Here is a 230686-nt window from a genome sequence, read left to right as displayed (position 1 = left end):
AGTGCTTTTTTACAAACTGCTAAATGAGCACTTGGCGGAAATGCTTCCGATTGTCTACACGCCGACTGTAGGAACGGCTATTCAGCGTTATAGCCATGAATATCGAAAGCCAAGAGGGCTGTATTTATCGATTGATGATCTGGAAGGCATGGAAGAGATTTTTGCCTCTTATGGTGTCGATGAATCAATCGACTTAATCGTTGCAACGGATGCAGAAGGCATTTTAGGCATTGGAGACTGGGGCGTTGGCGGGATTGCCATTTCAGTTGGAAAACTTGCTGTTTATACAGCTGCAGCAGGCATTGATCCCAGCCGCGTGCTGGCAGTAGTGCTTGATGCCGGAACGAACCAAGAAAGTCTCTTGAATGATCCGCTTTATGTTGGAAACCAGCACTCCCGCGTTCGAGGAGAGCGCTATGATCAGTTCATTGATCAATATGTCGAGCTTGCCCGCGCTACTTTCCCAAATGCACTCCTTCACTGGGAAGACTTTGGGACAAAGAATGCCCGTGCGATATTGGAAAAATATAAGGACCGTATTTGTACATTTAACGATGACATTCAAGGGACTGGCGCCGTTTCACTTGCTGCAGTTCTGGCATGTGCAAAAGCTTCGAAGGTTCCGCTGAAAGATCACCGTATTGTCATTTTTGGAGCGGGTACGGCAGGTATTGGCATAGCCGAGCAAATCCGTGATGCCATTGTCAGAGATGGAGTCAAAGAAGAGGAGTCCTATGATCATTTCTGGTGTATTGATAAAACGGGGCTGCTCACAGATGATTCACCTGACATTCAGCCATTTCAAAAGCCGTATGCAAGGCGCTCTGACGAAGTAAAGGATTATGCCCGTAATGGTCCAAAGCATTCGATTGATCTATTAGAGGTCGTCAAGCAGGCGAAACCAACAATCTTAATTGGCACTTCGACGGTCGGAGGAGCATTTACAGAGGAAATTGTAAAAGAAATGGCGTCACACGTGGAGCGTCCTGCGATTTTACCGATGTCGAATCCGACACCTCTTTCAGAAGCAAAGCCGCAAGATCTGATCGAGTGGACTGAAGGACGTGCCCTTGTGACAACGGGAAGTCCATTTGATCCTGTCGAATATGGCGGTGTCACATATGAAATTGGACAAGCGAATAATGCCCTTGTCTTCCCAGGCCTTGGTCTAGGCACAATTGTGTCAAAAGCACGCCTCATGACAGATAGTATGTTTGTTGCGAGTGCTGAAGCCATTGCAAGCATGGTCAATGTTGGGAAGCCGGGTGCAGCGATGCTGCCAAGTGTCGATCAGCTTCGAACCGTTTCAGCGACAGTAGCCGTCCGTGTGGCGCAGGCAGCAATTGATGAAGGAATTGCAGAAGAAACGCCTGATGATCTCATTCAGGCTGTGCAGGACGCTATGTGGCATCCTGTCTACAAAAAAATCAAAGCCATATAAAAAAAGCTTCGCAAGGACATGTCTTTGCGAAGCTTTCTTGATCAAGCAACAGAATCAATTACATCCACGATCATGCCAGTTTTGGCATCAATCATCACTTCATACTGTTCAAGCTCACCAAAGGCAGAGCGGGTAATGCCAGATTTGTATACATCAATCGTTTCGCCATTTACGGTATACGGCTCTGGTACAGTATAAATCCAAGAGCCATCAATCGGGCCGCGCTGTTTAAAAGCAGATTTCACAATTTTTAATGCTTTTTCAGATGAGATATACGTAGGGAAAAATACTTTCTTTGCAACAATTGCAGCGGCTACGCCAATACTCGCACCAATCAGAACATGTTTTAACTTCAACGTGCTGCACCTCCGTATTGCTGTTTTTTCCATTATACAAAACTTGTCCAACGATGTTAAGGAATCCGAATACTTGAAAGCATATTCAAAATTTCTGGAGAGATACTTGGAAAACCGAAAGAATTCTTATAGTATAAAGTGAGTGTTATTTTTATAGGAATATATATGGTCATTACATAGAAACGAGGTAAACTGTAGAATGAACGAAGAAACATTGTCGCTTTTCCGAAATTTAACAGAATTACAGGGAACTCCAGGAAATGAGCACCATGTGCGTGCTTTTATGAAAAAGGAACTTGAAAAATATTCTGATGAACTCATTCAAGACCGTCTTGGCGGAGTGTTTGGCGTACGCAAGGGACCGGAAAACGCACCTAAAATTATGGTAGCGGGTCATATGGATGAAGTCGGATTCATGGTCTCATCGATTACGAAAAACGGGATGATTCGTTTTCAAACACTTGGCGGCTGGTGGAGTCAAGTCATGCTGGCGCAGCGTGTGGACGTCCATACCGATCACGGGCCAATTCCTGGTGTCGTCTCTAGTACACCTCCTCACCTTCTCACGCCAGAACAAAAAAGCAAACCTGTGAAGCCGTCAGATATGCTTATTGATATTGGTGCAGACAGTGAAGAAGAGGCAAAAGAGCTTGGCGTTCGTCCAGGACAGCAAATTGTTCCTGCAACGGTTTTTACCCCAATGGCGAATCCAAAAAAGATTTTAGCGAAGGCTTGGGATAACCGCTATGGCTGCGGCCTTGCAATTGAATTATTAAAAGAATTAAAAGACGAATCACTTTCATGTCAGCTGTACTCAGGAGCAACTGTTCAAGAGGAAGTAGGGCTTAGAGGAGCTGAGGTAGCTGCGAATATGATTCAGCCAGATCTTTTCTTCGCTTTAGATGCGAGTCCTGCAAACGATGTGACAGGTGACAAAACACAGTTCGGCCAGCTTGGAAAAGGTGCACTTCTGCGTATTTTTGATCGGACAATGATTACGCACCGCGGAATGAGAGACTTTGTGCTTGATACTGCTGAGACAAACAACATTCCATATCAATATTTCGTATCACCGGGTGGTACGGACGCTGGACGTGTTCATATTTCAAACCAAGGTGTGCCTTCTGCTGTGATTGGAGTTTGTGCACGCTACATTCATACAAGTCATTCTGTTTTGCATGTGGATGATTACGCAGCGGCAAAAGAGTTAATTGTCCGCCTTGTCAAAAATTGTAATCAAAGCACAGTGGATTCTATTTATCAACAGGTATAAATGTGATAGAAAAAGGCTGCCTCTTCAATGAGAGCAGCCTTCTTTATTATTGCTGTTCAAATACATAAGATAACGCCTTGATCGCTTGGTTTACGGTTTCCACAGTGATATTTGCTTTGTTTGAGAGTTCCTTTAACGGATGGTGCAGCTCTTTTGGACGGATTAAAATAAGAGGTTTACCTTTTGCAATCGCAGCAGATGCATCCATGGCTGTGTTCCACTGCTTATATTTCTCACCAAAGCGCGCAATGACGACATCTGCTTTGTTTAATAAAATTTCAGTGCGGAAATTGTTCAAATCAGAAGCTGCATCATCTTTGAAAATGGCATCCGGCTGCTCACCTAAAATATCCTCACCGATGTTATCTGAGCGGTCATGATTTTCCATTGGACCGACAAATGTCACCGGCAGCTTCAAAGATTGGCTTTTCTCCTTGATTTCATCACGCCACTGACTATGAATTTCTCCAGCTAAATAGACAGTTAATTGCATAACGATCTCCTCCTTTTGTACAAACTTAGTAAAGGTTTGTCCTGTTTCACTTCATGTTACACAAGAAGTGCTTGATAAAGCAAAAAAAATATGATTATGATATTCATGGTAGAGACTATTTTTCATCGCAAGAATACTACATATAATGGGAAGGACAGGCCTCTTCGTCTTTCCTATGAGAAAGCAGGAAGACGACGTTGATGACTTATTTAAAAAGAAAGGGGATCTCCCTTTCGCCAAAGGTGTATTTCATTGATGCACTTTCTTATATGGCTTTAGGTCTATTTGCTACATTAGTGGTAGGTCTGATTTTAAAAACAGCAGGCGGTCTGTTATCACTTCCACTCATCATTAAAATGGGAACCCTTGCCATGGGGCTCATGGGACCGGCGATCGGCGTAGCGGTTGCGTACCGTTTACATGCATCTCCTTTGATCATTTTTGCAAGTGTTGTCTCAGGCGCTGCAGGAGCAGAGCTTGGGGGGCCTGCTGGAAGCTTTGCCGCAGCATTAATTGGTGTGGAACTAGGCAAGCTGGTCAGTGGTGAGACAAAAATTGATATTATTTTAACGCCGCTTGTCACCATTATCACTGGCTTTTTCACCGCTGCCCTAATCGGACCTGGAATTGAAGCCATGATGACAGGGCTCGGCAGGCTCATCATGTGGGGGACAGATCAAAGCCCGATGATCATGGGCATGCTGGTAGCGACCATTGTTGGACTTGCTCTCAGTTCTCCGATCTCAAGTGCTGCACTTGCGCTCATGCTTGACTTAAGCGGGTCAGCTGCTGGTGCTGCAACGATTGGCTGCTGTGCTCAAATGGTCGGCTTTGCCGCTGCAGGCTTTAGAGAAAATCGCTTTGGCGGTCTTGCGGCTGTCGGCATTGGAACGTCAAAGTTGCAGCTTTCGAACATTGTGAAAAACCCCCTCATCCTGATTCCGCCGACAATTGCTGGTCTGATTCTCGCGCCAATTGGTATTATTGGCTTTGGGATGGTCAATAATGCGGCAGGAGCGGGAATGGGAACGAGCGGGCTTGTTGGACAACTCATGACGCTGACCGTCATGGGGTTTCATCCATCTGTATTTCTGGCGATCGCTCTCTTGCATATCGTTGGCCCGGCAGTGATTAGTTTGGTAGTATCAGAATGGATGAGAAAGAAAGGCTATATACAATTCGGAGATTTAACCATACAAACTGGAGGAATGAAACATGAAAAAAATTGAATCAAACGAAGAATTACAAAAAGTGATTCAAGAAGACTTAACCGTATTGCTATTTTCGGCTGACTGGTGCCCGGACTGCACATTTATTGAGCCATTCTTGCCAGAGCTTGAAGCAAACTACCCAGAATTTGAGTACTTCTATGTCGATAGAGACAAGTTCATTGACACTTGTGCAGAGTGGGAAATTTACGGTATTCCAAGCTTTTTAGTCTTTAAAAACGGACAAGAGATTAACCGCTTTGTCAGCAAAGATCGTAAGACAAAGGAAGAGATTGAAGCATTTTTAACAGATTCTCTTTCTAAATAACGAAAGGAGAGTCTAAAACGATGGCAAAAATGACATCAAGACAGCTTGCGAATGAACTCAAAAGCCGTCTGACGAACGACAGCTGGTCACACGAGTTTGACCGGGAAAAAGATACGCTTCGTATTGAAGATAAACAAACAGGCAAAGGCATCACACTAGAGCTCCCGCCAATTGTTGCAAAGTGGGAAGTAAAGCCTGATGAAACCATCGATGAGATCGTCTATTATGTGAAAGAAGCGCTGAGTGCCATGAAAGGCGAAGCGCAGCACATCTCAGGAAAAGAAAAGCAGATCTATCCGGTCATTCGTTCCACTTCCTTTCCTGAGGCATCAAGTGATGGGATTCCGCTTGTGTTTGATGAGCATACAGCAGAAACGAGAATCTACTATGCGCTTGACCTTGGAAGCACCTACCGATTAATTGATGAAAAGATGCTTCAAAAGGAAAACTGGACAAAAGAGCGAATCAGAGAAACTGCAAGCTTCAACGTCCGTTCGCTAGAAACAGTAGTGAAAATGGATGAAGTGGCAGGCAACCGGTTTTATTTCTTCCGTGCAAATGACGGGTATGACGCCAGCAGACTTTTAAATGAATCGTTATTACAAGAATACGCGCAAAAAATAGAAGGGCAGATGGCAATTTCTGTTCCCCATCAAGATGTATTCATCATTGCAGATGTTCGCAATGATTCAGGCTATGATATTTTAGGACAGATGTCGATGAGCTTCTTCGCCAGCGGCACGGTTCCGATTACCGCATTGTCATTTTTATATGACGAGGGTAAGCTTGAACCGATCTTTATACTTGCAAAAAGCAGACCAAAACAGCAGTAGAAGGGAATTTTGAAGAATGAACGTTTTTTATAATGCAGAAGGTGTAGGCGACACACTCCTTATTTCATTGAAAGATGTGACGAGAGAAGAAGTAGGTCATGAGACGTTTGGAGATGTTGTACGAATCTTCAATCAAGAAACAAAAGAAACAACAGGCTTTAATATCTTCAATGCGTCCACTTACATGAAAATTGAAGAAAACGGATCTGTTCCGCTTTCTGAAACCATTGTTCAAGATATCAATGAAATTTTAAACCGTAACGGTGTCAGTGAAACGTTGACTGTGGATCTATCACCGAAATTTGTTGTCGGCTATGTAAAGGAAAAAGAAAAGCATCCGAATGCAGATAAATTAAACATTTGCCAAGTTGATGTGGGCGATGAAACCTTACAAATCGTGTGCGGTGCACCAAACGTTGACCAAGGCCAATATGTTGTGGTGGCGAAGGTCGGTGCAGTGATGCCAAGCGGTATGGTCATCAAAGATGCTGAGCTAAGAGGCGTTCCATCAAGCGGTATGATTTGTTCTGCAAAAGAGTTAGATCTTCCAGACGCACCTGCTGAAAAAGGGATTCTTGTTTTAGATGGAAGCCATCAAGCTGGCGAACCCTTTAAAGCGTAACCTCCCATAAACGGGCACATAGGAGCGAAGAATGTGTTATACCAAAAGTCACTAAGTACGTACTTAGTGACTTTTTTTCATCTACAACAGCATGAACAGCATAAAGCGGCACTTTTCTCGCTTTTCTGCATGAAAAAGCAATGGTATACTAAAAATCGCCCAAGAAAACGTAAGGGGAGTTAAAGTGAGTGATAAATGATGAGTTGGTTAGATAAATTTTTCAGTGTATTTTTAGGAGAAGAAAAGAAAGAAGAAAAAGCTGCAAGACCTGAAGAAGATCTAGCTGCACCAAAGCAGACAGCTTTTGAACCGCATAAAGAATATAAAAAAATCGAAGATACGAAAGTGTATTATGAATATCCAAAAGGGAACTTTCGCTTTCCGCTCGTTCCAGATGAACCCCAGCGTGATGGAGTGAAGCAGGAGAGAAGACGCGTGAAACCAAGCCAGCCAAAGGCAAAGCAGAAAACCTATCAGCCTAAACAAACGCTTCAGCCTGATATAAATAAAAAGCCATTCAAGCCAGAGCAAATTCCATCACCGATCTATGGCTATCATCAGGATATGCGTCCAAAACGGGCAGATGCAAAAGAAGAAACAGCTTCAGTTCAAAGGAAAGTAGCAGAAGAAACGGCGCAGCGTGTCACACTGTTATCAGAAGAGGCAGAGCGTGAACGGAATGTCAGACAGCAAATGAACATCCCGTCTATACAGAAAGAAAAACGTATCGAGGAAATGGCTTCAGTGTCAGCAGAAGAGAGAACGGACAAAGAGCCAGCAGTAACCCCGCATACATTGCAAGAAGAACTCGCTTATCAAGATCATGTTCAAACGACGATGGAACGTTTAACTGACGAGCCGTTCGTCCAGCAAGAAGAAAACGAGCCAGAAGATCATCATGAAGCTGATGTACATAAGCAGCAAGCAGAAGTCTATCAGAAGCAGCCTGTTGAGTCTGAGCCGGAACAGACTGTCTCCGGTGATGAAGAAGAAATTAAGGACGAGCTTGTCCATCAGTTTGAAGATCATACTGAGGAAATAGACATGTTGACCTTCGAAACACCGGAACCTTCGCAGCCAGCGATTGAAATGGAAGTAGACATGCCATCAGAAGAAGCGGCGTTAACAGAAAACATTTCAGCAGAACCGGTGGAAGAACTAGCGGCTGATCCAATAGAAGACAAACAAGAAGAAGCGCCTGCGGCAGCATTTGAAGAAGCTGAGCCAGTCAAACATGACCTGCAGGAAGATCAGCTGGTCCAAGAAGCTGAAATTGAAGAAGATCAAGTGCTGCCAGTAGAACAAGTAACAGAGGAACAAACATCTGAAGCGGCAGAAACGGTTATAGAGCAGACAGAGCAGCAAGAACAAACGCATGAAGTCATGAAAGAAGAACCAAAACAGACATCTCCGCAGCCACAACGCACAAGCGGGCAAACCTCTACGGTTCCGTTTAATGTCATGATGTTAAAAAGCGATCAGCGCGTGCAAGGACAAAAGAAAGCAGCCGATACACAAGGGTATGTTTTTCCAAGCCTTGCCCTTTTAGACGTACCGCCAGCTCAAAAAGAAGAGGACGGCACATGGGTGAAAGAGCGGGCTGAGCTGCTCAATGCGACACTTAAAAATTTCAACGTAAGAGCAAGTGTTGTTCACGTCACACAGGGACCTTCTGTGACAAGGTTTGAAGTACATCCAGAACCAGGTGTCAAAGTGAACAAAATCACGAACCTGTCAGATGATATTAAACTTAGTTTGTCCGCAAAGGATATTCGAATTGAAGCCCCGATTCCAGGGAAAAACACGATCGGGATCGAAGTGCCAAATCTGCACAGTAAAATGGTGTTCTTAAGAGAAATGATCAGAAGCAGTGCGTTTAGAGACAATCCATCTCCTTTAACAGCGGCACTCGGATTAGATATTTCAGGCCAGCCTGTCGTGGTTGATCTGCAAAAAATGCCGCATGGATTAATTGCCGGAGCCACTGGTTCAGGAAAAAGCGTCTGCATTAATACGATTTTAGTGAGCCTAATGTTTAAAGCATCACCAGATGAAGTGAAAATGCTCTTAATTGACCCTAAAATGGTTGAATTAGCGCCGTATAATCACATTCCGCATCTTGTGAGTCCCGTCATCACTGATGCCAAGACAGCAACTGCTGCTCTGAAATGGGTAGTGGATGAAATGGAAAGACGCTATGAACTATTTGCACACTCTGGCGTGAGAGAAATTAAACGATTCAATGAGCTTGTGAAAGAAAAACAAATGGGAGAAAAACTGCCTTATCTCGTCGTGGTGATCGATGAGCTGGCTGATTTAATGATGGTCGCACCAAATGAAGTCGAAGAAAGCATCTGCCGAATTGCACAAAAAGCAAGAGCATGCGGCATTCACTTATTGATTGCGACACAAAGACCTTCTGTTGATGTCATTACAGGTCTCATTAAAGCTAATATTCCAACAAGAATTGCGTTTTCTGTTTCAAGTCAGGTGGATTCAAGAACGATCATTGACATGGCAGGTGCAGAAAAGCTTCTCGGAAAAGGAGACATGCTCTTCTTAGAAAATGGCTCCGGCAAACCGACAAGGCTGCAAGGGAACTTTGTATCAGACCGTGAGATTGATCAAGTGGTGGCACATGTGAGAAAGCAGCGCAAGCCAGTGTTCCTTTTTGAACAGGAGGAACTCATGCTGCAGGGCTCTGCGATTACAGACGAAGATGAATTGTTTATGGATGCCTGCCGTTTTGCCATCGAGCAGAATAGCGCTAGTACATCAAGTTTGCAGCGAAGATTTAGAATTGGCTACAACCGTGCAGCCAGGTTGATTGACATGATGGAGCGCGAGGGGATGATCTCTGGTGCGAAAGGCAGTAAGCCAAGAGAAGTGCTCATGACACTGAGTGACTTAGAACAGTTGATCTAAACAAACCACTTCATTTTTTTCATAAACATGGTATGATAGCACATAGGTGCAATTTTGTAATTGGACGCTTTTCGCATGTCTGTCAGAGCGCTTTTTTATGTAAAATAAGCGGAAACAGGTGTTAGAAATGGGAAAGTTGTCGGATACTAATCATAGTTAATATTGATTAGAATAGGAAGATCGGAAAAAATCTTTATTTGGAGCTGCGATCTGTGATCAGCTAGAGGCAAAATCACAAGTTGCAAATTGAAATGAGCGTCATATACTGTAAGTCAGATAGACGTTTGTTGGAGGTACAATTATGACTGTTTATCATTTTGTTGGAATAAAAGGGACAGGTATGAGTCCACTGGCCCAAATTCTTCATGATACTGGGTATACTGTCCAAGGATCGGATATCGAAAAACATATCTTTACACAAAAAGCGTTAGAAGAACGAAATATTAAAATTCTACCATTTGACCCAGATAATATTCAGCCAGGGATGACGGTCATCGCAGGAAATGCATTCCCTGATACACACCCTGAGATTGAACGCGCCCTTTCTGAAGGGATTCCTGTCATTCGTTACCATAAATTCCTTGGAGAATACATGGATTCATTCACAAACGTTGCGATTACTGGTGCTCATGGCAAAACATCGACAACAGGACTGCTTGCTCACGTCATGCAGGCAGCCAAACCTACTTCGTACTTAATCGGTGATGGATCTGGAATGGGGAAAGAAAACAGCGAGTATTTTGTTTTTGAAGCATGCGAATACCGCAGACACTTCCTCAGCTATCATCCAGATTATGCGATCATGACCAATATTGATTTTGATCACCCTGATTATTTCTCGGATATTGATGACGTGTTTGATGCGTTTCAAAACATGGCGCTTCAAGTGAAAAAAGCCATTATTGCCTGCGGTGATGATGAGCATCTGCCAAAGATTCAAGCGAAGGTACCTGTTGTGTACTACGGTTTCAACGAAGAAAATGATTTCCAAGCACGCAATGTTGTGAAAAATACGGAAGGTACCACATTTGATGTATTTGTACGCAATACGTTTTATGATACCTTCTACATTCCTGCCTACGGAAATCATAATGTCCTCAATTCGTTAGCTGTCATTGCATTATGTCACTATGAGTCCATTGATGTAGAGCTTATCAAAGGCGCATTAACGACATTTAGCGGTGTGAAACGACGCTTTAATGAAAAAGTGGTCGGTGAGCAGGTCTTAATTGACGATTATGCACATCATCCAACTGAAATTGAAGTCACGATTGAAGCAGCTCGCCAAAAATATCCGGACCGTGATATTGTGGCTGTCTTCCAGCCGCATACGTTCACACGTACACAGCAATTCTTAAGTGAATTTGCTGACAGTCTAAAGAAAGCCGACTATGTCTACCTTTGTGATATTTTCGGTTCAGCCCGTGAAAACATTGGGAAGCTGAGCATTGAAGATTTACGAGAAAAAATCCCGCAGGCCCAATTAATTGAGGAAGAAGATACATCTGTGCTGAAAACGCACGAAGATGCAATTCTGATCTTTATGGGAGCAGGAGACATTCAGAAGTATTTGCGTGCTTATGAAAAAGTCGCTGTATAAATGCTTTAAAAAAGTGCCGTTTCACACGGCACTTTTTTTATTTTGAATAAAATGTGACAAAAGGGCTAAATGTGTCAACATGCGGCGCTTTTTTTCGTTCGCTGTGGACAGGAATTAGCGAATAAGTGTAGAATTATTATTCAATCGGTCATTCTAGGCGATGTTTGAATGATACAACGAGAGGGTAATGAATTGAATATGCCCGCAGCAAAGGAGGTATCAGATGATTATTATTCTATATCTAAGCGTTGCACTGATTGCAATTGCTTTCCTCATTCTTGTCATCTATTTGTCCAAAACATTAAAATCCTTACAGCTGACATTAAAGAATGTTGCATCAACTTTAGAAGGTCTTGAAGGTCAGATGCAAGGCATCACCACAGAGACAGCACAGTTGCTACATAAGACGAATCAGCTTGCTGAAGATATTCAAGACAAATCAGCAAAACTTAACACAGTTGTGGATGCGGTGCAGGGAATTGGCGGCTCGATCAACCAATTTAATACAAGCATAAAGCAGGCAGCTGGTGCGGTTTCTTCATCCGTTGAAAGAAATCAAGAAAAATTGACGGATGTGGTAAGCTGGAGTAACGCAGCACTTGAAATTTATAAAAAATGGAAACAGCGTAAACATCAAAAATAAACCATATTCGCATAGGAGGAATAATCATGAGCAAAGACGGAATCAATAGCAAAGACTTTTTGATCGGAACACTTATTGGTGGAATTGTTGGTGCAACAACAGCATTATTTTTAGCACCGAAGTCAGGGAAAGAGCTTCGCGATGATTTGAACACCCAAGCGAATGCGTTAAAAGAAAAAACAGACCGGCTCACAACAGATGCAAAAGAAAAAGGCACTGAATATGTGACGATTGCAAAAGATAAAACGTCTGAATTGTCTCAGCTTGTAGCAGAGCAGTCAAACCAGATTTTAGACAAAGTGAAAGACATAAAAGAGCGTGCGGCTGGAAAAGCTAATCATGTGAAAAATGAAGCAGAAGATGCGGCAGCGGATTTGGCAAGCGAAGCATCTGATGTAGCAGATGAAGCAAAAGTAAGAGCACAAGAAGCAAAATCAGAAATTGAAGACGGCATCAAAGATGTCAAAGAAAAAGTAGAACAATCTACTAAAGGCTAACTCTCACTGCTCGAAGTGAAGAAGGAGAACATCATGTCAAAACAACTCATTGAAACAGAAGAACAGTTTGATCAACTAACGAATCAAGATGGGACCTTTGTCTTTTTTAAGCACAGTTTGACATGTCCGATCAGCCAAGCGGCTTTTCAAGAGTTTGAAGCATTTGCGTCTGCACATGAAGACGTGCCAACGTATTTCTTGCAAATTCAAAACACGAGAGAGCTTTCATCCTACGTGGCTGAAAAATCAGGTGTAAAGCACGAAAGTCCGCAGGCACTCGTCTTTAGCGGTGGAAAAGTAAAATGGCATGCTTCTCACTCAAGCATTACAAAAGAAGCGCTTGAACATAATCTGTAAAAGAAAGAAACGTCAGCAGCGGCTGACGTTTTTTTTATAAAAAAGGTTTACTTGAACGAAAAGTATGCTATAATCTTACATACAATACTTTATCGCTTAAAAGCGTTTGGGTAATAAAGAAAATTTTCGTGACAATTCCGAAATCTTTGTTTATAATAAACCCTATCATGCAAGAATGAAAAAATAAAAAGCGAGAGCAGGCAGAGGAAAGGATGACAAAAATGAGCAACAATGAACTAGAAAAATTGAGGCAGCAAGCAGATGAACTAAATCTTCAAATTCTAAAACTGATCAATGAAAGAGGAAACATTGTCAAAGAAATTGGAAAAGCAAAAGAAGCGCAAGGTGTCAACCGTTATGATCCTGTCAGAGAGCGCACAATGCTGAACCAAATTCTTGAAGAAAATGATGGGCCATTTGAAAACTCAACGATTCAGCATATTTTCAAAGAGATTTTCAAAGCAGGTCTAGAGCTTCAAGAAGATGACCACAGCAAAGCACTTCTTGTTTCTCGTAAGAAAAAGCCAGAAAACACAATCGTGAATATCAATGGGGAAGCGATCGGTGATGGAAAGCAGCGTTTCATCGTTGGACCATGTGCCGTTGAAAGCTACGAGCAAGTCGCAGAAGTAGCGGCAGCAGCGAAACAGCAGGGATTAAAACTACTTCGTGGTGGCGCATTTAAACCTCGCACAAGTCCATACGACTTCCAAGGACTTGGTGTAGACGGTCTAAAGATTCTAAAGCGTGTAGCGGATGAATACGGTCTTGCTGTCATTAGTGAAATTGTCAATCCTGCTCATATTGAAGAAGCGATTGAGCATATCGATGTCATCCAAATTGGGGCACGTAACATGCAAAACTTCGAGCTGTTAAAAGAAGCCGGTTCCGTGAAGAAACCAGTTCTTTTAAAACGCGGTCTTGCAGCGACCATTTCAGAATTCATCAATGCAGCTGAATACATCATCGCCCAAGGAAATGATCAAATCATCCTTTGCGAGCGCGGTATCCGCACATACGAAACAGCGACAAGAAATACACTAGATATCTCGGCAGTGCCAATCTTGAAACAAGAGACACATCTACCAGTCTTCGTTGATGTGACGCACTCAACTGGACGTAGAGATCTTCTCCTTCCAACAGCAAAAGCAGCTCTTGCGATTGGAGCAGACGGTGTCATGGCAGAAGTACATCCAGATCCATCTGTTGCACTGTCTGACTCAGCGCAGCAAATGGACATTCCACAATTCGAAAAATGGTTAGATGCGTTAAGACCACTTGTGAATATTCACGCGTAATCATAGATAGAAATAGCCGCCGGATAACTGCCCGGCGGTTTTTTTATGGAGAAATACCATGGAGTTTGGGAATGAAAGGAAGAAAGCACATTGCAACCCTAAAAAGTGCTTGTTCACAATGTTTTCATTTTTAAAATTCGATAGAATCTGCTAAGATCATTGTCATAGCTGGCGTTCTCAATGTTTTTTTATGAAATATGATTCAATTTACAGGTAACAAGCTGATTAAAGTTTGTTTAATTTAGTTATAAAAAGAAAGGGAACGTTTTCATATGACAAAAAAACGTGTATAATTTCATAAAAGAATGTCATTTTGATGTAGATTGAAAAATTATGTGTCTCTTTTCATCGTTTTAATGACAAATAGGATATTATTTTCCTCGTATCTGACATGTCTCTATCCAATTGGTGAATGCTATAGATATGAAGTGTATTTGAAGGAGTGATTTATGTGAATAATGTTACAATATATGATGTAGCAAGAGAAGCAAATGTAAGTATGGCAACGGTATCACGCGTAGTAAATGGTAATCCAAACGTAAAACCAACAACAAGAAAAAAGGTGCTTGAAGCAATTGACCGCCTTGGCTATCGTCCGAATGCAGTGGCTCGAGGCCTAGCAAGTAAAAAAACAACGACAGTCGGGGTCATCATCCCTGATATTTCTAGTATCTTCTATTCGGAATTAGCACGCGGTATTGAAGACATCGCTACGATGTATAAATACAACATTATTTTGAGCAACTCAGATCAAAATACAGATAAAGAGCTTCATTTGTTAAATACGATGCTCGGCAAACAAGTAGACGGAATTGTCTTTATGGGCGGAAATATCACAGATGTGCATGTGGAAGAATTTAAGCGCTCTCCTGTGCCGATTGTTCTTGCAGCATCTGTTGAAGAGCAGGCTCAAACACCATCCGTCAACATCAACTATGAGCAGGCCATTTATGACTCAGTTCAGCTGTTAGTTGAAAAAGGACATAAACGAATTGCATTTGTTTCTGGTCCAATGTCAGAACCAATTAATTCCGTGAGAAAGCTTGCAGGTTATAAGCGAGCACTTGAAGATGCGGGCATAGCGTTTGACGATACGCTCGTCGCTGAAGGCGATTACTCGTATGATTCTGGAATTGAAGCACTTGCTCATCTGCTTGAGCAGTCTGACAAGCCGACAGCTGTTATCGCAGCTACAGATGAAATGGCTCTAGGTGTCATTCATGGAGCACAAGACAGAGGGGTATCTATTCCTGAAGACTTAGAAGTGATTGGCTTTGATAACACAAGACTTTCTCTCATGGTGCGTCCTCAGCTGACAACAGTTGTTCAGCCAACATATGATATTGGTGCTGTTGCCATGAGACTGCTCACAAAACTGATGAACAAAGAACAAGTGGACGATCAAATTGTTGAGCTTCCGCACAGAATTGAAGAAAGACAATCAACAAAATAAAACAAAAAAAGCAGGCTCACCTTATGAGGGAAAGCCTGCTTTTCTTATGCCTTTTTCTTTTCTCTTCTAACAGGCATCAGTGCTTTTTCTACTGTTTGAGCATTTTTTTCTGTGATTTCTGCTTTTCTTGGGATCGGTGGATATAAATCGTCAGGATCTTTCCATGTAGGTGGAAGGGTAACAGGCGATTGCTTATTCCATGCCTGAATCCAGTCCTGAGGGAGCTCATCTGGCGGTGTAATGCCTTTCATCTCAAGCCAAATGCGGCTCCACGCTCTTGGAACGACGCGCCAAATATCATATCCCCCTCCGCCAACAGCGATCCACTTGCCGTCACAATATTGATGAGCAAGTTCATGGGCAAGTCTAGGAATTTCTTCATATATTTTCATCGTGGCAGATAAATGAGTTAACGGATCATAGTAGTGAGCATCTGCCCCGTTTTGCGTCAAAATCACATCTGGTTTAAAAAAAGCAGCAATTTCAGTCACTGCTGTTCGGTATGCTTCGAGGAACGATTCATCTTCCGTAAATGCATCTAGCGGAATATTATAGGCGTAGCCATAGCCTTTATCGTGGCCTCTTTCCTGTACTTGTCCGGTTCCAGGGAACAAGTAGCGTCCCGTTTCATGAATGGAGACTGTACATACCTCTGGGTCGTCATAGAAGCTGAACTGGACACCATCGCCGTGATGAGCATCCGTATCAATATATAAAATTCTAGCGCCATAAGTTTTTTGAATATATTGAATCGCCACAGAGCTGTCATTATAAATACAAAAGCCAGATGCACGCCCTTTGAATCCGTGGTGAAGCCCGCCTCCAAGATTGAGGGCATGCTGCGAATGACCGAGCATCACTTGATCAACCGCTGTTAATGTTCCGCCAACAAGGAGAGATGCCGCCTCATGCATGCCTGCGAACATCGGTGTATCTTCAGTGCCAAGACCGTAGCGTTCACCCTCTGCTGTAGACAGCTTTCCTTCACTTGCCCGCTGCACAGCCTGGATATAATCTGCTGTATGGACGAGCTTTAATTCCTCCAGAGTAGCCATACGCGGTGCGACGATTTCATCCTCTGTTAACGCCTTCATTTTTTGAAGAAGATCATAAGTTAAGTAGACCCGAAGCTGATTGAAGGGATGATCTTGGTTAAACTGGTACGTTTGAAAAGATGGTGAAAAAACAAAGGTCGCTTCCTTCATTTGATCGTCTGCTCCATAGGCCAGAGCACCTTATAGCCTTTTGCGCGAATCAGCTTCGTCACATGATCTGCATGAATGGTTTGAAGGCGGAATACGAGCACTTTAGATGCCTCATTGGCATGCGGGTACACAAGCACACTCAGCAATTGAATATGCTGCTCCTTTAAAATGGCTGTAATGTCTGCGAGGCCTTCTGTCATCTGCTCCACTTCAACCTCTAAGTGCGACCCAGGCTGATCTGCACCTGTCAGTCTTACAAACGTACGAAGCAGATCTGTTTTTGTGATAATGCCTACAAGCTTGCCGCGTCTCACCACTGGAAGACAGCCAATCCCGTGCTCAAAAAAGACACTTGATATCTCCTCAACGAAATCAAGCGGGTGAGCAGTGATCGTCTCTAATACCATGATCTCTTCTACCGGCCGCTGAATAAAGAGCTTCCTTTTCTCTGTTTCAAAAATACTTGGACTGGCATTTTTAATATCCCGGTCTGTCACCATCCCAATGACAGATCCTTGATCAGATACGATCGGAATATGCCGGATGTGGTGTGCACTCATTTTTTGAATGGCCTCTTCAATCGTATCGGTTTTTCGCAGCGTGATCACATCACGCTCCATAATTTGTTCAATCATCATTGTTTACCAATCCCCTTTGCCAAAAAAACGAATTGAACGTTAATACATAAAGCGCTGATGGAAGCGAAGACGATCGAAACGCTCGATCGAATCAGGACTCACATGTTTCCCAATTCTGGCCATTAAACAATTGGCTGGATGTGAGCTAATCTCTGGCTCGTCTGTTGCAAACCAGACAAGACCGCCTGCGTTCATCATTTTCTCCATCATTTTGCGGTACTCCCAAACGTTTTTCTTTGTCCCCTTTAAATCCCAATGCCAGTAATATTCAGTTGTAATGATGATGTAATTCTCCATTTGCTCATCCATCATGCTCACATCAAGCAAATGCTTGCCAAGTGAGCATCCTCTAAATGGAGGAGCGACCTCAATCGCGCCAAGCTCAATTAAATTGTCCATTTTGCCCTCTGACCAGCGCTCAAGTGGATCAGGATACAAATACGTGACATAGCCTACGACGAGCTCATTCGCTCTTGCAATGATAATACGTCCTTCTGGAAGATCTGCTATTTCAACAAGTGCTTGTTTCTGTTCCTCAGGCGTGCGAAATGCCGTTAGTCCTTCATGAAACGTATAGTTCGCAAGCTCTGATGCAGGTACCGGTCCTTCAATCAGGATGGAACCTGTTTCTCGCTCAATGGTTTTTGAATAATAAGTTTTAGGATGCTCCACGTATCCACCGCCCCTAATTCTAGTGAGTCGTCTCTATTCTATCTTAAAACTTGCAATAATTAAAACGGTTTCATCAGAAGTTTTTTAAAAATTGAGAAAAAAAGTCATCTATACTATAATGGTCATTGTAAACGTATGCAAAGGGGGACTGTTTGATGAAATTGGAAACGCTACCATCAGTAAAAGGGGATTATCATTTAAATGATTATGAGCAGGCATACAAAGATTTTTCATGGGAGGAAGCTAGAAAAAACTTCTCCTGGTATGAAACAGGAAAAATAAATGCAGCCTATGAAGCGATTGACAGACATGCGGACTCGTTTCGTCAGAACAAGGTGGCGCTTCACTACAAAGATTCACAGCGGGATGAAAAGTATACGTTCAGAGATATGAAAATCAACACAAACAAAGCGGGGAATCTATTCAGAGAAGAGGCACATGTGGAAAAAGGGGATCGCGTGTTTATCTTTATGCCAAGATCACCTGAGCTCTATTTTCTTTTGCTTGGTGCAGTTAAAATTGGAGCGATCGTTGGCCCATTATTTGAGGCATTTATGGAAGGTGCCGTCAAAGACCGTTTAGAAAATAGTGAGGCTAAGGTGATCGTGACAACACCGGATTTGCTTGAGCGAATTCCATTTGCAGAGCTTCCGAAGCTTGAATCTGTCATTATTGTCGGCGGTGAAAACGAAGACGTCGATGGCGTGCGGACAATTCACTATGAAAAGGCGTTTGAGGAGGCAGCAAAGGAGCTTGAGATTGAATGGATGGATGAAAAAGACGGCTTCCTGCTTCATTACACATCAGGATCTACTGGTACGCCAAAAGGTGTGCTTCATGTCCATGGTGCAATGGTCCAGCAAGGTCAGACTGGTAAATGGGTGCTTGACTTGAAAGAAGATGACGTTTACTGGTGTACAGCTGATCCAGGCTGGGTTACAGGCACAGTGTACGGTATTTTTTCACCGTGGTTAAATGGGGCGACGAATGTGATTTTAGGCGGCCGGTTTAATCCTGATACGTGGTATGAAACCATTGAATCACTCGGTGTAACCGTTTGGTACAGTGCCCCGACCGCCTTTAGAATGCTCATGGGGGCAGGGGATGATCTTATTCAAAAATATGACCTCAGCTCGCTCCGCCATGTCTTAAGTGTGGGAGAGCCACTTAATCCAGAAGTCATCCGCTGGGGAGATGCTGTTTTTGGCAAACGGATTCACGACACTTGGTGGATGACAGAAACCGGAGCACAGCTGATTTGTAATTATCCATGCATGGACATCAAGCCAGGCTCGATGGGAAAACCGATTCCAGGCGTAGAAGCGGCGATTGTCGATAATGCAGGAAATGAACTTCCGCCATACCGGATGGGCAACCTTGCGATTAAAAAAGGCTGGCCTTCTATGATGCATACGATCTGGAACAATCCTGAAAAATATGAATCTTACTTTATGCCGGGAGATTGGTATGTTTCAGGAGATTCAGCTTATATGGACGAAGACGGATACTTTTGGTTCCAGGGACGTGTCGATGATGTCATCATGACGTCAGGAGAGCGGGTCGGTCCATTTGAGGTGGAAAGTAAACTGGTCGAACATCCAGCTATTGCGGAAGCTGGTGTCATTGGAAAGCCAGATCCGGTCCGCGGTGAAATTATTAAAGCATTTATAGCGCTTAGAAGTGGATATGAGCCGACAGATGAGCTGAAAGAAGAGATTCGTACGTTTGTGAAAAAAGGACTCGCAGCACATGCGGCACCGCGGGAAATTGAGTTTAAAGACAAACTGCCGAAAACGAGAAGCGGAAAAATTATGAGACGTGTGCTAAAGGCGTGGGAGCTGAATTTACCTGCTGGCGACCTTTCGACAATGGAAGATTAAATTTTTCATCAGTTGACTTGATATCAAAAGTGTGTTAAAAATGACATTAGTTGAATATGAAAAGGTTTTGACTGAGATTAAGTAGAATGATCTTTCCCTGTTGAAGAGAGCTGACGGCTGGTGCAAGTCAGTACAAAGAGATATTCGAATTACCCTCACGAACCGCTTTTACGAAAAGGAGCATGCCCTGATTAGTGAAAGAACGGATCTGTCCGTTATCAGTGTAAGTGAAAAGACGAGATTTTTTGTCTTTTAAGCAGGGTGGTACCGCGATATATATCGTCCCTTCGTTCATTCGAAGGGGCGTTTTTTATGTTGAATTGTAAAAAAAGGAGATTTGGAAATGAGTCAATTGATGGAAGAGCTATCGTTCAGAGGATTAATTCAGCAGCAAACTGATGAAGAAGGTTTAACAAAATTGTTAGCAGAAGAGAAAATCAAACTATACTCCGGTTTTGATCCGACAGCTGACAGCTTACACATTGGTCATCTATTGCCAATTTTAACATTACGCAGATTCCAAGAAGCAGGTCATCATCCGATTGCTCTTGTTGGCGGCGCAACTGGACTCATTGGCGATCCTAGTTTTAAAAAAGCAGAACGTTCACTCAACCCAGCAGAAATCGTCGAACAGTGGTCAGAAAAAATCAAAGGACAGCTGTCTCAATTTCTTGATTTTGAAGCAGGCGAGAATCCAGCTGTCATCGTGAATAACTACGACTGGATCAGCCAAATGAATGTCATCACGTTCCTTCGTGATATTGGAAAGAACTTCGGTGTGAATTTCATGCTGGCAAAAGATATCGTGAGCTCACGTATCGAAACAGGGATTTCTTACACAGAATTCAGCTACGTCATCCTGCAGTCTTTAGATTTCTTAAACCTTTACAGAAATGAAAATTGTAAGCTGCAAATCGGCGGAAGTGACCAGTGGGGAAATATCACATCTGGACTTGAGCTGATCCGTAAGTCTGAAGCAGAAGGGGCAAAAGCATTCGGTCTGACGATGCCGCTTGTCACAAAAGCAGACGGCACAAAGTTTGGTAAAACAGAAGGCGGCGCCATCTGGTTAGATAAAGAAAAAACGTCTCCATACGAGTTCTACCAATTCTGGATCAACACAGATGACCGTGATGTCGTGAAATACTTAAAATACTTTACGTTCTTATCAAAAGAAGAGATCGCATCGTACGAAGAAAAAGTGCAAACAGCACCTGAAAAGCGTGAAGCGCAGCGCCGTCTAGCAGAGGAAGTGACAACACTTGTACATGGCCGTGAATCACTAGAACAGGCTGTTAACATCTCAAATGCGCTATTTAAAGGTGAGATCAAATCTCTTACAGCTGAAGAAGTGAAAGTAGGTTTTAAGGATGTTCCATCAATGGAGAAAAGCAGCACAGAAGAATTAACACTAGTCGATATCCTTGTGGAATCAAAGCTGTCTCCATCAAAGCGTCAAGCACGTGAAGATATCACAAACGGTGCCGTCTACATCAACGGAGAGAGACAAACAGATAAAGATTATGTTCTTTCAGCTGACGACCGAATTGAAAACCAATTTACCGTTTTAAGAAGAGGGAAAAAGAAATACTTCCTCGTGACGTATAAATAAAGTATGAAACAGTAAGCATCATGGAAAAGCACCTCAAATGTTCGTATACATTGAGGTGTTTTTTTTATGTAGAAGTAGCTCATTCGTCTGCTTCTTGTTCAAGGAGTGAATCTTTGTTTGTATAAGCATGTTCTACCTTACAAATTCGAGTTGTATAGGATTCATACCAATCTTTTTCCCCCTTTTTTTGAACACGCTGATGTGCTGTGTGTGCTTTCCATTCTTTGATGGCTGCTAATGAATCCCAGTAAGAGACAGTGATTCCAACACCATGTTCATCTCGTACACTTTCTATTCCAAGAAACCCATCTAGATCTTTCGCTAATTCTTCCATTTTTTGAGCGGCCGCATCGTATTGTTTCTGTTCGACATTTGTTCGTTTTGATGTGAAAATCACGGCATAATAGGGTGGTGCAGGTGTTTGAGTAAATAGCATCTAAGTAGAACCTCCTTTTGTCTATTGACATTATATATGAAAGAAAGAGAGTCTCGTAGTCTTTTTGTTTTAATTTAAAAAAGTCCAAGGTGCTTTTTGATTATTTATATTTATGTAAAATCATCTCATAAACATTACCTTGTTCACTTTTCTGACATATTTTTCTTGTATAAAATAGAGTCGTATAAGATGAATAAGGGGGAATGAAAGTGATCTTTGTTAAGAAAAGGAGTTTGCAAATTCTCATTGCGCTTGCATTGGTGATTGGTTCAATGGCTTTTATCCAGCCGAAAGAGGTGAAGGCGGCTGAGCATAATCCGGTTGTGATGGTGCACGGCATTGGCGGTGCCTCTTATAACTTTTTTTCTATTAAAAGTTATTTGGCCACACAAGGCTGGGATCGAAACCAATTATATGCTATTGATTTCATAGACAAAACAGGAAATAACCGCAACAATGGTCCGCGTCTATCGAGATTCGTCAAAGATGTGTTAGACAAAACGGGTGCCAAAAAAGTAGATATTGTGGCTCATAGTATGGGCGGGGCGAACACGCTATACTATATTAAGAATCTAGATGGCGGCGATAAAATTGAGAACGTTGTCACAATTGGTGGAGCAAACGGACTCGTTTCAAGCAGAGCATTACCAGGCACAGATCCAAATCAAAAAATTCTTTACACATCCGTCTATAGCTCGGCAGATCTTATTGTCGTCAACAGCCTCTCTCGTTTAATTGGCGCAAGAAACATCCTGATCCATGGCGTTGGTCATATCGGTCTATTAACCTCAAGCCAAGTGAAAGGGTATATTAAAGAAGGACTGAACGGCGGAGGACAGAATACGAATTAAAAAACGAAAAAAGACAGCGGCATATGCTGTCTTTTTTGATGTCAGCTGGCATATGGCAGCTAGAGATATTGAAAAGGGTGGCAAAACGATGATACACAAACAGACCATCGTACATAGCTGAATAAAAACATGTACAAAACGATCGCCATTCCTTACACTACATGTAGTGAATGTGAATATTCGGAGGTGGGCGTTTGTGAAAACGAATCAAAAGGCTTTCATCATTGTAGATGTACAAAAAGCGTTCGAGCATGAAAAATGGGGAGAACGCAATAACCTAGAGGCAGAGGAGAATATTAGCCGGCTATTAACGTTTTGGCGAGAGAAAGGCTGGAAAGTGATTCATATTCAGCATACATCCAACAATCCGGACTCTGTATTTCATCCAGCAAATGAAGGGCACCTTTTCAAAGATTTGGCTAAACCGCTAGAGGAAGAAATGGTGATACAAAAGAAAGTCAACAGCAGCTTTATTGGTACTAACTTAGAGGAACATCTAAGATCAAACCAGGTTGACACGGTCGTGATCGCAGGATTAACAACCCCTCACTGCGTATCAACAACCACAAGAATGAGCGGAAATCTTGGCTTTGATACGTATCTGATCTCAGATGCAACAGCCGCCTTTGGACTAACAGATCAAAATGGTACATATTTTGACCCAGAAACGATCCACCGGCTCTCACTTGCAACCCTGCATGATGAATTTGCGACTGTCATGACAACAGAGCAGCTCATCGCAAAATGGACAAGTCAAGAATAAAAGTTTGAAAGCTCCTAGAAAGAGATCTAGGAGCTTTTTTCATGCTAATGATATGTGTCCAGCGATTGTTTTCGTTGTTTCTTACGTGAGTAAACGAGATCAATCTCAATAATTAAAAAACTGACAAAGAATGATAAAATCAATACGCCGGAATCCCCTATCGATACATTCATTAAATTTAAGTAAAGGACATACTTGATAGAGAGATGTAAAACGATCCAAGAACTCACCCATTCCAAAGTATAAGTGAGCCATACAGGAAGCTTAAGGAGATAAGCCAGTCCTTTTCCTATGAATAGAAGGACAGGTGACCAAAAAACGACGATAACACTTACTAACAAAGAGAAAGAGATCAAAGAAAAAAACGAATCATACGTGATGGTTTCTCCAAAAAGAAAATTCACGCCTAGAACAGTGATGTATAGCAATAGACTTGGAACCGCGATCACAAAGCAGATAGAAAAAAAGAGCAGAAAGATAAACAGACTTGCAGCAAATCTATTGGGCGGCTCATCGATAATCTGTTTTTTTCTTAGAAGAGAATAGGCAATCATTGCCAAGATTAAAAGTAAGAATAGAATGATTGTAATACTATACATGGAACTCCTCCATCTGCGTACTATAGAAGACCAAACGACTGATATGTCATCTATCATGATTGTACCAATAGATAAAAGGCACTTCAATGAAATGTTTCCTATATTTGTATATAAAAATAGAGACAGGTTTGATTGAAGTAAGAATGGAGCAGGCAGCCGGGGAAAATAAGTATTGAAAATGGAAGATGACTTCAAATGATTTCATGTATAATTGAGAACATACAAAAAACCCTAGAAATCCTTGAACAATCAAGGGATCTAGGGTTTTTTTGCTCTCTCTTAGAGAAGTAAAGAAATTAACGAGAGTAGAACTCAACGATTAGTTGTTCGCTGATTTCAGGCGCTAATTCAGAACGCTCTGGAAGACGAGTGAAAGTTCCTTCAAGCTTTTCAGCATCGAAAGAAAGGTATTCAGGAACGAAGTTGTTTACTTCAACTGATTCTTTCACTACTGCAAGGTTTTGAGATTTCTCACGAAGAGCAATCGTTTGACCTGGTTTCACAGAGAAAGATGGGATGTCTACACGGCTTCCATCAACAAGGATGTGACCATGGTTTACTAGCTGACGAGCTTGGCGGCGAGTACGAGCAAGGCCAAGACGGTATACTAGGTTGTCAAGGCGAGTTTCAAGAAGGATCATGAAGTTTTCACCTTGTTTACCAGGAAGTTTAGCAGCTTTATCATATAGTGTACGGAATTGACGTTCGTTGACACCGTACATGTGACGAAGCTTTTGCTTCTCTTGTAATTGTAAACCGTATTCAGATAGTTTTTTGCGTTGTCCTGGACCATGTGGGCCTGGAGCGTAAGGGCGTTTTTCAAGTTCCTTACCTGTTCCGCTTAATGAAATGCCTAAACGGCGGGAAATCTTCCAACTTGGACCTGTATAGCGAGCCATAATGTGACTCCTCCTTATTGTTTTTATTTGTGAAAAATAAAAACCGTCTGTTCTTCCTCTTTTTCGTCATTATGTTTTCATGCATCCTCGCTCCAGCAGCAGGGAGTTACAAGATGCACCTTCATAATATAGAAGGAACAAAATGATACAAAAAAGCCGAACAAAAAGGCTGCCATATTTCACACAAACTCTATTATATGACGCTGGATAGGAGAAGTCAACCTATTTAGAGGCAGAGGTGACGTTCTCCATTATATAAAGAAACATAAAAAAGCAGACAATGTGCCTGCTTTTTCTGCATGATTACGCATCCATAGAGACGGATAACGCCTGTTGGAGAATTTCTGTAAATTGAATAAGGTAGGACTCATCTACTTCACTGAAGCGGTCTTTCACAGGGCTGTCAATATCGAGCACCCCAATGATCTGTCCATTGACCTTGAGCGGAATGACTATTTCAGATTGCGATGCTGCGTCACAGGCAATATGTCCAGGGAATGCATGGACATCAGCGATACGCTGCACTTCACCTGTCGCAAACGCTGTACCGCAAACACCTTTTCCAGAAGGGATGCGCACACATGCAGGCAGTCCGTTAAATGGTCCAAGCACAAGCTCGCCGCCCTTTGCTAAATAAAACCCTGCCCAATTGACTTCAGGAAGTGAATGATAGAGCAGCGCAGCTGCATTTGCCAAGTTGGCAATCAGATCAGGTTCACCATCTGTAATGGCTTCTACCTGTTTGACAAGCAATTGATAGTCTTTTGAAGGATCGCCAGACTGTTTTTCGACATGAAACATGAAAATCTCCTACTTTCTATCTTAAAAATACATAACTTGCGTCTCGCATGTGGGATTTGTCGAGCAATTGTAAAAGGAACTTCCGCCTTCATCTTGAAGTATGTACACATGAAGAGGGGTGAGCGGATGAAAACATCAACAACCGTGCAAACAAAAGACCGTATTATGGATGCTGCCATCAGACTTTTTAACCAAAAAGGATTTTCTGGAACCTCTGTCCGTGAGATTGCGAAGGAAGCAAACGTCAACGTTGCCCACATTTCTTATTACTTTCAAGGAAAAGGAGGGCTGCTTGAGCAGCTCGTATCCGATTTTTATGAAGGTTACATTCACATGATTGAATCACATCTCCATCACATGGAAACCCGTCATGCAAAAGAATGCTTACTACATGTGGTTTTTGATATTTTATCTTATCAGCACAAGCACCGTCAATTAACCCGTTTCGTTTATCGGGAGGTGACGATTGATTCGACACTCATCAGAGAAATCATGTCGACATATTTAACAAAAGAAAAGTATTTGTTTCAGCTCATCATTGAAAAAGGAAAAAGCACCCATGTTATTTGTGAGCAGCTTTCACTCGCATCCTTTATGATTCAGCTTAAATCACTTCTCATGATGCCATATTTACAGCCGCAATATTTAACAGAGGTGCTTTATTTGAACCCAAGTGAGCCGTATTTCTATCAAATGTACTTTAAGGAGCTGAGCCGCTCGCTTCATTATCTGTTAGAACCAAAAGAGCCGGCACTAGATTCTCATCTGAACCTCATGATGTCCTCGAATTGATCATACGCATATCCGAGATCTTCCGCTTGATGGGCATCAGAGCCGAATATGAGCGGAATTTTTTTCTTTTTTGCAAGGTCTATCATCCATTGATCTAAATAGATACTTCTGGCATATGTTTTACGAAGACCTGATGTATTAAAATCTAAGGACATGCCTTTTTTTGCCGTTTCTTCAAGGCAAAGGGTGACCTTTTGACAAAGTTCAGGTGACATTTCATATGGAAAAAGCTGTTTGAATTTCTGGACAAGGGTGATATGACCGATTCTCTTTGGCTTATATTGGCCTAAAGATGATAGAATAGAAGAATGAATTTGGTCATAGTAGCTTTGATAGACCTGTTCGATGCTGCCATAGATGCTTATTAGCTGCTGGAAGGCATGCTCGTCAAAATCAAGGCAAATATAATCATCGCCAGCAGGAAGAAAGTGAACAGATAAAATGGCGTCGTCTAGTTCTGGACCGTAGCAGTCTAAAAAGGTTCTTGTTTCCTCTTCATACTCTTTGATAAAGTCAACCTCAAGCCCAGTTTTTACTATTAATTGTCCTTTGTATTCTTGTTTCAGCTGAGCCAGTTTCGTTATATACGCTTCAAGGTCTTGGAGCTTCATGGCACTATCCTGCTCAGGTGTTGGATCTTGAAACGATGGAGGCAGCGGGGCATGCTCGGTAAAGGTTATGGAATCAAATCCCTTTTTAATGGCTTTTTCAATATAAGAATGAAAAGAATCAAGCGAACCGTGCGGGCAAAACGGTGTATGTAGATGTGCATCTTGTTTCAGCATGTCGTCACCTCTTGTCGATATTTTGAAAAACGTGATGTTTATCAGCGAAAATAATGAAAAATCATGACCAAAAATGCTGGTTACATGGTATCATAATAACAATGAAAACGACAGCTTCCGCATACATAAAAGCAGGTCACATTGATACGTGTGATCAAATGATAGAAAGCGCACAAATACTTTCTTGAAAAAACATACATAAAACCGTGAATGGATGGTATTGGAAAACATACGATCCTGCTTATAAAAAACAAATGCAAAGCGGACACGAAAGGGTTCTCAGGTCTACTCGGGACACTTTTACCCTGACATCACTTAGATCACAACAAGGGGGCTCATTATGGAGTTAATCATCGGTTTAATTGTCATTTTGCTTGCTTTGTTTTCAGTCGGTTATTTCCTGCGAAAAAATATATATAAAGAGATTGACCGATTGGAAGCATGGAAAATTGAAATTTTAAACAGATCAATTGTAGAAGAAATTTCAAAGATCAAACATTTAAAAATGACCGGAGAAACAGAGCAATTTTTTGAAAGATGGCGTGCAGAGTGGGACGATATCGTCACAGCCCATCTTCCAAAGGTAGAGGAGCTATTATATGATGCAGAAGAGTATTCTGATAAATATCGATTCTCCAAAGCCAAGCAGGTTCTTACGCACATTGAGGACTTGCTGAGTGCTGCTGATTCGAACATTGAAGACATTTTAAAAGAAATTGCAGACCTTGTCACAAGCGAGGAGCAAAATCGCAAGGACATTGAAAAGGTCAAAGAACAATATCAAACAGTTCGAAAAAATCTGCTTGCGTACAGCCATTTATACGGCACCCTTTATGACAAAATGGAGCAGGACTTAGATGAAGCCTGGGAAGGGATCAAGCAGTACGAAGAAGAGACAGAAAACGGCAACTATATGAAAGCAAGAAAGATTTTGCTTGAGCAAGACCGCAGACTCGATCAGCTTCAGCTGTATATCAATGATGTACCGAAGCTCATTGCAGACTGTAAACAAACCGTACCAGGCCAGCTGACGAAGCTGAAAGACGGATATAAAGAAATGACAGACAAAGGCTACAAGCTCGAGCACATCCAGATCACTAAAGAGCTTGAGAACTTAAACAAACAGCTGACCCGTGCGGAAAAACTACTGATTGATGAACTCAATCTGGAAGAAGCATCAAGCATTTTGCAAATGATTGATGATGCCATTCAGACGCTGTATGATCAGCTGGAAGCGGAAGTAGAAGCAGGTCAGGAAATCAAAAGTAAAATGCCTGAGCTGACGGAAGCATTTGAAAAGCTCGAGCAGGATCACACCCAAACCAAGGCAGAAACAGCTCTTGTAAAAGAAAGCTACAAACTGACAGCCGGAGAGCTTGATCAACAGAAGGCGTTCGAAAAACGCTTAGAAGAAATTGAAAAGCTCATGAAACAAATTCGCGAGAAGCTTGATCGTGATCATGTCGCATATTCACTATTAATGAATGAAATCAATCAGCTTGAGACCTTTATCGATGATGCAAAAACATTGCATGATACATTTAAGGATCATCTTCAATCATTAAGAAAAGAAGAGCTGCAAGCGAGAGAAACACTGGCTGAGCTCAAAACGATGCTGACAGATACAGTGCGTCAGCTGCAAAAAAGCAATATTCCAGGTGTACCTGCTGACATGAAAGAGCAGGCTGAAAAAGCGCAGGAGATGATTCAGCAAGTGCACGAGCAGCTGGAGAACCTGCCGCTTAACATGCCAGCCGTAAATGGGCAATTAAAAGAAGCCTCTGACACAGTGAGACATGCTGTGAATGAGACGGAAGAAATGCTCACTAAAGTGGATCAAATTGAACGAATCATTCAATATGGCAATCGTTTTAGAAGCCAAAATCATATTCTTTCAGAACAATTAAAAGAGGCAGAGCGAAGATTTTATGCGTACGATTATAACGGTTCATTTGATGTAGCAGCCTCAGCTGTTGAAAAAGCATCACCTGGAGCCGTTCAGAAGCTATTAGCTCAGCACGAAAAAGAATATCAGCATCAATAAAAAAGCTGAAGTCCATTGATAGGACTTCAGCTTTTTTTGTATTATGATGCCTGTTTCTGGCGTTCTTCTGAAGCAGAAGAAGTGAAAAGTGAGATCACGAACCCAATGGCGACCCCAAGTATCGCAGGGACAAGCCAGCCAATGCCAAGGTCATAAAAAGGCAGCACTGTTTGGAAAATGTCTTTTACTGGACCGATTGGAAGCTTTGCTGCTGCTAAGCCGTCAAATAAGCTGATGCACCCTGTTAAAATTAACGATAGGACATATACTGGTCTTCTATGTCCAAGCCATTTATCAGCAAGTGATAGAACGATGATCACAATCGCCAGCGGATAAATCGCTGTTAAGACTGGAACAGAGAAAGCAACAATATGAGCAAGTCCAAAGTTAGAAATAATGAAACTAAATAATGTAACAAGTGTCACGACCATTTTATAAGAAAGCTTAGGAAGTAACTTTGAGAAGTACTCTCCGCATGATGTGACAAGACCGATACTTGTTGTTAAACAAGCGACTGTGATGGCAGCACCTAACACAATATTTCCTAGACTGCCGAAAAGGAACTGAGAAGACTGAGCTAAGATTTTGCTTCCATCTCCAACGAATCCAATGGCATGTGTACTAGAAGCACCTAGATACGCAAGTGACAGGTAAACGAAGGTTAATCCAGCAGCTGCAATCAAACCCGCTTTGATACAAGCAGAAGCCAGTGCCTTTTTACTTGTCACACCGCGTCCTTTAATCGCGTTGATGACAACAATTCCAAATACAATAGAAGCAAGAGCATCCATCGTTTTATAGCCCTCTAAAAATCCTTTGAAAAACGATCCGTTGCTATAAGATACATCTGGTGTACCAATGACGCCCATCGGTGTCAAAATGGCTTTAACAATGATAATAAAAATGATCGTAAATTTAATCGGTGTTAATATTTTCCCTACACGATCCACGATTTTCGTTGGATTTAAAGCAAGGTAATACGTAATACCGAAAAAGACGAGTGTAAATAAAAGAAGGGACAGCCAAGCTGGTACACTTGATAAAAATGGTAATGCCCCAATCTCATACGAAACTGTTCCTGTACGTGGAATAGCGAAAAGCGGTCCAATGGATAAATATAAAATGACGGTGAATGCTGTTCCAAACACTGGGTGAGCCTTATCTGCAAGTCCTTTTGCATCACGCCCTGTTAAAGCAATTGCAATAATCCCGAGTAGAGGTAAACCGACACCTGTTAATAAAAATCCGCCCATTGCTTTCCATACATTTGTTCCGGCATATTGCCCAAGCTCTGGTGGATAAATCATATTTCCGGCGCCGAAGAATAAAGCAAATAACATAAAACCTATAATAATCGTATCTTTCGTCGACAATGTTGCCTTCATTGAATATAAAGCCTCCAATATTATGTTGAAATATTCTGTTAATTAGCTGCTAAAACGGTTCTTCATTAACATTCACTAATTATAAAGGATGTACGTCTGATGTCAACATGTGTTTTCATACAAAAGTCATGAATTTTTCTATTTTAGTATATGAAGAACATAAAAAAACATCCCTTTCTCTTATGGAAAGGGATGTTTTTAGTTTTGATGCTTGATTAAGCAGGCTGTTTAGGTGGACTCGTAAACAAAGAAATAAGAAGACCAATAATGGCTCCAAGTACGGCAGGGATAGCCCAGCCTATCCCAAGTTTGTATAAAGGAACAGTAGCTTCTAAAATTTTATTTAATCCGCCAAGAGGAATCTTCGCTGCCACTAACCCGTCGATTACGGCAAAGATACCTGTAAAAATGAGTGAAGCGATATAAATAATCCGTCTTCCGTTGATCCAGCGATCAAGAAAAGATAAGAGAATGATCACGATGGCTAACGGATAAATCGCAACAAGAACCGGAACAGAGAGCGAAATAATTTGCGCTAGTCCAAGGTTTGCTACAACTGTACTGAATAAAGATACAACTAAAACAACTGTACGATAAGAAAAGCGTGGAAATAGTGAAGAAAAATATTCCCCGCAGGATGAAACCAGTCCAATACTTGTGGTCAAACATGCAAATAAAATCGCAGCCCCTAGCACAATATTACCAGCAGAACCAAATAAAAAGTTCGCCGCAAGCGAAAGGAGTTTTCCGCCTTCATTTGCCCCGACCATACCTGTTGCCTCAGGACTTGACGCTCCGACATAAGCGAGTGATATGTACACAAGAGCTAGTCCAGCAGCTGCGACAAGCCCAGCTTTAATACAGGCTGCGGCAATCGATTTACGATCTGTCATACCGCGCTCTTTCACAGCCGTGACAACGACAATTCCGAAAACGATCGAAGCAAGAGCATCCATCGTTTTGTAGCCTTCTAAAAAGCCGGTAAACAGCGGGCTTCCTTCATAGGTTGGATGCGGACTGCCAATTCCACCCATTGGTGTCGCAATCGCTTTGATCACAATTAAAGCAATGACAGCGAGTAAAATTGGTGTTAAAATTTTACCGATTCGGTCAACAAGCTTCGATGGATTTAAAGCAAGAGCATAGGTAATGCCGAAAAAAGCAATCGAAAACAAGAATAATGGAATCCATGATTCAGACTGCGCTTCAGACAGAAACGGCGCCAGCCCAATTTCATAAGAAACCGTTCCAGTACGAGGGATCGCAAAGAAAGGCCCAATGGATAAATATAAAATGACGGTGAAAATGGTACCGAATGTTGGATGAGCTTTGTCAGCAAGCCCTTTTGCACCAGTTCCTGTCAGGGCAACGGCGATGACACCTAAGAGCGGAAGTCCAACTCCTGTCAGTAAAAATCCACCGATCGCAAGCCATACGTTTTCACCTGCGTACTGTCCAAGTACAGGAGGGAATATCATATTGCCTGCGCCGAAAAAGAGTGCAAACAACATTAAGCCGATGGCTAATGTGTCTGTTTGACTTAACTTATTATTCATAAGGTTATCCCCCTATTATTTTATTTTTCCGCCATGTTTAAATATTCTGTCAATTTAGGAAAAAATATGACAATGGCACTATGCATGATATAGTGAATTGATGAGGTTGTCAATATACCGCTTTATATTGAAATAAAAGGAATTCGGATCATATTAGTTAAACGCAAGAGGATAAGGAGTTTCGCCATGATGTATCTTGATAATAGTGCAACCACAAAACCGTACCCTGAGGTTTTACAAGTATATCAGCAAGTGAGTGAGCGTTATTTTGGAAATCCATCTTCGCTTCATCAGCTCGGAATTGATGCAAGCCGGCTGTTAAATGAAACGAGAAAACAAATGCTTCACTACACGTGCTTGAAACAATATGAGATTATTTTTACTTCTGGTGCAACAGAAGCGAATAACATTGCCATTAAAGGGGCAGCACTTGCCAAAATGAACCGGGGCAAGCATATTGTGACCACAGCAATTGAGCATCCTTCTGTTATTGAATCGTTTGAACAGCTGAAGGCGTTATTTGGCTTTGACATCTCCTATATTCAAGTAAATGAGCATGGCCATGCAGATATGACTCATTTAAAAGAAGTGCTTCGCCCTGATACAGTGCTTGTCAGCATGATGCACGTCAATAACGAAACCGGTGCCATCCAGCCAATTGAAGAAGCTGCTGGCATTATTCGCGAGCATGCCGAAAACGCACTTTTTCATGTCGACGGGGTGCAGGGAATGTGCAAGGTCGCACTCAATAAACAGCTGGATGTAGACATTTTGACGATGTCAGGCCATAAAATTCATGGTTTAAAAGGCACTGGAGCACTCTTTTTAAAGAAAGATGTCACTCTCGCCCCTTTCATTACTGGAGGAGAGCAGGAATTAGGGCTTCGTTCAGGTACTGAAAACCCTGCTGGAGCTGTCAGCTTAGCAAAAGCCATGAAACAATCATTTGAACAGCTTGACAAGCATCATGATGAGATGCTGAACTTAAAAACGCAGCTGCAAAAACAGCTTGGAGAGATAGAAGGTATTGTGATGAATACACCGAGGGCACAAAGTGCGCCGCACATTGTGAATTTTTCAGTGCCGGGTATTCAAATTGAAGTCCTCCTCCATATGCTTGAAAAAGAAGGCATATATGTTTCTACAACCTCTGCCTGCTCAGCCAAGAAAAAAGAGCCAAGCCGTGTACTGCTGGCAATGGGAAAACCAGAAGAAATAGCCAAAAGCAGTATGAGAATCAGCTTGACGTATGGACAAGGACCAGAGCTAACGCCGCAAATCATCACATCGATCGCACAAAGTGTGAAAAAATTAAAAGGAATGAGATAACAGCATGAAATATGATCATATTTTAGTCCGTTTTGGTGAAATCTCAACAAAAGGGAAGAATAGAAAGAAATTTATTGAAAAACTAAGAAAGCACATTCGGTTCGTCTTAAAGGATTTTGAAGCATTAAAGTTTGCATCTGATAGAGACCGCATCACGATTATGCTAAACGGAGAAGACCCTGAACCGATTTCAGAGCAGCTCAAAAGTGTATTTGGTATTCAGAGCTTTAGTCTTGCGGTTAAATGTGAGACGAATCTAGATGAGATTAAAGAAGCGGCACTAACAGCGGTACAGGAAGTGTATGAACAAGGAAATACATTTAAAGTCTCAACGAAACGCTCTTATAAACAATTTGAACTTGATTCAAATGAAATGAACCGAGAAATTGGCGGACATGTTCTAAAGAATACGGAAAACTTAACGGTCAATGTGAAACAGCCGGATGTGCATTTACGCATTGAAATCAGAGAGCAAGCAACGTACATTACATTTAAAGATGTCAAAGGTGCAGGCGGACTGCCGGTCGGTTCTAGCGGAAGAGCGATGCTCATGCTTTCAGGCGGCTTTGACAGCCCAGTTGCCGGCTATCAAGCAATGAAACGCGGAATTGAAATTGAAGCTGTGCATTTCTTTAGCCCGCCGTATACAAGTGAACGTGCCAAACAAAAGGTCATTGATCTTGCAGAATGCCTGGCAGCATATGGAGGCGAAGTGAAGCTTCACATCGTACCTTTTACAAAAATTCAAGAGCTGATCCATAAACAAGTACCTGAAAACTATACGATGACATCAACAAGAAGAATGATGCTGAAAATAGCTGACAAAATAAGAGAAAAGCGCGATGCCCTTGCGATTATTACCGGAGAAAGCCTTGGTCAAGTGGCAAGTCAGACACTTGAAAGCATGTATGCTATTAACCATGTGACCAATACACCAATCATCCGCCCGCTTATTGCTGTCGATAAAAATGACATTATTGATGAAGCGAGACGAATTGGCACATACGATACAAGTATTCAGCCTTTCGAGGATTGCTGCACGATCTTTACGCCGCCGTCTCCTAAAACAAAACCAAAGCTTGAGAAGGTAGAACGCTACGAAAGCTTTGCTGATTTCGAGCCGATGCTGGACGAGGCAGTAGAGCAAATTGAAACAATTATTGTGACAAATGAAAAGAAAGCGGCAGACGAATTCGCTGATTTATTCTAAAACGAAAATTTCATAATAATTACCATAAAATCAATCGCATGAAGTCATGTGTTTCTACACATTCTATATTCACAAGGAGGTGAGAACACATGGCTCAACAAAACAGACAAAGCAGTTCTAACCAATTACTAGTACCAGGCGCTGCACAAGCTATCGACCAAATGAAGTACGAAATCGCTTCTGAATTTGGTGTAAACCTTGGTGCAGAAACTACATCTCGCGCTAACGGATCAGTTGGTGGAGAAATCACTAAGCGTCTTGTATCTTACGCTCAACAACATATGGGTGGCGGATCTTTCTAAGACACACAATTTAAAAGCTATGGCTTATGAGCGGGATCCTTCCCGCTCTTTTCTTTTTGTACATATAAATAGTTAGAATATTTTAAAAAAAGAAGACGGATGAAAAAAATTATGGCATAATACTAGGAGTAGGTCCTAATTCAAGCATTTTTCAGTTATGAGTGTTAGAATAGGTAAATTGAAACATGTTTCGTTTCATAAGAAAGAGGCTAAAAGGAGCTGTACCATGAAAAGAGAAGACTTAATTGCACCAGAACAATATAACTTAGTCAGCGAGATTGAAGCGTTCAGTCATGACAAGGAGAAAATGGCCCTGCACTGGCAGGACGGCAATGGCCACGAAGCGCATGTGACGTATGCAGCATTAGTGGAAGAGGCAAATAAAATTGGACATGTTTTATTAAAAGCAGGCTTCAAAAAAGGCGATAAAATCATTGTGATGGTGCCGCGCATGCTCGAGGCATACAGCATTTATTTAGCGATTTTGAAAACAGGAATGGTCGTGATTCCTTGTTCAGAAATGCTGCGTGCAAAAGATATAGATTATCGAATTGAACATGCAGAAGCAAAGGGAGCGATCGTTTACTCTTCATTCATTCAATCGTTCGACGGAACCAAACAGCCAAACGATTTTAAAACATTCTCAATCGGTGAAAACGATCATGGCTGGAGAAACATTCTAGCGCAAAAAGAAGAGCAATCAAACGAACTTGAATTGGCAGATACAAAGCGCACAGACATGGCGTTTTTATCCTACACATCAGGTACAACAGGGAATCCAAAAGGGGTTGTTCATACACACGGATGGGCGTATGCACATTTACGCACAGCTGCAAAAGCATGGCTCTCCATTAATGAAGGAGATAAAGTATGGGCAACAGCAGGACCAGGCTGGCAAAAATGGGTGTGGAGTCCCCTCTTATCTGTGTTAGGAAGTGGAGCAGAAGGCTTTGTGTATGGAGGAAAATTCAATCCAAATACATACTTAGAGCTGCTTCAAAAAAATGAAATCAATGTCCTATGCTGTACACCGACAGAATACCGCTTTATGGCAAAAGTAGATGATTTGAGTCAGTACAAGCTGCCAAATCTGCATAGTGCTGTTTCTGCGGGAGAGCCGCTGAACCGTGAAGTCATTGATACATTCAAAAAGCATTTCGATATAGAAGTACGAGACGGCTATGGCCAAACTGAAAGCACACTGCTCGTAGGGGTGCTAAAAGGAATGGACATCAAGCCAGGCAGTATGGGAAAACCAACCCCTGGCAACGAAGTAGACATCATTGATGAGGATGGAAACGTCTGCGCACCTGGAGAAATTGGTGACATTGCGGTCCATCTTGAAACGCCGGCTTTATTTAAGGAATACTACAAAGACGAAGAGCGTACAAAGGCGCAGCGCCGCGGCAATTACTTTATTACGGGTGACCGCGCGAAAAAAGACGAAGATGGGTACTTCTGGTTTGAAAGCCGCAGAGATGACATCATTGTCAGCTCAGGCTATACGATTGGACCGTTTGAAGTAGAAGATGCGCTGATCAAGCATCCAGCAGTGAAGGAATGTGCAGTTGTGGCGAGCCCAGATGAAATCAGAGGATCAATCGTGAAAGCATACGTCGTCCTTCGTGATGGAACTGATCAAAGTGATGAACTGATCAAAGAGCTGCAAACACATGTGAAAAACACAACAGCACCGTACAAATACCCAAGAGAAATCGAATTCATTGACGAACTGCCAAAAACACCGTCAGCGAAAATTCGCCGTGTAGAGCTGAGAGAAAGAGAGCTTGCACGAAAAGGTCAATCATAAAGAAGCGAGAAGCGTTCGGATGGAAGCATCCGGCGCTTTTTTTGTATGAAATATCAAATTCGTTGAAAGCGGGCATGATGTTATATGTTAAAATGTGTAGGAATTACTGAAAAAGGAGAATGTTAGTAGATGTCCATTGCAATCATTCATGGAATTGTGCTTGCCTTTGGTCTTATTTTACCTTTGGGCGCTCAAAATGTATTTGTATTTCAACAAGGAGCGCTGCAGCCTCGATTATATCGGGCTATGCCTGTTGTCATCACGGCTGCTCTTTGTGACACACTTTTAATTGCTTTAGCTGTCATAGGTGTTTCTGTTGTGGTGTTTACCATTCCAGTGCTGCAAATTGGTCTTTATATCATTGGTTTTTGTTTTTTAGTTTATATGGGATGGTCTGTATGGAACACAAGCTCATCATCAGGTGATCAAGAGAAGCAGAAATTAATGCCTGCAAGAAAACAAATTGTATTTGCCTGTTCAGTTTCTCTTTTAAATCCCCATGCGATTCTCGATACAATTGGTGTCATTGGTATGAATTCGCTGCAATATAGCGGGGCAGAAAAGCTGGCGTTTACACTTGCCTGTATCATCGTGTCCTGGTTATGGTTTATGGGGCTCGCCCTTTTAGGGAAGATATTAGGAAAGTTAGATACAAACGGCAAATGGATGAACCGTATCAATAAGGCTTCGGCGGTCATGATCTGGCTGGTAGCGTTATACATTGCGTATCAATTGATTGTGTAAGGTACATGAGAATCGAACAAAGAAGCGTTTGGATGTAATGATCCTGCGCTTTTTTTTGTCAAGTTGGAAGTGCAGCAGCCCAATCCTGCATGAGCGTAGCGCTCATGCTTTTTCATTGGGTCATTTTTTGAATATCGTTTGATTTAATAGACGGAGAGCTTGTACGATATCATCCATTTGTTCTATATCTGAGGAAGATAGGCTGTCTATTAGCACCCTTTCGATATGCTGGAAGGCTTCGTTCATACAGGCACGGCCTTTGTCAGAAAGTATAATGACATGCTTTCGTTTGTCATTACGGTCTTCTTCTCTAACAATGAATTGTTTTTCGTGCAGCTTTTTCAGTTCTCTGCTGACATTTGGAAGAGACATATGCTGGCAGTCTGCGATTTCACTAGGGGTAAGCGGTTCGCTGACCGCTAGCTGCTCTAAAATCAAATATTGTAAGGGTGTTAATTCTGGTGGTTTGACTTTGCTCATCAAGTCATGTTTTAACTCTGAAAAAGTAGAAGCAAATGCGACGAATTCCTTGAAGAAATGTGGATGTTGCATGATGATCACCTCCTCCGTAACATACCAAATTTATTATCAAAAAACAATTATCATTTGACAACTAGTTGGGTGGGGTGTATTGTTTTGTTATCAAATGATAACTAAAGGAGAAAAATATGAATGTACTCATTATCTATACTCATCCTCATCACAATAGTTTAAATGGTGCTTTTTTAAAAGAAATTGTAAGAGGCAGTGAAGATAATCCAATCGTTCAAGAAGTGAAAATCATCGATTTATATCAAGAAAAATTTGATCCTGTGCTTGTTTTTAATGAAGAGAAAAAAAGACGAGATATGCATAAGGACCCTGATATTCAGGTGTATCAGGATAAGATCAAGTGGGCAGACAAAATCGTGTTCGTTTATCCCATTTGGTGGGGGCGGCCGCCAGCTATGCTCCTTGGCTTTATTGACCGCATGTTTGCTGCGAATTTCGCCTATCGCCAAACAGGCGGTCTGCTACCAGAAGGATTATTAAAAGGGAAAAGCGCCGTTTGTGTATCGACAATGCAAGGACCAACCAACTACCCTTTGTTCTTTTTACAAAATGCGCACAAGATGTTAATGAAACGAGCTCTCTTACAATATGTCGGAATCAAACCTGTGAAGTTCTTTGAGTTTGGGATGATGGAAAGTCCAAAAGGGAAGCGTGACATCAAATTAAAACGCACATACAACTATTTCAGAAACACCAGCTCTTAACATATTGGAGCAAGTCACTTTTCTTCTAATTTGATCCTTTTCTGTTTTAAAATAACATTGAGGCGGGGTCACTCATCCTCGTCATTTGAAAAGGGGGATATGGATGAAGAAAACATTGTTTAAAGATGCAGCTCTCTTAACACTGGATCCATCTTTAGGTTTTTTTGAAAAGGGAGATTTATTAATTGAAGGGAAACATATTTTAGAAGTTGGACCTTCAATTGATGTAAGTGATGCAGACATCGTTGATGCATCTGATATGGTCATCATGCCAGGTCTTGTAGATACACATCGGCATGTGTGGCAGTCTGTCATCCGGGGCATAGGGACGGATTGGTCTTTGCAGACATATTTGAGCAAAATCTATTATGGCAACTATGGAGCGATGAGACGCCCATCCGACGATCGAATCGCCAATTATTTAGGGGCATTAGAGGCTTTAGATGCAGGCGTGACCACATTTTTAGACTGGACGATGATCAATTCAATGGATCATACAGAAGAGCTCATTGAAGGATTAAAAGATGCGGGCATACGAGCTGTTTTTGCTTTTGGTTCCTCTGGAGATGCTGAATATTGGGATAGAGAGAGTACGCTCACCAATATGGAGGACGCAGCACGTGTGAAAAAAGCGCATTTTCAATCATCAGATCAGCTTTTAACAATGGGAGTTGCGATTCGTGGTCCAGAGTTTTCTTCATGGGAGACGTCGGTATTTGAAATTGAAACAGCCCGGTCTCTAGATGCTCTATGCAGTATGCACATTGGCTTTGGGAATTGGGGAGCGGAGGATCGATCGATTGAGCGGCTTCACAAAGCAGGGTTACTCGGGCCGGATTTGAACATGGTGCATATTAATGCAATCGATGCGGATCAAATGAAGATGCTGGCAGACAGCGGAAGCTCCATATCCATTACACCTGAAATTGAAATGATGATGGGTCACGGTTATCCTGTCACAGGACTTGCGATTGAACAAGGTGTTCTTCCAACACTCGGTGTAGACGTAGTGACAGCAACAGGAGGAGATTTGTTTGCTCAAATGAAATTCGGGCTTCAGGCAGAGCGCGCGATCCAAAATCAATCGTTGTTAATGGATGGAATCATGCCGGGGCCTGAACTTGGGCTGTCAGCTTATCAAATGCTTGAAGCTGCGACGATCAATGGCGCTCGTGCATTACAGCTCGATCATAAAATTGGGTCGCTTACACCTGGGAAAGAAGCTGATTTCATTCTGATCGATCGGACAAGCATGAATCTTCTTCCGATGACAGATCCGGCTGGAGCGGTCGTCCAAACGGCACATCCTTCAAATGTTGATTCCGTTTATGTTGCTGGAAAAGCAGTGAAACAGAACGGAAAGCTTGTCGATGTGAACCTAGAAGAGGTCAAACGAAAAGCTTATGCAGCAAGAGACCATATTTTATCACACAAGTTTGAATCGACACCTTCGTAAATAAAATAACCCCATAGGCGATGCCTGTGGGGAATTGATTACAAGGATTCTTTGATGACCTTTTTATAATATTGGACAGACAGGAATCCGAAAACAGAATATAAGACAGTGTAAATCAACATGACGATAAGCATTGGAGTCCACAATTCTCCGCCGAATAAAAACCAGCCTGATTGTACAGCAAAGTAGCTGTGAAGCAATCCGACGATGAGTGGAATCCCAAAGTTAAACAGCTGTTTAAGCCGGATGCCTTTTAATAGATCTTTCTCAGTAAAACCAAGCTTACGCAAGATTGTGTAGGAGCTTTGTTCCTCTTCACTTTCATTCATTTGTTTAAAGTATAAAATACAGCCTGATGTGACAAGAAAGCTGAGACCTAAAAATCCGACCACAAACATCATTAGTCCTATTGTCTGCTTTTGCTGCTGAGCTGAAGCTAGTTGAGACATGCTGTTGTCACCTAGTTTTAAAGATGTAAACACGCGATTTGCTTGTTCAAGATTTTGATCATCTTTTATATTGACTGCGATATATTGGCTATTCTCAAGCTGCAATTTAGGATCTTTCATTTTGTCGAGCTGCTCAAAAACATCTTGACTCACGACTGCAACAGGCAGACCGCCAAAAGTGAAGTTGTAAGAAATGAGATAATCTTTCTTCATATCTATGACTTTCAAATCAAGCGGTTTCTTGATGAGAAGCTTCACATCGCCTGAGCTTTGAATCGGCATGAATTTCTTTAATAGATCACTGTAGCCGCTTAAAATCACTTCGCTTTTCTCCACATGAATATTTGGTGCATTTTTCTCGCTGATCACGGGCAGTGTCAATACGCCTGGTTTATTCTTCATATTTTTCAACTCTGTATCCATGATTTTTTTCGCATCAAAATCCGCTTGAATCACTTTGAACTGCTTTTGATCATAAGCAATATGTTTGTCAGAAAGTGCACGAGTGAAGGTTGCTGCTTCTTTTTCTGAGCCCATGACGAAATGAGCTGGGATTATCTGATTAGCGGTTTTTTCTGCTGAGTAATAGGAAATGTAGCTAAGGGCCAGCAAACCGATGGCAAGTGCAGATACGGTTGTAATAATCGTTAAAAGCAGTGCATTTGATTTTAGCCGGAACATAATGGATGACAGAGACAGGACTTCATGAATGGCGAGATAGCCATTTTTTCTTTTACGTACAATATTGGCAATGAAAGAAACAGAGCCTTTATAAAAAAGAAAGGTACCGATAATGACAGAGGCTAGAATATAAATCATGGCTAAAAGTAACTCAAGCTTCGACGTATACGAGCCGGTAAAAAGCTTAGAAGAAATATAATAGCCTGAGCTGATCAAGACAATACCGAAAACCCCAATGATGATTTCAAACACAGAGATCTTTTTCACACGCTGTTCTGTCGAAGATGTTGTTCTAAACAAAGATAAAATCGTCTGTTTTTTAATAAAACGCCTATTTCTCAGCATAATCAATCCATAGATAATGAAAAAGACAATAAGTGTTTGCAGAAGGGCCATACCTGAAAAATGTAGATTGGCGATGGCGTTAACACCAGTCACTTTAAATAACACCATCAGCATCAGCTTTGAACCGATAAAGCCGGCAATGATGCCGATAACCATGGCGGTCACGTATAGGATAAAGTTTTCTGCATTGAGCAGTCTGGCAATTTTTTGTTTCGTCATACCAATGAGCTGTAAGAGACCTATTTCTTTTCCTCTGCGCTTAATAAAAATGCTATTCGCATATAGCAGGAAAATACCGACGATCGCAATGAGCAGAACTGAAGCGGCTTTAATGGAAGCGCCGCCTTTAATGGAGCCTTTTACACCATCAAGTGCTGGTGAGTACTGCAAGGTGACAAAGGAAAAATAGAGCGCGACACTAAACACGAGAGCAAACACATATAAATAGTAATTCTTCAAATTTTTCTTCAGATTACGGAAGATGAGCTGATTAATGTTCATGCTTCACACCGCCTAAGACACCTTGCGTTTTCATAATATCCTCGAAAAACATTTTTCTTTCTAAAGCGCCTTTATTCAACTGTGTATAAATCTGTCCGTCCTTGATAAAAATGACGCGGCTTGAATAGCTGGCTGCGACAGGATCATGTGTCACCATCACAATGGTCGCTTTTCGTTTGCGATTGAAATCTTGCAGCTTGTTGAGCAGGTCAGATGCAGATTTGGAATCAAGTGCCCCTGTAGGTTCATCAGCGAAAATAAGACTTGGTTCATGAATGAAGGCACGAACCGCCGATGTCCGCTGCTTTTGTCCGCCAGAGAGTTCATTCGGGTATTTGTCTCTTAGTTCATAAATCCCCATATCTTCTGCGAGCTGCTGAAAACGTTCAAAAGCTTCTTTTTTTGGCGTTTTGGAGATGGATAAAGGCAAAAGGATGTTTTCTTTGACTGTGAGTGTATCAAGTAAATTATAATCCTGAAAAACAAAGCCAAGCTGCTTTTTTCTAAATTCAGCAAGCTGCTGATCCTTCATTTGCGTCATCTCAGCTTCTGCAATACGAATGGATCCGCTGGACACATAATCGATAGAGGACAATACGTTCAGAAGGGTTGTTTTCCCCGAGCCTGATGGCCCCATGATACTGACAAATTCCCCGGCTTCAATGGTCAAATCAATGCCGCTCAGCACCTCTTGTTTATTGAATTTATTTCCGTAGCTTTTATAAATTTTGCGAGCTTCTAAAATGTTCATTTGCTGAACCCCTTTTTCTTTTAATTGATAACTCTAGTATAAAAAGAAGCCTGCCAGACGTCCTTCGATTTGGCGAACAAAACAGACGAGCATGTGACATTGTTGTCACATGCTCGCAATATGAATAAAATCATTCTTTTTCGGAAAGATGAAGGTGAAGGTTGTACCTTGATCTATCGTGGAGTTGACCTCGATCGTCATATGAAGAGCGTCTGCTCCTTTTTTCGTTAAATAGAGGCCCATTCCCGTTGAGGCGGTGTCATTGTGATGTCTAGTTGAGGTAAAGCCTTTTTCAAAAATACGAGAGATATCTCTTGGATCAATTCCTCTGCCTTGATCTGTGATCGTCAGCATGACTTGTTCATTTATTTGCTTGCTTTCAATGACAATATCGGAAGAATGGCTGTATTTGACTGCATTTGTGAGTACTTGTCTGATCATAAAGGATAACCATTTTATATCACTTAATACGGTGCGTTCCTCCAGCGTCAGCTCAAAGCCGATTCCTTTTTGCATGCACCATGATTGGAGCGCTTTGATTTCTTTCGCTATGATGCTTTGCAGGTCCAGCTTTTCAATGAATAAATCATTTTCGATATGACGTACTCTGCTTTGGTGCAGCTGGGCATCAATTAATAAATGTATTCTGAGCCATTCATAGGTCATATTTGATTTCAGCGGTTGATCTGTTAAGCGGTCAATCATTAAGCGCATCGCTGTAAGCGGTGTTTTGACCTCATGTATCCAAGAGAGCAATTCATCTTTTTCTTCTTCGAGAGCAATTTTCTGCTCTGCTGCCATCTGCCGGTAGCGTGCGATTTGCTCTGACGTTGCATCATGGATGAGCTGCTCAAATGGGGAAGAGGGGGTTAGCCGTATTTGATGTTCAATGTCATCATCCCATTCTTTCAACCTCTCATAATAAGCCGTTTCTTTTCGGTATCGGAAAAAGAGAAAGACGATCATGAGAAACGTAGACAATAGCACAATATAAAAAAGAGAAGCGATTGGAATGGTCGTATCCAAATAAGCAACAAACAGAATGAGGAGCTGCAAACTAAGAAAGAAAAGAATCCAGCTTCTTCGTTCTTTTAAAAATGCTTGCAGCATCATTGATCATCCTTTTCCTTTGCAAGATAGCCTTGACCCACTTTTGTCTCAATGAAGGCGCCAAGGGAGATCTCGTCTAGTTTTTTTCTGAGGCGGTTGACGTTTACAGTCAGTGTGTTGTCACTGACAAACCGTTCATCCTCCCACAATGCTTGAATGAGTGATTCACGGCTGACGATGTGATTTTTATGCTGAATCAATTCCTTGAGAATAAATAACTCATTTTTTGTTAATTCAACCTCACCATGATCATTTGTTACGGTATTTTTTTCTAGGTCAATCGCAGCGCCGCACCATACCTTTAGGCTGGCCGGTTCTGCATTATAATCATGCACGCGGCGAAGAACCGCACTTATTTTGGCAATGAGCACGTCAAAATGGAAGGGCTTTTGCACAAAATCATCGGCACCGAGCTGCATTGACATGACCATATCAGCTGGATGGTCTCTTGAGGAGAGGAAGATGATTGGAACATTTGAATGATGCCGAATCATCCGGCACCAGTGAAAGCCATCGTATTTTGGCAGCTGTATATCTATAATGACGAGATCAGGCTGGACAGACGTGAATTCCTGCAGCACCTGATGGAAATCTTGAATCCCATAGACATCATAGGACCAGTTAACTAGACGTTCTTTGATTTCCTGGAAGAGGGTTGTATCATCTTCAATTAGTAAAATCTTAAACAAAATCAGCACCACACTTTTTGTATTCGCTTGTTGTCATTGTAGCGGAAAAAAGGACCTGCCGCTAGAACCAGACAAGAAAAAAGCAAGGGAAGAGGTCCCTTGCTTCAGCTTATTTACCTAAAAAGTGCTTTTTAAAGAATGATAGTTGGAATTCAAGTGTAAGTGGGTCATTAAAATAGAATTCCTCTGCATTGGCTTCATACACACGATGTTTTTTGACAGCTGGTATGGACTTGTAAATTTCACTGTTTTGATAGGAATTGTCCATTTCGCTGTTTTTACTAATGATCATATAGTCTCCAGCAAATTCAGGAATGACCTCCTGTGAAACCGCGTAGTAGCCGGCTTTTAATGCTTTTTCTTTCACTTTCTCAGGCATTTTCAGTTTCATTGCTTGATAGAGAATTTCTGTTCCGCGGCCCCATGCATCTCCAAAAACGTAAAGATCTTTTGTGCCACTTTCAAAGACAGAAACTGTTGCATCTTTACCGATTTTTGCTTTGATTTCTTTTCCAGCTTCAGCTGCGCGTTTTTTGAAATCTTTTACCCAAGCTTTTGCTTCTTTTTCTTTGTTTAAAACTTTTCCAATTTCAATGTGCTGCTGAAGGTAATCAACTTTGTTATACGTAAACAAAACGGTTGGTGCGATTTTTTTGAGTTTTTCTACATTTTTAGTATTGCTTAAGCCAATGATGACATCAGGCTTTAGCTTCATGATTTTCTCTACATTTGTATCCGATACTTCTTCCACATTTTTTAATTTCTTTTGGAAACGCGGATTCTTTTTGGACCAAGAGTCAACGCCGACAAGGTTCACACCAAGTGACATGACATTCCCTGTGTAAGAGCCGAGCACAACAACACGTTTTGGATGCGCTGGTAGCTTCACAGGTCCATTTTCAGATTGATATGTAATTTTGTCTGATGATGCTGATTGATTTCCTTTATTTGAGGAAGAGTTGCTGCTATTGCCACATGCGCTCAATGCAAGTACAAAGATGAGCATCAGAGGGAACAATATTTTCTTCATGAATGTAGACTCCTTTGAAATCGGCGCATAAGCCGGATATTGGTTGTATTAGTGATAATGATAATTATTATCACTTGGATATCATATCATAGGACTGTAGGCTGTTGTCAATGACATTTTGATAGCTGGTAATAAAAAATAAAGGGGGGATTTTCAATAAAAAAAGATCAAGGCAGCATGTGTCCTGATCTTTTTCTTATTTAAACCAGCCTTTTTCTTTTGAGCGTGTAATGGCCTCGATGCGGTTTTTCACTTCCAGCTTATCTAAAATAATGGAAATGTAGTTCCGGACAGTGCCGCTTTTGATGCTGAGTTCTTTTGCAATTTCTTTTGTGTTTTTACCGTCTGCGACGAGTTCAAGGACCGATTTCTCTCGCTCTGTTAAAGGATTTTCATCACTATATAAGTCTTCCATCAATTCAGGGGCATACACCTTTTTCCCTTTCATCACACTGCGAATCGCACTTGCCAGCTCCTCGCTTGGACTGTCTTTCAGCATGTAGCCGCTGACGCCCGCTTTTAGCGCCCTTTGGAAATAACCGGAGCGGGCAAAGGTCGTTAAAATAATGATTTTCACATCCGATCCTTTGAGCTCTTCCGCTGCATCAAGTCCGGATTTTCCTGGCATTTCAATATCCATTAAGCAAATATCAACAGGGTGTGTTTTGGCAAAATCGATGGCATCTTGGCCATTCGTCCCTTTCCCAACAACCGTCATATCTTCTTCTAAATCGAGAAGTGAACCGAGTGCACCAAGCAGCATTTGCTGATCTTCTGCGATAAAGATGTTGATCATTTCATCCCCTCCTTTTCTTTTGCTGCTGAATCATTTGGAATGCTCATAATGAGCTTTGTCCCGTCTTTTGTTTCAATACGCAGGCGGCCATTTGCAAATTCCAATCTTTCTCTTATTCCTAAAAGGCCGTGACCCTTCGTTTGAGAGGATGGATAGTCGCCTTTAAATGTTCCGTCATCTTCAACGGTGATGATGGCTTCCTTTGACTTTTGGTGAATGGTGATTTTGCAAACCGTTGCATCACTATGTTTGACGACATTTGTCACCGCCTCTTTGATGCACATGCTCACAATGTTTTCGTTCAGAAGTGAGATGTGTTTCGGTGCTTCCTTTTCATCATAAATCAATTCAATTCCAGCTGCTTCGAGAATTTGCTCGATGTTCGACATTTCCTCTTTGATTCGGATGCCTTTCATCGAGGAAACAATCTTCCGCACTTCATTGAGAGACGTTCTGGCGGTCTGCTGGACGCTTTTGAGTTCGGCACGAGCCTGTTCAGGGTCTTTATACACGAGTTTACGGGCAAGATCACTTTTTAAACCGATTAAAGAAAGCTTTTGTCCAAGGGTGTCATGCAGGTCGCGTGCAATGCGCTGCCTTTCTTCAAGCTTCACAAGATCAGCAATCCGTTCATTGGCATATTCTAATTTCTCCTCAAGCCGTTCACGTTCCTTCCTGCTTCGAATGCTGAGAGGAAGAAGAATGGCACTAATCAGGGTGATCACGACAAAAGGAATTTGTGTGAGAAACCAGCCCTTTTTTAAGATCAAACTAAAGTTCACCGCTATAGCAGCGCTCCCTAGATGAATATAGTATAAGATATAAAAAGGTACTTTTCTTTTAATATGCCCATTGAAATAGGCGATGCAAAAAGCGAAATAAATATAGCTGTAGAGCATCACATAACCAGTTGAAATAGCGATCAATAAAAGGCCGAAGACATATAATGACCAGCCTTTTGCGACAAAGGCAAAACGATACACAGCGAAAAAGACGACGTTCAAAATAATGCCGATCACAATACCTAAAGTCGAAGGTGTCTTAAGGATAAAATAGAAGGGCAGGATGAAAAAAATGGCCCATATATAGGGAGAAATCCCATGCAACTTTTGAATTTTAAACTGTTTTTTCATCCGTGTGCCACCTTTTCCGTTTTCGTTCTTTTTCCTTACTTTATCAAATTCAACTTATGGTTGCATCCTGTAAATGACAACAAGCTCCTTCTAGTGTAAGAAAGAGCTTGCACCAATTATGCATTTTTCTTTAGAATGTCTCCTTTAATGACAGGTGCGGGCATCTTCTTAGATTGCCGTGCTTCTTTAAAGGTAACGAATGCTTTCGTTTCTTCATCCCAAAGTCTAAATTTCATTGATTCAATACTTGTTTTTAAAGTGATGGTTGGAACATTTTGAAGCGGCTCACTATGATCATGTGCATGCTCCAAGTGATAATTCGGTACCCTCGGACTTAAATGATGGACATGGTGATAACCGATATTGCCTGTTAACCACTGAAGAAGCTTTGGCAATTTGTAAAAAGAACTGCCTTCTACCGCTGCCTGCACATAATTCCAATGTTCATCTGCTTCAAAGTAAGAATCCTCAAACGTATGCTGAACATAAAACAGCCATACACCAATTGATCCTGAGATCAGGAAGATTGGACCTTGGACAAGCAGGAACTCCTGCCAGCCAAAAAGAAGACACGTTGCAGCTGCTAACGCAATGATGCTCACGTTTGTGAAATACGTGTTCCAGCGCTCTTTTTTACGAGCATTTTTGACGTTGAAACGGTTTTTTAAGAGAAAGACAAAGATCGGACCTAAAATAAACATCACAAAAGGGTTACGATAAAATCTGTAGCGAAATTTCGTCCATGCTGATGCTTCTTGATATTCTTTGACTGTCAGGAGCCAAATGTCGCCAGTACCTCGTTTGTCTAAATTACTACTTGTGGCATGGTGAATCGAATGATCTCTTTGCCATTGAAGATAAGGGAAAAGGGTGAGTACGCCCGTTAAAAAACCGAACAGGTGATTCAGCGGCTTCTGTTTGAAAAAGGATTGATGGCAGCAGTCGTGAAAAATAATAAAGACACGTACTAAAAAACCAGCTGCAATAACCGCAAAGAAGAGGGTTAAAAGGTAGGAGATGTTCAGGCTATAATAGGCAAGAAACCAAAGCCCCAAAAATGGAATGAATGTATTAAAGAGTTGAATGATACTTTTTTTCGAATTAGCACCAGAGAATTGGCCCACTTGTTTTCTTAAAGTGGCTTGCTGCTGTGTGTTTGTTGAAGTCGTCATGAACGTTCAAGTCCTTTCCGTTTCTTTCTACTTCAAAGTATAGAAGGAAAGGTGTCATGCTCATAGTAGCACCCATCATGTATTCAATATGACATTTGTCATGTTTGTCACCAAAAAGGCTGATGGGATACGGTTTTTGAGCTTATTTCATCATAAATAAAAAAAGTAAAGGCGCTGGGCCTTCACTTTTTATGAACGAGCTTCATGTACTTTTAACTGCTTGCCTTTAATGGTAGTGTGGCGCATGGCATTCAGCACAAGAGGGCCTTTGCCGTTTAAAATATCGACATATGTTTTTGTATCTTGAATTGTAATAATCCCAATGTCATCAAAGGCAACGCCTTCTATTTTGGCAATGGTCCCAACGAAATCAACAGCCCTCAGCTTCTTTTTCTTCCCACCGTTAAAATAAAGCTTCATAATATCCTTCTCAACGCCTGCCTGTTTATTTTCCTTTTGAACAGGCGTTTCAATCTTTTCTTCAAAGCTTTCTACATGCTTTTCTGCTTCTTCTTTCGTTGGATAAGGCTGAGTTTGAAAGTCTATGCCGGCATCCTGCTGCAATTCATCAATGAGGGGCTTTGCATTCTTTGTCATAAACGCAATCGTTTTCCCGCTTTTCCCCGCTCTGCCTGTTCTGCCAGTTCGGTGAATATATCGTTCTTTTTCATAAGGAAGATCATAATGAATGACATGTGTCATATCACTGACATCAATTCCCCGGGCTGCTATATCTGTTGCGATCAAATAACGGAATTCACCTTTTTTAAATTCATCCATCACATCAAAGCGGTCTTCCTGTCTCATGCCGCCATGAATTTTGTCACAGGGCACATCCCATTCGTCCAGCTTCATCGTGAGTTCATTCACCCGGTCTTGTGTATTACAGAAAATAATGCAGCTATCTGGATTTTCAATGACGATCGTACGCTGTAAAAGGGAGAATTTCGATTCTTCTTCCGTTTCAATCACGGTGTGGGTGATTTGCTGTACAGACGTTTCTTCACGTGCAATCTCAATGACTTTTGGTGATTGTAAAAACTGTTCGCTCAATTTCTTCATGTCATCAGACATTGTCGCTGAAAACAGCATCGACATGCGCTTTGGCGGCAGATACTGAATAATAGAAGAGACTTGATCGATAAATCCCATGTTCAGCATCTCATCCGCTTCATCTAACACGAAAAATTTGAGATTTTCTAAAGAAAGGGTGCCTTTCTCAAGGTGATCCAAAATGCGGCCTGGTGTCCCGCACACAATATGGTTTTTCTGTGAAAGCTCTACTTTCTGCGCTTGAAAAGGGGCTTTTCCATAAATGGCTGCGGCTTTAATTCGTTTGAATCGGCCAAGGCTTGTGAGGTCTTGTTTGACCTGCATGGCGAGCTCCCGTGTCGGAACGAGGATGAGGGCTTGAGGTTTATTTTCAGCCCAATCAACCATTTCACAAATCGGCAGACCATAGGCAGCAGTCTTGCCGCTGCCAGTCTGAGATTTGACGATTAAATCCTGCTTTGAAAAAGCAACGGATAATGTCTCGTGCTGAACGGGTGTAGGTGTATGGAAGTGAAGCGCTTCTAACGCTTGTTTCAATTCATCACTTAATGGATATTGATCAAAATGTTGTAATGTCATCGTGTTCTCCTTTTCGTACATTCATACTTGTGACATCATACCATAACCATAAGGGTGAATGAAAAGCCATAAAAAAAAGCCCCGTAAAGGAGCTTTCAGCGCGCGGACAAATTCTCAAAGGAATCTGCGTTTTACTTTTTCCCAGTAAGAGTTGTCTTTTAATTTCACCGTTTTAATGACTTTTCCTGAAAGGCCAATGTCAATTTGTTTGACGTGTTTTGTGCCGAGCGCTTCGTTATCAAGCCCGATTATTGGATGATCGTTTCCATCCTGCACTACCTTCAGCGTCAGCTTGCGGTCACTGCTCAAGATAAAAGGAGCGCCTAATGTACGGTATGAGTTGTTATTCAGCGATGCAAGCTCTGTGACTTGCATACAAGGAAGCATCGGATCAACCACGGCGCCGCTCACGGATTTATTGTAAGCGGTTGAACCAGTCGGAGTGGAAATAATCATGCCGTCGCCTCTAAAAGTTTCAAAGTGGAAATCATCTATATACACATCGATCACAAATGTTTTAATAATGCTGGAGCGGATCGACAGTTCATTTAAGCAATGGAACTGGTTTGTGCTGTCAACGCTTACATCGATGATCGGGTATTTTCTCACTTCAAGCTGTTCAGTGTTCATGGCATCAATCATTTTATCAAAATGCTCTAACGAGAAATCGCAGTATAGGTGCGTATTTTCTGATTTTGATACCCCTACATACAAGCAGTCATCCCGGAAGTTTGTTTTACGTACTGCTTGAAGAAATGTGCCATCCCCGCCAATTGAAGCAATAATATGGGCATCCTCTGCACGCTTGACGACGTGAAAGCCCTGATCGGTAGCGAGCTTCTCGAGAGAAGAAATGTGTTCATCCAATTCATGATCTTTTTTGTAAAAGAAAAATACATTGCGACGATTGTCTGTCATTGACGTTCTCCCCTTTGCTGTCAAAAATAAGTTTCAATGATAAAGGGCTTACATGAAAACCCTTGCTCACATTTTACACTTTTTTCATATGAAAGTAAAAACTTTAGAAAGAACCACCTGATGATCGGATTGCTTTATGAGAAATGAGTCGATGTGAGTGATTTGAAATGGCTGAATCCTGAGCATAATTGAATAGCCGTTTTCTCATGAAAGAATGGTTTAGGTGTTTCGTTGCGGTGAAGATCTAGCCTATTAGGTGCAGGGAGAGGATAAAAAAGCCAATTTTTCGTCATGCGCATGTCTAAGTAGACGACGTAAAGTTGATCGTTATTTAAGAGAGGTGCTATCATATGCCTACATGAAATGTAAAAAAACCACAATTCCTGTGAAACATTTCGTGTGGGCATTCGTATGAATGAAGTGAGATAAAAAGGAGGAGAAAAAGATGAATGCGAAAAGATGGGTAGCACTAATTATTGCACTTGGTGTTTTCGGATTTTCAATTGTGATTAGTGTCACGATGGCCTTGTTCGATAGCTTCAATGACAATAAAATGAGCTATCAATTTGGGGATGAAATAGAAGAGAAGGTACTAGAGAATGGCAGCGGTGCAGGCAAGATTGCTGTACTTGAGATTAATGGAACCATTCAAGATAATGGCGGCGCATCTAGCCTATTAGGCGGAGAAGGTTATGATCATCGTGCATTCCTCAAGGAACTAGATAAAGCGAAAGAGGATGCTTCTGTAAAAGGTGTACTTCTGCGCGTAAACTCTCCTGGCGGCGGTGTCTATGAAAGTGCTGAAATACATAAAAAATTAGAAGAAGTGAAAAAAGCGAAGAAGCCGATTTACGTATCTATGGGTTCAATGGCAGCTTCAGGCGGCTACTACGTGTCAACTCCAGCGAAGAAAATCTTTGCTTCACCTGAAACATTAACAGGATCGTTAGGTGTCATCATGCAAAGCTTGAATTATTCAAAGCTGGCAGATAATTTGGGTATTAAATATGAAACGATTAAGAGCGGGAAATTCAAAGATATCATGTCTCCTAACCGTGATATGACAAAAGATGAGCGCAACATCATGCAAAGCATGGTCGATAACTCTTATGAAGGATTTGTCAAAGTGATCTCTGAAGGACGCGGCATGTCAAAACAGGAAGTCAAGAAAATTGCGGACGGCCGAGTATATGACGGGACACAAGCAAAATCGAACGGATTAGTCGATGAGCTTGGGTATTATGAAGATGCATTAAAAGCGATGAAGAAAAATGAAAAAGGCTTAAAAGGAGCAACAGTGGTCAGCTATTCTCAAAGCTTTGGCTGGAACTCTCTTTTCAACATGAGTGCAAGCAAGCTCTTTAAAAGCGAAATTGATTTTCTGAATTTAAAAGAAACACTGGCTGGCTCAAATGGGTCTAAACCGATGTATCTCTATTCAAAATAAAGGAGGGATCATAGATGGATTCTACATTCGATGAAGTAAGCGAAAGCCGCAGCCAAGAGGAAGAATCGAAGCCGGCCTTTGTGAAGCGCGCTTCAATTGAAGCACAGGCGTTTGCAGGTTTTTGGATTAGATTTTGGGCATTTATTCTTGATTGGCTCGTCGTCTGGGGTGTAAACCATTTGACGGTTTCTCCAATCTTTAGTCTGTTTGGCTGGTCCAAAGGAGGGGGATGGTTTTCTCCGTTTTCCGTCACAACGACGATTGTATTCCTCCTTTATTTCGCTATCATGACGAAAATCTTTCAACAAACACTTGGCAAGATGGTATTTGGGATTAAAGTGGTCTCACTTCAGCCTGAGAAGAAGCTGGCATGGGATGTTATTTTCTTTAGAGAGATTGTGGGACGCTACATTAATACGATCTTTATTCTCTATGCTATCGTTGGGTTCTCACCGAAAAAGCAAGGGGTTCATGATTACTTTGCCGATACGGTGGTCGTTCATGAACATTTATATGAAAAAACAGAATCAATCGTATAATCAGAGGAGTTTGGCCGGGTACCGGTCAAACTCTTTTTTATTGATTGGGTATAAAATCCAGAATGAGAGCCATAATCGTAGGGGAAGCATCATTTGTTATGGAGGAAGTGAGCACAGTGCTTTACGTTTGGATCGCAGCGTTTTTGTTTCTTGTGATCTTGTTGATTTTCATGAAAGTAACCATTTCGCTGGACTATTCGCATACAAACGACAATGACCACATTGCACTGAAGGTCATCACCTTATATGGATTGGTCAGACTCAAAAAAGAGATTCCGATGGTGAGGGTCAATCCAGAAGACCAAACGATTGATATTCGTGAAAAGAAAATGGAAAGCGCTAAAAATCCTGATCACGAAAAAGAATCGATGCATAAAAAAGTAGGAAAACGTGATATGAAGCAGATCCTTCATCAAATGGAGCGCATCACAAAAGAGATTGTCGATTTAAACCGGATCATGCGCAAGTTCTTCATCCACGTAAAGATTGACTCGTTTCACTGGTCGACATGGATCGGCTTTCAAGACGCCGCTTTAACAGGTGTAGCAGCCGGCGGTGTGTGGTCAGTTAAAGGAGCACTGCTTGCCTTTATGCAGGAGCATCTCACCTTTAAGCATAAACCGATATATGAAGTCATTCCGGCCTTTCAGCACAATGTGTCACAGACTCAGTTTACATGTATAGCTTATTTCCGTATTGGACATGCTATGCTTGCAGCCATTCGTTTACTTGTCCATTGGTTAAAAGGAAGAAAGGCGAGAAAAAGTGCCTCTCTTCAAGCAACGAAGAATGAATCATCTGTTTAAGGAGGAACCCGAAAATGGCAGATCATCCAATCCAAGGTCTCATGAAGACAGCGATGGAAAACTTAAAAGAAATGATAGATGTGAATACAATCATCGGCGATCCAGTCGAAACCCCTGACGGCAGTGTCATTCTCACTGTGTCAAAGGTTGGTTTTGGATTTGCAGCCGGCGGCAGTGAATTTAACGGGAACCAAAAGAAAGAAAAGCGTTCTGATGAACAGGAACGAAAAGAGCCGAGACTCCCATTTGGCGGCGGAAGCGGCGGCGGGGTGTCGATTACACCAATCGCCTTCTTAATTGTAGGAACAAACGGAGTTCGAATGCTTCATTTGGATGAACACACCCATCTGCTCGATAAAATATTGGATTCTGCTCCTCAAGCAATTGAACGTCTTCAGCACATGTTTAAGAAGGATGAGCGGGAGCACCGTCACCAAGAACGAAAACTAGATGACATAGACCTTTAAAAAGTTAGCTGCGCTGCAGTTAACTTTTTTTGCAAAATGGACGATTAGGCTTTGCAGTTTTTTGCTTTCTCTACTATGATAGAACCATACATTTGAAAAGGGAGGAATTGTTTTGGCATCGATCACATTTAAAGGAAGTCCTGTCACGCTTGTAGGAAATGAAGTAAAAGTAGGCGAGCAGGCTCCTGATTTTACGGTATTAACGAACTCACTTGGAGAAGTTTCACTTTCTGATTTAGCAGGAAAAGTGACGATCATCTCAGTGATTCCTTCTATTGATACAGGTGTGTGTGACGCACAAACAAGACGTTTCAATGAAGAGGCAGCGGGTTTAGGTCCTGTCAATATTTATACGATTAGTGCAGACCTTCCATTTGCACAAGCACGCTGGTGCGGAGCAAACGGAATTGAAAATGTCGAAACATTATCTGATCACAGAGATATGTCATTTGGTGAAGCATTCGGAGTGTATATGAAAGAATTGCGTTTATTGGCGCGCGCAGTCTTCGTATTAGACCCTAACGGAAAAGTGGTTTACACTGAATACGTAAGTGAAGCAACGAATCACCCAAATTATGAAAAAGCCATTGAAGCTGCAAAATCACTGTTATAAAAGCAGCATCGACAAGAGCTCCGGCTTCATCCTGGGGCTCTTTTCAATGAGAACATATAGCTTTTAACAAAGCGAGGAGAGAAAAGCATTGCAGAAAGATCAAGTAAGTACGATTTTTGAACTGCTCGATACAGCTTCTATTCGATTAAAAAAGGAACAGAGCATTTCTTATATTGAAGCATTGGCAGAAGCAGGAGAAGCCTTTTTCCAAGCAAATGATCGAAACGGTTTATTAAAGGATTTGATAGAGAAAGCAGATTTTGCTTCTTATGATCATGAGCAGATTCGTAAAGCGTTTCAGCTCGCCGTATTGAAAGGTCAAAAGGATATTTCTCATCCAAATCGCCAGATGACACCAGATACGATTGGACTGTTTGTCAGCTATTTGGTGAACAAATTTTTAGATGGTCAAAAAGAGCTTGTAGTCTTTGATCCAGCAGCGGGAACAGGAAACTTACTTCTTGCTGTTTTAAATAATCTCACTGCAGAAACAAAACGCGGCTTTGCGTCTGAAATTGATGATGTGCTCATTAAAATTGCTTGGGCGCAGGCGAATTTAGAGGAGAAAGAAGTTGAGCTTTTCCACCAGGACAGTCTTGAGCCGCTTCTGATCTCACCGGCAGATGTCACTGTATGCAGTCTCCCAGTCGGCTATTATCCAAATGATGAGCGTGCAGCAGACTTTGAATTAAAGGCAAAAGAAGGACATGCTTTTGCCCATTATTTATTCATTGAACAAAGCCTTCGCTACACAAAAGAAGGCGGCTTCTTATTCTTCATCATTCCAAATGATTTGTTTGAAGGAAAAGAGAGCGTACAATTAAAGGATTTCATCAAAGATCATGCGTATATGAATGCGTTAATTCAGCTGCCAGTGTCCATGTTTAAGGATAAAAAACACGCCAAAAGCTTATTTGTGATGCAAAAGAAAAAAGAAGGGCTGGAAGCACCAAAAAGAATGCTGTTTGCCAATCTTCCATCTTTCTCACAGAAGGAAGCAATGGTCGGTGTGATGAGAAAACTAGACCAGTGGTTTATAGAAGAAAAAGAAACGAAAGAATAGCCAGAGTGATTTCTGGCTATTTTACTATTCAGAAAATAACGACTTATTGATGTAAGCGATAACAGTTTAAAGGTGCACTTGAAATGCAAAGTTTTCAATGTTTAAATGAAAAAGTCAGATATTTTTCGGACTTATCGTTAAACTATAAAAGACCCGTCAAACAGGTTGAATATAGCACCGGAAAAAACGTGAAACCTTATATAACAACTGAGTAAAAGGAGCGACAGTAATGTCCAAAATTATTGCAATCAACGCAGGAAGCTCATCTCTTAAATTCCAATTGTTCGACATGCCAGAAGAAACCGTTTTAACAAAAGGGCTTGTTGAAAGAATCGGAATGGACAACAGTATCTTCACGATTTCTGTAGATGGAGAAAAGAAAACAGAAGTGACAGATATTCCAGATCACGCAGTAGCGGTCAAAATGCTGCTTGAAAAACTAACTGAATTTCACATCATCAAAGACTTTAATGAAATTGATGGCGTAGGACACCGCGTTGTTCACGGCGGAGAGAAATTCAGCGATTCTGTTCTTTTAACTGATGAAGTGATCAATGACATTGATCAGCTTTCAGAGCTTGCACCACTTCACAACCCTGCAAACGTTGTAGGAATCAAAGCATTCAAACAAATTCTGCCTGACGTACCAGCGGTTGCTGTGTTCGATACAGCATTCCACCAAACTATGCCAGAGCAGTCTTACCTATACAGCCTTCCGTACGACTACTACAAAAACTTTGGTATTCGTAAATACGGATTCCACGGGACAAGCCACAAGTTTGTAACAGAGCGTGCAGCCGAGCTATTAGGCCGTCCACTAGAAGAGCTTCGTCTGATTTCTTGCCACCTTGGAAATGGTGCGAGTATCGCAGCAGTTGAAGGCGGAAAATCAATTGATACATCTATGGGCTTTACACCACTTGCTGGTGTTGCAATGGGTACACGTTCTGGTAACATTGACCCTGCCCTTATTCCATTTATTATGGAAAAAACAGGACATACTGCTGAAGAAGTGCTTTCTACTTTGAATAAGAAGAGTGGTCTTTTAGGTGTGTCTGGTCTGTCAAGTGACCTTCGTGATATCGAAGAAGCAACAGAAGAAGGAAACGACCGTGCAGAAGTTGCTCTTGATATTTTTGCGAGCCGTATTCATAAATACATCGGCTCTTATGCAGCTAGAATGAATGGCGTAGATGCGATCATCTTCACAGCTGGAATCGGTGAAAACAGTTCAGAAGTAAGAGCACGTGTACTTCGTGGTCTAGAATTCATGGGCGTTTACTGGGATCCATCCCTAAACAACATGAGAGGCGAAGAAGCATTCATCAGCTACCCGCACTCACCTGTAAAAGTAATCGTCATCCCAACAAACGAAGAAGTAATGATTGCAAGAGACGTTATGCGTTTAGCGTAATCAAGTTTGAGAAGCTCTTTTCCAATAAGGAAAAGAGCTTTTTTCTGTTAAAAGCAGCATGCTATAATGTTGTCCAATATGAAGCAAAAGGGAGCGGTGCGAAAGATGAGCGTGACAGAACATAAACGTGAGGCGAAAGAAAGGCTTTATGTGAAAGTCATTACGGTCAGTGATACAAGAACGAAAGATACAGATAAAAGCGGCCGTCTGATGATTGATTTGCTCAAAGAACAGGGACATCTTGTTCTTGCATACGATATTGTAAAAGATGATATAGGATCGATTCAAGACGCTGTGCTGGAGGGAACAAGCGAACCGAAAATAGATGCCGTCTTGTTAAATGGCGGCACAGGAATTGCTGCAAGGGATGTGACCATTGAAGCAATCACCCCTCTTTTTTCCAAGGAACTGCCTGGCTTTGGCGAAATCTTCCGCATGCTCAGTTATACAGAAGACATAGGTTCAGCTGCTATTTTATCCAGGGCAACGGCAGGGGTCGTCAATCAAAAGGCTGTCTTTGCCACGCCGGGATCTACCGGAGCCGTTCGTTTAGCCATGACCAAACTCGTGATTCCAGAGCTTCCTCATGTCTTACGAGAGCTTGAAAAGGATCAAAAATAGCCCAAAATGACTCTGCCAAGAAAATTTGGCAGAGTTTTTTTCATAAAGGGGTTGAAAAAACAATTTTTCCTTGTTACAGTGTATACATACTAAATGCATGTTTATAAATTAAAACTTATTTTTATGCAAAAACATTCACAGAATCAAAACAAGCGAGAGGAGCTTTTCAATCATGTCACAAAATAAAAAAGTCGTATTAGCATATTCCGGAGGTCTTGATACCTCTGTTGCAGTTAAATGGTTACAAGAGCAAGGATACGAAGTCGTTGCTTGCTGCTTGGACGTAGGTGAAGGAAAAGATTTAGCATTCGTTCAACAAAAAGCACTTCAAGTCGGAGCTGTTCAATCATACATGATTGACGCAAAAGAAGAATTTGCTGAAGAGTTTGCGCTCACTGCATTACAAGCACACACAATGTATGAAGGAAAATATCCACTAGTATCTGCACTATCCCGCCCGCTTATTGCAAAAAAATTAGTGGAAGTGGCAGAAAAAGAAAATGCAGTAGCAGTTGCTCATGGATGTACTGGAAAAGGGAACGACCAAGTTCGTTTCGAAGTATCCATTAAAGCATTGAATCCAGACCTAGAAGTTCTTGCACCAGTGCGTGAATGGAAATGGTCTCGTGATGAAGAAATCGATTATGCACAAAAACACGGTATTCCAATTCCGATTAACTTAGACAGCCCATATTCAATCGACCAAAACCTTTGGGGCAGAAGTAACGAATGTGGCATTTTAGAAGATCCTTGGGCTGCGCCGCCAGAGGGTGCATACGATCTGACAAATCCACTTGAAAAAACGCCTGACACACCTGAAATCATTGAGATCACGTTTGAAAAAGGAAAACCGACTGCGATTGATGGTATCCAATATTCATTATCTGATCTCATCCTTCATTTAAATGAAGTCGCTGGTCAGCATGGTGTAGGCAGAATCGATCACGTTGAAAACCGTCTTGTTGGCATCAAATCCCGTGAAGTGTACGAGTGCCCAGGTGCTGTCACACTTCTTAAAGCACATAAAGAGCTTGAAGACTTAACGCTTGTCAAGGAAGTGGCACACTTTAAACCAATCGTTGAACAAAAAATGGCTGAATTAATATACAACGGCTTATGGTTCTCACCGCTTAAAGAAGCACTAGATGCATTCTTACAAGAAACACAGCAGAACGTAACGGGTGTTGTACGTGTGAAACTATTTAAAGGTCATGCCATTGTAGAAGGACGTAAATCACCATATTCACTTTATGATGAAAATCTAGCAACTTATACAAAAGCAGACGAATTCGATCATGATGCAGCTGTAGGATTTATTAACCTTTGGGGCTTACCGACAAAAGTAAACAGCATCGTGAATAAAAAGGAGCAGGTTAAAGCATGAAAAAGCTTTGGGGAGGCCGATTTCAAAAAACACCAGAAAAATGGGTCGATGAGTTTGGCGCGTCCATTCATTTCGACAAACAATTAGTCAAAGAAGATTTGACCGGCTCCCTTGCTCATGCAAGTATGCTGAATAAATGCGGTATCCTCGGCGATGAGGAGGCCGCTGCCATCAAAGACGGACTAAATACGCTCATGAAAAAGGCAGAGGCGGATGAACTGGAATTCTCAGTCGATTATGAAGACATTCATTTAAACCTTGAAAAAATGCTCATTGATGAGATTGGTCCGCTTGGCGGCAAATTGCACACAGCGAGAAGCCGGAATGATCAGGTTGCAACCGATATGCACTTATATTTGAATAACCAAGTCGAGCATATTATTGAGCTGATCTCTTCCTTTCAAACGGTGCTTGTAGAAAAGGCAGAACAGCACGTTGAAACAATTTTTCCAGGATATACGCACCTGCAGCGTGCACAGCCTATTTCGTTTGCCCATCATATGCTCGCCTATTTTTGGATGCTTGAGCGTGACAAAGCGCGCTTTCAAGATTCATTGAAGCGAATTAACGTGTCTCCACTTGGATGCGGAGCGTTAGCAGGAACGACATTCCCGATTGATCGTGAATATACAGCAGAGCAGCTTGGCTTTGACCACATTTACGAAAACAGCCTCGATGGTGTGAGTGACCGGGACTTCATTTTAGAGTTTTTATCTAATAGCAGCCTTGTGATGATGCATCTCTCACGTTTTTGTGAGGAAATCATTTTATGGTGCTCGCAAGAATTCAAATTCATTGAACTCGATGACACGTATGCAACAGGCAGCAGCATGATGCCGCAGAAGAAAAACCCGGATATGGCTGAATTAATCCGCGGGAAAACAGGCCGCGTGTATGGCAATCTGATGGGGCTTCTCACGATTATGAAAGGCTTGCCGCTTACGTATAACAAAGACCTGCAAGAAGATAAAGAAGGCATGTTTGATACAGTGAAAACCATCGCTGGCAGCCTGCAAATTTTCACAGGCATGATTCAAACGATGACAGTGAACGAAGATGTCATGAAAAAGGCAACAAAAGAAGATTTCTCAAACGCAACAGAAGTGGCAGACTACCTTGCGAAAAAAGGCATGCCATTCCGTGAAGCACACGAAATCGTTGGCAAGCTTGTGTATACATGTATTCAAAAAGGCATCTATCTAAGTGATCTTCCTTTTGAAACATTTACAGAAGCAAGCGAACTTTTTGAACAAGACATTTACACAGTTCTTGACCCATATGTTGCTGTTGAAAAAAGAACAAGTGCAGGCGGAACTGGATTCAAACAAATTCAGCTCGCTTTAGAAAAAGCAAAAGCCTGCCTGGCATAACTTATCAAAACCATTCGTTTATACGGATGGTTTTTTTGTCATGGAAAAAGGAGATTGATGATCATTGGAGAAATGAAAGCATACCTGCGTCAAGCAGAAGAGGGAGTGACAGCAGATCATGAAGAAAATGCTTGAGGCTTTGTTTCATCAACCAATCGTATCAGTGAAAACGTTAGGAGAACAATATGGCGGACGGGTTAATGATGTGTGGCTGATCTCCTTACAAGATAAAACGGAATATGTAGTCAAATCTCCTAAAACTGCAAGAGAAGAAAGTGAATTTGTGTTTGGGATCAAGATGATCTATGGAGTAGATGACCGTACTGTACAAGAGCATATCGATCAAATCAATCAAAAGCTGTCTCATATGAATTCCTTTCATATTCCAGAAGTTGTTCGTAAAGTGAAGAAGGCAGGGAGACATTTTTATGTAATGGAAAAAGTAGAAGGAACACCTTGTACATCTTTTGAGGGACGTTCATCAGACTTTTATAAGGATTATGGGAGGAAACTAGCACAACTTCATTCATATCGTACTGACTTTTTTGGTGCAGTCTACGGAGCTGAAAAGAAGCATTTGAGAGAATTCCATGCTGTGTTAAAAAAGGCTGTATCCAAACTCATAGACCGCTATTACGCTGATCAGCCTGAATTTCACTGTTATGCAGAAATTGTGCTGCAAAAGATTGAAAAGCTAAGGACGCCTGATTCAGCCAGTCTTATTTTAATTGATTTAGATCCGTCTCAATATATTGAAAATGATGATCAAGTGACGAGTTTAGTTGATACAGAATATGTCGTATATGGACCAGCTGCGTTTGATTTTATTGCATTGGAATACCTTTTGACGAAAGAAGCTGCCCGCAATGTTCAATTGGGGTATGAAGAGATTTGCCCGCTTCCTCGAGATATTCATGAGGTGAGAGAGTGCTATCGTTTTGTTTCTCTGCTTCTCGATATCCATGGCTCATGGGATTTGAAAAAGTGGATGAATCACCCTATACTGTTTGACTCATATCGATAAAGGGTTCATAAGTGCGCCAGATGCCGGTTTATAGTAAAGTAAAGATAACAAAAGAAACACGTGAACTTGCAACCTTTGCTTTAGGAGGAGATTGTGTGCGACACGCATTAATAACAGCGGGTTCTAAAGGACTTGGCCGGAAAGTCACCGAGTCTTTACTGAATATGGGGTATTCTGTGACAGTGAATTATCGAAGTGATGATGAAGCTGTCCGGCAGATGAAAGAAGAACTACAGCAGTACGAAGATAAGCTTCAATTTGTCCAAGGTGATGTGACAAAAAAAGAAGATTTAAAAAACATGGTAGAGTTGGCAGCAGAGCGATTTGGGCGGATTGATGCCCTGATTAACAATGCTGGCCCTTATATTTTTGAACGAAAAAAACTGGCGGATTATTCTGAGGATGAATGGTATCAAATGATGGAAGGCAACCTATCAGCAGTATTCCATTTGTTCCGAATGGTCATCCCAATGATGAGAAAACAAGGCTTTGGCCGCATTATCACTTATGGCTTCCAAGGTGCAGACCATGCGCCAGGCTGGATGCACAGATCAGCCTTTGGAGCGGCAAAAGTGGGCCTTGCGTCATTGACGAAAACCATTGCGATTGAAGAAGCCGAAAATGGTATCACGGCCAATATGGTGTGTCCAGGCAAAATCGTTGGAGACATGAAAGAATCGACAATAGAGGAAGCCCGTCAAATCAAAGACGATGAAACGCCGATAGGCAGGTCTGGCACTGGAGAGGATATAGGACGTATCATCTCATTTCTATGCGATGACCGTTCAGATCTTATTACAGGGACCGTCATTGAAGCAACAGGTGGTCTTAACGTGATTCACAGGCATTAAGTTTTTCAGCTTTTTATAGAGGGAATAAATGATATGAGATCAAAAATTGAAAGGTGGATATACTCACATGAAAGCTACATATCATGGACATTCAGTTGTACACATTGAAACAAACGGATACCATATTTGGATTGATCCATTTTTAAATGGAAATAAGCACACAGAGATCAAACCGCAAGATGTGAAAGCGGATGTCATTTTACTGACACATGGACATGGAGATCACATCGGCGACACCATTGAAATGGCTAAAAACAATGATGCACTTGTTGTCGCGCCTTTCGAACTTGCCACGTATTTAAGCTGGCAAGGGGTGAAAACGCACCCGCTTTCTATTGGAGGCGGCCGTGAGTTTGAATTTGGTAAAGTGAAGCTTACGCAAGCGTTCCATGGTTCAGCTGTCATTGATGAAGAGGCACAGACAATTACGTATACAGGGATGCCATCAGGTATTTTATTCACGGCAGAGGGCAAAACCATTTATCATGCTGGAGACACTGCTCTCTTTTCAGATATGAAGCTGATCGGTGAACTGAATCATATTGAGCTCGCATTCCTTCCAATTGGTGATAACTTCACGATGGGACCGGAGGATGCAAGAATCGCAGCAGAATGGCTGCGGGCAAAACAGGTCGTTCCGATCCACTACAGCACATTCCCGCCAATTGAACAGGATCCGCATGCATTTGCAGACAGCCTGCATGGCGGCGTCGGGCATGTGTTAAACAGCGGGGAATCAATCGAGATTTAATCCTCATATGAATAAAGCTGGCACACAAATGCCGGCTTTTTTTATTTGCCTTCATCTGCTGAAAGAAAAGACAAATTGCTATTAAAAGCCTCCTGCCCTTATAATGAAACATAGATGAAAACGCTGAAAACAAAAAGGGTGAACGGGATTGGCGACAAAGCATGAGCAAATTTTATCGTATATTGATTCATTAGATGTCGGGGAGAAAATTTCTGTCCGGCGCATAGCGAAAGAAATGAAAGTGAGTGAAGGGACCGCTTACCGGGCCATCAAAGATGCTGAAAATAAAGGATTCGTCAGTACCATTGAACGAGTCGGCACCATTCGAATTGAACAAAAGAAAAAAGAAAATATTGAAAAACTGACATATGCAGAAGTGGTCAATGTCATTGATGGACAGGTCCTTGGAGGACGCGCCGGATTACATAAAACGTTAAACAAATTTGTCATTGGAGCGATGGAGCTGGACGCAATGATGCGCTATACGGCTGCTGGCAACCTGCTCATCGTCGGAAACCGAATCAATGCCCACAGACAGGCATTAGAGGCAGGGGCGGCTGTGCTGGTCACAGGCGGATTCTCAACAGATGATGAAATCATTCAGCTCGCAGATGAGCTGGAGCTGCCGATTTTATCGACAAGCTACGATACATTTACCGTAGCGGCCCTCATTAACAGAGCCATTTATGACCAATTAATTAAAAAAGAAATTGTGCTTGTAGAAGATATTTTAACGCCGATTGAACGCACCGTGTATTTATCACCAGAGGATAAGCTTGAAAAATGGTATGAAAAGAATTATGAAACTGGCCACGGCCGTTTCCCGGTCGCAGATGATCAAATGAAGATTCACGGAATCCTCACCTCAAAGGATATTGCGGGGCATGACCGCTCCACACCGATTGAAAAAGTGATGACGAAAAATCCGCTGACGGTCATTGGCAAGACATCTGTCGCCTCAGCTGCACAAATGATGGTGTGGGAAGGCATTGAGGTGCTGCCAGTTGTGGATGATTTTGCGAAGCTGATCGGTATGATCAGCCGTCAGGATGTGCTCAAGGCGCTCCAAATGATTCAAAAGCAGCCGCAGGTCGGAGAAAAGCTGGATGATGTTGTCTCAAGAGGGTTTAAAGAAGCCGATACAGAGAAACCAAAAGCGGATGCGGTTTATCAATACGAGGTTACCCCGCAAATGACGAATCAGCTTGGAAACATTTCATATGGGGTGTTCACACAAATTTTAATCGAATCTGCCAACCGCTTCTTAAAATCTCATAAAAAGGGCGAACTGATCGTCGAGAGTCTCTCTGTCTATTTCTTAAAACCGGTCCAAATGGAATCCACAATCCAGATTAAGCCGAATATTTTAGAAGTAGGGCGCAAGTTTGGAAAGCTGGAAGTGGAGGTTTATCACCAATCGAATATCGTAGGCAAAGCGATGCTGATGGTGCAGCTGATGGAGAGGGGATAATGATAAAAAGGGCGAACTTATGTCGCCCCTTTCCTTATTACGCGTGATCTTTTTCGCCTTCCTTTAAGAAGAGCGGAAGGTAATGCTTGTAGGCTTTATACCCAGCCCACGTACTGCCGATACCAACGGCAACAAAAATAAATCCGATGACAAATGCGAGTGACGAGCGGTTTAAAAATAATTGATTCACACCGAAGAGCAGGACAAAGCAGCCAAGTGCCATACTGGATTTCGCCGACCAGAATTTTTTCTCGACTGGCCGGTTCGTACGGACATTTTTTGCTTTGTAGTATAAATAAAACATGGCAGAACAAATAATAAACACAATCAAAACAAGCATGTGCCAAGCCTCCATTGTAAGTGGTTACAACCCTATTTTAAACGTAAATAGGCTTGCTTACTAGAATAAATTGTCTATTCCTCACTTTTCCGTCACGATAGATTATGATTTAATAATAAAAAGAGTATCGCATGAGAAGGAGTTTTTATGAAAAAAGAACTGATTAGAACCATATCATTATATGACACCATCATCATCCATAGACATGTAAGACCAGATCCTGATGCGTATGGATCGCAGTGCGGCCTTACGGAAATCTTGCGTGCCACCTATCCAGAAAAAAATATTTATGCGACAGGAACGCCTGAGCCATCCCTTTCATTTTTATATGAACTCGATGAGGTACCAGACGACGTGTATAAAGGGGCCCTTGTCATTGTCTGTGATACGGCCAATCAAGCAAGAATCGATGATCAGCGCTATTTAATGGGCGATAAGCTGATGAAAATCGACCATCATCCAAATGAAGATCCTTATGGTGATTTGCTTTGGGTGGATACAGAGGCAAGCTCTGTGAGCGAGATGATTTATGAATTGTACTTAGAGGGGAAAGAAGAAGGATATCAGCTGAATACAAAGGCGGCTGAATTGATCTATGCCGGCATTGTAGGAGACACAGGCCGCTTCCTTTTCCCAAACACAACGAAAAAGACACTCAAATATGCAGGTGAACTCATCGAATATCCATTTTCATCTTCAGATCTTTTCAATCAATTGTATGAGACAGATTTGAATGTCGTGAAATTAAATGGTTATATTTTTCAACATATTTCTTTGTCAGAGAACGGGGTTGCATCTGTTTTCATTAAGCGTGAAATTTTGGAATCGTTCCAAACAACAGCGCAGCAAGCCTCACAGCTTGTTGGGACACTAGGAAATATTGCAGGCATTAAGGCATGGGTCTTTTTTGTGGAAGAAAACGATCAGATTCGTGTTAGATTCCGCTCTAAAGGCGTCGTCATTAACACCATTGCGAAAAAATATCATGGCGGCGGCCACCCGCTTGCAGCCGGTGCGTCCATTTATGATTGGGCAGTAGCAGATGAGATTTTGCGTGATTTAGAGGAAGTATGTAAATCATCATCATAAGAGAGGAGGGATACTTAAGTCCCTTCTCTCTTTTTTGTCATGGAGAAAAGGGTTACTTGCATACAGGGATAAACCAGCAGCCGATGTCTGTTGAATCTTCATAGGCTTGGAGATTTTGATGCTTTAATTCTTTTTTAATTAAATGAGCCATCATTTCTGTCTCAGCATAGGCGCACATGCCGTCTTTGATCCGGCTTGCTTTGTCTCGTGCCATTTGACGATAGCTGTAAACCTCCATTGTCCTCACCTCTTTCTATTTAAGATCTCGTTCTACTTTTAGTGTATAAAAATGAAGCGTGAAAAGCGATCATTGAGGGCAGAAATTCATAAAAATTCCACAACCTCCTTATTCAGCAAATGAAATACGTACTTCAAGTGAAAGCTTCGTATAAATTGTCAGCTCTGTCACTTTCGCGCGATATGCCTTTTCCCGAATGGTATATTCTTTGTTTTCGACCGTGCGTTTTAGTAATTCCTTTGTTTTATAGACACTTTCAATATCCTTTGTAATGACTTCTGAGATATCCTCCTTGACCTGATCTTCAAACTTTAGCGTATCTGGCTCTGGGATTTTATACTGCTCACGATTCACGAGATGAACATCTACGCTTTGAATCAGCAGCCGCTTCTTATTATCCTCATTTAACTTATGCAAATCTTCCCGATAGAGTGTGATTTGTTCTTTCAGACTGTCCATATGATGCTGCTGGCTTCTCAGCAGTGTCACTTGCTTTTCCTGAAAGGTTCCGTATGTAAAGAGAAAAATGAGCCAGCTTACAATCGCACCAAACATCATTCCTGCAAAAAAACGCTGCCAGCCTGGGCGTTTATACAGCTCCGGCACCCTCATGATGACACATGCTCCTGGGTGAGCCACGTAATAATGAGATACCCCGTTTGTGCACCGCCCATGGCAGAGATAATTAATAAAATCTGCTTAAAAATATCACGCGTGTTTCCTTCGAAAATGCCTCGTTCAAAGCTATAAACAGCATCAAATGTTCCACCGATAGCGGCGACAAGCGCCCAAATCTTTAAACGGTTGGCAAGACTAGTAATAATGGATAAAGGCGGCTGACCAGATAAATACGCACCAACACCGCCGATAATGGCACCGCCCAAAATGACCCCAAGGGCAATAAAATAACAGCTAATAAAATTTGGAATAAAAGCTTCCTTCACATCCATTTTGTCCACCTCACTCTATTCAATATATGGCGTGTGCTGGACAAGTATGAACGGACAGAAAAGAAAGAACATTTGTTTCTCATCGCATCGCGTTTTATAATGAAAGAATGACTTTAGACGAAAGGAGTGGATTAAGCATGTCTTATGTTCATCTTCAGGTCCACAGTGGATACAGCTTATTAAGCAGTGCAGCTAAAGTAAAGGAGCTTGTGCTGAAAGCAAAAGAACTTGGCTGCAAGGCGCTTGCTCTTACCGATGACCATGTGATGTATGGCACGGTTGAATTTTATAAGGAATGTAAAAAACATGGCATCAAGCCGGTTATCGGTTTAACAGCTTCTGTCTTCATAGATGAACAAGAGACAGAGGCTTATCCCTTGGTACTCCTTGCAAAAAACAATGAAGGCTATCAAAACCTGATCAAAATCAGCAGTGTGCTGAAATCAAAATCAAAAGCCGGATTGAAAGAAAAATGGCTCAAAAGCTATCACCGCGGGCTCATTGCCATCACACCAGGCGCATCTGGGTATATTGAAACGCTTTTGCAGCATGATCAGTTAGAAGAAGCGCGTGAAGCCGCCAAACAATTGAAGCATATATTCGGCGAGGGACATGTGTATATCGCACTTCAGCCATTTCAGCAGGACGAATCGCTCGCCGGCAAACTGCGGGACGTCTCACAAAGTGCAGACATTCCTCTTGTTGCGACGGGTGATGTTCACTATATCAATCGAGAAGACAAAATGGCTTATACGTGCTTAAAGGCGATTAAAGCAGGTAAGCAGCTTTCAGAGATAGAGGAAGACCGAGGAGAAAAGCATTTCAAATCCTTTGAAGAAATGTTGGAATGGTATAGAGATGATCGAGAGCTGCTGACAAGAACGGTGGAGATTGCAGACCGCTGTGAAGTCGATTTAAATCTTGGGCAGACAAAACTTCCATCCTATCCAACTCCTGATCAATCAACAGCAGATCAGTTTTTACGCAGAGTGTGCGCAGAAGGGATGAAGCAAAGAAAGATTGCTTCAAATGACATGTATGTTAAAAGGCTTGAATATGAGCTGAGCATTATCCAAAAAATGAATTTCAGTGATTATTTTCTCATTGTGTGGGATTTTATGAAGTATGCGCATGACAAAGGGATTGTCACAGGCCCTGGACGGGGATCAGCAGCGGGTTCACTTGTTGCGTATGTTCTGTTTATAACGGATGTCGATCCGATCCGTCACGGTCTTTTATTTGAGCGTTTCTTAAATCCAGAGCGGATCAGTATGCCAGATATAGATATTGATTTCCCCGATACGAGAAGAGATGAAATCATTTCTTATGTAAAAGACAAATACGGAGACATGCATGTGGCGCAAATTGTCACGTTTGGAACACTTGCAGCAAAAGCTGCTTTAAGGGATGTTGGACGTGTGATGGGAATTGATTCAAAAGCAGCGGACCGTCTTGCCAAGCTGATTCCATCAAAGCCAGGAACGACGCTGAAAGAAGCGGTGACTGCATCTTCTGAATTAAAAACGATGCTTCAGCAATCCGAAGAGCTTCGAAAGGTCTTCCAAACTGCTTTAAAAGTAGAAGGCTTGCCAAGACACACCTCGACACATGCAGCTGGCGTTGTGCTGAGCGAAGAGCCGCTGACAGAGGTCGTTCCGATTCAAGACGGCCATGAAGGTGTGTATTTAACGCAGTACGCCATGAATTATTTAGAAGACCTTGGACTTTTAAAGATGGATTTCTTAGGGCTCAGAAACTTAACATTAATTGAATCCATTAAAAACCAGATTGAAAGACAGGAAAACGTCCACATTAACTTTAGTGACATTTCATACGAGGATCAGAAAACGTTTGAATTGTTATCCGCCGGAGATACAACTGGAATATTCCAGCTTGAATCACAGGGAATGCGACAGGTGCTGAGACGCCTGAAGCCGTCTAGTTTAGAAGATATCGTGGCGGTCAATGCCCTCTATCGTCCAGGTCCAATGGAAAATATCCCGCTTTTTATCGACCGAAAGCATGGCAGAGTCAAGGTCTCCTATCCTCATCCTGATTTGTATGACATATTAAAGGATACATATGGGGTCATCGTCTATCAGGAGCAAATCATGCTGATTGCAGCGAAGATGGCTGGTTTTCAGCTGGGCGAGGCAGATCTATTAAGAAGAGCTGTTTCGAAGAAGGATAAAAAGGTCCTTGATGAAGAGCGAAGCCATTTTGTTGAAGGATGCCTAAAAAAGGAGTATCCTGTTAACATTGCAAATGACGTTTATGACTTAATCGTCAAATTTGCAAACTATGGTTTTAATAGAAGCCATGCTGTTGCATATAGCATGATTGGCTTTCAGCTTGCTTATTTAAAAGCGCATTATCCGTTATATTTTATGTGCGGTCTTTTAACGAGTGTAATTGGAAATGAAGACAAAGTTGCTCAATATTTCTATGAGGCGAAGGAAAAAGGGATATCTGTGTTGAAGCCTTCTATTAATAAGAGTGAGTTTCCATTTACGGTTGAAAAAGGGGAGATCCGCTACAGCTTAAGAGCGATCAAAAATGTCGGAGTGTCAGCTGTAAAGGATATATACAGAGCAAGACAGGAAAAGCCGTTTGAAGATTTATTTGATTTTTGCGCAAGAGTATCACCAAAGAGTGTCAACCGAAAAACGATTGAAGCGCTCATTTTTTCAGGGGCGATGGATGAATTTTATCCCAATCGTGCTTCGTTATTAGCATCGATAGATATTGCGTTAGACCACGTGTCATTTTTAAATCCAGAGGATCAGCTGGACTTTCTTGGGGATACAACCTTCTCCATTAAGCCAAAATATGCGGAGATAGAAGAAATGCCGCTTGTTGACCTCCTGCAATTTGAAAAAGAGGCACTCGGGTTATATTTATCAAATCATCCAGTACAAGCGTACCGAGACCGCTTAAGAGAGAATGGTGCAGTGGAAATCATCAGACTTTCTTCCTATATAAAGCGTAAAATCTCAATGGGTGGTCTTTTGACAAAAGTGAAATCGATTCGGACAAAAAATGGACAATCGATGGCATTTGTTACATTTGGGGATGAAACGGGAGAAATGGAAGGCGTCGTCTTTCCAGAGCAATTTAGAAAGCTGTCCCCCTTACTTGAGGAGGGCACCATGCTTTATGTTGAAGGCAGAGTAGAGGTCAGAAATGACAGCAGTCAAATCATCGTGCAAGAAGCTGCTTTGCTGGAAGAGATGGACGCAAAAAGAAAAGAGTCTGTCTACATTCGGGTCAAAGAAGAGAATCATACGCAGGAGCTGCTAAAGCAAGTAAAACGAGTCCTCTCGATGCACAGCGGAGAAGCAGATGTCTATTTGTATTATGAGAAGCAAAAAAAGACGATGAGACTTCCAGATGCATACAAAGTTCATGCAAATCATGCTGTGATTTTCCAGTTAAAAGAGCTGCTCGGTGAACAAAACGTTGTGATTAAATGATGACAAATCGCCTGAATATGTTTTACAAATTCACCTATTGTGTTATCATTTTAAAGATTCTGTGTATTTAAAACTGCCAGTATGTGCTTATCAACTTAGCAAATCATTAAATCATTTTCCACTTGAAGGAGTGTTCATCACATGTCATTAAGAGAAGAAGCATTACATATGCACAAAGAGAATCAAGGCAAACTCGAATCAAAATCAAAAGTACAAGTGAAAAATGCGAAAGACTTGAGCTTGGCTTATTCACCTGGTGTTGCAGAACCATGTAAAGATATTTATGACGACACAAGCAAAGTGTATGATTATACAATGAAAGGCAATATGGTCGCTGTTGTCACAGACGGAAGCGCTGTTTTAGGGCTTGGAAATATTGGCGCAGAAGCATCTCTTCCAGTAATGGAAGGGAAAGCTGTATTATTCAAAAGTTTTGCAGGCGTAGATGCTTTCCCAATCGCGCTTGCAACGAATGATGTTGACAAAATCGTTGAAACAGTGAAGCTTCTTGAGCCGACTTTTGGCGGTGTGAACCTTGAAGATATTGCAGCACCTAACTGCTTTATCATCGAAGAGCGCTTGAAAAAAGAGACAAACATTCCAGTTTTCCACGATGATCAGCACGGAACAGCCATTGTGACAGTAGCAGGACTTGTGAATGCACTGAAGCTATCTGGAAAATCCATGTCTTCAATCAAAGTAGTGGCAAACGGCGCTGGGGCAGCAGGAATTGCGATTATCAAGCTTCTTTATCATTTCGGTGTACGTGATATCATTATGTGTGATACGAAAGGTGCTATTTACGAAGGCCGCCCGAACGGTATGAATGCAGTGAAAAACGAAGTAGCTAAATTCACGAACCAAGACCGCAAAGAAGGTTCATTAGAAGAAGTCATTGAAGGTGCAGACGTCTTTATCGGGGTTTCTGTAGCAGGCGCTTTAACAAAAGAAATGGTTGGAAAAATGGCAAAAGATCCTGTCATCTTTGCTATGGCTAATCCAAATCCAGAGATCATGCCAGAAGATGCACATGCAGCAGGTGCAAGTGTTGTAGGAACTGGCCGTTCTGACTTCCCGAACCAAGTGAACAACGTACTGGCATTCCCAGGAATTTTCCGCGGAGCATTAGATGTACGTGCAACTCACATTAACGAAGAAATGAAAATCGCAGCTGTTGAAGCGATTGCGTCTCTTGTCTCAGATGAAGAATTGTCAGCTGAATATGTCATCCCTGCACCATTTGATGCACGCGTAGCACCAGCGGTAGCAAAAGCGGTGGCAAAAGCAGCAATGGAAACTGGCGTTGCAAGAATCAAGGTCGACCCAGAAGCTGTCGCTGAAAAAACAAGAAAATTAACGATTATCGGCGAATAATCAACTGGAAAAGTGTGCACGTTCTTTCTGAAACTGGAGGAAAAACGTGCACCATTTCCTCTCTTATGCGAAAAATTTTTCATCCGGAATGAGATTTTTTTGTAGACGTTCACAATTCAAACATATCAACTGCTCAGCGCCCCAAACACATACTCATTTCTCATCAATTCCCCACTGAAAAAATTGAATGAAGGATGACAGCGTTTGACAAAAAAAGTACAATAGTTTCGGTACAGTTATGACATGTCCTATAATAGTGGATGTGCGTGTAAAGAAAAAACCCTTCAAAAAGGGAGGTAGTCATTTGTCAATCAAGAATATTTTCAGTAAAAAGAAAAAATATGCATCTGTACCCTCTGAACAGGCAAGTCAAGATGTGCCTGAAGGCATCATGACCAAATGTCCGCAATGTAAAAAAATAATGCTCACCAAAGAACTAGATAAAAATTTACGTGTTTGTATGAATTGCGGCAGACATTTGCAAATGAATGCAAAACAGCGTATTGAAAGCCTTGTAGATGAAGGCACATTTGAAGAATTTAACGGGCACCTCATTTCATCAAACCCGCTCGGTTTCCCAGGCTACGAAGAAAAGCTTGAGAAAGACAGAGAAAAAACATCTTTGAATGAAGCCATTGTCACAGGTAAAGGTGAAATTGAAGGCCAAAGTGCTGTGATTGCTGTCATGGATGCCACGTTCCGTATGGGCAGCATGGGATCGGTTGTTGGTGAAAAAATCACGCTGGCGATCGAGAAAGCAAAAGCGGACAAGGTGCCATTTATTATCTTTACTGCTTCTGGCGGAGCGAGAATGCAAGAGGGAATTCTCAGTCTCATGCAGATGGCAAAAACAAGTTCAGCATTAAAACTGTTCAGCGAGGATCAAGGTTTGATTATCTCTGTGATGACGAACCCAACAACTGGCGGTGTATCAGCTAGTTTTGCGTCTCTCGGTGATTACAATTTTGCAGAACCTGGTGCTTTAATTGGTTTTGCAGGCCGCAGAATCATTGAACAAACGATTCGTGAAGACCTGCCAGAGGACTTCCAGACGGCTGAATTTTTAATGAAGCATGGACAGCTTGATGCTGTGATCCATCGTGCAGAAATGAAAGAAACACTAGGCCGAATCTTAGCGCTACACAGCACAGGAGGTGAACGAGAGTGGCTGGAGAACTAGAATTTGAAAAACCTGTCATTGAACTTCGAGCGAAAATTGATGAACTGAAAAAGTTCACACAAAACTCAGAAATGGATTTAAGTGCAGAAATTGAGCGCCTTGAAACACGTCTGAGCAAGCTTGAAGCAGACATTTATACAAATTTAAAGCCGTGGGACAGAGTGCAGATTGCTCGGCATGCGATGCGCCCAACAACTCTCGATTACATTCAAGAGCTGTTTGACAACTTTTTCGAATGTCACGGTGACCGTTTTTATGGTGATGATGAAGCGATCGTTGGAGGAATTGCCACGTTTAAAGGGCTTCCTGTCACGGTTATTGGCCATCAGCGCGGTAAAGATACAAAAGAAAACTTGCGCCGTAATTTCGGAATGCCTCATCCAGAAGGCTATCGTAAAGCGCTGCGCTTGATGAAACAAGCAGATAAATTTAATCGCCCGATCATTTGCTTTATTGATACAAAAGGAGCTTATCCTGGTAAAGCAGCTGAAGAGCGCGGACAAAGTGAAGCAATTGCGAAAAACCTATTCGAAATGGCAGGACTTCGTGTACCAGTTGTCTGTATTGTCATTGGAGAAGGCGGAAGCGGCGGCGCACTAGGCTTAGGCGTAGGAAACCACCTATTCATGCTAGAAAACTCAACGTATTCAGTGATTTCACCTGAAGGTGCAGCAGCGCTGCTCTGGAAGGACTCATCACTTGCGAAAAAAGCTGCAGAATCAATGAAAATTACCGCTCCAGACCTAAAAGAATTAGATATTATAGATGATGTTATTAAAGAAGTGCAAGGTGGAGCACATCGAGACGTGAAACAACAAGCAGCTTACATGGAAAAAACATTAAAACAGTCACTTACATCTTTGCTCAAACTAACACCTGAAGAACTAGTCGAACAAAGATATGAAAAATATAAAGCAATCGGGAAAGTATCGATTGAAAATCAATATATTGGGGTAAACTAAATAAACGTACAGCCATTTTGGCTGGCGTTTATTTTTTTTCATCTTTTTTCATGAAAACCGACTTCATGTAAGCGCTATTTGAAAATAATTTTCTTTTGTTTTCATAAAATTTGAAACGTCTGAAAACCTTGATATGATAAGGTTTATAGCACCTCCCTTCACAGATTTCAGAGAGATTTGCTTTCATGACGTTCTTAACTTTTGTTTAAAAACGGTTTATTTAATTGTATAATAAGTACGGTTTTAGAAATTCGTATTGAAAACATCCAAATTTGCTCATGATTGTTTTCAAGCAGTGGAAATGGTATGTTTAATTCATATATGGTCTCTGAGGTGAAAAAGATGAAGCGTATAGGAGTTTTAACAAGCGGTGGGGATTCCCCAGGAATGAATGCAGCTGTGCGCGCAGTTGTAAGGAAAGCAATTTACCATAAGGTTGAAGTTTACGGTATTTATAATGGATACTCAGGTCTAATTAACGGTAAAATTGAGAAACTCGAAATAGGTTCAGTAGGCGATATCATTCATCGTGGAGGAACAAAACTTTACACGGCAAGATGTCCTGAATTCAAGACAGTTGAAGGTCGTGAAAAAGGAATTGAAAACTTAAAAAAATTCGGTATTGAAGGACTTGTAGTCATTGGTGGAGACGGGTCATTTATGGGAGCGAAGAAATTAACAGAGCTCGGTTTTCCATGTGTAGGTGTCCCTGGCACGATTGACAACGATATTCCAGGTACTGATTTCACTATTGGCTTTGATACAGCACTGAATACTGTCATTGATGCCATTGATAAAATTCGTGATACAGCCACATCTCATGAACGTACATACGTAGTGGAAGTAATGGGAAGACATGCTGGTGATATTGCTCTTTGGTCAGGTCTTGCGGGCGGAGCCGAATCTATTTTGATTCCTGAAGCAGACTATGACATGGACGAAATTATTGCTAGGTTAAGAAGAGGTCACGAACGCGGCAAGAAGCATAGTATCATCATCGTTGCAGAAGGCGTAGGCAGTGGTGTTGAATTTGGTAAGCGGATTGAAGAGGAGACAAGCCTTGAAACACGTGTATCCGTCTTAGGACATATTCAGCGCGGAGGTTCTCCGAGCGCGTTTGACCGAGTGCTGGCAAGCCGTTTAGGAGCATATGCAGTCGAACTTCTTCTCGAAGGACAAGGCGGACGCTGTGTAGGCATTCAAAGTAATGAACTCGTTCATCACGATATTTTAGAAATCTTAGATAAAAAACATACAGTCGATAAAAATATGTACCGACTTTCACAAGAGCTCTCTATATAAAACGAGAAGACCTTAGGAGGAACAGTAATGAGAAAGACAAAAATCGTTTGTACAATCGGTCCAGCAAGTGAAAGCATTGAAAAGCTGACTGAATTGATTGAAGCAGGAATGAATGTAGCCAGACTAAACTTCTCCCATGGAGATTTTGAAGAGCATGGTGCACGCATTGAAAACATACGTAAAGCAGGTAAAACATTAGGCAAGGACATTGCGATCCTTCTAGATACAAAAGGTCCAGAGATCCGTACACGTACAGTTGAAAACGGCTCAATTGAGCTAGTCGCTGGTGCTGATCTTATCGTGAGTATGGAAGACATTGTTGGAAATACGGAAAAAATTAGTGTGACATACGAAGACTTAATTCATGATGTAGAAGTAGGTTCAACGATTCTATTAGATGATGGTCTGATTGGTTTAGAAGTAAAAGAAATTAACAAGGACCGCAAAGAAATCGTCACTAAAGTCATGAATACAGGCACGCTCAAAAACAAAAAAGGCGTCAACATACCTGGCGTCAGTGTGAACCTGCCAGGTATTACAGAAAAGGATGCCAATGATATTCTGTTTGGAATTGAACAAGGCGTCGATTTCATCGCAGCTTCTTTTGTGAGACGAGCTTCTGATGTTCTTGAAATTCGTGAGCTTCTTGAAAAGAACAATGCGACTGATATTCAAATCATCCCTAAGATTGAAAACCAAGAGGGTGTTGATAACATCGACGAGATCCTTGAGGTATCTGACGGTTTAATGGTTGCGCGTGGAGATCTTGGTGTAGAGATCCCGGCAGAAGAAGTACCGCTTGTTCAAAAAATGCTGATCAAAAAATGCAATCGTTTAGGCAAGCCTGTCATCACAGCGACTCAAATGCTGGACAGCATGCAGCGTAACCCACGTCCTACCCGTGCGGAAGCAAGTGACGTGGCAAATGCTATTTTTGACGGCACAGATGCGATTATGCTTTCTGGTGAAACAGCAGCAGGAACATATCCAGTAGAAGCCGTACAAACAATGCATAACATTGCATCACGTTCAGAAGAAGCACTAAACTATAAAGCCATTCTTTCTCGCAGAAGCGAAGAAGTAGAAGTCAGCATTACAGACGCGATTGGTCAATCTGTTGCACATACAGCAATGAAGCTTGATGTAGCAGCCATTGTGACACCGACAGAAAGCGGACACACAGCAAGAATGATTTCAAAATATAGACCAAAAGCACCAATCGTAGCAGTTACTGCAAACGAATCAGTGGCGAGAAAGCTTTCACTCGTATTCGGTGTATTTGCAAAGAGCGGATCAAAAACGACGTCTACTGATGAAATGCTTGAGAATGCAGTAGAAAAGTCAATTGAAACAGGCTATGTAAGACACGGCGATTTAATCGTGATTACAGCTGGTGTGCCAGTTGGTGAAACAGGTACGACGAACTTAATGAAAGTATATGTTGTCGGTGACATCATTGCGAAAGGTCAAGGTATTGGCCGTAAATCTGCATTTGGACCGGTTGTCATTGCACAAAGCGGAAAAGAAGCAGAAGAAAAAATGTACGATGGTGCGATCCTGGTTGCAAACTGCACAGATCGTGATATGATGGGAGCTTTAGAAAAAGCATCTGCCCTTATCACAGAAGAAGGCGGTTTAACAAGCCATGCAGCAGTTGTTGGACTAAGCCTCGGCATTCCAGTGATTGTTGGTCTTGACAGCGCAACGACACTATTAAAAGAAGGCGAAGAGATTACAGTAGATCCAGCACGCGGAGCGATCTACAAAGGCCGTGCGAGCGTTCTTTAAATCATCCAAGAGGGGAGTTGTCTGACTCCTCTCTTTTTTTATGTTACACTAAAAAAAGTAAACAGCTTTCGATGAAAGATACCCCATGAGGTGATATGGTTGAAGAAATATTTTCTACTATTATTAATTCTGTTCCCTGCGGTGGAAATTAGTTTATTTTTAATCTCAAGTAAAATCATTGGCATTTTGCCAACCATGCTGCTCATCGTGCTGACAAGTGCCTTAGGTGCTTATTTTGCAAGAAAACAAGGTATAGAAGCCTTCCAAAAAGTGCAGCGAGATTTACAATATGGCAAGATGCCAGGGGGAGCGATTGTCGATGGTTTTTGTATTCTAATTGGCGGTCTGCTGCTGCTCATTCCAGGCTTCTTATCGGATCTCATTGGGGCTTTGCTGCTCATTCCGGTGACGAGAAAGGGAATCAAGCCGCTCTTTGAACGCTGGCTTAGAAACATGTCTAATCGCAACCGCTACACGATCATTCGTTAAAGAGACCTTCAGCTGAAGGTCTCTTTTATTTTTGCATGCCATACCGAATGTACTCATAAATATCTCTGAAAACTCCTGCATTACGGAATGCCTGCCACACGACAAGGGAAGCAGGGCCAATCACAAGTCCTAGAAAACCAAACCATTTTAACCCTACAAATAGCGCCACAAGCGTTGCTAAAGGATTAAGTCCGATGGATTTGCTTAAGACTTTTGGCTCTGATATTTGTCTTTGAATGAGGACGACAATATACAAAATGCCCAGTCCAATGGCGAGGGAAAGATTTCCTGTCATAGCAGAATAAATGATCCACGGTAGAAAAACAGTGCCGCTCCCGATATATGGAAGTAAATCGACGAGCCCGATACATAGAGCGATAACGAAGGCATGCTTGACCTTTAAAATGATGAGTCCAATCAATACAATACCAATCGTCATGGCAACAAGCAGAAGCTGAGCCTTCATAAAGCCGGTAATGGCTTTTTTGATTTCAGATAAAATAGCGCGTGTATGCTGCATCCATTTTGCGGGAAAGATACGTGAGCCATATGTTTTTAACGTAAACCAATCTTTCGTGATAAAAAAAGTCGCCAGAGCAGAAAATAACAGTGTGGCTGCTGCATCAGGCAAAAGACCTAAAAAAGCCGGAATAAGCTCGAATGTTTTTGAAAGAAAAGACCCGATTTTTGCGGCCGCTTCATCACCAAGTGCTTGAATTTGTCCCAAAATCGATTCCTTTTGACCTGCTTGAAGCGTATTAAATTGGGCCGTCACATCATGATATAAAGGCAGAATCTTGTCTGTGAAAAATTGCTCTACAATCCCAATCATTTGATCAAGATGACGGGGCAACACCTTTGCCAAATAAGCACTTCCTGAAATGATTTCCGCAACTAAAAGCGTCATTAAGCCGGCGGCTGCGACTAAAAAGAGCAAGAGCACAATGACCACAACAAATCCTCTTGGCATCCCGGTGATCTCTTCGATTTTGCAGACGGCAGGATGAATTAAACAAGACACGATAAGGGCGATCCAAAAAGGATATAAAAACGGAAAAGACTGATATAAAAAGACAACCGCAAAAACAGCAATGCTGATCATCATCAAACTTCGAAGAAAAATGGCCACATAGGCGTGATTCACACAATCCCCTCCAAAAAACAAGCATGTCCGATACTTCATTTTATTCAAAAAGATTAGTAATATGAAAAGGTCGCAATAAAAAGAAAGAAAGGAGCGGCGTATGTTTACTCAAGCAAATTTGTTTTTGGTTCTTTTACTCGTTATTGCACTTATTGCAAAAAACAATTCGTTAATTGTAGCAGTCTCTGTGCTGATCGCGATTAAGCTGATTGGCCTGGATCAAAAAATTTTCCCGGTTCTCCAATCTAAAGGCATTAATTGGGGGGTCACCGTTATTACCATTGCAGTTCTGGTCCCGATTGCAACAGGTGACATTGGATTTAAGCAGCTTGGAGAAGCGATGAAATCTTCCTATGCTTGGATAGCTCTTGGAGCGGGTATATTAGTAGCATTAATTGCAAAAAACGGGATTGTGCTACTCGAAAATGATCCGCATATTACGGCAGCGCTTGTGTTCGGTACCATTTTGGCAGTCAGCTTATTTAAAGGTGTGGCAGTTGGACCGCTTATCGGGGCTGGAATTGCTTATTTGGCGATGCAGGCTGTGAAATTTTTCAGCGGGTGAAAAGAGAGTGGTTCCTGCCACTTTCTTTTTTAAATTTTTTCTTGCGTGAGCTTTTGCAAAAAAACATAATTAAATATATTAAAAGAAGCAAAATCCCTTTATTCCATGCCTGATATGGGAGACTGGAAAAAAAAATATCAAAAAAAATTATAGTTAAACATTTAACAAATGTCTGATTATTGTTTATAATGGGAATAGGCTTAATTTTGAACTCATTGATCACACAAGAGATATGAGGCTAAAAGCGCTCTAACCGTATAGGTAAATGTAAGCATTTTCTTTTCTGAGCCTGCTATCTTATCCGGATTGGATAGCGCTTTCAAAAAGTGAGAATTCTGCAACGAAGGGGAATCTTTTTAAAAAGGGGAGATTGAACATGACAGCAACAAGAGGTCTTGAAGGTATCGTGGCAACAACTTCATCCGTAAGCTCAATTATTGATGATACTCTTACTTATGTAGGGTACAATATCGATGATTTAACTGAAAAAGCTACATTCGAAGAAATTGTCTACCTGTTATGGCACTTAAAGCTGCCGAATGAGCAGGAGCTGAGTGAATTAAAACAGCAGCTCAATGAAAATGCTCAGATTCCGCAAGAAATCATTGAGCATTTTAAATCTTATTCGCTTGATGGGGTTCATCCAATGTCTGCGATTCGTACAGCAGTATCTTTACTAGGTTTACTTGATGACGAATCAGAGATTATGGACAAAGAAGCGAATTACAGAAAGGCGATTCGCTTACAGGCGAAAATTTCTGGACTAGTCGCTGCGTTTTCACGCATCCGCAAAGGGCTTGAGCCTGTACAGCCAAAAGAAGAATACAGCTATGCTGCAAACTTCTTGTATATGCTAAATGGCGAAGAGCCGTCACCAGTAGAAATTGAAGCCATTGATAAGGCACTTATTCTGCATGCGGATCATGAATTAAACGCATCGACATTTACAGCACGTGTATGTGTTGCTACACTATCAGATATCTACTCTGGTGTGACAGCGGCTATCGGTGCGCTGAAGGGACCGCTTCATGGCGGCGCTAATGAAGGCGTGATGAAGATGCTTTCAGAAATTGGCGAAGTTGAAAACGTAGATTCCTATATTCATGGTAAGCTAGAGAAGAAAGAAAAAATTATGGGCTTTGGCCATCGCGTATACCGTCAAGGCGACCCGCGTGCAAAGCATCTAAAAGAAATGAGCCAGCGTTTAACAAACCTCACTGGCGAGCCGAAATGGTATGAAATGTCTGTTCGCGCAGAGGAAATCGTGACATCAGAGAAAAATCTTCCACCAAATGTTGATTTTTATTCTGCATCTGTATATCACAGTCTTGGGATTGATCATGACTTGTTTACACCAATTTTCGTGATCAGCCGATTCTCTGGATGGATTGCTCACATTCTAGAGCAATATGACAACAACCGTCTTATCCGTCCAAGAGCTGACTACATTGGACCTGATCTTCAAACCTTTGTTCCGATCAGTGAAAGAGACTAATGTTTATAGAATAAGCGGGGGCTGATTTCAAAAGGCCAATCAGCCTCCATATCAACAAAAAAACGAATCACGTGAAAAACTTCTTTGTTTGCAGACATCAAGCCAAGAAGTTTCAAATATTCACTACATAACCTGGGAGGTAATATCATTGTCACAAGGCGAAAAAATTACAGTTACTGGCGGCGTATTGAATGTACCAAATAATCCAATTATCCCGTTTATTGAAGGGGACGGAATCGGTCCTGACATTTGGAAAGCAGCATCAAGAGTACTTGAAGCAGCTGTAGAAAAAGCATATAAAGGTGAAAAGCAAATCACTTGGAAAGAAGTATATGCAGGTGAGAAAGCTTACAATAAAACTGGAGAGTGGCTTCCTGAGCAAACGCTTGAAGACATTCGTGAATACTTAATTGCGATTAAAGGACCACTAACAACACCAATTGGCGGAGGAATCCGTTCATTAAACGTGGCACTTAGACAAGAGCTTGATTTATTCACATGCTTACGTCCTGTTCGCTGGTTCAAAGGCGTACCTTCTCCTGTGAAACGTCCAGAAGACACAGATATGGTGATCTTCCGTGAGAACACAGAAGATATCTATGCAGGTATCGAGTATGCAAAAGGTTCAGACGAAGTGAAGAAATTAATTGACTTCTTGAAAAACGAATTAGGTGTAAATAAAATCCGTTTCCCAGAAACGTCAGGTATCGGAATCAAGCCAGTTTCTGAAGAGGGAACATCCCGTCTTGTCAGAGCGGCTATCCAATATGCAATTGACCAAGGCCGTAAATCTGTGACGCTTGTTCACAAAGGAAACATCATGAAATTTACAGAAGGTGCCTTCAAAAACTGGGGCTACGAAGTGGCTGAAAAAGAGTTTGGCGACAAAGTCTTTACATGGGCACAATATGATCGTATTGTAGAACAAGATGGAAAAGATGCGGCAAACAAAGCGCAAAGTGAAGCAGAAGCTGCTGGCAAAATCATTGTCAAAGACAGCATTGCAGATATTTTCCTTCAACAAATCCTAACTCGTCCAGCTGAGTTCGATGTTGTGGCTACAATGAACTTAAATGGAGATTACATCTCTGATGCACTTGCAGCACAAGTTGGTGGAATTGGTATCGCACCTGGTGCGAACATCAACTACGAAACAGGACACGCTATTTTTGAAGCGACTCACGGAACAGCACCAAAATATGCTGGTCTTGATAAAGTGAATCCATCTTCTGTTCTTCTATCAGGCGTGCTTTTACTTGAGCACCTTGGCTGGCAGGAAGCAGCTGATCTAGTGATTCAATCTGTTGAAAAAACAATTGCATCTAAAGTCGTCACATACGATTTTGCTAGATTAATGGATGGCGCAACAGAAGTGAAATGTTCTGAGTTTGCTGACGAGCTCATCAAAAACTTGTCTTGATTCTTAAACTTTAAAGTTAAAGGGGAAAAAGGAAATGGCAAACAAGCGTAAAAAAGTATCTGTCATCGGAGCAGGTTTTACAGGAGCAACTACAGCATTTCTAACGGCTCAAAAAGAATTAGCGGATGTCGTATTAGTTGATATCCCGCAGCTTGAGAACCCAACAAAAGGGAAAGCTCTTGATATGCTGGAAGCAAGCCCTGTTCAAGGCTTCGATGCGAACATTACAGGCACTTCTAACTACGAAGATACAGCCGGTTCTGATGTCGTGGTCATTACGGCAGGAATTGCAAGAAAGCCGGGAATGAGCCGTGACGATCTCGTGTCAACAAATGAAAAAATCATGCGTAGCGTGACACGCGAAATCGTTAAATATTCTCCAGAAGCCATTATTGTTGTATTAACAAACCCTGTTGATGCAATGACATATGCCGTTTATAAAGAATCAGGATTACCAAAAGAAAAAGTCATTGGACAATCGGGTATTCTTGATACAGCACGCTTCCGTACGTTTGTTGCTCAAGAATTAAACCTATCTGTCAAAGATGTGACGGGCTTTGTGCTTGGTGGACATGGCGATGACATGGTTCCGCTTGTTCGTTACTCTTATGCAGGCGGTATCCCGCTTGAAACATTGATTCCAAAAGATCGTATTGATGCGATTGTTGAAAGAACAAGAAAAGGCGGCGGCGAAATCGTAAACCTATTAGGTAACGGTAGTGCCTATTATGCACCTGCTGCTTCACTCGTAGAAATGGTTGAGGCGATTCTAAAAGATCAGCGCCGCGTGATCCCAACGATTGCATACCTTGAAGGTGAATATGGCTACGAAGGCATTTACCTTGGTGTACCAACAATCGTAGGTGGAAACGGCCTTGAGCAGATCATTGAGCTTGAGCTGACAGAAGAAGAAAGAAGTCAGCTTGACCGTTCTGTTGAATCTGTTAAGAACGTCATGAAAGTATTGTCTTAATATGAAAAAAAGAAGGCTTCTCTTATGAGGGGCCTTCTTTTTGTTTACAAAACCAATCTTGTCGAAATTTTAAATTGTCCTCTTGTTAAGCTTTCGTTAAAATGAAAGAGAAAGCATGACTTCTCGCTTTTCACATAAGATACAAAAAAACGGATGCAGGGGAAATCACTAATTGGAGGCACAACATGAATAAAAAAATATTAGTTGTGGATGATGAAGAATCGATTGTAACACTTCTAAGCTATAACCTTGAAAGGGCGGGCTATGATGTCGTCACAGCAAGAGATGGGGAAGAAGCGCTTGAAAAAGCAGCAAGTGAACAGCCTGATCTCATTGTATTAGATTTAATGCTTCCGAAAATGGACGGCATTGAAGTGTGTAAACAACTGAGAATTCAAAAAATGATGTTCCCTATTTTAATGCTGACAGCAAAGGACGATGAATTTGATAAGGTGCTCGGTCTTGAACTTGGAGCCGATGATTACATGACAAAGCCATTCAGTCCTAGAGAAGTGGGTGCTCGGGTAAAAGCCATCTTGAGAAGAGCGCAGCAATCTCAGCCTGTCCCCGCGCAAGAGGAGAAGGAAGAGGTCATTGCAGACCAAATCAAAATTGGTGAACTGCGCATTTTACCAGAACACTACGAAGTCTACTTCCAAGAAGAACGCCTAGAGCTTACGCCGAAGGAATTCGAACTGCTGCTTTATTTGGCCAAGCATAAAGGACGTGTCCTCACACGTGATCTGCTGCTAAGTGCCGTTTGGAATTATGACTTTGCGGGTGATACTCGTATTGTGGATGTACATATCAGCCACTTGCGGGACAAAATTGAAAAGAATACGAAAAAACCAACATACATTAAAACCATTCGCGGCTTAGGCTACAAATTGGAGGAGCCAAAGCCAAATGAGTAAAATTAGAACCCGTCTGTTTTCGGGCCTTATTTTTCTCCTTTTTATTGTGTTTGTTGCACTTGGCCTTTTTTTGGATCACATGTTCCATGTTTTTTATGAAACAAAATTAACGGAACGAATGGAAAATGAATCGAGCTTTCTTCTTTCTTCCATGGATGGTGATGATCTGCAGGCGAAGCAAAACAAGGAGATCCTCAATCAGGCAAAGCAGCATCTCGATATGAATGCGTCAATTGTGGACCTGAAGGGGAATATCATACATACAACGGGTCAAGCGGAGCAAAGGGGCATCATTCAAAACACACTGAACAATGAACGCCTTCAAACAAAAGGCGTCGTCATTGAGGATGAGAAGGATGCGCTGTTTCATTACGCAGTCCCTATCCTGAAACAAAACAAACCAGTGGGCTATTTATTTCTCCATGCGTCATTCCAGCCTTTAAATGAAATTGACGGCCAGCTTTGGCTCGCATTAGCCGTTTGTCTTGGCTCGGCGATTATTATTATCGTTTTCTTTGGATACCGCATGTCGATGAAATATGTAAAACCGATAGATTATGCCACAAAGGTAGCCAAACAGCTGGAACGCGGGAACTATGATACCAATCATTATGAAGAGCTCATCATCGAAACAAGTGAGCTTAATACATCAATGAAGCGCCTGGCAGAAAGCCTTCAAGAAATGACCAGCACTGGGGAAATGCAGCGGGACCGTCTGCAAACAGTCATTGAAAACATCGGTGCAGGAATTATTTTGATTGATAAGATGGGATATATTAACCTAGTCAATCGAACTTTCCGCAAGCAGTTTAAGGTGCAAAAGCACATTTACATGCACAAGCTGTATCATGAAGCATTTACTCATGAAGAAATTATTGAGCTGATTGACGAAATTTTCATGACAGAAACGAAGGTGCGGAAGTTTTTACGCCTCGCCGTTGACATTGAACGGCGCTACTTCCAGGTGGATGGTGTTCCCATTTTAAGTACAGACGATGAATGGAAAGGAATTGTCCTTGTATTTCATGACGTGACAGAAACAAAGCAGCTGGAGCAGATGCGAAAAGATTTTGTCGCCAATGTGTCTCACGAATTAAAGACACCGATTACGTCGATTAAAGGATTCTCCGAAACTCTTCTTGATGGAGCGATTGATGACAAAGAAGCGCTGGCACAATTCCTTTCCATCATTCTAAAAGAGAGTGTCCGTCTCGAAACTCTCATTCAAGATTTACTCGATCTTTCCAAAATCGAGCAGCAGCATTTCAAGCTGAATATTCAAGACGCCAATGCGACAGAAATCATTCAAGAGATTGAAGTCCTTTTAAAACAAAAGGCCGCAGAAAAAGGCATTCAATTACAAGTGCGAATCCCGAAAGAGCCTGTCTATGTGATGGCAGATCCGCTGAGGTTAAAGCAAATCTTCCTCAATCTCGTGAACAATGCCCTTACCTATACACCAGAGGGAGGGAGTGTCACCATCTCAGCAAGACCGCGGAAAGGCGCCTATGAATTTGATGTAGCAGATACAGGAATCGGCATGAAGAAAAGCGAGATTCCAAGAATATTTGAGAGATTTTATCGAATTGATAAAGATAGAAGTAGAAATTCAGGCGGTACAGGACTTGGTCTTGCCATTGTCAAACACCTTGTGGAGGCGCATGAAGGGACGATTTCGGTCCATAGCAAACAAGGTAAAGGAACGACTTTTACAGTGAGCCTGAAATCAAAATAGGGAAAAAAGGAAAGTCACGTTAAAATTTACATGATCTTTACAATGAATTCATGTTTAGTTAAACAATCATTGGTAGGATGAATAGGAACCCCTTCATCCAAGGAGCCAATTTTGTAAGGACGAAAACACTTGTTGTTTTCGTCCCTTTTTTTATGCAGGTTCGACTATTTTCTTTTCAAAATAAACTTTGATAAAATGATGATACAATGTGTGAAAGAGACGGCTGAAATGGCTCAGCCGATGGAGGATTAAAACATGACAGACAAAAAGAAATTAGTACTAGTGGATGGAAACAGTCTCGCTTATCGAGCCTTTTTTGCTTTGCCGCTATTATCAAATGATAAAGGCGTCCATACAAATGCCATTTATGGCTTTGCGATGATCTTAATGAAGATGCTCGAGGACGAGAAGCCAACCCATATGCTTGTCGCATTTGATGCGGGAAAAACAACGTTCCGCCACGAGACATTTAAAGAATATAAAGGCGGAAGACAAAAAACGCCGCCAGAGCTATCAGAACAAATGCCATTTATCCGTGAACTATTAGATGCCTATCAGGTGAAAAGGTACGAGCTTCCTCAATACGAGGCAGACGATATTATCGGGACATTGGCTGTGGAGGCAGAAAAAGACGGCTTTGAAGTCAAAATTTTCTCAGGAGATAAGGACTTAACGCAGCTTTCAACAGACCATACGACGGTAGCAATTACGAAAAAAGGCATTACAGAAGTTGAATATTACACACCGGCTCATATTGAAGAGAAATATGGCCTGCGCCCAGATCAAATCATCGATATGAAAGGTTTGATGGGAGATTCCTCAGATAATATCCCAGGGGTGCCGGGTGTAGGTGAAAAAACAGCGATTAAATTGTTAAAGCAGTTTGAAACGGTTGAAAACCTGCTTGAACATATTGACGAAGTCAGCGGTAAAAAACTCAAAGAAAAGCTTGAAGAATATAAAGAGCAGGCGGTGATGAGTAAAAAACTCGCAACGATTCTTGTAGAAGCGCCAATTGATGTATCAAGCAAGGATCTCGCATATGAAGGTCCTCATATGGATCAAGTGATCTCTCTTTATAAAGAACTAGGCTTTCAAACGCTGCTAGAGCGTCTAGGAGAAGCACCAGAAACAGGTGAACAGGTCGAAGTAGAAGCATTAGAAGTGAAAAAAATGACCGAAGTAACGGATGAGATGCTGACAGATCAAGCTGCTCTTGTGGTAGAGCAGCTTGGAGATAATTATCATGAAGCAGATTTGATTGGTTTTGCGATCCATAATGAAAATGGTGCGTTTTTTATCACGAAAGAAGATGCGCTTCAATCAGACGCATTTAAACAATGGGTACAGGATGAAACGAAGAAGAAATGGGTCTTTGATTCAAAAAGAGCAGTTGTCGCCCTCAGATGGCATGATGTCGATCTAAAAGGTGTCGATAACGATGTCCTGCTCGCTTCCTATGTCGTCAACCCTCAGAAATCGTATGAGGACGTCGCAAGTGTGGCGAAGGAATATGGTCTTAACATCGCTCTTTCTGATGAAAAAGTGTACGGAAAAGGAGCAAAGCAGGCGATTCCACCTGAAGATGAACTGAAGGAACATCTTGGACGAAAAGCAGCGGCGATCTCTGCTCTGCATGATTTAACACTTGAAGCGTTAGAAAAAAATGATCAGCATGAACTATATGAAGACTTAGAGCTGCCGCTTGCCCTCATCCTAGGTGAAATGGAATCCCTTGGGGTAAAGGTAGATATTGAGCGCCTAGAGAAGATGGGTGAAGAGTTAACGAAAAAGCTGAAAGAATATGAAGAAACCATTCACCGCTTAGCAGGTGAAACATTTAACATCAATTCTCCTAAACAGCTTGGCGTGATTCTTTTTGAAAAATTAGGACTGCCGATTATTAAAAAGACAAAGACGGGCTACTCGACATCTGCGGATGTTCTTGAAAAGCTTGAAGATAAGCACGAGATCATTCGGTCCATTCTGCATTACCGCCAAATTGGAAAGCTCCAATCGACCTATGTGGAAGGCTTAATGAAAGTAACGCGCAAGGATACCCATAAAGTGCATACACGATTTAATCAAGCGCTCACGCAAACAGGAAGACTAAGCTCAACAGACCCAAACCTGCAAAACATCCCAATTCGTTTAGAAGAAGGACGAAAGATTCGACAAGCATTCGTTCCATCAAAAGAAGGCTGGCTCATGTTTGCTGCTGACTATTCACAAATTGAGCTGCGTGTACTCGCTCATATTTCTCAGGATGAGAATTTGATCGAAGCGTTTACGCAAGATATGGATATTCACACGAAGACAGCGATGGACGTGTTCCATGTCTCAGAAGAAGAAGTGACTTCCTCTATGAGAAGACAAGCCAAGGCTGTCAACTTCGGTATTGTATATGGGATCAGTGATTATGGGTTATCTCAAAACCTTGGGATCACAAGAAAAGAAGCAGCTGCCTTTATCGAACGCTATTTAACAAGCTTTAAAGGCGTGAAAACCTATATGGAAGAGATCGTGCAGGAAGCGAAACAAAAAGGATATGTCACGACGCTTCTCAAACGCAGACGGTATATCCCGGATATCACAAGCCGTAATTTTAATATCAAAAGCTTTGCCGAACGAACAGCCATGAACACACCGATCCAAGGAAGTGCAGCTGATATTATTAAAAAGGCCATGATTGATATGGCGCGTAAATTAAAAGAAGAAAACTTGCAGGCAAATCTTTTATTACAGGTGCACGATGAATTGATTTTCGAAGCGCCGAAAGAAGAAATTGCCATACTCGAAAAAATTGTTCCTGAAGTCATGGAAAATGCACTTCAGCTAGATGTGCCGCTAAAAGTTGATTTTGCTTCAGGGCCATCTTGGTACGACGCAAAATAATAGAGAGAGAAAAAGGAGCGGGGAGCATGCCGGAATTACCAGAAGTTGAAACCGTCCGGCGCACACTCAAGCGGTTAGTCGAAGGAAAGACGATTGAAACGGTCAATATCAAATGGCCAAATATCATCAAACGTCCTGGGGAGCCGGAAGAGTTCGCAAGAAGGATGGTAGGAGAAACGATACAAACCATTGAAAGAAGAGGAAAGTTCCTGCTCTTTCATTTAGACCACTACGTAATGGTCTCCCATTTAAGGATGGAAGGGAAATACCGTGTACATGAAGCGCATGAGCCATACGATAAACATGTACACGTCGTCTTTACGTTTACAGACGGTACTGAGCTTCGGTATCATGATGTGCGTAAATTTGGCACGATGCATTTATTTCATCCGGGTGAAGAAGAAAAGGAACTCCCGCTCTCGCAGCTGGGGTATGAGCCTTTTGATGATCAATTCACTCCGGAATATTTATGGGAGCAATTGAAAAAAACTTCCCGTGTGGTCAAAACAGCGCTGCTTGATCAAAAGATTGTCGTGGGACTAGGTAATATTTATGTAGATGAGGTTTTGTTTAAAGCAGGCATTCATCCAGAAACAAAAGCGAATCAGCTCAGCCTTGATTCGTGCAAAGTGCTTCACAGGCATATTATCGATACACTTCAAGTAGCGGTAGATGCAGGAGGAAGCACGATTCGCTCATATATCAATTCACAAGGTGATATTGGCACATTTCAGCTGCAGCTTCTTGTGTATGACCGGCGGGGAGAGCCTTGTCAAACATGCGGAAGCATCATTGAGAAAACAGTAGTCGGAGGGCGCGGCACTCATTTTTGTGTGACCTGCCAAAAGCGTCCTCAATAAAAATCAGCCATCAGCATGCTTCCTTTTTGCTGTGCATACGATAAAAAACATTCATTTTTCAGCAAGGTGTAGACTGACACACAGCCCACCTGCTCTTCATATAGTGAAGAAGAGTCTAAGGACGCCTAGAGACTCTTGATCATCGTTGCATGAACAGAAAGGAAGAGTTCAGGTATGATTTCGATTTCGCTCCTGTTTTTAGCTATTGCAGTCAGCATTGACAGCTTTTCTGTAGGATTTACGTATGGACTTCGTAAAATGAAGATTCCATTTAAAGCGATTGTCATTATTGCGTGCTGTTCAGGGATTGTGCTGCTCATTTCCATGCTGATTGGCAGCCTGCTGACGACATTCCTCCCTGTCTCAGTGACAGATAAACTTGGTGGAGGCATTTTAATCGCCATTGGACTTTGGGTCCTTTATCAATTTTACAAACCAGCGAAAGAGCGTGATTTGCTCCTTCATGAAAAGACATTGCTCAATGTGGAAGTGCAATCGCTTGGTCTTGTCATTCAAATTTTGCGAAAGCCGACAAGTGCAGATATTGACCGTTCTGGGACGATCAATGGAATAGAAGCGGTGCTTCTTGGGATTGCTTTATCCATTGATGCATTTGGCGCAGGGATTGGCGCTGCGATTCTAGGCTTTTCTCCAATTGTCATGAGTATCACTGTGGCCGTGATGAGCTCACTTTTTGTGTGTATCGGGCTCCGTTCCGGTCATTACTTGGCCAATTGGCGCTGGATCGATAAACTTGCATGCTTACCAGGGCTTCTGCTCATTTTAATTGGGGTGTGGAAGCTGTAAAGGAGGAAATCAATTGACGCTTGTCATTGGATTAACAGGCGGGATTGCTAGTGGAAAAAGCACCGTCTCGCAAATGATAAAAGAGCAGGGCATCCGGGTCGTGGACGCAGATGTCATTGCAAAAGAAGCAGTTGCCAAAGGAACACCAGCTCTTCAACAAATCGTTCAAACCTTTGGTGAGGATGTTCTCCTGCCAAATGGGGAGCTGAACCGGCAGCAGCTTGGAGCCGTCATTTTTTCTGATGAAGAGAAAAGAAAGCAGCTGAATGCCATTGTTCATCCTGAAGTGAGAAAAGAAATGCTCAAACAGAGAGATGAAGGGGTTAGTCAGAAGGAAACCTTCGTTGTCCTCGATATCCCGCTTTTATTTGAAAGTCAGCTTGAAAGTCTCGTCGACCGCATCATTGTGGTGTATACAACGCCCGAATTGCAGCTGTCGCGGCTCATGAATCGAAATGACCTCAGCGAGGAAGAAGCGCTGAATCGTATTCACTCTCAGCAGCCTCTTGAGGAGAAATGTAAAAAAGCAGACCGCGTGATAGAGAACACACAAGATCTCGCGTTTATTAGAAAGCAATTGCAGAACATATTAAATGAATGGGAACATACAGATAAGTAAGAGTACATACACGTACTCTTCTTTTTTTATGCTTTATTCTGATTTCCTTTGAAAAGAACAGCCCTTTTTAGAAAATATACGTTTATATACTGGCAATTACATTCTAATGTGATATACTAATTTCATAAATAAATTTATTGAGTATAACACATAATAGAGGAGTGACCTGTTCATGAAGGTAAAAGCAGCGATCAATGGGTTTGGCAGAATTGGACGCATGGTCTTCAGAAAAGCAATGCTTGATGATCAAATTCAAATTGTAGCGGTGAACGCAAGCTATCCTGCCGAAACGCTAGCACATTTAATTAAATATGACACAAATCATGGACGTTACGAATGTGATGTGACAGCAGAAGATAACGCCTTGATTGTGAATGGCAAAAGAGTTCTTTTGCTTAATAATAGAGACCCGAAGCAGCTTCCATGGGGAGAGCTTGGGATTGATATCGTCATTGAAGCAACAGGTAAATTTAATTCAAAAGATCAAGCGATGGGCCATATAGATGCCGGAGCGAAAAAAGTCGTTCTAACAGCTCCAGGTAAAAATGAAGACATTACGATTGTGATGGGTGTCAATGAGGATGATCTTGATCCTGAAAAGCACGTCATTATTTCAAACGCATCTTGTACAACAAACTGTTTAGCACCAGTTGTGAAACTGTTAGATGATGAATTTGGCATCGACAATGGTTTAATGACAACGGTTCATGCTTATACAAATGATCAAAAAAATATCGATAACCCGCATAAGGATCTGCGCCGGGCGAGAGCATGTGCTCAGTCCATTATTCCAACTACGACGGGTGCCGCTAAAGCGCTTTCTTTAGTGCTTCCGCACATGAAAGGGAAATTACACGGACTTGCACTCCGCGTACCAGTTTCCAATGTGTCGATGGTTGATCTTGTCGTTGACTTGAAAAAAGATGTCACAGCAGAAGAAGTCAATGCAGCCTTCTCGAATGCATCTAAAACATCTCTTGCCGGTATTTTAGATTACACAGATGAGCCGCTTGTCTCTACGGACTTTAACACAAACCCTTATTCAGCAGTCGTTGATGGACTGACAACGATGGTAATGGAAGGGAGAAAAGTGAAAGTTCTTGCATGGTATGACAATGAATGGGGTTATTCATGCCGAGTGGTTGACCTTGTAAAGTTTGTCGGCGCACAGATGAAAGAGCTGTCTGCTGTTTGAAATGAAGAAGACGATCGTCCCTTTTCAAGAAATGAGAGAAAATCCCACTAAAAACACAGCTTGCAAAATGGGTCTAAACAAAGTATACTATTTTTCGTGAACTTCTTGTTCGCAGACTCATTCGGGTATACTTAAAGGGTTAGGACCTCTTAGGACTAACTTTCCCCCGTGGTATATGTCCGGTCCGGCTGCTTAGAACTTCACTCTTTCATTCTTGTTTAAAGGGGGGTCCATGATGGAAACAATCGGACGTCACGTTATCTCCGAGCTATGGGGATGCGACTGTGATAAACTGAACGACATGGATTTTATTGAAAAAACGTTTGTAAATGCAGCTTTGAAATCAGGAGCTGAGGTAAGAGAGGTTGCTTTTCACAAATTTGCACCTCAAGGAGTAAGTGGAGTTGTCATTATTTCTGAATCTCATCTGACAATTCACAGCTTTCCTGAACATGGTTATGCGAGCATAGATGTTTATACTTGCGGTGACCTAGATCCGAATATTGCAGCAGATCATATCGGAGATGAATTAGGTGCTGAAACAAGAGAAAACATCGAAATTCCTCGAGGCATGGGACCTGTACAAGTAAAACAGGCACAAGCCAAAGCACTGTAAACATAAAAAAGATTGCAATGGGAGCTGGCCAAAAGCATTGAATGCCTTTGTGTTATGCTCCTTTTTATATTTTTTTGATAAAAAATCCAACATTCCCCAGCTTGTCTATACTTTTGTTCTAGGAAAACAAAGGTTTTTTTTATAAAATAAAGAAAGAGGCATTATGGCAAAGGGGATACGTGTATGACTTTAAGACAAAAGTTTAAACGGTTCATGTCAAACCATACAGAAACATCTGACGAGCATCCAGTGTCAGAACTGAAAAGCCATTACTACAAATCGACGAATACACAAGTTTTTCAAGCGGTGGAAACCATTCTTTCCCGAAGCGATTCTTATCAAGTGACATCTGTTTCAGCAGAACGAGGTGAAATCAGCGCAAACATACGATTGCCGAAAAAAGCCTTTCTCGTGGCGACTGTCATTTCAATTCGTCCTTTTGAAACAGCTGTCGATTTTAATGTAACAACAGAAACGGCCCTGCCAACAGATTTCGGCTATAGTCAAAAGACCGTTCTGTCCCTTTATGATGAACTAGACAAACAACTTCCAAGAATAGATCGGAGCTGATGAAATGAAATGTCCCACATGTCAGCACCTTGGCACAAGGGTGCTTGATTCAAGACCAGTAGATGAAGGGAAATCCATCCGTCGCAGAAGAGAGTGCGAAAGCTGCCAATATCGCTTTACGACGTTTGAAAAATTAGAAGAATTACCGCTGATTGTGGTGAAAAAAGAAGGGATTCGAGAAGAATTCAGCCGCGAAAAAATGCTGAGAGGACTCATCAAAGCGTGTGAAAAGCGTCCTGTCGCTTTAAAGCAGCTGGAGGATGTCTGCTTTAATATTGAAAAAGAACTGCGCAATCAAGGCATGTCAGAGGTGAAAAGCGAGCTTGTAGGTGAAATGGTCATGGACGAGCTGGCGAAAATTGATGAAGTGTCTTACGTCAGGTTTGCCTCGGTTTACCGGCAGTTTAAAGACATTAATGTCTTTATTGATGAATTAAAAGACCTATTAAAGAAAGAACGCTAAAAAGAGCTGGAGATTCTTCATGCTCTTTTTCCTGCGTAAAGCGTAAAACGCAAAAAGAGTGTACAATGGAAACAATCGCAATTCATGGGGAGGATCAGCATATGACAGAGCATTGGAAGGAAGTGCTAGCCGTCGATCCGTATGTCGTCAAAAGCGCTTCATTGCTCGGTGACATCGATAGACAGCTCATCACTCTTTTATATCAGCCGCTTATTGGCATGTCCGCTTTCAGCTTATACATGACGCTGTGGGGAGAGCTGGAACAAAATCGTATGTGGGGGAAACCTGCACCTCATCGGCAGCTCATGGTCATGCTGCAAACGAATTTAAATGATATTTTTGAGGAACGTTTAAAGCTTGAAGCGATCGGCTTACTCCGCACATATGAACAGGAAACGGAAGAAGGCAGACTGTTTACATATGAGCTTGTACCGCCGCTAAGACCAGATGAATTTTTCCAAGATGGTATGCTGAATGTCCTGCTGTACCATCGTGTAGAGAAAGCAAAATATATGCAGCTTCGCGACTATTTCTCTTATCCGGGTGTTCCTGCAGAAGCAAAGAATATTTCACGGTCGTTTGAAGAAGTGTTTCACGTATTGCAGCCAGGCGAGCGCAAGATGACAGAAGAAATTCATCAGGCGTCATCGCTTGATCAAGGCTATGAATATGTGACCGTTGGATCGAGTCAGCCGGCACCGCTCTCGGACGAATCCTTTGATTTCGATCTATTATTAGCCGGTATGTCTGACATGATGATTCCAAGAAAGGCTTTGACAAAGCAGGTAAAAGAAACAATTAAGAAGTTAGCTGTTGTATACGGCATCACCCCGCTTCAAATGCAAAATATTGTAGCAGGTGCATGCGGTTCGGATCAAATGATCTCAACAGAAGAGCTGAGAAAAGCAGCAAGAGACTGGTACCAAATTGAATACAGAGGCGAACAGCCAAAGCTGATTGATCAAAAACAGCCAAGACACTTGCGCCAAGATGCTTCAAAGACGCAGGCGGCAGATACTCCAGATGCAAAATTGATTGAAAAGCTGGATCATATTTCGCCTAGGGAGCTGCTAAAAGACATGGCAGATGGCATTGAGCCAACATATGCCGACTTAAGAATTGTCGAAGATATCATGCTCGAGCAGCAGCTAGAGCCAGGTGTCATGAATGTTCTCATCTACTATACATTACTCAAAACAGATATGAAGCTGTCGAAAGCATATATGCAAAAAATCGCTTCTCATTGGGTGAGAAAGAAAATCAAAACCGTTGCTGCGGCCATGAAAATTGCAAAAGAAGAGAACAGACAAATGACAGAGTGGGCGCAGCAGAAAAAGCAGCGCAGCCCATATGGTTCAGGAAAAGTCGTCCGGGAAGAGAAACTGCCTGACTGGATGAAAGAAACCGAAACAAAAGAACAGCCGGCAAAAGAGCAAACGGACAATCTGTCTACAGAAGACCTTGAACGAGAAAAAGAAAAACTGTTAGATCAGTTTAAAAATATGAAAAAGTACAATGCACATTAAGGTGAGGTGAGTTGGGATGAAACCGATCGGTCGTTCATTTGAACAGCTAAAAGGACGAGTAGATTTTCGCGTGAGATACAATCAGATTAAAGAAAGTGTGTTGTCTGATGAAGATGTGAAGGCATTTTTACAGAAGCATCAAGAAGAGATACATGAAGACATGATCAATCGCAGCTTGAACCGGCTCTTTGAATATGTGCAGCAGTCGAAGGGCTGCTCTTACTGCTTAGATGACGAAAACGTCAATGCCATTTTAGATGGGTATCACCCGAAGCTTGTGATCAAAGGTCAGAGTATTGATATTGAATATTCCCCTTGCCTGGTCAAGCTGCGGCTCGATAGACAGAAAAAACAGCAAGAGCTGATGAAAAGCATGTATATTCCGCAAAATGTCCTTCAAGCGACGTTCGCTGATCTGAACGTTGTGGGAAGACAAGAGGTCATTCAAAAAGTAGGTCAATTCCTCCAAAGCTATGATGAGACTGGAAAAGGAAAAGGCTTGTATTTACACGGAAAGTTTGGAGTAGGAAAAACGTATATACTAGCAGCTATTGCGCAGCAGCTAGCGGAAAAAGAATACCCATCTCTCCTTGTTTACGTGCCTGAATTTGTGAGAGAGTTAAAAAATTCATTAGCCGATCATACGCTAGAAGAAAAGCTGAATATGGTCAAGTCCACCCCTATTTTAATGCTTGATGATATTGGGGCAGAATCGATGACAAGCTGGGTGCGGGATGAACTGCTCGGTACGATCTTACAATACCGTATGGCAGAGCAGCTGCCGACGTTTTTCTCTTCTAATTTCTCCCCAAATGAGCTGAAGCATCACTTTACGTACTCGCAGCGGGGGGAAAAAGAAGAGGTCAAAGCCGCTCGTTTAATGGAACGGATTCTCTATTTAGCAGAGCCTGTCTTGCTCGAAGGAGAAAACCGCCGTCATTTATAAAAGCGTATGTCACCTGAAGGAGGAGCAAATGAAATGAACAAAAGAAAATGGCTGCTTTTTCTTGTGATTGGCATTCTTGCTGCTGCGCTGTGGTGGCTGAATAAACAGCATCTTCAGCTGGCGCCGAAAGATGTGAAGAATTGGGTGCTTCAATTTGGAATGCTGGCTCCCTTTGTTTTTCTTTTCTTATCTCTTTTCCGCCCGTTTGTTCTCGTCCCTATTACGGTCTTTTCGCTTGCAGCAGGTTTGGCATTCGGCAGTGTCCTTGGGACGATTTATGCCCTTATTGGAGCTACAGCCGGGGCAACAGGCTCCTTCATGATTGCTTCAACCTTTCGAGCAAAAAAGAAGGAAACGGAATCAAACAGCCGGAAGCTGAAAGCGGTGACGTCCCGTATTCAGGAGCATGGATTTCTTTATATTTTGTTATTGCGTATTGCACCGATTCATTTTGATTTTGTCAGCTATGCGGCAGCCGCTTCACGTACAAATTATCGTGCATTTGTGGCAGCCACCTTTTTAGGCTTAATACCGGGTACAATTGCGTTAAATGTTCTCGGCTCAAGCTTTGTCAGCGGCAATTATGCCGCCTTAGCGGTTGTTTGTTTGATTTATTTGATCTTTATTTCCGTTCCACTCATTTTAAAAAGAAAGATGCCTGATTTATTTTAGGCGTCTATTTTTTATGTTCTCCCCATATATATGTAACAGATGTCGTTAGGGGGGACAAACATGCTTGAAATAATCTTTGAAGATGAATATGATACCGCCGCTTTTTTACATCTTGCTGAACACTTAGACAGTCGGCATCACATGTCAATTCAACAAGGGAAAGACCGGCTTCTCATAGAGGCGAAGGAATCAGAAGAAGCACTTGAGCACATTGTGCGGCCATTATTGGTTCACTTTTTTTTGGAATGCAAAGAAAATGAGCGCATGCGCAGCATTCTTGAAAACACGTATTTATTTAAAGATCCTGAAGAGCAGCACCAAATTCTTTCCATCGCTCACAGTATCATGAACGGGGACTTAGATGATATTCCCGGCATTCAGCAAGACCCGTCAAGAGAAGCCCTTTTAAAAAAGGAGCTTGAAGCGATTTCTTTACAGCAAGGTGTTTTTTCAATTGGTTCATTTATGACATTTAGGCTGTCAGAGTATGACCGAAGGCTGAAGAACTATGTTGAAGTGTCCATTGAAGAATACAAAATGGAGCAAGAGTATCAAAATTTCATTCAATCACTTCGAGACTATGTGATGGCAAGAGAGCCTAGGCTCGAAAAAGTACATGTTGTGCATCAGGACCGCCTGGTGATTTGGGAATTTCGCTACGCTTCTGAGCGTGATCAAAAACAATACATAGACAGACAGTTTGTAAGAGAGCATCCAATGTATATTGATTCGCAGCTGATTGCACCGCTTGTCTCCATTGCACCGCAAAAAATTGACCTGTTTACAAATGATACAGGTCACTCGATGGTGCAAACCATTCAAAATATTTTTCAAGAAAGGGTCGAGGTGTTCCCGTCTCATTCATTCCAAGAGCAGAATGTTCAATTTGTACATGCTCATTTCAACAAGAAAAGTGAAAAGCTTTCTTGATTTTCACGAAAAAACGTTTTATAATACGGTGTAACTTCATACAGAGACCGTATTGATAAGGACATGAACAAATGAACACCCGCTTAAAGAGAGGGAAGCCGCGGCTGAAAGCTTCCTAGCAGAGGACCATTTGCTTTACCACCTTTGAACATCAGCTGTGAACTTTTTAGTAATGGCTGACGGGAATTCCCGTTATCGAACCGCAAGCCGTATTTGCTTATGAAAAAGCAAGCTGCAAATACGGGAAAAAGGGTGGAACCACGATTCCGTTTATTCAACCTCGTCCCTTTCCAGGGGGCGGGGTTTTTATATTGCCAAAAAAAGGAGTGACCAGAGATGTCAGAACAAATTCAACTTACATTTCCAGATGGAGCAGTCAAGGAGTTTGACAAAACAGCTACAACAGAAGACATCGCGGCATCAATTAGCCCGGGCCTAAAGAAAAAAGCACTTGCCGGTAAATTGAACGGTAAAGAAATAGATCTGCGTACGCCGCTATTAGAAAGTGGAACAATCGAGATCATCACAGATAAAAGTGAAGAAGCACTCGACATTATGCGCCACAGCACAGCTCATTTGCTAGCGCAGGCGATCAAACGTCTGTATGGAAAAGAGCATCACGTTCAGTTTGGCGTAGGTCCTGTCATCGAAAATGGCTTCTACTACGATGTAGACATCGATGTTGCCATCACACCTGAAGACTTACCAAAGATTGAAAAAGAAATGAAGAAAATCATTAACAGCAATCTGCCAATTGAGCGAATTGAAGTATCAAGAGAAGAAGCGAAAAAGCGCTTTGAAGCGATTGGTGATGAATTGAAGCTTGAGCTGTTAGAGGCGATTCCAGAAGGTGAAGCTGTGACGATTTATGAGCAGGGTGAATTCTTTGACCTCTGCCGCGGGATTCACTTGCCGTCTACAGGGAAAATCAAAGAATTTAAACTGTTAAGCCTTGCCGGTGCATACTGGAGAGGTGACAGTAACAACCAAATGCTTCAGCGTATTTACGGAACAGCTTTCTTCAGCAAAGAAGATTTAAATGAACACTTACGTCTGCTGGAAGAAGCGAAAGAACGCGATCACCGTAAGCTTGGAAAAGAGCTGAAACTGTTTGCGAATTCCCAAAAGGTTGGTCAAGGACTTCCGCTTTGGCTGCCAAAAGGCGCTACAATCCGCCGCGTCATTGAGCGTTACATTGTCGATAAAGAAGTGCGTCTTGGCTATGAACATGTGTACACACCAGTTCTTGCAAGTGTTGAATTGTATAAAACATCAGGACACTGGGCGCATTATCAAGAAGACATGTTCCCAGTAATGGAAATGGACAACGAAGATCTTGTTCTTCGTCCGATGAACTGTCCGCACCATATGATGATTTACAAAAACGAGCCGCACAGCTATCGCGAATTGCCAATTCGTATTGCAGAGCTTGGTACAATGCACCGCTATGAAATGTCAGGTGCCTTATCCGGCCTTCAGCGTGTTCGCGGTATGACATTAAACGATGCACACATCTTTGTTCGTCCAGATCAAATCAAAGACGAGTTCATCCGTACAGTTCGTTTAATTGAAGAAGTGTATCAAGACTTTGGCTTGAATGACTACACATTCCGCTTGTCTTATCGTGATCCAGAAGATACTGAGAAGTATTTCGATGACGATGCGATGTGGAATAAAGCACAATCGATGCTGAAGGATGCAATGGACGAGCTTGGTCACGACTACTATGAAGCAGAAGGCGAAGCGGCATTTTATGGGCCGAAGCTTGATGTACAAGTGAAGACAGCTCTTGGAAAAGAAGAGACATTATCCACTGTACAGCTTGATTTCTTACTTCCAGAACGCTTTGATCTCACATATATCGGAGAAGATGGAAAGCACCATCGTCCAGTCGTGATTCATAGAGGTGTTGTTTCTACAATGGAACGTTTCGTTGCCTTCTTAATTGAAGAGTACAAAGGAGCCCTTCCAACATGGCTGGCACCTGTACAATTCCAAGTCATCCCAGTTTCACCGTCTGTTCATTTAGACTATGCGAAAAAAGTACAAGAACGTTTGCAGCTTGAAGGTCTTCGTGTAGAGCTTGACAGCCGCGATGAAAAAATTGGGTACAAAATTAGAGAAGCGCAAATGCAAAAGATTCCGTACATGCTTGTCGTCGGAGATCAAGAAGCAGAAAATGGCGCTGTCAATGTAAGAAAATACGGGGAACAAGATTCAGAAACAATGGATCTTGAAGCCTTTGTGAAACATGCAGTAGCAGAAGCAAAGAAATAATAAGCACAGCCAGTGATTCTCTTTAGATCACTGGCTTTTTCTTTTTGGAGAACACTTCCACTAGTGATCCAATTCCTAAAAAGAGACGTTTAGATAGTACAAAAGTAAGGGTAAGTATGTACTATTGGTTCGAGACAAATTGGGGGAATGAAAGCGATGATGCAAACAACAAACAATTTTTCGTCACATATATTGGAGCAATCAGCTGTTCTTCGTGCATTAGAGCACTCGCTGGCAATGATTGAATTTAATGTGACAGGTGAAGTTCTATGGGTGAACGATATTTTTGCAAAAGCCATGGGATATTCTAAAGAAGAGATGATCGGTCTTCAACATAGACAGTTCTGTCCTCCGCATATTATAGAACACACGAGCTATCACATGTTTTGGAAGCGTTTGAGAGAAGGTCAAGTCTTTCAGGAAAAAGTGCAGCGGATCACAAAAAACGGCAGCAGCTTATGGCTTGAAGCAACATATTCACCTGTTCATGATGAAGAAGGAACTGTAGTGGGTGTTGTGAAAGTGGCAACAGATATTACGGAGAGAGAACATACAATGAAGCAAGTCGTAGAAGACCTAAAGGAGATGTCTGCGAAATTAATGGAACGAGCAGAAATTGGCATTCAGCATAGTCAAAGTGTCAATGCCTCCTTTGATCATATAGCAAACGAAACCGATCAAAATATGAGCTTGTTAAAAGGATTAACGGAGCAGGTAGAGTCCATCAGCTCCATTGCTGCAAGCATTAACAGCATTTCTTCACAAACCCAGCTGCTCGCTTTAAATGCGGCAATAGAAGCGGCACATGCGGGTTCCTATGGAAATGGCTTTAGTGTAGTGGCAGCAGAGATTCGAAAGCTTGCGACAAATTCAAAAGAAGCGATCGTCAAGGTAGATCAATATGTGAAGGCGATCCATGCAGAAGTAGAGAAAGTCAGCAGCGGAACAAGCCGGGCAAAGACAACCGTGTTTACAAACCGGGATCTTGTAAAGCAGGCAAGTGAAGAATTCATCGTTGTAGGAGAAGCAGCACGCGGCTTAGACCGGCAAGCGCAAAGTCTAGCGGCAATCATATAGCTCTAAGACTACAAAAACACCCAATCTCGTCGTCAGGAGAAGGGTGTTTTTTTGTTCTATTTTAATATATCAAACAATTCATGTAAGTCTTTGATTTCATAATCAGGCGTTACATCTGTTTCGTTTTTCTTGCCATGGCGATTGATCCAAACGGTTTGGATGCCAGCGCGAGATGCGCCGAGAATATCTGTTTTCGGATTATCTCCAACCATGATCGCTTCGTCTTTTGTTAAGTTTAACAGCTGAAGGCAGTGCTCAAAGATACCCGGATCAGGTTTGCCTTTCCCGTAGTCTCCTGAAATCACAATTTCGTTAAAATAAGGGGCAAGCTCAGGAACACCTGCCAGTTTTTCCTTTTGAAGGCTAGGATCTCCGTTTGTTAAAAGGAGCAATTCGTAGCTGCCTTTCAGGCGGTTTAAAACAGGGTATGTTTCTTCATAGACATATGGGCGTTTTCTGCGCTCTGCTGCAAAGAAATCAGCCAAATATTGTCCAAATGCCTCATCGTCAATTCCCGCTGCCCTTAAGCCATTGGTCCAAGCGTTTTTGCGATACTCTGGTGCAAGGGCGTTCAGCTTTTGAAAGCCTTCGCTAATCGGTTCACTAAAATTCGACCACAGTCCTTCGAAAGGATTAATGCCGATCATGACAGTATAATCATATGTTTCATAGGAAGAGTACAGCTTTCTTGCTTCTTCACGTACAATCTGTTCAAACGATTCTGGATCAAGTCCATATTTCTTTTCCGCTTCCCGGCAAGTTTCCTGAAAAGTTGTGTGAATGCTTTTTTCATCCCAAAGCAAAGTATCATCTAAATCGAAAAATACGGCTTTCATGATCTTCTCCCTTGTTATGTATGTGTTACCTTCAATTGCAAGTGACAGGCTCATGTTCATTTTACAATAGAAGAAGAGGGCAATAAAGAAAAGATTTGAGAGATATTTGATCATTGACCGCACATGATAGAATAGAAAGACAGTAGATATGACATACATCATTTGAGGTGGCCGGTTTGCTTCATTTAATTATCATGATGATCGAGCGTGTGGGGATCATCGTTATTTTAGGATTTGTGCTTGCCCATGTGAAGGGCTTTCGCAATCTATTGCTACATAATCAAGGGTTTCGGAAAAAGGCAATTCTTGTCTTCATTTTTGCTTCTTTTAGTATTATCAGCAATTACACAGGAATTGAAATTCAGCAGCAAATTGTCATGAATCATGAGTTTTCTTATCACCTTGGCTCGTCAAGCTCTATCGCCAATACGAGAATTATGGGGATCGAAATGGGTGGTTTAATCGGGGGGCCGTTTGTAGGGATTGGCGCAGGGCTTTTAGCTGGAATTCATCGCTATTCCTTAGGAGGAAGCACCGCGCTCAGCTGTGCGATTTCTTCCATTTTAGCGGGTGTCATTGCAGGCTATGTCGGCAGCAGGTTTAAGCGGAGGAATCGAATGGTGACACCTCGCCAAGCAGCTCTTTTTGGTGTGGCGATGGAATCATTGCAGATGATCATTATCCTTCTGTTTGCAAGGCCATTTGCGGATGCATGGGGGCTTGTCAGTATCATCGCCCTGCCGATGATCTTTGTGAATGGAATCGGCAGCTTTATCTTTTTATCTATTTTACAGTCAGTCATTCGGCAAGAAGAGCAGGCAAAGGCGATGCAGACACATCGTGTATTTTCGATCGCCGATCAAACACTGCCTTTTTTCCGCCAAGGGTTAAATGAACAGTCATGTAAAAGTGTGGCGGAGATCATTCATCGGTTGACTGAAACAGATGCGGTCTCCTTAACAGACACAGAAAAGATTTTAGCACATGTCGGAGATGGAACAGATCATCATATTCCATCTAAAAGCCTGATTACAGGGCTGTCGAAACAGGTCTTGATGAGCGGCAAGATTATGAAGGCGCATTCGAAGGGCGAAATCAATTGTTCAGTCGCCCATTGCCCTCTTGAAGCGGCCATCGTGCTGCCGCTCACTTCTAACGGTCAAACGATTGGAACGTTAAAAATGTATTTCAATTCTCCGGTCGGATTAAGCAGGGTGGAAGAGGAGCTTGCAGAAGGTTTGGCGATGCTGTTTTCCACACAGCTTGAGCTGGGGGAGGCGGAAACTCAAAGCCGCCTCTTAAAAGATGCAGAGATCAAAGCACTTCAAGCACAAGTGAACCCGCACTTTTTATTTAACGCTATTAATACCATCTCTGTTTTATGCAGAACCAATGTGGAGATGGCAAGGAAGCTGCTGCTTCAGCTAAGTATTTATTTCCGTTCAAATATGCAAGGCGCCCGCCATTTGCTGATTCCAATGCAGAAGGAGATTCAGCATGTGGAGGCATATTTATCACTCGAACAAGCAAGGTTTCCAAATAGATACCATGTGACCTTTCAAATCGAAAAGGAGCTGGAGCAGGTGATGATTCCGCCCTTTGTGCTTCAGGTGCTTGTTGAAAACGCAGTGAGACATGCTTTTCCTAAACATCAAAAGAATTGTGAAGTCATCGTATCTGCTTTTATGAAAGATGGGCATGTTTATATGAAAGTGACAGATAATGGACAAGGGATCGATGATGACAAGATGGCTCAGCTATTAAAAGCGCCTGTCGAATCACTAGAAGGAACAGGGACAGCCCTTTTTAATTTAGATCAGCGGTTAAGAGGGATTTTTGGCAGACAAGCCGCTTTATCCATTTATAGTGACCAAGGCACTGACATCTCATTTCGCATTCCGATGGACTATGTAAAAAAGGATGATTCTCGTTGATGAAAGTATTAATCGTAGATGATGAAGTGTTAGCAAGGGATGAATTAAAATACTTATTACGAAGAACGAAAGAGGATGTTCAAATACAGGAAGCAGAAAATATAGAATCTGCTTTTGACCGGATGGTCGATCATAAGCCGGATCTGCTCTTTTTAGACATTGATTTATCTGGTGAGAACGGATTTGATATTGCCAAAAGGCTCAACCGGATGTCTGATCCGCCAGCGGTTGTATTTGCGACAGCCTTTGATCAATATGCGCTGAAGGCGTTTGAGGTAAGTGCCCTTGATTACTTAACAAAACCATTTGATGAAGAGCGGCTGCTCCAGACGATTCAAAAGTTTAAAAAGTGGAAATCTGTTGAGACGCAAGAGCACCAGCTGTCAGATGAGAAAGCGCCCCGCCAGCAAAAATTAGCGATCTCAGTTGATGACTCAATTGTGATCCTGCGAGTTGAAGAGATCATGTATGTAGGACTCAGCGAGGGGAAAAAGGTCGTGAAAACAAAGGATCACATGTATGAGGTCTCAGAACCGCTGGTGGTCATTGAAAAGAAACTTCCTGAGGCTTACTTTATGAGGGTCCATCGCAGCTATATCGTGAATACCTCTCATATGAAAGAAGTACAGCCGTGGTTTAATTCGACGTATAATCTGCATATGACAGACGGGTCTATCATTCCTGTCAGCCGCACATATGCCAAAGAATTAAAGAAGTCACTCCTGCTAGAGTAGGAGGGCTTTTTTTGTTTGTATTTCAATACTCGTTTTTTGCATTTCAGTCATTGAATCCAGCGAGTTTTATTGTAAACGCTTCATTCGTTTATTTCATGCCTTATACTGAGGGCAGTCGAAGAAAGAGGTGAAGCGGCATGAGTGCCACGAAAGTATATGGATTTCTATCTCAAGCATTTATTTTTGCAACCGTAATGTTTGTTTCTAATCTCATTTCAATGTATTTACCGATTCCGATGCCCGCATCCGTCATTGGTTTGGTTCTATTATTTGTTTTGTTAACAACGAAAATCGTTAAACTGGAGCAGGTGGAGCAATTAGGTACATCATTGACAGGACTCATTAGCTTTCTATTTGTTCCCTCTGGAATCTCAGTCATTCAATCACTAGGTGTCATGCAAGAAGTAGGTGTGCAAGTAGTCGGCGTCATTATCATTGCAACCATTATGCTACTTGCAGCGACAGGGCTGTTTTCGCAGCTTCTCATGCAATTATCAGAAAGACCGCAGAAACGTAAAGAGACAAAGGAGAGTAAATCTGCTCCTTCTCATTCAAATAAACCAGCTTCAAGTACGCATTAAAGGAGAGATGCAAAATGGGTACAAGTACAATGAGTCCTTACTTTGGCATTGTCGTCTCATTGGTCGCCTTTGGAATAGGGACATTCTTATTTAAAAAATCAAAAGGTTTCTTCTTGTTCACCCCGCTGTTTGTGGCGATGGTACTGGGCATTTTATTTTTGAAAATTGGCGGTTTTTCCTACGCAGATTATAATGAGGGCGGCAAGATTATCAAATTTTTCTTAGAGCCTGCCACGATTGCTTTCGCTATCCCGCTTTATAAGCAGAGAGCCTTGCTTAAAAAATATTGGTGGCAAATTTTATCCGCTATTTTTGTAGGTTCACTTTGTTCCATTACGATCGTATATCTCGTAGCGAAAGGGATTCATTTAGATGCGGCTGTGATGAAAAGCATGCTTCCACAAGCAGCGACAACAGCGATTGCTCTTCCGATTGCAAAGGATATTGGCGGAATCGCAGATATCACAGCCTTTGCGGTCATATTTAACGCAGTCATTGTCTATGCACTAGGTGCCTTCTTCTTAAAATTATTTCGCATTAAAAACCCAGTGGCAAAAGGTCTTGCACTTGGTACATCAGGACATGCGCTTGGGGTTTCTGTTGGAATTGAGATGGGAGAAGTAGAAGCAGCGATGGCAAGTATCGCCGTTGTGGTCGTAGGAGTTGTGACCGTTATTGTCATCCCAATCTTTATGCAGTTGATTCTTTGATGGCGTCATTGTGTGAAAAAGTCTTGCCCAATTCGTCTCATCATGTTAAACTGAAAAAGTTGTTTCAAGAGTTCGGTTACTTGACGAACGAATGAAAATTGTGTAGAATAATTAACGAATTGAATAGATATCACAAGCAGAAGCACCCGCTTCTCACCTGATTGACACATGTTTGTAGTTGACAGGTTGACCGTACATTTATTTTTTCATGCAAATGTTCGCAGTGTGGGTGTTTTATATGCCCACACTTTTTGTTTGCCTGTAAAACATACAACGAAATGGTCAAATGAATTGTGAACTCAATTCAAAATCTCATGGAGGTGGCTCACTATTAGCAAAGATCAATTAGTTAATGAAGGTATTCGTGCGCGTGAAGTTCGTTTGATCGGACAAAATGGCGATCAGCTTGGGATTAAAACCCGCCAGGAAGCTCTGGAAATTGCTGCTAAAGCCAATCTTGACCTTGTGTTAGTTGCTGCAAATGCAAAACCACCTGTTTGCCGAATCATGGACTATGGTAAGTTCCGATTCGAACAGCAGAAGAAGGAAAAAGAGGCACGTAAGAATCAAAAAATCATTAGCTTAAAAGAAGTTCGGTTGAGCCCGACAATCGATGAACATGATTTTAACACGAAGCTCCGTAATGCAATCAAATTCCTTGAAAAGGGAGATAAAGTGAAAGCTTCTATCCGCTTTAAAGGCCGTGCGATTACGCATAAAGAAATCGGACAGCGCGTGTTAGACCGTTTCTCTGAAGCCTGCGCTGAAGTAGCAACAGTAGAAACAAAACCTAAGATGGACGGACGCAGCATGTTCCTCATGCTTGCACCAAAAGTCGAAAAGTAAAGTAACAGAGGGAGGAAACATCCAATGCCAAAAATGAAAACTCACCGCGGATCTGCTAAACGTTTCAAAAAAACAGGTTCTGGTAAACTTAAACGTTCTCATGCGTACACAAGTCACTTGTTCGCTAACAAATCTACAAAGCAAAAACGTAAATTGCGTAAGAGTGCAATCGTAAGTGCTGGAGATTTCAAACGTATCAAACAACAACTTGCAAACATTAAGTAATTTGGAATAGGAATCATAGGAGGGAATTACAATGCCAAGAGTAAAAGGCGGAACTGTGTCGCGTCAGCGTCGTAAAAAGGTTCTTAAATTAGCAAAAGGTTATTTCGGTTCAAAACATAGATTATACAAAGTAGCAAACCAACAGGTGATGAAATCTGGAAACTACGCTTTCCGTGACCGTCGTCAGAAAAAACGTGACTTCCGTAAACTATGGATCACTCGTATCAACGCTGCAGCTCGTATGAACGGTCTTTCTTACAGCCGTTTAATGCATGGCTTAAAGCTTTCTGGTATCGAAGTAAACCGCAAAATGCTTGCTGACCTTGCTGTGAATGACCTAAATGCATTCAATCAGCTTGCTGATGCTGCAAAAGCACAACTAGACAAGTAAGTTCTATAAAAGATCATTCCTTCGAGGGGTGATCTTTTTTTCTCATCATGTGAGGTGAAATGAATGAATATGGCTTTGATCCTGCTGCTTATTTTGGTGAATGGCTATGGCTTTTTTCTCATGGGTGAAGACAAACGCCGGGCCAAAGCACATAAATGGAGAATTTCAGAGGCGCATTTATGGAGTGCTGCGGTTCTTTTTGGCGCTGCCGGGTCGTATCTAGGAATGCAGTATTTCCGGCATAAAACAAAGCATCCTGCCTTTCAAATCGGCATGCCTTTATTAATTATTTTGCAGTTGATCCTATTGGGATATATCCAAGTTATTTGAAAAAGGAGCAGACGCCATTAGGACGGCGTGTCTGCTCCTTTTTTTTGTTTGATTTTTTTTATGGGCTGATCCCAATCAATTTTTGTTTGAGGATAACGCTCGATAATGTTTTCCTCCAGTTTTTCAAAGTCTTCTAATGTAAATTCACTCAGCTTCTCAGGTGACTCCGTCCAAACGTAAATGGAGTGGACAAACAGAGGATGATCCTTAGAAGGAACATGCTTCTCCCCTTCAAACAAGACACCTTTATAGACGAAATTAAAATTTTTGCGCGCATTTTGCTGTTCGTCCATAAAATAAAAGCCTTCTTTTAATTGTGCTTGTTTCAGCTTTCTTCTCGGATTTGAGAAGAATTTTACCGCCATGTAGAAGATGTAGACAAGCAGTGCAACAAGAGCTAGTCTCATGAGGATTACAAACATGACAGGATGCACCTCCAATACCGTTATCTGATGTACTACGAATGAAAACGCCAAAAGGTTTCAACTTTTTTTAAAAAAATATTTCGTAAAACGAAAAAATATTCATAAAAAGATCGTATTGAACGAAAGAGGTTTTGTATAATAAGAATGCACCATGAAGATAAAGGAGGATAAATGGAATGACAAAGCTCGATCAAACATTAACTATGCTGAAAGACCTAACGGATGCAAAAGGGATTCCAGGAAATGAACGTGATGTCAAAAAAGTCATGCAGACATACATAGAATCATATGCAGATGAAGTCTCTACAGACCGCCTTGGCAGCTTGATCGCTAAAAAGGAAGGAAACGCTAACGGACCTAAAATTATGCTCGCTGGTCACTTAGATGAAGTAGGATTCATGGTGACAAAAATTGATGACAAAGGCTACATTCGTTTTCAAACAGTCGGCGGCTGGTGGTCACAGGTCATGCTCGCCCAGCGTGTCACCATTGTGACGAAAAAGGGAGAGATCACAGGGGTAATTGGTTCAAAGCCACCACACGTTTTGTCACCTGAAGCTCGTAAAAAGTCAATTGAGATTACGGATATGTTTATTGATATTGGGGCGTCAAGCAAAGAACAGGCAATGGAGTGGGGCGTGCTGCCTGGAGATCAAATCGTTCCTTACTTTGAGTTTACAGTCATGAATGATGAAAAAATGCTCCTTGCAAAAGCATGGGACAACCGCATTGGCTGTGCAGTCGCCATTGATGTCATGAAAAATTTGCACAATGCTCAGCATGAGAATATTGCTTACAGCGTCGCAACTGTCCAAGAGGAAGTAGGCCTGCGCGGAGCTAAAACAGCAGCGGCTACAATTCAGCCCGATATTGGATTTGCCATTGATGTAGGTGTAGCAGGAGATACACCAGGCATCACTGAGAAAGAAGCAACTAGCAAACTTGGCAAAGGCCCAACGATTGTTGTATTTGATGCTTCAATGGTCTCTCATAAAGGACTTCGTGATTTTGTTGTCCAAACAGCTGATGAGCTGAACATTCCTTATCAATATGACTCAATGCCTGGCGGCGGGACAGATGCTGGCGGTATTCATTTAACAGGTCATGGAGTTCCATCACTATCTATCGGGATTCCCAGCAGATATATTCATACCCATGCTGCAATGATTCACCGAGATGATTATGAAAATGCAGTGAAGCTTTTAACAGAAGTGATCAAAAGACTTGATCAAAAAACCGTTGAACAGATTACGTACGGTTCTTAAGTAAGAATGCCTTTCCTCAGTACAGGGGAAAGGCTTTTTTTATTGAATTTCCCAGGAAATGAACGGTGTTTTCGAGGTGAGTCAAAAGAACTGTTTTTGGTAAAAGAAGAGCGTATTTCCTAGTGAATAAGGCACATGTGATCGAGCGTTTATTTTTGTAAGATGAAAGCAATAAAAAGGACAGAGCCATAGAATGCCCTGTCAAAAGAGAGTTTATGGAAGTAGGTGAAGCTACCTTAAGAATAAACACATTATTCTTATTTGTCAACTTGGTTTTAAAAGAAAGAAAAATCAATCAATTTATGTTATATTTGTAACAAATTGTTTATACAAAGGGGATGGTTAAATGAATGCGGTTACAATTGTAATAGGATCTATGTGTATTTTAGCGATTGCCTATCGTCTTTATGGCACATTTATGATGGTCAAGGTATTAAAGGTCACAGATGATCATCCTACACCGGCTCACACGCTAGAGGACGGGAAAGATTATGTGCCGACAAATAAATGGGTCACATTTGGGCATCACTTTGCTGCGATTGCAGCTGCTGGTCCGTTAGTGGGTCCAATTTTAGCCGCTCAATTTGGATATTTACCTGGTCTCCTTTGGCTTTTAATTGGTGCAGTCATAGGCGGAGCTGTACATGATCTAGTCGTCTTATTTGCGTCGATGCGAAAAAAGGGGAAATCATTATCAGAGGTAGCGAAGGAAGAGCTGGGACCTGTCGCTGGTTTTTGTACAGGGCTTGCGATGCTGTTTATTATTACCATCACAATGGCAGGTTTGTCTATGGTTGTGCTTCATGCTTTAGAACGTAACCCTTGGGGGACATTTGCAGTTGGAATCACGATTCCGATTGCAATGGGGGTTGGTCTGTATTATAAAAAAACAGGCAATTTAAAGCTGGCGACATCTGCGGGATTTATTTTGCTGATGTTTGGTGTATTCCTTGGGCCAAATATTCAAGGAACGGCACTAGGTGATTTTTTAACACTTGATACAAAAACGCTTGCTCTTGCCCTGCCGATCTATGCCTTTTTTGCTGCGGCTCTGCCAGTTTGGCTGCTGCTTGCACCGAGGGACTATTTAAGTAGTTTTATGAAAATTGGTGTATTCATTGCGCTGATTGCCGGAATCTTTGTCGTGAATCCGTCCATTCAATTCCCCGCGTTTACAGAGTTTGTGAATGGAGGAGGACCTGTATTAGCTGGTCCTGTCTGGCCATTTATTTCAATTACCATTGCTTGCGGTGCGATCTCTGGTTTCCACGCATTTGTTGGTTCTGGGACAACGCCTAAGATGCTGGACCGCTGGAGTGATATGAAGCCTGTTGCGTTTGGCGCAATGCTGGTAGAATGCTTAGTTGGGATTATGGCTTTAATTGCGGCTACGGCCCTGCATCCAGGAGATTATTTTGCGATAAACAGTACACCAGAAGTGTTCCGAACACTCGGTATGAGTGTCGAAAACCTTCCACAGCTGAGTAAGGAAATCGGCCTTGACTTAGAAGGAAGAACGGGTGGTGCCGTGACATTGGCGGTAGGGATGGCGTATATCTTTACGGGGATTCCGTTCTTTAGTCATTTGGCTTCTTACTTCTTCCAGTTCGTCATTATGTTTGAGGCTGTCTTTATTTTAACTGCTATTGATGCGGGGACACGTGTGGCACGCTACTTGATTCAAGACTTCTTAGGTGAAGCATATAAACCGCTTAAACGAACTGACTGGGTACCTGGTTCGGTGTTTGCAAGTGCGCTTGCTTGTTTTATGTGGGGATACTTACTTTATTCAGGAGACATCGGGTCTATTTGGGCGCTGTTTGGGGTTTCAAATCAGTTAATGGCCTCGGTTGGTTTAATCATTGGGGCAACCGTTGTATTAAAAATTGCAGATAAAAGGCGATATATGCTGACTTGTTTAATTCCACTTGCTTACTTATATGTGACGGTGAATTATGCAGGCTATTGGATGGTAGCGAATGTATATCTCAATCCTGAAGCATCCGGTTACAGCGTGCTGAATGCGGTGCTTTCGATCATTATGCTGATCTTAGGATTTGTGATTATTGTGTTTGCGATGAAAAAATGGGTTGAAATCTGGCGGGATCCAGCGCTTCGGATGGAAACGCCTATCACTGGCTAAATGAAAAAGGCCGGCTTGCTTTTATAAGCAAACCGGCTTCTTTTATTGCTGCTGCTGAGGCTTTAAGCCTTGTTCTAATGTTTCAAGGATCTCATTTTTCTCGTTTTCTGATGCTTCTTGCCATAGCACTTCGAACAACACGCCAAGGCCTGGCAGCATTTTTTCCTCGCCGCTTTGAATAGCATCTAAAATCGTATGTTCAAGCTGTTCTTGATTATGGCCAGTAATGTTTTGAATGACTGCGCCTCTTAAATTAAAATCCATTGCCCACACTCCTTTTTTGATGGTAATAGCCCTATTCTGTCTCAAAGACAGGTTTATTATGTAGTGTGCATGAGATATAATAAATTCATGATAATTAAAGGAGTTAACGTCGCTTGAAATATATAGAATCAGCTAAAAACACAAACATTAAACAGTGGAAGAAGCTCCATACGAAAAAAGAACGAACAAAAACGGGGCTGTTTCTCGTTGAGGGAATACATTTAGTCGAAGAAGCATTAAAGAGCGGGATCGTGAAGGAATTAATGGTCACCTCGCCCGATAAGCTTCCTTCTCATATCCAGCCTGACATTGAGCTATATGAACTGAGCGAAGAGGCCTTTTCTGCCATGACAGAAACAGAAACGCCTCAGCACATTGCCGCAGTCTGTACAGTTCCTGTTTTTGAAGAAAAGAAGGTTGAACGGCTTCTTTTATTAGACGCAGTACAGGACCCGGGGAATTTAGGCACACTCATTCGAACAGCAGATGCCGCTGGCCTTGATGCCGTGATCGTAGGAGAAGGAACAGTTGATGCGTTTAACGGAAAAACGCTCCGTTCGGCACAAGGGTCTCATTTTCACCTGCCTATCTTAAAGCAAACTCTTCAACAGGCGATCACGGAGCTGAAAGAACGAGGCATACCTGTATACGGAAGTGCTTTAAAAGATGCGAAAGAGTATAGAAGCGTAACGGCAGAAGGTCCGTTTGCATTAATTGTTGGAAATGAAGGGGCTGGTATTGACCCAGAGATTCTGCAAATGACAGACCAAAATTTATATGTACCAATGTATGGGCAGGCAGAATCATTAAATGTAGCTGTTGCAGCCGCTGTTCTTGTTTATCATTTGCGTGGATAGTGTTGCACCGAAAAGCAGAATAAACTTCTGTATTCATTGGCACATAAGGGCTAAGTATCATTCAACTGGAATTCAATGCGTGTTATTTATCTCAAAAACGAACCTATATTGCACCCATAAAAAGAAATATCATGTTCTTTGTCAATAGAAAAAGAAGTAGCATATCATACTACTTCTTTGAACTTTCTCCATTCGATTAAAAATCTCTTTACTGCAATTACAGGATCATGTTCACGATAATCCACCATAATATAATATCCATTTTCTTCAGCATATATTTGCTTACATTGATCTATCGTCTCTTGATCTACAACAGATCGAGTGAAAGCATCCTGAAAATGTTGTTTACCATGAACCTCGATATACACATTATATTTAGGTAGGTGGAAGTCATATCTGCGTATTTTCCCATCAATTGATACAGGGTACTCTGCTTGATATTTGACTTTCATCTCCCTCAAGATATTCCCGATTGCTTTTTCACCTGTTGAACTCGTACATTCGGGGCAACTTGTTTGATTAGTTGTGCGAGTATTTATTTAGGTTTGCCATTCATGACCTTGTTCACATTTCCAATACGCTTTATACCTGATGCCTCTTTTATAGTCAAATGGAGTACCTGTATTTCTTTCACAATCCCATTCTGATGCTATTTCAGGGTGCTTTACTGCCAAGTAATTACAATACGCACATTCAAAGTTTTTATGAAATGCGTCTTTATTTCTGTTTAACTTGGTGTAACTATTAACTGATTTCGCTTCTTTTTCTGATTGAAGTTTATTGCACTTATCACAGCGAAAAAACACTTTGCTTTTTGATCCATATGAAATATCACGAAATTCTAAGTTGTTATTATCTTGTGGATGAAAGTATTTCTTTAGATTTGGTCTCACATCAAGTAATGATTTTTTCACCAAAACCAACCTCCCTACTCCTATTATATTTGTCAATCGAAAGGAGTAAGGATCAAGGAGAGGGGAATATTTAATATTCCACCCATTTTAATCATCAGGTTGTTCAAAGTGTGTCAGGATATACTTTGTGTTATGTTCACCTTCTAAATAATCATTCACAGTTTCTTTAGTGATAGTAGCTTTAATAATGCTTGGTACCCTAAATTGAAGGTTTTTTTCATCTTTTAATTTTTTAAACATATCTGATGACATTTTACCGCCAATTTCACCTATTGTATCTGTAGAAATTCTAAATCTATTGTAGGTTGTATTAATGGATGTAAGCAATCCTTCAACTTCCACTTCTTAAGTAAATGTTTTGCTCTTTTCTTTTAAGATCTGCGTCAACATATCTAACTTATCATATGACTCTTTTCCAAACTCTACTGATTTTTCACCACGCGACTTAGTGTTCGCTTCTAATGAAAGTGCAAATTTATTATCTACCACATCTTTTAATAAATTTTTAATACTTTTTATTGTTTCTAAGGAGTATTCCTCATCAATCTCAATCTGCTCTTTAATGTCTTTTTTGTGTATATCATCAATTATCTCGAATAGGTTATTTAATGATTTTTCAGGTACTTCAAATAGATAAACTTCATTGGGCTCTGTTTTCAACTAAACTCCAAAAGATGAAGGCTGTAAGGAATCCAATCTCAAATTTATTTCATGAGTAGGGAGCTGATCCATGACTTTACTGCCAATATCATAAGGGCAATCCCATTAATGGATTTCTTTAAGTGATCCAATACTTTCAAAAAGACATTTAAACCTATATCATGGCTATTATTATCATCCTTTAAGATTAGTTTAAATCTAGAACTGTCAATAACATCTTCCTCTACCCTGTAGAGCTCTTCATCAGTTAAGTGATCATATTCTACAAAGAAATCGGTCTCAGGAAAACTCAATGGTTTTAAGTTTTTATCATCTACTTTAATAAGATTAATTTCTGCATCTGGATTTTCAACAGTAGAATCAACAATTAAATAATTTAACCTATTTTTATTTTTCAAATTCATTAACAAACCTAACACAGAAATTCTTTGTTGAAGTAACTCAAGATGCTCTTTAGTTGAGATGCGACTAAAGAACCACTTATCAACATCATCGCTTACTTCTTTAAAGTAGTAATTTAAATACAAGTCATTATCGGGAGTCCTAGAAATGAAAAACAAAGGGAAGTCAAAATACTCAAATACATTAATCATTTCTGAATTTTCAAGTTCCCCATATGAAATTTTATCTTGTTTCACTTTCCTACTCCTCTCCAACAAAAACATCCATCAGGTTCACACCCTTTCATGATAAAATAATAGTGTAGTTGATAGAACTGCGTTGAATTGATACTTAAATAGCTTTTTATAAATTGAAAGATGGGTGAAGAGTTTGAAGTTAACAAATCAAAAGAGCTTCGTGTCGTTGATGAATGAGATTGATAGAGAGAAACGTGAACAACGAGACCGAGGAACTTTATTTGAGATATTAGTTTCCACATACCTTAAAAACGAGCCAATGTATGCTCGTCTGTTTGATGAAGTATGGATGTTAGGAAGTGTACCTGAAGAGTACGGAGTCCCTAAGAAGGATAATGGTGTAGATTTAGTTGCACGAAGAAGAGAAACCGGTGAATTAGTTGCTATACAGTGCAAGTATTATTCAATGGACACAACAATCCAGAAATCTCACATTGATTCTTTTTTAAACGAGGTAGGAAAGAGTTATTATGCAGAAGGAATTATTGTAACTTCAACTGATAAATGGAGTAGCAATGCAAATAACGCTTTGTTAGATCGTGATAAAAAAATTGTTCGTATAGGTTTATCCCAATTACGTGATAGCGAGATTGATTGGTCAAATTTCTCGATTGATGATCCCAAGACAGTTGAATTGAAAGCAGTAAAAAAACCACGTAAACATCAGATTCCTGCTATTGAGAAAGTAGTAAACGGATTTGAAACTGTTGACCGTGGAAAATTGATAATGGCACCTGGTACAGGAAAAACCTATACTTCACTGGTGATTGCTGAGGAAATGGCGGAAAAGAAAGATGGGACGTTTAGAGTATTATACCTTGTACCGAGTATTCAGTTACTTTCCCAATCATTAAGAGGCTGGACTGCAGACTCTAAATACCGTAAAGATATGGACACATTTGCTGTCTGTTCTGATAGAAAAGTTACTAAGAAGACATCAGGTGAAAATGAATTTGAAGATATTGCAGCTGCTGACCTAGGGTATCCAGCTACGACTGATTATCAAAAATTATTGGACCGTCAAAATGTAATCGACTTAAGTGATAATCCAAGTAAATTCTTGGTGGTTTTCTCAACTTATCAATCAATTGACGTAATTATTGAAGCACAAAAAAATGGTTTTTATGAGTTTGATTTAGTTGTATGTGATGAAGCACACCGTACTACTGGTGCTACTGAGTCCGGAACAGAAGCAAGTGCGTTTACGAAGGTTCACGATGACAACAACATTAAAACTGCTAAACGTTTATACCAAACTGCTACACCAAGAGTGTACGGTGAGGATGCGAAAAAGAAAGCAGAGGAAATGTCTGTCTTAATTTCAGACATGGGTAATTCTGAAATATATGGGGAAGAATTTTACCGGATAGGATTCGGGGATGCAATTAAAAAAGATATTTTAACTGACTACAAAGTAATGGTTCTAGCTGTAGATGAAGAAGTAATTGCTCGTAGATTTCAACAGATGCTTGCTCGTGAATCAGAATTGGAATTTGACGATGTTACTAAAATCATTGGTTGCTGGAATGGATTGGTTAAGCGGAAAGGTAACACTAACGAAACAATCGGCCAACCTATGAAGAGAGCAATCGCGTTTACAGGGACAATTAAGGACTCGAAGTTAATTACTAATATGTTTTCAAGTGTAGTTGATGAATATATAAACGAAGTAAACGACCAATCAGATATATTTAATATAGAAATTGAACACGCAGATGGTTCAATGAACGCTCTACAAAAGAATGAAAAGATTTCATGGTTAAAAGCTGGAGTCAATGACCGTACATGTAGAATCTTGTCAAACGCTAGATTTTTAACAGAAGGCGTCGATGTTCCCGATTTAGATGCTGTTATGTTTTTAAAGCCAAGAAAATCGAAAATTGATATTGCCCAAGCAGTTGGACGAGTAATGCGGAAAGCCCCTGGGAAAGATTATGGATATGTAATTTTACCTATAGGAGTTCCTTCTGGAGTAGATCCTAATACAGTTTTAGATAATAACGAAAAGTATCGAGTGGTTTGGGAAGTGTTGAATGCTTTACGATCTCTAGATGAACGTTTTGACGCAACTATAAACAAACTTGAATTAAACAAAAAAAAGCCAGACCAGGTTCAAGTTATTGGAGTTGGAGATGCTCCTGATGATGACTTAGTGATACCTTCTCCAGAAAATGAACAACTTGCATTCACACTTACTGATGATGATTGGTCAGAACTTGAACGTGCCATTTATGGAAAAATCGTTAAAAAAGTCGGTAACGTACGATATTGGGAAGATTGGTCTAAGGATGTTGCAGAAATAGCTCAACAGCATATGATGCGTATTCGAGTAATGCTGGATGATAAAAATAGCGAGGCTTTTCAAGAGTTTCAGAAGTTCGTAAATAGTTTACGCTATAACATCAACAGTACTATTTCAGATAATCAAGCAATTGAAATGTTGGCGCAGCATTTAATAACTAAACCAGTATTTGAAGCATTATTTGAATCATATAGCTTTGTTAATAACAATCCTGTTTCACAAGCAATGGAATCAATTTTAAGTGTACTTGATAAACAAGGATTAGTAAGAGAACAGGAAAGACTACAAGAATTTTATGAAAGCGTCCGTATACGTGCTCAAGGCATTGATAATTTAAAGGCAAAACAGGACATAATCATCCAACTTTATGACAAATTCTTTAGAGTTGGATTCAAGGAAACTACAGAAAGTTTAGGTATAGTTTTTACACCTGTAGAGGTTGTAGACTTTATTATTCATTCAGTTAATGATGCTTTAAAAAAACATTTTGGAAAATCATTATCTACCGAAGGAGTACATGTTCTTGATCCTTTTACCGGAACGGGAACATTCATTACTCGTTTACTACAAAGCGGGCTGATTAATAAAAATGAATTGTTGCGTAAGTATACTCAAGAACTTCATGCAAATGAGATTGTACTTTTAAGTTATTATATAGCTGCTATCAATATAGAAGAAACATTCCATTCAATTATGGAAGGGGAATATCAGCCATTCGAAGGCATTGTTTTGACTGATACATTTGAATCTACCGAAAGAAAAAACTCTTTTGAAGATGAATTGTTTAATGAAAATAATACTCGGCTTAAAAAGCAACAGGAAAACCCTATTTTCGCAATCATAGGTAATCCTCCTTATAGAATAGGGAAAAATAATGCTAATGATGCTAATGAAAACGTTCGTTATTTAAAGTTAGAAGAAGATATCGCTAATACTTATGCAAAATTTTCTAATTCCACAGCAAAAAACACACTATATGATAGTTATATCAAATCACTCCGCTGGTCAACAGATAGATTAGGTGAAAAAGGTATTGTTGGGTTTGTTACAAATGGTTCATTTATTGATAGCAACGCCACAAGCGGTTTAAGAAAATGTTTAGCAGAGGATTTCAATTATATATATGTGTATAATCTTCGGGGCGACCAAAGAACTCAAGGCGAACAATCAAGAAAAGAAGGTGGGAAAATATTTGGATCTGGTAGCAGAGCATCTATTGCTATAACACTTTTAATTAAGGATGGATCTGAAAATCACAAAATTTATTATCACGATATTGGAAATTATCTAACTCGTGAAGAAAAACTTAAAATAATTTCTGAAAGAAAATCCATAAACAATATTGACTGGAAAGAAATTATACCAGACGAGAATTTTGATTGGATAAATCAAAGGGATGAAAATTACAGCTCGTATATTCCGTTATTTTCTAATAACGAAGATAGAATATTTAATGACCATGGAATTGGTGCTCAAACAGCACGGGATTTTTGGACGTATGGATTTTCAAAGATATCTGTTGAGCAAAAGGTTGAGAAACTCATTGACAACTATAATTCAGAAATTAGCAGGCTAGCTAACATCAATGATATAGATGAGAAGTTGGCATCTATAAATATTTCTGATAACTTTGTTAAGTGGACAAGAGGGTTGAGAAACTCATTTAAACGTGGGATTAAGTTTGATTTTGATGCTAAAAAAATACGGTATAGTCAATATCGTCCCTTCACAAAAAAATGGCTGTATTATAGTTCAGATGTAGTAGAATATCCTGCAAAATACAAAGATAAAATGGGGACAAACAATAAGCTTATTTTTGTTACAGGAACAGGTATCAAACGAGATTTTTCAGCAATTATGGTTGATAATATCCCTAATTATCACCTAATGGATACAGGGCAAGCATTTCTCCTATATGATAATTCTAACAAGTCTACACTTTTATCAGACAACAGCAATATTAGTGATTCAATTAAAGAAAAATTGGGTTTAAATGACTTAGATGTTTTTTACTATGTTTATGGGGTTTTACATTCACCAGAATATCGTGAACGGTATGCCAATGATTTGAAAAAATCAGTACCGCGCATTCCTATACTAAAAGATAAAAATAAATTTGTTTACGTAGGTCAAAAACTATCTGAGCTCCATCTGAATTATGAGTCTGTCGATCCTTTCACTGACTTAGTTATCGAAGGAAAAACAAACCCTTCATATAAAGTTCAAAAGATGAAACACCCAAAACGTGGACAATTAGATACTATTGTCTTTAATAGTGACATCACCATTAAGAATATCCCTGAAAAGGCATATGATTATGTCGTAAATGGTCGCCCAGCTATTGAATGGATAATAGACCAGTATCAAGTGAAAACAGATAAGAAGTCTGGTATTGTAGATGACCCTAACTTATTCTCTGATGACGAACGCTATATATTTGATTTGCTATTACGTATAATCAACGTATCTGTTCAAACAGTGGATTTAGTGAACAGTCTACCAGCATTAGAAATAGAAGAGTAAAAAGAAATTAATTTAGCATACTTTTAGGTTTAACCCTAGAAGTATGCTTTTTATTATTTGTAATAAAACATCCTTTTTATTAGACTGCTCTGCAGACTTAATCAGATAAATAGTCTATATTGAAAACTTTCATCCTCCTTTATTCATTTCTTCGACTCATCTAATAGAGTCAATAGTGGGTTTACAGGTTGCTGGTTCTGATTATTCATTTGCTCTAATTTTCTTTCTTCAATCATCACTTTAGCCATGTCATTAGCCAACTGTAACCGCTGAGACAATGGTATACATAGCACTACCATGTGCTGGTTTATTTGTTTATCAATAGATATCATCCGCTTTTCAAGACTTATAGCAGCTTCGTCTTCTATTCTGAATTCGTTGTGTGCTTGTTTTAAGCGTGACCAAATAAACAGAAATTACACCAACAGGTTCAAGCTATTAGAATCTGCTTCTGTAAAACTGTCATTATACTCCTTTAACTTCTTAAAATACTCCAACTCTTCATTAGAAAGTCTTTAATCTTACAATGCCTAAAAAATTCCTCTGCTGCTTATTCGTATGATGAATTCTGTGTATCATCAGTGATAGATTGGAAGGTCTGTTTGGCAAGTGAACTGGAGATTGATTTTCTTCGTTTGATGGGAATCACTCCTAAAATATTTATAGGAACGATTTGAGGTATGGGTGCTTTTCGTGGTATTTATGAATGAACTGTACCTATTAAAAATGAGCATAAAAAACCATCACGTTTTTAAAAACGCAATGGTTTCAGTAGTTTGGTACGCCCTAGGAGGGAATCGACCCCCCATTTTAAGAACCGGAATCTTACGTGCTAAGTGTTGCAACATGCGTTTATTTTCACTATAATAAAACTAATATTTTAAAAACCATGATAGAGGAAGATTGTTTCAAGAAGCGGCCTTTTAGGGAGAATGCATCGTAGACTGAAAGTGCATTTAAGGAATGCTGAAACAGGAATTCACCTCTGGAGTTGTCACCGGGACCGCAGGCTTTGCGTAAAGGTGGACCGGATTCGTTTGATTCCGTTATGTCAATGAAGCTTATTCGCACATGCATTTGTGCTTAACAAGGGTGGTACCGCGACCACAACTCGTCCCTTCTTTTATGGAGGAACGAGTTTTTTTATTGTCTTCAAACGATCAAACAGCCGTTTATCCGAACGGTTTTGTATATCAAAAGGAGGATCACACTCATGCAAGAAACGTTAAAACAGCTTGAAACAGAGGCGATAGCGAAGGTTGAAGCAGCTAGCTCGCTCAAAGAGGTCAATGACATTCGTGTTCAATACTTAGGGAAAAAAGGACCGATTACAGAAGTACTTCGCGGAATGGGCAAGCTCTCCGCAGAAGAAAGACCGAAAATGGGTGCACTTGCAAACGAAGTAAGAGAGCAGATTGCTAGTGCCATTGCTGAAAAAAATGAACAGCTGGAAAAAGAAGAAGTGAAGAAAAAACTTGCTTCTCAAACGATCGATGTTACTTTGCCGGCAAGTCCAATCAAAATGGGGGCAAGACATCCATTAACGATAGTTGTCGAAGATATTGAAGATTTATTTATCGGAATGGGCTACACCGTTGAGGAAGGTCCTGAAGTGGAAACGGATTATTATAACTTTGAAGCACTGAATCTCCCAAAGGAGCATCCGGCACGTGATATGCAGGACAGCTTCTATATTACCGAAGATACACTGATGAGAACACAAACATCACCAGTACAAGCACGTACACTTGAGAAATATAAAGGACAAGGTCCTGTGAAGATCATCTGTCCTGGAAAAGTATATAGACGTGACAGTGATGACGCGACTCATTCACATCAATTTATGCAAATTGAAGGGCTTGTCGTCGATCACAATATTAGCATGAGTGATCTAAAAGGAACGCTGGAGACAGTCGCAAGAAAAATGTTTGGGGAAGATCGTGAAATTAGACTGCGTCCAAGCTTTTTCCCTTTCACAGAACCATCTGTCGAAGTCGATGTGTCTTGCTTTAAATGCGGCGGGAAGGGCTGTTCTGTATGTAAAGGAACAGGCTGGATTGAGATTTTAGGTGCAGGAATGGTTCATCCGAATGTCCTGAAAATGAGCGGGTTTGATCCAGAAACTTACCAAGGCTTTGCTTTTGGAATGGGTGTGGAACGGATCGCGATGCTGAAATACGGCATTGATGATATTCGCCATTTCTACACAAATGACATTAGATTCACAAAGCAATTCAAGCAGGACTAAGAGGAGGAAATCAACATGTTTGTTTCATATAAATGGTTAGAAGACTATGTCGATTTAGAAGGCATCAAGCCGGCTGAATTAGCAGAAAAAATCACAAGAAGCGGAATTGAAGTGGAAGCCGTTGAATATAAAGGCGAAGGCATCAAAGGAGTTGTCGTTGGACACGTCATTGAACGTGAACAGCATCCGAATGCGGATAAATTAAACAAATGTCTTGTTGATATCGGCGAAGACGCACCGGTGCAAATTATTTGCGGGGCTCCGAATGTGGAGAAAGGACAGTATGTGGCCGTCGCAACGGTTGGCGCAGTCCTTCCTGGCAGCTTTAAAATTAAAAAAGCAAAACTGCGCGGTGAAGAGTCTCATGGCATGATTTGTTCTCTGCAAGAATTAGGCGTAGAGAGCAAGCTCGTACCAAAGGAATATGCAGAAGGGATTTTTGTTTTCCCAAATGACGTGAAACCAGGGGATGATGCTCTTCAAGCACTTCAATTAGATGATGCGGTACTTGAGCTTGGCTTAACACCAAACCGTGCCGATGCCCTGAATATGCTGGGTGTGGCTTATGAGGTTGCCGCCATTTTAGGGAGAGACATCAAGCTTCCTGATACAGCACATGACACTTCTTCCGAAAAAGCAGCAGACTATATTTCTGTTAAAATTGAGGATCAAGAAGCGAATCCACTTTATGCAGCGAAGATCATTAAAAATGTAAAGGTTGGACCAGCACCGCTTTGGATGCAAACAAGGTTGATGAATGCAGGTATCCGTCCAATTAATAACGTTGTGGATATTACAAACTTTGTACTGCTTGAATACGGCCAGCCGCTTCATGCCTTTGATTATGACCGCTTTGGTTCAAAGCAGGTGGTCGTTCGTAAAGCGTCTGACAGCGAAATCATTCAAACACTCGATGAGCAAGAGCGTACATTGTCATCAAAGCATCTTGTCATCACGAATGGAACGAAAGCGCACGCGGTAGCAGGCGTCATGGGCGGCTTCGAATCAGAGGTGCGGGATGAGACGACGACGATTCTTTTAGAAGCGGCATATTTCAACGGTCAAACAGTCCGTCAAGCCTCTAGAGACTTAGGGCTTCGCAGTGAATCAAGCACACGATTTGAAAAAGGACTCGATCCGCAGCGTACGAAGCCGGCAGCAGAAAGAGCAGCTCAATTGATCAGCATGTATGCAGGCGGTGAAGTGCTAAGTGGTACAGTTGAGGAAAATCACCTTGAAGCAAGTATGAATGTCATCCACGTATCAACTGAGCGTGTGAACAAGGTGCTTGGAATGAGCATTTCAAAAGAAGATATGATTCAGATTTTCAACAAACTAGGCTTTACAGTGGGCGAATCAAATGATGTTCTTGTCGTAACAGTTCCTTCCCGCAGAATGGATATTACGATTGAAGAAGACCTCATTGAAGAAGTCGCAAGATTATACGGCTACGATAATATTCCATCTACACTGCCTGCGACAGCCGGCACTGTTGGCGGTCTCACGCCATACCAAGTAAAGCGCAGAAAGGTAAGACGTTTCTTAGAGGGCGCAGGACTTTCTCAAGCGATTACGTATTCATTGACAAATCAGCATAAGTCCACAGCTTTTGCCCTGCATCCAGCTTATGAAACGAGACTTTCTCTGCCAATGAGTGAGGAACGCAGTGTGCTAAGACAAAGTCTTCTTCCAAACTTACTTGATTCTGTAGCATATAACTTGGCAAGACAAGCTGATTCATTTGGATTTTATGAAACGGGCTCTGTGTTCTTAGCAGAAGCTGAAGGGGCAAAACCAGTGGAAAAAGAACATGTCGCTGGTGCGCTGACAGGCTTATGGCATAAAAATCTTTGGCAGGGCGAGAAAAAAGCCGTCGATTTTTATGTAGCGAAAGGAATTGCTGAAGGATTGTTTGAAAAGCTTGGTGTGTCAGACCAAATCACATATGTTCAAGCAGAGCGTGAGGGTCTTCACCCAGGGCGAACAGCAGATGTTCACTTAAATGGTCAAGTCATTGGCTTTGTTGCCGCACTGCATCCAGTCGTTGAAAAGGAATTGGATTTAAAAGAAACGTATGTCTTCGAGTTTGATTTAACAGATGTGATGACATCTGAAACGAAGGATATGAAATATACGGCGATTCCGAGATTCCCTGCTGTGACAAGAGATATTGCACTTGTTGTTGATCAGCATATCTCAAGCGGACAGCTGGAGCGTGTGATCTATGAAGCAGGCGGTCAATTACTCACAGACCTATCTGTATTTGATGTATACGAAGGGGAACATATGGAAGAAGGCAAAAAATCTGTTGCATTCTCTCTTCAATATTTAAATCCTGAACAAACGTTGACCGAGGAAGAAGTTACAGCTGTTCATACAAAAGTTTTGAAAGCACTAGAAGATACGTATCAAGCCGTCTTACGCGGTTAAAGGAAAAAAAGCTAGGGCCTCATGGGCTCTAGCTTTTTTTATAGCATTTTTTTCGCTTTTTGTGTGTTGGCAAAATGCAGCTTTGTAAATTGACGTAAAGCATCTTCACCGTGCAGCTTGATGAGCTTGGCGGCGGCCTTGTCTACATGAGGACCGGCTCCTTTTGGGATGTCAAAGCCTGCAGCCTGTGATAATTTGTCCATTTCAATTAAAAAGGCGTACCTTGCGATAATAGAAGCTGCAGCGACTGAAAAATGGATGCCTTCTGCTTTTGTACTAAAATACGTCCGCTCCCGGATGATTTTTTTCCCGGCAAGATGCTTGAAATAAATGCCTGGTTCTGCAAATTGGTCAATCAAAATGGCCTCTGGCTGCTTTCCATCGAGTTTTTCTAGCACAGAGGTGATGACTTGGTTATGAAGCAGTGCTTTCATTTTTCCTTGACTCATGCCTTTTTCCTGCATCGTATTGTATTTTTCATTTCGGAGAACGAGAAGACTGAACGGAATGGTTTTGATGAGATCCTTGGCAATGTTGATAATTTGCGGATCCTTTAATCCTTTTGAGTCTTTTACGCCAAGCTCTTTCATTAAAGCAAGCTGGCTGGCATCAACATAGGCCGCACAGACTGTGATCGGTCCGAAATAATCACCTGTACCTACTTCGTCTGAACCGACGACCGACATGGAAGCAATGCCAGGCGGCGGACTGTATTTTGTGACAGCAGGTGATTTTTGACTTTTCGTATCAGCTGCTTGTAAATGGCTGAATTGACTGGCTTCAGCTTCTGCCTTTTGTCCTTGAAAGAGCACTTTCCCAGATCGATAAGCTGTAATCGTACAGCCAGGGACTTTTGCTTGAAAGAGGGCGCCTGGCGGCAAAGTGTCTGTTAAATGGTGCGCATACGTGCTCTTCATTTTTTTGAGGTCTTCTGATGTTGCTTTTAAAACGGATTGGGGCACAGTGGATAACTCCTTTTTACCTTGATATCATTGATTTCTAAAGTGTACCATAACAGGGAAGGGCTCGTCTTTCCATTCAATGTCTAAACATGTTATGATAGAGACTAGGATTCTCGTGGAATGGAGGAGAAACGTTGTCTGACGGCGGTAAAACGAAAACAACAGTTGAGATTTACGGACAGTCCTATACGATCATCGGACAAGAAACGAAGATGCATATGCGACATGTTGCGTCAATTGTTGATGATAAAATGAGAGAAATAAATGAAAAAAATCCATACCTTGATATAAACAAATTAGCTGTACTGACAGCAGTCAATGTCGTCCACGACTACTTGAAATTAAAAGAGCAATACGAAAAATTAGAGATTCAGCTAAAAGAAAAGGAATGAAATTACCGTGATCGATATCATCATTTTGTTTTTGCTTCTTATGGGAACGCTTGTCGGTCTAAAGCGCGGGTTTATTCTTCAATTTATTAAATTGATCAGCTTTGTTGTTTCTATCTTAGTGGCTTCTATGTTTTATCAGTCACTTGCACCACAGCTTACGTGGATTCCGGCACCTAATTTTAGCGGCGGTCAACCGCAGCTCGCTTTCTTTAGCGGGAATCTAGAAACAGCTTATTATAATACCATTGCGTTTATCATTCTGTTTATCTTGACCAAAATCCTGCTCGCCATCATTGGCGGATTGCTCACAACCATTGCAAGTATACCTGTGATTAAACAGGTGAACAAACTGCTTGGCGGTGTTTTAGGATTTCTGGAAACCTATTTATTTGTGTTTATTCTATTGTTTGTCGCTGCATTACTTCCAGTAGATGCGCTCCAAACAATGATGAGCAAATCAATGTTAGCAGATGTGATCGTAAACAACACCCCTTACCTGTCCGGTCTTGTCAAAGACCTATGGTCGACGTATGGAGTTTAAAAACTTCTCCTTTTCTGGAGAAGTTTTTTCTCATTACATGACAGAAAGTTGTAGGATGAAGGGAAAGTTTGTATATTTATATAGGAAGATGCCAAAGCGGCTGGAGGATGAGAGATGAATAAAAAAGATATTATCAAACTTCTTGAAACAATTGCAGTATATATGGAATTAAAAGGAGATAATCCTTTTAAAATTTCTGCCTTTCGTAAAGCAGCAGCGGCACTGGAACAAGACGACCGCAGCCTTTCTCAAATAGATGATCTATTAGCATTACCCGGCATTGGAAAAGGAACCTTTGCTGTGATCACAGAGTATATCGAAAAAGGACAATCAGAAACGCTCGAACAATTAAAAAAGGAAGTGCCTGAAGGACTTGTCCCGCTCTTAAAATTGCAAGGGCTTGGCGGGAAGAAGATTGCGAAGCTTTACCAAGAGCTTGGCGTCCATGATGCACAGTCATTAAAAGAAGCATGCGAAGCGGAAAAAGTACAAGCGCTTGCAGGCTTCGGTAAAAAAACCGAAGAAAAGATTCTCGCAGCTCTTGAGGAGGCCGGAAAGCAGCCAGAACGACTGCCAATTGGCTTTGCATTAGATGTGGCAGAGCGGATTGATCATGCGCTTGAACAGATGAAGGGTATTATTCGTTTTTCTAGAGCTGGCAGTCTAAGACGTGCACGGGAAACTGTCAAAGATTTAGATTATATCATTGCGACCAGCGATCCTGAACAAGTCAGAGAGCAGCTCGTTGCACTTGATGATGTCAAAGACGTCATTGCAAGTGGTGATACGAAGGTATCTGTCATTCTTGCCCTTGATTTTGAGATCAGTGTAGACTTCCGGCTTGTGACAACAGACCAATTTGCAACAACGCTGCACCATTTCACTGGCTCAAAAGATCACAATATTCGCATGCGACAGCTGGCGAAGGAACGCGGAGAGCGTATTAGTGAATATGGTGTGGAAACAATTGAAACTGGAGAAGTCAAAACGTTTGAAGACGAGGCCGCTTTTTATGCGCATTTTCAACTTCCGCTCATCCCGCCAGAAATTCGTGAAACCGGAGCGGAGATTGATACGTATAAAGAAAGTATGCAATTTGTAGAGTTAAAAGATATCAAAGGCGACCTTCATATGCACTCAACATGGAGTGACGGCGCATTTTCTATTCGCGAAATGGCAGAGGCATGTATCGCAAAAGGCTATGAATACATGGCGATTACAGACCACTCGCAATATTTAAAAGTAGCAAACGGTTTAACAAAAGAACGTTTACGTCTGCAAGCAAAAGAAATTGACAAGCTGAATCAAGAATTCGAGCATTTTCACATTTTCAAAGGGGTCGAAATGGACATTCTCCCGGATGGATCATTAGATTATGATGATGACTTTTTAGCAGACATGGATTTTGTCATTGCGTCTATCCACTCGAGCTTTTCTCAGCCGGAAGAAGTCATTATGGAGCGCCTTGAAAATGCCCTGCGGAATCAGCATGTGGATTTAATTGCACATCCAACAGGCCGTTTGATCGGCAGACGGGACGGCTATGCCTTAAATATAGATCAGCTCATAGAGCTTGCGAAGAAAACGGGAACTGCACTAGAGCTCAACAGCAACCCGTCAAGACTGGATTTAAAAACAGAGCATTTAATGAAAGCAAACGAAGCAGGTGTGAACATCATGATCAATACAGATGCGCACAATATCGCCATGCTGGATCATATGGAAGTTGGTGTAACAGCTGCAAGAAAAGGCTGGACACCAAAAGCAAATGTCGTGAATACTTTTTCTCTAAACGAGATTAAAAAGTTTTTAACGCGTGACAGGTAGTCGTTAGGAGGCTGGACCATGCTGCAACAAAAAGTGTTAGCATCATTAGAATTTCATAAAGTAAAAGAAAAAGTCATGTCCTATACCGCATCCTCATTAGGAAAAGAAAGAGCGCAGGATTTAACGCCGCTGACGGATATAGAAACCATTCAGCATTTGCTGGAAGAGGTAGCAGAAGCACAGGATGTCATCCGCTTAAAGGGATCGGCGCCATTTGGCGGGCTGACGGATATTAGACGCGGGGTCAAACGGGCAGAAATCGGCAGTACATTAAGCCCATCTGAGCTCATGGAAATTGCAGCGCTATTATACACTGCGAAAAACATGAAGCACTTTCTCACGTCCCTGTATGAAGATGGTGTAGACATACCTCGCCTTCATACATATGCAGAGACGCTGATATTACTGCCTGAAGTCAGAAAAGAAATCGAAAGCTGTATCGGTGATAATGGAGAAGTGCTTGATCATGCAACTCCGGCGCTACGAACAATACGTACGCAATTACGTTCATTAGAATCAAAAGTGCGAGATAAATTAGAATCCATGATTCGCTCACAATCTGCTTCAAAAATGCTGTCAGACACGATTGTTACCATTCGTAATGACCGGTTCGTGCTTCCAGTAAAGCAGGAGTACCGCTCGAATTACGGCGGAATTGTTCACGACCAGTCATCATCAGGAGCAACCCTATTTATCGAGCCGCAAGTGGTCGTGGATTTAAATAACACCTTGCAGCAAACCCGTTTAAAAGAAAAACAAGAGGTCGAAAAGATCCTGCAAATGCTGACAGCGAGCGTGTCAGAACACATTGAGGAACTGCTTCACAATGTAAAAGAGCTTCAGACGTTAGATTTTATTTTTGCTAAAGCCAAATATGCAAAGGCAGAAAAAGCCACAAAGCCTGCTGTGAATGATCAAGGGGAGATTTATTTAAAGCGGGCAAGACATCCTCTATTGCCTAGGGATCAGGTTGTGGCAAATGACATTGAGCTCGGCAAAGATTTTTCAACCATCGTTATTACTGGCCCAAATACAGGGGGTAAGACAGTTACCTTGAAAACGCTTGGTCTTCTTACGCTGATGACGCAGGCAGGCCTTCATATTCCAGTTGAAGAAGGCTCGGAAGTGGCTGTATTCGACCAAGTCTTTGCTGATATTGGAGATGAACAATCTATTGAGCAAAGCTTGAGTACGTTCTCATCTCATATGGTCAATATTGTAGATATCTTAAAGAATTTGACATCTAACTCACTCGTGTTATTTGATGAATTAGGGGCAGGAACAGACCCTGCAGAAGGTGCCGCGCTGGCCATGAGTATCTTAGATGAAGTGCATCAAACAAATGCACGCGTCATCGCAACGACTCACTATCCTGAGCTGAAGGCTTACGGATATAACCGGGAAGGTGTCACAAATGCGAGCGTGGAGTTTGACATTGAAACCTTATCACCAACGTACCGCTTGCTCATCGGTGTGCCCGGACGAAGTAATGCATTTGAAATTTCTAAACGTCTTGGGTTGCCAGATCACCTCATTGATCGTGCAAAAGCGGATATGCATGCCGAGCATAATGAAGTAGACCAAATGATTGCTTCATTAGAAGACAGCAAGAAACTAGCAGAAGAAGAGCTGCATGAGACAGAAGGCTATAGAAAAGAAGCAGAAAAGCTTCATAAAGAATTGCAGAGACAAATTCTTGAATGGAATGAGCAAAAGGACAAACTGCTTGAAGAAGCTGAAAAAAAAGCGGCAGAAAAAATTGAACAAGCCTCAAAAGAAGCAGAAGACATCATTCAAGAGCTTCGTTCGATAAAAAATGAGCATCGATCATTTAAAGAACATGAACTCATCGATGCGAGAAAGCGTCTTGAAGAAGCAGTCCCTGAGTTTGACCGGAAGAAAAAGCCAGAGCCGGTGAAAAAAGCAGCAAGACAGCTAAAATCAGGCGACGAAGTGAAAGTGCTCACCTTCGGGCAAAAAGGAACGCTGCTTGAACAAACAGGTGACAAAGAATGGAGTGTCCAAATGGGCATTCTGAAAATGAAAGTAAAAGAAAAAGACATGGAATTTATCAAATCAGCACCTGAATTTAAGCAGGAGAAAGCCATTACGGCAGTCAAAGGAAAAGACTATCATGTATCGTTTGAGCTTGACTTAAGGGGAGAGCGTTATGAAAATGCCTTAAGCAGAGTCGAGAAATATTTAGATGATGCTGTCTTAGCTGGTTATCCGCGTGTGTCAATCATTCACGGAAAAGGAACTGGCGCCCTTAGAAAAGGGGTTCAGGAATTACTGAAACAGCACCGAAGTGTGAAAAATGCTCGTTTTGGGGAACAAGGCGAGGGAGGATCAGGCGTTACCATCGTCGAATTAAAGTAAAAAGGAGAAAACGCATGAAAGCCTTTTGGGAAAATGAACTTGTGGAAATTGCCGCCTATTACAGCGTGGCCGTCCTATGTCTTGTCTTATTTCTAACCATTTTTGAACTCGTTACCTCCTATAAAAACTGGGAAGAGATCCAGCGGGGGAACTTAGCTGTTGCCATGGCAACAGGCGGAAAGATTTTTGGGATTGCGAATGTGTTTCAGCATTCTATCGCACAGCACAATTCCCTTCTGCAAATGATTGGATGGGGCGTATACGGCTTTGTGATGCTGCTTGTCAGCTATTTCATTTTTGAATTTTTAACACCACGATTTAAAGTAGACAAAGAAATTGAGAATGATAATAGAGCGGTCGGGTTTATTTCACTCATTATTTCAGTTGGGCTGTCTTATGTAGTAGCAGCCGGCATTTAAGGAGACGACATGGAAAAGCTAGCAAAAGTATTAATCGTAGTTGCCTGCACTTTTGCGGTCATTGGTGCCGTTTACATGTTCCTGTGAAATGAAGAAGACAAAGTGAGAAAGCTGTCAGGGATTCCTTGGCAGCTTTTATCTCACCAGAAGGCGGTGAATCACATGAAGCAAATTCTGCAAAAAGACGAACTCATAAAGCGAATTGATACTTGTCTCCAAATGACTTCCCTGCCAAGAGACATATACGAACCGTATATTGCACGTCCATTTCAAACGACTGGATTTTTTGATGATTTGAGCCCTTATATTCAAATCGATCCGAGTGGCTATATTCTTATTCAATATGAACGAGGAATCCAAATGCTGCATAAAAGAACAAAAGCGGCGGATGAAGTCATTTACTGGATTTTAGAAGACACAATCTTTCTTACAGTCTACATAGATATGATGAGGCAGTATCAAGTCGACAACATCCAGACGCATTTACCTAATGACCCGAGTATCCATCAACAGATCGTGGAGAGAGTAAATGAGTCATTTCGTGCAATCGGTGGATTATATGAACAGTGGCATCATGAAGGAAAAAGAGCATCGATCGAAACACCGGCAAAGAAGTAAAGATGCCATGGAACCAAGCTCTATTTGAAAAAAGAAAACTGCCTTAAGGAAAAGTTTGCTATAATAAAATAGTACGAAAGTTCAGGAAGGAGGGTTTTTATGCAGTCAGATAAACGTTGGCTTCTGCATTACCCGAATCAAATTCCCCACGAACTCACCATTCCAAATGAGACGTTACAATCTTACTTATTCAGCTCCGCAGAGGCTGCACCTGAGCATACAGCCATTCATTTTCTAGGAAAAAACATCACCTATGAACAGCTCCAGGAAGAAGCATTGAAACTAGCTGGTCACCTGATGAAAATTGGCGTGAAAAAAGGCGACAGAGTAGCAATCATGCTGCCAAACTGTCCTCAATCTGTCATTTCATATTATGCTGTTTTAATTGCAGGCGGCATCGTTGTTCAAACGAACCCGCTTTATACGGAGAAAGAACTGGCATATCAAATGGAGGACAGTGGCTCAAAAGTGCTGATTACACTGGATTTATTGTATCCAAAGGCCTATAAAATGAAAGCGCTGACAAGTATGGAGCACTTGATCATCACCAAACTGCAGGATTATTTACCATTTCCGAAAAACATTCTGTTTCCTATCGTCCAAAAAAGAAAAAATAAAATGGTCATCCAAGTAGAGAAAAGCGAGACCATTCATCACTTCTCACAAATTATGAAAGAATCGTCAGAAGAACAGATTCCGGCGCTTGCCTTTGAACCGAAAGAGGATGTCGCTGTTTTGCAATATACAGGCGGAACGACTGGTTTACCAAAAGGGGTCATGCTGACGCATGAAAATATTTTAGCGAATACTGAAATGTGCGCTTCTTGGATGTATAAAACGACAAGAGGAAAAGAACGAATCCTTGGCATCATTCCGTTTTTTCATGTATACGGAATGACGACCGTATTAAACCTTGCTGTGAAAGAAGGGCATTCAATGATTCTCCTTCCGCGATTTGACGCAGCTGATACCCTCAAAACGATTGAAAAACAGAAACCGACGCTCTTTCCAGGTGCACCCACCATGTATATTGCCTTGCTGCATCATCCGAACATTGAAAAGTATGACCTGTCGTCCATCACTGCATGTTTAAGCGGCTCGGCGGCTCTTCCTGTTGAAGTCAAACAGAGCTTTGAGAAATTAACAGGAGGGCATTTAGTTGAGGGGTATGGTCTTTCAGAAACTTCGCCAGTGACCCATTCTAACTTTTTATGGGGAGCGAACAAAACAGGCAGCATTGGCTGTCCGTGGCCTGGGACAGACGCAGGTATTTATTGCGAGGAAACGGGTGGCCTTAAAGAGCCGTATGAGCACGGAGAAATTATCGTCAAAGGGCCGCAAATTATGAAAGGCTATTGGAATCAGCCAGAGGAGACAGCAGCTGTATTAAGGGACGGATGGTTTTTCACTGGAGATATTGGGTATATGGATGAGGACGGTTTTTTCTATATCGTTGACCGGAAAAAAGATGTCATTATTGCGAGCGGTTATAATATTTACCCAAGAGAGGTCGAAGAAGCCCTTTATGAGCATGAGCTTGTACAAGAAGCCGTTGTCGCAGGCATACCAGATCCTTATAGAGGAGAAACAGTAAAAGCGTTTGTTGTGCCGAAAAAGGATGCTTATTTAACAGAGGATGAACTCGATCGCTTTGTCAGAACGAGAATTGCTTCATTTAAAGTACCGCGCGTGTATGAATTTAAAGAATCACTGCCTAAAACGGCTGTCGGAAAAATTTTGCGCAGAGTATTAATTGAAGAAGAAAAAAGAAAGCAAGCTTCATCATCTGAGACACCTGTCGATCAATTGAAGAAATAACGACCTTCATCATCCGGTCGAGCGGCCGGATGATTTGAATAATGACAGTCTGCTCTGGTATGATAAAGGTTGAAAAGAAAGAAGAAGATCTCTTGACAAATCACCCGTTTCTTTTTAACATAAAGTTATGAATGAATGCTCATTCAATTTAGAAAGGGACGAAGCACATTGAAGCAGAAAAGACCGAAGTACATGCAAATTATTGATGCAGCAGTTGTGGTGATTGCGGAGAACGGCTATCATCAATCACAAGTTTCAAAGATTGCGAAACAAGCAGGGGTGGCAGACGGAACCATTTATCTTTATTTCAAAAACAAAGAGGATATTCTCATCTCATTGTTCAAAGAAAAAATGGGACAATTCATCGAACGGATGGAAACAGATATCCAAAAGAAACCATCTGCCAAAGAAAAGCTTCTACTGTTGATTGAGGAGCATTTTCGCATGCTGGCGCAAAATCATCATTTGGCTCTTGTGACACAGCTTGAACTCAGGCAGTCAAACCTTGAGCTGCGGCAAAAAATCAATGAGGTGCTAAAAGGGTATTTAAATATGCTCGAGTCGATTTTAACAGAAGGAAAGAAAACAGGAGAATTTAGACAAAATTTAGATGTCCGCTTAGCGAGACAAATGGTATTTGGGACGATTGATGAAACCGCAACAACATGGGTCATGAATGATCAAAAGTATGATCTGCCTGCACTCGCAGAAAATGTACATGATCTGCTGTTAAACGGAATACATCAATCCTAAAGACAATGTGAAAAAGGATGATTGACATGGAAAAAATACTCAGCTTACATCATGAAGGACAGACAGCGCTCATCACGATTCAGAACCCGCCTGCAAATGCCTTATCCTCTCAGCTGCTCACTGAGCTTAATGACATGTTCGATGAGCTCGAACAGAATGAAGAAGTAAGAGCGATTGTGATCCACGGGGAAGGCAGATTCTTCTCAGCAGGTGCTGATATTAAAGAATTTACGACTTTACAGGAAGAGTCTGATTATGCAAGCCTCGCTGATAGAGGACAGCAAGTCTTTGAACGGATTGAACAGTGTCCAAAGCCAGTCATTGCCTCGATTCACGGAGCAGCATTAGGCGGAGGCCTTGAGCTTGCCATGTCTTGTGATATCCGAATCGCAACAAAAGATGCGAAGCTTGGACTGCCAGAACTAAATCTTGGCATTATTCCAGGATTCGGCGGCACGCAGCGCCTCCCGCGCTACGTTGGTTCTGCTAAAGCACTTGAAATGATGGGAACAGCTGAACCGATTACAGGTGAAGAAGCATTTACGTGCGGCCTTGTTACAAAGCTGGCAGAAACAGAGGAAGAAGCGCTCGAAGCGGCCAAAACACTTGCGGGGAAATTTGCGGCAAAAAGCCCTAAATCACTTGAATATGTGCTTGATTTATTGAACGCAACAAAACTGTATTCATATGACGGCGGAATGAAACTGGAAGCCAAAAAATTTGGTGAGGTTTTCCAATCAAATGACGCCAAAGAAGGCATCCAGGCCTTTATTGAAAAGCGCAAACCGAACTTTAAAGGGGAATAAAGGATAAGTACGACACAAGGGGGAGAAATAAATGAATATATTTGTTTTGATGAAGCGTACGTTTGACACGGAAGAGAAAATTTTGATTCAGTCTGGTGCAATTCAAGAAGATGGAGCAGAGTTCATTATTAATCCTTATGACGAGTATGCCATTGAAGAAGCCATTCAGCTTCGTGATGAGCACGGGGGAGAAGTGACCGTTGTGACAGTTGGCGGTGAGGATGCAGAGAAACAGCTGAGAACAGCGCTTGCTATGGGCTGTGATCAAGCTGTCTTGTTAAACGTCGAAGATGACTTAGAAGAGTGGGACCAATATTCAGCTTCTACCATTCTTTATCACTATTTAAAAGACAAAGAGGCTTCCTTGATCTTAGCAGGGAATGTAGCAATTGACGGCGGCTCTGGACAGGTAGCCCCGCGTCTTGCTGAATTACTCGGTTTTTCATATGTGACTACGATAACAAGTATTCAAATTGACGGCGGCTCTGTATCGATTGAACGAGATGCAGAGGGGGATGTGGAAGTCATTTCTGCCGAACTCCCGCTTGTCGTCACAGCTCAGCAAGGACTCAATGAGCCTCGCTATCCATCATTACCAGGCATTATGAAGGCAAAGAAAAAGCCTTTAGAAGAATTGGAACTTGATGATTTAGATCTGGATGAAGACGATGTACCATATAAAATCAAAACAATTGAACGTTTCTTACCGGAGAAAAAAGAGGGTGGCAAGGTGCTGAGCGGCGAGCTTCAGGATCAAGTCAAAGAACTGACAGATCTACTCAGAAATGAAGCAAAAGTCATCTAAACATCCACTTTACGATATCACGAGAACAAGGGGGAGCTTGAAGATGAGTAAAAAAGTTGTTGTACTTGGAGAAAGTCGTGACGGTAAATTAAGAAATGTGACATTTGAAGCCATTGCTGCCGCTCACAAAGTGGCAGAGGGCGGTGAGGTCATTGGCGTGTTAATAGGGGATGACGTCAAAGGCCTAGCGGATGAACTGCTTTACTATGGAGCGGATCATGTCATGATTGTGGAGCATCCGCACCTTTCATATTATACGTCAGATGGTTTTGCGCAGGCGCTTCAAGCCATATTAGATCAGGTTGATCCAGATGCTGTACTCTTTGGCCATACATCTATCGGAAAAGACTTGTCGCCGAAAATAGCCGCACGTCTCCAGACTGGCTTGATTTCAGATGCGATTGATGTAAGCGTTACCGGTGAACATCTTGTTTTCACTAGACCGATTTACTCTGGAAAAGCCTTCGAAAAAGTCATTTCGACAGACCGTCTGCTTCTAGCAACCATCCGGCCAAATAACGTGGCACCACTTGAGCGGGATACGTCACGAGGCGGAGAAGTCACACCAGTTACTGTCGACATTCAAAACCTTCGGACGATCGTGAAGGAAGTCATTAAAAAAACGTCAGAAGGTGTAGATTTATCAGAAGCAAAGGTCATTGTTGCTGGAGGGCGCGGGGTTAAGAGCAAGGAAGGCTTTGAACCGCTGAATGAACTCGCTGAGACGCTGGGTGCAGCAGTCGGAGCCTCGCGCGGCGCCTGTGACGCCGACTACTGTGATTATGCCCTGCAAATTGGCCAGACAGGAAAAGTCGTCACACCAGACCTTTATATTGCATGCGGGATATCAGGAGCGATTCAGCATTTAGCGGGAATGTCTAACAGTAAAGTCATTGTGGCCATCAACAAAGACCCAGAAGCGGAAATCTTCAAAATCGCCGATTATGGAATTGTTGGTGACTTGTTTGAAGTGGTACCGCTTTTGAATGAAGAGTTAAAAAAGATGAATATCCACTCGTAACGCTCATACACTCAGAATGCCTAGGTATTCTGGGTTTTTTTGTATGTTATTAAGAAGAAAAGGAGCGGTTGACAAGTGAAGGGGACAGTAAAAGTCAATGACGTGATCGGACGCATTTCTAAACACATTTACGGGCACTTTCAAGAGCATTTAGGAAGAGGGATTTATGACGGGATTTGGGTAGGAAAAGACTCAGAGATTGATCATATTGAGGGGATTCGTACTGATGTACTGAAGGCCCTTCAAGCATTACATATTCCGGTGCTGAGGTGGCCGGGGGGCTGCTTCGCAGACGAGTATCACTGGGCAAATGGTGTAGGTGATCTGAGTGAACGAAAGCCGATGGTCAATACCCATTGGGGTGGTACGGTTGAATCCAATGCATTTGGTACGCATGAATTTATGGCATTGTGTGAGCTGCTTGAATGTGAACCTTACATTTGCGGCAATGTGGGAAGCGGGTCTGTTCAAGAATTAGCCGATTGGGTCGAATACATGACATTTCCAAAAGGGACACCAATGTCAGACTGGCGTATTCAAAATGGAAAACAAGAGCCTTGGAAGCTGACCTATGTTGGTGTAGGCAATGAAAGCTGGGGCTGCGGCGGAAATATGACGCCTGAATACTATGCAGATTTATATAAACGCTATCAAACGTACGTAAGAGAGTTTGCAGGGCAGCGTATTTACAAAATCGCCTGCGGCGCGAACTCTAATGACGTGAATTGGACGAAGGTATTGATGGAGCGGGCCGCACCGTGGATGGATGGGCTCAGTTTACATTATTACACCGTACCGGGTACATGGGAGAAGAAAGGATCAGCGACTGAATTCGATGAGGATGAATGGTTTATCACGCTGAAAAAGGCCTATGAGATGGAACGGCTTGTCGAAGACCATGGAGAAATCATGGATCGTTATGACCCAGACAAGCGAATCGGGATGATTATTGATGAATGGGGGACATGGTATGACCCAGAGCCAGGGACAAATCCTGGGTTTTTATATCAGCAAAACACACTAAGAGACGCCCTTGTGGCCGCACTCCATTTTCATATTTTTCATCGCCATTGCGAGCGGATTCATATGGCAAATATTGCTCAGACGGTCAATGTGCTGCAAGCGATGGTATTAACAAAGGACGAAAAGATGCTTCTGACACCTACGTATCATGTATTTCACATGTTTCAAGTGCATCAAGAGGAAGAAGCGCTTGAAGTGGAGTTCGTTTCACAGCCGTATGAACGAAGAGGTGAAAAAATTCCTCAGGTCAGTGTGTCAGCCTCGCGTTCATCAGGTAAGATGCATATTAGCTACTGTCACTTGAATCCGCATGAACAAACAGAGATATCCCTTGCCATTGCAGGGATTGAAGAACAAACGAAAGTCACTGGACGTGTACTGACGGCCGATCGCATGAATGCCCATAATACATTCGATGATCTTCATTCTGTTCAGCCAAAAGACTTTGAGCAAATGGCTGTAAAGTCCGGCGAATTAACGGTGGAGCTGCCGCCAATGTCAGTGGTCATGATAACTGTCGACCTCGCTTAATTGCATATTTCGATGTTTGATGAGATGAATGTTGGGGCATCATACATTGTAAATGAAGCGGAAAGGGTGTCATATCATATGCTTAGAACCATTCTTATGATCATCGGTGCGATTGTTGTTATTGGTGCGATTATACGGTTTGTTTTTTAATTCATTTCCTAAAAAATGATTCGTAAGCATTTCATTCGCAAGTCACATTGGTAGATGCTATACTAAAAAGCATAATTTACATTGGAGGAATGAATAATGGCAATCGTAAAAGCTACTGACGCAACATTTTCACAAGAAACTGCAGAAGGTGTTGTTCTTGCAGACTTTTGGGCACCATGGTGTGGACCTTGTAAAATGATTGCTCCAGTTCTTGAAGAACTTGATCAAGAAATGGGCGACAAAATGAAAATTGTAAAAATTGATGTAGACGATAACCAAGAAACTGCTGGTAAATACGGCGTTATGAGTATCCCAACACTTCTTGTTTTAAAAGACGGTGAAGTTGTAGAAACTTCTGTTGGTTTCAAACCAAAAGAAGCACTTGCTGAGCTTGTCAACAAACATCTATAAACCGATCTATGTCCAAGCGGCATAATCATTGAAGCGGTTCTCGTAAAGACGAGAGCCGCTTTTCTTTCAACATGGTATAAAACAAATGTTCGTGATACACTAGAAGGAGTGAAAGAGGAAAACAAGGACGGATGAAAAGATGAACAAACTAATCAAAGAAAAGCTGTCAGTCCTGCCGGATCAACCAGGCTGTTACTTAATGAAAGATAGACAAAATACGATCATTTATGTGGGAAAGGCAAAGGTTTTAAAAAATAGGGTGCGCTCTTATTTCACTGGATCACATGACGCCAAAACGCAGCGGCTTGTCAGTGAAATTGAAGACTTTGAATACATTGTCACCTCTTCTAATATTGAGGCGCTCATTTTAGAGCTGAATTTAATCAAAAAATATGACCCAAAATACAATGTCATGCTCAAGGATGACAAGACGTATCCATTTATAAAAATTACGAATGAACGCCATCCTAAGCTGATCGTCACCCGCAATGTAAAAAAGGACAAAGGAAAATATTTCGGTCCATACCCAAACGTACAAGCAGCTCGAGAAACGAAAAAGCTGCTCGACCGCTTATATCCACTGAGAAAATGTGCCACTCTTCCTGACCGGGTCTGTCTTTATTATCACCTTGGACAATGTCTTGCGCCATGTGTGTATGACATTTCCGAGGAAACGAATAAGCAGCTCGTGGATGAAATCACAAGGTTTCTAAACGGAGGACATCAGCAAATCAAAAAAGAACTCACCGAAAAGATGCAGGAAGCTGCTGAAAATTTAGAGTTTGAACGGGCAAAGGAACTAAGAGACCAAATCGCATATATCGACTCAACGATGGAAAAACAGAAAATGACGATGAGTGATTTATCAGATCGAGATGTCTTCGCCTATGCCTATGATAAAGGCTGGATGTGTGTCCAAGTTTTCTTCATCAGACAGGGGAAATTGATTGAACGTGATGTCAGCCTGTTTCCAATGTATCAGGACCCTGAGGAAGAGTTCCTCACGTTTATGGGGCAATTTTATGAAAAGAACAACCATTTTCTGCCGAAGGAAATTTTGGTGCCTGACAGTGTCGATCAAGAGATGATTGAGCAATTGCTTGAGACGAACGTTCACCAGCCGAAAAAAGGAAAGAAAAAGGATTTACTTTTACTTGCCCATCAAAATGCCAAAATCGCCTTAAAAGAAAAATTTTCGCTCATTGAGCGTGATGAAGAGCGGACAATTGGTGCGGTGAAACAGCTCGGGGATGCGCTTAATATTTATATGCCATACAGAATCGAGGCATTTGATAACTCAAATATTCAAGGGGCAGACCCGGTTTCTGCCATGGTCGTCTTTCAGGACGGGAAGCCCTATAAAAAGGAATACCGAAAATACAAAATTAAAACTGTCTCAGGGCCAGATGATTATGCATCCATGCGTGAAGTCATTAGAAGACGATATACCCGCGTGTTAAAGGATGAACTGCCGCTGCCAGATTTAATTTTAATTGACGGAGGAAAAGGACAAATCAACGCAGCCATCGATGTGCTTGAAAATGAATTGAATCTGTCTGTCCCGGTTGCAGGTCTTGTAAAAGATGAAAAACACCGGACTTCAAATCTCATGATGGGAGATACACTTGAAATTGTTGCGCTGGAGCGGAATAGCCAGGCTTTTTACTTATTGCAGCGCATTCAAGATGAAGTGCACCGGTTCGCCATTAGCTTTCACCGGCAGCTGCGCGGGAAAAATGCATTCCAGTCTATTTTAGACGATGTACCTGGTATCGGAGAGAAGCGTAAAAAGCAGCTCCTCAAACATTTTGGCTCTGTGAAAAAGATGAAAGAAGCCTCTATCCAAGACTTTCAGGAGGCTGGCATTCCGAAACAGACGGCTGAACTTTTAATGGAAGCATTAAAAAAATAGATTGTACTTTTACCAAAAGTCTGTTAAGATGTGACTAATTTAATAAATGAACGTGTTGTTTGTTGAAGATAGAGGTGCGAACTTCAAGAGTAAGCCTTCGGAGATCGATGGGATCTAAGAAGAGGGCTGAAAGGGGAGCGTCGCCGAAGTGAATAAAATCCACTCATTTTATTCGCTGGCTGTACATTGAAGAAATGTAGGGCTGTCAAGAATTCATTTCTTGGAGGGCTATCTCATTGTTTGCATCGTTTAATGATGATTTTAAAGCAATGGGAGATTTGTTCTCTCATTGCTTTTTTATTTGCAGTGAGCGGACAGTCTCCAAAGCTGCCTCTTCTCTCACACGTGAACTTTTGAAAAAGGGTGGTAGACATGGGACTAATTGTACAAAAATTTGGCGGAACTTCCGTTGGGTCGGCAGAAAAAATTCGCAATGCCGCAGAGAGAGTGATCGCTGAACGCGAGGCAGGACATGATGTGGTTGTGGTTGTATCAGCGATGGGCAAATCAACGGATGTTCTAGTAGACTTAGCGAAAGAACTCACAGACGATCCAAGCAAAAGAGAGATGGATATGCTGCTCGCAACTGGTGAGCAGGTGACCATTTCATTATTAGCGATGGCGCTCCAAAGAAGAGGTTATGATGCCATTTCCTTTACAGGCTGGCAGGCTGGTATGAAAACAGAGCATGTACACGGAAATGCAAGAATCGTGGACATTGATGAATCAAGAATAAAAGAGGAATTAAGTGCGGGGAAAGTTGTTGTTGTGGCAGGCTTCCAAGGAATTGCAGATGACTTACATATCACAACTCTTGGCCGCGGCGGATCAGATACAACAGCTGTGGCACTGGCTGCCGCACTAAAAGCTGATAAATGTGATATTTACACAGATGTACCAGGAGTGTTTACAACAGATCCGCGTTATGTACCATCTGCGCGGAAACTTGCAGGCATTTCATACGATGAGATGCTTGAGCTGGCTAATTTAGGAGCTGGCGTTCTGCATCCAAGAGCTGTTGAATTTGCGAAAAATTATCAAGTCCCGCTAGAAGTCCGTTCTAGTATTGAAAATGAATCGGGTACGTTAATTGAGGAGGAATCATCCATGGAACAAAATTTAGTCGTCAGAGGCATTGCATTTGAAGATCAGATTACACGTGTGACAGTGTGCGGACTTTCAAGCGGTTTAACAACATTATCGACCATTTTTACGACGCTTGCGAAACAGAATATCAATGTTGATATCATCATTCAGTCTGTCACAAGCACCAATCAGACGTCGATCTCTTTTTCTGTCAAAACGGATGATTTGTCCAAAACAGTTGAAGTATTAGAAGAATATAAAGGGGCGCTTGGCTACGAGCAGATTGAGACAGAAAGCAAATTAGCGAAAGTATCCATTGTGGGATCCGGGATGGTCTCAAATCCAGGCGTAGCTGCTGAAATGTTTGCTGTGTTAGCGCAAAAAGACATTCAAGTGAAAATGGTCAGTACGTCTGAAATCAAAGTCTCAACAGTGGTCGGCCGTGATGATATGGTCAAAGCGGTTGAAGCGCTGCATGATGCGTTTGATTTATCAAAGGTGAGCGCCGCTGCTCATTCTTAAAAAGGTAAAGAGGTGCTCTCATGAAAGAGGGGCGCCTCTTTTTTCTATATGGAAACGGCTGAAACGGGCGTAGACCCATTCATTAAGTATGCTATGATAGATGTAGACATATAAAAAAGGCGTGACCTGAAGTCCGCGCCTTTTATCAAGAGTATTAGCTAGGGTCTCTTAAATCCCATTTAACGGTTAAAATGACTTTCTCAGCACGCTTTTTCACTTGTTCATAGGATTCAGCCACGTGCTCATTCAGAAGCTGAATTTGTTCAGCAATAAAACCCGCTTCCATCTGAAAGCATGGCTCCTTTTGATAGGTGAGTCGATTTGATACTAGTGGACCTTCGAGCTCAAACTCAATTTCCTGTTTTTTCGAATGGACCATTGTGAGAGTCCCCCATCCGGCATCATGGAAAAATTCGGGGATCTTCTCCCATGACTCTTGAGGAAATTTACGAGCAAGCAGTTTACCCGCAAAATACATCATAGATGAATGGTCCTGACCAAGAATATCAGGCAGCAGAACTTCGCGTATCAGCTCGTAGGCAAATCCATTGACTTCAATTTCTTTTAGCTGTTCTAAGTTAGATTCGAATTTATTCATTGTACGGCTCCCCTCTTTCAACAATTTATTATAGCTTATGTGGGCATATGATGACAGAGTTTTCCCTGAAGTCTAAGAAATTCTTATTGTAGTAAAACGAATTTTGATTTAAAACTTTTAAATTTCGGAAAATTTTAATTTATGTACGCGGTTTCTTGACGCTTTTTTGACATAGGAGTAAAATGAAATTGTCAATAAATTTGAATAAAGTGCTTACAATTGAAAGAAGCGGGGGTAAGACAATTTTCAAGCAATTGCACTTTTTTTACTAGGGGGTAAAGTAATGTCGGGGAACAAAGAATTTTTTTATCGGAGATTGCATTCTTTGCTTGGCGTCATTCCGGTCGGTCTATTTTTAATACAGCACTTAGTGGTTAACCACTTTGCGACGAATGGACCTGAGGCGTTTAACAAAGCTGCACACTTTATGGAACAGCTTCCTTTCAGATATGCACTTGAGCTGTTCGTGATTTTCTTACCACTGATCTATCATGCTGTTTATGGGGTGTACATAGCCTTTACGGCACAAAACAACACGTCTCGCTTCAGTTACTTAAGAAACTGGCTGTTCAGACTGCAAAGGATTTCAGGTATTATCACATTGATTTTTGTCTCTTGGCACGTATGGGAAACACGAATTCAAGCTCAGCTTGGAGCTGAAGTCAACTATGACATGATGGCGAATATTTTAAGCTCTCCATTTATGCTAGGCTTCTATATTGTCGGCGTTTTATCTACTATTTTCCACTTTGCTAATGGCTTGTGGTCATTTGCTGTCAGCTGGGGAATTACTGTTTCACCACGCTCACAACGAATCTCCACATATGTGACATTAGGTATATTTATAGCGCTTTCATATGTAGGGCTAAGAGCAATTTTCGCTTTTGTTTAAGAGGAAATAGATTAGTAGAAGAGGGAGAGGGGCTACAATGAGTAATTCTAGCATCATCGTTGTCGGAGGCGGCTTAGCTGGTCTCATGGCAACTATTAAAGCAGCAGAAGCGGGAACAGCTGTTCAACTATTTTCAATCGTACCTGTGAAACGTTCGCATTCTGTATGTGCACAGGGCGGAATCAACGGAGCGGTTAATACAAAAGGTGAAGGGGATTCACCTTATGAGCATTTTGATGACACGGTATACGGCGGAGATTTCTTAGCCAACCAGCCGCCAGTAAAGGCAATGTGTGAAGCAGCGCCGTCCATTATCCATTTACTTGATCGTATGGGTGTTATGTTTAATAGAACACCAGAGGGATTATTGGACTTCCGCCGCTTCGGGGGAACACAGCACCACCGTACAGCGTTTGCTGGAGCTACAACAGGCCAGCAGCTATTATACGCACTGGATGAGCAGGTTCGCCGCTATGAAGTAGCAGGACTTGTCACGAAATATGAAGGCTGGGAATTCCTTGGCGCTGTTTTAGATGACGAGGAAGTATGCCGCGGGATTGTCGCGCAGAACTTGACGACAATGGAAATTGAATCCTTCCGTTCAGATGCAGTCATCATGGCAACAGGCGGTCCTGGAATCGTGTTCGGTAAATCAACGAACTCCATGATTAACACTGGATCTGCTGCGTCCATCGTCTATCAGCAAGGTGCGCATTATGCAAATGGAGAATTCATTCAAATTCACCCGACAGCGATCCCAGGAGATGACAAGCTTCGTCTCATGAGTGAATCGGCTCGTGGTGAAGGCGGACGTGTTTGGACGTATAAAGACGGGAAGCCTTGGTACTTCCTTGAAGAAAAATACCCAGCATACGGGAACCTTGTACCGCGTGACATTGCAACGCGTGAAATCTTTGACGTATGTGTCGAGCAAAAGCTTGGCATCAACGGAGAGAACATGGTATATCTCGATCTTTCTCACAAAGATCCAAAAGAGCTTGATATTAAGCTTGGCGGAATCATTGAAATCTATGAAAAATTCATGGGTGACGACCCGCGTAAGCTGCCGATGAAAATCTTCCCAGCTGTTCATTACTCAATGGGCGGATTATGGGTCGATTATGATCAAATGACGAATATCAAAGGTCTATTCGCTGCCGGAGAATGTGATTACTCAATGCACGGCGGAAACAGACTTGGTGCAAACTCACTTCTTTCTGCGATTTACGGCGGAATGGTCGCTGGACCAAATGCGGTGAAGTACATTAGCGGTCTTGAAAAATCTGCGGAAGACCTTTCTTCTGCACTATTTGACAGCGCCGTGAAGAAAGAGCAGGAGAAATGGGACAACATCCTCAGCATGGACGGAACAGAAAATGCGTACGTGCTTCATAAAGAGCTTGGAGAATGGATGACGGATAACGTGACAGTGGTTCGTTACAATGACAAACTCTTAAAAACAGATCAGAAGATCGAAGAACTAATGGAGCGCTACAAGAAGATCAACATCAATGATACCGCATCATGGAGCAACCAAGGCGCTGCCTTCACACGTCAGCTTGACAACATGCTTCAGCTGGCAAGAGTCATTACGATCGGGGCTTATAACCGGAATGAAAGCCGAGGCGCACACTATAAACCGGAATTCCCAGAAAGAAACGATGAAGAATTCCTTAAAACAACGATGGCTACGTTCAAAGGGAAAAATCAAAAGCCTGCATTCCACTATGAGGACGTCGATGTATCGTTAATTGCACCTCGTAAACGAGATTACTCGAAGAAAAAGGTGGAGAAATAAGATGAGTGAAAAAAACACAATTCAATTCATTATCACACGTCAAGATACAGCAGATGGAAAGCCTTATGATGAGGAATTCGAAATCCCTTACCGCCCAAATATGAACGTCATTTCCGCACTCATGGAAATTAGACGTAACCCGGTCAATAAACAAGGTGAAAAAACAACGGCGATCAACTGGGACATGAACTGTCTTGAAGAGGTGTGCGGAGCTTGTTCCATGGTCATTAATGGAAAACCGCGTCAGTCATGTACAGCCTTGATTGACCAGTTAGATCAGCCGATCCGTCTTCAGCCGATGAAGACATTCCCGGTCGTGAGAGACTTGCAGGTTGATAGAAGCCGCATGTTCAACTCCTTGAAAAAAGTGAAAGCATGGGTGCCGATCGATGGCACATATGATCTTGGACCTGGACCAAGAATGCCTGAGAAAAAACGTCAATGGGCGTATGAGCTTTCTAAATGTATGACATGTGGTGTCTGCCTTGAAGCTTGTCCAAACGTGAATGATAAGTCTTCCTTTATGGGCCCTGCACCGCTTTCGCAAGTTCGTCTATTTAACGCACATCCGACAGGTGCGATGAATAAGTCTGACCGTCTAGAAGAAATTATGGGAGACGGCGGTCTTGCGAACTGCGGGAACTCTCAAAACTGTGTGCAGGCTTGTCCGAAAGGAATCCCGCTGACAACGTCAATTGCAGCACTTAACCGAGATACAACATTACAAGCTTTCCGTAACTTCTTCGGAAGCGATCACGCAGAATAACATCACATTCAGTCCTCTTTGCCAATCATGATGAGTGTTTACAAGAGGCTGGATGGAACACAAAATAAACGCCTCTTCCAATATGGGAGAGGCGTTTATTGATGAATAAGGAGATGATGAAGTGAGACTTCCATCATATATTGAGGAACCATTTGAAGAATGGAGAGCATCCTTTCGATTTTATGTCGAAACGACTGTCCGTTTTTCAGAAACGGATATGTTTGGCCATATGAACAATGTCACTCCATTTGTATATTTTGAAGAAGCACGGATTGCCTTTTTTCAAAAAACAGGAATTGTGGATAAACGAATGAAACGTGTGAAAGAGACGATTACAGTCGTGGCAAACCTGCAATGTGATTACATCAAACAGGTGGAGATTGGGGAGCGGCTTCGTGTGTATGTAAAGCCGGAAAAAGTCGGATCAAGCTCACTTATCCTTCATTATTTAGGAGAAAACGAGCAGCAGGAACCATGCTTTACCGGCTCAGTCACCATGGTGCAAATTAATAAAGAAACAGGCGCACCTGTCCCATTTACAGAGGAAGAAAAAGAGACATTTCAAGCTCAACGAAATAAATAACATAGAGCCCTCATCATCGTGTAAGCTTCATTTTGTTATAATAAAAGGATCATATCAAGAAGAAACAAAAGGAGAACACATGAAGATTTTTCAATATGACACCATTGATAGTACAAATAATGAAGCAAAAAGGCTTATGCAAAAAGGAGAAAAACCTTCATTTGCTGTCTATGCACATCAGCAGACAGCAGGAAGAGGCAGGCTAGGGAGACCGTGGGAAACGCCTGCAGGGAATGTCGCTGTGACCATGACAGTTTTGCCGCCAGAAGAACTCTCCACCCAGTCAACGATTGCTCCGCTGACGGCACTAGCGATCTACGATGTACTCAAACCTCTCATCAGGGCTGAGGATCAGCTGGCGATCAAATGGCCAAATGATATTCTCATCAATGAAGCAAAGGTATCAGGCACATTGATTGAAGCGGACCGTACCGCCATTTATATCGGGGTTGGCATCAATGTGAAGACAAAGCCGGAGCATGTTCCGTACAAAACCATTTGCCTATCAGAGCTTACAGAGGTAAAAGCTGATCAGCTTGTGAAAGAACTTGTCGCCGCTTTTGAAAAATATCATACACGCTGGAAGAATGAAGGGTTTGAAGCACTCACGGCCCTCTACAACAAACGATTATATCGTCTTCTTAAACCGCTGCGGATCTCGTTAGACCGTGAAAAACAAACATGGGAAGAGGGAATTTGCTGCGGAGTCAACCGCTACGGTCATCTCCAGCTAAAAGATGAGAAAGGGCAGATAAAAGCTCATTCTGCCGGAGATATCGATGCACCGCTTCAGCATTAAAAAAAGCAGACGATATTCTCGTCTGCTTTAAGCTTCTCTTTTAATATGAGGCTGAATCACATAGTCTTGTTTTGTGAAAACAACTCCGTCTAGAATTTCTCTTGCGGTTCGAATGACTTTGACTCTGTTTTGAGAGATGTCAATTTCCGTTTGCATAATCCCGGCAGGATGCCCAATACGAAGGGTGTCATCTTGACCTTGGAACAGCTGAGAAGGAAGCGTTTCATCCAAGAAACAGCTGGCTGTCACGCAGACAGAACCGGTAATGGCAAGTGCTTGGTGCGGTCTTTGCATCGATAGCATACGAACGATGATGTCCATATCTGCTGCTCGTCTCAAGATTCCATTTGTATCTACATAATCAGCAGGCTCGCTGATGAGCGCAAGCTTTGGAACAGCTGGAGACTGTAATGTGGCCATTTCTTTTGGTGCAAAGTGACACATTTCAGCAGCGAGAGAACGAATTTCTTCTAAATCATCCAGTAATTCATCTGTAAACTCTTCAGGTAATTCAGTTCCTTTTAATTGAATATCTTTCGCGCGAATAAAGGCAATTGGATTTGCAATGTCAACGATCGAGATAGGAATCTCCCCAAACTTTGTTTGAATCGTATCCATTTTGTTTCCAGTCGGAAAGGTTTTACCTGTGACAGCGCCTTCAGGTTTCTCAAAGGATAAATAAATGGGAGAACCGGTTCCTTTTACGCCTGGAATTTCTGCCTGTCCTTCAAATTTAACTTCCCCATTTTCGACTTCGACCTCTGCCGTAATGACTTTATTTGTATTGGTATTGAGAATACGTACAGTCGTAATGGGCTCAACCGCTTGAACAAGTCCTTTAATGATCGCATACGGCCCAACGGCTGATGAGATGTTCCCGCAGTTTCCTTTAAAGTCGACATATCTCTCATTAATACTGACCTGTGCAAAAGTATAGTTCACATCCACATCCGGGCGTGTGGCTTTATCGATAATGGCCACTTTACTTGTTAAAGAATTACCGCCGCCGATCCCATCGACCTGCAGCCGGTCAGGGCTGCCCATAATGTCTAATAGAAATGCCTCGAGCTCATCGTGTTCATATGGTGCATTGTTTGCGTGAATGAATACCCCTTTGCTTGTACCGCCTCGCATGATTGTGATTGGAACTTTTCTCATGACTCTCACCCTCAATTTTTAATGAACTGTTTATCTAACCAAAATGGTAAAGTATAATAAGAAATAAGTTAAATACATTATTTTAAGAGAAATCAATAAAAATATTTTATAATTAGTAAAAAAGGAGGGCATACAATGGATGAAAAAGATTGGCGGTTTTTAAAGGTACTTTATGAAGAAAAGAACATCACAAAAGCGGCAGAAAAATTATTTGTCTCTCAGCCTGCCTTAAGCTATCGATTGAAACAGCTTGAAGAGGAGTTTGATATGAAACTTTTCTTTAAAAGAAAACGAGGAATTGAATTTACATCAGAGGGCGAATACTTGGCTAAATACGCAAATGACATGCTCAAACAGCTGCAGCAAACGAAAGATGGCATGCTCAATATGCAAAAAAAGGTCAAAGGAACGATCCGATTAGGGGTCTCAAGTAACTTTGCCCAATATAAACTGCCAGAAATATTAAAAGAATTTTCTAAGCAGTATCCACATGTTCAATTTATGGTCAACACAGGCTGGAGCACAAAGGTAATGGATTTATTAGGAACATCAAGTGTGCATTTAGGGATTTTAAGAGGCGATTATGACTGGAATGGAGAGCGTTTTTTGCTTGATAAAGAGCGTCTTTGCATTATTTCAAAATCAGAGATTCAGCTAAAGGATCTCCCGAATCTGCCGCTCATTGACTATCATACAGACAGTTCATTAAAACGGCTGATTAACAGATGGTGGCAGGAAACATTCACAATGCCTCCGCTTGTCACGATGGAGACAGACCGTCAGGATACATCAAAAGAGATGGTGAAGCATGGTTTAGGCTATGCCATTGTCCCAGAAATTTGCCTCAGACCAAGTGATGAGTTATTTGTAAAAGGACTTTCGTATAAAGATGGACAGCCTGTTTTAAGAGATACATGGCTCATGTACCAGCCAGACTCACTTCATTTGTCTGTGGTGAAAGCGTTCATTGAGTTTTTAAGAAATCAGCAAGGTTGATTATAAAAGAAATTTATTGAATAAACGAAAAAATCGATATTTTCATTATAAAAAAAGCTATTATATCCTTGAAATAGAAAGCGCTAACATATAGATCGCAAGTGCAAGGGGGCGCTTGCAGATCATGTAAAGAAAGAGGATGGAGGGATATAAAGTGCTAGCTATTTTAGGGATCTTGATGGTCTTGACATTTACATTTCTCATTATGACAAAACGTATGCATCCGGTGGTGGCTCTAACCGTTGTACCTATCATATTTGCATTGATCGGCGGCTTTAACAAAGGGTTAGGGGACATGATGCTTGATGGACTGAAAACTGTTGCACCATCAGCTGCTTTATTGTTATTTGCGATTTTATTCTTCGGTGTCATGCTGGATGCTGGATTGTTTGATCCTCTGATTAAACTCATTCTACGTATTGTAAAAGGTGATCCTGTCAAAATTGCTTTTGGGGTAGCAATTTTGTCTATGCTTGTTGCATTAGATGGTGACGGAACAACAACGTACATGATTACCGTATCAGCGATGCTGCCACTTTTCTTAAGAATCGGGATGAACCCATTAATTTTAGGAACAATTTCATTATTATCATTAGGAATTATGAGCGGAATGACGCCATGGGGCGGCCCGGCTACTCGTGCAATCGCGGCGCTTGGATTAGATGCAGGCGAATTTTTCATTCCATTACTCCCAACGATGGTTGGAGGCGGTCTTTTTATACTTTTTACTGCTTATGTACTTGGGAAAAAAGAAAGAAAACGGATTGGGATTGCAGAGATTCAGTACAAAGAAGAGCCGTCCATTTCTCCTGAATTGGCTGCGTCAATTGAAGATGGAGTAGCCGATATCAAGAGACCGAATCTGATTTGGATTAACTTCTTCCTTACAGTTGCTGTCATGATCACACTCGTCATGGATATCATACCAATTCCTGTACTCTTTTTAATTGGATTTGTCATCGCTCTGATGATCAACTATCCAAAGGTTGAAGATCAACGCGAGCGAATTTTATCTCATGCAGGCAACGCATTAACGGTCATTACACTTGTATTTGCTGCAGGGATTTTTACAGGGATCTTTTCTGGAACAAAAATGGTTGAGGCCATTGCCAATTTGGTCATTTACATGATTCCGGATTCCTACAGCTCATTTTTTCCGCTGATTGTGGCTTTGACGAGTATGCCATTTACATTTGTGCTCTCAAACGATGCTTACTATTTCGGAGTGCTGCCAATCCTGGCTGAAGCCGGCGCAGCTTATGGGATTGATCCGGTGGAAATTGCACGTGCCTCTATCATAGGGCAGCCTGTTCACTTACTGAGTCCGCTTGTCGCTTCAACACTGCTGCTTGTCAGTATGCTGAACAAAGATATTGGTGATTTGCAAAAATATGCACTGCTATGGACCGTGTTAACTGCCCTTTTTACAACACTTATTGCATTGTTAACAGGCGCCATTTCAATCTTTTAAATACCACGCAAAAAAGGACGATGTCTCGGGGAAGAGGCACGTCCTTTTTTGCGTGGATGAAAGCGCAGAAATTGGACGCTGATATGCGGGATTTCTTGATTTTAACGTCACCTACCTCAGGCACCCGGCATATGATATCTCGACTATACAGAATCCCATTCTATAGAGACTAGAGCTCTCACCTTAGCAAGGAGGGTTACAATACTTGAAGGAGAAAGAGTTTCAATCCAAGCCGCTATTAACCAAAAGAGAAAGAGAAGTATTCGAATTGCTCGTCCAAGATAAAACAACAAAAGAAATTGCAAGCGAGCTTTTTATTAGCGAAAAGACTGTTCGAAATCATATTTCGAATGCCATGCAAAAGCTAGGAGTCAAAGGCCGTTCACAGGCTGTAGTCGAGCTTCTGCGTATGGGTGAGCTAGAGCTCTAAAGTCAGCCGGTTTTCCTTCCATATCGGGAAGGAACCGGTTATTTCTATATGGTTTCCATGAGTCTCTTCTTGCATTTTCTTTGAAAAACGAGGAAAATAGACATGTACGTTTTAATCAAAGTGAGATGCTATAGTGAGGTATCAATTAAATGGAAACGAATGAGTCAGGCCATGTTGCAGAGATTGAAAAATCATTGCGTCACATTGCCGCAATTATTAAGCAAAAAGGCAGAGAAATCCTGAATCAATATACGATTACACCTCCACAATTCATTGGGCTTCAGTGGCTTTATGAATTCGGAGATATGACAATAGGCGAGCTATCACAAAAGATGTACTTGGCTTGCAGTACAACCACTGATTTAATTGATAGAATGGAAAAAAGTGAGCTTGTCGAACGGGTGAAAGATCCATCTGACCGCCGCGTGGTTCGCATTCATTTATTGCCTGAAGGCGAGCGGATCATTCAAGAAGTGATTGCTAAACGCCAAGAATACGTCAGTGAACTTCTAGAGGCTTTCTCAGAAGAAGAAGCCATCGTTTTCAACCAATCCTTAACGAAACTACAGCAGCAAATGAAAAGAAAATGAGGCGATTTTGTTGGATCAACCAATCGGCGTCATTGATTCCGGCGTCGGCGGTTTAACCGTTGCAAAGGAAATCATGAGACAACTGCCAAAAGAAAAAATCATTTATGTAGGCGATACAAAACGATGTCCATATGGCCCAAGGAAAGAAGAAGAAGTTCTTCAATATACATGGGAAATGGCACACTACTTATTAAAACACCACCATATTAAAATGCTCGTCATTGCATGCAACACAGCAACAGCGATCGCACTGGATGAAATTAAAGCAACGCTTGATATTCCGGTTATTGGCGTCATTCAGCCTGGCGCCCGTACAGCAATTAAAGTGACGAACAACCAGCATATTGGCGTTATTGGCACAGTCAATACGATCAAAAGCGAGGCATACAAAGAAGCGCTGCTGTCACTAAAAGCAGGTCTAACAGTTCAAAGTCTGGCGTGTCCGCTCCTTGTCCCATTTGTGGAAAGCGGTACGTTTTTAGATCAGACAGCAGAGGCAGTGGTGAAAGATTCCCTTGAACCGATGAAGGAAACAGGAATTGATACACTTATACTTGGCTGTACACACTATCCGATTTTAAAAGAGCCGATTCAGCGCTTTATGGGCAGTGATGTCAGCATCATTTCATCAGGGGATGAGACAGCGAGAGAAGCGAGTACGATTCTTTCATATAAAGGGCTGTTAAATACCTCTAAAGAAGCGCCTGTCCATACATTTTACACAACGGGGCAGCAGCAAAATTTTCAAAACATCGCTCGTGACTGGTTTGGCTACCTGCCAGGGAAGGTCGAAACTGTGTCACTTGAACACATCTACCAGCAATAACCCCCTTCTATTTTGAAGTGGGTTATTTTTTTATGAAAAGGGTCTAATCCTCTGGGGGAGCTCGTATACATAGTAGTACAAACTACTAGAGGAGGGTGAAGTATGCTGAAAAAAGGATCTACAGCAGCTGTTACGTGTATCGCGTCAGCCATGCTTTTGTCAGGATGCGGATTGTTTCAAACAGACCAAGCGAAAACAGAGATTGACCCGCCACAAAACGTCACATATGTGAAAGAAAATAAAGAAGATAAACAAACAGCCAAAGAAGGAAAAGAAGAGAAGCAGGCAGATACGGTCATGAGAGAATTATATTTAATAGATAAAAACGGGTATGTCGTATCTCAATCCATTCCATTGCCGAAAAATGAAGGGAGTGCCAAACAAACCCTTGAATATCTCGTGGATGGGGGACCTATTTCGAACTTAATGCCGAATGGATTCAGAGCAGTTTTGCCAGCGGATACGAGCGTATCTGTCGATATTAAAGACGGAACGGCGGTTGTCGATTTTTCAAATGAATTTAAAAACTATAAAAAAGAAGACGAGCAGCGCATTTTGCAATCTGTTACTTGGACGTTAACACAGTTTGATTCCATAGCCAAAGTCAAATTGAAGATGAATGGACATGAACTAAAAGAAATGCCTGTGAACGGTACACCTATCTCAGATGATTTAAGCAGAGAAGACGGTATTAATATCCAGCACGAGGCTGCTGCTGATATGACAGCGACAAAGCCAGTGACGGTTTACTATTTAGCTGAATCTGATGACCAGACGTACTATGTTCCGGTGACCAAAAGAGCGCCAAAAGACGAGGATGATCCGATTACAGCAGCGATTGATGAGCTCGTCTCTGGACCAAGCAAAAAAAGCCATCTGCTTACAGACTTCGATCAAGATGTGAAGCTGAATGATGTACCAAAAGTAAAAGATGGCCATGTGACACTTGATTTCAACGAGTCCATTTTTGGCAGTGCAGATGAAAAGAAAAAGGTCATTTCACAAAAAGTTCTTGATAGCATTGTGCTCACATTAACCGAGCTGCCGGACGTCAAAAGCGTATCTGTCAAGGTGAACGGCAAGGCTGAGCTTGTGAACGAAAAAGGAGCAGAGCTTACAAAGCCGGTTTCACGACCAGAACAAGTGAATACAGGTAGTTTTTAACGTCACACATTGATATAATGGAGAAAAAGAGGCATGCATATTCGCTGCCTCTTTTTTATTCCAAGCGATTAGAACGAGCTGAGGTTGTCAAAGTTAGTAGGAGAACCCCGCTGGCACTCGCGAGGAATGTATATCGTAACGGAGGTAAAACATGAGATTAGATGAAAGACAATATGACGAATTGAGAAAAATTGAAATAGAGGCAGGCTACATCACGCACCCAGAAGGCTCTGTCTTAATCTCAGCGGGAAATACGAAGGTGATTTGTAACGCATCGATCGAAGACCGCGTACCTCCTTTTTTAAGAGGAGAAGGAAAAGGCTGGATCACAGCAGAATATAGCATGCTTCCAAGAGCAACTGCACAAAGAACGATAAGAGAATCATCTAAAGGAAAAGTCACAGGACGCACTATGGAGATTCAGCGTTTAATTGGACGAGCACTCCGCGCAGTCGTTGACTTAGAAAAGCTTGGCGAACGCACCATTTGGATTGATTGTGATGTTATTCAAGCAGACGGCGGCACACGCACAGCGTCGATCACAGGTGCTTTTGTTGCCATGACACTTGCGATTCAAAAGCTACGGGCTGAAGGAGTCATCAAAGAAAACCCGATTACTGATTATTTAGCGGCGATATCCGTCGGAATTGATTCTCAGCAAGGTCTTCTGTTAGATTTAAACTATGAAGAAGATTCTTCTGCTGAAGTAGATATGAATGTCATTATGACAGGCGCTGGTCGCTTTGTTGAACTTCAAGGCACAGGCGAAGAAGCGACATTCTCAAGAGAACAGCTAAACGGACTGCTTGATTTAGCCGAAAAGGGCATCAAAGAATTAATCGAAAAGCAAAAAGCAGTAACAGGAGAAGTCATCGAATAAAGAGAAGGGTTTGATCAGGATGAAAACAGCCATCATTGCAACGCACAATGCGGGCAAAGCGAAAGAATTCAAAGCCATTCTTGAGCCAAAAGGATTCACGGTCAAAACACTAGCAGACATTGGCTTTACTGAAGAAATTGAAGAAACAGGACAAACCTTCGAAGAAAATGCCATCATCAAAGCGGAGGCCATTCAAGCCAAAGCAGGTGAAATGGTCATTGCAGACGATTCCGGTCTGTCGATTGATTATCTGGGCGGAAAACCTGGCGTGTATTCAGCGAGATACGCAGGTGAGCATAAAGACGATGCGGAGAATGTGGAAAAAGTGCTGAGCGAACTTCAAGGCATTGAAAAAGAAGACCGCACAGCCAGATTCAGATGTGCCCTTGCTGTCAGCATACCGGGAAAAGAAACAAAAACGGTAGAAGGATCAGTAGAAGGCTTCATCGCAGAAAAACCTATCGGCGAAAACGGCTTCGGATACGACCCAATTTTCATCGTTAAAGACAAAGACCAGACGATGGCCGAGTTAACACCAGAGGAGAAAAACAAGATCAGCCATCGAGCGGTCGCGCTTCAAAAGCTTTCATCACTGCTAGACGCAAATGAATAAGGGGGAATGAAGCCATGAAGATACTCATCATTAGTGACAGTCATGGACTCACAGACGAACTTCAAACCATTGCCAAACGGCATGCGGCTGAAGTTGACATGATGATTCACTGCGGAGATTCAGAACTCGAAACGAACCACCCGGCACTCGAAGGATACAAAGTCGTCAAAGGAAATTGTGACTTTATGGGCGATTTTGAAGAAGAGCTCCTGCTCCCACTTGATGGAGGCGGAAAACTATTTCTCACTCACGGACATCTGCATGGCATCAAACAATCCTTACTTCAAGTCTACTACCGTGCAGAAGAGCTGGGCGCAGACATTATCTGCTTTGGCCACTCGCACATCCCAGGCAGTGAACTGCTCAGAGGAAAACTGCTCATTAACCCAGGCAGCGTGCACCTGCCAAGAGTGCGAAAAGAGCGCAGCTATGCTATACTGACACTAGATGGAAGCGAAGCAAACGTACAGTTTTTCACGGACGAAGGTCAGGTCATACAAGACCTCGAAAACACTGTCACATTGGAAGGTATTTCATAAGGGTGCAGCATTTGCCCCTTATGAAAAAACTTTCGAAAAACCGTTGACTTTAAAGAACAATAGTAATATAATAAATCTTGTCGCTGAGGTAATATGCCAAAGCACACTACATAACAACATGTCCCAGTAGCTCAGCAGGATAGAGCAACGGCCTTCTAAGCCGTCGGTCGGGAGTTCGAATCTCTCCTGGGACGTACTAAATTAAAAGCCTGAAACCCTTTATTATCAAGGGTTTCAGGCTTTTTTGTTCTTTGGAACTTAAGTTCGTAACTCGCTCCAAAACAGGGTTTTGGGAGCGGGTTTATTTTTAAGTATTTCCGTTCCCTGTTTTTGTATCAAGGAAGCTATCAAAATGAGTGGCTGATTTTTGGTCAGCTTCTTCAATGACTATGAACGTAAATGGATCAAAATCAAAAATGTATAAATTGAAAAATAGAGTTATATTTGAAGGTAGCGACTAGATATATTTAAAACAGAAACAAATGAAAAGCCCTTCTAATTTGAAGGGGCTTTTCTTAGTTATTCATCACTGTCCAATTCCCATATTTTTGGGCCATCTGCTATATAAACTGCACTTGGTGTATCTTCATAAAGAGAAATCTCAAACAAAGTGTTTCCCTCAATTAACCAAGTATATAAACTGTCTTTTTCATTAATAAGGGGAGGAGATAAAATCTTATTTACTTGAAAGACTGTAGCGTAATATTCTTTATAATTGATGTCATCATCTTCTAGACCGTTATCAGTTTCAAAAAATGTATCAGTTCTACCGATTAGCCTTAATCCATTTTCATATTCCAATTTAAGGTCTCTATTTTTGTATTTTGATAATGTTTTAAATAAAGAATTAGGTTCCATGTCAATCCTCTTTTCTCATATTTAGGATGGTTGTGAAGGCACGATGTGAGCGCCGTTTTTACTATAATGTATAATGCCTCTTGTAGTCTCTTCATACTTATTGGTCTCTGTATTGTAATGCTCTCCTATGACTTGACCAAAATCCACTCTTTCTTTATTTTTTGTTTTTAACATATCACCAGTACCTGCATGTTTATCAAGCAATTTTTGTGCTTTTTTATTATCTCCAAAGAAGATACTCTTTGTTTTACCATTAGCTATCTCCTGTTTATAGTTAGGTGTATCAGGAATATGTTTCTCTTGAGCTCCTGGTTTTACTTTTGCCGGGAAACCATTTACTTCACGATACGGACCTTTTGGTACGGAATGTTTGCCGAAGGAAGGTGTTTTGACAATCTTCTTGGCTGCTTTATCTCCTTTCATTATTTTAAATGCGTATTTTCCAACTTTAGCGATTTTAGCTCCTGGTATCATGTACAAGCTTGATACTAGACGGTCCATGTCAGCAACTTTGTCACCTGTGACAGGGTCTCTCCCTGTGATGACTCGAATGGCATCATTTATTCCTGTAAATTCAACCGCTGTATTTAAGATGTTTGAGGTTTGTTCACCCGTTTTCACATCAGAAATTTTTGTGATGCTTTCAATATTCACTTTGTTTTGATCCGATATTCGTAACCGATATAGCATTCCATCTCGAATAACTTCAACTGTTTTGTCTTTTTTAGCGCACTGCTGTACTCTTCAATGACAATCTGAAAGAATTGCAAAAAGGGAATGTGACACTCCATATAAAAATCTTTTATCGCAAAGCCATGGGTTTTTTAAAATTGTTCTCTGATTATAGTCTCAGGCAGTTTCTGATTGAACTTGCTATTTTAAGAGGCTCTCTTTAGTAAGGCCCTTTCTAATGCTTTTTTACTATTAATTTCTCCTTAAAAAGATCAATTATTCTATAAAAATTTAAAAACACTCCGATAATGAAGAAGTAAGATAATGAAAAGGGAGTGTTATTTTTGAAAAAATGGATCGTCATGATGTTACTAGTAATTCTTTCATTCACGCAGTCAATTCAAATGGTACATGCGGCTAAGGATGAGTGGAATCAATTAGCTGATTTGCCAACAGCAAGAGTGGGAGCTGTAGCTAATGCTGTAGATGGGAAAATTTATGTAATTGGTGGGTTTAATGCGGACAAAGAAACGTTAGAATATGATCCATCTATAAATAAATGGACTAAAAAAAATAATATACCAACTGGAAGAGGGGGAGCAGCATCAGTAGTAGTAGGTTCAAAAATATATGTCCTTGCTGGAAAACATACGGGTTTTACTTATAATAAGTTCGAGGTGTATGATACAAAAAAAGGTGAATGGGAAAAACTACCTGATATTCCCTTTATTAGCAAATCAAAAGGCTCTTATAACGTTCAAGCGGGTGTTATTGGAAATAAAATTTATGTACTAGGCGGTAAAGAATTTTTTAGTTATGATCTAACCAGTCAAACATGGAAAGAGGAAGCTCCTCTAAATGTTAAAAATGAAGGTGCAATTGGCCTAGTACTAGACGATAAATTTTATATATTTGGGAAAAATGATAAGGGTGAAGTTTTTGAATATAATGCATCAAAGGAAGCCTGGTCTGTCAAGAAAAAAGGATTTGTTAAAGGGTATCTAAGTGGTGTTACTTATAAAAATAACATGGTATTTCCTGCTGCTTCACCAAGAGATTTATTTGTGTATGATACTGAACAAGAAGGATTAGTCAGAATAGAAGTACCTTATCATAATATGCGTATAGGAGCTTCAGCAGTAGTTATTGATGATACATTATACCTTATAGGTGGTAGAGATTATAATGCGAATTATACAGAGATTGCAGATCAAAACTACAAATCCGTCATCTCTTTATCTTTAAAAGACTTGCAATTTCCAAACAACACAGAAACACCCGGTGACAAAGATTCAGAACCGACAACACCACCAAAAGATGATTCTACAAATCCAGGAGACAAAGACCAAGAACCAACCACACCACCAAAAGACGATGCAACAAATGAAGACGGTGATGCCCTTCTCATCATCACCATGGTCAATGGCTTACAGAAAGAGTATGACCTTTCAATGAAAGAAGTCAACGCCTTCCTATCCTGGTACAAAAAGCGTGATGCCGGAGAAGGACCAGGTTTTTATGAAATTGATGAGCATGACAATAACAAAGGTCCTTTTGAAAGTAAAAAGGATTATGTGGTGTTCAAAAACATTCTCATGTTCGAAGTCAATAAATATAAGAAGTAATTGAAATCAAAGCCATCTAGTCCAACTAGATGGCTTTTGCGTTAGTTCGACAGCTTTCAGCAATTTTAAGGCAAATTTAAGATCGAATTTCATTTCAAATACATTAAATCTTTGTTACAATAAGACAGCTTTGCTCAAAAGAGACGTTCCAAGGTTCGACATTTTTTTAGCATTTCTTAAAAATTTTATGGTTTGATATGAAACTCTTTGAATGAGTCATGCGTCTCTATAAGTGTCAAAAGAAAAGAGGTTATCAATATGCTATTCAAAAAGCTATCAGAAAATAAGTCTGTAAAATGGATAGGATATACAAGCTTTTACTTACTTATTTTGCTATTATTGTTCTTTATTTACGGATTCCACACAGCAAATACGGGATCATTCATTTACAACGATTTTTAATTGGAGATTAAATTATGAAACTATTACAAACGATTCATGAATACCAGCAAACGAAACCAACACAACCAGCATTTGTTTCTCAACATGCTTCGATCACATATGGTGAGCTTTGGCATTTATCAGACCAAATGGCTGGTGCGATTGATGCAGTCGCAGCTGGCAGTGAACCTGTCATTGTATACGGTCATATGGAGCCAGAGATGCTGATTTCTTTCTTAGGCAGTGTGAAATCAGGCAGACCGTATATTCCGGTCGATATCTCAATACCTGTCGAGCGCATCGTCTCAATTATTGAAAGCTCAAAAGCCAGTCTATTGATTTGTGCAAATGAGCAGAATGTATTAGATGTAGAAGAACACATTGAAGTGAAGAGTGCGGCATCGCTTTTAGCACTTGAAAAAGAAGCACCGCCATCCACGCAGTGGGTTCAACAAGATGATGTTTTCTACATTATTTATACCTCTGGCAGTACAGGAAAACCGAAAGGCGTTCAGGTAACTGCCAATAATTTAGAAAGCTTTACAGATTGGATGTGCCGTGACTTCCCAATTGGTGAGGGACGCACATTCTTAAATCAAGCACCATTTTCTTTTGACTTATCAGTGATGGATCTTTATCCAGCGCTTCAATCAGGCGGCACGCTTTACTGTTTAGTAAAAGATCTCGTCAATAAGCCAAAGGATATGTTTGCAGCACTTGGTCAATCTGACGTTGAAGTGTGGACATCAACACCTTCTTTTGTGCAAATGTGCTTAATGGACCCTTCCTTTACAGGGGAGCTTTTACCTGAGCTAAAAGTTTTCTTGTTCTGCGGTGAGGCGCTTCCTGTAGCTGTAGCAAGTGCACTTCTGGAGCGTTTTCCAAAGGCGCAGGTCTTTAATACGTATGGTCCGACTGAAGCAACTGTTGCGATCACATCAATTGAAGTCACGCAGGCGATTCTTGATCAGCACGATTCTTTACCAGTCGGCTATGCCAAACCTGATACAGACATCGTCATTTTAGATGAAGAAGGCAAGACACTTCCTGATGGTGAAAAAGGGGAAATTGTCATCGTGGGCCCAAGCGTCACGAGAGGCTACTTAGGTGAACAAGCCTTAACGGATAAAGTGTTCTTTGAATACGAGGGACGCCCTGCTTACCGTACAGGTGACGCAGGTGTGGCGCAGGATGGATTAATTACGTGCCATGGCCGTCTCGACTATCAAATTAAGCTTCATGGATATCGGATGGAGCTTGAAGAAATTGAGTATCATGTGAGCGAGACAACCTATGTCAATGCTTGTGTGATTGTGCCATTCCAGCCAAACGGTCATGTCGAGTACTTGATTGCAGCGATTGTTCCAGCAGCTCATTCATTTGAAAAAGAGTATCAGCTGACAAGTGCGATTAAGAAGGAAATGGCGGATTCACTGCCAGCGTACATGATTCCAAGAAAATTTGTGTATCTGGAGCAGCTGTACATGACGCCAAACGGGAAGGTTGACCGTAAGAGAATCGCGAAAGAGGTTCTTCTATGATTCCGTTTAGTTCATTCTTTTTCTTCATTCTAATTGGTATTCTTCTTTTGCCGACGATCATTCTTGGTCTTCGCGGCAAAAGAATGCAGGGCTACAACATGTTTGCAACGGTGGTGGCGCTGGCACTTATTTTCTCAAAGGATGCTCATGGCGCGCTGCTGCTCTTCTTGTTCACGGTGTGGCAAATCTTCATCATCCGCCTGTACCTTGCATATCGGTTAAAGGCGAATCAGGCATCTGTTTTCTATGCAGCAGTGGTGGCATCTATTTTGCCGCTTGTGCTGTCAAAGATTTTACCGTTCTTTTTAACTCATCAGCCGCACCAGCCGGCGCCAATGAACTGGCTGAGCTTTTTGGGAATCTCATACTTAACATTTAAAGGTGTTCAGTTAATTATCGAGACAAGAGACGGCTTGATTAAGAAAAAAATTCCGATTCACCGTTTGGTCTATTTCATTGTCTTTTTCCCGACGATTTCATCAGGTCCGATTGACCGTTACCGCCGATTTGAAAAGGATATGGATACGCCGCCTGAAAAGGAAGCATACAGTGATCTTCTATATGCCGGTATTCATAAAATTTTTATTGGCTTCTTATATAAGTTCATTATTGGCTATCTGATTCACACATATATTCTGATGAATATCCATCACATTAGCAGCAGTCACTTTGTTCAGCAGTTAACATATATGTATGCTTACAGCATGTATTTGTTCTTTGACTTTGCTGGATATACAGCATTTGCTGTAGGTGTGAGTTATATTATGGGGATTAAATCACCAGAGAACTTTAATAAACCGTTTATCAGCCGAAACATTAAAGACTTCTGGAATCGCTGGCACATGTCCCTGTCCTTCTGGTTCAGAGACTACGTGTTTATGAGATTTGTGTTCTTTATGACTAAAAAGAAGTGGATCAAGAACCGAATGGCTGTATCAAATATTGGGTACTTTGTCCTCTTTCTATTGATGGGTGCTTGGCATGGTCTTGCCCTTCAATATATTATTTACGGACTATATCATGCAGTTGTCATGTCCGGTTACAATTTATTTGAGAAATGGAATAAAAAGCACAAGTGGTGGCCGGATAATAAGGTCACAATGGTTGTGTCTATCATTATTACATTCCATGTGATTTGTTTCGGATTTTATATTTTTTCAGGAAAACCATTTCATCATTAATGATTAAGGGAGTAGATAATTATGGAATTTAAAAATCAAGTATACGGTATTATTGCAGAGGTTTGTCAGGATGACGTTGTGAAAGAAAATCCAGAGATTGCGATTTTTGAAGAAGGTCTTCTTGATTCATTTGGTACAGTAGAACTGCTTATGGCAATTGAAAGTCAACTCGGAATCACTGTTCCGATTACAGAATTCGATCGTGATGTGTGGGATACGCCGAATCATATTGCTGAGCAGCTGGCAGAGATGAAGTAATGAAAAAGCGTTTTTTTGGGCCGCTTATTTTAGCGGCTGTTCTATTCATTGGTGTTCTTCTTGTACCAAATGCATGGCTCTCACACCTGATCCCAAAAGACAAATTACAAAAGTCAGCCACAGAATTAGATCCAGGGATGTTTCAAGGGCTCTATTTACAAGATGAAATGCTAAAAGATCCAACTTATTTGCCGATCTATGGATCTTCTGAACTATCACGTTTTGATCCATATCATCCTTCGAATTTCTTTCATGAGAATCCTCAAGGGTTTACACCTTATCTTATTGGAAAAGGTGGATCGCAATCATTAATTCATGCGATGAACTTCGCAGCGCATATGGATGAATTAAAAGGGAAGAAGCTTGTATTTATCGTGTCTCCGCAGTGGTTTGTGAAATGGGGATCTGACGAGAATCACTTTGCACCTAACTATTCAGCGCTTCAAGCGCTGAATCTCGCCTATAATAAAGAAATTGATCCAACTGTGAAAAAAGAGCTGATCAAAAGAATCATGAAGTTTAAAGCAGTCAAAAACGACATGGTGATCACAGAACTTTTTAAAGCAGAGCTATCTGGGAACAAGTTCGCTTATGGCGCGATTTCTCCTATTGCGAAAATGTATTATGGCATGCTTCAAAAGAAAGACATGTACTATACGATTGGATCGGGGCCTGAGCGCAAGCTTCAGCCATCTCCTTCAGTCAAAGGGAAAACCTGGGCTGAGCTTGAAAAAGAAGCGAGCATTTTTGGTGCGAAAAGAGCAGGGGACAACCCGTTTTATATTAATCAAAAACTATTTGACCACAAGCTGAAACCGATCATGAAAAAGATGAAGGATTCCCGTGAAGGCCATTCTTATGCGGAGTCACCAGAATACAAAGATTTTCAGATTATGCTGGATATTTTAAAACAGGCAGGGGCGAAGCCTTTGTTTGTGACAATTCCTGTCAACGGAAAGTGGTATGATTACACCGGTTTTCCGAAAGAAGGCCGTACAGGTTATTATGAAAAAATCAATCGTCAAATTCGAGATAATGGGTATGAAGTCGCGGATTTGACTAAGCATGAGTACGATCCATATTTCTTTAAAGATACGATTCATGTGTCTTATAAAGGATGGGTGTACATCGATAAGGCAATTGAAAAGTTTTACAAAGAGCAGTAGAATGCAGCAGCTTTCTGCTGCTTTTTGTTTGTCGAATCAGCGGATATCTTGTATAACTGAGGGAAAAGGGCTATGCTGTAGATGGAGGCGATATGATGAATCGTTCTGAGAAAAAAGAACTATTAAAGCGTTCAAAGAAGCATTTTAATGATCATGCCTTTTGGGAAAAGTTAAAAAAGACGGCACAAAAAGCTGGTGTCTCTCTTGTCTATGCTGTGCTATTACTTTACTATACATTGCAAAAACCCGAAGTGCCGGTCAAAGCAAAGACCTTGATTATTGGAGCACTCGGCTATTTTATCCTTCCACTTGATCTCATTCCGGATACATTGATTGGCGTCGGCTACACAGATGATTTAGGAGCCATCACATTTGCTTTGCTTCAAGTAGCGATGTACATTGATGATGATGTGAAAGGGAAAGCAAAAGACAGGCTGTCAAAATGGTTCGGTGAAAAAACGGATACGTCTCTGATTGATCAAAAGCTTGAGGATGGCGGTATGCCGTCTGTATAAAGAAAAGCCTCCGTTATTGGAGGCTTTAGCGTGTAGACAAACCCTCGCATTCGTTGTCAGGTCTGCGCTCCAGTGCTCACGAATGTTTCAATTCGCTCCGCTCCGGTGCTCGTCCTTCCTAGACTGCAAAGGTTTTCTATCACGCTGATAAGAAGACAAAGGGCTAAAATGTTTTTCATTTTAGCCCTTTGTCAACAATCTGAAGCCTCCGTTATTGGAGGCTTTTTTCTTTACCCTAAAAATTTCACGCAAACTGGATGAGGGACGGTAATGTCTGATTGTAAGACAGTGAGACGTCCTGTTTCTTTGTCGCGTTTGTATAACACAAGATTGCTAGATTCTTGGTTTGAACCGACGAGGAATTCTTCTGTTGGATCAAGCACAAAATCTCTAGGCCAGTTTCCTTCAGAAGAAGCAATCTCGACTAGGCTTAATTGGCCGTCATCATCTGCTTTAAAAATCGCAATGCTGTCATGACCGCGATTTCCTGCATAAACAAATTGTCCGTCTGAAGAGACATGAATGGCACTGCCTTGATTGTTCTCTGTGAAATCGCTTGGAATGGTCGCGATTGTTTGGATCTCTTCAAAATGACCATCTTCAAAGTAACGAAGCACAATGACCTCGGAGCTTAGCTCTGTCATTACATATGCCACAGGTTTCGTTGGGTGGAATGTGATATGACGAGGTCCGCTGCCTGGCTTTGTTTCAAATGTATGAGCAAGCTCAAGTTTTCCGTCTTCTTTCTTATACGTATAAATTCCATCTGTTCCAAGGTCAACAGCCACTGCAAATTGTTCATCTGGCGTGAGACCCATAAAGTGAGTGTGCGGTTTTTCCTGACGCTCTTCGTTAGGGCCAGTTCCTTCATGCTGCGCCTGTGAGAGCGTGCGGATCACTGAGCCAGTTTCAGCATCGATTTCATACATCTCTGCTGTCCCTTTATGATAATTCGCTGTATACGCCGTTTTCGTTTGACTGTCTACGCTGACGTGGCAAGGAGAAGCTCCATCGGCAAGCTCTTGGTTGATGAAGTGAAGTCTGCCTGTTGTTGAATCAATTTGATACGCAGCAAGGCCGCCCTGTGATCCTTTTTTCACAACAGCATAAACAAACTTTTGATCCTCTGACACGGTTAAATATGTAGGATTTTCAAGTTCAGCAGCGACTTCTACTTGCTCAATCTGCTGTTTGTCCGTATTTAATGTAAACGTATAAACACCTTTACTGTCTCCCTTAGTATACGTACCGATATAACCTCTGATGTTAGCCATGTATTGCCCTCCTTCTATTAGATGCTCTCATTCTATCATAAATTCATAGGAAAACGCTTTAGAAAGGCATGCCAAAAGAAAAAACGAAGTGATTGAAATCTCACAATATTCATCAAAAATCATGTGAAAAAATATCACAAAAGTTTTCTCAAAAGAAAACCGTTCATGTAAAGTAAATAAATTGAAGAAAAAATACAAAAAATTTTAAGTTTTTTCATTCCTTGTCTAGCAAAGGTGTAAGCGTATACATTTAATTTTGATTAGTCTAAATTGTCTAATAATTTTAAAAATGCTGTTGACACTGTATGGAAAGCGGCGTAAGATGGGTTCTACAAAAGCTAAACAAACACGCAGTGCAAGCGAGAGACACTTCAATATAAAGTGTCTGAAAATTCAACTACTTTTTGTTTGAAAGAGAGGGTGCTCACTGAAAATGGAAGACCAAAAGGAACAGTGGATCTTTTTAAACGATGAACTCGTGAAAAAAGAGGATGCGAAAATTTCAGTTTACGATCATGGCTTCTTATATGGCGACGGTGTGTTCGAAGGGATTCGCGTATATAACGGAAATATCTTTCGAATGAAAGAACATTTAGACCGCCTGTATGATTCCGCCAGATCCATTATGCTGAACATTCCATATTCACTTGAGGAACTCACGGAGAAAATGATTCATACAGTTGAAAGGAACGGCCTAAAGGATGCCTATATCCGCCTTGTCGTCTCAAGAGGAGCAGGTGATCTTGGATTAGATCCTAACAACTGCGGGAGAGCCAATACAGTGATCATTGTAGAGCCGCTGGCCATTTTTCCAAAGCACCTATATGAAACGGGTATTGATATTGTGACGGTTCCAACAAGACGAAATCGTCCAGATGTCCTTAGCCCAAAAGTGAAATCATTAAATTATTTGAATAACATTCTTGTCCGAATCGAAGCCCATATGGCCGGTGTGAGTGAAGCGCTGATGCTGAACGATCAAGGGTACGTGGCGGAAGGTTCTGCAGACAACGTGTTTATTTATAAAAAAGGCAAGCTTTATACACCGCCAGGTTATATCGGCGCACTTGAAGGCATCACAAGAAATGCCATCATGGAGATTGCAGAAGACTTAGGATACGAAGTGAAAGAAGAACCATTCACAAGACACGATGTGTATACAGCTGAAGAAGTATTTCTAACAGGAACCGCAGCCGAAGTCATCGCCGTTGTAAAAGTTGACGGCCGTACAATCGGTGAAGGGAAACCTGGGTTCCACACAAACAAACTTCTTGAACAATTCCGCAAGCGAGTAGTTGAAGAAGGAGAAAAAGTCGTTTTTGCAGATGAAAACATTCATGCAAGCTAAATAGATATCGATAAACGTTGAAGAGGACTAGTAGCTTTAGAGTCAGTATCTACAGAGAGCCGGTGCTAGCTGGAAACCGGTGTTACTTTCTAAAGTGAACTCACCTCTGAGTGTCTGCTTGAAATGATAGTAGGGCAGACCGAGTGACATTGCTCACTCGTTACCAAAATGGACGAAAGATGTCCATGAGACGGCAGCAGGGTTTGCCGTGAACAAGGGTGGTACCGCGAAAAACAAAGCTTTTTCGCCCCTTTGACCTAGTGAAAAGTAGTGTCATTGTGGGGTGAGAAGGCTTTTTTATATGGTCTCATATCTCTATCTTGAATAGAAAAGGGTGAAAGGACTTGACTGAAGCAAGACAAAGAGGAGGAAATCAAATGGGGACAAATGTACAAATGGAGACGGAAAAATCAAAAGCACCACAAACGATGAACGGTGCACTCATGTTAATTGAAGCACTCAAAAGAGAAAAAGTAGAAGTCATTTTCGGCTATCCGGGCGGAGCAGTTTTGCCAATCTACGATAAAATTTACGATTCTGGTTTATTTCATGTCCTGCCAAGACATGAGCAGGGAGCGATTCACGCAGCAGAAGGATATGCAAGAGTATCTGGTAAACCGGGTGTTGTCATTGCCACATCAGGGCCGGGAGCGACAAATCTTGTGACAGGAATTGCAGATGCGATGATTGATTCACTTCCCCTTGTTGTATTCACAGGGCAGGTGGCAACGTCAGTCATTGGATCGGATGCTTTCCAAGAAGCTGATGTACTCGGCATCACAATGCCAATTACAAAGCACAGCTACCAAGTAAGAAATCCAGAGGAATTACCGGGTGTCATTAAAGAGGCGTTCCATATCGCAACAACAGGCAGACCTGGTCCAGTCTTGATTGATATTCCAAAAGATGTCGCAGGCATTGAAGGAACGTTTGAATATGATCAGCCAATTGATTTACCTGGTTATCAGCCAAAAGTAGAGCCAAACTATTTGCAAATTCGCAAATTAGTAGAAGCTGTCAGCAGAGCGAAGAAACCAGTCATTCTAGCAGGAGCCGGCGTACTTCATGGTAAAGCATCTGAAGAATTAAGACAGTATGTAGAGCAGCAGCAAATCCCAGTCGCTCATACATTGCTTGGACTTGGCGGATTCCCGGCAAAGCATCCTCTTTTCCTAGGGATGGCTGGTATGCATGGCACATATGCAGCGAACATGGCTCTTCATCAATGTGATCTACTTATTTCAATCGGAGCAAGATTTGATGACAGGGTAACAGGCAACCTCAATCATTTTGCGAAACATGCGAAGGTGGCTCATATTGACATCGACCCAGCGGAAATCGGCAAGAACATTCATACCCATATCCCAGTAGTTGGAGACAGTAAGCTCGTTCTTGAAGAGCTGATCAAGCAGGACGGGAAGCAAGGGGAATCAGACGAATGGAAAAATCAATTAGATCAGTGGAAGGAAGAATATCCACTCTGGTACGTTGAAAACGAAGCAGAAGGCTTTAAGCCTCAAAAGCTGATTGAATACATTCATCAATTCACAAAAGGTGAAGCCATTGTCGCAACTGATGTCGGACAGCATCAAATGTGGGCTGCGCAGTTCTATCCATTTGAAAATGCAGATAAGTGGGTCACATCTGGAGGTCTTGGCACAATGGGCTTCGGATTACCAGCAGCCATCGGCGCTCAGCTGGCTGATCAAGAGGCAACTGTTGTGGCAATTTTAGGAGACGGAGGTTTCCAAATGACCCTGCAAGAACTTGCCGTTATCCGTGAGCTGAACCTTCCAGTCAAAGTGATTGTACTCAATAATCACAGCCTTGGAATGGTAAGACAATGGCAAGAAATTTTCTACGAAGAACGCTACTCACATTCTAAATTTTCAGAGCAGCCAGACTTCGTCAAATTATCTGAAGCTTATGGCATTAAAGGAATCAGAATCTCATCAGACGAAGAGGCGAAAGAAAAGCTTGAAGAAGCTTTAACCTCTAGAGAGCCTGTTTTCATCGATGTCAATGTAGCGCGAGATGAAAAAGTATTCCCGATGGTAGCACCGGGGAAAGGACTTCATGAGATGGTGGGGGTGAAACCTTGAAAAGAATTATTGTGTTGACTGTATTAAATCGATCAGGCGTACTGAACAGAATCACAGGCCTCTTTACTAAAAGACACTACAACATTGAAAGCATTACGGTCGGCCATTCTGAGATTCAAGATGTATCACGCATCACGTTCGTCGTCCATGTAGACCAGGAGAAAGACATCGAACAGCTGACAAAACAGCTGAACAAACAAATCGATGTGCTGAAAGTAACAGACATTACAAACCAATCAATCGTTCAGCGAGAGCTGGCTTTGATAAAAGTCGTATCTGCACCAGCATCAAGAATGGAGATCACAGGGGTCATTGAACCTTTTAGAGCTTCTATTGTAGATGTAAGCAGAGAGAGTGTCGTCATTCAGGTGACAGGTGAGTCTTCAAAAATTGAAGCACTCATTGAATTACTTAAGCCATACGGCATTAAAGAAGTCGCCAGAACTGGCACCACGGCCTTTGCGAGAGATAATCAGCAAAAGCCGCAAACAAATAAAACAATTTCAATTGTCTAAACAAAAGGAGAGAGTCAAATGGTAAAAGTATATTATAACGGTGATATTCAAGAAAACGTATTAAATGGTCAAAAGGTAGCGATCATTGGCTACGGATCACAAGGTCATGCACATGCATTGAACTTAAAAGAAAGCGGCGTAGATGTGATCGTCGGCGTGAGAAAAGGCGGATCTTATACAAAAGCACAAGAAGACGGCCATCAAGTATTCACAGTAAAAGAAGCAGCAGCACAAGCAGACGTAGTCATGGTACTACTTCCAGATGAGCAGCAAAAGAAAGTATATGATGAAGAAATCAAAGATCAATTAGAAGCTGGCAACTCACTTGTATTCGCACACGGATTCAACGTTCACTTCCATCAAATTGTTCCTCCAAGTGACGTAGACGTGTATCTTGTAGCTCCGAAAGGTCCAGGACATCTTGTGAGAAGAACATATGAGCAAGGCGCTGGTGTACCTGCCCTATTTGCTATCTATCAAGATGTATCTGGCCAAGCGAAAGACAAAGCACTTGCTTATGCAAAAGCAATCGGCGGAGCAAGAGCGGGCGTTCTTGAAACAACATTTAAAGAAGAAACAGAAACGGATCTATTCGGTGAGCAGGCAGTTCTTTGTGGAGGTCTTACTTCATTAGTAAAAGCAGGATTCGAAACGTTAACAGAAGCTGGTTATCAGCCAGAGCTTGCATACTTCGAGTGTCTGCATGAACTAAAATTAATCGTTGACCTTATGTATGAAGAAGGCTTAGAAGGCATGAGATATTCAATCTCTGATACAGCACAATGGGGTGACTTCGTATCAGGACCACGTGTTGTGGATGCAAAAGTAAAAGAATCAATGAAAGCTGTTTTGACTGATATCCAAAACGGAACATTTGCAAAAGAATGGATTGTTGAAAACCAAGTGAATCGTCCACGTTTCAATGCAATCAATGCAAATGAAAATGAGCACCAAATTGAAATCGTTGGTAGAAAGCTTCGTGAAATGATGCCTTTCGTTAAACAAGGAAAGAAAAAGGAAGCGGTGAGCGTCGGTGCGGAAAATTAATTTTTTTGACACAACACTTCGAGATGGAGAGCAATCTCCAGGAGTGAACTTAAATGCACAAGAAAAGCTAATCATTGCAAAGCAGCTTGAGCGCCTTGGGGTTAATATCATTGAAGCGGGATTTCCCGCTTCATCCCGAGGGGATTTCTTAGGCGTACAAGAAATAGCAAGAACGATTAAAAGCTGTTCTGTAGCTGGTCTTGCACGATGTGTGAAAGGTGACATTGATGCTGCATGGGAAGCATTAAAAGATGGAGTGGAGCCAAGGCTTCATGTCTTTATTGCCACTTCTGACATTCACCTGAAGCATAAACTCAAGAAAACACGTGAAGAAGTCGTAGAACAGGCTGTCGCAATGGTGAAATATGCGAAAGAACGTTTTCCAGTTGTCCAATGGTCAGCAGAAGATGCGTGCCGTACAGATCTTGCTTTCTTGGCAGAAATTGTAGAAAAGGTGATTGACGCTGGGGCGAGTGTCATTAACTTGCCAGATACAGTTGGATACCTAGCGCCAAAAGAGTACGGAAACATCTTTAAATATATGAAGGAACACGTTCCAAATATCGACCGTGTCAACTTGTCCGCTCACTGTCACGATGATCTAGGAATGGCTGTGGCAAACTCACTTGCTGCCATTGAAAATGGAGCAGATCAAATTGAAACGGCTGTCAACGGAATTGGCGAGCGCGCTGGAAATGCTGCTTTAGAAGAAATTGCAGTAGCTCTTCATATTCGAAAAGACTTTTACCAGGTCGAATCAACGATTCAATTGAATGAAATTAAGCGTACAAGTGATGTAGTGAGCAAATACTCAGGAATGATTGTGCCGCGTAATAAAGCAGTCGTTGGAAACAACGCATTTGCACATGAATCAGGTATTCACCAAGATGGTTTCCTCAAAGAAAAAACAACCTATGAAATTATTTCTCCAGAGCTTGTCGGTGTGACAACAGATGTGCTTGTCCTTGGAAAACACTCCGGAAGACACGCGTTTAAAGACCGCCTGAAAACACTAGGCTTTAAACTAACGGAAGACGAAATCAATAAATTCTTTGAGACTTTCAAGAACTTGACAGAGAAGAAGAAAGAAATTACAGATGATGATTTGATCTCTATTATATTAGAAGAAAAAGTAGCAGACCGAAAAATCGGCTATGAATTTGAAAGTCTACAAGTGCACTATGGAACAGAACAAATGCCAACAGCAACAGTTTCTCTGAAAAATCAAGAAACACAGGAAGTCATTCAAGAAGCAGCTACAGGTGCAGGCAGTGTAGAGGCTGTGTACAACACGCTTGAGCGCTGTATGGAAGAAAGAATTCATTTGCTGGACTACCGCATTCAATCAAATGGAAAAGGCAGAGATGCACTAGCTGAAGTATATGTCACTGTTTCAATAGAAGGAAAAGAAACAGCAGGACGCGGTGTAGCGCAAGATGTGCTTGAAGCATCGGCGAAAGCTTACGTCAATGCAGTAAACAGGCATTTAATCTTCAAATCAAATCTGATTGAAATTGAGAAACATCACGCGATCTCATAGGAAAGGAGGAAGGTTCTCATGAAAAAGAAAATTGCACTTTTGCCCGGCGATGGAATCGGACCGGAAGTCGTGACATCTGCAGTTGCTGTCCTTCAAGAGACGGCGGCTCAATTTAGGCACGAATTCGAATTCGAAACTGCGCTCATTGGCGGTATCGCAATAGATGAAAAAAACAACCCGCTTCCGAAGGAAACAGTAGATGTATGCAAAAACGCTGATGCGATTTTATTAGGAGCAGTCGGCGGACCAAAGTGGGATCAAAACCCGCCAGAGCTTCGTCCAGAAAAAGGCCTGCTCGCCATTCGTAAACAGCTGGACTTATTTGCAAACATCCGCCCTGTAAAGGTGTTCGATAGTTTAAGCGGGGCATCTCCGTTAAAACAGGATCACATTAACGGAGTCGATTTCGTCATCGTTCGTGAATTAACAGGCGGTCTCTATTTTGGTGAACCAAGCGAACGCTATACGGATGATGAAGGAAAAGAAGCTGCCGTTGATACGCTCCTTTATACAAAGGAAGAAATTGTCCGCGTATTAAAAGAAGCGTTCGATATGGCGTTAACGAGAAGGAAAAAAGTGACGTCTGTAGATAAAGCGAATGTTCTTGCTTCTAGTAAACTATGGCGGGATGCGGTAGAAGAAGTTGCTGCTCAATATCCAGAAGTTGAATTTGAGCATATGCTCGTCGATAATGCTGCCATGCAGCTGATTTACAAGCCCGCTCAATTTGATGTCATTGTGACAGAGAATATGTTCGGTGACATTTTAAGCGATGAAGCTTCGATGATTACTGGATCACTCGGCATGCTGCCATCTGCTAGTTTATCAAGCACAGGCCTTCATTTATATGAGCCAATTCATGGTTCAGCACCCGATATTGCGGGGCAAAACGTTGCAAACCCTCTGGCAACCATTTTATCAGCAGCAAGCTTGCTTAGAACTTCCTTTGCATTAGAAGAAGAAGCGGCTGCAATAGAAGAAGCTGTCGAAGCTGTTCTTGCCTCTGGCAAACGAACAAAAGATTTAGCAGCAAAAGAGGGAACTTATCAAACGACTGAAGAAATCACTAATGCGGTTGTAGACGCACTCAAGCAGCGCGTGCAAACCATTGTGTAAATAGAATCTTGTGGAATTAGGTAGAGGGAGGAAAAGGGTTATGCCTCGAACAATCATCGAAAAAATATGGGATCAGCATGTAGTCAAAAGCGGCGAGGGAAAACCAGACCTTTTATATATTGATCTGCACTTGGTGCATGAAGTGACATCACCTCAAGCATTTGAAGGATTAAGACAAAAAGGGCGCAAGGTGAGAAGACCTCAAAACACGTTTGCGACGATGGATCACAACATCCCAACTGTGAATCGATTTGTGATCAAAGATGAGATTGCTAAAAAGCAAGTGAGTGCCTTAGAGCGCAACTGTGCGGAATTTGGCGTTCGTCTTGCTGACCTTCACAGTGTTGACCAAGGAATCGTCCATGTCGTTGGACCTGAGCTTGGATTGACACTTCCGGGGAAAACAATCGTTTGTGGAGATAGTCATACATCAACTCACGGCGCGTTTGGTGCACTTGCCTTTGGGATCGGTACTAGTGAGGTTGAACATGTACTTTCTACACAAACACTTTGGCAGCAGCGTCCGAAAACGCTAGAAATTAGAGTAGACGGAAAGCTTCAAAAAGGGGTAACCGCCAAAGATGTCATTTTAGCCGTCATTGGTGCGCACGGCGTGAAGTTCGGCTCAGGTTATGTCATTGAATACACTGGGGAAGTATTCAGAAACATGACGATGGATGAGCGGATGACCGTTTGTAATATGTCGATTGAAGCAGGTGCAAGAGCAGGATTGATCGCACCTGATGAAGTCACCTTCGAATATTGCCGCGGCCGCAAATATGCACCGCAGGGCGAAGACTTCGAAGCAGCTATTAAAGAATGGGAAGAACTTAGAACAGATCCAGGTGCAACCTACGATAAAACCATTGTATTAGATGGAAATCAGATTTCACCAATGGTTACATGGGGAATTAACCCAGGAATGGTACTCCCTGTGGATGCATCGATCCCAGGGCCTGAGGACTTTGCACAAGAAGATGATCAAAAAGAAGCGATTCGTGCTTACGAATACATGGGTGTCCATCCGCATCAGCGTATAGAAGATATTACAATTGAGCATGTCTTTATCGGCTCATGTACGAACTCAAGAATGACTGATTTACGCCAAGCTGCTTCTATGATTGAAGGACAAAAAGTAGCAGATCATGTCAGAGCGATTGTGGTGCCTGGCTCTCAAAGTGTCAAATTGCAAGCAGAAAAAGAAGGTCTTCATGAAATCTTCCTTGAAGCAGGATTTGAATGGAGAGAATCAGGCTGCAGTATGTGCCTTAGTATGAATAACGATGTGGTACCGGAGGGTGAACGCTGCGCGTCCACATCAAACCGTAACTTTGAAGGGCGTCAAGGGAAGGGTGCGAGAACGCATCTTGTCAGCCCGGCAATGGCTGCAATGGCTGCGATACATGGCCGCTTTGTCGATGTCAGGAAGTTTAATCAAGAGAAAACAGTCGTGTAAGGAGTTGTCATAGATGGAGCCTTTAGTCACTCATAAAGGGAAAGCCGCTGTGCTTAACCGTATCAATGTAGATACAGATCAAATTATTCCGAAGCAATTTTTAAAAAGAATCGAACGAACAGGATATGGCCGCTTTGCCTTTTTCGACTGGCGTTATTTAGCCGATGGCAGCCCAAATCCAGATTTCGAACTAAATCAGCCGATCTATGAAGGAGCATCCATTTTGATCGCAGGGGAGAACTTTGGCTGCGGATCATCTAGGGAACATGCTCCTTGGGCGCTTGATGATTATGGCTTTAAAATTGTCATCGCACCATCATTCGCAGATATATTTCATCAAAACTGCTTTAAAAATGGGATGCTTCCGATTCGCCTTGATTATGATGTGTGGAAAACCTTCGCTGCGTCATATGAGAACAAAGGGTATGAGATGACAGTTGATCTTGAAAAACAGCAGATAGAAGATCATGAAGGGAATATCACCCCTTTTCAAGTCGACCCTCACTGGAGAGAAATGCTCCTAAATGGTTATGATGAGATTTCATTAACATTACTATTAGTAGATGACATTCAAGCATTTGAAGAAAAGCGCAGCAGCTGGCTGCGCGCTTAAGCAACGAGAAGCTGTCCGCCCGAGGTGTGACGGCTTCTTTTTTGCATGAAAACCTCTCGTTACTTGTGTTTACTAATCTTCGTTGGTAAACTGATAAAAAATATGCGCCCGAAAGGAACGTAAGCATGAAGCATGACAAGAAGAAAGATAATGTCATTTTGTTTCCTGGTCTGAAAGAAAGACTGATTGAAAAAGGAATGGCAGCATTAAAAGATAAACAGTATCAAGAGGCGCTTCACTTGTTTTCAGAAGCAAAATCGTATGATGACGATGAAGAATCCGATATTCACCTCGGAATGGCCATTTGTTTTCTGGAGCTGGGTGAGCTGCAGGATGCAAAGCGTGTTTGTGAAAAAATGCTGCATGAAGGATATGGTCACTATTTCACTGTGCTACAAGTGTATATGACGATCCTCATTCAGCTGAAAGAATATGAAGAAGTCAAACAGACGATTGAGGCTGTGCTCGAGGAAAACCACCTTCCAGCAGAAAGCGCGGAGCATTTTTACAAGCTGCTCGAATTTAGCAGAAAAATGATCGAATCACCTGAAGAGATTCTAGATGAAGATGAGGACGCCGGAAGTGAGATCAACATAGATGACATGCTAAAGCGGCCGGAAGAACAGGTACAGTTTATCCATTCGTTGAAAGACCGGAACATCACACCGCACATGGGTCTATTAAATACCATCTTACAAAACCCTGATGGGAACCCTTTGGTCAAATCAATGATCCTGCAGCTTCTGGCAGATCATGATGTGGCAAAGCCGGTTCATGTGACGAAATTCGGTGATTCTTTAACCCTTATTCCTTCTGAGGCTGTAAAGCCAGAGCAGATGCCGCTTCTCCAGCAAGTGCTTCGTATGCTCGATGACACGCTCGGCAATGAGAATCCGACCCTTTACCAAGGCGTGGAAGAGTTATGGCGCCGGCACTTATTTGTGCTGTATCCATTTCTTCCTAAATACACAGATCCGAGTCTTTGGGCAGCGGCACTTCATAAAGTCGGCTATGAAATGCATGGGATCGAGATTGAACTCGAAGAATTGCATTTATTGTATGAATTTAACGAACGAGAGCTGAGAGAAGCTTGCACAATGCTGAAAGATATTGAAGAAATTTCTTATTTGTAATTTGTCGATTTAGTTGAAAGACGGACTTGTTATGTTATAATATAATGGTTGTATTTGTGCATATATAGTGCAGTTGTCAGATTCCAACGGTTGAAAGACGATATGTATAATCAAGTCAAATGTTGTATACATAATGCAAGCTTCTTAGCGGAGTGCGTGGTTTTTGATTGGACGAAGTCTTTATGATGCTTTAGAATGGAGCAACGCACAATCTGAATAGATTTTTGGAGGGAAACACACATGTCAGTAAAATGGGAAAAACAAGAAGGTAACGAAGGCGTTCTAACTGTAGAAGTTGACGCTGAAACATTTAACAAAGCACTTGATGATGCATTTAAGAAAGTGGTTAAGCAAGTATCGATCCCTGGATTCCGTAAAGGGAAAGTACCACGTGGTCTTTTCGAGCAGCGTTTTGGTGTAGAATCTCTTTATCAAGATGCATTAGATATTCTTCTTCCAGTTGAATATCCAAAAGCAATCGACGAAGCTGGTATCGAGCCAGTTGACCGCCCTGAAATCGATGTTGAGAAAATCGAAAAAGGCGAAAGCTTAATCTTCACTGCAAAAGTAACAGTGAAGCCTGAAGTAAAACTTGGTGACTACAAAGGTCTTAACGTAGAAAAAGACGACACAGCTGTCACTGATGAAGATGTACAAGAAGAGCTAAAAGGCATGCAAAACCGTCAAGCTGAGCTTGTTGTCAAAGAAGAAGGCGCAATCGAAAACGGCGATACAGTTGTTCTTGATTTCGAAGGATTCGTTGATGGAGAAGCATTCGAAGGCGGAAAAGCTGAGAACTACTCTCTTGAAGTTGGTTCTGGTTCATTCATCCCTGGTTTCGAAGAGCAATTAGTTGGTCTTGAAGCTGGCGCTGAAAAAGACGTAGAAGTTACATTCCCAGAAGAATACCACGCTGAAGACCTTGCAGGTAAACCAGCTGTATTCAAAGTGAAAATTCATGAAATCAAAGCAAAAGAACTTCCAGCGCTTGACGATGAGTTCGCTAAAGATGTTGATGAAGAAGTAGAAACGCTTGCTGAATTAACTGAAAAAACGAAGAAACGTCTTGAAGAAGCAAAAGAAAACGAAGCAGAAGGAAAACTTCGTGAAGAGCTAGTTGCGAAAGCTTCTGAAAATGCGGAAGTTGACATCCCACAAGCGATGGTTGACACAGAGCTAGACCGCATGATGAAAGAATTCGAACAACGTCTTCAAATGCAAGGAATGAACCTTGAGCTTTACTTCCAATTCTCTGGACAAGATGAAGATGCGCTGAAAGAGCAAATGAAAGAAGATGCTGCTAAACGCGTAAAATCTAACCTAACACTTGAAGCAATTGCTGCTGCAGAAAACTTACAAGTGTCTGACGAAGAAGTGGAAGAAGAACTTTCAAAAATGGCTGAAGCATACAACATGCCAATTGAAAATATCAAACAAGCGATCGGATCTACTGAAGCAATGAAAGAAGATCTAAAAGTTCGTAAAGCAATTGATTTTCTTGTAGAAAACCGTTAATATGGTGCATAATAATAAAACAGGGCGCGAGTGACTCGTGCCTTGTTTTGTACAATTTTTGACTTATCATCGCTTCTTTTGGAAACGATAGTGTAAGTCGCATCTTTCTGTCATACATATCTCAATGTGCAGTGTTAGAAACACATCGTTACCGTCTTTTAGGAAAGTATGGTAAAATGCATACATACTGGACCCAGAAAGGTAGCTGACTGTTAGCTACAGGCAAGTGAAGAAGAATAAGGGGTGAAAGAATGTTTAAATTCAACGAGGAAAAAGGTCAATTAAAATGCTCGTTTTGCGGAAAAACGCAAGATCAAGTGCGTAAACTGGTCGCAGGACCTGGTGTATATATATGTGATGAATGTATCGAGCTTTGCACGGAAATAGTTGAAGAAGAGCTCGGCACTGAGGAAGAAGTTGAATTCAAGGATGTTCCGAAGCCTCATGAAATTCGGGAGATTCTTGATGAATATGTCATCGGACAAGACAATGCGAAAAAATCCTTAGCTGTAGCGGTGTATAACCACTACAAACGGATCAATTCCAACAGCAAGATTGATGATGTTGAGCTTTCGAAAAGTAATATTTCTATGATTGGACCAACAGGAAGCGGTAAAACATTACTTGCTCAAACACTTGCACGTATTTTAAATGTTCCATTTGCGATCGCAGATGCTACATCATTAACTGAAGCAGGTTATGTTGGTGAAGACGTAGAGAATATTTTACTAAAGCTGATCCAGGCAGCGGATTATGATGTAGAAAAAGCGGAAAAAGGCATTATCTACATCGATGAGATCGATAAAGTAGCAAGAAAATCAGAAAACCCTTCTATCACTCGCGATGTATCTGGGGAAGGCGTCCAGCAAGCCCTTTTGAAAATTCTTGAAGGAACAGTCGCTAGTGTACCGCCTCAAGGTGGACGTAAGCATCCGCATCAAGAATTCATTCAAATTGATACGACGAACATCCTCTTCATTTGTGGAGGAGCCTTTGACGGGATTGAGCAAATCATCAAACGCCGCTTAGGTCAAAAAGTAATTGGATTCGGTGCGGAAAATAAAGTCGAAGATCTTGAAAAAGAAGTCCTTCTATCAAAAGTACTGCCAGAAGACTTGCTTCGCTTCGGTTTAATTCCAGAATTCATCGGCCGCCTGCCGGTTATTGCAAGCCTAGAGCCGTTAGATGAAAAGGCACTTGTAGAAATCTTGACGAAGCCTAAAAATGCGCTTGTTAAGCAATATACAAAAATGCTTGAGCTTGACGATGTGGAGCTTGAATTTGAAGAAGATGCTCTTAGCGAAATTGCGAAAAAAGCAATTGAGCGTAAAACAGGGGCTCGTGGTCTTCGCTCGATCATTGAAGGCATCATGCTTGATGTCATGTTTGACCTTCCATCTCGTGATGATATTGAAAAATGTGTCATCACTGGTGCAACGGTTGCTGATGGTGAGCCGCCGCGTCTTGTGTTAAAGGATGGCACAGTCGTCAATAAAGATACAAAAACATCTGCATAAGAGAAGTTATCACTCCTGAATCATTTTGATTCAGGAGTTTTTTATTTATCGCAGAAGACGTGTTTATTCCGTCTAGCTCTAGGAAATACTAGCAGACAGAAACCAATACATACGATAGATGAAGGAGGGAGCACCGATTGAGCTGGACAGGAATCGTATTATTTATACAGCTGTTCTTTGGTATCGTCATCGGGCTGTACTTTTGGAACTTACTGCGAAATCAGCGCACACAAAAGGTGACGATAGACAAAGAATCAAAAAAAGAAATGGAAGCACTCAGAAAGATGCGGTCAATCAAGCTGAGTGAGCCTTTATCAGAGAGAGTCCGGCCAAAGGGATTTCAAGATATTGTAGGGCAGGAAGACGGCATTCGTGCTCTAAAAGCAGCGCTGTGCGGACCGAATCCTCAGCATGTCATTGTCTACGGACCCCCGGGTGTTGGTAAAACAGCCGCTGCCCGTCTTGTCATGGAAGAAGCGAAACGTCATGCTGATTCACCGTTTAAGAAAGATGCGGTATTTGTAGAACTCGATGCCACAACCGCAAGGTTCGATGAACGGGGCATCGCAGACCCGCTCATTGGTTCCGTGCATGACCCGATTTACCAAGGGGCGGGAGCGATGGGACAGGCAGGCATTCCGCAGCCAAAACAAGGAGCCGTTACGCATGCGCATGGCGGGGTTCTGTTTATCGATGAAATTGGGGAACTGCATCCGATTCAAATGAACAAAATGCTGAAAGTCCTTGAAGATCGGAAAGTATTTTTAGACAGTGCCTACTACAGTGAGGAAAACACTCAAATTCCGAATCACATTCATGACATTTTTCAAAATGGACTTCCGGCTGATTTTCGATTGATAGGTGCCACGACAAGAACACCTGAAGAAATTCCACCAGCGATTCGATCGAGGTGTTTGGAAATTTTCTTTAAGGACCTTGACCAGCATGAACTGAAAATTGTCGCTGCTAAGGCTGTCCAAAAAATTCAAAAGGAATTAAGTGATGAAGGGCTGAACCTGTTAACCTCATATGTGAAAAATGGCCGTGAAGCAGTCAATATGGTGCAGATCGCCGCTGGAATGGCCGTCACGGAAAACAGAAAAGACATCACGATCGCCGATGTCGAGTGGGTCATTCACTCAAGCCAGCTGACACCAAGATATGAACAAAAAGTACCGGAAAAGCCAAAAGTCGGTGTAGTGAATGGACTGGCAGTCTACGGACCAAACAGCGGTGCCTTGCTCGAGATTGAAGTGAATATATGTAAGGCACTCGAAAAAGGAAGTATCAACATTACAGGCATTGCAGAAGAAGAAAGCATTGGCAGTCAATCGAAATCCATTAGACGAAAAAGTATGGCTAAAGGATCAGTTGAAAATGTATTAACAGTGCTGAGAAACTTGGGCATACGGACAAATGAATATGACATCCATATTAATTTTCCAGGCGGTGCCCCTATTGATGGACCGTCTGCTGGGATTGCCATGGCGGCGGCGATTTTCTCTGCCATTCATCAAATCCCGATTGATCATCTGACAGCGATGACAGGTGAAATCGGATTGCAGGGTCAGGTGAAGCCGATCGGCGGTGTGATACCGAAGATTAAGGCGGCGAAGCAGGCTGGTGCCACAACCGTGATTATTCCTTATGACAACCAGCAGTCGATCTTAAAAGAGATTGAAGGCGTCACCATTGTGCCTGTGAAGCACTTCCAAGAGGTGCTGGATCAGTGTTTGGTCAACCCGCCAGACGAGAAGAAAGATGGACTAGAAGAGGAAATGAAAAGAAAATCTGTTTAATCCCCATCACATATGGGGATTTTTTAGTGAAATAGATCTTTTTTTCTTTTTCAAGATAAAAAGAAAGGGTATACTACGGTAAGATCATCATTTCTCAAGTCTTTTACATTGTACAAGACTGAAACAGGTATATTATAATGATTCATACTAGTGACGGAGGTGTCAATCAACATGGCAGATGAAATCAAAAAGAATGTTCCGCTCCTTCCACTGCGAGGCTTGCTTGTTTATCCAACAATGGTCTTGCATTTGGACGTTGGACGCGAGAAGTCTGTTCAAGCTTTAGAACAGGCGATGATGAACGATCATATGATTTTTCTAGCAACACAGCGGGAAATTTCAATAGATGAACCAGGTGAAGAGGAAATTTTCAAAGTCGGCACCTACACAAAAATCAAACAAATGCTGAAGCTGCCGAATGGAACGATTCGTGTACTCGTTGAAGGCTTAAATCGAGCGCAGATCGAATCATACGTGGAGCTTGAGGACTATACGTCCGTCGATATTAAAGAATTGGCAGAAGAAGAATTAAAAGACGCAGAAGCAGAAGCACTCATGCGCACTTTGTTAGATCACTTTGATCAGTACATAAAAATTTCAAAAAAAATCTCAGCTGAAACATATGCAACGGTGACGGATATTGAAGAACCGGGGAGAATGGCAGATATCGTCGCTTCTCACCTGCCGCTCAAGTTAAAGGACAAGCAAGAAGTGCTGGAAACAGTGGATGTCAAAAAACGTCTGAATCGCGTCATCAGCTTAATCCACAATGAAAAAGAAGTGCTGGAAATTGAAAAGAAAATTGGACAGCGCGTCAAACGTTCAATGGAACGAACGCAAAAAGAATATTATTTGCGTGAACAAATGAAAGCCATTCAAAAGGAGCTTGGAGACAAGGAAGGAAAAACAGGCGAAGTCAGTTCATTAATGTCTAAAATTGAAGAGTCCAGCATGCCGGATTCTGTTCGTGAAACGGCGTTAAAAGAATTGAACCGTTATGAAAAAATTCCTTCAAGCTCTGCGGAGAGCTCTGTCATTCGAAATTATATTGATTGGCTGATCAATCTTCCATGGGGCATTTATACAGAAGATCGTCTAGATTTAAAACTTGCAAGTGAAATTTTAGATGATGAGCATCATGGGCTGGAGAAAGTCAAAGAACGTGTGCTTGAATACCTTGCTGTACAGAAGCTGACCAACTCATTAAAAGGACCGATTCTTTGCTTAGCAGGACCTCCTGGGGTAGGGAAAACGTCACTTGCCAAATCGATTGCTAAATCACTTGACCGAAAGTTTATCCGTATCTCTCTTGGCGGTGTGCGTGATGAATCTGAGATTCGTGGACATAGAAGAACATATGTAGGGGCGATGCCAGGCCGTATCATTCGCGGGATGAGTAAGGCAGGCACTATGAATCCAGTGTTTCTTTTAGATGAAATCGATAAGATGTCCTCTGATTTTAGAGGTGATCCGTCTTCTGCGATGCTTGAAGTGCTGGATCCAGAGCAAAATCACAACTTTAGCGATCACTATATTGAAGAGACATTTGATTTATCGCAGGTGTTATTTATTGCCACTGCCAACAATTTAGCAACCATTCCAGGTCCACTTCGTGATAGAATGGAGATTATCACGATTGCAGGGTATACAGAGGTTGAAAAAGCAGAGATTGTGAAAGACCATCTTCTGCCGAAGCAGCTAAAGGAGCACGGATTAAAGAAAGGGAACTTGCAGCTTCGTGAAACCGCGATTTATGATACGATTCGCTATTACACAAGAGAAGCGGGTGTTCGTGGATTAGAGCGTCAGCTTGCGGCCATTTGCCGAAAAGCAGCAAAAGCGATTGTGGCTGAAGACCGCAAACGCATCACAGTGACGGAAAAGAACTTATCTGAATTCCTCGGAAAAAGACTTTACCGTTATGGTCAGGCTGAAACGACAGACCAAGTGGGGGTTGTCACAGGACTTGCGTATACGACTGTTGGCGGAGACACTTTATCAATTGAGGTATCACTCTCGCCTGGTAAAGGCAAGCTCTTGTTAACAGGTAAGCTAGGTGATGTCATGAGAGAATCTGCACAGGCAGCATTCAGTTATATTCGATCCAAAGCAGATGAACTGAACATTGATCCTAATTTTAATGAAAAGCACGATATTCATATCCATGTTCCAGAGGGTGCGGTTCCAAAGGACGGGCCATCAGCTGGTATCACCATTGCGACGGCTCTTGTATCAGCACTCACAGGACGTCCTGTGTCAAAAGAGGTTGGTATGACAGGAGAGATAACGTTAAGAGGAAGAGTGCTTCCGATTGGCGGACTAAAAGAAAAAGCATTAGGCGCACATCGTGCAGGATTGAAAACCATTATTCTTCCAAAGGACAATGAGAAGGATATTGATGATATTCCTGAAAGTGTGAGAGAAGGACTAACCTTTATTCCGGTCTCACATTTAGATGAGGTGCTTGAGAAAGCGTTGGTAGGAGAGGGAAGATGAAAGTAACAAAATCAGATATCGTCATTAGTGCGGTGAAACCAGAGCAGTACCCGAGCGGCGGGCTGCCTGAAATCGCGCTTGCTGGACGATCAAATGTTGGAAAGTCCTCGTTCATCAACTCATTGATTAATCGTAAAAATTTAGCGCGTACGTCTTCTAAACCAGGTAAGACCCAGACGCTTAATTTCTACATTATTAATGATATGCTCCATTTTGTGGACGTTCCGGGCTACGGCTTTGCCAAAGTATCAAAAACAGAGCGCGAAGCCTGGGGTAGAATGATCGAAACGTATATTACAATGCGTGAAGAATTAAAAGCAGTTGTCCAAATTGTGGATCTGCGCCATAAGCCATCAGTAGACGATGTGAACATGTATGAATTCCTTAAATATTACGGAGTTCCCGTGATCGTCATCGCAACAAAAGCGGATAAAATTCCAAAAGGCAAATGGGAAAAACATGCGAAAGTCGTCAAACAGACGCTCGACATTGACCCATCAGATGAACTCATCTTATTCTCTTCTGAAACAAAAAAGGGAAAAGACGAAGCCTGGAATGCAATCCTTGCGAAAGTAAACGGCTAAAAAAAGCATCTGCCATGAGCAGATGCTTTTTTATTGTATAAGTTATTTCCTTTTTAAAAATAATAAGAGGAGACTGACAGCAATCAGTACATAAGGCCAGTACAATTCAAAGCCAGAAGTAGGAATCGAAAGGGAACTTAGCTGTTTTGTAATTTGCTGAAAGAAATAAAGGAACAGACCGAGTGCGATCAGCACAACACTTTCAATACGATATTCTTTTTTCTGAGATGATTTCACAAAGAGTGCAAGTCCTACGATGAACACAATCATTGTAAATGTGTCTGGCCAGTGGTCCAATTTAGGCTGAAGAATAAAGTGTAGCGAAAGGCCTGTCATAAGCATACCGATAAACACATGAGCGCTTTCTTGCTCCTTCTTTCCTTGATATAAAAAAGCGAGACCAAAAAGCAGTACAAGTGTATACCATTTCTCTTGATCCTTCCAAATGTCAAATTGACCTCCTGAGAGAATGGCATATAGCGCTACAGCCAGTAAAGTAAGCGGCAGCAAAATGGATTTCTTCTTCAAAGATGTCACCTTCTTTTAAGCAGATCATTTGTCCGCACGCGCCAAATCTGGTAAATTGCTTGAAGTGATGATATGGCATAAACAGTGTCGAACATTTTTCTACTATATCACAACATTTTTGAAATCTGTTCACAATTTTTATCCAGTTAAAAATGAATATATGTTATAATCATTATAAATAATAAATTCTATATTGTAATTATTATAAATTAGACAGGGCGTTGGGGGTGCAAGCTGAAGTTATGCATATTCTTGTTGTGGGTTTAGATTATAAAACAGCCCCTGTTGAGATACGGGAACAGCTGAGCTTTGAACCGAGTGAGCTCGGAACAGCGATGTCCAAGCTTAAAGAAGAAAAAAGCATTCTAGAGAATATCGTCATCTCAACATGTAATCGAACAGAGATCTACGCAGTAGTAGATCAGCTTCATACTGGACGGTTTTATATAAAAAGATTTTTAGCCAATTGGTTCGGTTTAGAAAAGGAAGATGTCTCTCCTTATTTGAAGTTCTATGAAAACGATGGAGCGGTTGAGCATTTATTCCGTGTGGCCTGTGGACTTGATTCCATGGTCATTGGTGAAACGCAAATACTCGGTCAAGTACGCTCCAGCTTTAAAGTAGCTCAAGAGGAGAAGACCATTGGTACCGTTTTCAATTATTTATTTAAACAGGCGGTAACCGTTGCAAAGCGCTCTCATGCGGAAACAGATATTGCGTCTAATGCTGTGTCTGTCAGCTATGCAGCGGTTGAGCTTGCTAAAAAAATCTTTGGACGTCTTTCTGATAAGCATGTCCTGATTCTTGGTGCGGGCAAAATGGGCGAACTGGCGGCTCAAAACCTTCAAGGTCAAGGAATCGGCCAAGTAACGGTCATCAACCGAACGTTTGAGAAGGCAAAGGAATTGGCGGGTCGTTTTTCAGGAGAGCCTAAGAGCTTAAACCAATTAGAAAAGACATTATCCGAAGCGGACATTTTAATCAGCTCAACGGGAGCGAAACAATTTGTCATTACAAAAGAAATGGTCGAAAGTGCGAATAAAAAACGGAAGGGCAGACCTCTATTTATGGTGGATATTGCTGTACCCCGTGATTTAGATCCAGCTATTTCTGAAGTAGAAGGTGCTTTTTTGTATGACATTGATGACCTTGAAGGTATCGTGGCTGCCAATTTAAAAGAGCGCCGTGCAGTGGCTGAGCAGGTTGAGCTTCTGATTGAAGCAGAAATTGTGGAATTTAAGCAATGGCTGAATACGTTAGGTGTTGTTCCGGTCATTTCTGCACTTAGAGAAAAAGCACTCACAATTCAAGCCGATACGATGCAGAGTATTGAGCGGAAGCTTCCAAACCTCACAAACCGTGAAATGAAGCTGTTAAATAAACATACGAAAAGCATCATCAACCAAATGCTGAAAGATCCTATCTTAAAGGCAAAAGAAATTGCCGCGGAGCCGAATGCAGAGGAAAAGCTTTTACTCTTTAAAGAAATCTTTGATTTACAGGTTGAAGATGAAGAGCAAAAGGTCGAATCTGCACAGGTGGAGCAAGGATCATTTCAGCTGTTCAAACCAAATATGGCACAAGGCTTTGCTACAGTTGCCAGTGAGTGATTAAGCGATGATGGAATCCATTGTAGCGAGACTCAATGAAGCAACGATCTTAATCTATGCACTAAGTGTCTTGTTCTATTTCATAGATTTTCTTCAACACAACCGGAAGGCTGGAAAAATGGCTTTCTGGTTGCTTTCTATTGTCTGGCTGCTGCAAACAGTCTACATGTTCTATATTATGATGGAAACAGACCGATTCCCTGTGTTGAATGTAGCAGAGGGGTTATATTTTTATACGTGGGTGCTTGTGACACTTTCTCTTGTGCTCACAAAGGTATTGCGCGTTGAATTTATTGTCTTTTTTACAAATGTGATCGGTTTTTCCATGATGGCGATTCACACCTTTACACCATCTGATCTCCATTCAGCAGAACTAACGGGGAAGCTGACGAGTGAACTGCTCGTGATTCATATTACGATGGCGATTTTATCCTACGGTGCCTTTTCACTTTCATTTGCTTTTTCACTGCTTTATCTCTTTCAATATCGTTTGCTGAAAAAGAAAAAATGGGGAAAATGGCTTCTGAGAATTGAAGACTTATCAAAGCTGGATCATATGGCGTACGTATTAAACATTATTGGTGTGCCTATGCTCTTGCTTAGTTTAATTCTTGGCATCATATGGGCATATATTTCGTATGATACGTTGTACTGGACAGATGCAAAGGTGCTTGGTTCGTTTATTATGCTGTTTTTATACGGCTTTTACTTATATATCAGATTGGTGAGAAATATGCAGGGCAAAATCGTGGCACTATGGAATGTCGCTTCATTTCTTGTGCTGATGATCAATTATTTTCTGCTTGGTAGCTTATCAACCTTTCATTGGTTTCAATAATGATGAGTCTTAAAGGCATTGTCGGGAGGAAGACGTATTGCGTACAATTAAAGTAGGTTCTAGACGAAGTAAGCTGGCAATTACACAAACAAAATGGGTCATTCAAAAGCTGTCTGAACTAAACCCTTCTTATTCTTTTGAAATAAAAGAAATTGTGACAAAGGGTGATCAAATTTTAGATGTGACTTTATCTAAGGTTGGCGGAAAAGGACTGTTTGTTAAAGAGATCGAGCAGGCGATGCTGAATCATGATATCGATATGGCGGTGCACAGCATGAAGGATATGCCAGCTGCTCTTCCAGAAGGTTTAGTGATTGGCTGTATTCCTGAGCGTGAAGATGTGCGGGATGCACTAATTTCGAAGGATCATCTAAGTCTCAGCGAACTGCCTAAGGGCGCAATTGTAGGAACAAGCAGCTTACGGCGCAGCGCCCAGCTTCTTCAGGAAAGACCAGATCTTGAGATTAAATGGATTCGAGGAAACATTGATACGAGATTGGAAAAGCTGAAAAATGAAGAGTATGATGCCATTATTCTAGCGGCTGCCGGTCTGTCCAGAATGGGATGGAGCAAAGAGGTCGTATCGGAATTTTTATCTCCTGAGACTTGCCTTCCTGCCGTTGGTCAAGGCGCGCTATCGATTGAGTGCCGCGGGGATGATGAAGAGCTGCTTAACCTTCTCGCCCAATTTACGAATGAATATACGAAGAAAACGGTCCTTGCAGAAAGAGCCTTCCTCAAACAAATGGATGGAAGCTGTCAGGTGCCGATTGCTGGCTATGCAACGATGAATGAGCATCATGAAATTGAACTAACAGGTCTTGTTGCATCTGCTGATGGCCACACGATTATTCGAGAAACCGTCACAGGCACTGACCCTGAAGCCATTGGAACAGCGTGTGCGAAGCAGATGGCCGATAAGGGAGCAAAGGATTTGATCGACAAGGTGAAAAAGGATCTGTCTCAATGAGCATAGGCAAATCGCTTCACGGACAGACGGTGCTTGTCACTCGAAATGAACGTCAAGCGGGCGTGTTTCAGCAAAAGATCGAAGCGCTGAACGGCCATGCGGTTTTAACCTCTCTTATTCGGTTTGAGGCTACGCTCACAAAAGAAAAAGCGCAGGCCTTTTTAAAGGACTTACAAAATAGCCAATGGCTTGTTTTCACGAGTGTGAATGGTGCGTCTTTTTTTCTGAATTACATAAAAGACCATCATTTACATAAGAGCTTAACCCATTTGAAAGTGGCTGCTGTAGGAGAGAAAACTTCTGCCTATCTTGAGCAGCATGGCTTGAAGGTGGATGTGGTGCCAGAACGATTTATAGCGGAGGAACTGGCAGATGCATTACTTGACCATGTACGCCCAGGAGAGCGTGTGTTTGTAGCAAAAGGGCATCTGTCACGAGATGTGATGAAAGAGACCCTCATTCCGCTCGGCATAGAGGTAAAAGAATGGATTTTATATGAAACAGTCAAGGATGAGGAAGGAATTGCTGCTCTTAAATCGGCAATGACGAAGCAATCATTTGATTTTATTACATTTACGAGCTCTTCCACTGTTCATTCTTTTATGCATGTGATGGAACAAGACGCAGTGAAGCTTGCTGCATCTGACACCTGTTTTGTGACGATCGGTCCTCTGACAAAAGAGGCACTGCTTCAATACGGGATTTCTTCTGAAACCCCAGATACTTATACGATAGACGGAATGCTTGATTTAATGTGCCGTTTATCTGAAAGGAAGTTGAACCATTGATGAAATTTAACAGACACCGCAGATTGCGGACAAGCGCAGGAATGAGAGAATTAGTCAGAGAAACCTTTTTAAGACCATCTGATTTCATTTACCCGATCTTTTTTGTAGAGGGAGAAAATGTCCGAAAAGAAGTCTCTTCAATGCCTGGTGTATATCACATTTCTGTAGACCTCGTGAACGAAGAAGTCCAAGAGCTTGTTGATCTTGGCATTAAATCGATCATTGTATTTGGTGTGCCGGATCATAAAGATCATGTAGGCAGTGAGGCGTATCACGATCATGGCATTGTTCAAAGAGCAACGCTTGAAATCAAAAAGCATTTCCCAGAGCTCGTGGTCATTGCAGACACTTGCTTATGCCAATATACAGATCACGGACACTGCGGAATCGTTGAAGATGGAGAAATTTTAAATGATGAATCTCTTCAGCTATTAGCGAAAACTGCTGTCAGCCAAGCGCGTGCAGGTGCAGATATCATCGCGCCTTCAAATATGATGGACGGATTTGTTGTTGCCATTCGTGAGGCACTTGATGAAGCAGGCTTTATTCATGTACCTGTCATGTCATATGCGGTGAAATATGCAAGTGCTTTTTACGGTCCGTTTCGTGATGCGGCACATAGTACACCGCAGTTTGGAGATCGTAAAACATATCAAATGGACCCTGCAAACCGTTTAGAGGCTCTAAGAGAAGCGCAATCTGATGTAGAAGAGGGAGCTGACTTCTTGATTGTCAAACCATCTCTTTCTTACTTAGACATTATGCGTGATGTGAAAAATGAATTTACACTCCCTGTTGTTGCTTATAATGTGAGCGGAGAGTATGCGATGGTGAAAGCCGCCGCTCAAAATGGCTGGATTTCTGAAAAAGAGCTTGTTCTTGAAATGCTGACAAGCATGAAACGTGCAGGAGCAGAACTCATCATTACGTATCATGCAAAAGATGCAGCAAAATGGCTCTCAGAATAAAGAACGGATAGACAGGAGGACGTTGAAATGGGACGTAGCTATGAAAAATCAAAGCAAGCATTTGAAGAAGCACAGCATTTAATGCCTGGTGGTGTCAACAGCCCTGTGCGTGCATTTAAATCAGTCAACACAGACCCGATTTTTATGGAGCGAGGCAAAGGCGCCAAGATCTATGATATTGATGGAAATGAATACATCGATTATGTTTTATCATGGGGACCGCTTATTTTAGGACATACGAATGACCGTGTCGTTGAAAGCATTCAGCGAGTAGCCGAAAATGGGACAAGCTTCGGTGCTTCTACGTTAGTTGAAAATGAATTAGCTAAACTTGTATCAGAACGGGTTCCTTCCATCGAAGTTATTCGCATGGTCAGCTCTGGTACAGAGGCGACGATGAGTGCACTTCGTCTAGCTCGTGGTTTTACAGGCAGAAATAAAATTGTGAAATTTGAAGGCTGCTATCATGGCCACGGTGATTCTTTGCTCATTAAAGCGGGTTCTGGAGTGGCAACGCTTGGACTGCCAGATAGTCCTGGTGTTCCTGAAGGGACGGCAAGCAACACAATCACAGTGCCGTACAATGATTTAGAAAGCATTCAAGTTGCTTTTCAAGAATTCGGAGATGATATCGCTGGTGTTATTGTAGAGCCGGTCGCAGGAAATATGGGGGTTGTCCCTCCACAAGAAGGTTTCTTGCAAGGACTAAGAGACATCACGGAGCAATATGGATCATTGCTTATTTTTGATGAGGTCATGACAGGCTTCCGTGTGGATTATCACTGCGCGCAAGGCTATTTTGGCATCACACCTGATCTGACGTGCCTTGGTAAAGTCATTGGCGGCGGTCTTCCAGTCGGTGCTTATGGCGGAAGAGCGGATATTATGAGACAAATTGCGCCAAGCGGTCCAATTTATCAAGCAGGAACGTTATCTGGTAACCCTCTTGCGATGACAGCAGGCTTAGAAACCCTAAAACAGCTGACACCTGAGTCTTATGAAGAATTTAAACGAAAAGGTGACCGTTTAGAAGAAGGCATTTCGAAAGCGGCGAAAGCATACGGAATTCCATTAACGTTTAACCGTGCGGGCTCCATGATCGGATTCTTCTTTACAAATGAAGAAGTGATCAATTATGACAAAGCGAAAACAGCTGATCTTGCTTTATTCGCTGAATTTTACAAGGAAATGGCCGATCACGGCATCTTCCTCCCGCCTTCTCAATTTGAAGGACTATTCCTGTCAACAGCTCATACAGATGAAGACATCGAATATACGATTGAGACAGTGGAAAAGGTTTTTCAAAAACTACGTCGATAAAACAAAAGGCCGATATGGAGACATATCGGCTTTTTTGCATTAGAGAAAACCAATCATATTTTCACTACCTCCCTCATACAACTGTATTGACATCTAATTTTATTTTTTAAGGATTAGATGAAAGGAGGACACCGACTTGTCTCAAAACAATCGATTACAGTTTTCAGTAGAAGAATCCATTTATTTCAAAAGCGGACAGGAAGTCAGTGAGCTGCTGTCAATTTCTCTTGACCCTGACATTCTCGTTCAAGAAGTGAATGATTATGTTTCCATTAGAGGTTCACTCGAGCTAACAGGAGAATACAACATAAATCAAGAGGAGCTATTGGGTGAATTGAGTTCCTTTCCAACATACAGGGAAGCAGATGAGGTAAAGGTCAGAGAAGACGGAACGGCGGAGCTTTTGCATCAATTTCCAGTCGATATCACCATTCCGAAGAACAAAATTAGTCATTTAAATGATGTGTTTGTGTTTATTGATGCGTTTGATTACCAGCTGACAGAGAATCGTTTGCTCACCATTCAGGCTGATTTAGCCATTGAGGGCTTATTAGACGAGGAAACGCCTCCGGCGCCTGTAGAGGAGCCGTATGAATTTGTCCATCGTCCTGAAGTGGATTATGGCGATATGGCCTACGATTATCAGTTGCAGCCAGAACATGAAGAACAAGAAGAGCTGCAAGGCGAAGAACGTGAGCATGATGAGAATCAGCCTGTATTCCAACATGACACGCGCGCGGAGCAAGAGGAACAGGAAGTGCAGGAAGTACAAGAAGAAGAGGAAGAAGAAATTGAGATAGAATTGGTGAACAGGGAAGTAGAGGAAGCGTCCGACGAACCTGAAGAATTAGAAGAACCTGAAGAGCCAGAACAGCCGGAACAGCCGAATAATCAAGAAGAAGCTGTGGCGCTTGGTTATCGATCCATCCCTGAAGCTCAGGTGCAGGAACCGCCATTTTTTGAACCGCCAAAGCTATTAGAAGAAGAGGAGCGGGAAGAGCCGTTCTTTGAAGTGGAAGTGAGAAAGGATCCGGAAGCTGCTGAAGAGCAGGAAGAAACGGTACAGTCGTATCCGGCTTTTGAAACACCTGCTGATCAAGTGGAACCTGAGCATGAGGCGCACGATGATGAATATCAGCTCGGGCGTTTATATGAACGGGAAGCACCTAAAATATATGAGTCAGCTCAAGAAGAAGAGGAGCTTGAAGAAGACGTGAGAGAAACGTCTGGCAGTGAGAACTCTCTTTATTTAACAAAGCTGTTCGCTAAGCAGGAGGAGGAAGATTTTTCCCGCATGAAAATATGTATAGTTCAGCAAGAAGATACGGTCGATCGTATTTGTGAGAGATATCAGTTGAATGTGCAGCAGCTTCTTCGCACAAACTCATTATCGATGGATGCGGAGCTTGAGGAAGGGCAGATTCTTTATATTCCTGAATATCAAAAAAGCAATGCATAGCAAGCGATGACTGACCGAGAAAATGTGGTGAGTGAACGTGGATGAAATCCAATCTGTCTTATACGAATACGGGCTTGAGGCTGAATATATTGAACCTGTCAGTCCTGCTGTCATCAAGGTCTATACAAAGCAGGGTGTATTTGCTCTGAAACGAGTAAAAGCCAGCCGGCATATGCAATTTACAGAACAAATGCTTGAACTGGAATCAAAGGGCTATCGCTCCTTTGTGCCGATTTATCGGACGAAGAGCGGTTCCTTTTTCTCAAGTCATCGGGAAAGCCGGTATGCATACTATTTGATGCCGTGGCTGACGAATGAAAAGAGAGAAGAGCAGGACGATAAGCATGAATATTTATTTCAAGAGATTGCAAGACTTCATAAGCGGACTGAAGTCATGATGGATATCACAGCGCAAGAGATAGAAGCACATTACACACAAATCAAGACCAAATGGGAAACAGAGAAAGACATGTATGAACGATTCATAGAGCGGGCAGAACAAACGTGGTATATGTCGCCATTTGAGCTGGCCGCTGCTATGTATTTTTCAGAGGCGATGTCTGCCAGTGAATTTGCGCTTGAACGTTTAGAAGATTGGCATGAAGAAATGACAGACAAAGAGACAACGCGTGTTGTGCTAAATCATGGACAGCTATCGATCCATCACTTTTTGTATAATGATGTAGGGACAGGACATTTCACCAATTTTGAGCGGTCTAAAAAAGCCGCCCCCATTTATGATCTTCTGACCTTTTACTTTCGGACATTCAAAACCTATCCCACGTCTTGTCCTGAATGCACTTCCTTGTTTTATACGTATCAAAAAGGAAACCCTCTTAGGGAGGAAGAACTGCATTTATTCCTAAGCTACCTCGCTTATCCGCAAGGTCTGTTTGATACGGTAAAAGCCTATGAAGCAGGCGGGCAGGATGAAATGGAAAGCTGCCAGCAGCTGTTAAGAGCGTATTGGCAGATGAAAAATTCAGAGCCGACTGTCATGAAGATTCACGAGATTGAGCAGGCTAGACGGCTTGAAGAAGAACAAAGTGCCTCGTCATCGGCGGAATGACGAGGTTATGCTGCGTTGGCTTTATATGGGCAGGTACATAATGATAAGTTTTTAAAACCAATCAAGGTGAAAGGCACAGGCGAGAAAAATAAGAATACCTAGAATGAGGACGTCAAATGTCGTAGGGAAAATGATCGTACGAAATCCTTGAAATATAGCAATCGGGAGAACGACTTGGGAAGCAACTGCCCGAATTTGTCTCAGCCAGGGGGGAAGTGTGTAAGGATTGATCTTCTTCAAATCAAACGCCCTCCTTCTTCATTTTGTTATTATCATATGGGCAAAAGGGCGAAGGGTGCCTGCCCAATTTGTATAAAGAAGAAGAAAAGCGGAAAAGATGATTGACGAAAACAAAAGGCATTTAGTAATATTAATAAAAGATGAGTATGTGCTGATGAACGTGATATATCGTAAGCGTGGATCAGGAAGAGTACGAGCAAGACCCTAAAGAGAGGGAAACCAAGAGCTGAAAGGTTTCCTAGGATGTACTTGTTTGGAAGGTCGCCTGTGAGCTTAATTTCTTGAATGAACAAGTAGAGAAATTCGGGAGAACCCCGTTATCCTTTAGAGTGTATGGGACACGTATATGTGTCTCGTGAAAAAAGGTGGTACCGCGAAAAAGCTTTTTCGTCCTTTTATAAGGATGGAAAGGCTTTTTTTATGTTTCATCAGCCGAAAAAATGTGGAGGTTACACAAATGGGAACAAATAATCAAGAAATGCCAACAAAGTACGATCCAAATGCGATTGAAAAAGACCGCTATACGTACTGGCTTGAAGGGAAATTCTTCGAAGCACAAAATGACAAAACGAAAGATCCATATACAGTCGTCATTCCTCCACCAAACGTGACAGGAAAACTGCATCTTGGGCATGCATGGGATTCTACACTACAAGACATCGTGACACGTATGAAACGGATGCAGGGCTATGACGTTCTTTGGCTTCCAGGTATGGACCATGCCGGTATTGCGACTCAAGCAAAAGTCGAGGCAAAGCTTCGCGAAGAAGGCGTAAGCCGGTATGACCTTGGCCGAGAGAAATTTGTAGAAGAAACGTGGAAGTGGAAAGAAGAATATGCAGATTTTATTCGCAGCCAGTGGGCGAAAATGGGTCTTGGCCTCGATTACTCCCGTGAACGTTTTACTTTAGATGAAGGTCTGAATAAAGCCGTTCGCCAAGTGTTTGTCCAATTGTATGAAAAAGGGCTTATTTATCGCGGAGAGTACATTATTAACTGGGATCCAGCAACGAAAACGGCACTTTCTGATATTGAAGTGATTTATAAGGATGTTCAAGGTGCGTTTTATCACTTGAGATATCCGCTTTCAGATGGAACAGGTTCAATTGAAATTGCGACAACAAGACCTGAAACTATGCTGGGGGATACAGCCGTAGCCGTACACCCTGATGACGAACGCTATCAGCATTTGATTGGAAAAACAGTGGTTTTACCAATTACAGGCCGTGAGATCCCAATCGTCGGTGATGACTATGTTGATATGGAGTTTGGCTCAGGTGCTGTGAAAATTACACCTGCTCATGACCCGAATGACTTTGAGCTTGGAAACCGCCACGGGCTAGAGCGTATTCTTGTCATGAATGAAGATGGCACAATGAATGCGAATGCCCTGAAATACAAAGGAATGGACCGTTTCGAATGCCGCAAACAGCTTGTGAAAGATTTACAAGAGGAAGGCATTTTGTTCAAAATTGAAGACCACATGCATTCAGTTGGTCATAGTGAGCGAAGTGGAGCTGTCGTTGAACCGTATTTATCGACACAATGGTTTGTGAAAATGCAGCCGCTGGCAGACGAAGCCATTCATCTGCAAAAAGGGGACGACCAAGTTCAATTTGTTCCAGACCGATTTGAAAAGACATATTTACATTGGATGGAAAATATCCGTGACTGGTGTATTTCTCGTCAGCTATGGTGGGGACACCGCATTCCGGCTTGGTATCATAAAGAAACGAAAGAAGTATACGTTGGACTTGAAGCACCAGAGGATATTGAGAACTGGGAACAGGATAACGATGTGCTTGATACATGGTTTAGTTCAGCGCTGTGGCCGTTTTCTACAATGGGCTGGCCAGATGCAGACAGTGAAGACTTCAAGCGCTACTACCCAACCAATCTGCTTGTAACAGGCTATGACATCATTTTCTTCTGGGTATCCCGCATGATCTTCCAAGGTCTTGAATTCACAGGAGAAAAACCGTTTAAAGATGTCCTCATTCATGGGCTCATCCGCGACGAACAAGGACGTAAAATGAGTAAGTCCCTTGGCAATGGAATTGATCCAATGGAGGTCATCGACAAATACGGTGCGGATTCATTAAGATATTTCTTAGCGACTGGAAGCTCACCAGGCCAGGATCTTCGTTTTAGCTTTGAAAAGGTTGAATCCACTTGGAACTTTGCGAACAAAATTTGGAACGCATCCCGTTTTGCTTTAATGAATATGGATGGTTTAACGTATGATGAGCTTGATTTATCAGGGGAAAAATCAGTTGCTGATCAATGGATTTTAACACGCTTAAATGAAACAATTGAAAGTGTCACACAGCTTGCTGACAAATATGAATTCGGTGAAGTGGGCAGACATTTATACAACTTCATTTGGGATGATTTCTGTGACTGGTACATTGAAATGGCGAAACTTCCGCTTTATGGTGAAGACGAAGCAGCAAAGAAAACGACTCGTTCGATCCTTGCGTATGTATTAGATCAAACAATGAGACTTTTACATCCGTTTATGCCGTTCTTAACAGAAGAAATCTGGCAGCATCTACCGCATGAAGGTGAGTCTATTACTGTAGCGGCATGGCCTGAAGTGAAGCCGGAGCTTTCCAACGAACAAGCTTCTGCTGATATGAAGCTGCTTGTTGAACTCATTCGTTCTGTTCGTAACATTCGCAGTGAAGTGAACACGCCAATGAGCAAACAAGTTGAGCTTTACATTAAAGCATCTACGTCTGATGTTCAGGAACGTTTAGAGAAAAATCGTTCATATATTGAGCGCTTCACGAACCCAAGTGTTCTTGAAATTGGCACAGATGTTCCAGCTAGTGATAAAGCGATGACGGCTGTCATTTCTGGAGCAGAACTCATTCTGCCGCTTGAAGGCTTAATCAACTTAGATGAAGAAATTGCTCGTCTGCAAAAAGAGCTTGATAAACTGACAAAAGAAGTGGAACGAGTTCAGAAAAAGCTTGGCAATGAAGGCTTTATGAAAAAAGCGCCTGAAAGTGTCGTAGAAGAAGAGCGTGCGAAAGAACGTGATTATGTCGCAAAACGCGAAGCTGTTCAAAAGCGTATTGAAGAGCTGAAAGCATAAGGTTGAAAAGACGGCTCCTAATGAAATGGAGTCGTCTTTTTTGAAAATTTCGTATGAAATGAGAGATGACATTGTTTACAACCTATCATGAAGCGATTGAGTGGATTCACAGCAGACTGGCCTTTGGTGTAAAACCGGGTCTTGAACGAATGAAATGGCTGATGAACAGACTAGGAAATCCGGAACAAAGCATAAAAGCAATACATGTTGCAGGTACAAATGGTAAAGGATCAACCATTGCGTTTACGCGTTCTGTTTTACAGGCAGCCGGCTATTCGGTCGGAACTTTCACCTCCCCATTTATACTAACGTTCAATGAAAGAATCAGCGTGAACGGAGCGCCTATAGAGGATGAAGAATGGCTGAATTTGGTGAATGAAATCAAACCTCTTGTTGTTGAATTAGATCAAACAGAGCTTGGCGCAGCAACAGAATTTGAAATCATTACAGCGTGTGCATTTGCTTATTTTGCTCATGTGCACCAAGTAGACTTTGTCCTCTTGGAAACAGGGCTTGGCGGAAGGCTTGATTCTACAAATATTGCTGTGCCTACCTTAACAGCGATTACGTCGATTGGTCATGATCATATGGCCATTTTAGGTGACACACTTGAACAAATTGCAGCTGAAAAAGCGGGCATTATCAAAGAGGGTATTCCGATGATCACGGCAGTTCACCAGCCTGAAGCTCTTGCTGTCATTCAAAACACAGCCAAAGAAAAGAATGCCGAATGTATTTCATTACATGATACTTGTAGTTTTGATGAGCAGCAGCCGACAGAAACAGGTGAACGATTCACGTTACGCACATCAAAAAGGCAGTATCCTCAGCTTGAAACAGGATTAATTGGAACGCATCAAAGGCAAAATGCTTCCCTTGCTGTTTTACTCATTGAATGGCTGGAGCAAGAAGGCTATATTAGCGTGACAGAAGAGCAAATATATGAAGGCATTCGGCAGGCAGTTTGGGCTGGAAGGTTTGAAAAAGTCAAAGATCATCCTCCAGTGTATTTAGACGGTGCTCATAATGAAGAAGGGATCGACCGTTTAATTGAAACTGTGCAAGCTCATTTTTCTACTAAACAGGTGCATATATGTTTTAGTGCTTTAAAAGATAAGCCGTACAAGCAAATGATTCAAAAGCTTGAAGCCGTTAGTTCTTCTATCCATTTTGTTTCATTTGATTTTCCAAGAGCCGAATCAGCTGAAAAGCTTTATGTATGCAGTCAGTTAGACGCAAAGTCTTATGATGATGACCCTCGTACAGTGCTTGAGTTCATTCAGAAAAAAAGTGATGATCCTTCAGCGGTGATTCTTGTGACAGGCTCTCTTTATTTTATTTCAGATATACGAAATCGTATGATCGGGTAACAAAAAAACGCAAGTGGCTTCAATGCCTCTTGCGTTTTTTTCTTTTGATACGCAGAAGGGAAGTAAAATCATATTTTCGCTATGTGCTCAATGAATACGGTCGTGGTAAAATCTGGTCTATCTTATTCTCGGAAGGGGTCACAATATATGATAGGCATTTTTGTGTTTCTTGCAGGCATCACCATGGGGTCGTTCTTTCATCTAGTTGGTGAAAGGCTGCCACTGAAGCGGTCTATTCTTTTTCCTCGTTCTCACTGCACAGCCTGTAAACAGCCGCTTTCCTTGCGCGAGATGATTCCGCTAGTTTCGTATGCATTATTGAGGGGGACTTGTAAACATTGCGGCACTCGGCTGTCTTTGCTATATCCACTGATTGAGCTGCTGTCAGGCAGTCTTTTTTTGCTCATGTATAGAATCGCTGGTATTTCGTTTGAAGGTCTTTTTCTTGTGATTCTTTGTAGTTTATTTGTGATTGCTGTCGTGAGCGATCTCCTTTATATGAGGGTGCCAAACGAGCTGTTTCTCTTCTTTTTCCCTCTTTTCGTCATATACCGCACGCTTGAACCTCTTCTTATTTGGTGGGAAGGAGCGGCTTCGCTTCTTTTTTGCTTTCTCTTGTTTTATAGTTTAGATCGTTTCAAGCCAAATAGCATGGGCGGAGCTGATATCAAGCTGTTCGGAGTGCTTGCATTTTGCTTAGGATTCAAGCCATTCCTTCTCATTCTTTTCCTCTCGTGTATCGCTGGAATCGTCTATGCGAAGGTTTTTTCCTTTCGAATAGATGAGCCATTTCCCTTTGTTCCTGCGATCTCTTTTTCTTTTTGGCTGTATCTCTATGGAGCTCATGTCATGCTCCCATTCACCGGGTCGACCGGTTGAAAAAATTGGCGAACACTTTTTTTCCCTGCCGACAAAAGTCTTGTTCTTTTTTTTATCCGCTATGTTAAAGTGTGAAACAGAAAGAAGGACGGGTTACATTCGCGCTGATTCATTGGACAAAAAGGTCTTTCTTACAAACAATGTCAGAAAGCGGGGAATGACAGTGAAAAAAAGGCAGGTAAAAAAACAGGGGTTAAAAGTCAATATTAATGGCAAAGAAGAAATGCTTCATGAAGATGACCATCAGCCGCCAAAACAACAAGAGGATGATCAAGTGACGTTTTCGAATTGGGAGGAAAAAAGGCAGTCAGAACTGGAGACTGCTGCTTCCGAGGAAGAACCGGCTAAACCGAAAGAAGAAGATTTCCAGTGGGATGATGCAGCTGATCATATTTATCATTCTGATCCAAAGGTCGTCACACCTTATCAAAAGAAAAAAGGCTCCTTTGATCAGAAGTTCGGTAAAAACCGCGGCCCGTTTAAGAGAGTGATGACAACGATTGTGTTTGCAGTGGTTCTTGGGACAGGCCTAGGTGTGTTTGCACTTAGCTTAAGTCAAGATGGTAATCAGAATCCATCAGGGGGAGATATCAGCGTTTCAGCTTCCGGAAATCAATCATCAATGAAAGCAGGCGGGGATGCGCCGCCAGCAGATACTGCTGATGAATCAAAAGAGAATAAAGATGAAAAAAGCGCCTCTGGCAGCTTTTCAACATATGTTGTACAGGCTGGAAAGTTTTCCTCTGAAAAAGGAGCAGATGAATTAGTTGGCAGTTTAAAAGAAGCAGGATATGCGGGGAAAAAGGTCTCAATGGATGATGGCTATTATGTTATTGCCGGGCTTGCGACAGAACAGGGCATGACAAGTGCTGTTGGGAAGAAGCTGATTGATCAGCACTTTGAGGCGTGGGGAGGCAAGGAGCTCTCATTTCAAGTACCGGAGGAGCTGACTAGTTTAATAGAAAAGGCATCTGTTTTATCCTCTAAGGTCATTGCAGGGGATGATGTGGATCAAAAGGACGTTGCGCAGCTGATCTCTGAGCTTGAAAGTGCCAAAACAACGGACGCACCAGCTAAAAGCAGTTTGCTGAAAGCGGTGCAGCTGTTAAATGAACCTACTGCTGAAAACGGGTGGAAATCTCAGCAGGTACTGCTTGATCAATTAAATACGTAAAATCCTATTTTAAGAAACCAAACTAGTCAAAAAATGACTAGTTTTTTTCTTTTGCATCCAACATAATGATGAAGGAACATGAAAAATGAATTTTCGTAAATTGTCGGTAAGATGTACATTTGATAGGATGAATGGGTATCTTACTTCTTAGGCTAAACCCTGAAAGGATGAACAAACATGAACCAATTGATTCTCGCATCTCAATCCCCTAGAAGAAAAGAATTGCTTGATCTAGCAGGGTTTTCTTATGACATTCAAGCAAGTCAATTAAAAGAAGAAATAAATCGAAACCTTTCTCCTGCAGAGAACGTCCAATGGTTGGCAGAACAAAAAGCAAGTGATATTCAAAGATTATATCCCGAAGCTGTGATTATTGGTGCAGATACGATTGTTGCAATTGACGGCAAATGTCTTGGGAAACCAAAAGACAAGGAAGAAGCGGCCTCAATGCTTCAATTATTGTCAGGAAAGACACATCAAGTCTTGACGGGTGTCACGATTCAGTCAGAGAATAGAAAAGAAACATTTTATGAACAAACAGAAGTGACGTTTTGGACACTTGCGCAAAATGAAATAGACCGCTATATCGAAACGGGAGAACCGCTTGATAAAGCGGGAAGCTATGGCATTCAAGGAAAAGGCGCACTGTTTGTTCAAAAAATAGATGGTGATTATTTTTCCGTTGTCGGTCTCCCTATTGCCAAAACAGTTAGAGTGCTCGAAACATTTGGAATCACCCCTTTTTGATGACAGGAAGGAATCTAAAAGGAGTGGGCATCATGAACGATTTCCCTATGTTGCTAAAGCATTTTCCTCAAGATGAAAAGCCGAGAGAACGATTTATGAAATATGGTCCCGGCAGTCTGTCAAACCATGAACTTGTTGCGATTCTTTTAAGGACAGGCACAAAAAAGGAATCAGTTCTCCAAATTTCTGCAAGACTTCTGCAAACATTTGGCGGTCTTCGCTCTGTAAGAGAAGCCTCAATTGAAGAAATGTCGAAGATTCGAGGAGTTGGAAAGGCGAAGGCGGTCTCTCTATTAGCTGCTTTAGAACTCGGCACTAGATTACACCATCAAACGACGGACAACCGCTATGTGATCCGCACACCAGAGGATGGGGCAAAATATGTGATGGAAGATATGAGGTTTTTACAACAGGAGAATTTCGTTTGTCTTTATCTCAATTCAAAAAATCAAGTTCTTCATAAACATACTGTGTTTATTGGAAGTTTGAACTCATCCATCGTTCACCCGCGTGAAATTTTCAAAGAGGCGTTTAAACGTTCGGCTGCTTCATTTATATGTGTGCACAACCATCCATCTGGAGATCCGACGCCGAGCAGGGAAGATATTGAAGTCACACTGCGACTTTTTGAATGTGGAAAGCTGATTGGAATACAGCTGCTTGATCATCTTGTCATAGGTGATCAAAAATTTGTGAGTTTGAAGGAAAAAGGGTATTTGTAACACTTTTTTTTTCAATGTTTTACGATATAATAGAGTTTATGAGTTTTTCCCTAAGGGAATTTTGGTTTAAGAAAGGAAGATACATACATATGTTTGGAATTGGTACAAAAGACCTTGGAATAGATCTTGGAACAGCGAATACGCTTGTTTTTATTAAAGGAAAAGGCATTGTTGTGAGAGAACCTTCGGTCGTAGCCTTGGAAACTGATACGAAGTCTATAGTGGCAGTCGGAAATGATGCTAGAAACATGATTGGCCGTACACCTGGTAATGTTGTGGCATTACGCCCAATGAAAGACGGAGTCATTGCAGATTACGAGACGACAGCAACAATGATGAAATATTACATTAATCAAGCATTAAAAGGCAAAGGGCTTTTTGCTCGTAAACCTTACGTCATGGTATGTGTACCATCTGGTATTACAGCTGTAGAAGAGCGTGCAGTCATTGATGCAACAAGACAAGCTGGTGCACGTGACGCATACCCGATTGAAGAGCCATTTGCTGCGGCAATTGGTGCTAACCTGCCTGTATGGGAGCCAACAGGAAGTATGGTTGTGGACATTGGCGGCGGTACAACAGAGGTAGCGATTATTTCTCTTGGCGGCATTGTGACATCACAATCAATCCGCGTGGCAGGAGATGAAATGGATGATGCAATCAGCAGCTACATCCGTAAAACGTATAACCTAATGATCGGTGATCGTACGTCAGAAGCGATTAAAATGGAAATCGGTTCTGCGCAGCCTGATGTACATGATGAGATGGACATTCGCGGCCGTGACCTTTTAACAGGTCTGCCAAAAACAATCTCTATTACGGCAGAAGAGATTGCAAAAGCGCTTCGCGATACGGTGGAAACAATTGTCGATGCAGTGAAAATGACTCTTGAAAAAACCCCGCCTGAGCTGGCAGCAGATATTATGGACCGCGGAATTGTTTTAACAGGAGGCGGTGCATTGCTTCGTAATCTTGACAAAGTCATTAGTGATGAAACGAAAATGCCAGTCATTATTGCAGAAGACCCGCTTGACTGTGTGGCAATCGGAACAGGGAAAGCACTAGAACATATTCATTTGTTCAAAGGAAAATCAAAAGATAATCGATAATCGGTCGTAATTAAAGAGGTGTAAGACATGCCGCAGTTTTTTATGAATAAAAGATTAATGTTGCTCCTTGTCTGTGTCATCGTACTGGTGGCCATGATTGGTTTTTCAGTGAAAAGCGGCAGAGGTGCTTCATGGCCGGAAAAATTAGTGGGGGATACGACAGGCTTTTTTCAAGGTGTCTTTCATAAACCATCACAATTTATTGCCGGTATTTATGGGAACGTACAAGATTTAAAGAACACATATGATGAAAACGAGCGTCTTCGAAAAAAACTTGATGGACAAACCCAATATGAGGCGAAACTTCAAGAACTAGAAGATGAGAACAAAAAGCTTCGCAAACAGCTTGGCTATGTGAACTCTATTCGTGACTACACGCCAATTCTCTCAACTGTTATCGCAAGAAACCCATCTCTTTGGGATAGCTTTGTGATGATTGATAAAGGGAAAAAACAAGGCGTGGACAAAGATATGGCGGTCACAAATGAGAGTGGTGCGTTAATTGGAAAAATTGAAAGTGATAAGCTCAACAATTTTACTTCGACTGTAAGGTTGCTAAGCTCTACTGACCAAAATAATAGAATTTCAACGAAAATTTTTGCGAAAAAGGGCAAAGAAGAACTCAATGGAATCATTAACGGTTATGACAGCAAGAAAAAAATGCTGACTATGAATATTCTGAAATCCGATGCAGATGGGGATGTCAAAAAAGGAGATCTTGTTGAAACATCTGGAGCAGGGGGCGTATTCCCGCAAGGCTTAACGATTGGTAAGGTGAGTGAAATTGAGCCAGACCATTACGGCCTGACAAAGATCATTTACGTAGAACCAGCGGCTGAACTCAACAATTTAGACCGCGTGATTGTGGTGAATCGCAGCACAAGTACAGCAGATGCATCTGAATTGACGAAGGAGGAAGGCTCGTGAAACGTGTCCTTCTTGCTTTCGTCATGTTGTTTATCTTCGTATTTGACAGCATTTTTGTTGATTTAGTGAAGCTCCCATTTGTTTCAGAGAATCAAATTTTAGCTCCTCATTTCATTTTACTCGCACTTGTATTTATGACTGCTTTTGTGAATCAAAAATATGGTGTGATTTACGGGTTTATCTTTGGACTTTTATATGATATTTCATATACAGGTATACTTGGTGTTCATATGTTTGGCTTTGGGGCGCTTTGCTATTTGTTAGCAAAAGCCTTTAAAGTTCTGCAAACGAATATGTTAGTTGTCGTCTTTCTGTCGATTATTGCTGTTTCCGTGATGGAGTTTTATGTATACGGCGTTCAAGCGACAATTCAACCAGGGATTATGCCGTTTAATACGTATGTCATCGAACGTTTTATTCCAACGATTCTTTTAAATACTGCTGCGTCTCTCATACTTGTTGTGCCGCTAAGGCTCTTTTTCACCCATGTGAAACAAGAACTGATCGACGAATAAAAGCAGGAGTTTGTCCAATTACGGCGAAATGAGTATGTTGTTGAGGTGAGCATCTTGAAAACTCAAAAACAGCAATATGTGACGATAAAAGGCACAAAAAACGGATTAACATTACAGTTAAATGATGACTGTTCGTTTGATGACCTTCTTTCTGGCTTGCGAGAGGTTCTGTTACTTGAGCAATATACAGATGGAAGAGAAGGACATAAAGTCAATGTGCATATTAAGCTTGGTTTTCGTTATTTAACAGAGGATCAGGAGACACGTTTGACCGAAGCGGTGTCTGAAAATGAACATCTCGTTATCCACTCAATTGAAAGTGACGTCATGTCAACTGAAGAGGCGAGACGATTAAAAGCAGAGGCTGAAATTACTTCTGTAGCAAAAATTGTACGCTCTGGACAGGTGCTGTATGTCGAAGGAGATCTTTTATTAATAGGAGATGTCAATCCTGGCGGAACGATTCGCGCAGGGGGAAATATTTTTGTGCTTGGCGCATTAAAAGGTGTGGCGCATGCTGGATGTAATGGCAACAAACAGGCTGTTATTGCGGCATCACATATGATTCCAACACAGCTTCGCATCGCACAAGTTATTAACCGTGCACCAGACCAAAAAGAAGATGGAAATGAAATGGAATGTGCTTATTTAGATATAGATGGCAATATGATCATTGAACGCCTGCAGCAATTGGCTCATATAAGACCTAATCTGACAAGGCTTGAGGGAGGAATGTGAAATTGGGCGAGGCTATTGTGATTACCTCAGGAAAAGGCGGCGTTGGCAAAACAACAACATCTGCAAACTTAGGCACAGCACTAGCAATTCAAGGGAAAAAAGTGTGTCTAGTTGATACCGATATCGGCCTTCGGAATCTGGATGTCGTGATGGGGCTAGAAAACCGCATTATTTATGATCTAGTCGATGTAGTAGAAGGAAGATGCAAAATTCATCAAGCGCTTGTAAAAGATAAGCGTTTCGAGGATCTTTTGTATCTTTTACCTGCTGCTCAAACAAGCGATAAAACGGCTGTAGAGCCGGAACAGATCAAAGAATTAATTCAATCATTGAAACAAGACTTTGATTATGTTGTCATTGACTGCCCTGCTGGAATTGAGCAAGGCTTTAAAAATGCTGTATCCGGTGCAGACAAGGCTATTGTCGTGACGACGCCTGAAATCTCAGCTGTGAGAGATGCGGACCGAATCATCGGTTTGTTAGAACAAGAAGATATCGAACCGCCTCGTTTGATTGTCAACCGTATTCGTACACACATGGCGAAAAATGGCGATTCAATGGATGTAGATGAAGTGGTACATCACTTATCGATTGATCTACTTGGCATCGTAGCAGATGATGATGATGTGATTAAGGCTTCAAACAATGGTGAACCGATTGTCATGGATGCTAAAAACAAAGTATCGATTGCCTATCGCAATATTGCCCGCCGCGTACTAGGCGAATCAGTACCGCTTCAATCTTTTGAAGAAGAAAACAAGGGAATGTTTGCAAAGCTGAAAGCATTCTTTGGTGTAAGAGCATAATCACTGAACCGTGATAGAAAACCTTTGCGAAGCGAATTTGACATTCGTGAGCACCGGAGCGCAGACCGACACTGAATGCGAGGGTTTCTCTGCACGCTGAGACCGATTCGATGAGAATCGGTCTTTTTGTTGCATATCAGATGGGGTTGTCACATAAAATGTACAAACTGTTTGTATGTAAAGGGTGATCTCATGAAAAGAGTGGACGAGTACCGAAAGAAAATCGCGCAGCGCCGCAAAACGATGCAGCCAGCTGCTCTCTCTAAGAAGACGGATTTCAAGAAAAAAGAAGATATCCCGCCATGGGTTATGCTGACAGAGGAAGAAAAGCATTCTGGCTCGACCTCCTATGAACCGGCGTCCCATCAGCCAAAGAAATATCGTCATCCCTTATTTAACCCGAATACCTTTGTGCTTAAATGTTTATTATCAGCGTCCCTTGTGTTGATTGCAGCCATTTCATTTAAAGGTCAGACAGGTCCGTTTCAGCAGCTGAAGCCGATGATTACTCAGACCTTTGAGCAAGATTTTCAATTTGCTGCTGCTAACCGCTGGTTTGAAAAAACAGTTGGACATCCGCTGGCCTTTTTAACAGAGAAAAAAGATGGCCAAAAGGACGTACAAGCGAATCAAGAACTGGCTGTTCCTGCCTCTGGTAAAGTGCAGGAATCCTTTACGCAAAATGGAGCAGGTGTCAAAGTGGAGACATCCGCTGAAGCCATAGATAGTATGAAGGAAGGCTATGTGGTTGAGGTGAAAAAGAAAAGCGATACAGGGCTTACCGTGGTGGTGCAGCATGCAGATAACAGCTATAGCTGGTACGGTCAATTAAAGAAAGCGGATGTGGCCTTATACGATTTTGTCGATAAGGGTGAAAAAATTGGCCAGATTTCGCTTGATGATCAAGGGAAGGGCATGTATTACTTTGCCATTAAGCAAAATGAACAATTTATCGATCCTATTCAGGTGATGACCTTTGAATAGATGGCTGCTCATGCTGACGAAAATTCATATCCATCCGCTGCTGTGGATTGTGATGGCGTTTGCGGTTCTGTCAGGCCAAATTAAGCCGCTGCTTTGTCTGCTTATCATCGTCTGTGTCCATGAACTTGGACATGCAGCGGCTGCCTGCTATTATCATTGGCGCATTCGGCGGATTTTTTTACTGCCATTTGGCGGAACGGTGGAAGTAGAGGAACATGGGAACCGTCCGTTAAAAGAAGAGCTGGCGGTCATTTTGTGCGGGCCGCTTCAGCATGTACCGCTCCAGCTCATGGCATGGCTTTTCATGGAGGCTTCTCTTATTTCGCATGACGTCTTTACGATGTTTACCTTTTATAATATGGCGATTTTTCTTGTGAATCTTTTGCCCGTTTGGCCGCTTGATGGCGGAAAATTATTCTTTTTGCTCTTATCCGTTTTTTACCCTTTCCAACGTGCACATGCCCTAGCAATAAAAGGCTCACTTTTCTTTTTCGGTCTATTGACAGGAGGGTTACTTTTGTTTGCACCGCTGCAATTCAATGGCTGGGTGCTGCTCACTTTTTTAGCTTATTCACTCGTGATGGAGCACAGGCAGCGGCATTACGTCAGGGTTCGCTTTTTACTAGAACGGTATTACGGTAAAAAAGAGCAAAAGGTAGAAAAGCTAATTCCGCTGAGAGCAAGTGCAGAGGAAAAAGTATACGAAGTGATGGCACGATTTCAAAGGGGCTGCAAACATCCGATTATTATTGAAAGAGATGGCGTGAAGATGAGCCAGCTTGATGAAAATGAACTGCTCCATGCGTATTTTTCAGACCGCAGAACCACCTCCTCAATGGAAGAGCTTCTTTTACCGTACTAATAGTGAAAATACATTGACATTCTGCGTCTAGTTTGATATATTTTTTAATGTTATGGATATGTAGCACCCGTGCTACAACCGCGCGGAGCAGGTGTAAAGTGCCTATGGCCCCCTGTATTCGGCGAGTCTGAGTTTATTAGGAGGTGCAGAGATGTACGCAATTATCGAAACTGGTGGTAAACAAGTAAAAGTTGAAGAAGGTCAAACTGTTTATGTTGAAAAACTAGCTGCTGAAGCAGGTGAAACAGTAACTTTCGAAAACGTATTGTTTGTCGGCGGAGACACTGTCAAAGTGGGTAACCCTTCAGTTGCTGGAGCAACAGTAACGGCTAAAGTTGAAAAACAAGGTCGCGGTAAGAAAATTACTGTGTTCAAGTACAAACCGAAGAAAAACAACCACAAGAAACAAGGTCATCGTCAACCTTACACTAAAGTTGTTATCGAAAAAATCAACGCTTAAGGCGTGTGAGTGATATGATCAAAGCAACCATTACTCGGTCTTCAGCAGATGAAAGCATTACGTCTTTTCAGATGACTGGACATGCCGAGTTTGCTGAAAAAGGTCAGGATCTCGTTTGTGCAGGTGTATCAGCTGTTGTTTTCGGCTCAGTCAATTCAATTATTGCACTGACAGGATTGGACCCACTGCTTGATATTGGTGAAGAAGGCGGCTACTTCTCTTTTGAACTGCCAGCTGATACAGATCCAGTATCCTTTGAAAAAGCCCAGCTGCTTTTAGAAGGCATGGTCGTTTCCTTAGAGACAATTGAACGAGATTATCACGATTATGTGAGAATATCAACAAAAAAATAGGAGGTGAACTTCATGCTTAGATTAGATCTTCAATTTTTCGCATCTAAAAAAGGGGTAGGTTCTACAAAGAACGGACGTGACTCTGAGTCTAAACGTTTAGGCGCTAAACGTGCTGATGGTCAATTCGTAACTGGTGGTTCTATCCTTTATCGTCAACGTGGAACGAAAATCTATCCAGGTGAAAACGTTGGACGCGGAGGCGACGACACTCTTTTCGCTAAAATCGACGGAACAGTTAAATTCGAACGTTTCGGTCGTGACCGTAAAAAAGTGAGCGTATATCCTGCGGCACAATAATTGCTAAAAACTCCGGTCATTGACTGGAGTTTTTTTCACTTTTTACAAGCAGTACCGAAGATGATAAAAGAAGATGCACTCCATAAATATCAAAGAACGTTTGCTGACTTTGCCTCATTTTCTCCTATACGATCAGAAAAAACAACCTTTCCTCACATAACTAGTGTTTTTCTATGCTGTCTTCTCTGTTATAATTCAGGGAGACATATTGATGATAAGACTCCTAAAAGAGAGACCAAACGATTGGGAGTGCGATAATGGAAGAGATACCAAGTAAAGAAAATGAAAAATTAACTCACGTTGCATTAACAAATGAATTGATCTATCTGCTCAGTCGTTCAAGACACGACTGGATGAATAAATTACAGCTGATCAAAGGCAACTTGACATTAGAAAAATATGACCGCGTGTTTGAAATTATAGAAGAAATGGTCATTGAAGCACAGCATGAATCCAAACTCTCAAATTTAAAAATTCCCCAATTGGCCTATTACTTTCTAACATTTAATTGGGAGTCGCATTTTATCACCTTAGAATATGAAGTGCTTGGTGAAACCCGAGACTTATCAGCATATGAATCGCAGCTGCTAACGGTATCACAGGAGTTGTTTTCGATATTCGATCAATCAGTTTGCCAAAAAACTGAAAATCATTTAACGGTCACGTTCCAAACAGATCATGAAGAAAATGATGTGATCTTATATTTTGATTTCAAAGGAAAATTAACAAGTTTGGATGCGTTAAATGCGTTTCATGACGCAAACTATCCATGTATGAGTATAACGCAATTTCATGTGACGCCTCATGAGTCCATGATTGAGCTTTGTTTGAGGCAAGAACGAGATATGTGATGCAGAGAAACGGAGGAAGTTATGTTTGTAGATCAGGTTAAAGTGTATGTTAAAGGCGGTGACGGCGGAAACGGTATGGTGGCGTTCCGTCGTGAAAAATATGTACCAAAGGGCGGCCCAGCAGGCGGCGACGGCGGAAATGGTGCAGATGTTGTATTTGAAGTAGACGAAGGACTTAGAACGTTAATGGACTTTCGTTATAAGCGCCATTTCAAGGCTGACCGCGGCGAGCACGGAATGAGTAAAAACCAGCATGGCCGAAATGCGGAAGAAATGATTGTCAAAGTTCCGCCGGGTACGGTTGTAACAGATGCAGAGACGGAACAAGTACTAGCTGACTTGACAGAGCATGGGCAGCGGGCTGTAATTGCCAAAGGCGGACGTGGCGGACGTGGAAATTCACGCTTCGCAACACCAGCAAACCCTGCACCACAGCTGTCTGAAAACGGTGAACCAGGTAAAGAACGTGACGTCATTTTAGAATTAAAAGTACTTGCAGATGTTGGACTTGTTGGTTTCCCAAGTGTCGGGAAGTCAACGCTGCTCTCGATTGTTTCTTCTGCGAAACCAAAAATTGCGGATTACCATTTTACAACGCTTGTACCGAACCTCGGGGTTGTTGAAACAGACGATAACCGAAGCTTTGTTATGGCGGATCTGCCAGGACTGATCGAGGGAGCGCACGAAGGCGTTGGCTTAGGTCATCAATTTTTACGTCATATTGAGCGTACACGTGTCATTGTCCATGTCATTGATATGTCTGGACTTGAAGGGCGTGACCCATACGAAGACTACGTGACGATTAATGAAGAGCTTGAGCAGTACAATATGAGATTGACAGAGCGTCCGCAAATCATTGTTGCGAACAAAATGGACATGCCAGATGCAGCTGACAATCTAGAGGCATTCAAGGAAAAATTAACGGATGACTATAAAGTGTTCCCGATTAGTGCGATCACAAGAGAAGGGCTTCGTGAGCTCTTATTTGAAATCGCCAATCAGCTTGAAACAACACCGGAATTCCCGCTCTATAATGAAGAGGAGCTGTCGGATAACCGCGTGATGTACAGGTTTGATGAAGGCGATGCACCATTTGAGATCTCTAGAGATCCTGATGGCACATTTGTCTTAACGGGTAAAGCACTTGAGCGGCTCTTTAAGATGACAGACTTCTCAAGAGATGAATCTGTTAAACGATTCTCTAGACAGCTGCGCGGAATGGGTGTCGATGATGCCTTGCGTGAGCGCGGAGCAAAAGATGGCGACATCATTCGTCTGCTTGAATTTGAATTCGAATTTATTGATTGATCAAAAGGAGGGTCCAGACCATGGGCTCTCCCGTTTTTAAAAGGGGAGAAAACAGGTGAAAGAAGAAACGTTCTATTTAGTAAGAGAGGATGTACTTCCAGATGCGATGCGAAAAACGCTTGAAGTCAAAAAGCTTCTCGATCGCAAAAAAGCTGATTCAGTTGCCGATGCTGTTCAAAAAGCGGATTTAAGCCGCAGTGCTTTTTATAAATACCGAGATGCTGTTTTTCCATTTTATACAATGGTGAAAGAGCAGATCATCACATTGTTTTTCCACCTTGAGGACCGGTCTGGGGCTTTATCAAGACTGCTTCAAATTGTGGCTGACTCTGGCTGTAATGTGTTATCCATTCACCAAACGATTCCGCTGCAAGGAAGAGCGAATGTCACCTTATCAATTAGTACAGCTGGTATGGAAGATGATATCAACACCGTCATGAATCAATTAAGAAAGCTTGAATTTGTCGAAAAAGTCGAAATTTTAGGTTCCGGGGCGTAAAAGGAGAGATCATAGCAGATGAAGCAATTAACTGTAGGTTATTTTGGACCAGAGGCAACATTTACTCATTTGGCCGTATGCTCTTGTTTTCCAAAAGATGCGGTGCAGCGTGCCTATGCAACGATTCCGCAATGTATGGATGCTGTGTCAAAGGGCGAAGTCGATTTGGCGGTCGTTCCACTTGAAAATGCACTCGAAGGCTCTGTGAACTTAACGATTGATTATTTAATTCATGAAGAAGCGCTGTCCATTGTGGGGGAAATGACAGCACCAATTCGGCAGCATTTGCTTGTCCACCCATCAAGAGCCGAGAGCTGGGAGACGTTAGATGTCATTCAATCACATCCTCACGCGATTGCCCAGTGTCATCAATTTCTGAAAAAGCAGTACCCTCATATTCCTCATCGGCCAGTGGAATCAACAGGCTATGCAGCAAAATACATCAGTGAGCATCCAGATGAAGCTGTCGGGGCTATTGCTAATGAAATTGCCGCACAAACGTATGGTTTGACGATTGCGAAAAAAGACATTCATGATTATCCGCACAACCATACACGCTTTGTGATTTTACATAAAGATCCTAACGCATCGTTCCCAATGAATTCTGGTTTCTCATCAAAGCCAAAAACGACCATTGTGGTCAGTCTGCCTAAGGATGACCAATCAGGCGCATTGCACCGCGTGCTGTCTGCTTTTTCTTGGCGGAATCTCAACTTGTCAAAAATTGAATCTCGTCCGACAAAAACAGGTCTTGGACATTATTTATTTATTATTGATATTGAAAAAGAAATGGATGATGTCCTCGTTCCTGGTGCGATTCAAGAATTAGAGGCGATTGGCTGTGAGGTTAAGCTGCTCGGCAGCTATCAAACATATGAATTAACGAATGAAAAATAGTGTCCCGTGCAGGACACTATTTTTTTAGTCTTTTATTAAAAACCCAGCATCATCCAGCGCTTGAATGGCTTGGTCAAGCTGCTTTTGGCTGTAAGAAGTGAGAGTATGCAGGTGCACGCCGTCTGTTAGTTCTGACAAGTAGGAAGCGCCGGTGTTAGAAATATGATGCACAAAATCAGCGACTTGTTTCCGTGTACTGACGCGAATAGAGGCCGTCAGTTCACCATAAACAGGGTGCTCAATGATCACATCTTTCACCGTCACACCAAAGTCTACAATTAAGGTCAGTTCCTCTTCTGTACGAGCAGGATCATGCTTGCAGGCGATGATTTGTTCAATTTCTCTTTCTGGCGCATGCTGCGCTGCCATATACACATAGCCTTGGCTTGTGGCAATAATGGGTTCGTTTTTTGCTTTTAATAATGAAATATCTTGTACAATGACTTGCCGAGAGACAGCCGCCTTTTTAGCTAAAAAGCTTCCAGTAAGCGGTGTGTCTGTTTCTTTCAGCCACTCTAAAATGGCGTTTCTTCTTTCTTCGCCAATGAGTTTCCTCTCTTGCTCCACGTCCTAAGCTCCCTTCTTCTCCTTTTGCAAATGCTCAAATGTATGCAAAAGCTGATCGATGTCCTCTTTTGATGACTGCCATCCAAATGATAGTCGAATAAATTGAAGGGCATCACGATCTGATACACGCAATGCCTTCACAGCAGGGGAAGGATGGTGATAACCAGAAGCACATGCGCTTCCAGTTGAAAGACAAATCCCATGCCGGTTACATGCTAACATTACATATTGTCCTTCAAACCCTTCAAAAAAACAACCAATAATATGAGGCAGCGTGCGGCGGTTGTCATTGTCCTGAAGTGTACGAACTGGCAGCTGTCTTATTTTTAACTGCTGAAGAAAATAATCACGCAGCTGCTTATCTAATTTATGCTGTTCATCCAGCCTAAGCATCGTTTGTTCGCTCGCGGCCGCAAAAGCACCGATACATGGAACGTTCACTGTCCCTGGACGTAAGCCATTTTCCTGAACTGCTCCTGTATATAAAGGTTTCCAAGGAACATGTGCGCCCATATAAACGGCACCAGCGCCTTTAGGAGCATACACTTTATGACTTGAGATGGACACGGCATCGACTCCAAGTTCTTTGATGGACACACGAATCTTTCCAAATGTTTGCACAGCATCTGTATGAAAAAGAATGTTCCTTTCTTTTAAAAGAGGGGCTAATTCAGCAAGCGGCTGGATAATTCCTGTTTCTGAATTAGCATGCTGAATAGATACTAGTCCTGTTTCAGGCAATAATGCTTTTTTGAGAATGTCCTTTGTTATGATTCCATCCTGATTCGGTTCAATGATCGTGACTTTTACGCCAAGACGCTCTAAGCTGCTAACTGCATGATGAACAGAAGGATGCTCAACTGAAGTTGTGATGACATGCTGTTGATGTGTCGGCAGTCCATTGATGATCGATTGAATCGCAAGGAGATTGGATTCAGTTCCACCGCTTGTAAAGTAGACCCCATCTGGTTCACCCTCGATCATGGCAGCGAGTGATTGTCTGCTGTAAGTCAATATGTCATTTGCTTTTCCCCCGGCATCATGAAGACTGCTTGCATTTCCGTAGAAATTTTTACTCAGCTGCTCAAAAACATGCAGCGCTTCCTCTGAAACAGGTGTAGAAGCTGCGTAATCTAAATAAACCAACCCATCCATCTCCCGTGTGAAAATTTTTTCTTGTATTTATTTTAGTGTTGTGTAATGATATGTGTCAAGACAGGTGTAAATGACAGGAGGGGCGATGGTGTCATCAATCAAAAAAGTCATTGTGGTGGGATCAGGCATTGCAGCGCTTTCCTTTGCAAAAACCATTTCGAAAAGCTGCCAGGTCATCATGATGACAAAAAAACAATGTTCATCTAGTAATTCCATGCTGGCACAAGGAGGAATCGCTGCTGCCTTTTCAGCACATGATTCAGTTCAGCAGCATGTGCAGGATACACTAGCTGCCGGCTGTGACCACAATGATGAAAGAATTGTACAAGAAATCGTGAAACTTGGAAAACATCTTGTGGAGCAGCTCGTAGCAGAAGGCTGTCCATTTGATCAAGATGAGACGGGAGAGCCGCAATTAGGCAAAGAGGGAGCACATACCACTCATCGCATCTTGCACGCGGGAGGAGATCAATCAGGTAAAACTCTTGTACAGTTTCTGAAAAGTCAGCTCGGCTCACATATTCATTTATACGAATATCATCATGTCATTGATCTATTGATTCATGAAGGGACATGTACGGGTGTTGTGTGGAAAGACGAGACAGGACACGTACATACGATGACCGCAGATGCCGTTGTTTTATCAACTGGCGGCTGCGGCTCCCTATATGAGACAAACACAAATGATCCTTCTGTAACAGGAGACGGACTGATGATGGCCTATCGAGCCGGGGCGCAATTAGTGGATCTCGAATTTGTTCAATTCCATCCTACTCTTTTAACAATCGCGGGAAAAGCAGCTGGTCTCATTTCAGAGGCAGTACGGGGAGAGGGAGCTTATTTAGAAGATGAAACAGGCAGGCGGATTATGAAAGATATTCACCCGCAAGCTGATTTAGCACCTAGAGATGTGGTCGCTAGAGCGATTTTTCATGAGCAGCAATTAGGTCATCAATTGTATCTTAACATCCATAATATTCCGCATTTTTCAGCTCGTTTTCCAGCAATAGATGCGATGTGCCAGCGTGCAGGCGTCGATATGGCAAGCGGCAGGCTGCCAATTTCCCCAGGTATGCACTTTTTAATGGGCGGTATCAGCGTGAATGAATATGGAGAAACGACTGTTCCAGCACTATTTGCCATTGGAGAAGCGGCCTGCACTGGCTTACACGGTGCGAATCGATTGGCGAGTAATTCTCTTCTGGAAGGTCTCGTGTTAGGCAGCAAAGCGGCACAGAGAATTGAACAGCTGCCTAAACTGAAAGAAACAAGTCCACCTTTTTCTATTCAAGAAATATGGATGGTCCCAATGATTTCAACAGCTCAGCTAAGACAATGGATGACTACATTTGCGGCCATTGTGAGAGATGAAAAAGGCTTGCAGACTTTGCTTCATTCGCTGCAACATGTCAATTTTCAGCAAATTAATGTGAAGGATATCACAAATGAACAGATCGAATTAAGCAATCAATGGGCATTAGCGGTTTGCCTTGCTAAATCTGCATTACTTCGTACAGAAAGCAGAGGCGGCCATTATCGAATGGATTATCCAGAGCGGAGTGATGCGTTGTGGCAGGGCAGGCAGATTGTTCATGAAAAAGGCCACATTCACATTATGAAAAATGAAAGGATCGGTGCCAAATGGAACGTTTACAGTTAAAACAAATGCTCACTCATTTTTTCACAGAAGATATTGGCTTTGGAGATGTATCAGCAGATGCCATCTTTGGAGACAAGAAAGGAACAGCTCTTATCATTGCGAAACAATCTGGTGTATTGGCAGGGTCACAACTGATTGATACAGGGTACCGCCTGTTGAATGAACAGATTCAAACTGAGCTGTTTTTTCAAGAAGGTGATTGGATTCATTCAGGCGCTGTACTGGCGAAAATAAAGGGCCCAGTCAAGGACTTATTAAAGGGAGAGAGGGTCATTTTAAATCTATTGCAGCGAATGACAGGTATTGCCACCTTAACACATGAGGCGGTGCAGCGATTAGGTGACCCGTCTATTACGATTTGTGATACGAGAAAAACGACACCCGGCTTGCGTATGTTAGAAAAATACGCAGTAAAGACAGGCGGTGGTAAGAATCATCGCTTTGGCTTATCGGATGGGGTGATGATTAAAGATAATCATATTGCCGCATGCGGTTCTATCCGTGAAGCTGTAGAGAAAGCAAGAGCATATGCCGGTCATATGGTGAAAATTGAAGTGGAAATTGAATCAGAAACGCAGCTAATGGAAGCCATTGAAGCAAAAGCGGATGTTATCATGTTTGATAACTGCTCTCCGGACGAGGTAAAACGTTTTAAACAAATGACGCCAGAGTCCATTCTGACAGAGGCTTCAGGGGGGATCACCTTAGAGACATTGCCAAGCTATAGGGGGACAGGAGTCGATCTTATTTCACTTGGTTTTCTGACTCATTCAGCCCCAGCATTTGATTTTAGTATGAATATGGAATTCAGTCATAAAGGGGGAACAACTCATGTCCATGCTTAATGTATTAGCCAATCAACATGCAGTCATGATGCCAGATGAATATAAACACCGCTCTGATGATGAGATGAAGCAGCGAGTGTTAGAAATTAAGCGGGCTTTTGGTTCAAAGCTTTTTATACCGGGCCACCATTATCAAAAGGATGAGGTCATCGAATTTGCAGATGCCACAGGAGATTCATTGCAGCTGGCACAAATAGCTGCCGACAATCACGAGGCTGAATACATTGTGTTCTGCGGTGTTCACTTTATGGCAGAAACGGCAGATATGCTGTCAAACAAGAATCAAAGCGTCGTTTTGCCAGATATGAGGGCGGGCTGTTCAATGGCAGATATGGCGAACATGAAACAAACAGACAGAGCATGGGAGCAGCTCACTGATCTGTTTGGGGATACAATACTTCCGCTTACGTACGTCAATTCAACAGCAGATATTAAAGCATTTGTCGGCAAGCATGGCGGGGCAACTGTTACTTCATCAAACGCTAAAAAAGTACTCGAGTGGGCACTGACACAAAAAGAGCGGATTCTGTTTCTCCCTGATCAGCATCTAGGGCGTAATACGGCTTTTGATTTAGGTATTCCGCTAGAAGAAATGGCTGTGTGGGATCAGATAGAAGAAAAGCTCATCACCGATCAGCCGCTTTCTCGTATTAAGATGATTTTATGGAAAGGCCATTGCTCCGTACACGAGAAGTTTACCGTTCAGAATATAGAAGAAATGAGAAAAAAAGACCGTGACATTCAAATTCTTGTCCATCCTGAATGCACGCATGAGGTCGTAAGGGCTTCTGACCTAGCAGGTTCAACGAAATTTATTATTGATACGATCAAACAGGCACCAGCAGGAAGCAAATGGGCGATTGGAACAGAGATGAATTTAGTCAAACGGATCATAGCGCAGCACCCAGATAAACAAATTGAATCCCTTAACCCAGATATGTGTCCATGTTTGACTATGAACCGGATTGATCTGCCTCATTTGTTATGGTCACTTGAAAGCATTGAGAAGGGTCAGCCGGCCGGGTTGATACAGGTCAATGAAGACATCACGAAAGACGCATTGCTTGCACTCAAGAAAATGCTCACCATTAAATAATGAATCAGCCCCTCCTATCAGAAAACAAGTTTTTATCATATCGGCTTGTAAATAGGCATAAATTTATGTTGAAACATATTGTACTTCTGACATAACCGTTACGTTCACGTTTTGCATAGGAGGGGAAAACGTTGAAAATTCATATTGTGCAAAAAGGAGACTCCCTTTGGAAAATTTCAAAGAAATACGGAGTCGACTTTCAAGAATTGAAAAAACTAAATTCACAGCTCAGTAATCCTGATTTGATCATGCCGGGTATGAAGATTAAAATTCCATCTAGTGGTGTTCCTGTGAAAACAGATCATCACAAAGCAAAAGAAATGCCAAAAACGAAAGAACATCCGTATGTGAAAGAAAAGCCAAAAGATGTTGTGCAAGTGCAAGATACGAAACCGAAGGAAAAGCCAAATGAACCGGTACCATATGTACCGCCAGTGCCAAAGATCGAGCAGCCAGTTTTTCCGCAAGTCGATGTGAACTATTATCAGACCAATCTCTACCAGCCATTCACGCCTCCTCCCAAAAAAGATCATCATGAGAAAAAAGATCACGTTCATCACAAAAAGGATCACAAGGATCATTTTCATCACGAAAATAAAGACCATAAAGATAACAAGGATCATTTTCATCATGAAAATAAGGAACATATAGACGACAAGGATCATTTTCATCATGAAAATAAGGAACATAAAGATAACAAGGACCATTTTCATCATGAAAATAAAGGTCATCTAAAAGAAGAAGTGGCGAAGGGGTATGATCCGTTTATTCATATTCCGCATCAAAAAGAGGAGGGAAAAGACATGGAGCATGGCAATTATCCGAACCTTCCTAACTTCCCGCAAATGCCAAATATGGGAGGGGCAGCGGTAGGGGGAGTGGCTGAAAATAACGAGCATCATCATCAGCACCATCATCATGAACCATATGATCCTTATTTTGGTTATGGTCATTACATGCCGGCGATGTATCCATATCCGCAGCAAATGGTGCCGGCATCGCCAATTTTACCGGGATCAGGCCTATGTTATCCAATCCAGCCATATTATCATCATCATATGATGCCATATCCATACCCGGCTCATCCGTATTATCCTGCGTATCAAGCGCCAGCTTACTACGGAGAGAATCATGAGCACCATGCAAACGACGGACATCACTGGCATCACCATATGCATTCAAACGCCAACGCAAATGCCAACGCAAATCAAGGGTTTTATCCAAATGTTTCAAATCCAGCATATGGAAAGGGAGACTGCGGATGCGATGATGGCATGAAGCATCATCAGCCTTGGCCAGGACATGATCCGAATCCTGTTCCTTATGGCCAAATGGGGGCTTATCCAGCTCAGCCTTATATGCAGCCATATCCAGGTCAATCCGTTTTTGCAAGGCCGGAGGAAGAGGAAGAAGATTAATGACAGAAGGAACGATCTCAATCGTTCCTTTTTTTGTTTATAACTGACAGCTTGATTTTTTTCCTAACTGTACATGCTAAAACAGAGCCTGTTTCGCGCTCATGAGATTGAATTTGTACAGGGGGTTTTTCGTTTGAGACAAAAATGGCAAAAAACAATCGCATTAGTGCTTCTTCCTATTGGTTTAACGGCATGTGGTGCAAATAATAACGCAGGTGTCGATACACGTCATAATCAATCAGGCCAGCCGGTTGGTTATCATTCAAATCAACGAGCAGAAGACAACAACCAAGATCATCAAGGACCAGTTTCTGAACTTATGGAGGGAATGAACGGGAGAAATACAACAAATGTTGATTACCGTACACGTCCTCAAACGGATGATCGAATGCCTCTCACAGGTGGAGATGGACGCTACAGTCATGGAGATATGAATTATCATAACCAAATGTCGTTCTCAGGCTATGATAAACAAGAGAACATTCAGCGTTCAAGAAAAATTGCCAACCGCGTCAATAAAATGAATCACGTGGCAGACTCTCAAGTCATGGTGACGGATGAGAATGTGTATATTGCCATTAAATCAGATGGCCGCCTGACGTCAGAAGGCGTATCACAAGTAGAAGAAGCAGCGACTCGTTATGCGGATGGAAGAGCAGTCCAAGTCATAAAAGATGAAGGTGCATTCACACGCTTTAGAGACATGAGAAGAACGCAATTTGAAACAGGCCAAACAGGCATGACCCGATAGTTTGACACAAAAAGGCTAAAGTTCATCACGAACTTTAGCCTTTTCTTAAAAATAAACCTTGATGCCTATATAAAATTCGTAAAAGAAATAACAGCCAAACCCTAGTAATAAAATACCAGCAATAATGGATGTCCACTTGATCATCGTCCGATTCATCACTTTTCTTGTTAACGATACAAGTGTGAGAAGACCGATGTCATGAAGGAAAATCCCTGCCAAGATACCGCCGGCAGCCAGCATAAATTCAGATGAATCTGTTTTTGTATACGCATCCGCAAGTACAGCACCAAAAACAGAAACCCAGAACACAAGATTTCCAGGAGATACCGCCACGAGCAAGCCGTTTCGATATGTTTTTGCGAATGATTTATTGACCTTTTCTCCTGCTAAATGGATATCTTGATCCGCGTGTTTAATGGAGTCGTATGCGAGAATCATTAAAAATACAGCTCCGATCAGCCAGAGCGGGATTTGAACAAACGGCAAAGATAAAAACTGAGCAAATCCAGCATATAAAGCCAAGATAAGTAATAAGTCTATGGTCATACCGCCTGCTCCGACAGTTAAACCATGAAAGAATCCGTTTTTGAGTCCCTGTTTTGTCATTTCAACCGTGATCGCTCCAACAGGCAGAGCAATTGAGAATCCTACGACGATAAATGTGAGAAATGTTTGCAATCGACTAGAACTTCCTTTGAATAAATTGTATAAAAATTCTCCGTTTAGATTAATTATACATAATAGGAGAAAAGGATCAACGATTATTTCAGATTTAATTGAAATGAGAGAGACAGATCATGTATAGAAATCTGTATATCAATATAATCCATAAAGCTTGTAGGGGAAAGGAACTATTTTCCTGAATTCTCTTTTTTTCATGATGTCTCTATGCTACACTGATGTGGAAATCAATAAAAGTGACTAGGGGTGCCCGTAAATGGGCTGAGAGAGTAGCATAAGCTTCTTAACCCTTTGGACCTGATCTGGCTCGTACCAGCGTGGGGAAGTTGAAGATGATGCATGTATCCTATCAATGATATGCATGTTTATTTCTGACGACGAAACCAGGTTCTTTCAATAGAGCCTGGTTTTTTGCTGGTGCTGATTCCATCCTGTCCGGTGACAAGAAGAAAAGGAGAGAACAGCAAATGAAGGAAAAGAAAAGTGTCCCATCCAACCAATCATTATTATCCAGCTTTGACGGCAGCCGAAAGGTGTATGAGAAAGGATCAAGGCCCGATATCTTAGTGCCGAAAAGAGAGATTGCGCTCTCACATACTGTGACAGAGGCGGGCGGCATAAAAAATGAACCAGTCCGTGTATACGATACGAGTGGACCGTACACTGATGAGAACGTTCATATTGACGTCACAAAGGGATTAAAGCGTCTTAGGGCAGCATGGATTGAAGAAAGAGGAGATACAGAAAGCTATGAAGGGCGTCATGTAAAACCGGAAGATAACGGATATCGTTCAAGGGAGAAGGAGTCCTTCCATTCTGTCCAAACTGATTTTCATCATAAGCCGCTCCGCGCGAAACAAGGAGCGCGCGTGACGCAAATGCATTATGCCAAAAAAGGCATCATTACGCCTGAAATGGAGTTTATCGCAATAAGAGAAGAGCTAAGCCCTGAGTTCGTTAGAGAGGAAGTAGCGAGCGGAAGAGCCGTCATTCCTTCGAATATTAACCATCCAGAAAGTGAACCAATGATTATCGGAAGGAATTTTCATGTCAAAATCAATGCGAATATTGGTAATTCAGCTGTCACGTCATCCATTGATGAAGAGGTTGAAAAAATGACATGGGCGATCAGATGGGGGGCAGATACAATGATGGATCTGTCTACTGGAAAGGATATTCATACAACGAGAGAATGGATCATTCGGAATTGCCCAGTCCCAGTAGGAACCGTTCCTATCTATCAGGCCCTTGAAAAAGTGAATGGAGTCGCAGAAGATTTGACGTGGGACGTGTACAGGGACACATTAATTGAACAAGCAGAACAAGGTGTAGATTATTTCACAATTCATGCGGGCGTGCTGTTAAGATATATTCCGCTTACAGTCGATCGGGTGACTGGAATTGTTTCAAGAGGCGGTGCAATTATGGCAAGATGGTGTCTTGCTCATCATCAAGAGAATTTCCTCTACACTCACTTCGAAGACATTTGTGAAATTATGAAAAAATATGATATCGCCTTTTCACTTGGAGATGGACTTAGACCAGGCTCGATTGCTGATGCCAATGATGAGGCGCAGTTTGCAGAGCTGGAAACGTTAGGTGAATTAACAGAGATCGCTTGGAAACATGATGTGCAGGTGATGATTGAAGGGCCCGGACATGTCCCAATGGATAAAATCAAAGAGAATGTGGACAAGCAAATGGACATTTGCAAGGAAGCACCATTTTATACGTTAGGGCCTCTTACAACAGATATCGCGCCGGGGTATGATCACATTACATCCGCAATCGGTGCGGCCATGATCGGCTGGTACGGAACAGCCATGCTGTGCTATGTAACACCAAAAGAGCATTTAGGTCTGCCGAACAAAGAAGATGTGAGAGAAGGCGTGATCGCCTATAAAATTGCGGCACATGCCGCTGATCTAGCAAAAGGACATCCTGCGGCTCAAAAGCGCGATGATGCTTTATCGAAAGCAAGGTTTGAATTTAGATGGCGTGACCAATTCAACCTGTCACTTGATCCAGAAAGAGCCTTGGCGTTCCATGATGAAACATTGCCTGCCGAAGGCGCTAAAACCGCTCACTTTTGCTCGATGTGCGGACCGAAGTTTTGCAGTATGAAAATTTCTCATGATATCCGCAATCAATCTGAAGAAGTGAAAAGAGAGATGGAAAAGAAGGCGAAGGAGTTTGTCAGTCAGGGAAGTCAAATTTATCAGCCCTAAAAAAAGAACCTCGCACGCATGCTGTGCGGGGTTTTATCAAACGGCTGAGAAGGCTTTTCTTAAAAGGTGAAAAAATGCCTTTGCTGCATATGCCAGCATGTCCACACTTGGAATGAGAGCATCTGTTAAATGAAAAAAGACTGTTTGTTTTACGGGAGATGTTCGTTTCTTTTTCTGCTTCATTAAGGGCAGCCTCCTTTTTAATCAATATACTTCTTTGCAGATCTGAGAGATAGATATGTTGTGTGAATTTAAACAAAATTTAAACTTCTTGGGTTTGAATGGAAACAAGGAGGGGAAACGAGTTGAATAGAGAATGAATGAAAAGAGCTGATCTATTTGACCAGCGAACAAGAAGAGTGGAAGGTGATCTTTATGATGAAAGTATTTAAGGTAACATTTCATATGAACAATGGGGAAGTGCTTGATTTCGAGCTCAAACGTCCAGCTACCTATGATGTGTATAAAAAAATTGAAGAAGCCAATCATTGGTTTAAGCTGAATAATGAAATCATTAACCTATTAAACGTCAATAGTATCCATGTAGAAACAGAATAACGCAGAAAGCCGCTCAAAAAGAGCGGCTCAGCGTGTAGACAAACCCTCGCATTCGTTGTCAGTTCTGCGTGCCGTTGCTCACGAATGTCCAATTCGCTCCGCTCCGGTACTCGTCCTTCCTAGACTGCAAAGGTTTTCTATCACGCTGAAAAGAAAGGGCTAAAATCAAGATCATTTTAGCCCTTTGTCAACAATCTGAGCCGCTCAAAAGAGAGCGGCTTTCATTATGCAGAAAAATCATTTCGATTATTAAGCTGCCCGCGGGACAGCCAGTTCTTTTTATACAAATAGGCAATGACTTCAAGCCACAGACGCGGTGCTTTTTTAGGGAAAAAAGGTTTTTGGTAATAGGCATAAGCGGCTTTTAAATCATCCCATTGATGACATGCTTTCGTTTGCGTGAATCTGGCAACGTCAATGACCCTGATCCGTCCTTCTTTTGTTAAGATCAAATTGCGCAGATGAATATCAGAAGGATTCAATCCTTTCTCGCGCGCTTCCTCCAGCGCATCATCGACTTGTTCAATCATTTGTTTTTTAATAGGAATTCCTTTTGTAAGGCATTCATAGAATGTGTAGCCTTTAATATATTCCATTAAAATATACTGATCCCCAGACTCATAAATCTCAGGGTAGTAAGACGAACCAGAAAGTTTTTCGTAAATGGCAGCCTCTTTGCGGGCAATATGCTGATAAGAAGGGAAAAAGACTTTTAGTGCCATTTTCTTGCCGTCTTTTTTGTATAAAAAGACATAGGCACTTCTTCCTTTGCCGCACAGTTCAAGCTCTGCCGGTTTATAGGCAAGCTTATGAAAACGTTTCTCTTCATGGTATTGAATCGATTCGGCTAATCTTTTGACATCTGACATTGACTTCACCTTCTTTGGTTTCAGTTTATGCGGCTGAAAAACGAATGATGAAAAAACCGTGTCATTCGATAAAGCAATGGATTGTATAAAACATAACATTTACGAATGAAGGATACAACGAAAGACTCTTACCATACATTTGAATGATCGATTTGGTTAATGTTTAGAAAAATGGGTCAAACTACATATGTCATGCATCGATCTCATGTTCTAAAGAGGTGTAAATAGTGAAAGTGAAGATGAAATGTTTCGTTACAGGACTTATCATGACAAGTGTGCTTTTTTTTGCTGCGGATATGGAAGGGAAAGAACACTTGCAAAAGCAGTCAAACTCTATTACCGTCCAGCTTGAAAAAGTCTATCTAGACGGCGATGTGAGTATTGAAAGACACCGGGCATCATTAGAAGACAAAGACACATTCTGGGCGCAGTATAAAGGCTGGACGCTCGTAGAACAAAAAGAGGATTTTGCCCTTTTTAGAAAGCAAATTGATGATATCTCTCCATTAAGTAAAGCAAATGGATATATCGGATTATCAGAGGACGGTGTGATTTCTACGTTTCATGGAAGGCCTGACGGCTGGGCGGAGCCTATTCATCTCTTTTTTCAAATTGATACGTCCCGTTTAGAAAGTCATGTGGAAAAGCAGCTTGAGCAAGGCATTCCTTTTCGAACAAAGGATGAATTTGAGCATGTGCTTGAAGTCATGAAGCCTTACCGAAATGAAATTTCGTTTTAAAGCGTGTAACAGCTTGCTGGTGTGAAGGCCACAAGCTGTTTTTCGTGGTTTCATCATAAAAATGTACTGAGCGAACGTATGTTAACTTTTATTGCGGTTTTCTCTTCGATTTATGTTACAATGAAGAACAGTCAAAGAGGTGAAAACGGTGATAGAGTTTGTAAAAGGGACCATTGATTATGTGTGCCCGCAATATGTTGTCATTGAAAACGGCGGAGTGGGATATCAAGTCTATACCCCAAACCCGTTTATCTATCGAGTAAATAAACAAGAAACGATTTATACGTATCATTACATAAAGGAAGACGCCTTTTCGTTATACGGTTTTCAAACACGAGAAGAAAAAGCGCTGTTCACAAAACTGTTAAATGTCACAGGAATTGGGCCAAAGGGCGCACTCGCCATTCTTGCTTCCGGGGATCCTGGCGCTGTCATTTCAGCGATAGAACGTGAAGATGAAGCGTTCCTGATTAAATTCCCTGGTGTGGGCAAAAAAACAGCACGCCAAATCATTCTGGATCTAAAAGGCAAACTGGCAGATGTGGTGCCAGAGATGATTGGCAACTTATTTAATCACGAGGACCACATTCAGGTCGAAACGCATCAAACTGCATTAGATGAAGCGCTTGAAGCCTTAAATGTCCTTGGATACGGTGATCGTGAAATCAAAAAGGTTCTTCCATTATTAAAAGAAGAAAAGAATCTCACAACCGATCAATATGTGAAAAAAGCTTTACAAAAAATGTTGAAATAGGGTGATGTCTCATGGATGAACGGCTCGTCTCAACTGAAGCAGACAACCATGAATCAGCCATTGAGCAAAGTCTGCGGCCACAGACACTTAGCCAATATATCGGTCAGCAAAAAGTAAAGGATAACCTCAGCGTATTTATTGAAGCTGCCCGCATGAGGCAGGAAACGCTTGATCACGTCCTTTTATATGGACCTCCTGGACTTGGGAAAACAACGCTTGCGTCGATCATTGCCAATGAAATGAATGTTCAGCTGCGTACAACGTCAGGACCAGCGATTGAACGTCCTGGTGATTTGGCGGCCATCTTAACATCTCTTGAGCCAGGTGATGTATTGTTTATTGATGAAATTCACCGCTTGCAGCGCTCAATTGAAGAAGTGCTGTACCCAGCAATGGAGGACTTTTGTTTAGATATTGTCATTGGAAAAGGAGATACAGCACGCTCTGTACGGCTTGATTTACCGCCATTTACGCTTGTAGGTGCAACAACCCGTGTCGGGCTGTTAACAGCGCCGCTTCGTGACAGGTTTGGGGTACATGCAAGATTGGAATACTATGAACAAAGAGATTTGGCTCACATTGTGGCAAGAACAGCCGAGCTGTTTGAGATTGGGATCGATATTCGCTCTGCTGAAGAGATTGCGAGACGTTCCCGGGGAACACCGAGGGTTGCCAATCGTTTGCTCAGAAGAGTAAGAGATTTTGCGCAGGTGCTTGGGAATCATGCCATTACGCAGGATATTGCGGAAGATGCCCTAGAGCGTCTTCAAGTCGACAGGCTTGGCCTTGATCATATAGACCATAAGCTGCTTTTAAGTATGATCGAAAAATTTAGAGGCGGTCCTGTTGGGCTTGATACGATCTCAGCGACAATTGGAGAAGAATCACATACGATTGAAGATGTGTACGAACCGTACTTACTGCAAATTGGTTTCCTGCAAAGAACACCAAGAGGGCGGGTCGTCACAAGAGAAGCGTATGAACATTTTCAAATGGAGGTTCCGATTCGTGACTGAATTCCCTAAAATATTAATGATTTTAGGTGGTGTCCTTTTTGCCGCAGGATTAGTTTTTCAATTGGTTGGTAAGCTTCCAGGTGATATTTTTGTGAAAAAAGGAAATGTAACGTTCTTTTTTCCTGTCATTACATGCATTGTCATTAGCATCGTGCTAACCATATTACTTAATATCTTTGGACGGATGAAATAACGTTAACTAGTTAACTACAGAATAGGTGAAGGAAATGAAGCTAGAACTATTTGATTTTGATTTACCAGAAAGATTGATTGCACAAGTGCCGCTTGAAAAAAGAGATGCATCAAGACTGATGGTCTTAAACAAACAAACGGGTGCGATTACACATGATACATTCTCACAAATCATCAATTATTTTCAAAAGGGTGATTGTCTCGTTCTAAACAATACGCGCGTTCTGCCTGCACGTCTGTTTGGTATGAAAGAGGATACAGGTGCCAAAGTAGAGCTGCTTCTATTGAAACAAGAAGAGGGAGACCACTGGGAAACACTTGTCAAACCAGCCAAACGGGTGAAAAAAGGGACGGTTATCACGTTTGGTGATGGACGGCTCAAAGCAGTATGCACAGAGGAAATGGAACATGGCGGAAGAAAAGTCGAGTTTCAATATACAGGCATTTTTTATGAAGTGCTTGAATCCCTTGGTGAAATGCCGCTGCCTCCATATATTAAAGAGCAGCTTGACGACCGTGAACGCTATCAAACCGTTTATTCAAAAGAGGTTGGCTCCGCTGCTGCGCCAACTGCCGGTCTCCACTTTACAACCGAGCTGCTGGATGCGCTGAAAGCGAAAGGTGTACACATTGCTTTCATTACGCTGCACGTAGGGCTTGGCACATTTCGTCCGGTAAGTGCAGAACGTATTGAAGAACACGAAATGCACGCAGAGTTTTATGAAATGAATGAAGAAACAGCTGATGAGCTTAACCGCATTCGCAAGGAAGGCGGGCGGATTATTTCAGTCGGCACAACGTCAACAAGAACGCTTGAAACCATTGCAAGTGCACATGATGGTGAGTTCAAAGCCTCAAGCGGCTGGACGTCGATCTTTATTTACCCTGGCTACACATTCAAGGCAATTGACGGCATGATCACGAATTTCCATCTGCCAAAATCCTCGTTAATTATGCTTGTCAGCGCATTAGCTGGACGAGAGCACGTACTTAAAGCGTACAATGAGGCTGTTAAAGAGGAATACCGATTCTTCAGCTTTGGCGATGCCATGCTGATTCAATAACATTATACAACAAAGACAGGAGGGCTCATTTTTGTCGCAATTACCGATACGTTATGAGTTCATTAAATCATGTAAACAGACAGGTGCACGTCTTGGCCGCGTTCATACACCGCACGGCTCCTTTGAAACACCTGTATTTATGCCAGTAGGTACACTGGCTACAGTCAAAACAATGGCGCCTGAAGAATTAAAGGCTATGGATGCAGGCATCATCTTAAGCAATACGTACCACCTATGGCTCCGTCCAGGTCACGATATCGTAAAGGAAGCAGGCGGTCTGCACAAATTTATGAACTGGGATCGAGCAATCCTAACAGATTCAGGCGGATTCCAAGTTTTTTCATTGAGTGAATTTAGAAAAATTGAAGAAGAAGGCGTTCACTTCCGTAATCATTTAAACGGAGACAAGCTGTTCCTATCTCCTGAAAAAGCCATGGACATCCAAAATGCACTTGGCTCTGATATTATGATGGCATTTGATGAATGCCCGCCGTATCCTGCAGAGTACGATTATATGAAACGTTCTGTGGAGCGGACAAGCAGATGGGCAGAGCGATGTCTAACAGCGCACCAGCGTCCTGAAGATCAAGGGCTGTTTGGGATTGTCCAAGGCGGAGAATACGAAGAGCTTCGAAAACAAAGTGCAAAAGACCTTGTTTCACTTGATTTCCCAGGTTACGCCATCGGAGGCTTATCTGTAGGGGAACCAAAAGATGTGATGAATCGTGTACTAGAGTTCACAACACCATTTTTACCGGCAGACAAGCCGAGGTACCTAATGGGTGTCGGCTCACCAGACTCCTTAATTGACGGCGCCATTCGCGGTGTAGATATGTTTGACTGCGTACTGCCG

At 41.9% G+C, this 230686-nt stretch carries 222 protein-coding genes, 1 tRNA gene, 1 pseudogene, 2 riboswitches and 6 other annotated features (2 of these 232 only partly in view); of the genes and pseudogenes, 174 read left to right on the top strand and 50 right to left on the bottom strand.

Annotated features, from left to right (window positions below; translation table 11 throughout):
- A protein-coding gene (locus NSQ25_RS13535; RefSeq protein WP_081338903.1) for an NAD-dependent malic enzyme crosses the window boundary here: on the top strand, window positions 1-1441 show its 3' portion. 257 nt of this gene lie to the left of the window's left edge; 1441 of the gene's 1698 nt are visible here — the last part of the coding sequence; the start codon falls outside the window, past its left edge; the stop codon is at window positions 1439-1441.
- Between the two features lie 41 nt (window positions 1442-1482).
- On the opposite strand, the gene NSQ25_RS13530 is transcribed toward NSQ25_RS13535, so the two are convergent.
- Window positions 1483-1797, bottom strand: coding sequence for a PepSY domain-containing protein (locus tag NSQ25_RS13530; protein WP_003217759.1), 315 nt, complete (start codon window positions 1795-1797; stop codon window positions 1483-1485).
- Between the two features lie 199 nt (window positions 1798-1996).
- Here NSQ25_RS13530 and NSQ25_RS13525 point away from each other — a divergent pair, with 199 nt between their 5' ends.
- Entirely contained in the window at window positions 1997-3070 is a 1074-nt protein-coding gene (locus NSQ25_RS13525) for a M42 family metallopeptidase (protein ID WP_065214509.1), read from the top strand.
- Window positions 3071-3116: 46 nt separating this feature from the next.
- Here NSQ25_RS13525 and NSQ25_RS13520 read toward each other — a convergent pair whose 3' ends face one another.
- Window positions 3117-3563 (bottom strand): YtoQ family protein, encoded by a 447-nt coding sequence (locus NSQ25_RS13520; RefSeq protein WP_065214510.1) that lies wholly within the window; start codon window positions 3561-3563, stop codon window positions 3117-3119.
- 200 nt (window positions 3564-3763) lie between these two features.
- Here NSQ25_RS13520 and NSQ25_RS13515 point away from each other — a divergent pair, with 200 nt between their 5' ends.
- The 11 genes from NSQ25_RS13515 (at window position 3764) to ccpA (ending at window position 15327) form a co-directional block, all read left to right on the top strand.
- Window positions 3764-4792 carry a PTS sugar transporter subunit IIC gene (locus tag NSQ25_RS13515; RefSeq protein WP_326136145.1) on the top strand — a complete coding sequence of 343 codons (1029 nt, stop codon included), beginning with the start codon at window positions 3764-3766 and terminating at the stop codon, window positions 4790-4792.
- Window positions 4779-5099 carry a thioredoxin family protein gene (locus NSQ25_RS13510; RefSeq protein WP_024424860.1) on the top strand — a complete coding sequence of 107 codons (321 nt, stop codon included), beginning with the start codon at window positions 4779-4781 and terminating at the stop codon, window positions 5097-5099. The genes NSQ25_RS13515 and NSQ25_RS13510 overlap by 14 nt, the downstream gene beginning before the upstream one ends.
- Window positions 5100-5119: 20 nt before the next feature.
- Complete coding sequence (locus NSQ25_RS13505) at window positions 5120-5932, top strand: DUF1444 domain-containing protein (protein WP_326136146.1); 813 nt, start codon at window positions 5120-5122, stop codon at window positions 5930-5932.
- A 16-nt stretch (window positions 5933-5948) separates the two neighbouring features.
- Window positions 5949-6554 carry a YtpR family tRNA-binding protein gene (gene ytpR / locus NSQ25_RS13500; protein ID WP_024424858.1) on the top strand — a complete coding sequence of 202 codons (606 nt, stop codon included), beginning with the start codon at window positions 5949-5951 and terminating at the stop codon, window positions 6552-6554.
- 195 nt (window positions 6555-6749) lie between these two features.
- Window positions 6750-9479 (top strand): DNA translocase FtsK, encoded by a 2730-nt coding sequence (locus NSQ25_RS13495; protein WP_326136147.1) that lies wholly within the window; start codon window positions 6750-6752, stop codon window positions 9477-9479.
- Window positions 9480-9780: 301 nt separating this feature from the next.
- Window positions 9781-11079, top strand: coding sequence for a UDP-N-acetylmuramate--L-alanine ligase (gene murC / locus NSQ25_RS13490; protein ID WP_046312090.1), 1299 nt, complete (start codon window positions 9781-9783; stop codon window positions 11077-11079).
- A gap of 223 nt (window positions 11080-11302) precedes the next feature.
- On the top strand, window positions 11303-11722 hold the full coding sequence (locus NSQ25_RS13485; RefSeq protein ID WP_326136148.1) for a DUF948 domain-containing protein: 420 nt from the start codon (window positions 11303-11305) through the stop codon (window positions 11720-11722).
- 26 nt (window positions 11723-11748) lie between these two features.
- Window positions 11749-12219: a YtxH domain-containing protein gene (locus NSQ25_RS13480; protein WP_034279523.1), complete on the top strand. Its 471-nt coding sequence runs from the start codon at window positions 11749-11751 to the stop codon at window positions 12217-12219.
- 33 nt (window positions 12220-12252) lie between these two features.
- Window positions 12253-12576 carry a bacillithiol system redox-active protein YtxJ gene (gene ytxJ / locus NSQ25_RS13475; protein ID WP_046312088.1) on the top strand — a complete coding sequence of 108 codons (324 nt, stop codon included), beginning with the start codon at window positions 12253-12255 and terminating at the stop codon, window positions 12574-12576.
- Window positions 12577-12797: 221 nt separating this feature from the next.
- Entirely contained in the window at window positions 12798-13874 is a 1077-nt protein-coding gene (locus NSQ25_RS13470; RefSeq protein ID WP_034279528.1) for a bifunctional 3-deoxy-7-phosphoheptulonate synthase/chorismate mutase, read from the top strand.
- Between the two features lie 451 nt (window positions 13875-14325).
- Entirely contained in the window at window positions 14326-15327 is a 1002-nt protein-coding gene (ccpA, locus tag NSQ25_RS13465) for a catabolite control protein A (protein ID WP_326136149.1), read from the top strand.
- Window positions 15328-15371: 44 nt separating this feature from the next.
- Here the strand turns inward: ccpA and NSQ25_RS13460 are convergent, their stop codons facing one another.
- The 3 genes from NSQ25_RS13460 to NSQ25_RS13450 are packed head-to-tail and all read right to left on the bottom strand — an operon-like array spanning window position 15372 to window position 17842.
- A complete protein-coding gene (locus NSQ25_RS13460) occupies window positions 15372-16532 on the bottom strand; it encodes an acetoin utilization protein AcuC (protein WP_024424850.1) in 1161 nt (386 codons plus the stop codon).
- Window positions 16529-17170 carry a CBS and ACT domain-containing protein gene (locus tag NSQ25_RS13455; RefSeq protein ID WP_024424849.1) on the bottom strand — a complete coding sequence of 214 codons (642 nt, stop codon included), beginning with the start codon at window positions 17168-17170 and terminating at the stop codon, window positions 16529-16531. The genes NSQ25_RS13460 and NSQ25_RS13455 overlap by 4 nt, the downstream gene beginning before the upstream one ends.
- A gap of 39 nt (window positions 17171-17209) precedes the next feature.
- A complete protein-coding gene (locus tag NSQ25_RS13450) occupies window positions 17210-17842 on the bottom strand; it encodes a GNAT family N-acetyltransferase (RefSeq protein ID WP_024424848.1) in 633 nt (210 codons plus the stop codon).
- 155 nt (window positions 17843-17997) lie between these two features.
- On the opposite strand from NSQ25_RS13450, the gene acsA reads away from it, so the two are divergent.
- Window positions 17998-19722 carry an acetate--CoA ligase gene (acsA, locus tag NSQ25_RS13445; protein ID WP_326136150.1) on the top strand — a complete coding sequence of 575 codons (1725 nt, stop codon included), beginning with the start codon at window positions 17998-18000 and terminating at the stop codon, window positions 19720-19722.
- A 58-nt stretch (window positions 19723-19780) separates the two neighbouring features.
- Window positions 19781-20012: a binding site (T-box leader), on the top strand.
- 53 nt (window positions 20013-20065) lie between these two features.
- Window positions 20066-21334 carry a tyrosine--tRNA ligase gene (tyrS, locus tag NSQ25_RS13440; protein WP_326136151.1) on the top strand — a complete coding sequence of 423 codons (1269 nt, stop codon included), beginning with the start codon at window positions 20066-20068 and terminating at the stop codon, window positions 21332-21334.
- 79 nt (window positions 21335-21413) lie between these two features.
- Here tyrS and NSQ25_RS13435 read toward each other — a convergent pair whose 3' ends face one another.
- Window positions 21414-21770: an antibiotic biosynthesis monooxygenase gene (locus tag NSQ25_RS13435; RefSeq protein ID WP_326136152.1), complete on the bottom strand. Its 357-nt coding sequence runs from the start codon at window positions 21768-21770 to the stop codon at window positions 21414-21416.
- Between the two features lie 209 nt (window positions 21771-21979).
- Between NSQ25_RS13435 and NSQ25_RS13430 the strand changes: the two genes are divergently transcribed.
- Together NSQ25_RS13430 and NSQ25_RS13425 are read left to right on the top strand one after the other, a co-directional pair.
- Entirely contained in the window at window positions 21980-22621 is a 642-nt protein-coding gene (locus NSQ25_RS13430) for a triacylglycerol lipase (RefSeq protein WP_326136153.1), read from the top strand.
- A gap of 196 nt (window positions 22622-22817) precedes the next feature.
- The gene (locus tag NSQ25_RS13425; RefSeq protein WP_034279545.1) at window positions 22818-23384 is read left to right on the top strand and encodes a cysteine hydrolase family protein; all 567 of its coding nucleotides are present in this window, start codon (window positions 22818-22820) and stop codon (window positions 23382-23384) included.
- 44 nt (window positions 23385-23428) lie between these two features.
- Here the strand turns inward: NSQ25_RS13425 and NSQ25_RS13420 are convergent, their stop codons facing one another.
- The 3 genes from NSQ25_RS13420 to NSQ25_RS13410 form a co-directional block, all read right to left on the bottom strand.
- Window positions 23429-23983: a hypothetical protein gene (locus NSQ25_RS13420; RefSeq protein ID WP_034279547.1), complete on the bottom strand. Its 555-nt coding sequence runs from the start codon at window positions 23981-23983 to the stop codon at window positions 23429-23431.
- A 296-nt stretch (window positions 23984-24279) separates the two neighbouring features.
- The gene (rpsD, locus tag NSQ25_RS13415; protein WP_024424838.1) at window positions 24280-24882 is read right to left on the bottom strand and encodes a 30S ribosomal protein S4; all 603 of its coding nucleotides are present in this window, start codon (window positions 24880-24882) and stop codon (window positions 24280-24282) included.
- A 303-nt stretch (window positions 24883-25185) separates the two neighbouring features.
- On the bottom strand, window positions 25186-25683 hold the full coding sequence (locus NSQ25_RS13410; protein WP_034279549.1) for a GAF domain-containing protein: 498 nt from the start codon (window positions 25681-25683) through the stop codon (window positions 25186-25188).
- Window positions 25684-25809: 126 nt separating this feature from the next.
- On the opposite strand from NSQ25_RS13410, the gene refZ reads away from it, so the two are divergent.
- Window positions 25810-26475 (top strand): forespore capture DNA-binding protein RefZ, encoded by a 666-nt coding sequence (refZ, locus tag NSQ25_RS13405; protein WP_024426169.1) that lies wholly within the window; start codon window positions 25810-25812, stop codon window positions 26473-26475.
- Here the strand turns inward: refZ and hisJ are convergent.
- A complete protein-coding gene (hisJ, locus tag NSQ25_RS13400) occupies window positions 26445-27260 on the bottom strand; it encodes a histidinol-phosphatase HisJ (RefSeq protein WP_034279551.1) in 816 nt (271 codons plus the stop codon). The genes refZ and hisJ overlap by 31 nt on opposite strands.
- 340 nt (window positions 27261-27600) lie before the next feature.
- On the opposite strand from hisJ, the gene ezrA reads away from it, so the two are divergent.
- Complete coding sequence (gene ezrA / locus NSQ25_RS13395; protein ID WP_280806381.1) at window positions 27601-29304, top strand: septation ring formation regulator EzrA; 1704 nt, start codon at window positions 27601-27603, stop codon at window positions 29302-29304.
- 41 nt (window positions 29305-29345) lie between these two features.
- Here ezrA and brnQ (NSQ25_RS13390) read toward each other — a convergent pair whose 3' ends face one another.
- Entirely contained in the window at window positions 29346-30689 is a 1344-nt protein-coding gene (brnQ, locus tag NSQ25_RS13390; RefSeq protein WP_120208805.1) for a branched-chain amino acid transport system II carrier protein, read from the bottom strand.
- Between the two features lie 215 nt (window positions 30690-30904).
- A complete protein-coding gene (brnQ, locus tag NSQ25_RS13385) occupies window positions 30905-32245 on the bottom strand; it encodes a branched-chain amino acid transport system II carrier protein (protein ID WP_214755488.1) in 1341 nt (446 codons plus the stop codon).
- A gap of 186 nt (window positions 32246-32431) precedes the next feature.
- Between brnQ (NSQ25_RS13385) and NSQ25_RS13380 the strand changes: the two genes are divergently transcribed.
- From NSQ25_RS13380 to NSQ25_RS13360, 5 genes are all read left to right on the top strand, one after another.
- Window positions 32432-33574: a cysteine desulfurase family protein gene (locus NSQ25_RS13380; protein ID WP_326136154.1), complete on the top strand. Its 1143-nt coding sequence runs from the start codon at window positions 32432-32434 to the stop codon at window positions 33572-33574.
- Between the two features lie 4 nt (window positions 33575-33578).
- Entirely contained in the window at window positions 33579-34784 is a 1206-nt protein-coding gene (gene thiI, locus NSQ25_RS13375; RefSeq protein WP_280806383.1) for a tRNA uracil 4-sulfurtransferase ThiI, read from the top strand.
- 89 nt (window positions 34785-34873) lie between these two features.
- Window positions 34874-35086 (top strand): alpha/beta-type small acid-soluble spore protein, encoded by a 213-nt coding sequence (locus NSQ25_RS13370; protein WP_024424829.1) that lies wholly within the window; start codon window positions 34874-34876, stop codon window positions 35084-35086.
- 226 nt (window positions 35087-35312) lie between these two features.
- Window positions 35313-36896 carry an acyl--CoA ligase gene (locus tag NSQ25_RS13365; RefSeq protein WP_076840291.1) on the top strand — a complete coding sequence of 528 codons (1584 nt, stop codon included), beginning with the start codon at window positions 35313-35315 and terminating at the stop codon, window positions 36894-36896.
- A gap of 129 nt (window positions 36897-37025) precedes the next feature.
- Window positions 37026-37640 (top strand): LysE/ArgO family amino acid transporter, encoded by a 615-nt coding sequence (locus NSQ25_RS13360; protein ID WP_326136155.1) that lies wholly within the window; start codon window positions 37026-37028, stop codon window positions 37638-37640.
- A 120-nt stretch (window positions 37641-37760) separates the two neighbouring features.
- On the opposite strand, the gene NSQ25_RS13355 is transcribed toward NSQ25_RS13360, so the two are convergent.
- Window positions 37761-38192, bottom strand: a complete 432-nt coding sequence (locus NSQ25_RS13355; protein ID WP_087976526.1) for a MarR family transcriptional regulator — start codon at window positions 38190-38192, stop codon at window positions 37761-37763.
- Between the two features lie 116 nt (window positions 38193-38308).
- Here NSQ25_RS13355 and NSQ25_RS13350 point away from each other — a divergent pair, with 116 nt between their 5' ends.
- Together NSQ25_RS13350 and NSQ25_RS13345 are read left to right on the top strand one after the other, a co-directional pair.
- The gene (locus tag NSQ25_RS13350) at window positions 38309-38896 is read left to right on the top strand and encodes an NAD(P)H-dependent oxidoreductase (protein ID WP_326136156.1); all 588 of its coding nucleotides are present in this window, start codon (window positions 38309-38311) and stop codon (window positions 38894-38896) included.
- A 103-nt stretch (window positions 38897-38999) separates the two neighbouring features.
- Entirely contained in the window at window positions 39000-40352 is a 1353-nt protein-coding gene (locus tag NSQ25_RS13345) for an amidohydrolase family protein (RefSeq protein WP_326136157.1), read from the top strand.
- Between the two features lie 38 nt (window positions 40353-40390).
- Here the strand turns inward: NSQ25_RS13345 and NSQ25_RS13340 are convergent, their stop codons facing one another.
- The 10 genes from NSQ25_RS13340 to NSQ25_RS13295 form a co-directional block, all read right to left on the bottom strand.
- Window positions 40391-42328, bottom strand: coding sequence for an ABC transporter permease (locus NSQ25_RS13340; RefSeq protein ID WP_326136158.1), 1938 nt, complete (start codon window positions 42326-42328; stop codon window positions 40391-40393).
- Entirely contained in the window at window positions 42318-43079 is a 762-nt protein-coding gene (locus tag NSQ25_RS13335; RefSeq protein WP_326136159.1) for an ABC transporter ATP-binding protein, read from the bottom strand. Before NSQ25_RS13335 ends, NSQ25_RS13340 begins: the two co-directional genes overlap by 11 nt.
- A 105-nt stretch (window positions 43080-43184) precedes the next feature.
- Complete coding sequence (locus NSQ25_RS13330) at window positions 43185-44189, bottom strand: sensor histidine kinase (RefSeq protein WP_326136160.1); 1005 nt, start codon at window positions 44187-44189, stop codon at window positions 43185-43187.
- Window positions 44189-44878 carry a response regulator transcription factor gene (locus tag NSQ25_RS13325; RefSeq protein ID WP_025092270.1) on the bottom strand — a complete coding sequence of 230 codons (690 nt, stop codon included), beginning with the start codon at window positions 44876-44878 and terminating at the stop codon, window positions 44189-44191. Before NSQ25_RS13325 ends, NSQ25_RS13330 begins: the two co-directional genes overlap by 1 nt.
- Window positions 44879-44987: 109 nt before the next feature.
- The gene (locus NSQ25_RS13320; RefSeq protein ID WP_326136161.1) at window positions 44988-45908 is read right to left on the bottom strand and encodes an iron-hydroxamate ABC transporter substrate-binding protein; all 921 of its coding nucleotides are present in this window, start codon (window positions 45906-45908) and stop codon (window positions 44988-44990) included.
- Between the two features lie 196 nt (window positions 45909-46104).
- Window positions 46105-46704, bottom strand: a complete 600-nt coding sequence (locus NSQ25_RS13315) for a response regulator transcription factor (protein ID WP_326136162.1) — start codon at window positions 46702-46704, stop codon at window positions 46105-46107.
- Entirely contained in the window at window positions 46701-47837 is a 1137-nt protein-coding gene (locus NSQ25_RS13310) for a sensor histidine kinase (RefSeq protein WP_087976532.1), read from the bottom strand. The genes NSQ25_RS13315 and NSQ25_RS13310 overlap by 4 nt, the downstream gene beginning before the upstream one ends.
- Window positions 47838-47953: 116 nt before the next feature.
- A complete protein-coding gene (locus NSQ25_RS13305) occupies window positions 47954-49009 on the bottom strand; it encodes a fatty acid desaturase (RefSeq protein WP_041107238.1) in 1056 nt (351 codons plus the stop codon).
- A 189-nt stretch (window positions 49010-49198) separates the two neighbouring features.
- Window positions 49199-50641, bottom strand: coding sequence for a DEAD/DEAH box helicase (locus tag NSQ25_RS13300; RefSeq protein ID WP_281236332.1), 1443 nt, complete (start codon window positions 50639-50641; stop codon window positions 49199-49201).
- Window positions 50642-50755: 114 nt separating this feature from the next.
- Window positions 50756-51559, bottom strand: a complete 804-nt coding sequence (locus NSQ25_RS13295) for an NAD kinase (RefSeq protein ID WP_326136163.1) — start codon at window positions 51557-51559, stop codon at window positions 50756-50758.
- Window positions 51560-52004: 445 nt separating this feature from the next.
- On the opposite strand from NSQ25_RS13295, the gene sppA reads away from it, so the two are divergent.
- The 14 genes from sppA (at window position 52005) to NSQ25_RS13225 (ending at window position 65380) form a co-directional block, all read left to right on the top strand.
- Window positions 52005-53006, top strand: a complete 1002-nt coding sequence (gene sppA / locus NSQ25_RS13290; protein ID WP_024424813.1) for a signal peptide peptidase SppA — start codon at window positions 52005-52007, stop codon at window positions 53004-53006.
- 14 nt (window positions 53007-53020) lie between these two features.
- Window positions 53021-53545, top strand: a complete 525-nt coding sequence (locus NSQ25_RS13285; RefSeq protein ID WP_326136164.1) for an RDD family protein — start codon at window positions 53021-53023, stop codon at window positions 53543-53545.
- Between the two features lie 98 nt (window positions 53546-53643).
- Window positions 53644-54351: a DUF2953 domain-containing protein gene (locus tag NSQ25_RS13280; RefSeq protein WP_326136165.1), complete on the top strand. Its 708-nt coding sequence runs from the start codon at window positions 53644-53646 to the stop codon at window positions 54349-54351.
- Between the two features lie 14 nt (window positions 54352-54365).
- Entirely contained in the window at window positions 54366-54818 is a 453-nt protein-coding gene (gene ytfJ / locus NSQ25_RS13275) for a GerW family sporulation protein (protein WP_326136166.1), read from the top strand.
- Window positions 54819-54930: 112 nt separating this feature from the next.
- Window positions 54931-55431: a thiol peroxidase gene (gene tpx, locus NSQ25_RS13270; protein ID WP_024424810.1), complete on the top strand. Its 501-nt coding sequence runs from the start codon at window positions 54931-54933 to the stop codon at window positions 55429-55431.
- A gap of 88 nt (window positions 55432-55519) precedes the next feature.
- A complete protein-coding gene (locus NSQ25_RS13265; protein ID WP_034279615.1) occupies window positions 55520-56494 on the top strand; it encodes a class I SAM-dependent methyltransferase in 975 nt (324 codons plus the stop codon).
- 229 nt (window positions 56495-56723) lie between these two features.
- Window positions 56724-57908: an acetate kinase gene (locus NSQ25_RS13260; RefSeq protein WP_024424808.1), complete on the top strand. Its 1185-nt coding sequence runs from the start codon at window positions 56724-56726 to the stop codon at window positions 57906-57908.
- 105 nt (window positions 57909-58013) lie between these two features.
- The gene (locus NSQ25_RS13255) at window positions 58014-58529 is read left to right on the top strand and encodes a MogA/MoaB family molybdenum cofactor biosynthesis protein (protein WP_024426150.1); all 516 of its coding nucleotides are present in this window, start codon (window positions 58014-58016) and stop codon (window positions 58527-58529) included.
- A gap of 172 nt (window positions 58530-58701) precedes the next feature.
- Entirely contained in the window at window positions 58702-59913 is a 1212-nt protein-coding gene (locus tag NSQ25_RS13250; protein WP_024424806.1) for an argininosuccinate synthase, read from the top strand.
- Window positions 59910-61283, top strand: coding sequence for an argininosuccinate lyase (gene argH, locus NSQ25_RS13245; protein WP_024424805.1), 1374 nt, complete (start codon window positions 59910-59912; stop codon window positions 61281-61283). The genes NSQ25_RS13250 and argH overlap by 4 nt, the downstream gene beginning before the upstream one ends.
- A gap of 118 nt (window positions 61284-61401) precedes the next feature.
- Window positions 61402-62307: an aminoglycoside phosphotransferase family protein gene (locus NSQ25_RS13240; RefSeq protein WP_101676768.1), complete on the top strand. Its 906-nt coding sequence runs from the start codon at window positions 61402-61404 to the stop codon at window positions 62305-62307.
- A gap of 95 nt (window positions 62308-62402) precedes the next feature.
- Window positions 62403-63158: an SDR family oxidoreductase gene (locus NSQ25_RS13235; protein ID WP_034279624.1), complete on the top strand. Its 756-nt coding sequence runs from the start codon at window positions 62403-62405 to the stop codon at window positions 63156-63158.
- Window positions 63159-63225: 67 nt separating this feature from the next.
- Window positions 63226-63909: a metal-dependent hydrolase gene (locus NSQ25_RS13230; protein WP_041115017.1), complete on the top strand. Its 684-nt coding sequence runs from the start codon at window positions 63226-63228 to the stop codon at window positions 63907-63909.
- A 148-nt stretch (window positions 63910-64057) separates the two neighbouring features.
- Window positions 64058-65380, top strand: coding sequence for a CBS domain-containing protein (locus NSQ25_RS13225; RefSeq protein ID WP_144496299.1), 1323 nt, complete (start codon window positions 64058-64060; stop codon window positions 65378-65380).
- Between the two features lie 37 nt (window positions 65381-65417).
- Here the strand turns inward: NSQ25_RS13225 and NSQ25_RS13220 are convergent, their stop codons facing one another.
- Entirely contained in the window at window positions 65418-65720 is a 303-nt protein-coding gene (locus NSQ25_RS13220; protein WP_003216665.1) for a YtpI family protein, read from the bottom strand.
- A gap of 147 nt (window positions 65721-65867) precedes the next feature.
- Between NSQ25_RS13220 and NSQ25_RS13215 the strand changes: the two genes are divergently transcribed.
- Window positions 65868-66809: a bifunctional oligoribonuclease/PAP phosphatase NrnA gene (locus tag NSQ25_RS13215; RefSeq protein WP_024424800.1), complete on the top strand. Its 942-nt coding sequence runs from the start codon at window positions 65868-65870 to the stop codon at window positions 66807-66809.
- A 52-nt stretch (window positions 66810-66861) separates the two neighbouring features.
- Here NSQ25_RS13215 and NSQ25_RS13210 read toward each other — a convergent pair whose 3' ends face one another.
- From NSQ25_RS13210 to NSQ25_RS13200, 3 genes are all read right to left on the bottom strand, one after another.
- Window positions 66862-67047: a hypothetical protein gene (locus NSQ25_RS13210; RefSeq protein ID WP_003216400.1), complete on the bottom strand. Its 186-nt coding sequence runs from the start codon at window positions 67045-67047 to the stop codon at window positions 66862-66864.
- 108 nt (window positions 67048-67155) lie between these two features.
- Entirely contained in the window at window positions 67156-67659 is a 504-nt protein-coding gene (gene ytrI / locus NSQ25_RS13205; RefSeq protein ID WP_003216226.1) for a sporulation membrane protein YtrI, read from the bottom strand.
- Window positions 67656-67997, bottom strand: a complete 342-nt coding sequence (locus NSQ25_RS13200) for a YtrH family sporulation protein (protein WP_024424798.1) — start codon at window positions 67995-67997, stop codon at window positions 67656-67658. Before NSQ25_RS13200 ends, ytrI begins: the two co-directional genes overlap by 4 nt.
- Window positions 67998-68134: 137 nt before the next feature.
- On the opposite strand from NSQ25_RS13200, the gene dnaE reads away from it, so the two are divergent.
- The 7 genes from dnaE to NSQ25_RS13165 all read left to right on the top strand — a co-directional run bounded on the left by dnaE (window position 68135) and on the right by NSQ25_RS13165 (window position 78565).
- On the top strand, window positions 68135-71470 hold the full coding sequence (gene dnaE / locus NSQ25_RS13195) for a DNA polymerase III subunit alpha (RefSeq protein WP_305933741.1): 3336 nt from the start codon (window positions 68135-68137) through the stop codon (window positions 71468-71470).
- A 141-nt stretch (window positions 71471-71611) separates the two neighbouring features.
- Complete coding sequence (locus NSQ25_RS13190; protein WP_025092260.1) at window positions 71612-72844, top strand: malic enzyme-like NAD(P)-binding protein; 1233 nt, start codon at window positions 71612-71614, stop codon at window positions 72842-72844.
- A 304-nt stretch (window positions 72845-73148) separates the two neighbouring features.
- Complete coding sequence (gene accD / locus NSQ25_RS13185; RefSeq protein ID WP_024424796.1) at window positions 73149-74024, top strand: acetyl-CoA carboxylase, carboxyltransferase subunit beta; 876 nt, start codon at window positions 73149-73151, stop codon at window positions 74022-74024.
- On the top strand, window positions 74009-74986 hold the full coding sequence (gene accA, locus NSQ25_RS13180; protein ID WP_024424795.1) for an acetyl-CoA carboxylase carboxyl transferase subunit alpha: 978 nt from the start codon (window positions 74009-74011) through the stop codon (window positions 74984-74986). The genes accD and accA overlap by 16 nt, the downstream gene beginning before the upstream one ends.
- 342 nt (window positions 74987-75328) lie before the next feature.
- Window positions 75329-76288 carry a 6-phosphofructokinase gene (gene pfkA, locus NSQ25_RS13175; RefSeq protein WP_326136167.1) on the top strand — a complete coding sequence of 320 codons (960 nt, stop codon included), beginning with the start codon at window positions 75329-75331 and terminating at the stop codon, window positions 76286-76288.
- A 27-nt stretch (window positions 76289-76315) separates the two neighbouring features.
- Window positions 76316-78076: a pyruvate kinase gene (pyk, locus tag NSQ25_RS13170; RefSeq protein WP_024426143.1), complete on the top strand. Its 1761-nt coding sequence runs from the start codon at window positions 76316-76318 to the stop codon at window positions 78074-78076.
- Between the two features lie 99 nt (window positions 78077-78175).
- Complete coding sequence (locus NSQ25_RS13165) at window positions 78176-78565, top strand: FxsA family protein (RefSeq protein WP_024424793.1); 390 nt, start codon at window positions 78176-78178, stop codon at window positions 78563-78565.
- Between the two features lie 25 nt (window positions 78566-78590).
- Here NSQ25_RS13165 and ytvI read toward each other — a convergent pair whose 3' ends face one another.
- Window positions 78591-79709 (bottom strand): sporulation integral membrane protein YtvI, encoded by a 1119-nt coding sequence (ytvI, locus tag NSQ25_RS13160; protein WP_034279643.1) that lies wholly within the window; start codon window positions 79707-79709, stop codon window positions 78591-78593.
- A 100-nt stretch (window positions 79710-79809) separates the two neighbouring features.
- Here ytvI and NSQ25_RS13155 point away from each other — a divergent pair, with 100 nt between their 5' ends.
- From NSQ25_RS13155 to NSQ25_RS13060, 20 genes are all read left to right on the top strand, one after another.
- On the top strand, window positions 79810-80274 hold the full coding sequence (locus NSQ25_RS13155; RefSeq protein ID WP_024424791.1) for a DUF441 domain-containing protein: 465 nt from the start codon (window positions 79810-79812) through the stop codon (window positions 80272-80274).
- Window positions 80275-80650: 376 nt separating this feature from the next.
- Window positions 80651-81769: a citrate synthase gene (citZ, locus tag NSQ25_RS13150; RefSeq protein WP_024424790.1), complete on the top strand. Its 1119-nt coding sequence runs from the start codon at window positions 80651-80653 to the stop codon at window positions 81767-81769.
- Between the two features lie 148 nt (window positions 81770-81917).
- A complete protein-coding gene (gene icd, locus NSQ25_RS13145; protein ID WP_024424789.1) occupies window positions 81918-83189 on the top strand; it encodes an NADP-dependent isocitrate dehydrogenase in 1272 nt (423 codons plus the stop codon).
- A gap of 34 nt (window positions 83190-83223) precedes the next feature.
- Window positions 83224-84162, top strand: coding sequence for a malate dehydrogenase (mdh, locus tag NSQ25_RS13140; RefSeq protein ID WP_008356047.1), 939 nt, complete (start codon window positions 83224-83226; stop codon window positions 84160-84162).
- Between the two features lie 185 nt (window positions 84163-84347).
- Window positions 84348-85076 (top strand): response regulator transcription factor, encoded by a 729-nt coding sequence (locus tag NSQ25_RS13135; RefSeq protein ID WP_024426141.1) that lies wholly within the window; start codon window positions 84348-84350, stop codon window positions 85074-85076.
- Window positions 85069-86811, top strand: a complete 1743-nt coding sequence (locus tag NSQ25_RS13130) for an ATP-binding protein (protein ID WP_326136168.1) — start codon at window positions 85069-85071, stop codon at window positions 86809-86811. Before NSQ25_RS13135 ends, NSQ25_RS13130 begins: the two co-directional genes overlap by 8 nt.
- 255 nt (window positions 86812-87066) lie before the next feature.
- Window positions 87067-89706 carry a DNA polymerase I gene (polA, locus tag NSQ25_RS13125; protein WP_046312038.1) on the top strand — a complete coding sequence of 880 codons (2640 nt, stop codon included), beginning with the start codon at window positions 87067-87069 and terminating at the stop codon, window positions 89704-89706.
- A 26-nt stretch (window positions 89707-89732) separates the two neighbouring features.
- Complete coding sequence (gene mutM / locus NSQ25_RS13120) at window positions 89733-90566, top strand: DNA-formamidopyrimidine glycosylase (protein ID WP_065214542.1); 834 nt, start codon at window positions 89733-89735, stop codon at window positions 90564-90566.
- 174 nt (window positions 90567-90740) lie between these two features.
- The gene (gene ytaF, locus NSQ25_RS13115) at window positions 90741-91373 is read left to right on the top strand and encodes a sporulation membrane protein YtaF (protein ID WP_034279660.1); all 633 of its coding nucleotides are present in this window, start codon (window positions 90741-90743) and stop codon (window positions 91371-91373) included.
- A gap of 13 nt (window positions 91374-91386) precedes the next feature.
- Window positions 91387-91992, top strand: coding sequence for a dephospho-CoA kinase (gene coaE / locus NSQ25_RS13110; RefSeq protein WP_034279663.1), 606 nt, complete (start codon window positions 91387-91389; stop codon window positions 91990-91992).
- A gap of 172 nt (window positions 91993-92164) precedes the next feature.
- Window positions 92165-93187 (top strand): glyceraldehyde-3-phosphate dehydrogenase, encoded by a 1023-nt coding sequence (locus NSQ25_RS13105; RefSeq protein ID WP_252049690.1) that lies wholly within the window; start codon window positions 92165-92167, stop codon window positions 93185-93187.
- Window positions 93188-93422: 235 nt separating this feature from the next.
- Entirely contained in the window at window positions 93423-93803 is a 381-nt protein-coding gene (gene speD / locus NSQ25_RS13100) for an adenosylmethionine decarboxylase (RefSeq protein WP_003216492.1), read from the top strand.
- A 183-nt stretch (window positions 93804-93986) separates the two neighbouring features.
- Window positions 93987-94373, top strand: coding sequence for a hypothetical protein (locus NSQ25_RS13095; RefSeq protein ID WP_034279668.1), 387 nt, complete (start codon window positions 93987-93989; stop codon window positions 94371-94373).
- 4 nt (window positions 94374-94377) lie between these two features.
- The gene (nrdR, locus tag NSQ25_RS13090; RefSeq protein WP_003216720.1) at window positions 94378-94836 is read left to right on the top strand and encodes a transcriptional regulator NrdR; all 459 of its coding nucleotides are present in this window, start codon (window positions 94378-94380) and stop codon (window positions 94834-94836) included.
- Between the two features lie 101 nt (window positions 94837-94937).
- Window positions 94938-96362, top strand: a complete 1425-nt coding sequence (locus tag NSQ25_RS13085; protein WP_176967071.1) for a replication initiation and membrane attachment family protein — start codon at window positions 94938-94940, stop codon at window positions 96360-96362.
- Window positions 96363-96378: 16 nt separating this feature from the next.
- On the top strand, window positions 96379-97308 hold the full coding sequence (gene dnaI, locus NSQ25_RS13080; protein ID WP_034279671.1) for a primosomal protein DnaI: 930 nt from the start codon (window positions 96379-96381) through the stop codon (window positions 97306-97308).
- A gap of 33 nt (window positions 97309-97341) precedes the next feature.
- Window positions 97342-97980, top strand: coding sequence for a TVP38/TMEM64 family protein (locus NSQ25_RS13075; protein WP_098677050.1), 639 nt, complete (start codon window positions 97342-97344; stop codon window positions 97978-97980).
- A 60-nt stretch (window positions 97981-98040) separates the two neighbouring features.
- Window positions 98041-98910 (top strand): putative sporulation protein YtxC, encoded by an 870-nt coding sequence (ytxC, locus tag NSQ25_RS13070; RefSeq protein WP_024425712.1) that lies wholly within the window; start codon window positions 98041-98043, stop codon window positions 98908-98910.
- A gap of 43 nt (window positions 98911-98953) precedes the next feature.
- Window positions 98954-99201, top strand: a binding site (T-box leader).
- Window positions 99202-99246: 45 nt separating this feature from the next.
- Window positions 99247-101187, top strand: coding sequence for a threonine--tRNA ligase (gene thrS, locus NSQ25_RS13065; RefSeq protein WP_024426134.1), 1941 nt, complete (start codon window positions 99247-99249; stop codon window positions 101185-101187).
- 156 nt (window positions 101188-101343) lie between these two features.
- A complete protein-coding gene (locus tag NSQ25_RS13060) occupies window positions 101344-102264 on the top strand; it encodes a methyl-accepting chemotaxis protein (protein WP_326136169.1) in 921 nt (306 codons plus the stop codon).
- 56 nt (window positions 102265-102320) lie between these two features.
- On the opposite strand, the gene NSQ25_RS13055 is transcribed toward NSQ25_RS13060, so the two are convergent.
- Window positions 102321-103100, bottom strand: a complete 780-nt coding sequence (locus NSQ25_RS13055) for an HAD family hydrolase (protein ID WP_211043122.1) — start codon at window positions 103098-103100, stop codon at window positions 102321-102323.
- Window positions 103101-103276: 176 nt separating this feature from the next.
- Between NSQ25_RS13055 and NSQ25_RS13050 the strand changes: the two genes are divergently transcribed.
- The 8 genes from NSQ25_RS13050 (at window position 103277) to NSQ25_RS13015 (ending at window position 108851) form a co-directional block, all read left to right on the top strand.
- Window positions 103277-105034 (top strand): sensor histidine kinase, encoded by a 1758-nt coding sequence (locus NSQ25_RS13050; RefSeq protein ID WP_326136170.1) that lies wholly within the window; start codon window positions 103277-103279, stop codon window positions 105032-105034.
- Window positions 105031-105768 (top strand): LytTR family transcriptional regulator DNA-binding domain-containing protein, encoded by a 738-nt coding sequence (locus NSQ25_RS13045; RefSeq protein WP_081124652.1) that lies wholly within the window; start codon window positions 105031-105033, stop codon window positions 105766-105768. The genes NSQ25_RS13050 and NSQ25_RS13045 overlap by 4 nt, the downstream gene beginning before the upstream one ends.
- Window positions 105769-105905: 137 nt before the next feature.
- Window positions 105906-106349 (top strand): antiholin-like murein hydrolase modulator LrgA, encoded by a 444-nt coding sequence (lrgA, locus tag NSQ25_RS13040; RefSeq protein ID WP_024425718.1) that lies wholly within the window; start codon window positions 105906-105908, stop codon window positions 106347-106349.
- A 14-nt stretch (window positions 106350-106363) separates the two neighbouring features.
- Entirely contained in the window at window positions 106364-107059 is a 696-nt protein-coding gene (lrgB, locus tag NSQ25_RS13035) for an antiholin-like protein LrgB (protein ID WP_326136171.1), read from the top strand.
- Window positions 107060-107187: 128 nt separating this feature from the next.
- Window positions 107188-107319, top strand: a sequence feature (ribosomal protein L20 leader region).
- A 70-nt stretch (window positions 107320-107389) separates the two neighbouring features.
- On the top strand, window positions 107390-107905 hold the full coding sequence (gene infC, locus NSQ25_RS13030; protein WP_024425720.1) for a translation initiation factor IF-3: 516 nt from the start codon (window positions 107390-107392) through the stop codon (window positions 107903-107905).
- A gap of 24 nt (window positions 107906-107929) precedes the next feature.
- Window positions 107930-108130: a 50S ribosomal protein L35 gene (gene rpmI, locus NSQ25_RS13025; protein WP_003216324.1), complete on the top strand. Its 201-nt coding sequence runs from the start codon at window positions 107930-107932 to the stop codon at window positions 108128-108130.
- Window positions 108131-108161: 31 nt separating this feature from the next.
- Window positions 108162-108521: a 50S ribosomal protein L20 gene (gene rplT / locus NSQ25_RS13020; RefSeq protein WP_007501659.1), complete on the top strand. Its 360-nt coding sequence runs from the start codon at window positions 108162-108164 to the stop codon at window positions 108519-108521.
- Window positions 108522-108584: 63 nt separating this feature from the next.
- Window positions 108585-108851, top strand: coding sequence for a DUF1294 domain-containing protein (locus NSQ25_RS13015; RefSeq protein WP_034279690.1), 267 nt, complete (start codon window positions 108585-108587; stop codon window positions 108849-108851).
- 17 nt (window positions 108852-108868) lie between these two features.
- Here the strand turns inward: NSQ25_RS13015 and NSQ25_RS13010 are convergent, their stop codons facing one another.
- On the bottom strand, window positions 108869-109273 hold the full coding sequence (locus NSQ25_RS13010) for a hypothetical protein (RefSeq protein WP_024426127.1): 405 nt from the start codon (window positions 109271-109273) through the stop codon (window positions 108869-108871).
- A 179-nt stretch (window positions 109274-109452) separates the two neighbouring features.
- Here NSQ25_RS13010 and NSQ25_RS13005 point away from each other — a divergent pair, with 179 nt between their 5' ends.
- Together NSQ25_RS13005 and cstA are read left to right on the top strand one after the other, a co-directional pair.
- Window positions 109453-110541, top strand: coding sequence for a M42 family metallopeptidase (locus tag NSQ25_RS13005; RefSeq protein ID WP_024425723.1), 1089 nt, complete (start codon window positions 109453-109455; stop codon window positions 110539-110541).
- A gap of 346 nt (window positions 110542-110887) precedes the next feature.
- Window positions 110888-112684, top strand: a complete 1797-nt coding sequence (cstA, locus tag NSQ25_RS13000) for a carbon starvation protein CstA (protein ID WP_041086552.1) — start codon at window positions 110888-110890, stop codon at window positions 112682-112684.
- A 42-nt stretch (window positions 112685-112726) separates the two neighbouring features.
- Here cstA and sspI read toward each other — a convergent pair whose 3' ends face one another.
- Window positions 112727-112948, bottom strand: a complete 222-nt coding sequence (sspI, locus tag NSQ25_RS12995) for a small acid-soluble spore protein SspI (protein WP_024425725.1) — start codon at window positions 112946-112948, stop codon at window positions 112727-112729.
- A 113-nt stretch (window positions 112949-113061) separates the two neighbouring features.
- On the opposite strand from sspI, the gene NSQ25_RS12990 reads away from it, so the two are divergent.
- Complete coding sequence (locus NSQ25_RS12990; RefSeq protein ID WP_041107192.1) at window positions 113062-113805, top strand: RNA methyltransferase; 744 nt, start codon at window positions 113062-113064, stop codon at window positions 113803-113805.
- Between the two features lie 164 nt (window positions 113806-113969).
- Here NSQ25_RS12990 and NSQ25_RS12985 read toward each other — a convergent pair whose 3' ends face one another.
- The 5 genes from NSQ25_RS12985 to NSQ25_RS12965 form a co-directional block, all read right to left on the bottom strand.
- Window positions 113970-114257 (bottom strand): hypothetical protein, encoded by a 288-nt coding sequence (locus NSQ25_RS12985; RefSeq protein WP_326136172.1) that lies wholly within the window; start codon window positions 114255-114257, stop codon window positions 113970-113972.
- Between the two features lie 87 nt (window positions 114258-114344).
- Window positions 114345-114719, bottom strand: coding sequence for a zinc-ribbon domain-containing protein (locus NSQ25_RS12980; protein WP_326136173.1), 375 nt, complete (start codon window positions 114717-114719; stop codon window positions 114345-114347).
- Between the two features lie 87 nt (window positions 114720-114806).
- Window positions 114807-115046: a hypothetical protein gene (locus tag NSQ25_RS12975; RefSeq protein ID WP_326136174.1), complete on the bottom strand. Its 240-nt coding sequence runs from the start codon at window positions 115044-115046 to the stop codon at window positions 114807-114809.
- A gap of 18 nt (window positions 115047-115064) precedes the next feature.
- Entirely contained in the window at window positions 115065-115379 is a 315-nt protein-coding gene (locus NSQ25_RS12970; protein ID WP_326136175.1) for a hypothetical protein, read from the bottom strand.
- 44 nt (window positions 115380-115423) lie between these two features.
- Entirely contained in the window at window positions 115424-116017 is a 594-nt protein-coding gene (locus NSQ25_RS12965; protein WP_326136176.1) for a DUF6575 domain-containing protein, read from the bottom strand.
- A gap of 169 nt (window positions 116018-116186) precedes the next feature.
- Here NSQ25_RS12965 and NSQ25_RS12960 point away from each other — a divergent pair, with 169 nt between their 5' ends.
- The 3 genes from NSQ25_RS12960 (at window position 116187) to pheT (ending at window position 125520) form a co-directional block, all read left to right on the top strand.
- The gene (locus tag NSQ25_RS12960) at window positions 116187-120842 is read left to right on the top strand and encodes a type ISP restriction/modification enzyme (RefSeq protein WP_326136177.1); all 4656 of its coding nucleotides are present in this window, start codon (window positions 116187-116189) and stop codon (window positions 120840-120842) included.
- Window positions 120843-122055: 1213 nt separating this feature from the next.
- On the top strand, window positions 122056-123090 hold the full coding sequence (pheS, locus tag NSQ25_RS12955; RefSeq protein WP_041107190.1) for a phenylalanine--tRNA ligase subunit alpha: 1035 nt from the start codon (window positions 122056-122058) through the stop codon (window positions 123088-123090).
- A 15-nt stretch (window positions 123091-123105) separates the two neighbouring features.
- Window positions 123106-125520, top strand: a complete 2415-nt coding sequence (gene pheT / locus NSQ25_RS12950; RefSeq protein WP_326136178.1) for a phenylalanine--tRNA ligase subunit beta — start codon at window positions 123106-123108, stop codon at window positions 125518-125520.
- Between the two features lie 38 nt (window positions 125521-125558).
- Here the strand turns inward: pheT and rnhC are convergent, their stop codons facing one another.
- Complete coding sequence (gene rnhC / locus NSQ25_RS12945) at window positions 125559-126482, bottom strand: ribonuclease HIII (protein WP_326136179.1); 924 nt, start codon at window positions 126480-126482, stop codon at window positions 125559-125561.
- Between the two features lie 134 nt (window positions 126483-126616).
- Here rnhC and zapA point away from each other — a divergent pair, with 134 nt between their 5' ends.
- The 15 genes from zapA to NSQ25_RS12870 all read left to right on the top strand — a co-directional run bounded on the left by zapA (window position 126617) and on the right by NSQ25_RS12870 (window position 143496).
- On the top strand, window positions 126617-126874 hold the full coding sequence (zapA, locus tag NSQ25_RS12940; protein WP_012010831.1) for a cell division protein ZapA: 258 nt from the start codon (window positions 126617-126619) through the stop codon (window positions 126872-126874).
- A 7-nt stretch (window positions 126875-126881) separates the two neighbouring features.
- Complete coding sequence (locus NSQ25_RS12935) at window positions 126882-127415, top strand: CvpA family protein (protein ID WP_024423226.1); 534 nt, start codon at window positions 126882-126884, stop codon at window positions 127413-127415.
- Between the two features lie 114 nt (window positions 127416-127529).
- A complete protein-coding gene (gene polX, locus NSQ25_RS12930; RefSeq protein ID WP_326136180.1) occupies window positions 127530-129242 on the top strand; it encodes a DNA polymerase/3'-5' exonuclease PolX in 1713 nt (570 codons plus the stop codon).
- Between the two features lie 21 nt (window positions 129243-129263).
- Entirely contained in the window at window positions 129264-131621 is a 2358-nt protein-coding gene (locus tag NSQ25_RS12925; RefSeq protein WP_326136649.1) for an endonuclease MutS2, read from the top strand.
- Between the two features lie 14 nt (window positions 131622-131635).
- Window positions 131636-132040, top strand: coding sequence for a DUF350 domain-containing protein (locus NSQ25_RS12920; RefSeq protein WP_008345990.1), 405 nt, complete (start codon window positions 131636-131638; stop codon window positions 132038-132040).
- A 162-nt stretch (window positions 132041-132202) separates the two neighbouring features.
- Complete coding sequence (locus NSQ25_RS12915; protein ID WP_034280732.1) at window positions 132203-132658, top strand: immunity 63 family protein; 456 nt, start codon at window positions 132203-132205, stop codon at window positions 132656-132658.
- A gap of 99 nt (window positions 132659-132757) precedes the next feature.
- Window positions 132758-134476, top strand: a complete 1719-nt coding sequence (locus NSQ25_RS12910; protein ID WP_326136181.1) for an AMP-binding protein — start codon at window positions 132758-132760, stop codon at window positions 134474-134476.
- 168 nt (window positions 134477-134644) lie between these two features.
- Window positions 134645-135229 (top strand): TetR/AcrR family transcriptional regulator, encoded by a 585-nt coding sequence (locus NSQ25_RS12905; RefSeq protein ID WP_024423221.1) that lies wholly within the window; start codon window positions 134645-134647, stop codon window positions 135227-135229.
- A 26-nt stretch (window positions 135230-135255) separates the two neighbouring features.
- The gene (locus tag NSQ25_RS12900; RefSeq protein ID WP_061109447.1) at window positions 135256-136035 is read left to right on the top strand and encodes an enoyl-CoA hydratase; all 780 of its coding nucleotides are present in this window, start codon (window positions 135256-135258) and stop codon (window positions 136033-136035) included.
- 31 nt (window positions 136036-136066) lie between these two features.
- Window positions 136067-136840: an electron transfer flavoprotein subunit beta/FixA family protein gene (locus NSQ25_RS12895; protein WP_065214553.1), complete on the top strand. Its 774-nt coding sequence runs from the start codon at window positions 136067-136069 to the stop codon at window positions 136838-136840.
- 43 nt (window positions 136841-136883) lie between these two features.
- Window positions 136884-137861: an electron transfer flavoprotein subunit alpha/FixB family protein gene (locus NSQ25_RS12890; RefSeq protein ID WP_065214554.1), complete on the top strand. Its 978-nt coding sequence runs from the start codon at window positions 136884-136886 to the stop codon at window positions 137859-137861.
- A 75-nt stretch (window positions 137862-137936) separates the two neighbouring features.
- Window positions 137937-139415, top strand: coding sequence for an alpha-N-arabinofuranosidase (locus tag NSQ25_RS12885; protein ID WP_326136182.1), 1479 nt, complete (start codon window positions 137937-137939; stop codon window positions 139413-139415).
- 246 nt (window positions 139416-139661) lie between these two features.
- Window positions 139662-139976, top strand: coding sequence for a thioredoxin (gene trxA, locus NSQ25_RS12880; RefSeq protein ID WP_007501629.1), 315 nt, complete (start codon window positions 139662-139664; stop codon window positions 139974-139976).
- A gap of 139 nt (window positions 139977-140115) precedes the next feature.
- Window positions 140116-141888, top strand: coding sequence for an excinuclease ABC subunit UvrC (uvrC, locus tag NSQ25_RS12875; protein ID WP_024423216.1), 1773 nt, complete (start codon window positions 140116-140118; stop codon window positions 141886-141888).
- Window positions 141889-141949: 61 nt separating this feature from the next.
- A riboswitch (Lysine riboswitch) is annotated at window positions 141950-142127 on the top strand.
- Between the two features lie 133 nt (window positions 142128-142260).
- Window positions 142261-143496 (top strand): aspartate kinase, encoded by a 1236-nt coding sequence (locus NSQ25_RS12870; protein ID WP_034279740.1) that lies wholly within the window; start codon window positions 142261-142263, stop codon window positions 143494-143496.
- Window positions 143497-143650: 154 nt separating this feature from the next.
- On the opposite strand, the gene NSQ25_RS12865 is transcribed toward NSQ25_RS12870, so the two are convergent.
- The gene (locus NSQ25_RS12865) at window positions 143651-144094 is read right to left on the bottom strand and encodes a YslB family protein (protein WP_024423214.1); all 444 of its coding nucleotides are present in this window, start codon (window positions 144092-144094) and stop codon (window positions 143651-143653) included.
- Between the two features lie 283 nt (window positions 144095-144377).
- Between NSQ25_RS12865 and NSQ25_RS12860 the strand changes: the two genes are divergently transcribed.
- From NSQ25_RS12860 to NSQ25_RS12840, 5 genes are all read left to right on the top strand, one after another.
- On the top strand, window positions 144378-144986 hold the full coding sequence (locus tag NSQ25_RS12860) for a succinate dehydrogenase cytochrome b558 subunit (RefSeq protein WP_024423213.1): 609 nt from the start codon (window positions 144378-144380) through the stop codon (window positions 144984-144986).
- A 37-nt stretch (window positions 144987-145023) separates the two neighbouring features.
- Window positions 145024-146784 carry a succinate dehydrogenase flavoprotein subunit gene (gene sdhA, locus NSQ25_RS12855; RefSeq protein ID WP_034279746.1) on the top strand — a complete coding sequence of 587 codons (1761 nt, stop codon included), beginning with the start codon at window positions 145024-145026 and terminating at the stop codon, window positions 146782-146784.
- Between the two features lies 1 nt (window position 146785).
- Window positions 146786-147550, top strand: coding sequence for a succinate dehydrogenase iron-sulfur subunit (gene sdhB, locus NSQ25_RS12850; RefSeq protein ID WP_046311996.1), 765 nt, complete (start codon window positions 146786-146788; stop codon window positions 147548-147550).
- A gap of 121 nt (window positions 147551-147671) precedes the next feature.
- Window positions 147672-148133 (top strand): thioesterase family protein, encoded by a 462-nt coding sequence (locus NSQ25_RS12845; protein WP_065214556.1) that lies wholly within the window; start codon window positions 147672-147674, stop codon window positions 148131-148133.
- Window positions 148134-148212: 79 nt separating this feature from the next.
- Complete coding sequence (locus tag NSQ25_RS12840) at window positions 148213-148932, top strand: biotin--[acetyl-CoA-carboxylase] ligase (protein WP_326136183.1); 720 nt, start codon at window positions 148213-148215, stop codon at window positions 148930-148932.
- Window positions 148933-148959: 27 nt separating this feature from the next.
- On the opposite strand, the gene NSQ25_RS12835 is transcribed toward NSQ25_RS12840, so the two are convergent.
- Complete coding sequence (locus NSQ25_RS12835; RefSeq protein ID WP_075622075.1) at window positions 148960-150090, bottom strand: PrpF domain-containing protein; 1131 nt, start codon at window positions 150088-150090, stop codon at window positions 148960-148962.
- Between the two features lie 135 nt (window positions 150091-150225).
- On the opposite strand from NSQ25_RS12835, the gene NSQ25_RS12830 reads away from it, so the two are divergent.
- The 10 genes from NSQ25_RS12830 (at window position 150226) to NSQ25_RS12785 (ending at window position 157793) form a co-directional block, all read left to right on the top strand.
- Window positions 150226-151086 (top strand): LysR family transcriptional regulator, encoded by an 861-nt coding sequence (locus NSQ25_RS12830; protein WP_024423208.1) that lies wholly within the window; start codon window positions 150226-150228, stop codon window positions 151084-151086.
- Between the two features lie 154 nt (window positions 151087-151240).
- On the top strand, window positions 151241-152557 hold the full coding sequence (locus NSQ25_RS12825; protein ID WP_326136184.1) for a citrate:proton symporter: 1317 nt from the start codon (window positions 151241-151243) through the stop codon (window positions 152555-152557).
- Window positions 152558-152762: 205 nt separating this feature from the next.
- A complete protein-coding gene (gene gerE / locus NSQ25_RS12820; RefSeq protein ID WP_003184172.1) occupies window positions 152763-152987 on the top strand; it encodes a spore germination transcription factor GerE in 225 nt (74 codons plus the stop codon).
- Between the two features lie 149 nt (window positions 152988-153136).
- Window positions 153137-153577: a MarR family transcriptional regulator gene (locus NSQ25_RS12815; protein ID WP_034279763.1), complete on the top strand. Its 441-nt coding sequence runs from the start codon at window positions 153137-153139 to the stop codon at window positions 153575-153577.
- A gap of 10 nt (window positions 153578-153587) precedes the next feature.
- Window positions 153588-154403: a glutamate racemase gene (gene racE, locus NSQ25_RS12810; protein ID WP_034279765.1), complete on the top strand. Its 816-nt coding sequence runs from the start codon at window positions 153588-153590 to the stop codon at window positions 154401-154403.
- 102 nt (window positions 154404-154505) lie between these two features.
- On the top strand, window positions 154506-155567 hold the full coding sequence (locus NSQ25_RS12805; RefSeq protein ID WP_326136185.1) for a GerMN domain-containing protein: 1062 nt from the start codon (window positions 154506-154508) through the stop codon (window positions 155565-155567).
- Window positions 155568-155718: 151 nt separating this feature from the next.
- Complete coding sequence (gene rph / locus NSQ25_RS12800) at window positions 155719-156447, top strand: ribonuclease PH (protein WP_024427165.1); 729 nt, start codon at window positions 155719-155721, stop codon at window positions 156445-156447.
- Window positions 156448-156457: 10 nt separating this feature from the next.
- Window positions 156458-157060: an XTP/dITP diphosphatase gene (locus tag NSQ25_RS12795; RefSeq protein ID WP_326136186.1), complete on the top strand. Its 603-nt coding sequence runs from the start codon at window positions 156458-156460 to the stop codon at window positions 157058-157060.
- A gap of 14 nt (window positions 157061-157074) precedes the next feature.
- On the top strand, window positions 157075-157599 hold the full coding sequence (locus NSQ25_RS12790; protein WP_024427164.1) for a metallophosphoesterase: 525 nt from the start codon (window positions 157075-157077) through the stop codon (window positions 157597-157599).
- Between the two features lie 120 nt (window positions 157600-157719).
- Window positions 157720-157793, top strand: a tRNA-Arg gene (locus NSQ25_RS12785).
- Window positions 157794-158118: 325 nt separating this feature from the next.
- Here the strand turns inward: NSQ25_RS12785 and NSQ25_RS12780 are convergent.
- The 3 genes and pseudogenes from NSQ25_RS12780 to NSQ25_RS12770 all read right to left on the bottom strand — a co-directional run bounded on the left by NSQ25_RS12780 (window position 158119) and on the right by NSQ25_RS12770 (window position 159248).
- Window positions 158119-158457, bottom strand: coding sequence for a hypothetical protein (locus NSQ25_RS12780; protein ID WP_326136187.1), 339 nt, complete (start codon window positions 158455-158457; stop codon window positions 158119-158121).
- A 21-nt stretch (window positions 158458-158478) separates the two neighbouring features.
- Window positions 158479-159168, bottom strand: a pseudogene (locus tag NSQ25_RS12775) (polymorphic toxin type 50 domain-containing protein); the annotation flags it as partial.
- Complete coding sequence (locus NSQ25_RS12770) at window positions 159108-159248, bottom strand: hypothetical protein (RefSeq protein ID WP_080769767.1); 141 nt, start codon at window positions 159246-159248, stop codon at window positions 159108-159110. The pseudogene NSQ25_RS12775 and the gene NSQ25_RS12770, both read right to left, overlap by 61 nt.
- 225 nt (window positions 159249-159473) lie before the next feature.
- Here NSQ25_RS12770 and NSQ25_RS12765 point away from each other — a divergent pair, with 225 nt between their 5' ends.
- The 7 genes from NSQ25_RS12765 to NSQ25_RS12735 all read left to right on the top strand — a co-directional run bounded on the left by NSQ25_RS12765 (window position 159474) and on the right by NSQ25_RS12735 (window position 165796).
- A complete protein-coding gene (locus NSQ25_RS12765) occupies window positions 159474-160754 on the top strand; it encodes a DUF1668 domain-containing protein (protein WP_342497910.1) in 1281 nt (426 codons plus the stop codon).
- A gap of 252 nt (window positions 160755-161006) precedes the next feature.
- Window positions 161007-161156 (top strand): teichoic acid D-Ala incorporation-associated protein DltX, encoded by a 150-nt coding sequence (locus tag NSQ25_RS12760; RefSeq protein ID WP_024427820.1) that lies wholly within the window; start codon window positions 161007-161009, stop codon window positions 161154-161156.
- Window positions 161157-161170: 14 nt separating this feature from the next.
- Window positions 161171-162676 (top strand): D-alanine--poly(phosphoribitol) ligase subunit DltA, encoded by a 1506-nt coding sequence (dltA, locus tag NSQ25_RS12755; RefSeq protein ID WP_326136189.1) that lies wholly within the window; start codon window positions 161171-161173, stop codon window positions 162674-162676.
- Entirely contained in the window at window positions 162673-163857 is a 1185-nt protein-coding gene (gene dltB, locus NSQ25_RS12750; RefSeq protein WP_326136190.1) for a D-alanyl-lipoteichoic acid biosynthesis protein DltB, read from the top strand. The genes dltA and dltB overlap by 4 nt, the downstream gene beginning before the upstream one ends.
- A gap of 21 nt (window positions 163858-163878) precedes the next feature.
- Complete coding sequence (gene dltC, locus NSQ25_RS12745) at window positions 163879-164115, top strand: D-alanine--poly(phosphoribitol) ligase subunit 2 (RefSeq protein ID WP_024423191.1); 237 nt, start codon at window positions 163879-163881, stop codon at window positions 164113-164115.
- Window positions 164115-165281 carry a D-alanyl-lipoteichoic acid biosynthesis protein DltD gene (gene dltD, locus NSQ25_RS12740; RefSeq protein ID WP_024427823.1) on the top strand — a complete coding sequence of 389 codons (1167 nt, stop codon included), beginning with the start codon at window positions 164115-164117 and terminating at the stop codon, window positions 165279-165281. The genes dltC and dltD overlap by 1 nt, the downstream gene beginning before the upstream one ends.
- Window positions 165282-165376: 95 nt before the next feature.
- Entirely contained in the window at window positions 165377-165796 is a 420-nt protein-coding gene (locus NSQ25_RS12735) for a YkvA family protein (protein WP_024423190.1), read from the top strand.
- Window positions 165797-166026: 230 nt separating this feature from the next.
- Here the strand turns inward: NSQ25_RS12735 and NSQ25_RS12730 are convergent, their stop codons facing one another.
- Window positions 166027-167070 (bottom strand): lactonase family protein, encoded by a 1044-nt coding sequence (locus NSQ25_RS12730; protein WP_326136191.1) that lies wholly within the window; start codon window positions 167068-167070, stop codon window positions 166027-166029.
- Window positions 167071-167503: 433 nt separating this feature from the next.
- On the opposite strand from NSQ25_RS12730, the gene ilvE reads away from it, so the two are divergent.
- From ilvE to yihA, 14 genes are all read left to right on the top strand, one after another.
- Entirely contained in the window at window positions 167504-168418 is a 915-nt protein-coding gene (ilvE, locus tag NSQ25_RS12725; protein WP_024427825.1) for a branched-chain-amino-acid transaminase, read from the top strand.
- A gap of 8 nt (window positions 168419-168426) precedes the next feature.
- Window positions 168427-168673: a binding site (T-box leader), on the top strand.
- Between the two features lie 122 nt (window positions 168674-168795).
- Window positions 168796-170520, top strand: a complete 1725-nt coding sequence (gene ilvB, locus NSQ25_RS12720; protein WP_025092480.1) for an acetolactate synthase large subunit — start codon at window positions 168796-168798, stop codon at window positions 170518-170520.
- Complete coding sequence (gene ilvN / locus NSQ25_RS12715; protein ID WP_007501584.1) at window positions 170517-171035, top strand: acetolactate synthase small subunit; 519 nt, start codon at window positions 170517-170519, stop codon at window positions 171033-171035. Before ilvB ends, ilvN begins: the two co-directional genes overlap by 4 nt.
- A gap of 18 nt (window positions 171036-171053) precedes the next feature.
- Window positions 171054-172082: a ketol-acid reductoisomerase gene (ilvC, locus tag NSQ25_RS12710; RefSeq protein ID WP_024423187.1), complete on the top strand. Its 1029-nt coding sequence runs from the start codon at window positions 171054-171056 to the stop codon at window positions 172080-172082.
- On the top strand, window positions 172069-173622 hold the full coding sequence (locus NSQ25_RS12705; RefSeq protein WP_034279793.1) for a 2-isopropylmalate synthase: 1554 nt from the start codon (window positions 172069-172071) through the stop codon (window positions 173620-173622). Before ilvC ends, NSQ25_RS12705 begins: the two co-directional genes overlap by 14 nt.
- A gap of 18 nt (window positions 173623-173640) precedes the next feature.
- Window positions 173641-174738, top strand: a complete 1098-nt coding sequence (gene leuB / locus NSQ25_RS12700) for a 3-isopropylmalate dehydrogenase (RefSeq protein ID WP_034279795.1) — start codon at window positions 173641-173643, stop codon at window positions 174736-174738.
- Between the two features lie 40 nt (window positions 174739-174778).
- The gene (gene leuC, locus NSQ25_RS12695) at window positions 174779-176194 is read left to right on the top strand and encodes a 3-isopropylmalate dehydratase large subunit (protein WP_025092482.1); all 1416 of its coding nucleotides are present in this window, start codon (window positions 174779-174781) and stop codon (window positions 176192-176194) included.
- Window positions 176195-176207: 13 nt separating this feature from the next.
- Entirely contained in the window at window positions 176208-176807 is a 600-nt protein-coding gene (gene leuD, locus NSQ25_RS12690) for a 3-isopropylmalate dehydratase small subunit (RefSeq protein ID WP_326136192.1), read from the top strand.
- A 125-nt stretch (window positions 176808-176932) separates the two neighbouring features.
- The gene (gene ddcA / locus NSQ25_RS12685; RefSeq protein WP_034279801.1) at window positions 176933-177940 is read left to right on the top strand and encodes a DNA damage checkpoint antagonist DdcA; all 1008 of its coding nucleotides are present in this window, start codon (window positions 176933-176935) and stop codon (window positions 177938-177940) included.
- Between the two features lie 240 nt (window positions 177941-178180).
- Complete coding sequence (tig, locus tag NSQ25_RS12680) at window positions 178181-179455, top strand: trigger factor (RefSeq protein WP_034279803.1); 1275 nt, start codon at window positions 178181-178183, stop codon at window positions 179453-179455.
- Window positions 179456-179706: 251 nt separating this feature from the next.
- Complete coding sequence (gene clpX, locus NSQ25_RS12675; protein WP_024423180.1) at window positions 179707-180972, top strand: ATP-dependent protease ATP-binding subunit ClpX; 1266 nt, start codon at window positions 179707-179709, stop codon at window positions 180970-180972.
- A gap of 137 nt (window positions 180973-181109) precedes the next feature.
- Window positions 181110-182771 carry an ATP-dependent protease LonB gene (gene lonB / locus NSQ25_RS12670; RefSeq protein ID WP_048239026.1) on the top strand — a complete coding sequence of 554 codons (1662 nt, stop codon included), beginning with the start codon at window positions 181110-181112 and terminating at the stop codon, window positions 182769-182771.
- A 171-nt stretch (window positions 182772-182942) separates the two neighbouring features.
- Window positions 182943-185267 (top strand): endopeptidase La, encoded by a 2325-nt coding sequence (gene lon, locus NSQ25_RS12665; protein ID WP_176966893.1) that lies wholly within the window; start codon window positions 182943-182945, stop codon window positions 185265-185267.
- Entirely contained in the window at window positions 185264-185851 is a 588-nt protein-coding gene (gene yihA, locus NSQ25_RS12660) for a ribosome biogenesis GTP-binding protein YihA/YsxC (protein ID WP_024423177.1), read from the top strand. Before lon ends, yihA begins: the two co-directional genes overlap by 4 nt.
- 42 nt (window positions 185852-185893) lie before the next feature.
- On the opposite strand, the gene NSQ25_RS12655 is transcribed toward yihA, so the two are convergent.
- Window positions 185894-186379 carry a hypothetical protein gene (locus NSQ25_RS12655; protein ID WP_034279808.1) on the bottom strand — a complete coding sequence of 162 codons (486 nt, stop codon included), beginning with the start codon at window positions 186377-186379 and terminating at the stop codon, window positions 185894-185896.
- A 242-nt stretch (window positions 186380-186621) separates the two neighbouring features.
- On the opposite strand from NSQ25_RS12655, the gene hemA reads away from it, so the two are divergent.
- From hemA to ysxE, 8 genes are all read left to right on the top strand, one after another.
- The gene (gene hemA / locus NSQ25_RS12650) at window positions 186622-187989 is read left to right on the top strand and encodes a glutamyl-tRNA reductase (protein WP_326136650.1); all 1368 of its coding nucleotides are present in this window, start codon (window positions 186622-186624) and stop codon (window positions 187987-187989) included.
- Window positions 187990-187996: 7 nt separating this feature from the next.
- On the top strand, window positions 187997-188827 hold the full coding sequence (locus NSQ25_RS12645; RefSeq protein WP_024423174.1) for a cytochrome c biogenesis protein: 831 nt from the start codon (window positions 187997-187999) through the stop codon (window positions 188825-188827).
- Window positions 188828-188864: 37 nt separating this feature from the next.
- Entirely contained in the window at window positions 188865-189797 is a 933-nt protein-coding gene (gene hemC, locus NSQ25_RS12640; protein WP_326136193.1) for a hydroxymethylbilane synthase, read from the top strand.
- On the top strand, window positions 189794-190585 hold the full coding sequence (locus tag NSQ25_RS12635) for a uroporphyrinogen-III synthase (RefSeq protein WP_326136194.1): 792 nt from the start codon (window positions 189794-189796) through the stop codon (window positions 190583-190585). The genes hemC and NSQ25_RS12635 overlap by 4 nt, the downstream gene beginning before the upstream one ends.
- Window positions 190585-191553, top strand: a complete 969-nt coding sequence (gene hemB, locus NSQ25_RS12630; RefSeq protein WP_172880654.1) for a porphobilinogen synthase — start codon at window positions 190585-190587, stop codon at window positions 191551-191553. The genes NSQ25_RS12635 and hemB overlap by 1 nt, the downstream gene beginning before the upstream one ends.
- A gap of 27 nt (window positions 191554-191580) precedes the next feature.
- Window positions 191581-192873: a glutamate-1-semialdehyde 2,1-aminomutase gene (hemL, locus tag NSQ25_RS12625; RefSeq protein ID WP_039180405.1), complete on the top strand. Its 1293-nt coding sequence runs from the start codon at window positions 191581-191583 to the stop codon at window positions 192871-192873.
- Window positions 192874-193009: 136 nt separating this feature from the next.
- Window positions 193010-194332, top strand: a complete 1323-nt coding sequence (locus NSQ25_RS12620; RefSeq protein WP_326136195.1) for a LysM peptidoglycan-binding domain-containing protein — start codon at window positions 193010-193012, stop codon at window positions 194330-194332.
- A 37-nt stretch (window positions 194333-194369) separates the two neighbouring features.
- Window positions 194370-195401, top strand: coding sequence for a spore coat protein YsxE (gene ysxE, locus NSQ25_RS12615; RefSeq protein ID WP_034279820.1), 1032 nt, complete (start codon window positions 194370-194372; stop codon window positions 195399-195401).
- Window positions 195402-195452: 51 nt separating this feature from the next.
- Here the strand turns inward: ysxE and NSQ25_RS12610 are convergent, their stop codons facing one another.
- Window positions 195453-195641 (bottom strand): hypothetical protein, encoded by a 189-nt coding sequence (locus NSQ25_RS12610; protein WP_003216497.1) that lies wholly within the window; start codon window positions 195639-195641, stop codon window positions 195453-195455.
- 168 nt (window positions 195642-195809) lie between these two features.
- Window positions 195810-196039: a binding site (T-box leader), on the top strand.
- 59 nt (window positions 196040-196098) lie between these two features.
- Here NSQ25_RS12610 and NSQ25_RS12605 point away from each other — a divergent pair.
- The 20 genes from NSQ25_RS12605 (at window position 196099) to pheA (ending at window position 214239) form a co-directional block, all read left to right on the top strand.
- Window positions 196099-198741, top strand: coding sequence for a valine--tRNA ligase (locus tag NSQ25_RS12605; protein ID WP_073206700.1), 2643 nt, complete (start codon window positions 196099-196101; stop codon window positions 198739-198741).
- Window positions 198742-198806: 65 nt separating this feature from the next.
- Window positions 198807-200111, top strand: coding sequence for a folylpolyglutamate synthase/dihydrofolate synthase family protein (locus NSQ25_RS12600; RefSeq protein ID WP_070326437.1), 1305 nt, complete (start codon window positions 198807-198809; stop codon window positions 200109-200111).
- Between the two features lie 147 nt (window positions 200112-200258).
- Entirely contained in the window at window positions 200259-200990 is a 732-nt protein-coding gene (locus tag NSQ25_RS12595; RefSeq protein WP_211043158.1) for an A24 family peptidase, read from the top strand.
- 157 nt (window positions 200991-201147) lie between these two features.
- A complete protein-coding gene (locus NSQ25_RS12590) occupies window positions 201148-202164 on the top strand; it encodes an SPOR domain-containing protein (protein WP_326136196.1) in 1017 nt (338 codons plus the stop codon).
- Between the two features lie 177 nt (window positions 202165-202341).
- Complete coding sequence (locus NSQ25_RS12585) at window positions 202342-202911, top strand: Maf family protein (RefSeq protein WP_326136197.1); 570 nt, start codon at window positions 202342-202344, stop codon at window positions 202909-202911.
- Between the two features lie 47 nt (window positions 202912-202958).
- Complete coding sequence (gene radC / locus NSQ25_RS12580; RefSeq protein ID WP_326136652.1) at window positions 202959-203633, top strand: DNA repair protein RadC; 675 nt, start codon at window positions 202959-202961, stop codon at window positions 203631-203633.
- A gap of 89 nt (window positions 203634-203722) precedes the next feature.
- Window positions 203723-204742: a rod shape-determining protein gene (locus NSQ25_RS12575; protein ID WP_007501538.1), complete on the top strand. Its 1020-nt coding sequence runs from the start codon at window positions 203723-203725 to the stop codon at window positions 204740-204742.
- A 27-nt stretch (window positions 204743-204769) separates the two neighbouring features.
- On the top strand, window positions 204770-205669 hold the full coding sequence (gene mreC / locus NSQ25_RS12570; protein ID WP_048239013.1) for a rod shape-determining protein MreC: 900 nt from the start codon (window positions 204770-204772) through the stop codon (window positions 205667-205669).
- The gene (gene mreD / locus NSQ25_RS12565) at window positions 205666-206184 is read left to right on the top strand and encodes a rod shape-determining protein MreD (protein WP_061109422.1); all 519 of its coding nucleotides are present in this window, start codon (window positions 205666-205668) and stop codon (window positions 206182-206184) included. The genes mreC and mreD overlap by 4 nt, the downstream gene beginning before the upstream one ends.
- A gap of 54 nt (window positions 206185-206238) precedes the next feature.
- On the top strand, window positions 206239-206922 hold the full coding sequence (minC, locus tag NSQ25_RS12560; protein WP_046311942.1) for a septum site-determining protein MinC: 684 nt from the start codon (window positions 206239-206241) through the stop codon (window positions 206920-206922).
- Between the two features lie 2 nt (window positions 206923-206924).
- Window positions 206925-207728: a septum site-determining protein MinD gene (gene minD, locus NSQ25_RS12555; protein ID WP_017358134.1), complete on the top strand. Its 804-nt coding sequence runs from the start codon at window positions 206925-206927 to the stop codon at window positions 207726-207728.
- A 192-nt stretch (window positions 207729-207920) separates the two neighbouring features.
- Window positions 207921-208712 carry a M23 family metallopeptidase gene (locus NSQ25_RS12550; RefSeq protein ID WP_326136198.1) on the top strand — a complete coding sequence of 264 codons (792 nt, stop codon included), beginning with the start codon at window positions 207921-207923 and terminating at the stop codon, window positions 208710-208712.
- Window positions 208705-209574, top strand: coding sequence for a M50 family metallopeptidase (locus NSQ25_RS12545; protein WP_326136199.1), 870 nt, complete (start codon window positions 208705-208707; stop codon window positions 209572-209574). Before NSQ25_RS12550 ends, NSQ25_RS12545 begins: the two co-directional genes overlap by 8 nt.
- A 66-nt stretch (window positions 209575-209640) precedes the next feature.
- Window positions 209641-209713: a sequence feature (ribosomal protein L21 leader region), on the top strand.
- A gap of 12 nt (window positions 209714-209725) precedes the next feature.
- On the top strand, window positions 209726-210034 hold the full coding sequence (rplU, locus tag NSQ25_RS12540) for a 50S ribosomal protein L21 (protein WP_003216781.1): 309 nt from the start codon (window positions 209726-209728) through the stop codon (window positions 210032-210034).
- A gap of 14 nt (window positions 210035-210048) precedes the next feature.
- Window positions 210049-210387 (top strand): ribosomal-processing cysteine protease Prp, encoded by a 339-nt coding sequence (locus NSQ25_RS12535; RefSeq protein ID WP_034279847.1) that lies wholly within the window; start codon window positions 210049-210051, stop codon window positions 210385-210387.
- Window positions 210388-210399: 12 nt separating this feature from the next.
- A complete protein-coding gene (rpmA, locus tag NSQ25_RS12530) occupies window positions 210400-210684 on the top strand; it encodes a 50S ribosomal protein L27 (protein WP_003216586.1) in 285 nt (94 codons plus the stop codon).
- Between the two features lie 257 nt (window positions 210685-210941).
- Window positions 210942-211535 carry a sporulation initiation phosphotransferase B gene (locus NSQ25_RS12525; RefSeq protein ID WP_024423157.1) on the top strand — a complete coding sequence of 198 codons (594 nt, stop codon included), beginning with the start codon at window positions 210942-210944 and terminating at the stop codon, window positions 211533-211535.
- 21 nt (window positions 211536-211556) lie between these two features.
- Window positions 211557-212843, top strand: coding sequence for a GTPase ObgE (gene obgE / locus NSQ25_RS12520; RefSeq protein ID WP_024423156.1), 1287 nt, complete (start codon window positions 211557-211559; stop codon window positions 212841-212843).
- Between the two features lie 55 nt (window positions 212844-212898).
- Window positions 212899-213342 (top strand): ACT domain-containing protein, encoded by a 444-nt coding sequence (locus NSQ25_RS12515; RefSeq protein ID WP_065214575.1) that lies wholly within the window; start codon window positions 212899-212901, stop codon window positions 213340-213342.
- 18 nt (window positions 213343-213360) lie between these two features.
- Window positions 213361-214239 (top strand): prephenate dehydratase, encoded by an 879-nt coding sequence (gene pheA / locus NSQ25_RS12510; protein ID WP_034279853.1) that lies wholly within the window; start codon window positions 213361-213363, stop codon window positions 214237-214239.
- Between the two features lie 24 nt (window positions 214240-214263).
- On the opposite strand, the gene NSQ25_RS12505 is transcribed toward pheA, so the two are convergent.
- Window positions 214264-214806, bottom strand: a complete 543-nt coding sequence (locus NSQ25_RS12505; protein ID WP_024423154.1) for a transcription repressor NadR — start codon at window positions 214804-214806, stop codon at window positions 214264-214266.
- A 3-nt stretch (window positions 214807-214809) separates the two neighbouring features.
- On the bottom strand, window positions 214810-215961 hold the full coding sequence (locus NSQ25_RS12500) for an IscS subfamily cysteine desulfurase (protein ID WP_326136200.1): 1152 nt from the start codon (window positions 215959-215961) through the stop codon (window positions 214810-214812).
- Between the two features lie 85 nt (window positions 215962-216046).
- On the opposite strand from NSQ25_RS12500, the gene nadB reads away from it, so the two are divergent.
- The 5 genes from nadB (at window position 216047) to NSQ25_RS12475 (ending at window position 221731) form a co-directional block, all read left to right on the top strand.
- Window positions 216047-217621 carry an L-aspartate oxidase gene (gene nadB / locus NSQ25_RS12495; protein ID WP_326136201.1) on the top strand — a complete coding sequence of 525 codons (1575 nt, stop codon included), beginning with the start codon at window positions 216047-216049 and terminating at the stop codon, window positions 217619-217621.
- Window positions 217603-218466, top strand: coding sequence for a carboxylating nicotinate-nucleotide diphosphorylase (nadC, locus tag NSQ25_RS12490; protein WP_065214577.1), 864 nt, complete (start codon window positions 217603-217605; stop codon window positions 218464-218466). The genes nadB and nadC overlap by 19 nt, the downstream gene beginning before the upstream one ends.
- The gene (gene nadA, locus NSQ25_RS12485; RefSeq protein WP_034279863.1) at window positions 218453-219562 is read left to right on the top strand and encodes a quinolinate synthase NadA; all 1110 of its coding nucleotides are present in this window, start codon (window positions 218453-218455) and stop codon (window positions 219560-219562) included. Before nadC ends, nadA begins: the two co-directional genes overlap by 14 nt.
- Before the next feature lie 131 nt (window positions 219563-219693).
- The gene (gene safA / locus NSQ25_RS12480) at window positions 219694-220980 is read left to right on the top strand and encodes a SafA/ExsA family spore coat assembly protein (RefSeq protein ID WP_326136202.1); all 1287 of its coding nucleotides are present in this window, start codon (window positions 219694-219696) and stop codon (window positions 220978-220980) included.
- 133 nt (window positions 220981-221113) lie between these two features.
- Entirely contained in the window at window positions 221114-221731 is a 618-nt protein-coding gene (locus NSQ25_RS12475) for a YhcN/YlaJ family sporulation lipoprotein (protein ID WP_034279869.1), read from the top strand.
- A 45-nt stretch (window positions 221732-221776) separates the two neighbouring features.
- On the opposite strand, the gene NSQ25_RS12470 is transcribed toward NSQ25_RS12475, so the two are convergent.
- Window positions 221777-222409, bottom strand: a complete 633-nt coding sequence (locus NSQ25_RS12470) for a LysE family transporter (protein WP_041115101.1) — start codon at window positions 222407-222409, stop codon at window positions 221777-221779.
- A 235-nt stretch (window positions 222410-222644) separates the two neighbouring features.
- A riboswitch (TPP riboswitch) is annotated at window positions 222645-222753 on the top strand.
- Window positions 222754-222879: 126 nt separating this feature from the next.
- Here NSQ25_RS12470 and thiC point away from each other — a divergent pair.
- Complete coding sequence (thiC, locus tag NSQ25_RS12465) at window positions 222880-224640, top strand: phosphomethylpyrimidine synthase ThiC (RefSeq protein WP_034279875.1); 1761 nt, start codon at window positions 222880-222882, stop codon at window positions 224638-224640.
- A gap of 36 nt (window positions 224641-224676) precedes the next feature.
- On the opposite strand, the gene NSQ25_RS12460 is transcribed toward thiC, so the two are convergent.
- The gene (locus NSQ25_RS12460; RefSeq protein ID WP_326136203.1) at window positions 224677-224823 is read right to left on the bottom strand and encodes a hypothetical protein; all 147 of its coding nucleotides are present in this window, start codon (window positions 224821-224823) and stop codon (window positions 224677-224679) included.
- Between the two features lie 192 nt (window positions 224824-225015).
- Here NSQ25_RS12460 and NSQ25_RS12455 point away from each other — a divergent pair, with 192 nt between their 5' ends.
- The gene (locus NSQ25_RS12455; RefSeq protein ID WP_008342761.1) at window positions 225016-225198 is read left to right on the top strand and encodes a hypothetical protein; all 183 of its coding nucleotides are present in this window, start codon (window positions 225016-225018) and stop codon (window positions 225196-225198) included.
- 224 nt (window positions 225199-225422) lie between these two features.
- Here NSQ25_RS12455 and NSQ25_RS12450 read toward each other — a convergent pair whose 3' ends face one another.
- A complete protein-coding gene (locus NSQ25_RS12450) occupies window positions 225423-226067 on the bottom strand; it encodes a serine/threonine protein kinase (protein ID WP_034279877.1) in 645 nt (214 codons plus the stop codon).
- A 239-nt stretch (window positions 226068-226306) separates the two neighbouring features.
- Between NSQ25_RS12450 and NSQ25_RS12445 the strand changes: the two genes are divergently transcribed.
- From NSQ25_RS12445 to tgt, 6 genes are all read left to right on the top strand, one after another.
- Entirely contained in the window at window positions 226307-226807 is a 501-nt protein-coding gene (locus NSQ25_RS12445) for an intercompartmental signaling factor BofC (protein WP_073979823.1), read from the top strand.
- 148 nt (window positions 226808-226955) lie between these two features.
- A complete protein-coding gene (ruvA, locus tag NSQ25_RS12440) occupies window positions 226956-227561 on the top strand; it encodes a Holliday junction branch migration protein RuvA (protein WP_326136204.1) in 606 nt (201 codons plus the stop codon).
- 11 nt (window positions 227562-227572) lie between these two features.
- Window positions 227573-228577: a Holliday junction branch migration DNA helicase RuvB gene (ruvB, locus tag NSQ25_RS12435; RefSeq protein ID WP_024423143.1), complete on the top strand. Its 1005-nt coding sequence runs from the start codon at window positions 227573-227575 to the stop codon at window positions 228575-228577.
- Window positions 228570-228770, top strand: a complete 201-nt coding sequence (locus tag NSQ25_RS12430; RefSeq protein ID WP_012010741.1) for a DUF2905 domain-containing protein — start codon at window positions 228570-228572, stop codon at window positions 228768-228770. Before ruvB ends, NSQ25_RS12430 begins: the two co-directional genes overlap by 8 nt.
- 34 nt (window positions 228771-228804) lie before the next feature.
- Window positions 228805-229833, top strand: coding sequence for a tRNA preQ1(34) S-adenosylmethionine ribosyltransferase-isomerase QueA (gene queA, locus NSQ25_RS12425; protein ID WP_041115105.1), 1029 nt, complete (start codon window positions 228805-228807; stop codon window positions 229831-229833).
- Window positions 229834-229864: 31 nt separating this feature from the next.
- A protein-coding gene (gene tgt / locus NSQ25_RS12420) for a tRNA guanosine(34) transglycosylase Tgt (protein WP_024423141.1) crosses the window boundary here: on the top strand, window positions 229865-230686 show its 5' portion. It continues 324 nt past the right edge of the window; 822 of the gene's 1146 nt are visible here — the first part of the coding sequence; its start codon is at window positions 229865-229867; its stop codon lies beyond the right edge, outside the window.

The sequence above is a fragment of the Bacillus sp. FSL R5-0512 genome, assembly GCF_038593295.1.
Taxonomy (GTDB): Bacteria; Bacillota; Bacilli; order Bacillales; family Bacillaceae; genus Bacillus; species Bacillus safensis.
This window is presented reverse-complemented; position numbering and strand designations above follow the sequence as displayed.

What these genes read in the sequence shown, in the direction of transcription:
- NSQ25_RS13525 (WP_065214509.1), top strand. Translation starts at nt 1,997, where the DNA reads ATGAACGAAGAAACATTGTCGCTTTTCCGAAATTTAACAGAATTACAG.
- NSQ25_RS13520 (WP_065214510.1), bottom strand. Translation starts at nt 3,563, where the DNA reads ATGCAATTAACTGTCTATTTAGCTGGAGAAATTCATAGTCAGTGGCGT.
- NSQ25_RS13515 (WP_326136145.1), top strand. Translation starts at nt 3,764, where the DNA reads ATGACTTATTTAAAAAGAAAGGGGATCTCCCTTTCGCCAAAGGTGTAT.
- NSQ25_RS13510 (WP_024424860.1), top strand. Translation starts at nt 4,779, where the DNA reads ATGAAAAAAATTGAATCAAACGAAGAATTACAAAAAGTGATTCAAGAA.
- NSQ25_RS13505 (WP_326136146.1), top strand. Translation starts at nt 5,120, where the DNA reads ATGGCAAAAATGACATCAAGACAGCTTGCGAATGAACTCAAAAGCCGT.
- ytpR (WP_024424858.1), top strand. Translation starts at nt 5,949, where the DNA reads ATGAACGTTTTTTATAATGCAGAAGGTGTAGGCGACACACTCCTTATT.
- NSQ25_RS13495 (WP_326136147.1), top strand. Translation starts at nt 6,750, where the DNA reads ATGATGAGTTGGTTAGATAAATTTTTCAGTGTATTTTTAGGAGAAGAA.
- murC (WP_046312090.1), top strand. Translation starts at nt 9,781, where the DNA reads ATGACTGTTTATCATTTTGTTGGAATAAAAGGGACAGGTATGAGTCCA.
- NSQ25_RS13485 (WP_326136148.1), top strand. Translation starts at nt 11,303, where the DNA reads ATGATTATTATTCTATATCTAAGCGTTGCACTGATTGCAATTGCTTTC.
- NSQ25_RS13480 (WP_034279523.1), top strand. Translation starts at nt 11,749, where the DNA reads ATGAGCAAAGACGGAATCAATAGCAAAGACTTTTTGATCGGAACACTT.
- ytxJ (WP_046312088.1), top strand. Translation starts at nt 12,253, where the DNA reads ATGTCAAAACAACTCATTGAAACAGAAGAACAGTTTGATCAACTAACG.
- NSQ25_RS13470 (WP_034279528.1), top strand. Translation starts at nt 12,798, where the DNA reads ATGAGCAACAATGAACTAGAAAAATTGAGGCAGCAAGCAGATGAACTA.
- NSQ25_RS13460 (WP_024424850.1), bottom strand. Translation starts at nt 16,532, where the DNA reads ATGAAGGAAGCGACCTTTGTTTTTTCACCATCTTTTCAAACGTACCAG.
- NSQ25_RS13455 (WP_024424849.1), bottom strand. Translation starts at nt 17,170, where the DNA reads ATGATGATTGAACAAATTATGGAGCGTGATGTGATCACGCTGCGAAAA.
- acsA (WP_326136150.1), top strand. Translation starts at nt 17,998, where the DNA reads ATGAAATTGGAAACGCTACCATCAGTAAAAGGGGATTATCATTTAAAT.
- tyrS (WP_326136151.1), top strand. Translation starts at nt 20,066, where the DNA reads ATGAGTCAATTGATGGAAGAGCTATCGTTCAGAGGATTAATTCAGCAG.
- NSQ25_RS13435 (WP_326136152.1), bottom strand. Translation starts at nt 21,770, where the DNA reads ATGCTATTTACTCAAACACCTGCACCACCCTATTATGCCGTGATTTTC.
- NSQ25_RS13420 (WP_034279547.1), bottom strand. Translation starts at nt 23,983, where the DNA reads ATGTATAGTATTACAATCATTCTATTCTTACTTTTAATCTTGGCAATG.
- rpsD (WP_024424838.1), bottom strand. Translation starts at nt 24,882, where the DNA reads ATGGCTCGCTATACAGGTCCAAGTTGGAAGATTTCCCGCCGTTTAGGC.
- NSQ25_RS13410 (WP_034279549.1), bottom strand. Translation starts at nt 25,683, where the DNA reads ATGTTTCATGTCGAAAAACAGTCTGGCGATCCTTCAAAAGACTATCAA.
- refZ (WP_024426169.1), top strand. Translation starts at nt 25,810, where the DNA reads ATGAAAACATCAACAACCGTGCAAACAAAAGACCGTATTATGGATGCT.
- hisJ (WP_034279551.1), bottom strand. Translation starts at nt 27,260, where the DNA reads ATGCTGAAACAAGATGCACATCTACATACACCGTTTTGCCCGCACGGT.
- ezrA (WP_280806381.1), top strand. Translation starts at nt 27,601, where the DNA reads ATGGAGTTAATCATCGGTTTAATTGTCATTTTGCTTGCTTTGTTTTCA.
- brnQ (WP_120208805.1), bottom strand. Translation starts at nt 30,689, where the DNA reads ATGAAGGCAACATTGTCGACGAAAGATACGATTATTATAGGTTTTATG.
- brnQ (WP_214755488.1), bottom strand. Translation starts at nt 32,245, where the DNA reads ATGAATAATAAGTTAAGTCAAACAGACACATTAGCCATCGGCTTAATG.
- NSQ25_RS13380 (WP_326136154.1), top strand. Translation starts at nt 32,432, where the DNA reads ATGATGTATCTTGATAATAGTGCAACCACAAAACCGTACCCTGAGGTT.
- thiI (WP_280806383.1), top strand. Translation starts at nt 33,579, where the DNA reads ATGAAATATGATCATATTTTAGTCCGTTTTGGTGAAATCTCAACAAAA.
- NSQ25_RS13370 (WP_024424829.1), top strand. Translation starts at nt 34,874, where the DNA reads ATGGCTCAACAAAACAGACAAAGCAGTTCTAACCAATTACTAGTACCA.
- NSQ25_RS13365 (WP_076840291.1), top strand. Translation starts at nt 35,313, where the DNA reads ATGAAAAGAGAAGACTTAATTGCACCAGAACAATATAACTTAGTCAGC.
- NSQ25_RS13360 (WP_326136155.1), top strand. Translation starts at nt 37,026, where the DNA reads ATGTCCATTGCAATCATTCATGGAATTGTGCTTGCCTTTGGTCTTATT.
- NSQ25_RS13355 (WP_087976526.1), bottom strand. Translation starts at nt 38,192, where the DNA reads ATGCAACATCCACATTTCTTCAAGGAATTCGTCGCATTTGCTTCTACT.
- NSQ25_RS13350 (WP_326136156.1), top strand. Translation starts at nt 38,309, where the DNA reads ATGAATGTACTCATTATCTATACTCATCCTCATCACAATAGTTTAAAT.
- NSQ25_RS13345 (WP_326136157.1), top strand. Translation starts at nt 39,000, where the DNA reads ATGAAGAAAACATTGTTTAAAGATGCAGCTCTCTTAACACTGGATCCA.
- NSQ25_RS13340 (WP_326136158.1), bottom strand. Translation starts at nt 42,328, where the DNA reads ATGAACATTAATCAGCTCATCTTCCGTAATCTGAAGAAAAATTTGAAG.
- NSQ25_RS13335 (WP_326136159.1), bottom strand. Translation starts at nt 43,079, where the DNA reads ATGAACATTTTAGAAGCTCGCAAAATTTATAAAAGCTACGGAAATAAA.
- NSQ25_RS13330 (WP_326136160.1), bottom strand. Translation starts at nt 44,189, where the DNA reads ATGCTGCAAGCATTTTTAAAAGAACGAAGAAGCTGGATTCTTTTCTTT.
- NSQ25_RS13320 (WP_326136161.1), bottom strand. Translation starts at nt 45,908, where the DNA reads ATGAAGAAAATATTGTTCCCTCTGATGCTCATCTTTGTACTTGCATTG.
- NSQ25_RS13315 (WP_326136162.1), bottom strand. Translation starts at nt 46,704, where the DNA reads ATGATCAACATCTTTATCGCAGAAGATCAGCAAATGCTGCTTGGTGCA.
- NSQ25_RS13310 (WP_087976532.1), bottom strand. Translation starts at nt 47,837, where the DNA reads ATGAAAAAACAGTTTAAAATTCAAAAGTTGCATGGGATTTCTCCCTAT.
- NSQ25_RS13305 (WP_041107238.1), bottom strand. Translation starts at nt 49,009, where the DNA reads ATGACGACTTCAACAAACACACAGCAGCAAGCCACTTTAAGAAAACAA.
- NSQ25_RS13300 (WP_281236332.1), bottom strand. Translation starts at nt 50,641, where the DNA reads ATGACATTACAACATTTTGATCAATATCCATTAAGTGATGAATTGAAA.
- NSQ25_RS13295 (WP_326136163.1), bottom strand. Translation starts at nt 51,559, where the DNA reads ATGACAGACAATCGTCGCAATGTATTTTTCTTTTACAAAAAAGATCAT.
- sppA (WP_024424813.1), top strand. Translation starts at nt 52,005, where the DNA reads ATGAATGCGAAAAGATGGGTAGCACTAATTATTGCACTTGGTGTTTTC.
- NSQ25_RS13285 (WP_326136164.1), top strand. Translation starts at nt 53,021, where the DNA reads ATGGATTCTACATTCGATGAAGTAAGCGAAAGCCGCAGCCAAGAGGAA.
- NSQ25_RS13280 (WP_326136165.1), top strand. Translation starts at nt 53,644, where the DNA reads ATGGAGGAAGTGAGCACAGTGCTTTACGTTTGGATCGCAGCGTTTTTG.
- ytfJ (WP_326136166.1), top strand. Translation starts at nt 54,366, where the DNA reads ATGGCAGATCATCCAATCCAAGGTCTCATGAAGACAGCGATGGAAAAC.
- NSQ25_RS13260 (WP_024424808.1), top strand. Translation starts at nt 56,724, where the DNA reads ATGTCCAAAATTATTGCAATCAACGCAGGAAGCTCATCTCTTAAATTC.
- NSQ25_RS13255 (WP_024426150.1), top strand. Translation starts at nt 58,014, where the DNA reads ATGAGCGTGACAGAACATAAACGTGAGGCGAAAGAAAGGCTTTATGTG.
- NSQ25_RS13250 (WP_024424806.1), top strand. Translation starts at nt 58,702, where the DNA reads ATGTCACAAAATAAAAAAGTCGTATTAGCATATTCCGGAGGTCTTGAT.
- argH (WP_024424805.1), top strand. Translation starts at nt 59,910, where the DNA reads ATGAAAAAGCTTTGGGGAGGCCGATTTCAAAAAACACCAGAAAAATGG.
- NSQ25_RS13240 (WP_101676768.1), top strand. Translation starts at nt 61,402, where the DNA reads ATGAAGAAAATGCTTGAGGCTTTGTTTCATCAACCAATCGTATCAGTG.
- NSQ25_RS13230 (WP_041115017.1), top strand. Translation starts at nt 63,226, where the DNA reads ATGAAAGCTACATATCATGGACATTCAGTTGTACACATTGAAACAAAC.
- NSQ25_RS13220 (WP_003216665.1), bottom strand. Translation starts at nt 65,720, where the DNA reads ATGCTTGTTTTGATTGTGTTTATTATTTGTTCTGCCATGTTTTATTTA.
- NSQ25_RS13215 (WP_024424800.1), top strand. Translation starts at nt 65,868, where the DNA reads ATGAAAAAAGAACTGATTAGAACCATATCATTATATGACACCATCATC.
- NSQ25_RS13210 (WP_003216400.1), bottom strand. Translation starts at nt 67,047, where the DNA reads ATGGAGGTTTACAGCTATCGTCAAATGGCACGAGACAAAGCAAGCCGG.
- ytrI (WP_003216226.1), bottom strand. Translation starts at nt 67,659, where the DNA reads ATGAGGGTGCCGGAGCTGTATAAACGCCCAGGCTGGCAGCGTTTTTTT.
- NSQ25_RS13200 (WP_024424798.1), bottom strand. Translation starts at nt 67,997, where the DNA reads ATGGATGTGAAGGAAGCTTTTATTCCAAATTTTATTAGCTGTTATTTT.
- dnaE (WP_305933741.1), top strand. Translation starts at nt 68,135, where the DNA reads ATGTCTTATGTTCATCTTCAGGTCCACAGTGGATACAGCTTATTAAGC.
- NSQ25_RS13190 (WP_025092260.1), top strand. Translation starts at nt 71,612, where the DNA reads ATGTCATTAAGAGAAGAAGCATTACATATGCACAAAGAGAATCAAGGC.
- pfkA (WP_326136167.1), top strand. Translation starts at nt 75,329, where the DNA reads ATGAAGCGTATAGGAGTTTTAACAAGCGGTGGGGATTCCCCAGGAATG.
- pyk (WP_024426143.1), top strand. Translation starts at nt 76,316, where the DNA reads ATGAGAAAGACAAAAATCGTTTGTACAATCGGTCCAGCAAGTGAAAGC.
- NSQ25_RS13155 (WP_024424791.1), top strand. Translation starts at nt 79,810, where the DNA reads ATGTTTACTCAAGCAAATTTGTTTTTGGTTCTTTTACTCGTTATTGCA.
- citZ (WP_024424790.1), top strand. Translation starts at nt 80,651, where the DNA reads ATGACAGCAACAAGAGGTCTTGAAGGTATCGTGGCAACAACTTCATCC.
- mdh (WP_008356047.1), top strand. Translation starts at nt 83,224, where the DNA reads ATGGCAAACAAGCGTAAAAAAGTATCTGTCATCGGAGCAGGTTTTACA.
- NSQ25_RS13135 (WP_024426141.1), top strand. Translation starts at nt 84,348, where the DNA reads ATGAATAAAAAAATATTAGTTGTGGATGATGAAGAATCGATTGTAACA.
- NSQ25_RS13130 (WP_326136168.1), top strand. Translation starts at nt 85,069, where the DNA reads ATGAGTAAAATTAGAACCCGTCTGTTTTCGGGCCTTATTTTTCTCCTT.
- polA (WP_046312038.1), top strand. Translation starts at nt 87,067, where the DNA reads ATGACAGACAAAAAGAAATTAGTACTAGTGGATGGAAACAGTCTCGCT.
- mutM (WP_065214542.1), top strand. Translation starts at nt 89,733, where the DNA reads ATGCCGGAATTACCAGAAGTTGAAACCGTCCGGCGCACACTCAAGCGG.
- ytaF (WP_034279660.1), top strand. Translation starts at nt 90,741, where the DNA reads ATGATTTCGATTTCGCTCCTGTTTTTAGCTATTGCAGTCAGCATTGAC.
- NSQ25_RS13105 (WP_252049690.1), top strand. Translation starts at nt 92,165, where the DNA reads ATGAAGGTAAAAGCAGCGATCAATGGGTTTGGCAGAATTGGACGCATG.
- speD (WP_003216492.1), top strand. Translation starts at nt 93,423, where the DNA reads ATGGAAACAATCGGACGTCACGTTATCTCCGAGCTATGGGGATGCGAC.
- NSQ25_RS13095 (WP_034279668.1), top strand. Translation starts at nt 93,987, where the DNA reads ATGACTTTAAGACAAAAGTTTAAACGGTTCATGTCAAACCATACAGAA.
- nrdR (WP_003216720.1), top strand. Translation starts at nt 94,378, where the DNA reads ATGAAATGTCCCACATGTCAGCACCTTGGCACAAGGGTGCTTGATTCA.
- NSQ25_RS13085 (WP_176967071.1), top strand. Translation starts at nt 94,938, where the DNA reads ATGACAGAGCATTGGAAGGAAGTGCTAGCCGTCGATCCGTATGTCGTC.
- dnaI (WP_034279671.1), top strand. Translation starts at nt 96,379, where the DNA reads ATGAAACCGATCGGTCGTTCATTTGAACAGCTAAAAGGACGAGTAGAT.
- NSQ25_RS13075 (WP_098677050.1), top strand. Translation starts at nt 97,342, where the DNA reads ATGAACAAAAGAAAATGGCTGCTTTTTCTTGTGATTGGCATTCTTGCT.
- ytxC (WP_024425712.1), top strand. Translation starts at nt 98,041, where the DNA reads ATGCTTGAAATAATCTTTGAAGATGAATATGATACCGCCGCTTTTTTA.
- thrS (WP_024426134.1), top strand. Translation starts at nt 99,247, where the DNA reads ATGTCAGAACAAATTCAACTTACATTTCCAGATGGAGCAGTCAAGGAG.
- NSQ25_RS13060 (WP_326136169.1), top strand. Translation starts at nt 101,344, where the DNA reads ATGATGCAAACAACAAACAATTTTTCGTCACATATATTGGAGCAATCA.
- NSQ25_RS13055 (WP_211043122.1), bottom strand. Translation starts at nt 103,100, where the DNA reads ATGAAAGCCGTATTTTTCGATTTAGATGATACTTTGCTTTGGGATGAA.
- lrgA (WP_024425718.1), top strand. Translation starts at nt 105,906, where the DNA reads ATGAGTGCCACGAAAGTATATGGATTTCTATCTCAAGCATTTATTTTT.
- lrgB (WP_326136171.1), top strand. Translation starts at nt 106,364, where the DNA reads ATGGGTACAAGTACAATGAGTCCTTACTTTGGCATTGTCGTCTCATTG.
- rpmI (WP_003216324.1), top strand. Translation starts at nt 107,930, where the DNA reads ATGCCAAAAATGAAAACTCACCGCGGATCTGCTAAACGTTTCAAAAAA.
- rplT (WP_007501659.1), top strand. Translation starts at nt 108,162, where the DNA reads ATGCCAAGAGTAAAAGGCGGAACTGTGTCGCGTCAGCGTCGTAAAAAG.
- NSQ25_RS13015 (WP_034279690.1), top strand. Translation starts at nt 108,585, where the DNA reads ATGAATATGGCTTTGATCCTGCTGCTTATTTTGGTGAATGGCTATGGC.
- NSQ25_RS13010 (WP_024426127.1), bottom strand. Translation starts at nt 109,273, where the DNA reads ATGTTTGTAATCCTCATGAGACTAGCTCTTGTTGCACTGCTTGTCTAC.
- NSQ25_RS13005 (WP_024425723.1), top strand. Translation starts at nt 109,453, where the DNA reads ATGACAAAGCTCGATCAAACATTAACTATGCTGAAAGACCTAACGGAT.
- cstA (WP_041086552.1), top strand. Translation starts at nt 110,888, where the DNA reads ATGAATGCGGTTACAATTGTAATAGGATCTATGTGTATTTTAGCGATT.
- sspI (WP_024425725.1), bottom strand. Translation starts at nt 112,948, where the DNA reads ATGGATTTTAATTTAAGAGGCGCAGTCATTCAAAACATTACTGGCCAT.
- NSQ25_RS12985 (WP_326136172.1), bottom strand. Translation starts at nt 114,257, where the DNA reads ATGAAAGTCAAATATCAAGCAGAGTACCCTGTATCAATTGATGGGAAA.
- NSQ25_RS12960 (WP_326136177.1), top strand. Translation starts at nt 116,187, where the DNA reads ATGAATGAGATTGATAGAGAGAAACGTGAACAACGAGACCGAGGAACT.
- pheS (WP_041107190.1), top strand. Translation starts at nt 122,056, where the DNA reads ATGCAAGAAACGTTAAAACAGCTTGAAACAGAGGCGATAGCGAAGGTT.
- pheT (WP_326136178.1), top strand. Translation starts at nt 123,106, where the DNA reads ATGTTTGTTTCATATAAATGGTTAGAAGACTATGTCGATTTAGAAGGC.
- polX (WP_326136180.1), top strand. Translation starts at nt 127,530, where the DNA reads ATGAATAAAAAAGATATTATCAAACTTCTTGAAACAATTGCAGTATAT.
- NSQ25_RS12920 (WP_008345990.1), top strand. Translation starts at nt 131,636, where the DNA reads ATGAAAGCCTTTTGGGAAAATGAACTTGTGGAAATTGCCGCCTATTAC.
- NSQ25_RS12915 (WP_034280732.1), top strand. Translation starts at nt 132,203, where the DNA reads ATGAAGCAAATTCTGCAAAAAGACGAACTCATAAAGCGAATTGATACT.
- NSQ25_RS12910 (WP_326136181.1), top strand. Translation starts at nt 132,758, where the DNA reads ATGCAGTCAGATAAACGTTGGCTTCTGCATTACCCGAATCAAATTCCC.
- NSQ25_RS12900 (WP_061109447.1), top strand. Translation starts at nt 135,256, where the DNA reads ATGGAAAAAATACTCAGCTTACATCATGAAGGACAGACAGCGCTCATC.
- NSQ25_RS12895 (WP_065214553.1), top strand. Translation starts at nt 136,067, where the DNA reads ATGAATATATTTGTTTTGATGAAGCGTACGTTTGACACGGAAGAGAAA.
- NSQ25_RS12890 (WP_065214554.1), top strand. Translation starts at nt 136,884, where the DNA reads ATGAGTAAAAAAGTTGTTGTACTTGGAGAAAGTCGTGACGGTAAATTA.
- trxA (WP_007501629.1), top strand. Translation starts at nt 139,662, where the DNA reads ATGGCAATCGTAAAAGCTACTGACGCAACATTTTCACAAGAAACTGCA.
- uvrC (WP_024423216.1), top strand. Translation starts at nt 140,116, where the DNA reads ATGAACAAACTAATCAAAGAAAAGCTGTCAGTCCTGCCGGATCAACCA.
- NSQ25_RS12870 (WP_034279740.1), top strand. Translation starts at nt 142,261, where the DNA reads ATGGGACTAATTGTACAAAAATTTGGCGGAACTTCCGTTGGGTCGGCA.
- NSQ25_RS12865 (WP_024423214.1), bottom strand. Translation starts at nt 144,094, where the DNA reads ATGAATAAATTCGAATCTAACTTAGAACAGCTAAAAGAAATTGAAGTC.
- NSQ25_RS12860 (WP_024423213.1), top strand. Translation starts at nt 144,378, where the DNA reads ATGTCGGGGAACAAAGAATTTTTTTATCGGAGATTGCATTCTTTGCTT.
- sdhA (WP_034279746.1), top strand. Translation starts at nt 145,024, where the DNA reads ATGAGTAATTCTAGCATCATCGTTGTCGGAGGCGGCTTAGCTGGTCTC.
- sdhB (WP_046311996.1), top strand. Translation starts at nt 146,786, where the DNA reads ATGAGTGAAAAAAACACAATTCAATTCATTATCACACGTCAAGATACA.
- NSQ25_RS12840 (WP_326136183.1), top strand. Translation starts at nt 148,213, where the DNA reads ATGAAGATTTTTCAATATGACACCATTGATAGTACAAATAATGAAGCA.
- NSQ25_RS12835 (WP_075622075.1), bottom strand. Translation starts at nt 150,090, where the DNA reads ATGAGAAAAGTTCCAATCACAATCATGCGAGGCGGTACAAGCAAAGGG.
- NSQ25_RS12830 (WP_024423208.1), top strand. Translation starts at nt 150,226, where the DNA reads ATGGATGAAAAAGATTGGCGGTTTTTAAAGGTACTTTATGAAGAAAAG.
- NSQ25_RS12815 (WP_034279763.1), top strand. Translation starts at nt 153,137, where the DNA reads ATGGAAACGAATGAGTCAGGCCATGTTGCAGAGATTGAAAAATCATTG.
- NSQ25_RS12805 (WP_326136185.1), top strand. Translation starts at nt 154,506, where the DNA reads ATGCTGAAAAAAGGATCTACAGCAGCTGTTACGTGTATCGCGTCAGCC.
- rph (WP_024427165.1), top strand. Translation starts at nt 155,719, where the DNA reads ATGAGATTAGATGAAAGACAATATGACGAATTGAGAAAAATTGAAATA.
- NSQ25_RS12790 (WP_024427164.1), top strand. Translation starts at nt 157,075, where the DNA reads ATGAAGATACTCATCATTAGTGACAGTCATGGACTCACAGACGAACTT.
- NSQ25_RS12780 (WP_326136187.1), bottom strand. Translation starts at nt 158,457, where the DNA reads ATGGAACCTAATTCTTTATTTAAAACATTATCAAAATACAAAAATAGA.
- NSQ25_RS12770 (WP_080769767.1), bottom strand. Translation starts at nt 159,248, where the DNA reads ATGGAGTGTCACATTCCCTTTTTGCAATTCTTTCAGATTGTCATTGAA.
- dltA (WP_326136189.1), top strand. Translation starts at nt 161,171, where the DNA reads ATGAAACTATTACAAACGATTCATGAATACCAGCAAACGAAACCAACA.
- dltB (WP_326136190.1), top strand. Translation starts at nt 162,673, where the DNA reads ATGATTCCGTTTAGTTCATTCTTTTTCTTCATTCTAATTGGTATTCTT.
- dltC (WP_024423191.1), top strand. Translation starts at nt 163,879, where the DNA reads ATGGAATTTAAAAATCAAGTATACGGTATTATTGCAGAGGTTTGTCAG.
- dltD (WP_024427823.1), top strand. Translation starts at nt 164,115, where the DNA reads ATGAAAAAGCGTTTTTTTGGGCCGCTTATTTTAGCGGCTGTTCTATTC.
- NSQ25_RS12735 (WP_024423190.1), top strand. Translation starts at nt 165,377, where the DNA reads ATGAATCGTTCTGAGAAAAAAGAACTATTAAAGCGTTCAAAGAAGCAT.
- NSQ25_RS12730 (WP_326136191.1), bottom strand. Translation starts at nt 167,070, where the DNA reads ATGGCTAACATCAGAGGTTATATCGGTACGTATACTAAGGGAGACAGT.
- ilvE (WP_024427825.1), top strand. Translation starts at nt 167,504, where the DNA reads ATGGAAGACCAAAAGGAACAGTGGATCTTTTTAAACGATGAACTCGTG.
- ilvB (WP_025092480.1), top strand. Translation starts at nt 168,796, where the DNA reads ATGGGGACAAATGTACAAATGGAGACGGAAAAATCAAAAGCACCACAA.
- ilvC (WP_024423187.1), top strand. Translation starts at nt 171,054, where the DNA reads ATGGTAAAAGTATATTATAACGGTGATATTCAAGAAAACGTATTAAAT.
- leuB (WP_034279795.1), top strand. Translation starts at nt 173,641, where the DNA reads ATGAAAAAGAAAATTGCACTTTTGCCCGGCGATGGAATCGGACCGGAA.
- leuC (WP_025092482.1), top strand. Translation starts at nt 174,779, where the DNA reads ATGCCTCGAACAATCATCGAAAAAATATGGGATCAGCATGTAGTCAAA.
- leuD (WP_326136192.1), top strand. Translation starts at nt 176,208, where the DNA reads ATGGAGCCTTTAGTCACTCATAAAGGGAAAGCCGCTGTGCTTAACCGT.
- ddcA (WP_034279801.1), top strand. Translation starts at nt 176,933, where the DNA reads ATGAAGCATGACAAGAAGAAAGATAATGTCATTTTGTTTCCTGGTCTG.
- tig (WP_034279803.1), top strand. Translation starts at nt 178,181, where the DNA reads ATGTCAGTAAAATGGGAAAAACAAGAAGGTAACGAAGGCGTTCTAACT.
- clpX (WP_024423180.1), top strand. Translation starts at nt 179,707, where the DNA reads ATGTTTAAATTCAACGAGGAAAAAGGTCAATTAAAATGCTCGTTTTGC.
- lon (WP_176966893.1), top strand. Translation starts at nt 182,943, where the DNA reads ATGGCAGATGAAATCAAAAAGAATGTTCCGCTCCTTCCACTGCGAGGC.
- yihA (WP_024423177.1), top strand. Translation starts at nt 185,264, where the DNA reads ATGAAAGTAACAAAATCAGATATCGTCATTAGTGCGGTGAAACCAGAG.
- hemA (WP_326136650.1), top strand. Translation starts at nt 186,622, where the DNA reads ATGCATATTCTTGTTGTGGGTTTAGATTATAAAACAGCCCCTGTTGAG.
- NSQ25_RS12645 (WP_024423174.1), top strand. Translation starts at nt 187,997, where the DNA reads ATGATGGAATCCATTGTAGCGAGACTCAATGAAGCAACGATCTTAATC.
- NSQ25_RS12635 (WP_326136194.1), top strand. Translation starts at nt 189,794, where the DNA reads ATGAGCATAGGCAAATCGCTTCACGGACAGACGGTGCTTGTCACTCGA.
- hemB (WP_172880654.1), top strand. Translation starts at nt 190,585, where the DNA reads ATGAAATTTAACAGACACCGCAGATTGCGGACAAGCGCAGGAATGAGA.
- hemL (WP_039180405.1), top strand. Translation starts at nt 191,581, where the DNA reads ATGGGACGTAGCTATGAAAAATCAAAGCAAGCATTTGAAGAAGCACAG.
- NSQ25_RS12605 (WP_073206700.1), top strand. Translation starts at nt 196,099, where the DNA reads ATGGGAACAAATAATCAAGAAATGCCAACAAAGTACGATCCAAATGCG.
- NSQ25_RS12600 (WP_070326437.1), top strand. Translation starts at nt 198,807, where the DNA reads ATGACATTGTTTACAACCTATCATGAAGCGATTGAGTGGATTCACAGC.
- NSQ25_RS12595 (WP_211043158.1), top strand. Translation starts at nt 200,259, where the DNA reads ATGATAGGCATTTTTGTGTTTCTTGCAGGCATCACCATGGGGTCGTTC.
- NSQ25_RS12590 (WP_326136196.1), top strand. Translation starts at nt 201,148, where the DNA reads ATGACAGTGAAAAAAAGGCAGGTAAAAAAACAGGGGTTAAAAGTCAAT.
- NSQ25_RS12585 (WP_326136197.1), top strand. Translation starts at nt 202,342, where the DNA reads ATGAACCAATTGATTCTCGCATCTCAATCCCCTAGAAGAAAAGAATTG.
- radC (WP_326136652.1), top strand. Translation starts at nt 202,959, where the DNA reads ATGTTGCTAAAGCATTTTCCTCAAGATGAAAAGCCGAGAGAACGATTT.
- NSQ25_RS12575 (WP_007501538.1), top strand. Translation starts at nt 203,723, where the DNA reads ATGTTTGGAATTGGTACAAAAGACCTTGGAATAGATCTTGGAACAGCG.
- mreC (WP_048239013.1), top strand. Translation starts at nt 204,770, where the DNA reads ATGCCGCAGTTTTTTATGAATAAAAGATTAATGTTGCTCCTTGTCTGT.
- NSQ25_RS12550 (WP_326136198.1), top strand. Translation starts at nt 207,921, where the DNA reads ATGAAAAGAGTGGACGAGTACCGAAAGAAAATCGCGCAGCGCCGCAAA.
- rplU (WP_003216781.1), top strand. Translation starts at nt 209,726, where the DNA reads ATGTACGCAATTATCGAAACTGGTGGTAAACAAGTAAAAGTTGAAGAA.
- NSQ25_RS12535 (WP_034279847.1), top strand. Translation starts at nt 210,049, where the DNA reads ATGATCAAAGCAACCATTACTCGGTCTTCAGCAGATGAAAGCATTACG.
- rpmA (WP_003216586.1), top strand. Translation starts at nt 210,400, where the DNA reads ATGCTTAGATTAGATCTTCAATTTTTCGCATCTAAAAAAGGGGTAGGT.
- NSQ25_RS12525 (WP_024423157.1), top strand. Translation starts at nt 210,942, where the DNA reads ATGGAAGAGATACCAAGTAAAGAAAATGAAAAATTAACTCACGTTGCA.
- obgE (WP_024423156.1), top strand. Translation starts at nt 211,557, where the DNA reads ATGTTTGTAGATCAGGTTAAAGTGTATGTTAAAGGCGGTGACGGCGGA.
- pheA (WP_034279853.1), top strand. Translation starts at nt 213,361, where the DNA reads ATGAAGCAATTAACTGTAGGTTATTTTGGACCAGAGGCAACATTTACT.
- NSQ25_RS12500 (WP_326136200.1), bottom strand. Translation starts at nt 215,961, where the DNA reads ATGGATGGGTTGGTTTATTTAGATTACGCAGCTTCTACACCTGTTTCA.
- nadB (WP_326136201.1), top strand. Translation starts at nt 216,047, where the DNA reads ATGGTGTCATCAATCAAAAAAGTCATTGTGGTGGGATCAGGCATTGCA.
- nadC (WP_065214577.1), top strand. Translation starts at nt 217,603, where the DNA reads ATGGAACGTTTACAGTTAAAACAAATGCTCACTCATTTTTTCACAGAA.
- nadA (WP_034279863.1), top strand. Translation starts at nt 218,453, where the DNA reads ATGTCCATGCTTAATGTATTAGCCAATCAACATGCAGTCATGATGCCA.
- thiC (WP_034279875.1), top strand. Translation starts at nt 222,880, where the DNA reads ATGAAGGAAAAGAAAAGTGTCCCATCCAACCAATCATTATTATCCAGC.
- NSQ25_RS12460 (WP_326136203.1), bottom strand. Translation starts at nt 224,823, where the DNA reads ATGAAGCAGAAAAAGAAACGAACATCTCCCGTAAAACAAACAGTCTTT.
- NSQ25_RS12455 (WP_008342761.1), top strand. Translation starts at nt 225,016, where the DNA reads ATGATGAAAGTATTTAAGGTAACATTTCATATGAACAATGGGGAAGTG.
- NSQ25_RS12450 (WP_034279877.1), bottom strand. Translation starts at nt 226,067, where the DNA reads ATGTCAGATGTCAAAAGATTAGCCGAATCGATTCAATACCATGAAGAG.
- NSQ25_RS12445 (WP_073979823.1), top strand. Translation starts at nt 226,307, where the DNA reads ATGAAATGTTTCGTTACAGGACTTATCATGACAAGTGTGCTTTTTTTT.
- ruvB (WP_024423143.1), top strand. Translation starts at nt 227,573, where the DNA reads ATGGATGAACGGCTCGTCTCAACTGAAGCAGACAACCATGAATCAGCC.
- queA (WP_041115105.1), top strand. Translation starts at nt 228,805, where the DNA reads ATGAAGCTAGAACTATTTGATTTTGATTTACCAGAAAGATTGATTGCA.